At 60.5% G+C, this 224,868-nt stretch carries 211 protein-coding genes, 13 tRNA genes, 4 other RNA genes, 1 riboswitch and 1 other annotated feature (1 of these 230 only partly in view); of the genes, 126 read left to right on the top strand and 102 right to left on the bottom strand.

The window, feature by feature from the left end; translation table 11 throughout:
- From ppiD to ACJ8HB_RS18000, 3 genes are all read left to right on the top strand, one after another.
- Window positions 1-339: the 3' portion of a peptidylprolyl isomerase gene (gene ppiD, locus ACJ8HB_RS18010; protein WP_033637316.1), read on the top strand. It extends 1,545 nt beyond the left edge of the window; 339 of the gene's 1,884 nt are visible here — the last part of the coding sequence; its start codon lies beyond the left edge, outside the window; its stop codon occupies window positions 337-339.
- Window positions 340-477: 138 nt separating this feature from the next.
- The gene (locus ACJ8HB_RS18005) at window positions 478-858 is read left to right on the top strand and encodes a ComEA family DNA-binding protein (RefSeq protein ID WP_047569017.1); all 381 of its coding nucleotides are present in this window, start codon (window positions 478-480) and stop codon (window positions 856-858) included.
- Between the two features lie 154 nt (window positions 859-1,012).
- Window positions 1,013-1,426 (top strand): acyl-CoA thioesterase, encoded by a 414-nt coding sequence (locus ACJ8HB_RS18000; protein ID WP_033637318.1) that lies wholly within the window; start codon window positions 1,013-1,015, stop codon window positions 1,424-1,426.
- A 42-nt stretch (window positions 1,427-1,468) separates the two neighbouring features.
- On the opposite strand, the gene queC is transcribed toward ACJ8HB_RS18000, so the two are convergent.
- Both queC and ACJ8HB_RS17990 read right to left on the bottom strand, forming a co-directional pair.
- A complete protein-coding gene (gene queC / locus ACJ8HB_RS17995; protein WP_004940343.1) occupies window positions 1,469-2,167 on the bottom strand; it encodes a 7-cyano-7-deazaguanine synthase QueC in 699 nt (232 codons plus the stop codon).
- A gap of 114 nt (window positions 2,168-2,281) precedes the next feature.
- Window positions 2,282-3,997 carry an SgrR family transcriptional regulator gene (locus ACJ8HB_RS17990; RefSeq protein ID WP_047569015.1) on the bottom strand — a complete coding sequence of 572 codons (1,716 nt, stop codon included), beginning with the start codon at window positions 3,995-3,997 and terminating at the stop codon, window positions 2,282-2,284.
- Window positions 3,998-4,101: 104 nt separating this feature from the next.
- On the opposite strand from ACJ8HB_RS17990, the gene cof reads away from it, so the two are divergent.
- A complete protein-coding gene (gene cof / locus ACJ8HB_RS17985) occupies window positions 4,102-4,926 on the top strand; it encodes an HMP-PP phosphatase (RefSeq protein ID WP_033647299.1) in 825 nt (274 codons plus the stop codon).
- 60 nt (window positions 4,927-4,986) lie between these two features.
- On the opposite strand, the gene ACJ8HB_RS17980 is transcribed toward cof, so the two are convergent.
- Complete coding sequence (locus ACJ8HB_RS17980; RefSeq protein WP_015376851.1) at window positions 4,987-6,027, bottom strand: PLP-dependent cysteine synthase family protein; 1,041 nt, start codon at window positions 6,025-6,027, stop codon at window positions 4,987-4,989.
- Between the two features lie 122 nt (window positions 6,028-6,149).
- Between ACJ8HB_RS17980 and ACJ8HB_RS17975 the strand changes: the two genes are divergently transcribed.
- From ACJ8HB_RS17975 to amtB, 5 genes are all read left to right on the top strand, one after another.
- Window positions 6,150-6,611, top strand: a complete 462-nt coding sequence (locus tag ACJ8HB_RS17975) for an Lrp/AsnC family transcriptional regulator (protein ID WP_004940330.1) — start codon at window positions 6,150-6,152, stop codon at window positions 6,609-6,611.
- A 92-nt stretch (window positions 6,612-6,703) separates the two neighbouring features.
- Entirely contained in the window at window positions 6,704-8,479 is a 1,776-nt protein-coding gene (gene smdA, locus ACJ8HB_RS17970) for a multidrug efflux ABC transporter permease/ATP-binding subunit SmdA (RefSeq protein ID WP_033653260.1), read from the top strand.
- A complete protein-coding gene (gene smdB / locus ACJ8HB_RS17965) occupies window positions 8,472-10,250 on the top strand; it encodes a multidrug efflux ABC transporter permease/ATP-binding subunit SmdB (RefSeq protein ID WP_060420377.1) in 1,779 nt (592 codons plus the stop codon). The genes smdA and smdB overlap by 8 nt, the downstream gene beginning before the upstream one ends.
- A 278-nt stretch (window positions 10,251-10,528) precedes the next feature.
- The gene (gene glnK, locus ACJ8HB_RS17960; protein ID WP_004940327.1) at window positions 10,529-10,867 is read left to right on the top strand and encodes a P-II family nitrogen regulator; all 339 of its coding nucleotides are present in this window, start codon (window positions 10,529-10,531) and stop codon (window positions 10,865-10,867) included.
- A gap of 35 nt (window positions 10,868-10,902) precedes the next feature.
- Window positions 10,903-12,189 (top strand): ammonium transporter AmtB, encoded by a 1,287-nt coding sequence (gene amtB / locus ACJ8HB_RS17955; RefSeq protein WP_004940322.1) that lies wholly within the window; start codon window positions 10,903-10,905, stop codon window positions 12,187-12,189.
- Between the two features lie 90 nt (window positions 12,190-12,279).
- Here amtB and tesB read toward each other — a convergent pair whose 3' ends face one another.
- The gene (gene tesB, locus ACJ8HB_RS17950) at window positions 12,280-13,143 is read right to left on the bottom strand and encodes an acyl-CoA thioesterase II (RefSeq protein WP_004940320.1); all 864 of its coding nucleotides are present in this window, start codon (window positions 13,141-13,143) and stop codon (window positions 12,280-12,282) included.
- Between the two features lie 231 nt (window positions 13,144-13,374).
- Between tesB and ACJ8HB_RS17945 the strand changes: the two genes are divergently transcribed.
- Window positions 13,375-13,866, top strand: coding sequence for a YbaY family lipoprotein (locus tag ACJ8HB_RS17945; protein WP_016928846.1), 492 nt, complete (start codon window positions 13,375-13,377; stop codon window positions 13,864-13,866).
- Between the two features lie 64 nt (window positions 13,867-13,930).
- Here ACJ8HB_RS17945 and ACJ8HB_RS17940 read toward each other — a convergent pair whose 3' ends face one another.
- A complete protein-coding gene (locus ACJ8HB_RS17940; protein WP_033647296.1) occupies window positions 13,931-14,245 on the bottom strand; it encodes an MGMT family protein in 315 nt (104 codons plus the stop codon).
- Window positions 14,246-14,401: 156 nt separating this feature from the next.
- On the opposite strand from ACJ8HB_RS17940, the gene ffs reads away from it, so the two are divergent.
- From ffs to ACJ8HB_RS17860, 16 genes are all read left to right on the top strand, one after another.
- Window positions 14,402-14,498: signal recognition particle sRNA small type (gene ffs / locus ACJ8HB_RS17935), an RNA gene on the top strand.
- Between the two features lie 368 nt (window positions 14,499-14,866).
- Window positions 14,867-15,664, top strand: coding sequence for a winged helix-turn-helix domain-containing protein (locus ACJ8HB_RS17930; protein ID WP_094860029.1), 798 nt, complete (start codon window positions 14,867-14,869; stop codon window positions 15,662-15,664).
- Entirely contained in the window at window positions 15,649-16,143 is a 495-nt protein-coding gene (locus ACJ8HB_RS17925; RefSeq protein ID WP_033637327.1) for a FidL-like protein, read from the top strand. Before ACJ8HB_RS17930 ends, ACJ8HB_RS17925 begins: the two co-directional genes overlap by 16 nt.
- Before the next feature lie 398 nt (window positions 16,144-16,541).
- Window positions 16,542-17,027 (top strand): winged helix-turn-helix domain-containing protein, encoded by a 486-nt coding sequence (locus ACJ8HB_RS17920; RefSeq protein WP_047569010.1) that lies wholly within the window; start codon window positions 16,542-16,544, stop codon window positions 17,025-17,027.
- Window positions 17,028-17,057: 30 nt separating this feature from the next.
- Window positions 17,058-17,561 carry a type II secretion system protein N gene (locus tag ACJ8HB_RS17915; protein ID WP_047569008.1) on the top strand — a complete coding sequence of 168 codons (504 nt, stop codon included), beginning with the start codon at window positions 17,058-17,060 and terminating at the stop codon, window positions 17,559-17,561.
- A gap of 126 nt (window positions 17,562-17,687) precedes the next feature.
- Window positions 17,688-19,577, top strand: coding sequence for a type II secretion system secretin GspD (gene gspD / locus ACJ8HB_RS17910; RefSeq protein WP_033638681.1), 1,890 nt, complete (start codon window positions 17,688-17,690; stop codon window positions 19,575-19,577).
- Window positions 19,574-21,070: a type II secretion system ATPase GspE gene (gene gspE, locus ACJ8HB_RS17905; protein ID WP_160866763.1), complete on the top strand. Its 1,497-nt coding sequence runs from the start codon at window positions 19,574-19,576 to the stop codon at window positions 21,068-21,070. The genes gspD and gspE overlap by 4 nt, the downstream gene beginning before the upstream one ends.
- Window positions 21,060-22,271 carry a type II secretion system inner membrane protein GspF gene (gene gspF, locus ACJ8HB_RS17900; RefSeq protein ID WP_094860030.1) on the top strand — a complete coding sequence of 404 codons (1,212 nt, stop codon included), beginning with the start codon at window positions 21,060-21,062 and terminating at the stop codon, window positions 22,269-22,271. The genes gspE and gspF overlap by 11 nt, the downstream gene beginning before the upstream one ends.
- Before the next feature lie 11 nt (window positions 22,272-22,282).
- Window positions 22,283-22,747 (top strand): type II secretion system major pseudopilin GspG, encoded by a 465-nt coding sequence (gene gspG / locus ACJ8HB_RS17895; protein ID WP_052133457.1) that lies wholly within the window; start codon window positions 22,283-22,285, stop codon window positions 22,745-22,747.
- The gene (locus ACJ8HB_RS17890; RefSeq protein ID WP_047569001.1) at window positions 22,744-23,214 is read left to right on the top strand and encodes a prepilin-type N-terminal cleavage/methylation domain-containing protein; all 471 of its coding nucleotides are present in this window, start codon (window positions 22,744-22,746) and stop codon (window positions 23,212-23,214) included. Before gspG ends, ACJ8HB_RS17890 begins: the two co-directional genes overlap by 4 nt.
- Entirely contained in the window at window positions 23,198-23,575 is a 378-nt protein-coding gene (gspI, locus tag ACJ8HB_RS17885; protein WP_223307169.1) for a type II secretion system minor pseudopilin GspI, read from the top strand. The genes ACJ8HB_RS17890 and gspI overlap by 17 nt, the downstream gene beginning before the upstream one ends.
- Complete coding sequence (gene gspJ, locus ACJ8HB_RS17880) at window positions 23,572-24,183, top strand: type II secretion system minor pseudopilin GspJ (protein WP_033647282.1); 612 nt, start codon at window positions 23,572-23,574, stop codon at window positions 24,181-24,183. The genes gspI and gspJ overlap by 4 nt, the downstream gene beginning before the upstream one ends.
- The gene (gene gspK / locus ACJ8HB_RS17875) at window positions 24,180-25,082 is read left to right on the top strand and encodes a type II secretion system minor pseudopilin GspK (protein WP_047568999.1); all 903 of its coding nucleotides are present in this window, start codon (window positions 24,180-24,182) and stop codon (window positions 25,080-25,082) included. Before gspJ ends, gspK begins: the two co-directional genes overlap by 4 nt.
- Window positions 25,083-25,085: 3 nt before the next feature.
- Window positions 25,086-26,216, top strand: a complete 1,131-nt coding sequence (gene gspL, locus ACJ8HB_RS17870; RefSeq protein ID WP_047568996.1) for a type II secretion system protein GspL — start codon at window positions 25,086-25,088, stop codon at window positions 26,214-26,216.
- Window positions 26,213-26,659, top strand: coding sequence for a type II secretion system protein GspM (gene gspM, locus ACJ8HB_RS17865; RefSeq protein WP_047568994.1), 447 nt, complete (start codon window positions 26,213-26,215; stop codon window positions 26,657-26,659). Before gspL ends, gspM begins: the two co-directional genes overlap by 4 nt.
- A gap of 35 nt (window positions 26,660-26,694) precedes the next feature.
- Window positions 26,695-27,510, top strand: a complete 816-nt coding sequence (locus ACJ8HB_RS17860; RefSeq protein WP_052133456.1) for a prepilin peptidase — start codon at window positions 26,695-26,697, stop codon at window positions 27,508-27,510.
- On the opposite strand, the gene gspS is transcribed toward ACJ8HB_RS17860, so the two are convergent.
- Complete coding sequence (gene gspS, locus ACJ8HB_RS17855) at window positions 27,507-27,869, bottom strand: type II secretion system pilot lipoprotein GspS (RefSeq protein ID WP_033653248.1); 363 nt, start codon at window positions 27,867-27,869, stop codon at window positions 27,507-27,509. The genes ACJ8HB_RS17860 and gspS overlap by 4 nt on opposite strands.
- A gap of 253 nt (window positions 27,870-28,122) precedes the next feature.
- Here gspS and gbpA point away from each other — a divergent pair, with 253 nt between their 5' ends.
- Together gbpA and ACJ8HB_RS17845 are read left to right on the top strand one after the other, a co-directional pair.
- Window positions 28,123-29,559, top strand: coding sequence for an N-acetylglucosamine-binding protein GbpA (gene gbpA / locus ACJ8HB_RS17850; protein ID WP_047568993.1), 1,437 nt, complete (start codon window positions 28,123-28,125; stop codon window positions 29,557-29,559).
- A gap of 52 nt (window positions 29,560-29,611) precedes the next feature.
- On the top strand, window positions 29,612-30,130 hold the full coding sequence (locus ACJ8HB_RS17845; RefSeq protein ID WP_047568991.1) for a cytochrome b: 519 nt from the start codon (window positions 29,612-29,614) through the stop codon (window positions 30,128-30,130).
- A 296-nt stretch (window positions 30,131-30,426) separates the two neighbouring features.
- On the opposite strand, the gene ACJ8HB_RS17840 is transcribed toward ACJ8HB_RS17845, so the two are convergent.
- The 3 genes from ACJ8HB_RS17840 to ACJ8HB_RS17830 form a co-directional block, all read right to left on the bottom strand.
- Complete coding sequence (locus ACJ8HB_RS17840) at window positions 30,427-30,630, bottom strand: HHA domain-containing protein (RefSeq protein WP_004940313.1); 204 nt, start codon at window positions 30,628-30,630, stop codon at window positions 30,427-30,429.
- Window positions 30,631-30,679: 49 nt separating this feature from the next.
- The gene (tomB, locus tag ACJ8HB_RS17835; protein ID WP_004940312.1) at window positions 30,680-31,048 is read right to left on the bottom strand and encodes an Hha toxicity modulator TomB; all 369 of its coding nucleotides are present in this window, start codon (window positions 31,046-31,048) and stop codon (window positions 30,680-30,682) included.
- A 158-nt stretch (window positions 31,049-31,206) separates the two neighbouring features.
- Complete coding sequence (locus tag ACJ8HB_RS17830) at window positions 31,207-31,560, bottom strand: hypothetical protein (protein WP_033653245.1); 354 nt, start codon at window positions 31,558-31,560, stop codon at window positions 31,207-31,209.
- Window positions 31,561-31,967: 407 nt separating this feature from the next.
- On the opposite strand from ACJ8HB_RS17830, the gene ACJ8HB_RS17825 reads away from it, so the two are divergent.
- Genes ACJ8HB_RS17825 through ACJ8HB_RS17815 form a run of 3 tightly spaced genes read left to right on the top strand, consistent with a single transcriptional unit; the run spans window position 31,968 to window position 34,439 of the window.
- Window positions 31,968-32,681 (top strand): metal ABC transporter ATP-binding protein, encoded by a 714-nt coding sequence (locus ACJ8HB_RS17825; protein ID WP_047568987.1) that lies wholly within the window; start codon window positions 31,968-31,970, stop codon window positions 32,679-32,681.
- Window positions 32,678-33,535, top strand: coding sequence for a metal ABC transporter permease (locus ACJ8HB_RS17820; RefSeq protein WP_033637343.1), 858 nt, complete (start codon window positions 32,678-32,680; stop codon window positions 33,533-33,535). Before ACJ8HB_RS17825 ends, ACJ8HB_RS17820 begins: the two co-directional genes overlap by 4 nt.
- A gap of 25 nt (window positions 33,536-33,560) precedes the next feature.
- Window positions 33,561-34,439, top strand: coding sequence for a metal ABC transporter substrate-binding protein (locus ACJ8HB_RS17815; RefSeq protein ID WP_041033680.1), 879 nt, complete (start codon window positions 33,561-33,563; stop codon window positions 34,437-34,439).
- A gap of 106 nt (window positions 34,440-34,545) precedes the next feature.
- Here the strand turns inward: ACJ8HB_RS17815 and ykgO are convergent, their stop codons facing one another.
- The 4 genes from ykgO to sdeX form a co-directional block, all read right to left on the bottom strand.
- Window positions 34,546-34,686, bottom strand: coding sequence for a type B 50S ribosomal protein L36 (ykgO, locus tag ACJ8HB_RS17810; protein WP_004940304.1), 141 nt, complete (start codon window positions 34,684-34,686; stop codon window positions 34,546-34,548).
- Window positions 34,687-34,698: 12 nt separating this feature from the next.
- Complete coding sequence (locus tag ACJ8HB_RS17805; RefSeq protein ID WP_004940303.1) at window positions 34,699-34,953, bottom strand: type B 50S ribosomal protein L31; 255 nt, start codon at window positions 34,951-34,953, stop codon at window positions 34,699-34,701.
- A gap of 186 nt (window positions 34,954-35,139) precedes the next feature.
- Window positions 35,140-38,286: a multidrug efflux RND transporter permease subunit SdeY gene (gene sdeY / locus ACJ8HB_RS17800; protein ID WP_033637346.1), complete on the bottom strand. Its 3,147-nt coding sequence runs from the start codon at window positions 38,284-38,286 to the stop codon at window positions 35,140-35,142.
- 17 nt (window positions 38,287-38,303) lie between these two features.
- Complete coding sequence (gene sdeX / locus ACJ8HB_RS17795) at window positions 38,304-39,491, bottom strand: multidrug efflux RND transporter periplasmic adaptor subunit SdeX (protein WP_033637347.1); 1,188 nt, start codon at window positions 39,489-39,491, stop codon at window positions 38,304-38,306.
- Between the two features lie 142 nt (window positions 39,492-39,633).
- Between sdeX and acrR the strand changes: the two genes are divergently transcribed.
- The gene (acrR, locus tag ACJ8HB_RS17790) at window positions 39,634-40,308 is read left to right on the top strand and encodes a multidrug efflux transporter transcriptional repressor AcrR (protein WP_033637348.1); all 675 of its coding nucleotides are present in this window, start codon (window positions 39,634-39,636) and stop codon (window positions 40,306-40,308) included.
- 11 nt (window positions 40,309-40,319) lie between these two features.
- On the top strand, window positions 40,320-40,673 hold the full coding sequence (locus ACJ8HB_RS17785) for a DsrE/DsrF/TusD sulfur relay family protein (protein ID WP_033647269.1): 354 nt from the start codon (window positions 40,320-40,322) through the stop codon (window positions 40,671-40,673).
- A 275-nt stretch (window positions 40,674-40,948) separates the two neighbouring features.
- Here ACJ8HB_RS17785 and rsmS read toward each other — a convergent pair whose 3' ends face one another.
- Window positions 40,949-41,128, bottom strand: coding sequence for a pleiotropic regulatory protein RsmS (gene rsmS, locus ACJ8HB_RS17780; RefSeq protein WP_016928837.1), 180 nt, complete (start codon window positions 41,126-41,128; stop codon window positions 40,949-40,951).
- Window positions 41,129-41,231: 103 nt separating this feature from the next.
- Window positions 41,232-41,768, bottom strand: coding sequence for a primosomal replication protein PriC (priC, locus tag ACJ8HB_RS17775; RefSeq protein ID WP_033653242.1), 537 nt, complete (start codon window positions 41,766-41,768; stop codon window positions 41,232-41,234).
- A gap of 134 nt (window positions 41,769-41,902) precedes the next feature.
- On the opposite strand from priC, the gene ACJ8HB_RS17770 reads away from it, so the two are divergent.
- The 12 genes from ACJ8HB_RS17770 (at window position 41,903) to ACJ8HB_RS17715 (ending at window position 55,330) form a co-directional block, all read left to right on the top strand.
- Window positions 41,903-42,283, top strand: a complete 381-nt coding sequence (locus ACJ8HB_RS17770; protein ID WP_004940275.1) for a DUF454 family protein — start codon at window positions 41,903-41,905, stop codon at window positions 42,281-42,283.
- 278 nt (window positions 42,284-42,561) lie between these two features.
- Window positions 42,562-43,113 (top strand): adenine phosphoribosyltransferase, encoded by a 552-nt coding sequence (gene apt / locus ACJ8HB_RS17765; protein WP_015376864.1) that lies wholly within the window; start codon window positions 42,562-42,564, stop codon window positions 43,111-43,113.
- Window positions 43,114-43,205: 92 nt separating this feature from the next.
- On the top strand, window positions 43,206-45,164 hold the full coding sequence (gene dnaX / locus ACJ8HB_RS17760; protein WP_047568984.1) for a DNA polymerase III subunit gamma/tau: 1,959 nt from the start codon (window positions 43,206-43,208) through the stop codon (window positions 45,162-45,164).
- Window positions 44,497-44,561 (top strand) — a sequence feature (DnaX frameshifting element). It overlaps the preceding gene by 65 nt.
- 41 nt (window positions 45,165-45,205) lie before the next feature.
- Window positions 45,206-45,535, top strand: a complete 330-nt coding sequence (locus tag ACJ8HB_RS17755; protein WP_004940264.1) for a YbaB/EbfC family nucleoid-associated protein — start codon at window positions 45,206-45,208, stop codon at window positions 45,533-45,535.
- Entirely contained in the window at window positions 45,535-46,140 is a 606-nt protein-coding gene (recR, locus tag ACJ8HB_RS17750; RefSeq protein ID WP_004940263.1) for a recombination mediator RecR, read from the top strand. Before ACJ8HB_RS17755 ends, recR begins: the two co-directional genes overlap by 1 nt.
- Before the next feature lie 144 nt (window positions 46,141-46,284).
- Complete coding sequence (gene htpG / locus ACJ8HB_RS17745; RefSeq protein WP_033637352.1) at window positions 46,285-48,150, top strand: molecular chaperone HtpG; 1,866 nt, start codon at window positions 46,285-46,287, stop codon at window positions 48,148-48,150.
- 202 nt (window positions 48,151-48,352) lie between these two features.
- Window positions 48,353-48,997 (top strand): adenylate kinase, encoded by a 645-nt coding sequence (gene adk, locus ACJ8HB_RS17740; protein ID WP_004940261.1) that lies wholly within the window; start codon window positions 48,353-48,355, stop codon window positions 48,995-48,997.
- A gap of 164 nt (window positions 48,998-49,161) precedes the next feature.
- On the top strand, window positions 49,162-50,295 hold the full coding sequence (locus ACJ8HB_RS17735; RefSeq protein WP_039566980.1) for a sugar diacid recognition domain-containing protein: 1,134 nt from the start codon (window positions 49,162-49,164) through the stop codon (window positions 50,293-50,295).
- Window positions 50,296-50,414: 119 nt separating this feature from the next.
- Complete coding sequence (locus ACJ8HB_RS17730; RefSeq protein ID WP_060421989.1) at window positions 50,415-51,680, top strand: GntP family permease; 1,266 nt, start codon at window positions 50,415-50,417, stop codon at window positions 51,678-51,680.
- Between the two features lie 9 nt (window positions 51,681-51,689).
- Entirely contained in the window at window positions 51,690-52,853 is a 1,164-nt protein-coding gene (locus tag ACJ8HB_RS17725; protein ID WP_060421987.1) for a glycerate kinase, read from the top strand.
- Between the two features lie 119 nt (window positions 52,854-52,972).
- Window positions 52,973-53,935, top strand: coding sequence for a ferrochelatase (gene hemH / locus ACJ8HB_RS17720; RefSeq protein WP_060421984.1), 963 nt, complete (start codon window positions 52,973-52,975; stop codon window positions 53,933-53,935).
- A 90-nt stretch (window positions 53,936-54,025) separates the two neighbouring features.
- On the top strand, window positions 54,026-55,330 hold the full coding sequence (locus ACJ8HB_RS17715; protein ID WP_060421981.1) for an inosine/guanosine kinase: 1,305 nt from the start codon (window positions 54,026-54,028) through the stop codon (window positions 55,328-55,330).
- Window positions 55,331-55,388: 58 nt separating this feature from the next.
- On the opposite strand, the gene ybaL is transcribed toward ACJ8HB_RS17715, so the two are convergent.
- Both ybaL and ACJ8HB_RS17705 read right to left on the bottom strand, forming a co-directional pair.
- Window positions 55,389-57,080 carry a YbaL family putative K(+) efflux transporter gene (gene ybaL / locus ACJ8HB_RS17710; protein WP_033637356.1) on the bottom strand — a complete coding sequence of 564 codons (1,692 nt, stop codon included), beginning with the start codon at window positions 57,078-57,080 and terminating at the stop codon, window positions 55,389-55,391.
- A 245-nt stretch (window positions 57,081-57,325) separates the two neighbouring features.
- The gene (locus ACJ8HB_RS17705) at window positions 57,326-58,546 is read right to left on the bottom strand and encodes an MFS transporter (RefSeq protein ID WP_060421979.1); all 1,221 of its coding nucleotides are present in this window, start codon (window positions 58,544-58,546) and stop codon (window positions 57,326-57,328) included.
- Window positions 58,547-58,724: 178 nt separating this feature from the next.
- On the opposite strand from ACJ8HB_RS17705, the gene ushA reads away from it, so the two are divergent.
- Window positions 58,725-60,377, top strand: coding sequence for a bifunctional UDP-sugar hydrolase/5'-nucleotidase UshA (gene ushA / locus ACJ8HB_RS17700; protein ID WP_033647263.1), 1,653 nt, complete (start codon window positions 58,725-58,727; stop codon window positions 60,375-60,377).
- A 109-nt stretch (window positions 60,378-60,486) separates the two neighbouring features.
- On the opposite strand, the gene ACJ8HB_RS17695 is transcribed toward ushA, so the two are convergent.
- Window positions 60,487-61,254: an AraC family transcriptional regulator gene (locus tag ACJ8HB_RS17695; protein WP_060421973.1), complete on the bottom strand. Its 768-nt coding sequence runs from the start codon at window positions 61,252-61,254 to the stop codon at window positions 60,487-60,489.
- 99 nt (window positions 61,255-61,353) lie between these two features.
- Here ACJ8HB_RS17695 and ACJ8HB_RS17690 point away from each other — a divergent pair, with 99 nt between their 5' ends.
- Window positions 61,354-62,517 (top strand): multidrug effflux MFS transporter, encoded by a 1,164-nt coding sequence (locus ACJ8HB_RS17690; RefSeq protein ID WP_047568972.1) that lies wholly within the window; start codon window positions 61,354-61,356, stop codon window positions 62,515-62,517.
- 3 nt (window positions 62,518-62,520) lie between these two features.
- On the opposite strand, the gene ACJ8HB_RS17685 is transcribed toward ACJ8HB_RS17690, so the two are convergent.
- From ACJ8HB_RS17685 to ACJ8HB_RS17660, 6 genes are all read right to left on the bottom strand, one after another.
- Window positions 62,521-63,318, bottom strand: coding sequence for a thioesterase II family protein (locus tag ACJ8HB_RS17685; protein WP_141240922.1), 798 nt, complete (start codon window positions 63,316-63,318; stop codon window positions 62,521-62,523).
- Between the two features lie 36 nt (window positions 63,319-63,354).
- Window positions 63,355-64,092, bottom strand: coding sequence for a tryptophan 2,3-dioxygenase family protein (locus ACJ8HB_RS17680; RefSeq protein ID WP_033647260.1), 738 nt, complete (start codon window positions 64,090-64,092; stop codon window positions 63,355-63,357).
- Window positions 64,089-64,901: a cyclase family protein gene (locus ACJ8HB_RS17675; RefSeq protein WP_047568967.1), complete on the bottom strand. Its 813-nt coding sequence runs from the start codon at window positions 64,899-64,901 to the stop codon at window positions 64,089-64,091. Before ACJ8HB_RS17675 ends, ACJ8HB_RS17680 begins: the two co-directional genes overlap by 4 nt.
- On the bottom strand, window positions 64,888-70,278 hold the full coding sequence (locus ACJ8HB_RS17670; protein WP_161109066.1) for a non-ribosomal peptide synthetase: 5,391 nt from the start codon (window positions 70,276-70,278) through the stop codon (window positions 64,888-64,890). Before ACJ8HB_RS17670 ends, ACJ8HB_RS17675 begins: the two co-directional genes overlap by 14 nt.
- Window positions 70,279-70,665: 387 nt before the next feature.
- On the bottom strand, window positions 70,666-71,601 hold the full coding sequence (locus ACJ8HB_RS17665; protein WP_033647255.1) for a diiron oxygenase: 936 nt from the start codon (window positions 71,599-71,601) through the stop codon (window positions 70,666-70,668).
- Between the two features lie 13 nt (window positions 71,602-71,614).
- The gene (locus ACJ8HB_RS17660) at window positions 71,615-71,899 is read right to left on the bottom strand and encodes a 2Fe-2S iron-sulfur cluster-binding protein (RefSeq protein WP_072071886.1); all 285 of its coding nucleotides are present in this window, start codon (window positions 71,897-71,899) and stop codon (window positions 71,615-71,617) included.
- A gap of 354 nt (window positions 71,900-72,253) precedes the next feature.
- Between ACJ8HB_RS17660 and dacB the strand changes: the two genes are divergently transcribed.
- Complete coding sequence (gene dacB / locus ACJ8HB_RS17655) at window positions 72,254-73,720, top strand: D-alanyl-D-alanine carboxypeptidase/D-alanyl-D-alanine endopeptidase (RefSeq protein ID WP_094860033.1); 1,467 nt, start codon at window positions 72,254-72,256, stop codon at window positions 73,718-73,720.
- Window positions 73,721-73,730: 10 nt separating this feature from the next.
- Here dacB and ybaK read toward each other — a convergent pair whose 3' ends face one another.
- The 3 genes from ybaK to copA all read right to left on the bottom strand — a co-directional run bounded on the left by ybaK (window position 73,731) and on the right by copA (window position 78,090).
- Window positions 73,731-74,210: a Cys-tRNA(Pro)/Cys-tRNA(Cys) deacylase YbaK gene (gene ybaK / locus ACJ8HB_RS17650; protein ID WP_047568963.1), complete on the bottom strand. Its 480-nt coding sequence runs from the start codon at window positions 74,208-74,210 to the stop codon at window positions 73,731-73,733.
- 228 nt (window positions 74,211-74,438) lie between these two features.
- On the bottom strand, window positions 74,439-75,245 hold the full coding sequence (locus ACJ8HB_RS17645; protein ID WP_094860034.1) for a TraB/GumN family protein: 807 nt from the start codon (window positions 75,243-75,245) through the stop codon (window positions 74,439-74,441).
- A gap of 133 nt (window positions 75,246-75,378) precedes the next feature.
- On the bottom strand, window positions 75,379-78,090 hold the full coding sequence (gene copA, locus ACJ8HB_RS17640) for a copper-exporting P-type ATPase CopA (protein ID WP_094860035.1): 2,712 nt from the start codon (window positions 78,088-78,090) through the stop codon (window positions 75,379-75,381).
- 108 nt (window positions 78,091-78,198) lie between these two features.
- Between copA and cueR the strand changes: the two genes are divergently transcribed.
- Window positions 78,199-78,600 (top strand): Cu(I)-responsive transcriptional regulator, encoded by a 402-nt coding sequence (cueR, locus tag ACJ8HB_RS17635; RefSeq protein ID WP_033637368.1) that lies wholly within the window; start codon window positions 78,199-78,201, stop codon window positions 78,598-78,600.
- Here cueR and ACJ8HB_RS17630 read toward each other — a convergent pair.
- From ACJ8HB_RS17630 to allS, 3 genes are all read right to left on the bottom strand, one after another.
- On the bottom strand, window positions 78,597-79,058 hold the full coding sequence (locus ACJ8HB_RS17630) for an NfeD family protein (RefSeq protein ID WP_033637369.1): 462 nt from the start codon (window positions 79,056-79,058) through the stop codon (window positions 78,597-78,599). The two genes, cueR and ACJ8HB_RS17630, sit on opposite strands and share 4 nt — an antisense overlap.
- Before the next feature lie 2 nt (window positions 79,059-79,060).
- Window positions 79,061-79,966, bottom strand: coding sequence for an SPFH domain-containing protein (locus ACJ8HB_RS17625; protein ID WP_004940203.1), 906 nt, complete (start codon window positions 79,964-79,966; stop codon window positions 79,061-79,063).
- A 72-nt stretch (window positions 79,967-80,038) separates the two neighbouring features.
- Window positions 80,039-80,953: an HTH-type transcriptional activator AllS gene (gene allS, locus ACJ8HB_RS17620; RefSeq protein ID WP_033653232.1), complete on the bottom strand. Its 915-nt coding sequence runs from the start codon at window positions 80,951-80,953 to the stop codon at window positions 80,039-80,041.
- 353 nt (window positions 80,954-81,306) lie between these two features.
- Here allS and ACJ8HB_RS17615 point away from each other — a divergent pair, with 353 nt between their 5' ends.
- The 7 genes from ACJ8HB_RS17615 to ACJ8HB_RS17585 all read left to right on the top strand — a co-directional run bounded on the left by ACJ8HB_RS17615 (window position 81,307) and on the right by ACJ8HB_RS17585 (window position 89,041).
- Window positions 81,307-81,792, top strand: a complete 486-nt coding sequence (locus ACJ8HB_RS17615) for an ureidoglycolate lyase (RefSeq protein WP_033653231.1) — start codon at window positions 81,307-81,309, stop codon at window positions 81,790-81,792.
- Between the two features lie 70 nt (window positions 81,793-81,862).
- Window positions 81,863-82,678: an HTH-type transcriptional repressor AllR gene (allR, locus tag ACJ8HB_RS17610; protein ID WP_015376892.1), complete on the top strand. Its 816-nt coding sequence runs from the start codon at window positions 81,863-81,865 to the stop codon at window positions 82,676-82,678.
- 119 nt (window positions 82,679-82,797) lie between these two features.
- On the top strand, window positions 82,798-84,579 hold the full coding sequence (gcl, locus tag ACJ8HB_RS17605; RefSeq protein ID WP_043146758.1) for a glyoxylate carboligase: 1,782 nt from the start codon (window positions 82,798-82,800) through the stop codon (window positions 84,577-84,579).
- Window positions 84,580-84,590: 11 nt separating this feature from the next.
- Complete coding sequence (gene hyi, locus ACJ8HB_RS17600; protein WP_047568952.1) at window positions 84,591-85,370, top strand: hydroxypyruvate isomerase; 780 nt, start codon at window positions 84,591-84,593, stop codon at window positions 85,368-85,370.
- 10 nt (window positions 85,371-85,380) lie between these two features.
- Complete coding sequence (gene glxR, locus ACJ8HB_RS17595; RefSeq protein ID WP_033653229.1) at window positions 85,381-86,262, top strand: 2-hydroxy-3-oxopropionate reductase; 882 nt, start codon at window positions 85,381-85,383, stop codon at window positions 86,260-86,262.
- Window positions 86,263-86,516: 254 nt separating this feature from the next.
- The gene (locus tag ACJ8HB_RS17590) at window positions 86,517-87,770 is read left to right on the top strand and encodes an MFS transporter (RefSeq protein ID WP_223307168.1); all 1,254 of its coding nucleotides are present in this window, start codon (window positions 86,517-86,519) and stop codon (window positions 87,768-87,770) included.
- 128 nt (window positions 87,771-87,898) lie between these two features.
- The gene (locus ACJ8HB_RS17585) at window positions 87,899-89,041 is read left to right on the top strand and encodes a glycerate kinase (RefSeq protein ID WP_047568951.1); all 1,143 of its coding nucleotides are present in this window, start codon (window positions 87,899-87,901) and stop codon (window positions 89,039-89,041) included.
- A 53-nt stretch (window positions 89,042-89,094) separates the two neighbouring features.
- Here the strand turns inward: ACJ8HB_RS17585 and allE are convergent, their stop codons facing one another.
- The 4 genes from allE to allD all read right to left on the bottom strand — a co-directional run bounded on the left by allE (window position 89,095) and on the right by allD (window position 93,663).
- A complete protein-coding gene (gene allE, locus ACJ8HB_RS17580; protein ID WP_033637377.1) occupies window positions 89,095-89,880 on the bottom strand; it encodes a (S)-ureidoglycine aminohydrolase in 786 nt (261 codons plus the stop codon).
- 57 nt (window positions 89,881-89,937) lie between these two features.
- Window positions 89,938-91,197 carry an MFS transporter gene (locus ACJ8HB_RS17575; RefSeq protein ID WP_047568949.1) on the bottom strand — a complete coding sequence of 420 codons (1,260 nt, stop codon included), beginning with the start codon at window positions 91,195-91,197 and terminating at the stop codon, window positions 89,938-89,940.
- Complete coding sequence (gene allC, locus ACJ8HB_RS17570) at window positions 91,194-92,441, bottom strand: allantoate deiminase (RefSeq protein WP_047568948.1); 1,248 nt, start codon at window positions 92,439-92,441, stop codon at window positions 91,194-91,196. Before allC ends, ACJ8HB_RS17575 begins: the two co-directional genes overlap by 4 nt.
- A gap of 172 nt (window positions 92,442-92,613) precedes the next feature.
- Entirely contained in the window at window positions 92,614-93,663 is a 1,050-nt protein-coding gene (gene allD, locus ACJ8HB_RS17565; protein ID WP_047568946.1) for an ureidoglycolate dehydrogenase, read from the bottom strand.
- Window positions 93,664-94,021: 358 nt separating this feature from the next.
- On the opposite strand from allD, the gene ACJ8HB_RS17560 reads away from it, so the two are divergent.
- The 5 genes from ACJ8HB_RS17560 (at window position 94,022) to cfa (ending at window position 100,120) form a co-directional block, all read left to right on the top strand.
- Window positions 94,022-95,689, top strand: coding sequence for an acyl-CoA synthetase FdrA (locus ACJ8HB_RS17560; protein WP_047568944.1), 1,668 nt, complete (start codon window positions 94,022-94,024; stop codon window positions 95,687-95,689).
- 9 nt (window positions 95,690-95,698) lie between these two features.
- Complete coding sequence (locus ACJ8HB_RS17555) at window positions 95,699-96,964, top strand: DUF1116 domain-containing protein (protein ID WP_015376903.1); 1,266 nt, start codon at window positions 95,699-95,701, stop codon at window positions 96,962-96,964.
- 16 nt (window positions 96,965-96,980) lie between these two features.
- Window positions 96,981-97,850, top strand: a complete 870-nt coding sequence (locus tag ACJ8HB_RS17550) for a DUF2877 domain-containing protein (protein WP_047568942.1) — start codon at window positions 96,981-96,983, stop codon at window positions 97,848-97,850.
- Window positions 97,851-97,871: 21 nt separating this feature from the next.
- Entirely contained in the window at window positions 97,872-98,774 is a 903-nt protein-coding gene (locus ACJ8HB_RS17545) for a carbamate kinase (protein WP_047568940.1), read from the top strand.
- Between the two features lie 194 nt (window positions 98,775-98,968).
- Entirely contained in the window at window positions 98,969-100,120 is a 1,152-nt protein-coding gene (gene cfa, locus ACJ8HB_RS17540) for a cyclopropane fatty acyl phospholipid synthase (protein WP_033637384.1), read from the top strand.
- A 283-nt stretch (window positions 100,121-100,403) separates the two neighbouring features.
- On the opposite strand, the gene ACJ8HB_RS17535 is transcribed toward cfa, so the two are convergent.
- The 3 genes from ACJ8HB_RS17535 to tesA form a co-directional block, all read right to left on the bottom strand.
- The gene (locus tag ACJ8HB_RS17535; protein WP_033647233.1) at window positions 100,404-101,258 is read right to left on the bottom strand and encodes a co-chaperone YbbN; all 855 of its coding nucleotides are present in this window, start codon (window positions 101,256-101,258) and stop codon (window positions 100,404-100,406) included.
- Window positions 101,259-101,335: 77 nt separating this feature from the next.
- Window positions 101,336-102,112, bottom strand: coding sequence for an SDR family oxidoreductase (locus tag ACJ8HB_RS17530; RefSeq protein WP_033653222.1), 777 nt, complete (start codon window positions 102,110-102,112; stop codon window positions 101,336-101,338).
- Window positions 102,113-102,138: 26 nt separating this feature from the next.
- A complete protein-coding gene (gene tesA, locus ACJ8HB_RS17525; RefSeq protein WP_160866764.1) occupies window positions 102,139-102,777 on the bottom strand; it encodes a multifunctional acyl-CoA thioesterase I/protease I/lysophospholipase L1 in 639 nt (212 codons plus the stop codon).
- Here tesA and ybbA point away from each other — a divergent pair.
- The 3 genes from ybbA (at window position 102,748) to ACJ8HB_RS17510 (ending at window position 107,024) form a co-directional block, all read left to right on the top strand.
- On the top strand, window positions 102,748-103,434 hold the full coding sequence (gene ybbA, locus ACJ8HB_RS17520) for a putative ABC transporter ATP-binding protein YbbA (RefSeq protein ID WP_004940192.1): 687 nt from the start codon (window positions 102,748-102,750) through the stop codon (window positions 103,432-103,434). The genes tesA and ybbA overlap by 30 nt on opposite strands.
- Window positions 103,431-105,863, top strand: coding sequence for a putative ABC transporter permease subunit YbbP (gene ybbP / locus ACJ8HB_RS17515; protein ID WP_047568937.1), 2,433 nt, complete (start codon window positions 103,431-103,433; stop codon window positions 105,861-105,863). Before ybbA ends, ybbP begins: the two co-directional genes overlap by 4 nt.
- A gap of 204 nt (window positions 105,864-106,067) precedes the next feature.
- Window positions 106,068-107,024 (top strand): bifunctional helix-turn-helix transcriptional regulator/GNAT family N-acetyltransferase, encoded by a 957-nt coding sequence (locus ACJ8HB_RS17510; protein ID WP_033653358.1) that lies wholly within the window; start codon window positions 106,068-106,070, stop codon window positions 107,022-107,024.
- A 162-nt stretch (window positions 107,025-107,186) separates the two neighbouring features.
- On the opposite strand, the gene purK is transcribed toward ACJ8HB_RS17510, so the two are convergent.
- The 4 genes from purK to ppiB form a co-directional block, all read right to left on the bottom strand.
- Window positions 107,187-108,254 carry a 5-(carboxyamino)imidazole ribonucleotide synthase gene (gene purK, locus ACJ8HB_RS17505; protein WP_047568935.1) on the bottom strand — a complete coding sequence of 356 codons (1,068 nt, stop codon included), beginning with the start codon at window positions 108,252-108,254 and terminating at the stop codon, window positions 107,187-107,189.
- Window positions 108,251-108,775 (bottom strand): 5-(carboxyamino)imidazole ribonucleotide mutase, encoded by a 525-nt coding sequence (gene purE / locus ACJ8HB_RS17500; RefSeq protein ID WP_033653219.1) that lies wholly within the window; start codon window positions 108,773-108,775, stop codon window positions 108,251-108,253. The genes purK and purE overlap by 4 nt, the downstream gene beginning before the upstream one ends.
- A 149-nt stretch (window positions 108,776-108,924) precedes the next feature.
- Window positions 108,925-109,647, bottom strand: a complete 723-nt coding sequence (locus ACJ8HB_RS17495) for a UDP-2,3-diacylglucosamine diphosphatase (protein WP_047568932.1) — start codon at window positions 109,645-109,647, stop codon at window positions 108,925-108,927.
- Window positions 109,648-109,657: 10 nt separating this feature from the next.
- Window positions 109,658-110,152 carry a peptidylprolyl isomerase B gene (gene ppiB / locus ACJ8HB_RS17490; protein ID WP_004940183.1) on the bottom strand — a complete coding sequence of 165 codons (495 nt, stop codon included), beginning with the start codon at window positions 110,150-110,152 and terminating at the stop codon, window positions 109,658-109,660.
- A gap of 308 nt (window positions 110,153-110,460) precedes the next feature.
- On the opposite strand from ppiB, the gene cysS reads away from it, so the two are divergent.
- On the top strand, window positions 110,461-111,846 hold the full coding sequence (cysS, locus tag ACJ8HB_RS17485; protein WP_033637393.1) for a cysteine--tRNA ligase: 1,386 nt from the start codon (window positions 110,461-110,463) through the stop codon (window positions 111,844-111,846).
- Between the two features lie 61 nt (window positions 111,847-111,907).
- Here cysS and ybcJ read toward each other — a convergent pair whose 3' ends face one another.
- Both ybcJ and folD read right to left on the bottom strand, forming a co-directional pair.
- The gene (gene ybcJ / locus ACJ8HB_RS17480) at window positions 111,908-112,120 is read right to left on the bottom strand and encodes a ribosome-associated protein YbcJ (RefSeq protein ID WP_041033732.1); all 213 of its coding nucleotides are present in this window, start codon (window positions 112,118-112,120) and stop codon (window positions 111,908-111,910) included.
- A gap of 10 nt (window positions 112,121-112,130) precedes the next feature.
- Entirely contained in the window at window positions 112,131-112,997 is an 867-nt protein-coding gene (folD, locus tag ACJ8HB_RS17475; RefSeq protein WP_004940177.1) for a bifunctional methylenetetrahydrofolate dehydrogenase/methenyltetrahydrofolate cyclohydrolase FolD, read from the bottom strand.
- Between the two features lie 205 nt (window positions 112,998-113,202).
- Between folD and ACJ8HB_RS17470 the strand changes: the two genes are divergently transcribed.
- From ACJ8HB_RS17470 to ACJ8HB_RS17440, 7 genes are all read left to right on the top strand, one after another.
- A complete protein-coding gene (locus tag ACJ8HB_RS17470; protein ID WP_072021632.1) occupies window positions 113,203-113,412 on the top strand; it encodes a hypothetical protein in 210 nt (69 codons plus the stop codon).
- A 119-nt stretch (window positions 113,413-113,531) separates the two neighbouring features.
- On the top strand, window positions 113,532-113,729 hold the full coding sequence (locus ACJ8HB_RS17465; RefSeq protein ID WP_141240924.1) for a hypothetical protein: 198 nt from the start codon (window positions 113,532-113,534) through the stop codon (window positions 113,727-113,729).
- A 96-nt stretch (window positions 113,730-113,825) separates the two neighbouring features.
- Window positions 113,826-113,902 (top strand) — tRNA-Arg (locus ACJ8HB_RS17460).
- 132 nt (window positions 113,903-114,034) lie between these two features.
- On the top strand, window positions 114,035-114,361 hold the full coding sequence (locus tag ACJ8HB_RS17455; protein ID WP_033647222.1) for a gamma-glutamylcyclotransferase family protein: 327 nt from the start codon (window positions 114,035-114,037) through the stop codon (window positions 114,359-114,361).
- Between the two features lie 109 nt (window positions 114,362-114,470).
- Complete coding sequence (locus ACJ8HB_RS17450) at window positions 114,471-114,614, top strand: hypothetical protein (protein WP_162882640.1); 144 nt, start codon at window positions 114,471-114,473, stop codon at window positions 114,612-114,614.
- A 451-nt stretch (window positions 114,615-115,065) separates the two neighbouring features.
- The gene (locus ACJ8HB_RS17445) at window positions 115,066-115,617 is read left to right on the top strand and encodes a flavodoxin family protein (protein ID WP_033653217.1); all 552 of its coding nucleotides are present in this window, start codon (window positions 115,066-115,068) and stop codon (window positions 115,615-115,617) included.
- A 631-nt stretch (window positions 115,618-116,248) separates the two neighbouring features.
- A complete protein-coding gene (locus ACJ8HB_RS17440) occupies window positions 116,249-117,697 on the top strand; it encodes a GGDEF domain-containing protein (RefSeq protein ID WP_047571680.1) in 1,449 nt (482 codons plus the stop codon).
- Between the two features lie 24 nt (window positions 117,698-117,721).
- On the opposite strand, the gene ACJ8HB_RS17435 is transcribed toward ACJ8HB_RS17440, so the two are convergent.
- Window positions 117,722-118,201 (bottom strand): cold-shock protein, encoded by a 480-nt coding sequence (locus ACJ8HB_RS17435; RefSeq protein ID WP_033647218.1) that lies wholly within the window; start codon window positions 118,199-118,201, stop codon window positions 117,722-117,724.
- Between the two features lie 165 nt (window positions 118,202-118,366).
- On the opposite strand from ACJ8HB_RS17435, the gene ACJ8HB_RS17430 reads away from it, so the two are divergent.
- Window positions 118,367-118,876 (top strand): VOC family protein, encoded by a 510-nt coding sequence (locus tag ACJ8HB_RS17430; protein WP_033637415.1) that lies wholly within the window; start codon window positions 118,367-118,369, stop codon window positions 118,874-118,876.
- A gap of 36 nt (window positions 118,877-118,912) precedes the next feature.
- Here ACJ8HB_RS17430 and ACJ8HB_RS17425 read toward each other — a convergent pair whose 3' ends face one another.
- The 5 genes from ACJ8HB_RS17425 to ACJ8HB_RS17405 form a co-directional block, all read right to left on the bottom strand.
- Window positions 118,913-119,740 carry an amino acid ABC transporter ATP-binding protein gene (locus tag ACJ8HB_RS17425; protein ID WP_015376924.1) on the bottom strand — a complete coding sequence of 276 codons (828 nt, stop codon included), beginning with the start codon at window positions 119,738-119,740 and terminating at the stop codon, window positions 118,913-118,915.
- 9 nt (window positions 119,741-119,749) lie between these two features.
- Window positions 119,750-120,637 (bottom strand): amino acid ABC transporter permease, encoded by an 888-nt coding sequence (locus tag ACJ8HB_RS17420; protein WP_033647216.1) that lies wholly within the window; start codon window positions 120,635-120,637, stop codon window positions 119,750-119,752.
- A 30-nt stretch (window positions 120,638-120,667) separates the two neighbouring features.
- Window positions 120,668-121,195 (bottom strand): GNAT family N-acetyltransferase, encoded by a 528-nt coding sequence (locus tag ACJ8HB_RS17415; protein ID WP_033653215.1) that lies wholly within the window; start codon window positions 121,193-121,195, stop codon window positions 120,668-120,670.
- Between the two features lie 244 nt (window positions 121,196-121,439).
- Window positions 121,440-122,765 carry an LLM class flavin-dependent oxidoreductase gene (locus ACJ8HB_RS17410; protein ID WP_047568926.1) on the bottom strand — a complete coding sequence of 442 codons (1,326 nt, stop codon included), beginning with the start codon at window positions 122,763-122,765 and terminating at the stop codon, window positions 121,440-121,442.
- A gap of 188 nt (window positions 122,766-122,953) precedes the next feature.
- Window positions 122,954-124,117 (bottom strand): M20 peptidase aminoacylase family protein, encoded by a 1,164-nt coding sequence (locus ACJ8HB_RS17405; protein WP_047568924.1) that lies wholly within the window; start codon window positions 124,115-124,117, stop codon window positions 122,954-122,956.
- Window positions 124,118-124,463: 346 nt separating this feature from the next.
- On the opposite strand from ACJ8HB_RS17405, the gene cspE reads away from it, so the two are divergent.
- Window positions 124,464-124,673: a transcription antiterminator/RNA stability regulator CspE gene (gene cspE / locus ACJ8HB_RS17400; RefSeq protein ID WP_004940030.1), complete on the top strand. Its 210-nt coding sequence runs from the start codon at window positions 124,464-124,466 to the stop codon at window positions 124,671-124,673.
- A 57-nt stretch (window positions 124,674-124,730) separates the two neighbouring features.
- Here cspE and ACJ8HB_RS17395 read toward each other — a convergent pair whose 3' ends face one another.
- The 4 genes from ACJ8HB_RS17395 to ACJ8HB_RS17380 form a co-directional block, all read right to left on the bottom strand.
- The gene (locus ACJ8HB_RS17395) at window positions 124,731-125,921 is read right to left on the bottom strand and encodes a multidrug effflux MFS transporter (protein ID WP_047568922.1); all 1,191 of its coding nucleotides are present in this window, start codon (window positions 125,919-125,921) and stop codon (window positions 124,731-124,733) included.
- A 6-nt stretch (window positions 125,922-125,927) separates the two neighbouring features.
- Window positions 125,928-126,524, bottom strand: coding sequence for a TetR/AcrR family transcriptional regulator (locus ACJ8HB_RS17390; protein WP_033653212.1), 597 nt, complete (start codon window positions 126,522-126,524; stop codon window positions 125,928-125,930).
- Between the two features lie 288 nt (window positions 126,525-126,812).
- Entirely contained in the window at window positions 126,813-127,196 is a 384-nt protein-coding gene (gene crcB, locus ACJ8HB_RS17385; protein WP_039566950.1) for a fluoride efflux transporter CrcB, read from the bottom strand.
- A gap of 79 nt (window positions 127,197-127,275) precedes the next feature.
- Window positions 127,276-127,338, bottom strand: a riboswitch (Fluoride riboswitch).
- Between the two features lie 255 nt (window positions 127,339-127,593).
- Window positions 127,594-128,661 (bottom strand): diguanylate cyclase, encoded by a 1,068-nt coding sequence (locus ACJ8HB_RS17380; RefSeq protein ID WP_041033845.1) that lies wholly within the window; start codon window positions 128,659-128,661, stop codon window positions 127,594-127,596.
- Between the two features lie 218 nt (window positions 128,662-128,879).
- Here ACJ8HB_RS17380 and tatA point away from each other — a divergent pair, with 218 nt between their 5' ends.
- On the top strand, window positions 128,880-129,095 hold the full coding sequence (gene tatA, locus ACJ8HB_RS17375) for a Sec-independent protein translocase subunit TatA (RefSeq protein ID WP_004940019.1): 216 nt from the start codon (window positions 128,880-128,882) through the stop codon (window positions 129,093-129,095).
- A 93-nt stretch (window positions 129,096-129,188) separates the two neighbouring features.
- On the opposite strand, the gene lipA is transcribed toward tatA, so the two are convergent.
- From lipA to leuS, 13 genes are all read right to left on the bottom strand, one after another.
- The gene (gene lipA / locus ACJ8HB_RS17370; protein WP_025301835.1) at window positions 129,189-130,154 is read right to left on the bottom strand and encodes a lipoyl synthase; all 966 of its coding nucleotides are present in this window, start codon (window positions 130,152-130,154) and stop codon (window positions 129,189-129,191) included.
- Complete coding sequence (gene lipB / locus ACJ8HB_RS17365; RefSeq protein ID WP_047568918.1) at window positions 130,147-130,815, bottom strand: lipoyl(octanoyl) transferase LipB; 669 nt, start codon at window positions 130,813-130,815, stop codon at window positions 130,147-130,149. The genes lipA and lipB overlap by 8 nt, the downstream gene beginning before the upstream one ends.
- 134 nt (window positions 130,816-130,949) lie before the next feature.
- Complete coding sequence (ybeD, locus tag ACJ8HB_RS17360) at window positions 130,950-131,216, bottom strand: DUF493 family protein YbeD (RefSeq protein WP_033637425.1); 267 nt, start codon at window positions 131,214-131,216, stop codon at window positions 130,950-130,952.
- 104 nt (window positions 131,217-131,320) lie between these two features.
- A complete protein-coding gene (dacA, locus tag ACJ8HB_RS17355) occupies window positions 131,321-132,532 on the bottom strand; it encodes a D-alanyl-D-alanine carboxypeptidase DacA (protein ID WP_033637426.1) in 1,212 nt (403 codons plus the stop codon).
- Window positions 132,533-132,712: 180 nt separating this feature from the next.
- Complete coding sequence (gene rlpA, locus ACJ8HB_RS17350; protein WP_041033851.1) at window positions 132,713-133,786, bottom strand: endolytic peptidoglycan transglycosylase RlpA; 1,074 nt, start codon at window positions 133,784-133,786, stop codon at window positions 132,713-132,715.
- Window positions 133,787-133,796: 10 nt separating this feature from the next.
- Window positions 133,797-134,909 (bottom strand): peptidoglycan glycosyltransferase MrdB, encoded by a 1,113-nt coding sequence (mrdB, locus tag ACJ8HB_RS17345; RefSeq protein ID WP_004940006.1) that lies wholly within the window; start codon window positions 134,907-134,909, stop codon window positions 133,797-133,799.
- An 8-nt stretch (window positions 134,910-134,917) separates the two neighbouring features.
- Window positions 134,918-136,813 (bottom strand): peptidoglycan DD-transpeptidase MrdA, encoded by a 1,896-nt coding sequence (gene mrdA / locus ACJ8HB_RS17340; RefSeq protein ID WP_033637428.1) that lies wholly within the window; start codon window positions 136,811-136,813, stop codon window positions 134,918-134,920.
- A 38-nt stretch (window positions 136,814-136,851) separates the two neighbouring features.
- The gene (gene rlmH / locus ACJ8HB_RS17335; RefSeq protein ID WP_004940002.1) at window positions 136,852-137,322 is read right to left on the bottom strand and encodes a 23S rRNA (pseudouridine(1915)-N(3))-methyltransferase RlmH; all 471 of its coding nucleotides are present in this window, start codon (window positions 137,320-137,322) and stop codon (window positions 136,852-136,854) included.
- 3 nt (window positions 137,323-137,325) lie between these two features.
- Window positions 137,326-137,643, bottom strand: a complete 318-nt coding sequence (gene rsfS / locus ACJ8HB_RS17330; protein ID WP_016928774.1) for a ribosome silencing factor — start codon at window positions 137,641-137,643, stop codon at window positions 137,326-137,328.
- Between the two features lie 194 nt (window positions 137,644-137,837).
- Window positions 137,838-138,500 (bottom strand): nicotinate-nucleotide adenylyltransferase, encoded by a 663-nt coding sequence (gene nadD / locus ACJ8HB_RS17325; RefSeq protein WP_047568912.1) that lies wholly within the window; start codon window positions 138,498-138,500, stop codon window positions 137,838-137,840.
- A complete protein-coding gene (gene holA, locus ACJ8HB_RS17320; RefSeq protein ID WP_047568910.1) occupies window positions 138,490-139,524 on the bottom strand; it encodes a DNA polymerase III subunit delta in 1,035 nt (344 codons plus the stop codon). The genes nadD and holA overlap by 11 nt, the downstream gene beginning before the upstream one ends.
- A complete protein-coding gene (gene lptE, locus ACJ8HB_RS17315; protein WP_033637431.1) occupies window positions 139,521-140,081 on the bottom strand; it encodes an LPS assembly lipoprotein LptE in 561 nt (186 codons plus the stop codon). The genes holA and lptE overlap by 4 nt, the downstream gene beginning before the upstream one ends.
- 14 nt (window positions 140,082-140,095) lie before the next feature.
- Window positions 140,096-142,678: a leucine--tRNA ligase gene (leuS, locus tag ACJ8HB_RS17310; protein WP_033637432.1), complete on the bottom strand. Its 2,583-nt coding sequence runs from the start codon at window positions 142,676-142,678 to the stop codon at window positions 140,096-140,098.
- A gap of 285 nt (window positions 142,679-142,963) precedes the next feature.
- Here leuS and ACJ8HB_RS17305 point away from each other — a divergent pair, with 285 nt between their 5' ends.
- On the top strand, window positions 142,964-143,446 hold the full coding sequence (locus ACJ8HB_RS17305) for a zinc ribbon-containing protein (RefSeq protein WP_025301844.1): 483 nt from the start codon (window positions 142,964-142,966) through the stop codon (window positions 143,444-143,446).
- A gap of 40 nt (window positions 143,447-143,486) precedes the next feature.
- On the opposite strand, the gene ACJ8HB_RS17300 is transcribed toward ACJ8HB_RS17305, so the two are convergent.
- From ACJ8HB_RS17300 to miaB, 12 genes are all read right to left on the bottom strand, one after another.
- The gene (locus ACJ8HB_RS17300) at window positions 143,487-144,191 is read right to left on the bottom strand and encodes an FMN-dependent NADH-azoreductase (protein WP_047568908.1); all 705 of its coding nucleotides are present in this window, start codon (window positions 144,189-144,191) and stop codon (window positions 143,487-143,489) included.
- Window positions 144,192-144,339: 148 nt separating this feature from the next.
- Window positions 144,340-145,272 (bottom strand): pyrimidine-specific ribonucleoside hydrolase RihA, encoded by a 933-nt coding sequence (gene rihA / locus ACJ8HB_RS17295; RefSeq protein WP_047568905.1) that lies wholly within the window; start codon window positions 145,270-145,272, stop codon window positions 144,340-144,342.
- Between the two features lie 114 nt (window positions 145,273-145,386).
- Window positions 145,387-146,112, bottom strand: a complete 726-nt coding sequence (locus tag ACJ8HB_RS17290) for an amino acid ABC transporter ATP-binding protein (protein ID WP_033637437.1) — start codon at window positions 146,110-146,112, stop codon at window positions 145,387-145,389.
- Window positions 146,112-146,786 (bottom strand): glutamate/aspartate ABC transporter permease GltK, encoded by a 675-nt coding sequence (gene gltK / locus ACJ8HB_RS17285; protein WP_033637438.1) that lies wholly within the window; start codon window positions 146,784-146,786, stop codon window positions 146,112-146,114. The genes ACJ8HB_RS17290 and gltK overlap by 1 nt, the downstream gene beginning before the upstream one ends.
- Window positions 146,786-147,526 carry an amino acid ABC transporter permease gene (locus ACJ8HB_RS17280; RefSeq protein ID WP_033647195.1) on the bottom strand — a complete coding sequence of 247 codons (741 nt, stop codon included), beginning with the start codon at window positions 147,524-147,526 and terminating at the stop codon, window positions 146,786-146,788. The genes gltK and ACJ8HB_RS17280 overlap by 1 nt, the downstream gene beginning before the upstream one ends.
- 213 nt (window positions 147,527-147,739) lie before the next feature.
- Entirely contained in the window at window positions 147,740-148,636 is an 897-nt protein-coding gene (locus ACJ8HB_RS17275) for an amino acid ABC transporter substrate-binding protein (protein WP_047568902.1), read from the bottom strand.
- A 393-nt stretch (window positions 148,637-149,029) separates the two neighbouring features.
- Window positions 149,030-150,559, bottom strand: coding sequence for an apolipoprotein N-acyltransferase (gene lnt, locus ACJ8HB_RS17270; RefSeq protein ID WP_033647194.1), 1,530 nt, complete (start codon window positions 150,557-150,559; stop codon window positions 149,030-149,032).
- A 7-nt stretch (window positions 150,560-150,566) separates the two neighbouring features.
- The gene (gene corC / locus ACJ8HB_RS17265; protein ID WP_004939973.1) at window positions 150,567-151,445 is read right to left on the bottom strand and encodes a CNNM family magnesium/cobalt transport protein CorC; all 879 of its coding nucleotides are present in this window, start codon (window positions 151,443-151,445) and stop codon (window positions 150,567-150,569) included.
- 84 nt (window positions 151,446-151,529) lie between these two features.
- Entirely contained in the window at window positions 151,530-152,003 is a 474-nt protein-coding gene (ybeY, locus tag ACJ8HB_RS17260; RefSeq protein WP_033637441.1) for an rRNA maturation RNase YbeY, read from the bottom strand.
- A complete protein-coding gene (locus tag ACJ8HB_RS17255) occupies window positions 152,000-153,055 on the bottom strand; it encodes a PhoH family protein (protein WP_033637443.1) in 1,056 nt (351 codons plus the stop codon). Before ACJ8HB_RS17255 ends, ybeY begins: the two co-directional genes overlap by 4 nt.
- A gap of 234 nt (window positions 153,056-153,289) precedes the next feature.
- The gene (locus ACJ8HB_RS17250) at window positions 153,290-153,625 is read right to left on the bottom strand and encodes a zinc ribbon domain-containing protein YjdM (RefSeq protein ID WP_004939967.1); all 336 of its coding nucleotides are present in this window, start codon (window positions 153,623-153,625) and stop codon (window positions 153,290-153,292) included.
- A gap of 118 nt (window positions 153,626-153,743) precedes the next feature.
- Window positions 153,744-155,168 (bottom strand): tRNA (N6-isopentenyl adenosine(37)-C2)-methylthiotransferase MiaB, encoded by a 1,425-nt coding sequence (miaB, locus tag ACJ8HB_RS17245; RefSeq protein ID WP_025301853.1) that lies wholly within the window; start codon window positions 155,166-155,168, stop codon window positions 153,744-153,746.
- 197 nt (window positions 155,169-155,365) lie between these two features.
- Here miaB and ubiF point away from each other — a divergent pair, with 197 nt between their 5' ends.
- A complete protein-coding gene (ubiF, locus tag ACJ8HB_RS17240) occupies window positions 155,366-156,547 on the top strand; it encodes a 3-demethoxyubiquinol 3-hydroxylase (RefSeq protein ID WP_442520201.1) in 1,182 nt (393 codons plus the stop codon).
- Between the two features lie 87 nt (window positions 156,548-156,634).
- On the opposite strand, the gene ACJ8HB_RS17235 is transcribed toward ubiF, so the two are convergent.
- From ACJ8HB_RS17235 to nagB, 12 genes are all read right to left on the bottom strand, one after another.
- A tRNA-Gln gene (locus ACJ8HB_RS17235) sits at window positions 156,635-156,709 on the bottom strand.
- A gap of 4 nt (window positions 156,710-156,713) precedes the next feature.
- Window positions 156,714-156,790, bottom strand: a tRNA-Met gene (locus ACJ8HB_RS17230).
- A gap of 41 nt (window positions 156,791-156,831) precedes the next feature.
- Window positions 156,832-156,906, bottom strand: a tRNA-Gln gene (locus tag ACJ8HB_RS17225).
- A gap of 44 nt (window positions 156,907-156,950) precedes the next feature.
- Window positions 156,951-157,025 (bottom strand) — tRNA-Gln (locus tag ACJ8HB_RS17220).
- 30 nt (window positions 157,026-157,055) lie between these two features.
- Window positions 157,056-157,140, bottom strand: a tRNA-Leu gene (locus tag ACJ8HB_RS17215).
- Between the two features lie 16 nt (window positions 157,141-157,156).
- Window positions 157,157-157,233, bottom strand: a tRNA-Met gene (locus ACJ8HB_RS17210).
- Between the two features lie 219 nt (window positions 157,234-157,452).
- Complete coding sequence (gene asnB / locus ACJ8HB_RS17205; RefSeq protein WP_033637446.1) at window positions 157,453-159,117, bottom strand: asparagine synthase B; 1,665 nt, start codon at window positions 159,115-159,117, stop codon at window positions 157,453-157,455.
- 283 nt (window positions 159,118-159,400) lie between these two features.
- Window positions 159,401-160,837: a carbohydrate-binding protein gene (locus tag ACJ8HB_RS17200; RefSeq protein WP_047568895.1), complete on the bottom strand. Its 1,437-nt coding sequence runs from the start codon at window positions 160,835-160,837 to the stop codon at window positions 159,401-159,403.
- Between the two features lie 188 nt (window positions 160,838-161,025).
- On the bottom strand, window positions 161,026-161,778 hold the full coding sequence (locus ACJ8HB_RS17195; protein ID WP_004939957.1) for an HAD-IIA family hydrolase: 753 nt from the start codon (window positions 161,776-161,778) through the stop codon (window positions 161,026-161,028).
- Between the two features lie 67 nt (window positions 161,779-161,845).
- Window positions 161,846-163,066 carry a DNA-binding transcriptional regulator NagC gene (gene nagC, locus ACJ8HB_RS17190; protein ID WP_033637448.1) on the bottom strand — a complete coding sequence of 407 codons (1,221 nt, stop codon included), beginning with the start codon at window positions 163,064-163,066 and terminating at the stop codon, window positions 161,846-161,848.
- Between the two features lie 27 nt (window positions 163,067-163,093).
- Entirely contained in the window at window positions 163,094-164,233 is a 1,140-nt protein-coding gene (nagA, locus tag ACJ8HB_RS17185) for an N-acetylglucosamine-6-phosphate deacetylase (protein WP_033647188.1), read from the bottom strand.
- Window positions 164,234-164,251: 18 nt separating this feature from the next.
- On the bottom strand, window positions 164,252-165,052 hold the full coding sequence (nagB, locus tag ACJ8HB_RS17180; RefSeq protein ID WP_033655301.1) for a glucosamine-6-phosphate deaminase: 801 nt from the start codon (window positions 165,050-165,052) through the stop codon (window positions 164,252-164,254).
- A 334-nt stretch (window positions 165,053-165,386) separates the two neighbouring features.
- Here nagB and nagE point away from each other — a divergent pair, with 334 nt between their 5' ends.
- From nagE to ACJ8HB_RS17155, 5 genes are all read left to right on the top strand, one after another.
- Window positions 165,387-167,423, top strand: coding sequence for an N-acetylglucosamine-specific PTS transporter subunit IIBC (nagE, locus tag ACJ8HB_RS17175; RefSeq protein WP_047568893.1), 2,037 nt, complete (start codon window positions 165,387-165,389; stop codon window positions 167,421-167,423).
- A gap of 240 nt (window positions 167,424-167,663) precedes the next feature.
- The gene (gene glnS / locus ACJ8HB_RS17170) at window positions 167,664-169,328 is read left to right on the top strand and encodes a glutamine--tRNA ligase (protein ID WP_033655303.1); all 1,665 of its coding nucleotides are present in this window, start codon (window positions 167,664-167,666) and stop codon (window positions 169,326-169,328) included.
- Window positions 169,329-169,905: 577 nt separating this feature from the next.
- A complete protein-coding gene (gene chiP, locus ACJ8HB_RS17165; RefSeq protein WP_047568891.1) occupies window positions 169,906-171,309 on the top strand; it encodes a chitoporin ChiP in 1,404 nt (467 codons plus the stop codon).
- A gap of 46 nt (window positions 171,310-171,355) precedes the next feature.
- Window positions 171,356-171,682 (top strand): ChiQ/YbfN family lipoprotein, encoded by a 327-nt coding sequence (gene chiQ / locus ACJ8HB_RS17160; protein ID WP_004939944.1) that lies wholly within the window; start codon window positions 171,356-171,358, stop codon window positions 171,680-171,682.
- Window positions 171,683-171,695: 13 nt separating this feature from the next.
- On the top strand, window positions 171,696-174,353 hold the full coding sequence (locus ACJ8HB_RS17155; RefSeq protein WP_047568888.1) for a beta-N-acetylhexosaminidase: 2,658 nt from the start codon (window positions 171,696-171,698) through the stop codon (window positions 174,351-174,353).
- 246 nt (window positions 174,354-174,599) lie between these two features.
- Here ACJ8HB_RS17155 and fur read toward each other — a convergent pair whose 3' ends face one another.
- The 4 genes from fur to ybfF all read right to left on the bottom strand — a co-directional run bounded on the left by fur (window position 174,600) and on the right by ybfF (window position 177,497).
- Entirely contained in the window at window positions 174,600-175,046 is a 447-nt protein-coding gene (gene fur / locus ACJ8HB_RS17150) for a ferric iron uptake transcriptional regulator (protein ID WP_019454058.1), read from the bottom strand.
- Between the two features lie 329 nt (window positions 175,047-175,375).
- Window positions 175,376-175,915 (bottom strand): flavodoxin FldA, encoded by a 540-nt coding sequence (gene fldA, locus ACJ8HB_RS17145; protein WP_004939938.1) that lies wholly within the window; start codon window positions 175,913-175,915, stop codon window positions 175,376-175,378.
- A gap of 264 nt (window positions 175,916-176,179) precedes the next feature.
- On the bottom strand, window positions 176,180-176,467 hold the full coding sequence (ybfE, locus tag ACJ8HB_RS17140; RefSeq protein WP_004939936.1) for a LexA regulated protein: 288 nt from the start codon (window positions 176,465-176,467) through the stop codon (window positions 176,180-176,182).
- A 256-nt stretch (window positions 176,468-176,723) separates the two neighbouring features.
- A complete protein-coding gene (gene ybfF, locus ACJ8HB_RS17135; RefSeq protein WP_080298841.1) occupies window positions 176,724-177,497 on the bottom strand; it encodes an esterase in 774 nt (257 codons plus the stop codon).
- A gap of 224 nt (window positions 177,498-177,721) precedes the next feature.
- Here ybfF and seqA point away from each other — a divergent pair, with 224 nt between their 5' ends.
- From seqA to ACJ8HB_RS17115, 4 genes are all read left to right on the top strand, one after another.
- Window positions 177,722-178,264, top strand: coding sequence for a replication initiation negative regulator SeqA (gene seqA / locus ACJ8HB_RS17130; RefSeq protein ID WP_033637454.1), 543 nt, complete (start codon window positions 177,722-177,724; stop codon window positions 178,262-178,264).
- Between the two features lie 76 nt (window positions 178,265-178,340).
- Window positions 178,341-179,984: a phosphoglucomutase (alpha-D-glucose-1,6-bisphosphate-dependent) gene (pgm, locus tag ACJ8HB_RS17125; protein WP_094860045.1), complete on the top strand. Its 1,644-nt coding sequence runs from the start codon at window positions 178,341-178,343 to the stop codon at window positions 179,982-179,984.
- Window positions 179,985-180,175: 191 nt separating this feature from the next.
- Window positions 180,176-180,811 (top strand): PadR family transcriptional regulator, encoded by a 636-nt coding sequence (locus ACJ8HB_RS17120; protein WP_041033880.1) that lies wholly within the window; start codon window positions 180,176-180,178, stop codon window positions 180,809-180,811.
- Entirely contained in the window at window positions 180,811-181,110 is a 300-nt protein-coding gene (locus tag ACJ8HB_RS17115; RefSeq protein WP_033655173.1) for a DUF3861 domain-containing protein, read from the top strand. Before ACJ8HB_RS17120 ends, ACJ8HB_RS17115 begins: the two co-directional genes overlap by 1 nt.
- A 27-nt stretch (window positions 181,111-181,137) precedes the next feature.
- Here the strand turns inward: ACJ8HB_RS17115 and kdpE are convergent, their stop codons facing one another.
- From kdpE to ACJ8HB_RS17085, 6 genes are all read right to left on the bottom strand, one after another.
- Entirely contained in the window at window positions 181,138-181,827 is a 690-nt protein-coding gene (gene kdpE / locus ACJ8HB_RS17110; protein ID WP_033637458.1) for a two-component system response regulator KdpE, read from the bottom strand.
- 16 nt (window positions 181,828-181,843) lie between these two features.
- Complete coding sequence (gene kdpD / locus ACJ8HB_RS17105) at window positions 181,844-184,540, bottom strand: two-component system sensor histidine kinase KdpD (RefSeq protein ID WP_047568885.1); 2,697 nt, start codon at window positions 184,538-184,540, stop codon at window positions 181,844-181,846.
- A gap of 73 nt (window positions 184,541-184,613) precedes the next feature.
- On the bottom strand, window positions 184,614-185,183 hold the full coding sequence (gene kdpC / locus ACJ8HB_RS17100) for a potassium-transporting ATPase subunit KdpC (RefSeq protein ID WP_094860046.1): 570 nt from the start codon (window positions 185,181-185,183) through the stop codon (window positions 184,614-184,616).
- 18 nt (window positions 185,184-185,201) lie between these two features.
- Window positions 185,202-187,271 (bottom strand): potassium-transporting ATPase subunit KdpB, encoded by a 2,070-nt coding sequence (kdpB, locus tag ACJ8HB_RS17095; RefSeq protein ID WP_033637460.1) that lies wholly within the window; start codon window positions 187,269-187,271, stop codon window positions 185,202-185,204.
- A gap of 26 nt (window positions 187,272-187,297) precedes the next feature.
- Window positions 187,298-188,986 carry a potassium-transporting ATPase subunit KdpA gene (gene kdpA / locus ACJ8HB_RS17090; protein ID WP_033647171.1) on the bottom strand — a complete coding sequence of 563 codons (1,689 nt, stop codon included), beginning with the start codon at window positions 188,984-188,986 and terminating at the stop codon, window positions 187,298-187,300.
- Window positions 188,986-189,075 carry a K(+)-transporting ATPase subunit F gene (locus ACJ8HB_RS17085; RefSeq protein WP_016928742.1) on the bottom strand — a complete coding sequence of 30 codons (90 nt, stop codon included), beginning with the start codon at window positions 189,073-189,075 and terminating at the stop codon, window positions 188,986-188,988. Before ACJ8HB_RS17085 ends, kdpA begins: the two co-directional genes overlap by 1 nt.
- A 441-nt stretch (window positions 189,076-189,516) precedes the next feature.
- Between ACJ8HB_RS17085 and ACJ8HB_RS17080 the strand changes: the two genes are divergently transcribed.
- The 12 genes from ACJ8HB_RS17080 to nei all read left to right on the top strand — a co-directional run bounded on the left by ACJ8HB_RS17080 (window position 189,517) and on the right by nei (window position 199,815).
- On the top strand, window positions 189,517-189,726 hold the full coding sequence (locus tag ACJ8HB_RS17080) for a YbfA family protein (protein WP_004939916.1): 210 nt from the start codon (window positions 189,517-189,519) through the stop codon (window positions 189,724-189,726).
- Window positions 189,727-189,866: 140 nt separating this feature from the next.
- Complete coding sequence (locus ACJ8HB_RS17075; protein ID WP_094860038.1) at window positions 189,867-190,823, top strand: YbgA family protein; 957 nt, start codon at window positions 189,867-189,869, stop codon at window positions 190,821-190,823.
- 15 nt (window positions 190,824-190,838) lie between these two features.
- Entirely contained in the window at window positions 190,839-192,269 is a 1,431-nt protein-coding gene (phrB, locus tag ACJ8HB_RS17070; protein WP_094860039.1) for a deoxyribodipyrimidine photo-lyase, read from the top strand.
- A 22-nt stretch (window positions 192,270-192,291) separates the two neighbouring features.
- Window positions 192,292-193,272, top strand: coding sequence for an MBL fold metallo-hydrolase (locus tag ACJ8HB_RS17065; RefSeq protein ID WP_094860040.1), 981 nt, complete (start codon window positions 192,292-192,294; stop codon window positions 193,270-193,272).
- 18 nt (window positions 193,273-193,290) lie between these two features.
- Complete coding sequence (locus ACJ8HB_RS17060; protein ID WP_025301873.1) at window positions 193,291-194,034, top strand: type 2 GTP cyclohydrolase I; 744 nt, start codon at window positions 193,291-193,293, stop codon at window positions 194,032-194,034.
- A 159-nt stretch (window positions 194,035-194,193) separates the two neighbouring features.
- Window positions 194,194-194,850, top strand: coding sequence for a 5-oxoprolinase subunit PxpB (gene pxpB, locus ACJ8HB_RS17055; RefSeq protein WP_004939909.1), 657 nt, complete (start codon window positions 194,194-194,196; stop codon window positions 194,848-194,850).
- A complete protein-coding gene (gene pxpC, locus ACJ8HB_RS17050; protein ID WP_094860041.1) occupies window positions 194,844-195,776 on the top strand; it encodes a 5-oxoprolinase subunit PxpC in 933 nt (310 codons plus the stop codon). Before pxpB ends, pxpC begins: the two co-directional genes overlap by 7 nt.
- Entirely contained in the window at window positions 195,766-196,506 is a 741-nt protein-coding gene (pxpA, locus tag ACJ8HB_RS17045) for a 5-oxoprolinase subunit PxpA (protein WP_033655166.1), read from the top strand. The genes pxpC and pxpA overlap by 11 nt, the downstream gene beginning before the upstream one ends.
- A 62-nt stretch (window positions 196,507-196,568) precedes the next feature.
- Window positions 196,569-197,300, top strand: coding sequence for a DUF969 domain-containing protein (locus tag ACJ8HB_RS17040; RefSeq protein WP_016928734.1), 732 nt, complete (start codon window positions 196,569-196,571; stop codon window positions 197,298-197,300).
- Window positions 197,297-198,316, top strand: coding sequence for a DUF979 domain-containing protein (locus tag ACJ8HB_RS17035; RefSeq protein WP_094860042.1), 1,020 nt, complete (start codon window positions 197,297-197,299; stop codon window positions 198,314-198,316). The genes ACJ8HB_RS17040 and ACJ8HB_RS17035 overlap by 4 nt, the downstream gene beginning before the upstream one ends.
- Window positions 198,317-198,324: 8 nt before the next feature.
- On the top strand, window positions 198,325-198,969 hold the full coding sequence (gene pcp / locus ACJ8HB_RS17030) for a pyroglutamyl-peptidase I (protein WP_016928732.1): 645 nt from the start codon (window positions 198,325-198,327) through the stop codon (window positions 198,967-198,969).
- Window positions 198,970-199,023: 54 nt separating this feature from the next.
- Entirely contained in the window at window positions 199,024-199,815 is a 792-nt protein-coding gene (gene nei, locus ACJ8HB_RS17025) for an endonuclease VIII (protein WP_094860043.1), read from the top strand.
- 57 nt (window positions 199,816-199,872) lie between these two features.
- Here the strand turns inward: nei and ACJ8HB_RS17020 are convergent, their stop codons facing one another.
- On the bottom strand, window positions 199,873-201,165 hold the full coding sequence (locus ACJ8HB_RS17020; protein ID WP_016928730.1) for a citrate synthase: 1,293 nt from the start codon (window positions 201,163-201,165) through the stop codon (window positions 199,873-199,875).
- A gap of 730 nt (window positions 201,166-201,895) precedes the next feature.
- Between ACJ8HB_RS17020 and sdhC the strand changes: the two genes are divergently transcribed.
- The 8 genes from sdhC to sucD all read left to right on the top strand — a co-directional run bounded on the left by sdhC (window position 201,896) and on the right by sucD (window position 211,652).
- Window positions 201,896-202,285: a succinate dehydrogenase cytochrome b556 subunit gene (sdhC, locus tag ACJ8HB_RS17015; RefSeq protein WP_004939893.1), complete on the top strand. Its 390-nt coding sequence runs from the start codon at window positions 201,896-201,898 to the stop codon at window positions 202,283-202,285.
- Window positions 202,279-202,626: a succinate dehydrogenase membrane anchor subunit gene (gene sdhD / locus ACJ8HB_RS17010; protein WP_004939891.1), complete on the top strand. Its 348-nt coding sequence runs from the start codon at window positions 202,279-202,281 to the stop codon at window positions 202,624-202,626. Before sdhC ends, sdhD begins: the two co-directional genes overlap by 7 nt.
- Window positions 202,627-204,393, top strand: coding sequence for a succinate dehydrogenase flavoprotein subunit (gene sdhA / locus ACJ8HB_RS17005; protein ID WP_015376974.1), 1,767 nt, complete (start codon window positions 202,627-202,629; stop codon window positions 204,391-204,393).
- Window positions 204,394-204,409: 16 nt separating this feature from the next.
- Entirely contained in the window at window positions 204,410-205,126 is a 717-nt protein-coding gene (locus ACJ8HB_RS17000; protein ID WP_004939885.1) for a succinate dehydrogenase iron-sulfur subunit, read from the top strand.
- A 275-nt stretch (window positions 205,127-205,401) separates the two neighbouring features.
- Window positions 205,402-208,209 carry a 2-oxoglutarate dehydrogenase E1 component gene (sucA, locus tag ACJ8HB_RS16995; RefSeq protein ID WP_047571677.1) on the top strand — a complete coding sequence of 936 codons (2,808 nt, stop codon included), beginning with the start codon at window positions 205,402-205,404 and terminating at the stop codon, window positions 208,207-208,209.
- 64 nt (window positions 208,210-208,273) lie between these two features.
- The gene (gene odhB, locus ACJ8HB_RS16990; protein WP_033637469.1) at window positions 208,274-209,491 is read left to right on the top strand and encodes a 2-oxoglutarate dehydrogenase complex dihydrolipoyllysine-residue succinyltransferase; all 1,218 of its coding nucleotides are present in this window, start codon (window positions 208,274-208,276) and stop codon (window positions 209,489-209,491) included.
- 122 nt (window positions 209,492-209,613) lie between these two features.
- On the top strand, window positions 209,614-210,780 hold the full coding sequence (gene sucC, locus ACJ8HB_RS16985) for an ADP-forming succinate--CoA ligase subunit beta (RefSeq protein WP_015376978.1): 1,167 nt from the start codon (window positions 209,614-209,616) through the stop codon (window positions 210,778-210,780).
- On the top strand, window positions 210,780-211,652 hold the full coding sequence (gene sucD / locus ACJ8HB_RS16980) for a succinate--CoA ligase subunit alpha (RefSeq protein ID WP_004939878.1): 873 nt from the start codon (window positions 210,780-210,782) through the stop codon (window positions 211,650-211,652). Before sucC ends, sucD begins: the two co-directional genes overlap by 1 nt.
- A gap of 72 nt (window positions 211,653-211,724) precedes the next feature.
- Here the strand turns inward: sucD and ACJ8HB_RS16975 are convergent, their stop codons facing one another.
- Window positions 211,725-213,623, bottom strand: coding sequence for a bifunctional metallophosphatase/5'-nucleotidase (locus ACJ8HB_RS16975; RefSeq protein ID WP_047568869.1), 1,899 nt, complete (start codon window positions 213,621-213,623; stop codon window positions 211,725-211,727).
- A 683-nt stretch (window positions 213,624-214,306) separates the two neighbouring features.
- Here ACJ8HB_RS16975 and cydA point away from each other — a divergent pair.
- From cydA to ACJ8HB_RS16875, 20 genes are all read left to right on the top strand, one after another.
- Window positions 214,307-215,875 (top strand): cytochrome ubiquinol oxidase subunit I, encoded by a 1,569-nt coding sequence (gene cydA, locus ACJ8HB_RS16970; RefSeq protein ID WP_019454034.1) that lies wholly within the window; start codon window positions 214,307-214,309, stop codon window positions 215,873-215,875.
- 14 nt (window positions 215,876-215,889) lie between these two features.
- Window positions 215,890-217,029 (top strand): cytochrome d ubiquinol oxidase subunit II, encoded by a 1,140-nt coding sequence (gene cydB, locus ACJ8HB_RS16965; protein WP_019454033.1) that lies wholly within the window; start codon window positions 215,890-215,892, stop codon window positions 217,027-217,029.
- Window positions 217,030-217,046: 17 nt separating this feature from the next.
- Complete coding sequence (cydX, locus tag ACJ8HB_RS16960) at window positions 217,047-217,160, top strand: cytochrome bd-I oxidase subunit CydX (protein WP_004939868.1); 114 nt, start codon at window positions 217,047-217,049, stop codon at window positions 217,158-217,160.
- Window positions 217,160-217,456 (top strand): cyd operon protein YbgE, encoded by a 297-nt coding sequence (gene ybgE, locus ACJ8HB_RS16955; protein WP_033647158.1) that lies wholly within the window; start codon window positions 217,160-217,162, stop codon window positions 217,454-217,456. Before cydX ends, ybgE begins: the two co-directional genes overlap by 1 nt.
- Before the next feature lie 130 nt (window positions 217,457-217,586).
- A complete protein-coding gene (ybgC, locus tag ACJ8HB_RS16950; protein ID WP_025160034.1) occupies window positions 217,587-217,991 on the top strand; it encodes a tol-pal system-associated acyl-CoA thioesterase in 405 nt (134 codons plus the stop codon).
- Entirely contained in the window at window positions 217,988-218,671 is a 684-nt protein-coding gene (gene tolQ, locus ACJ8HB_RS16945; protein WP_004939862.1) for a Tol-Pal system protein TolQ, read from the top strand. The genes ybgC and tolQ overlap by 4 nt, the downstream gene beginning before the upstream one ends.
- A 12-nt stretch (window positions 218,672-218,683) precedes the next feature.
- Window positions 218,684-219,112: a colicin uptake protein TolR gene (gene tolR, locus ACJ8HB_RS16940; RefSeq protein ID WP_004939859.1), complete on the top strand. Its 429-nt coding sequence runs from the start codon at window positions 218,684-218,686 to the stop codon at window positions 219,110-219,112.
- A gap of 81 nt (window positions 219,113-219,193) precedes the next feature.
- Window positions 219,194-220,396 (top strand): cell envelope integrity protein TolA, encoded by a 1,203-nt coding sequence (tolA, locus tag ACJ8HB_RS16935; protein ID WP_033647156.1) that lies wholly within the window; start codon window positions 219,194-219,196, stop codon window positions 220,394-220,396.
- Between the two features lie 132 nt (window positions 220,397-220,528).
- Window positions 220,529-221,821 carry a Tol-Pal system beta propeller repeat protein TolB gene (gene tolB / locus ACJ8HB_RS16930; RefSeq protein ID WP_004939856.1) on the top strand — a complete coding sequence of 431 codons (1,293 nt, stop codon included), beginning with the start codon at window positions 220,529-220,531 and terminating at the stop codon, window positions 221,819-221,821.
- Window positions 221,822-221,865: 44 nt separating this feature from the next.
- Window positions 221,866-222,375 carry a peptidoglycan-associated lipoprotein Pal gene (pal, locus tag ACJ8HB_RS16925; RefSeq protein ID WP_025160033.1) on the top strand — a complete coding sequence of 170 codons (510 nt, stop codon included), beginning with the start codon at window positions 221,866-221,868 and terminating at the stop codon, window positions 222,373-222,375.
- Between the two features lie 9 nt (window positions 222,376-222,384).
- Window positions 222,385-223,179, top strand: coding sequence for a cell division protein CpoB (cpoB, locus tag ACJ8HB_RS16920; RefSeq protein ID WP_033647153.1), 795 nt, complete (start codon window positions 222,385-222,387; stop codon window positions 223,177-223,179).
- A gap of 178 nt (window positions 223,180-223,357) precedes the next feature.
- Window positions 223,358-223,433, top strand: a tRNA-Lys gene (locus ACJ8HB_RS16915).
- 131 nt (window positions 223,434-223,564) lie between these two features.
- Window positions 223,565-223,640 (top strand) — tRNA-Val (locus ACJ8HB_RS16910).
- 7 nt (window positions 223,641-223,647) lie between these two features.
- Window positions 223,648-223,723: transfer RNA gene (locus ACJ8HB_RS16905), tRNA-Lys, on the top strand.
- A 37-nt stretch (window positions 223,724-223,760) separates the two neighbouring features.
- A non-coding RNA gene (locus ACJ8HB_RS16900) (RtT sRNA) lies at window positions 223,761-223,885 on the top strand.
- 156 nt (window positions 223,886-224,041) lie between these two features.
- Window positions 224,042-224,117, top strand: a tRNA-Lys gene (locus ACJ8HB_RS16895).
- 69 nt (window positions 224,118-224,186) lie between these two features.
- Window positions 224,187-224,322, top strand: a non-coding RNA gene (locus ACJ8HB_RS16890) — RtT sRNA.
- Between the two features lie 36 nt (window positions 224,323-224,358).
- Window positions 224,359-224,434, top strand: a tRNA-Val gene (locus ACJ8HB_RS16885).
- Window positions 224,435-224,440: 6 nt separating this feature from the next.
- Window positions 224,441-224,516: transfer RNA gene (locus ACJ8HB_RS16880), tRNA-Lys, on the top strand.
- A 75-nt stretch (window positions 224,517-224,591) separates the two neighbouring features.
- Window positions 224,592-224,716: non-coding RNA, RtT sRNA (locus ACJ8HB_RS16875), on the top strand.
- The last annotated feature ends 152 nt before the right edge of the window (window positions 224,717-224,868 follow it).

Here is a 224,868-nt window from a genome sequence, read left to right as displayed (position 1 = left end):
AAGGGCGACGAGGCGATGAAAGCCGCCGGCCTGAGCTTTGGCGCCGTGCAGAAGATGGCGCGCGCGCCGGAAGACAGCCAGCTGGTAGAGAGCGTGTTCGCGCTGCCGCACCCGCAGGACGGTAAACCGGTATACGGCATGTCGCAGGATCGTCAGGACAACGTGGTGCTGATCGCGCTCGATGCGGTGAAGCCAGGCACGTTGCCGGAAGACGAAATGAAAACCTTCGTTGGCAAGATGGAAGAGGGCGCGACCGGCGTCTCCTTCGATTCGCTGCTGGCGAGTCTGCGTAAAGAAGCCGAGATCAAAATGGGCGCCGCTGAGCAACAGCCTCAGTAATCGCCGCATTTTTCTGCAACGCAGTGCAACAAACAAAGGCCGCTTTCGCGGCCTTTTCCACATCTGATATCCGCCGATTGCTGAATATCCGCCGCCGCGGCAAGGTAACCGTGCTGTCACACACAAGGAGGATACAGCATGCAACATTCAGAGAAAAAAGCGTTTTTCGGTTACCGTCGTCACGTTAACGCCGCGCTGACCGCGCTGTTGTTATGCCTGGCTGGGCCGGGCGCCGCGGCGGAAAAAACCGAGGCGCCGGCGCCGATGCTCTCAACGCCGACGAGCAATGGCGGGCAACAGACGATGATCAGGGTGGCCGAAGAAACGGCGGTCAGCATCAATCAGGCTACCGCCGAACAGCTGGCCGCCGCCTTGAGCGGCGTCGGCCTGAAGAAGGCGGAAGGCATCGTGCGCTACCGCGAGCAGAATGGGCCATTCACCCAGGTTGAGCAGTTGCAGGAGGTGCCGGGCATCGGGCCGGCGCTGTTTGAGAAGAACCGCGCCCGGCTGAAAATGTGATCCCGGTCGCGGCTGCGTGGCAAAATGCCGCTGAGGCCGAAACTCCTCTGCTACATTTTACAGGTCTTACCAGTTTGGCGCGTTGACCAAACGGGCGAGGGAGCCAGCGCGGCTCCCTCTTTCTGTAATCACCAGGCAGGAGCGATCGTTCCCTATGCAAACCTTTATCAAAGTTCGCGGTTATCATCTTGATGTTTACCAGCACGTTAACAATGCTCGCTATCTGGAGTTTCTGGAAGAGGCTCGTTGGGAGTGGCTGGAGAACGAGGCCGGGTTCCGCTGGATGACGGAAAACAACATCGCTTTCATCGTGGTGAACATCAATATCAATTACCGCAGCCCGGCGGTATTGGGGGATAAGCTGCGTATCGACAGCCAGATGGTGCAGCTCAACGGCAAGAGCGGCGTGCTGAGCCAAAAGGTGACGCAGGATCCGGCGGGGACGCCGGTGGCCGACGCGCTGCTGACTTTCGTGTGCGTCGATCTGAAAACGCAGCGTGCGCTGCCGCTCGAGGGGGAACTGCGTGCGCATCTGGAGGCGCTTGTGCCGCAGGAAAACTCACGGTAAACAGGGGGAGAACGGGCGGCAGAAGCTGCCGCCGTCACTGCCTCAGGCCAGACCGGCCTTTTGTTTCAACGCGGCCATCACTTCCGCCTGATTGGCGCGATACTGCGTCAGGCCATTGGCGCGCAGGTTGCAGGCGGCGCACTCGCCGCAGCCGTCACCCTTGATGCCGTTGTAGCAGGTCAGCGTATCCTGGCGCACGCGATCCAGCTGGTGGTAATAGTCCGCCAGCGCCCAGGTCTCGGCCTTGTTCAGCCACATCAGCGGCGTTTCGAAGCGGATATCGCGGGCGATGCCCAGCGTCACCGCCTTGTTCAACGCTTTAACGAACTCGTCGCGGCAATCGGGGTAGCCGGAGAAATCGGTTTCACACACGCCGGTGATCACCGCTTCCGCTTCCACCTGGTAGGCGTAGATCGCCGCTAGCGTCAGGAACAGGATGTTGCGGCCCGGCACGAAGGTGCTCGGCAGCGCATTTTTCTGATTGGGATCGTAGGCGGGAACCGGGATATTGTCACGCGTCAGGCTGCTGACGGCCAGCTCGTTGAGCAGCGTTACGTCCAGCACCTTGTGCGCCTTGGCGCCGAGGGCCACCGACAGCTCCTGAGCCACTTCAATCTCGGCGCGATGGCGCTGGCCGTAATCGAACGTGACGCAGTGAACTTCGTCATACTGTTGCAATGCCTGGATCAAGCAGGTCGTGGAGTCTTGTCCACCGCTGAAAACGACAACCGCGCGCTTCATAAAATCACCTTTTTGGGCTTTGGCCTCTCCCGATACACATTCGGGCGGCAGGATAAAATTGCGTTGCGGCGACAATAGTAGCAGAAAGGGCCGCCAGGCGCAGGGCGGTTCGGCTCAGGCCGGGGCGTCGTCCACCGGCGGCGGCAGCCACGCCTGGCAAAAATCGAACCAGCCGTGAGCGGTCAGCGTGACGCCATGCATGCGCGGCGGCGCGCTGATCTGATACTGGTAGTGAAACAGCGGCGTGATGATGGCGGCGGCCATCAGCCGTTGATAATAAGCCTGCAGTTGTGCGAAGCGCGGTTGCTGCGCCTGCAGCTGCTGGATCTGCCGCAGCGTGTCCTGTTGCTGTTGCCAGCGGCTTTCCGTCAGGATGCCGCGCCACAGCGTATCCTGCCGCAGCCAGCTCTCCAGCGTCGCCTCCGGCGCTTCGCCGATCAGGTTGTCCGCCAGCAGCAGGTCGGCCTGGGCGATCTGTTCCTCGCTTTGCCAGCGCTTGCCGGCGTAGTAGCGCACTTCCAGCTCGCAGCCGTGCTGCGCGAGCAGCCGCTGTAGCGCGGCCGTCACCGTTTCCAGCTCGACCGGCGGCCGATACAACAGCGTCAGCCGGGCGGGCAGGGCGACGTCCTCTTCGACCTGTTGGCGGGGGATGCGCCAGCCGGGCAGCATTTCATGGCTGGGGGTGATCACGCTGTTGGGGATCGGCAGATGGCTCAGCAGGCCGGACTGCTGGATCAGCATCAGCAGCTTTTGCCCCTGGGCTTCGCTCAGCACGCCGTGGCGCAGGTTCAGCGCCAGATAACACCAGCCCAGGCTCATGCTGCGCTGCACCGGCCGGGCCTGCGCCAAATCGTCTTGTTGACCGATGGTGATGCGCACCGGATGCTGGCAGCTGGTGTAGGGGGCGGCGGTGGGCAGATCGGGGGTGATCCAGTATTCGATGGTGTCCAGATACGGATGCTGCAGGTGGTAACCGGCGTGCTGTTCCAGCCGCACCAGCTGCGGTTCATTCAGCGTCAGCTTGAACGGGCCGGCGCCGATGGCCGGCAGTTCCGGGTGGGTCATCAGGCAAGGCAGTTCCGCCAGCCGGTGGGCCAGCCAGTAATCCGGCAGATGCAGATCGAACTGAACGCACAGCGGATGCGGCAGGCTGATGCGCGCGACGTTGGCCAGGCTCGGTTGGCTGCGCGGGTGGTGTTGCAGTTTTTCCAGCGTTTGCAGCAGCTGGTGGCCGGTCAACGGTTCACCGTTGTGCCAGCGCAGCTGGCTGCGCAAAAAGAAGCGCCAGCGCAGGCCGTGCTCGCCAATCTGCCAGTGGTGCGCCAGATCGGGCTGCGGTTCCGGGTTACCGGTCATCAGGCGCGTCAGCCCGGCGTGCAGGGTCGATACCAGATGTTGCTCGGCGCGGCCGGTCAGCGTGAGTGGGTCGAGCGCTTCCAGCGTGCGGTAATAGGGAATGCGCAGCGTCGGGCTGCCGGCCTGCCATTGCCCGCCGAGGTGCGGGCTGAGCAGATCCTGCAGGTGCTGCGGATCGAGCTGCGCCATCTCCAGCGCCCCCTGATGGTTGCCCTGTTGCAGCAGCTGTTGCAGCAGCTGCGCGCGCAGTTCATCCGGGGTTTTCAGGCAATGCAGGCGGGCGCGTTTGCCGCGGCCGGGCTGCGAATGCCAGCTCAGCCAGCCCTGATCCTGCAGCTGTTGCACCAGCGTGCGGGCGTGCCGTTCGCTGCAGTAGAACATCGCTGCCAGCTCGCCGATGGTCACGGCGACCGGCGCGCTGCCGAGCTGTTGGTACAGGCGTTGATATTGGCTGAGACGGTGAACCAGGCGCATGGGAAGAAATCCGGAACAGTTTTCTAAAATTGTTCACTATTACTTCCGCAAATACCATCCCATACTGCACGGATTGTAATCGCGTTCACATTCAAGAGGTCTTTATGTATCGCCTGGCAGCTTTCGATATGGACGGCACGCTGTTGATGCCGGATCACCGGGTTGGCCCGGAAACGCTGGCGGTGCTGAACCAGCTGGTGGAGCGGGAGATGGTGGTGACGTTCGCCACCGGGCGGCACTACCTCGACGCGCAGCCGATCATGGCGCAGCTGGGGCTGCAGGGCTACCTGATCACCGGCAACGGCACGCGGGTGTATGACAACCGCGGCCAACAGCTGCACGCCACCGATCTGCCGGCGGCGGTCGCCGAAGAGGTGCTGCATCATCATTGGCGCACCCGCGCCAGCATGCACGTGTTCCGCGACGAAGGCTGGCTGACCGAGTTTCCCGTGCCGGAAGAGATGCTGCGGGCGCACCACCTGAGCGGCTTTCGTTTTCAGCTGGCCGACGTGCGCCGCCTGCCGGCGTTCGGCAACAGCAAGGTGTGCTTTGTCGCGCCGCATGAGGAGCTGCTGGCGTTGCAGGTGCAGCTGCGGGCGCAGCTGGGTGACGAGGCAGACCTGTGCTTTTCCGCCTACGACTGCCTGGAGGTGCTGCCGCTCGGTTGCAATAAGGGCACGGCGCTGGATCGGCTGAGCCGCCATCTGGGGCTGACGATGGCCGACTGCATGGCGTTCGGCGACGCGATGAACGACAAAGAGATGCTGGGGGCGGTGGGGCACGGCGTGGTGATGGGCAACGCCCTGCCGCAGCTGAAATCCCTGCTGCCGCAGCTACCGGTTATCGGCCATTGCCAACAACAGGCGGTGGCTCACTATTTACAACATTGGCTGCGTTCACCTTGCCTCACCTATTCCCCCGAAGAATGAGGTTCTCCTTACAGCCGGCCGGGTATGACTACCCGGCTTTTTTTTATCCGCAGCCTGGCGTTACAAATCCGCCAGCTGCGCCAGATACGGCTGCAGATCGCCGATGTTATTGCTGACCCATTCCGGGTTGTAATAGGTATCCAGATAACGCTCGCCGCTGTCGCACAGCAGGGTGACGATCGACCCTTGCTCGCCGTTTTCCCGCATCTGTTTCGCCAACTGCAGCGCCCCCCAGACGTTGGTGCCGGTGGAAGCGCCAACCTTGCGGCCGAGCACGCCTTCCAGCCAGTGAATGGTGGCGACGCTGGCGGCATCCGGCACCCGCAGCATGTTGTCGACCACCGACGGGATGAACGACGGCTCGGCGCGCGGGCGGCCGATGCCTTCGATACGGCTGCCGCAACTGCCGATCAGGGTGCGATCGCCGTGGTGGAAGCAGTCATAGAACACCGAATTTTCCGGATCGACCACCGTCAATTGCGTATCGTGCCCCTGATAGCGGATGTAGCGCCCCAGCGTGGCGGAGGTGCCGCCGGTGCCGGCGCTCATCACGATGTGTTTCGGCACCGGGAAGGGTTCGCGCGCCATCTGGCGGAAGATGCTGTCGGCGATGTTGTTGTTGCCGCGCCAGTCGGTGGCGCGCTCGGCGTAGGTGAACTGATCCATATAGTGGCCGTTCAGCTCTTTCGCCAGCTGTTCGGAGGCGGCGTAGATCTGGGCGGCGTGATCGACGAAGTGACAGCGGCCGCCGTAAAAGGCGATCTGTTCCACCTTGCGGCGCGCGGTGCAGGACGGCATCACCGCGATGAACGGCAGGCCGATCAGACGGGCGAAGTAGGCTTCGGACACCGCGGTGCTGCCCGAAGAGGCCTCGATGATGGTGGTGTTTTCGGTGATCCAGCCGTTGCACAGGCCATAAAGGAACAGCGAGCGCGCCAGACGGTGTTTCAGGCTGCCGGTCGGGTGGGTGCTCTCATCTTTCAGATACAGGCAGATGCCGGGAAACGCCGGCAGGTTCAGGCGAATCAGGTGCGTATCGGCGGAGCGCTGAAAATCCGCTTCTATTTCACCGATAGCATATTTTACCCAAGAGTTTGTCATGATTTGGCCTCAGAATAGGGGGCTGGTTTATGGCGTAGCATAGCCTGTCGGCAGGAAAAAAGGATTGCCATTTTTCCTGTTTAATCGCCTAATGGGAGAAAATTTTTCTCCTGGTGGCCGCTATGTTAGATAAAACAGACCGTAAGCTGCTGTGCATGCTGCAGCAAGATTGTACCCAGTCGCTGCAGGCGCTGGCCGATGCGGTCAATTTGACCTCGACGCCGTGCTGGAAACGCCTGAAGCGCCTGGAAGACGAGGGCTATATCCGCGGCCGGGTGGCGCTGCTGGATAACGAAAAGCTCGGCCTGGGGCTGACGGCGTTCGTGCTGATCAAGACCCAGCAGCACAGCAGCGAGTGGTATCAGGCGTTTGTGCAGTTGACCAGCCAGATGCCCGAGGTGCTGGCGTTCTACCGCATGGCGGGGGAGTACGATTACCTGATGCAGGTCGAAGTGGCGGACATGAAAAGCTACGACGGCTTTTATAAGCGCCTGGTGAACGGCGTACCGGGCCTCATCGACGTCACCTCGAGCTTTGCCATGGAAAAAATCAAATACACCACTGCATTGCCGGTGCCGGAGTGAAAAGTTCACCGGACGGGCGGCTCAACGGTGGTATCCTGCTCCGCTGAAGCAGAAAAAGAGACAAATCCCATAAAATCCTGGAATCAAACTGCGTGAGATTATTTGCTCAAATCGGCTGGTACTTCCGCCGGGAGTGGCGCCGCTACCTCGGGGCGGTGGTGCTGCTGATCGTCATCGCCATCCTGCAACTGTTGCCGCCTAAGCTGGTCGGCATCATCGTGGACGGCGTCACCGAAAAACAAATGTCTACCGGCGTGCTGATGGCCTGGCTCGGGCTGATGATCGGCACCGCGATCGTCGTTTACCTGCTGCGCTATGTGTGGCGGGTATTGCTGTTCGGCGCGTCCTACCAGCTGGCGGTCGAGCTGCGCGAGAACTTTTACCGCCAGCTCAGCCGGCAAAACCCGGCGTTCTACCTGCGCCACCGCACCGGCGATCTGATGGCGCGCGCCACCAACGACGTGGACCGCGTGGTGTTCGCCGCCGGCGAAGGCGTGCTGACGCTGGTCGATTCGCTGGTGATGGGGTTGGTGGTGCTGGTGGTGATGAGCACCCAAATCAGCTGGCAGCTGACGGTGCTGGCGTTGATCCCGATGCCGCTGATGGCGATCGCCATCAAATATTACGGCGACCAGCTGCACCAGCGCTTTAAATCGGCGCAGGCGGCGTTTTCCAGCCTGAACGATCAGGCGCAGGAAAGCATGACCAGCATCCGCATGATCAAGGCCTTTGGGCTGGAAGATCACCAATCCAACCGCTTTGCCGACGTCGCGGCGCAGACCGGCGCCAAGAACATGCACGTGGCGCGGGTGGATGCGCGCTTCGATCCGACCATTTATATCGCCATCGGCGCCTCTAACCTGCTGGCCATCGGCGGCGGCAGCTGGATGGTGGTGAACGGTTCGTTGACGCTCGGGCAGCTGACCAGCTTTGTGATGTACCTCGGCCTGATGATCTGGCCAATGCTGGCGCTGGCCTGGATGTTCAACATCGTCGAGCGCGGCAGCGCGGCCTACAGCCGCATCCGCAGCCTGCTCGACGAGGCGCCGGCGGTGCAGGACGGCCCGCAGGCGCTGCCGGCCGGGCGCGGCGTGCTGGACGTGGATATCCGCGCGTTCCACTACCCGGAAAACCCGCACCCGGCGCTGCATGATGTGGCGCTGACGCTGAAACCGGGGCAAATGCTGGGGCTGTGCGGGCCGACCGGCGCCGGCAAATCGACGCTGCTGTCGCTGATCCAGCGCCAGTTCGACGTCGATCAAGGGCAGATCCGCTATCACGGCCTGCCGCTGCCGCAGGTCAAACTCGACGACTGGCGTTCGCGGCTGTCGGTGGTGAGCCAGACGCCGTTCCTGTTCTCCGATACCGTGGCGAACAACATCGCGCTGGGCCATCCGGGGGCGACGCAGGCGCAGATCGAACAGGCGGCGCGGTTGGCCAGCGTCCATGAGGACATTCTGCGGTTGCCGCAGGGCTATGACACCGAGGTGGGCGAACGCGGCGTGATGCTGTCGGGCGGGCAGAAACAGCGAATCTCCATTGCGCGCGCGCTGCTGCTGGATGCGGAGATCCTGATCCTCGACGACGCGCTGTCGGCGGTGGACGGCCGCACCGAACACCAGATCCTGCACAACCTGCGCAGCTGGGGGCAAGATCGCACGGTGATCATCAGCGCGCACCGGCTGTCGGCGTTGACCGAAGCCGGCGAGATCCTGGTGATGCAGCACGGTGGCGTGGCGCAGCGCGGCGATCATGCGGCGCTGGCGGCGCAGCCGGGCTGGTATCGCGATATGTACCGTTATCAGCAGCTGGAAGCGGCGCTGGACGAAGCGCCGGAAAACGGCGAGGAGGCGTTGGCCGATGAATAAAGTGCAAAAGCTGTGGCCGACGCTGAAGCGGCTGCTGGCCTACGGCTCGCCGTACCGCAAACCGCTGGGACTGGCGGTGCTGATGCTGTGGATCGCGGCGGCGGCGGAAGTCGCCGGGCCGATCCTGGTGAGCTATTTCATCGATAACTACGTCGCCAAAGGGCAACTGCCGCTGACGATCGTCGGCGGGCTGGCGGCGGCTTACATTCTGCTGGAGCTGCTGGCGGCGGCGCTGCACTACTTCCAGGCGCTGCTGTTCAACCAGGCTGCGGTGGGCGTGGTGCAGCGGCTGCGCACCGACGTGATGGACGCCGCGCTGCGCCAGCCGCTCAGCGCCTTCGACACGCAGCCGGTCGGGCAATTGATCTCGCGCGTCACCAACGACACCGAGGTGATCAAGGATCTGTACGTGATGGTGGTCTCCACGGTGCTGAAAAGCGCCGCGCTGATCGGCGCCATGCTGGTGGCGATGTTCAGCCTCGACTGGCGCATGGCGCTGGTGGCGGTCTGCATCTTCCCGGCGGTGTTCGTGGTGATGGGCATCTATCAATACTACAGCACGCCGATCGTGCGCCGGGTGCGCAGCTATCTGGCGGACATCAACGACGGCTTCAACGAAGTGATCAACGGCATGGGCGTGATTCAGCAGTTCCGCCAGCAGGTGCGCTTCGGCGAGCGCATGAGCGCCGCCAGCCAGTCGCACTATCTGGCGCGTATGCAGACCCTGCGGCTCGACGGTTTTCTGCTGCGGCCGCTGCTCAGCCTGTTTTCGGCGCTGGTGCTGTGCGGCCTGCTGATGCTGTTCGGCTTCAGCGGCGAAGGCGTGATTGGCGTCGGCGTGCTCTACGCCTTCATCAATTACCTGGGGCGCCTGAACGAACCGCTGATCGAGCTGACGTCACAGCAGTCGATCCTGCAGCAGGCGGTGGTGGCCGGCGAACGCATTTTCGAGCTGATGGATCGCAGCCAGCAGAGTTACGGCGCCGACGATCGTCCGCTGGCCGGTGGCCGCATCGACATCACCGATCTGAGCTTCGCCTACCGTGCGGACAAAAAGGTGCTGCAGCACATTTCGCTGGCGGTGCCTTCGCGCGGCTTCGTGGCGCTGGTCGGGCATACCGGCAGCGGCAAGAGCACCTTGGCCAACCTGTTGATGGGCTATTACCCGGTCAGCGAAGGGGAAGTGCGCCTCGATGGCCGCCCGATCTCCAGCCTGTCGCACCGCACGCTGCGCCAGGGCGTGGCGATGGTGCAGCAGGATCCGGTGGTGATCGCCGATTCGGTGCTGGCTAACGTCACGCTGGGGCGCAACATCGAGGAAGAGGCCGTGTGGCGGGCGCTGGAAACGGTGCAGCTGGCGGATCTGGTGCGCGGCTTCCCGCAGGGTATTCACACCCGGCTGGGAGAGCAGGGCAATAACCTGTCGGTCGGGCAGAAACAGCTGCTGGCGATGGCACGGGTCTTGGTGCAGGCGCCGCAGATCCTGATCCTCGACGAGGCGACCGCCAACATCGACTCGGGCACCGAACAGGCGATCCAGCGCGCGCTGCGTGCGATCCGCGAGCACACCACGCTGGTGGTGATCGCCCACCGGCTGTCGACCATCGTCGATGCCGATTCCATCCTGGTGCTGCATCGCGGCCAGGCGGTAGAGCAGGGCAACCATCAGCAGCTGCTGGCGCAGCAGGGGCGCTACTACCAGATGTATCAGCTGCAGCTGGCGGGCGAGCAGCTGGCGGAAGCGGTGCGCGAGGAGAGCCAACCCGCCTGAGCATGGGCCGCGATCGCGGCCCTTGTTTCTTTCCCTCGCACCACAAGCAGGCAACCCGCCTGCGTCACGCCCCCTTTCTGCACTCTTTCGACGCGATGCGCACCAAATCAGTGCGCATTATTTAACCCATTCAAGGTATCGGTGCGGCGCTGCGTCGCGGGGGCGCCCGCGCGCCCGCTAATCCGCTGAATCGCCATGAAAAATTAAATTTGGCACAGCCCTTGCTACATAAGAGGCGTACCAGGGGTGAGTTTGGGCTTAATTCGTGGAGGGGCAATATGAAGCTGGTGACCGTGGTAATCAAACCGTTCAAGCTGGAGGACGTGCGCGAGGCCCTGTCCTCCGTGGGCATTCAGGGGTTGACCGTAACCGAAGTGAAGGGCTTTGGCCGCCAGAAGGGGCACGCCGAGCTGTATCGCGGCGCCGAGTATAACGTCAACTTCCTGCCCAAGGTCAAAATCGACATCGCCATCGCCGACGATCAGTTGGATGAAGTGGTTGATGTTATTAGCAAAGCCGCCTACACCGGCAAAATCGGCGACGGCAAAATTTTCGTTGCCGAGTTGCAACGCGTGATCCGCATTCGCACCGGCGAAACCGACGAATCGGCACTGTAACCGCGAACTCAGTTAAGTGATGGGGATGATTGATAATGAAAAGACTGTTATCCATGTTGGGCCTGAGTTCGGTAACCCTGGTTCCTTCTTTGGCCCTGGCCGCTCCGGCGGTCGCTGATAAGGCCGACAACGCCTTTATGATGATCTGCACCGCGTTGGTGCTGTTCATGACGCTGCCCGGCATCGCGCTGTTTTACGGCGGCCTGCTGCGCGGCAAAAACGTGCTGTCGATGCTGACGCAGGTCACCGTCACCTTCGCGCTGGTTTGCGTGCTGTGGGTGTTGTATGGCTACAGCCTGGCGTTCAGCGAAGGCAATGCGGTGTTCGGCGGATTCGAGACGGCGATGCTGAAAGGCATCGGTATCGACAGCGTCACCGGCAGCATCAGCCAGATGATCCACGTCGCCTTCCAGGCCTCCTTCGCCTGTATCACCGTGGCGCTGGTGGTGGGCGGCTTCGCCGAACGCATTCGCTTCTCGGCGGTGCTGATCTTCGCGATCCTGTGGTTCACGTTGTCTTACCTGCCGATCGCGCACATGGTGTGGGGCGGCGGCTACCTGGCCGCCGACGGCGCATTGGACTTCGCCGGCGGCACCGTGGTGCACATCAACGCCGCCAGCGCCGGGTTGATCGGCGCCTACCTGATCGGCAAGCGCGCCGGCTTCGGTAAAGAGGCCTTCAAACCGCACAACCTGCCGATGGTGTTTACCGGGGCGTCGATCCTGTATATCGGCTGGTTCGGCTTCAACGCCGGCTCCGCCAGCGCGGCCAACGGCATTGCGGCCCTAGCATTCCTCAACACCGTGGTTGCCACCGCGGGCGCCATTCTCTCCTGGACCTTCGCCGAATGGGTGCTGCGCGGCAAGCCTTCGCTGCTGGGCGCCTGCTCCGGCATGATCGCCGGGTTGGTTGCGGTGACGCCGGCGGCGGGCACCGTGGGCGTGGGCGGGGCGTTGATCATCGGCCTGGTGGGCGGCGTCGCCGGTCTGTGGGGCGTCGTAACGCTGAAAAAATGGCTGAAAGTGGACGACACCTGCGACGTATTCGGCGTGCACGGGGTGTGCGGCATCGTCGGCTGCCTGCTGACCGGCGTGTTCACCGCCTCTTCACTGGGCGGCACCGGCTACGCCGAAGGCGTGACGATGGGCCACCAGGTCTGGATCCAGCTGGTGAGCGTGCTGATCACGCTGGTGTGGTCGAGCGTCGCCGCCTTTATCGCCTTCAAGATCGCGGGCGCCATGGTGGGGCTGAGAGTGCCGGAAGAGCAGGAACGCGAAGGGCTGGATGTCAACAGCCACGGCGAAAGCGCCTACAACCAATAAGACTCGAAGCAGGGCAGTGCGCTAAAGACTAAAATAATGATGAAGCTAAAAGGGGCGATGGAAACATCGCCCCTTTCTTTATATTGCGGATCAGGCGTCGCGCTGGCGAATCACCCCTTCCTGCACGGTGGTGGCGACCAGTACGCCGTCGCGGGTGTAGATCTGGCCGCGCACAAAGCCCCGTGCGCCGGAGGCGGAGGAGCTCTCCACCGCGTACAGCAGCCAGTCATCCATGCGGAACGGACGGTGGAACCACATCGAGTGGTCAATGGTGGCCACCTGCATGCCCGGCTCGAGGAAGCCGACGCCGTGCGGCTGCAGCGCCGTCGGCAGGAAGTTAAAGTCCGACGCGTAGCCCAGCAGATATTGGTGGATGCGTTGATCGTCCGGCATGCTGCCGTTGGCGCGGAACCACACGTAGCGATGCGGTTCTTCCACGCTGCCTTTCAGCGGGTTGTGGAATTTCACCGGGCGCATTTCGATCGGCTTCTGGCCGATAAATTTTTCGCGCACTTTTTCCGGCAGCATATGCGCCAGTTTCTGGGCGATCTCTGACTCGGACAGCAGCCCTTCCGGCGGCGGCACGTCCGGCATCAGGTTCTGATGCTCGAAACCCGCTTCCGGGCTCTGGAAGGAGGCGGTCATATAGAAGATAGGTTTGCCGTGCTGGATGGCGCTGACGCGGCGCGCGCTGAAGCTGTTGCCATCGCGCAGGGTTTCCACGTCGTAAACGATAGGCTTGCTGCTGTCGCCCGGGCGCAGGAAGTAACTGTGGAACGAATGCACACTGCGTTCGTCCGGCACCGTCTGTTTGGCGGCGTACAGCGCCTGGCCGACCACCTGCCCGCCGAACACCTGGCGCAGCCCCAGATCTTCACTCTGGCCGCGGAACAACCCTTCTTCGATTTTCTCCAGATCCAGCAGATCGAGGAGGTTTTGCAATGCCTGGCTCATAAAGTTATTACCTTTCTAATAATCATTTTGCGCAGTGTGCGGAATATCACGGCGCGGCGTCAACATTTTGCGTTAAAGGGCCGATGAGAATGCTCTTAATCGTGGACGCCTTGGGTTGTTTAAGTGATTAATAGGCGGGACAAAGTGGATTTATCAGTGTTTTGTGCTAGGTTTAATAGGTGATGTGGTGAAAGCCACCAACATGTTGATAATAAAAAAGGAGACCGATCCATGAAACTCTGGCAAATCGTAGGCGGTGCCGCGGCACTGACGATCACGCTGGCGGGATGCGCGCAAAAGAGTGCTGATGTGCCTACCCAGGCGGCCGGTAACCCGGCGGCTGCGCAAACGCAGATTCAGGGCCCGGCGGTGACAGGTTCGGTTAATATACGTCAGCGCATTGCGCTGCCGCCGGACGCCGTACTGACGGTCACCCTCTCTGACGCCTCGCTGGCGGATGCGCCGTCCAAAGTGATTGCACAGCGCGCGGTACGTACTGAAGGGCAGCAGGCGCCATTCAGCTTTACGCTGCCGTACAACCCGTCCGACATCCAACCGAATGCGCGTATCATTCTGAGCGCGGCGGTGACGGTCAACGGGCGACTGATGTTTATTACCGACACCATCCAGGAAGTGGTTAACCGCAACGGCACCCGTGCCGATCTGCTGCTGGTTCCGGTTCAGGGTGTGCCGATTCAGGCTGCGCCAACCGCCATGCAGTAAGCTTACTGCGGTACAGCAAGATGAAATCAGCAGCCTTTGCGCTTCGGCCAAAGGCTGTTTTGTTTTACCAGCGCCAGCCGTAGCGATCGAAATCGACCGTGCTGTGCGGGCCGAAAATAATCCCCTCCGCCAGCAATGCCTGCCGTTGCCGTTGAAAATCCTCCCCCTGCTGCGAGATCTGTCCGTGCCGGTTGATCACCCGGTGCCAGGGCAGCGTGCTGCCTTCCGGCAAACGCCGCAGCACGCCCCCGACCTGACGCGCGGCGCGCGGCGAGCCGGCCAGCCGGGCGACTTCGCCGTAGGTGGTGACTTTGCCGAACGGGATGGCGGCCACGATATGGAAAACCCGCTGGCTGAAAGAGGCGTCTTCTGGTTGCATATTGCTGTTCCTGCGTGACTCAAAACCCAGGCGAAGAGTGTGCCACAGCGCAGGTGGGTAAGAAAACAGCGGTTAACCCCGGTTGGCTTGCTATTTGATGGGGCATCGCCGATAATGCCCACCGCTTCGGAGTACAGAAGCCGTCAATGGGGGCCCTGTTGGTTCTCCCGCAACACTAACTTGTGAACTCGGTCAGGTCCGGAAGGAAGCAGCCGCAGCAGGTGACGTGTGTGCCGGGATGTAGCTGGCAGGGTCCCCACCCATTTTGCGGCCCGCAAAACGCTTATCCCCGTTATTCCTTATGTCGACAAGCTGCGCAAGCGTCATTTCGTACGCCGCGAGCGTGAATCTTTTCCTCTGCGCCGTTTTTGCCCTTCTCCTCCCGTGACCAAATGTATTGTTGCCAACAGATCCGATGACGGTGAAAAAATAGCGTTTATATCGTTATTTGTGGGACAAATAATGACGCAGGGATAGGGAAAATTCTTAAAGTTGCACGCCTGTTGGGATGGCGTTAGTATGGTTTATTCTCGTTGCGAAAAAACTATCCGCGCTTCGCGGCGGTCGACGAACTGGCTGAATAAGTTTAAATAATAACCCGTGTGCGCTGTCAGGCTGAACATGATTTATATCATTGATAAAGATATTACATTTAACACTGAAAACGGTTCATTGAAGAGTATAAAGAAGGGACGGGAAGTTTTCTTATCCAGCGTCAATTCGAGAGTATTCAAATGCTTGCTCGAGCATGGCCACGAGGCGGTAAGCCGGGAAACGCTGTTGCAACAGGTTTGGATCGATCACGGCTTGAGCGCTTCTTCCGCGACGTTAAATCAATATATCAGCCTGACGCGGCGGGCCTTGACGTCTGTCGGTTTCAACGAGCGCCTGATCGTTACCCTCTCTAAAAAGGGGTATAGACTCAATAGAATAATATCGATAGAGCGGCTGCGGATTGATTTGCCTGAGCCTCCCCACGCCGCGGACGTTCCCGCTACATCGCCCGCATCCGCTGCGGCGTCAAAAAATACCCCCCATTATTTTTTTATTCTGCTGCGCAGCTTATCGATCGTCGTGCCATTATCTTTTCTGGCGCTGTGCTTCATCTATTACAAACATCATCGCGACAGTGAAAAGAAGCAGGTATTGTCTTACGTCGGTACGGTGAACGGCTGCCCGATCTACTATGCCGGCCATTTTTTGGAGAATCATCAGGACGACTATTTGCAGTTCTTGATCCGTAAGGATCTTTATGGCCAGCGTTGCCGCCCCGGTGAGATTATCATCACCAAGGTTAACCGTTCTCATAATGCCAGTGAAGACAGCGGACGCCAGTTTATCGCCAAATGCACGAAGGACAGTGCGGCCGTTTTGCATAATTGTGAGAGCGAGTACATCCGGGCATGGAAAAAAAGTTAAATATCTTGTCAGCCACGCTGGTCGGCCTGTGCGTGTTGACCGGCAGCGTGGTGTATTCCCTGGTGCGCAGCCATCATGGCTTCGGCGATTTGTCCTGCGAAGCGAACGCCACGTTTAATTATTTCAATTCGCTGGACGCGCAGGCGGCGCACGATGATATCCAGCTGTCGCTAAAAATAAACTACATCTTTTTGTCCGGCGATAAGGGCGTGATGATGCTGTCGGGCCTGGCCAACGATGGCGAAGAGAAGTATTTCGTCAACCGACGGGTTAACTTCAGCTACGTCTCGCAAGGCAGTTTTTATCGCTTCCACTATGGCGAGGTGAATTATTCGCCGCGTGATACCTTGCCGGACGAGGTGTATACTTACTTTTTCAGCACTGAATCGACGTTTTATCATATTCGCAGCGTGGATAAGAATACGTTGATGTTTAGCGATGCCTACTCGCCGATGTTTTTATGCAATATTGAATCCTGATGTGCATGTTATTTTATATGGGTTAAGGTGTATTCTGGTTACCTTTTATATCCTCGTGTCCTGCCTTTTTCGCACGCAGCTAATAACATGGGTTATTATGCGTGAATGCCTATTTTTTCATTGTTAATCAAATTTAATGGTGATTTAGCTATTTTACAAAAACGGCTATCATCATGTTTTTAAATGATTTAATGAATCTAAGGCGATGCGGTGTAGCCATATTAATTTTATATTGTTTATATTAAAGAAATAAGTTGCATGAATGTTTTTCGCATGATTAATTGAGGCCGCTCTTGAAACGGCGAACTATTAATTTTCATTGAAAATGCATCTCGCCGCATGCGTGCAAAGGTGATGGCACAAGAGCCTTTGGACTTCATTAAACTGATAGGCGAGAGATGGACATACATAACATTGCCCTGAACGAGACTCTGTTGGAAAATGAGTTGGTGATATTAAACAACAATGAAAAAACGCTGTTGTTTAAAAAAGAGAATGTGCTCATTGAAATGACCGAATTACAGCGGCGCTTCATGCTGTGCCTGTTGAGCGGTATTTATAAGAAGAACGACATTATTCGCGCGGTCTGGTTTTGCAATCATGAGACCATCAGCGACAACAACTATTATCAGATGATATTCCAATGCCGTTCTTTGCTCTCACGCCACGGTATTCCCGGCGAGGTGATCAAGACCATTCCCCGATTTGGCGTGATGCTGAGCTTTCAGGCCTGCGAGCGCGCGGCCGTTAATTTGCAGGGGGAATGCCCGTCGCCATCGGCTAATAAGCGCCGGCGAACGTGGTTGGACGCCGTGAATTATAAAGTGGCCCTGATCATCACGCTGCTGTTTTCTGTCGCGATGGTGGTCGGTATTTCCGCTTAGCGTTGACACCGTTGAATAACCGGGGGGCACGTGAGCAAGCGGTTGACAGACCTTCTTATTCTACTTTTCTGCCTGATAAATCTGGCATTCATGCTCCAGCTGGGATGGCGAATGGTGGCCGGGGATGGCGCGCCCGTTGAGCCGAGCCGTGAAAACGCGCGCGGGCCGGTGCGTCATAGTGTCTTTCCTCAGGAAGATGACATCGGAAAAATTCATGTCGCGCACTGGTTTGGCCGCTATCAAGCGGCGAAAAACGGCGAAAAGGCGCACGGGTATAAAGTCGGCGAATGGGCGATCGGTGCCGAGCTGCTGGCTAACGCGCCGGAAGCCGCAGCGCTCGGCAAGATAGCCGGCCTGCTGTTCAGCGACAACGCCAAAAAAAGCCTGGTCATCGTCGAGCATGGCGGCAAGCAAACCGGTTATGGCGTTGGCGACCGTCTGGCCGGCAGCAATGCCGTTATCGTGCGGATAGTGAAAAATAAAATACTGCTCGATGAAAACGGCTATTACGCCACGCTGACGTTTAAAGAGTAGCCGGCGCGCCGTTTCGGCGCGGGGTGTTTCATAGCATAAGGCGACATTGTGATTACGCATTTCATTTATCGTTCTGGCCCAGGCTGGAGCGCCGGCTTATGGCGCGCATTAGCGGCGGCGGCCGTCATGATCGCGCTGGGCGGCGCGGCGCGCGCGGAGCAATTCTCTGCCAATTTCAAAGGCACGGACATTCAGGAATTTATCAATACGGTCAGTAAAAACCTGGGCAAAACCATCATTATCGATCCGGCGGTGAAAGGTAAGGTCACGGTGCGCAGCTACGAACAGCTCGACGAGAAACAGTATTACCAGTTCTTTCTCAACGTGCTGGACGTCTATGGCTATACGGTCATCGGCATGCCCAACAACGTCCTGAAGGTGATTGCCGCCAAAGAGGGAAAAAGAGCCGCGCTGGCGCAAAACGGCGCAGAGGCGATCGCCGAAGGGGATGAGGTGGTGATGCGCGTGGTGCCGCTGCGCAATATCGCGGCCAAGGACGTTTCGCCGATATTGCGCCAGCTTAACGACAGCATCGGCGTGGGCAGCGTGGCGCATTACGAGCAGGGCAACGCGCTGTTGATCACCGGGCGGGCCAGCGTGGTCAACGGCCTGCTCGAGCTGGTCAGGGAGATGGATCAGGACGACGGCAATCGGGTCGAGACCCTCGCGCTGAAGCATGCGGCGGCGCCGGAGATCGCGCGCATGGTGAATGAACTGTTTCGCGAAGAGGGCAAGCGGCGTACGGCCGGCGCGAGCTCGCTGCGGCTGGTGGCGGATGAGCGAACCAACAGCGTGATGATCGCCGGGGACGATCGGGCCCGCGAACACGCCAAAGAACTGATTGATCAGCTGGATAACAAGAGCGTCACCCAGGGCAATACCCAGGTTATTCCGCTCAAATACGCCAAGGCGCAGAGCCTGGTCGAGGTATTGACCGGCGTGAGTGCGGGCCTGCAAAACGAGAAAGAGAGCGCCGCCGCCAACGTGGCGCTGCTGAAAAACGTGGTGATCAAGGCCGATGAGCAGACCAATGCGCTGATCATCACCGCCGCGCCGGACGTGATGCGCGATCTGGAGGCGGTGGTCGCCAAGCTCGACGTGCGCCGCGCGCAGGTGCTGGTCGAAGCGGTGATCGTCGAAGTGCAGGATGGGCAGGGGCTGAACATCGGCGTGCAGTGGGCCAACAAATACGGCGGCGGCACGCAGTTCGCCGGCTCGGCGCCCGGGGTGTCGGCGGGGTTCGAAAATGGCATGAGCGACGTGTTCGGCAAGGCCAACGGTCTGATGACCGGTTTCTACAGCGGTAACTGGGGCGTATTGCTGTCCGCCATCGCCAGCAACAACCAAAACAATATCCTGGCCACGCCGAGCATCGTCACGCTGGATAACGCCGAGGCGGAGTTCAGCGTCGGGCAGGATGTGCCGATCCTGACCGGTTCGCAAACCACCAACAGCGATAACGTCTTCAACACCGTGTCGCGCAAGACGGTGGGGATCAAACTCAAGGTCAAACCGCAGATCAACCAGGGCCAGTCCGTGTTGCTGCAGATCGAACAGGAGGTCTCCAGCGTTGCCGACAGCGCCGGCGCCACGCCGGATTCGCTGGGGGCGACCTTCAATATCCGCACGGTTAACAACACGGTGCTGGTGGACAGCGGCGAAACCGTGGTGGTGGGCGGCCTGTTGGACAAGTCCAACTCGGAGCTGGAGAGCAGCGTGCCGATCCTCGGCAAGATCCCGCTGGTGGGGGCGCTGTTTCGCTCGACCGCCACCAAAGCGAGCAAGCGCAATTTGATGCTGTTTATCCGCCCGACCATCATTCGCAGCACCGAGGGGTATGCCCGGCAGAGCCAACGCAAGTTAGGCAAGTTCGACGCCGAGCAGCAGGACGATCGTGAGCTGAATGACGCGCTGCGCGGCGAGATCGCCGGCGATAAGAAGGCGCTCGACAATCGGGCGTTTCTCGCCACCGTTGCCAGTATCGACGCGTTTTATCCGCGGGGAGCACGCCCGTGAAGCGCCGTTCCGCGGGGCCGCTGCTGCCTTTCGCCTGGGCGCGCCAGCATGGCGTGCTGGCCGTCGATGGGCAGAGCGGCATCCAAATGTATTGCCATCCTGAAACGAGCCACGCCGGGTTGATGGAGGCCTACCGCTGCCTGCCCGGCGAGCCGGCGCTGGCCCGGCTGGAGGTGGAGGCTTTTGATCAACGGCTGGTGGCGCACTACCAGCAGGAAAGCGGCCAGGCGCAGAAAATGATCGACGACCTGGGCGGCGAACTGGATTTTTACGCGCTGGCCGAAGAGCTGCCGCAGCAGCAAGACCTGTTGGACGAACAGGACGATGCGCCGATTATCCGCCTGATCAACGCCTTACTGAGCGAGGCGATCAAAGAGCGCGCCTCCGATATCCACATCGAAACCTACGAGAGCGAGCTGGTGATCCGCTTTCGCATCGACGGCGCGCTGCGGCGGATTCTGGCACCGCAGCGCAAGCTGGCAGCGCTGCTGGTGTCGCGCATCAAGGTGATGTCGAAGCTGGATATCGCCGAGAAGCGCGTGCCGCAGGACGGGCGCATGGCGCTGAAGGTCGGCGGGCGGGCGATCGACGTGCGGGTGTCGGTGATGCCGGCCAGCCACGGCGAGCGCGTGGTCATGCGCCTGTTGGACAAACAGGGCGTGCGGCTCGAACTGCCCAGCCTGGGCATGGTGCCGGCGCACCAGCAGGCGTTGCTGCGCCTGATCCGCCAGCCGCACGGCATCATTTTGGTCACCGGGCCGACCGGCTCCGGCAAGAGCACCACGCTCTATACCCTGCTGAGCCAGATCAACGATGAACAGCGCAACATCATGACGATCGAAGATCCCGTCGAGTATGAGTTGGCCGGCATCGCGCAGACGCAGGTGAATCCCAAGGTGGACATGACCTTCGCACGCGGCCTGCGCGCGCTGTTGCGGCAGGATCCCGATGTGGTGCTGATCGGCGAGATCCGCGACGGCGAAACGGCGCAGATCGCGGTGCAGGCCTCATTGACCGGGCATTTGGTGCTGTCGACCCTGCATACCAACACGGCGATCGGCGCCGTGACCCGGCTGCGGGACATGGGGGTCGAACCGTTTCTGCTTTCGAGTTCGCTCAGCGGCGTGTTGGCGCAGCGCCTGGTGCGTCGGCTTTGTCCGCAGTGCCGCGAGCCCTATGCGCTGTCTGACGCGCAGCGGCGCCTGCTGGGGCTGCCACCGACGCAGGCGGTGACCTGCTGGCGTCCGTTGGGGTGCGAGGCCTGCGGCGGGCAGGGATATCACGGCCGAATCGGCTTGCACGAACTGTTGGTGCTGGATGAACCGATGCGCATGGCGATCCATCGCGGTGACGGCGAGCTGGACATCGCGAAACTGGCCGCCGAACGCTACCTGCCGCTGCGCCAGGATGGGATCGCCAAAATGCGCGCCGGGGAGACCAGCCTGGAGGAAGTGCTGCGGGTAACGCGCGAAGGGGACGGCGATGAAGTTTGATTATCGCGCCTGCGACCGAGAGGGGCGCGCCCAGCGCGGCGTGTTGGAGGCGGATTCTCTGCGCCACGCCCGCGATCGCCTGCGTGAAAAGGGGTGGCAGGTGCTGGCGGTGCAAGCGCGCGGGCGGCCCGTTTTCGCCGGCATGTTGGCCGGCCGCTGGATGAGCGGCGTGAGCAGCGGCGATGTGGCGCTGTTGACCCGGCAGCTGGCGACGCTGCTCTCCGCTGCGCTGCCGCTCGAGGAAGCGTTGATGGCGGTGGCGCGGCAAACGGAGAAAAAAGGCCTGCAGGCGGCGTTGGCTCAGGTACGGCAGCGCATTCTGGAGGGCTTCCCGCTGGCGCAGGCTCTAGAGCAGCATCCGCGAATTTTTGACCGTCTCTACTGCGCCATGGTGGCGGCCGGTGAGATTTCCGGCCATCTGGCGCCGGTGCTGGAGCGGCTGGCCGACTACGTCGAACAGCGCCAGCAAATGAAGAACAAGATCGTGCAGGCGCTGGTGTACCCGATGGTGCTGACGGCGGTGGCGATCGGCGTGGTGGCGATCCTGTTGACGGCGGTGGTGCCGAAGGTGATCGAACAGTTTGTGCATATGAAGCAGACCTTGCCGCTGTCGACCCGGATGCTGCTCGGCGCCAGCGACGGGCTGCGCCAATGGGGGGGATTGGCGCTGATGTTGGCGCTGGCGAGTCTCGGCGCTTTCCGCTATCGCCTGCGGGATCCGGCGCGGCGCGTGCGCTGGCATGCGTTCATCCTGCGGTTGCCGGTGGTCGGCAAGCTGTCGCTGGCGGTGAATACGGCGCGCTACGCCAAAACGCTGAGCATTTTGAACGCCAGCGCGGTGCCGTTGCTGGAGGCGATGCGCATCAGCGCCGGCGTGTTGGGCAACGACGCCGCCCGCGAACGGCTGCTGGCGGCGATGGAGCGGGTGCGGGAGGGCGAAGGGTTATCGCCGTCGCTCGAGGGCACCGCGCTGTTCTCGCCGATGATGCGGCACATGATCATGTCCGGCGAGCGCAGCGGTGAGCTGGACATGATGCTCGAGCGGGCGGCGGCTATGCAGCAGGAGGCCTTCAGCCGGCAAATCACGCTGGCGCTGGGGCTGTTCGAGCCTTTATTGGTGATCGCGATGGCCGGTTCGGTGCTGTTCATCATTTTGGCCATCCTGCAGCCGATATTGCAGCTCAATAATATGGTCGGCTAATCATGCCATTAATGGAGAGTAAAGTGAGTCATATCAGCAAGATAAGCAGGTCTCGGCAGCGAGGGTTTACGCTGCTGGAAATCATGGTGGTGATCGTCATTCTGGGGCTGTTGGCCAGCCTGACCATTCCAAGCCTGATGGGAAACAAGGAGAAGGCCGATCGGCAAAAGGCCGCCAGCGATATCGTGGCGCTGGAGAACGCGCTGGATATGTACAAGCTGGATAACGGGCGTTATCCCAGCGCGGAGCAGGGGCTGGCGGCGCTGGTGACCCGGCCGGTGCTGGCGCCGATCCCGAGGAATTATCCCGAAGACGGCTATATTCGCCGGTTGCCGCAAGATCCCTGGGGGCAGGAGTACCGTTTGCGCAACCCGGGGCGCCACGGCAAGCTGGACGTGTTTTCTCTGGGGCCGGACGGCGTTGCCGACACCGATGACGACATCGGCAACTGGGTGGCCGACGCCGACGCGCCATGAGGCGCATACGCGGCTTTACGCTGCTGGAGATCATGCTGGTATTGCTGTTGCTGGGAGTGACCAGCGGCCTGGTGATGCTGAGTTTTCCTGCTGATGAGAAGCCGCTGGCGCGGCAGGGGGAGCGGCTGAACCATTGGCTGTATGCCCTCGCCGAGCGGGCCGAACGTGAAGGGGTGAGTTATGGCGTGGCGTTCGCCAGCGGCGGTTGGCGCAGCGTCGCCGCCGAAGAGGGGCGGGATGAATACGTTTTGCCGGAGGGCATCGCGCTGCGGCTGAGCGTTGAAGGGCAAACCGTCACGCTTGACGACGCGGCGGCGCAGATGCCGCAGGTGTGGCTGTATCCGGGGGGCGAAACCACGGCGTTCAGCGTGGTGTTGTCGCAGGGCAAGTGCCAGTGGCGATTGCAGGCACCCGGTTACTTCGTATTTGAAACGACGGATATTCGTTGCGATGACGCGGAAAATTAAACGCCAGCGGGGTATGACGCTGCTGGAGGTAATGGTGGCCTTGATGATCTTCGCCATCGGCTGCCTGGCGCTGATCAACAGCACCGGCGGCCAGGTGCGTAGCCTGAGCGCGATCGAAGCCAAGACCGTCGCGCTGTGGGTGGCGGACAACCAGTTGACGCTGCTGCAGCTCGACCCGTATCCGCCGACGCTGGCCTGGCATTCGGGCACTGCGGCGATGGCCGGTGAAACCTGGCACTGGCGCTATCGCGGGCAGGAGACCAGCGACGCCGGAATGCGGGCGATCGCGATTGAAGTCCGGCGCGATCCGCAGGATCGCAACGCGCTGGTGGAGATGCTGGCCTACAGGGCACTGCCATGAAACGCGGTTCGCAATGCGGTTTTACGCTGGTGGAAATGCTGCTGGCCATCGCCTTGTTCGCCATGCTGTCGCTCACCGCGCTGGCGGTCTTTAGGGGCGTGCTGAAAAGCGATGAAATCACCCGGCGCAAATCGACGCAGCTGACCCAGCTGCAACGGGCGCTGGCGATCGTCGAACGCGATTTCACTCATGCGCAGGCGCGGGCGCCGATTGGCGATAAGCGCTTGCCGGCGGTGCCGGAGTTCGCGGTGCGGCAGACGGTGGGCGAGGACGCGGATATACAGCTGCTGCTGATCCGAAACGGCTGGCCGAATCCACACGCTCGGCTGCCGCGCGCCACGCTGGAGCGGGTGGAGTATCGCTACCGGCAGGGGCGGCTCGAGCGTCTCAGCTATCCGAGTTTGGGCAGCCCGCAGGCGGCGGCGCGCAGCGTGCTGCTGCTGCCGGAGGTGACGCGGTTCCGCCTGCGCTTTTACCTGCAGGGCGAATGGTTGACGGCCTGGCGCGCCGGCGGGCTGCTGCCGCAGGCGGTGGAAATCGTCGTCGAAACCCCCGCGCTGGGGGAGGTGCGCCGCATCGTCACGGTGCCCGCCGCGAGGCCATCATGAAAAAACAACGCGGTATGGCGCTGTTGATGGTGCTGCTGCTGATGTCGCTGATGGCGATCGTGGCGATCAATATCAACGATAACTGGCAGCGTTCGCTGGCGCGCACCCAGTCTCAACAGGATCGGCTGAAGGCCAAATGGCTGCTGCTGGGCGGGGAGATCTACGCCCAACAGCGATTGCGGCAGGCGGGAGAGAAGCGCAAGGCCTGGGGGGCATCAGGAGCGGCGTTCAGTATGCGTACCGAAGAGGGGGAGGTGACGATACGCCTGCGCCGCGTCGATGCCTGTTTCAACCTAAACGCCCTGATCCGCGCCGCCGGCCCAACGGAGGCCGGGAATAGCGAGGGGGTTCCCCCCAATAAGGAGAGGCGGATATTCATGCTGTTACTGAACAACCTGGGGATCGCCGACGCGCAGGCGGGCGCGATTGCCGAGGCCATCGTCGCCAGGGGCAATGACGAGGGGTATCTGATGGGGAATGTCAGCGAACTGCGGGAGCTGGCCAGCATCGATCGTGAGCTTTACCTGCGCCTGGCACCGCAGCTTTGTGCGGCGCCGGATGCCGAACTGCGCATCAACCCGGATGCCGTGAGCGAGGCGCAATTACCGCTGCTGCGGGCGATGCTGATGAACGCCCTGAGCGATGAACGGCTGCGGGCGCTGCTGGCGGCCCGTCCGCCGCAGGGCTGGCAGACGCTGGCGTTTTTGTCGCAGGAAAAAGCGCTGCAAGACTTGGGTGACGACGATCTCGGCGAGCGATTGACGTTCGACGATAGCCGCTGGATTGCGCAGCTGCAGCTGACGCTGAACGACGGGCGCTATCGGCTCGTCAGCGCGTTGCAACCGGGCCAGTCAGGCGTCACGGTCAGCGGACGCCTGTTCGACAGAGGGGAGGGGTAAAGGGTGGCGAATACAATCCTGCTTATCGCGCTGAGCGAGGACTTGATGGCCGATGTGCGCTGGGGCCGCGTCGGCGAGACGAGTTGCCGTTTCGCCGCCCACCTCGATCTGACCGAAGGCGGCGGCGAGTTGGCGGCCATGGCACAGGGCAGCCGCGTCGTGGTGTTGGTGCCTGCCCGTCATGTGGCGCTGAGGCAAACGACATTCCAGGGCAAGGCCCGGCAGGCGACGCCGCTGGCGCTGGCCTACGCCCATGAGGCCGGGTTATTGGCCGATGCCGAGCAGATGCACTGGGCGGTGCTGGACAAGGCGCAGCGCGATTTCACCCTCGCCGGCGTCGCGCTGACGCAGATGCAGGAATGGGTCGAGCGCCTGAGCGCCAGCGGCATTCGCGCCGATAAAATGCTGCCCGACGTGCTGGCATTGCCGCTGCCCGGCCAATGCAGCGCGCTGCATTGGCGCAACCACTGGTTGATCCGAACGGGAAACGGGCAGGGAATGCAGCTGCCCGACGCCTGGCTGGGCTGCGCTTCACTGCCGACGCCGGACTGGTGTCTGCACCGCGGCGGGGAGGTTCCGGCGGGCTGGGAAGCGGCGCGCATTGACGAGGATCCGCTCTGGCGACTGGCGGAAGAGGCCTGGAACAGTACATTCACGCTGCTGCAGGGACGTTTCAAACCGAGCGTACGCTGGCCGCGCCGCCTGCCCGACAAGACCGCCTGCGCGCTGCTGTTGCTCAGCGGTTCGCTGCTGGTGGGCGGTTTGCACCACCAACAGATGGCCCGGCAGAGCGAGAGCCAGATTGCGGCGCTCTCACGGCACCTGCTGCCGGGCCAGGCCGCGTCGGCGTTTGCCGAGCAGGCGGCGAAAGCGCGGGTGCGGCGTATGCAGGATGCCCTGAATGCGCCGCAGCTGTTCAGGCTGTTGCCCTACGCGGCCGGGGCGCTCGCGTTATGGGCGCCCCCGCAGCTGCAGGCGCTGGCTTTCGACGCCGCCGACGATCGTCTGGTGGTGACGGTGAACAGAAACGACGTGCCGCTGCCGGCGCCGGTTAACGACGGCGAGGTCAGCATGGCGTTCAGCGAGGGCGGTGCGTCCAACCAGGCGATCCTGACGGTGAGAGGTGAGCGATGAATATCGGGTGGCGCGATAAGGCGTTGCGGCGGGCGGTGCTGTTAAGCCTGTTGCTGCTGGCAGCCTGCGGCTACTGCCTGTATCAGTTTTCACAGGCGCAGAAAAGCGCACAGCGCCTGGCCGCGCTGCAGGGGCAGGCACGCGTCATCCAGCAACTGCAGGCGCGCTTGCCGCTGGATGCCGCTGCGCGCGAGCAACTGCCGGAGCGGCTGCGGCAGAGCGCGCAGGCGTTCCGCATCCCCATCGTCGCCCTGACGGAAAGTGATGCGCAGATGCAGGTGGGGCTGCCGCCCGTGCCGTTTGAAAGCCTGCTGTCGTGGCTGGCCGCCCTGCAGCGTGAGCATGGCATCCGCGTGCTGGCGCTCGCCGTGGAGCGCGCGGAGCAGGCGCCGGGCGTAGTGCAGGTCAACCTGCTGCGGGTAACGACGCAGCCGTCGATGTAACCCACGCTAACGAATCATCAGGAATCAAAAAAATCATGCTATTTGCCCTAAACGCGGCGGCGGATGAACACTGGCTGTTATTTAGCGCCGTGTTGAGTCTGTGCGTCGGCAGTTTTATTAACGTAGTCGTTTATCGGCTGCCCATTATGCTTGAGCGCGAAATGGAAACGGCGCAGGCCGAGCGGTTCGATCTCTTTTGGCCGCATTCATTCTGTCCGTCATGCACAAAAAAATTATCGGCGTTCGATAATATTCCTTTATTAAGTTGGCTGCTGTTGCGTGGCCGCTGTCGTTATTGCCGCCGTCCTATTGCCGTGCGTTATCCACTGCTGGAATTATTTCTGATGCTGATGGGGATAACGCTGGCCTGGCGGCTCGGCATCGGGGTGGATTGGTTTTTCATGCTGGTGTTGGTTGCGCTGTTGCTGGCGTTGGCGGCGATCGACAACCAATGTCAGCTGCTGCCGGATTGCCTGACGCTATCGCTGCTGTGGATCGGCTTACTGTGGCATTGTCTGGCGCACCCGGCCTTTTTGCCGGCGGCGGTCATTGGCGCGATGGCGGGCTATCTGGCGCTCTGGCTATTGTATTGGGGATTTCGTTTGGCGACCGGCCGCGAGGGGCTGGGATACGGCGATTTCAAACTGTTGGCGGCGCTTGGCGCCTGGGGCGGCTATGCCGCTTTGCCGTCGATCCTGCTGTTCGCCTCCGCCGGCAGCCTGCTGTGGCTGTTGCTGCGCGCGTGGCGCGGCGGCGATGCGGCCCAACCCCTGCCCTTCGGGCCGGGGCTGGCGACGGCGGGCGCCGGCGCGGTGGCCTGTCAGTGGCTTGCGCTGCCGATAGGGGGCTAACGCAGCTGGGCTAAAAAAGGCGCCAGCGAGCGGTTGAGTCCACGGCACTTTTCCTGCAGCGGCGTGGCGTCGGCCTCCAGCTGCGCGGCGACGTGTTTACCCGCCGCAAGCAGTTGGGCGCGATTGAGCGCCGGCGTCCAATCTTTTTCCTTCGCTTCCTGCAGCGCCGCCGCCGCGAGCTTATCGCCGGCCGGAATATCGGCGCGGTTGCACCTGTCTCTTAGAAATTGACCGGCGCCGACCAGCGACGACAGCTGGTCGCGTTGGGTAGCGGCGTCAGGAGCCGATTTGGCGGCGTGCTGGCAGCCGGATAACAGCAGGGATGCCACGATCGCTGCGGCAATATTTTTCAATGTCACGTTATTTTCTCTGCGGTGTTGGTTCGGTGTATTTATTTTCTTGCTCGGTGCTACGGTATTTCACGCTTTCCGGATTATTTTAAACGTTTGTCATGCCATTTAATATCATGACGATATTAGGTTTTATTATTTTAATGCATTCTAAGTGCCGGGCGTTCAGGGCTTCTACTTATTATTCCTCTCGCGGTATCGCCGCATCTCTTTGAGTTTCTTCTCACTCAGTTGGAATCCAATAAATTTAACTGGAGTCGTAATGAAATTATCCAAAATCGCCCTGATGATGGCAACGCTCGCGGCCTCCTCGGCCGCCTGGTCGCACGGTTATATCGAAGTGCCCGAGAGCCGCGCCTACAAGTGCAAGCTGGGCAGCAACACCGACTGCGGCCGGGCGCAGTGGGAACCGCAGAGCGTCGAGCAGGTTTCCGGCTTCCCTGGCGGCGCGACGCCGCTCGACGGCCAGCTGGCCAGCGGCGGGGTGAACGGCTTCGAGTCGTTGGATCGCCAGGGCGTCAACGTCTGGGCGTTGAATACCATGAAGCCGGGGCCACAGACGTTCACCTGGTACCACACCGCCAAGCACAAAACCAATAACTGGCGTTACTACATCACCAAACAAGACTGGGACGTGAACAAGCCGCTGTCGCGCGAGGCCTTCGAAAAAGAGCCGTTCTGCGAGATTGATGGCCATGCCAAGCCGCCAAAAGATCGCGAAGTGCACCAGTGCGTGGTGCCGGAGAGAACCGGCTATCAGGTGATTTACGGCGTGTGGGAAATCAATGACACGGTAAACAGTTTCTATCAGGTGGTTGACGTTAACTTCGAAGACGACGGCGTCGTGTCGGAATGGCGCAAGCAGCTGCAAGGTTCCCTCACCGGTAAAAACCTGCAGGTTGGCGACAAGGTGATCGCCCGCTTCTTCGATGCGGACGGTGAAGTGCTGACGATGAAAACCGAACTGGCGATCGACAGTGAGACGCTGACCGACAAAAACCGCTGGGGTCACGCGCTGGCCAGCAAGATCAACACCGAACAGAAAGCGGTGCGTGCCGGGGTGAAAGACGGCAAAGGCAACGTCAATCCGGTGTTTGGCAATAACGCGGTCTACGCCAAGCAGGGCAGCACGATGAAGAGCGTGGTGATTTCCTATGAGGAAGAAACGCCGGCTATCACCGAAGAGATCCGCATCGGCAACCTGTCCAGCACCAAAATCAAGGACGGCAAAGCTCAGCTGACCTTCAATGCCGAGGTCAAAGGCAAACTGACGGTTGAAGCGCGCGTTTACGACCACGGCCAGACGGAGAAAGGCTATGTGAAAGCGACGCTGGAAGACGCCAGCCAGCCGCTGACTATGGCGCTGAGCAACGTCAGCGAAGGCCACCACATGCTGAAAGTGATCGCCAGCAACGACAACGGGCAGAGCATTCAACCAGATATCGAAAACTTCAACCTGGAGGCGGAATCCACCGGCGGTGGCGGTGGCGGCGGCAACGGCGACTATAACTTCGTCTTCCCGAACGCGCTGAGTAAATACACTGCCGGCACCACGGTGCTGCAACCGAAAGACGGCAAGGTATATCAGTGCAAACCTTTCCCTTACAGCGGTTACTGCATGCAGTGGAACAGCGGCGCGACTCACTTTGAGCCGGGCGTGGGTTCCAACTGGCAGGATGCCTGGGTCGTGAAAAAGTAAGTGTAAATCGGATAGCCAAGCGGCCAGCGATGGCCGCTTTTAAAGGAGTTTTATGTCACACGAACCTGCCCGTTACGATCTTTTCAGTCGGTTACTGCATTGGGGCATTGCCGCCGTGATGATCTACGTAATGATCGTTGGTTATTCACTGCATTTTATGACGGATGCACGCATCTTCGCCTTTTTCTCCGTGACCAATATGTCGCTGGCCTTGGTGCTGACACCGCTGATGGCGGCGCGCTTTATCTGGCGTTTTTTCCGGCCTAAGGTGCCCTATGGCGATATGCTGCAAGGGCACGAGAAGGGATTGGTGCATTTGCTGCACGAAATATTCTACCTGCTGATTTTCGTGGTGCTGCTCAGTGGATTCCTTATGCTGGAGCACGGCTTTGCCGTTTTCGGCGCGATCGACTTCCCTCGCCCGATAACAAATCTCGACGTTAACCGCTTCTTTTTCGCCGTGCACCGTTATTCGTGCATCGCGCTGTCGGCCATGATCGTGCTGCACATAGCGGCGGTGATTAAACACCACTGCTTCGCCGGGCAGGCGATTTTGCGCCGCATGCTCTGATTTTACGGGGCGATCACGCCGCCCGGCGAGGCAGTGCGGCGGCGTGGCCGCGAAGGTAATAGGGAAGAGCGACGGCATGACCGTGACGCGTGTGGCCGATAAGCAGGGAGTGCGAGAGACAGCACGCGTTAATCGCGTTAAGGCGTAATACCCCGGACAGGAACAGAGAATTGTTTCTATTTATTATTAACGATAAAAATGAACGTAATTAACATTTCATTGTCAATAGGAAAAATACGTATTCAGTTTGAACATTGAAGCCGATAAAAGCATCGGCTCAACGCGTTGGGGGATGATTATCTGACATATTTCCAAACGGAGGTGGGGATTTTGTCATACAGTTTGTTCATGGTGAGCTCCGCCAGACGGTGATCGGCCGCTGAGTAAAACAGCTCCAGTTCATCATCGGAAAGCTCGTACTTATTTTTCTCAATAACACGTTCGAGAGTATCAATCGTGGTGCATTTACGTAAACGCATCAGATAGTCGGTTTTAGTCATGGTGGCCTTTAGTTTAATAACCGTAAAATAGCTCGGGAATAATTATCCCCTAAGTTTTCATTGTCGTACAGATGTCCTCTCCTGAGAACATTCTGAATAATCTCGCCTTGGTTTTTTGCCAGCGGCGCAGGTCGGAATCATTGATACCGTAGCTGCTGAACAGCGTATAGGTATCGTCGAGATATTCTTCGACTAACTCCGACAGGTCTGATTCGTCCATGTATTTAATTTTATAACTCATCACAAACGAAGCGATATGTTCGATCAACTCATTAAGCTGCAGGTTGACGGATGACGTCGGATCGTTGACCCACCCATGGTGACTGTCTCCCAGGGTAGCGATACCTTCATCATACAAATTTTCGCACAAGAATTTGAGCTGAGCAATGTCGTGTCGCTTAGGCGAATACTCATCCATATCATCCCCTCCGTAAGTCTTAATTGCGGTGTGATAACACTATGTGAGTAAGCTGATTTACATCATGGACGGAGGCAGCTTAACGGTGGTTAAATAAACTTCCCGTAAAATGAATATAAATCATTTTTTCGCGTTTGGCCTGCAGTTATTACGTAAACTTACAATTCATCCGCAGTTGATGGCCGAGAGTTATCAATGATGTCGAAGATTAAACCCCGCTCCGTCACTCGGAACCGTACGCTGTCGTTGATGATATCTTCGCTGTTGATATCCAGACAGGCATTAAAAATGCCCCACTTATAGCGATAACTCATTGAATAATCGCCGTCACCTTGTCGTACTATATCAAGTATTTCTAATGAATCTTCGGCATAGCGTGCGCTTTCAGAATAAAAACTGAGTCCGCTGGTCAGCGCCGGCACTAACTCCGCTATATTGTCATTAATCACTTTCTTTAATTTTTTAACAGAAAGTGCGTTGACGTCCAGGTTACAGGCAAGGGTAACAAGCATTAATCTCGGCCAACAGCAATGTTATCTGCTTATCTTACTCCTTTTTCACTCACGCCGGTAAATTTTTCGATTTACCGCTGTTCTTTACCTTATGCCAACATTTCAACCGAATGGGAATATCCCTGGATTTGATAAGGAGGCTGCGGGGGGAAGCGCCGCTGCGCGAGGGACTGTTACGTTCCGTTGCATTATTGTCGCGCCATATCTTGAGATGTGGTAGTTGGTGTGATGTTATATTATAACTATTAACCCATCATTTTGGTCACCACATTGACTCCCTCTTCACAACATGACGCCGCGCCGTCACTGAATTCGTTGTTTACCACCTCCGCCGCCGCGCGCTGTGCGGGGGCCGTTGCGCTGCTGGCCCTGCTGTGGCTCGGCATCTTCTGGGCGGTATCGCTGCCATGATCTCCTTGCGCCAACTGGCGATAGGCTATGGCGTCACGCCGCTTTTCCCGCCGCTGAGCGGGCAGTTCAGCGCCGGTTCGTTAACCGCGGTGGTGGGCGTCAACGGGGCCGGGAAATCGACGTTGCTGAAAACGCTCGCCGGATTGTTGCCGCCGCTGGGCGGCAGTCTGAGTTTTAGCGGCGGCAAGCCACCGCGCAGGGCTTATCTACCGCAGCAGGCCGAGCTGGATCGGCAATTCCCGATCGCGGTAAGCGATCTGGTGGCGATGGGCTGTTGGCCGCAAAGCGGCATGTTCGGCGGCATGAACAGGCGCGCGGCAAGCCAGGTCAATGAGGCGCTGGCGAACGTTGGCATGAGCGCGCTGGCGCGCAGCCCGGTGGGCGAACTGTCCGGCGGCCAGCTGCAGCGGGTGCTGTTTGCGCGCCTGCTGGTTCAACCGGCGCCGCTGATTTTGCTGGATGAACCTTTCACCGGCATCGATAGCGCCACCACGGCGATCCTGCTGCAGGCGATCGCGCAACTGCACCGGCAGGGGAAAACGGTGATCGCCGTGCTGCATGATATGTCGATGGTCGCCGAGCATTTTCCACAGGTGCTGTTGCTGACGCCGCAGGCTTGCCACTGGGGCGCGGCCGAGCGGGTATTGGAACAGGTGCCGAAGTATCACGCCGCCGAACGGCAGCCGGATCTGCGGGCGGTGGCGCCATGATGCTGTGGCATGGGCTTATCGATCCTTTCCTCTCTTTCGGTTTTATGCGCCGCGCGCTCATGGCGTGCCTGGCGTTGTCGCTCAGCGCCGCCCCGCTGGGCGTGTTTTTGCTGCTGCGCCGCATGAGCCTGGTGGGGGATGCCTTGTCCCACGCGGTGTTGCCGGGCGCGGCGATCGGCTATCTGATCTCTGGTATGTCGCTGGTGGCGATGGGGGTGGGCGGCTTTATCGCCGGGCTGGCGGTGGCGATGCTGTCCGGCCTGGTGAGCCGCCGCACGCCGCTGAAAGAGGACGCCAGCTTCGCCGGGTTCTATCTGGGCTCACTGGCGCTGGGGGTCACGCTGGTCTCGCTGCGCGGCTCCAGCGTGGATCTGCTGCACGTGCTGTTCGGTTCGATCCTGGCGGTGGATGCGCAGGCGATGCTGATGGTCGGAGCGATCGCCTCGGTTTCGCTGCTGGCGCTGGCGGCGCTGTACCGTGCATTGGTGATCGAGTCCTTCGACGTCACGTTCCTGCGCGTCAATGCGCCGCGCCGGTTGGCGCTGATCCACGGCCTGTTTCTGGCGCTGGTGGTGGTCAATCTGGTGGCGGGATTCCAGATCCTCGGCACCCTGATGTCGGTGGGGCTGATGATGCTGCCCGCCGCCAGCGCGCGCTTCTGGGCGCGCAATCTGCCGCAGACGCTGGCGACGGCGATGGGCATCGGCGCGCTTTCCAGCCTGATTGGGTTGGTGTGGTCCTATTACGCTTCGCTGCCCGCCGGCCCGGCGATCGTGCTCAGCGCCAGCGTCATCTTTTTCGTCTCGATCCTGTTTGGAACGCGCGGAGGCATTTACGCCTTCGCGCGCCGTTGAGAAGTGCCATTTGCAAGGAGAAAGTATGAAACGTTTACCTATATCGCTGGCGGTCGCTGCGCTGCTGGCCAGCCCATTGGCGATGGCGAAGACCGTCGACGCCGTCGCCAGCTTTTCCATTCTGGGGGATATCGTCAAACAGGTGGGGGGCGATCATGTCAAGGTCAGCACGCTGGTGGGGCCGGATGGCGATCCGCACAGTTTCGAGCCTTCGCCGCAGGACGGCAAAAAGTTGGCTCAGGCTGATGTGGTATTCGTCAGCGGACTGGGGCTGGAAGGGTGGATCGATCGCCTGGTCAGCGCTTCGGGTTATAAAGGGCAGGTGATCACCGCTTCACAGGGCATCAGCACCCGCCAGATGGAGGAGGACGGCAAAGCGATTACCGATCCTCACGCCTGGAACAGCATGAAAAACGGCGTGCAGTACGCCACCAACGTGATGAACGCCCTGATTGCCGCCGATCCCGAGGATGCCAACTATTTTCGCCAGCGCGGGGCCGAATACATTCAGCAACTGCAAAAGCTGGACCTGTGGGCCAAAACCCAGTTCGCCGCAGTGCCGCCACAGAAACGTAAAGTGCTGACCAGCCATGATGCTTTTGGTTACTTTGGGCAAGAGTATGGCGTCACTTTCCTTGCCCCGGTCGGATTTTCCACCGAGGCCGAAGCCAGCGCCAGCGACGTGGCCGGCCTGATCAAGCAGATCAAACAGGAAAAGGTCAACGCTTACTTTATCGAGAATCAGACCGATCCGCGGTTGGTGAAACAGATTGCCGCCGCCACCGGCGCCAAGGCGGGCGGCGAGCTGTACCCTGAAGCGCTCTCCCGTACGGGCGGCCCGGCGGCCACCTATGAACAGGCGTTCAAACACAATGTCGACGCGCTGCTGAGTAGCATGAAGTAACCTCTGCCCCCGCCTGCCGGCGGGGGACAGCTTGCAGGCACTTTCTCGCCATAAAAAAAGCCCCGTTGAGCAGCAACGGGGCTTTGCGACAGATGACACTGGGGAGTTAACGCTTTTTCTTACGTCCCTGTACCGCTTTGAATCGCGGATTGCTTTTACAGATCACATAGATGCGGCCACGACGACGCACGACTTTGCAATCCGGGTGGCGATTTTTCGCCGAACGCAATGAACTCAATACCTGCATGGGATTTCCTTGTTACTTATTGCCGATAAAGCGGCCAAAGCGCTGCTGGAAGCGCGCCGTGCTGCCTTCTTTGGAATAGTCTTTCTGCTTGCCGGTGTAGTACGGATGCGAAGCGGAAGAGACGTCGAGGGTGACATACGGCCAGCTTTCGCCGTCCAGCTCGATGGTGCGATCGGTTTTGATGGTCGATCCCACTTTAAAGTAGGCGTTGGCGCTGACGTCGTGGAAGACCACGGTGCGGTAATCGGGATGGATGCCGGGTTTCATAATGGCTCTCTCGTGTAATGTTATACTATAACAATAATTATGCGCCGACCCGGCGTCGCGATCAAGCGTAAATTGCGCCCACGAGTGAATTAATGAGAACGGTTTGCATTAAGTAACTGAAGCAAAAGAAAAAGGCCGCATGCGCGGCCTTTTCGATTATCGGGTGAATGTCACATCACTGAGCGATCAGTGGTGCTCTACCGGATGGCTGTGTTCCAGGTCTTCGTTCTTCTTGCTGAAGCGGCGGCGAACCACCACGAAGAACACCGGCACGAAGAAGATCGCCAAGACGGTGGCGGTGATCATCCCGCCCATTACGCCGGTACCTACCGCGTTCTGTGCGCCGGAGCCAGCACCGCTGCTGATAACCAGCGGCAGAACCCCGAGGATGAAGGCCAGAGACGTCATCAGGATTGGACGCAGACGCATACGCACCGCTTCCAACGTCGCTTCGATCAGGCCTTTGCCTTCTTTCTCCATCAGATCCTTGGCGAATTCCACGATCAGGATGGCGTTCTTCGCCGATAGACCGATGGTGGTCAGCAGCCCCACCTGGAAGTACACGTCGTTGTTCATGCCGCGCATCGTCGCGGCCAGCAACGCACCGATAACCCCCAGCGGCAATACCAGCATGACCGAGAACGGCACGGACCAGCTTTCATACAGCGCCGCCAGACACAGGAACACCACCAGAATCGAGATGGCGTACAGCGCCGGCGCCTGGTTGCCCGACAGACGTTCCTGATAGGACATGCCGGTCCAGTCGTAACCGATGCCGCTTGGCAGTTTGGACGCCAACTGTTCCATCAGGTTCATCGCTTCACCGGTACTCTTGCCCGGTGCGGCCTGGCCCAGAATTTCCATCGACGGCAAGCCGTTATAGCGTTCCAGGCGCGGTGAGCCGTATTCCCATTTCGCCGAAGAGAAGGCGGAGAATGGCACCATCTGGCCGCTCGTGCCGCGCACGTACCACTTGTTGATGTCTTCCGGCAGCATACGGAACGGCGCGTCGGCCTGTACGTATACCTTCTTCACACGACCGCGGTCGATGAAGTCGTTGACGTACGAGCCGCCCAGCGCGGTGCTCAGCGTGCTGTTGATGGTGGTGATGCTGACGCCCAGCGCCTTGGCTTTCTCCTGATCGACGATCAGTTTGAACTGCGGCGTATCTTCCAGGCCGTTCGGGCGCACGCCCACCAGCACGTCCGGATGTTGAGCAACCATGCCCAACAGCTGGTTACGCGCTTCGGTCAGTTTCTCGTGCCCCAGGCCGCCCTGGTCAATCAGCTCGAAGTCGAAGCCGGTTGCGGTACCGAGTTCGATGATCGCCGGCAGGTTGAACGGGAATACCAGGCCTTCTTTAATCTGCGAGAATGCGCCCATGGCGCGACCCGCGATCGCTTCGACCTTGTTCTCGCTCCCTGGACGCTCGCCCCAGTCTTTCAGGCTGACGAATGCCAGGCCGTTGTTCTGGCCGTTACCGTTGAAGCCGAAGCCCGCGACGGTAAACACCGAAACCACGTTGTCCTTTTCCTTGTTCAGGAAGTAGTCGGAGACTTCTTCCAGCACTTTGTTGGTGCGGGACTCGGTGGCGCCGGCAGGCAGCTGCACCATGGTCAACAGGATGCCCTGATCTTCGTCCGGCAGGAACGAGGAAGGCAGGCGCAGGAACAGCAGGCCCATGCCAACCACGATCAGCAGGTAGATGATCAGATAGCGGCCGGTGCTGCGCAGGATGTTGCCCACGCTGTCGGTATAGTGATGCGTGCTTTTCTCGAACATGCGGTTAAACCAGCCGAAGAAGCCTGTTTTAACCCCGTGATCGCCTTTCGGGATCGGTTTGAGCATGGTGGCGCACAGCGCCGGCGTCAGGATCAAGGCCACCAGCACCGACAGCGCCATCGCGGACACGATGGTGATCGAGAACTGGCGATAGATGGCGCCGGTTGAACCGCCGAAGAACGCCATCGGCACGAATACCGCCGACAGCACCATGGCGATACCCACCAGCGCGCCCTGAATCTGGCCCATCGATTTACGGGTAGCTTCTTTCGGCGGCAGCCCCTCTTCGGCCATGACGCGCTCGACGTTTTCCACCACCACGATGGCGTCATCCACCAGCAGGCCGATCGCCAACACCATGCCGAACATCGTCAGGGTGTTTATCGAGAAGCCGAACGCCGCGAGTATCGCAAAGGTCCCCAGCAGCACCACCGGCACCGCGATGGTTGGGATCAGCGTCGCGCGGAAGTTCTGCAGGAACAAATACATCACCAGGAATACCAGGATGATGGCTTCGATCAGCGTTTTCACCACTTCGTTGATGGAGATCTTAACGAACGGGGTGGTGTCGTACGGATAAACCACTTTCATCCCTTGCGGGAAGAATGGCGTCATCTTGGCCAGCTCGTCTTTCACACCTTTGGCGGTGTTCAAGGCGTTGGCGCCGGTTGCCAGTTTGATACCCAGACCGGCGGCAGGCTTACCGTTATAGCGAGCGGTAACGGCATAGCTTTCCGCGCCGCGCTCGATGTGAGCGACGTCGCGCAGGCGTACCTGGGAACCGTCGGTATTCACCTTCAGCAGGATCTTGCCGAACTCTTCCGGCGAAGTCAGACGGGTCTGCGCGATGATCGAGGCGTTCAACTGCTGCCCCGGCACCGGCGGCAGGCCGCCCAGCTGGCCTGCGGCGATCTGGTTGTTCTGCTCGGTGATGGCGGAGGTCACGTCCGTGGTCGTCAGCTGGTAGTTGTTCAGCTTGTTCGGATCCAGCCAGATACGCATCGCGTACTGGGCACCGAACAGCTGCACTTCACCCACGCCGGACGAACGGCTGATCGGATCCTTGATGTTGGACGCCACGTAGTCCGCGATATCGTCCTGAGTCATGTTCGGATCGTCGGAAACGAAGCCGGCCACCATCAGGAAGCTGCTGCTGGATTTTTCTACTTTCAGGCCCTGTTGCTGAACTTCTTGCGGCAGCAACGGGGTGGCCAACGACAGTTTGTTCTGGACCTGAACCTGCGCGATGTCAGGATCGGTGCCGGATTCAAACGTCAGGGTAATGGTGACGCTACCAGAGGAATCACTGGTGGAGGACATGTACATCAGGTTATCGATACCGTTCATGTTCTGTTCGATAATCTGCGTGACGGTATCCTGCACCGTTTTGGCATCTGCGCCCGGGTAGTTGGCGGAAATACTCACCGCCGGCGGTGCAATAGTGGGATACTGCGCGATCGGCAGTTTCATTATTGCAAGCACCCCCGCCAACATGACGATGATGGCGATTACCCAGGCGAAAATTGGGCGGTCTATAAAGAACTTAGCCATGTATTACAGGCTCCTTTTTATGACTTCTGCGCTTCAGACTGCGGCTGTTTTTGCGCCTGAGTGTCAACTTCCTGCACTTTTACCTGCGCGCCCGGATGCACTTTCATCAGGCCGGAGACGATCACGCGATCGCCGGCTTTCAGGCCATCGGTAACCAGCCATTTGTCGCCAATCGCCTGGTCCGCCTTCAGCGTGCGCAGCTCAACTTTGTCGTCTGCCCCTACCACCAACGCCGTCGCTTCGCCGCGCGGGTTACGGGTGACGCCTTGCTGAGGCACCAGCAGCGCATCGCTGCGCACGCCTTCGTCCAGACGGGCGCGCACGAACATGCCCGGCAGCAGCGTATCGTTCGGGTTAGGGAACAGGGCGCGAATGGTGATGGAGCCGGTGGTCTCGTCGACGGTGACGTCGGAGAATTCCAGCGTGCCTTCCTGTGCGTATTCGGTGCCGTTTTCCAGCAGCAGTTTCACTTTAGCCTTGCCGTTTTCCTGCTTCAGCGCGCCGCTGGCCAACTCTTGCTTCAGGCGCAGGAAGTCGGTGCTCGACTGGGTGACGTCGACATACATCGGATCCAGCTGCTGCACGGTGGACAGGGCGGTCGCCTGGCCGTTGCTGACCAGCGCGCCTTCGGTCACGGCGGACTTGCCGATGCGGCCGGAGATCGGGGAGGTCACCTTGGTGTACGCCAGGTTGATGCGCGCGGTTTCCACGGCGGCCTTGGCGGCCACCACGGCGGCATCCGCCTGCTGCAGGGTGGAGACGGCGTTGTCGTAGTCCTGCTTGCTGATGTAGCTGGTACCCAGCAATGGCTTGTAGCGGTTTACCGTCACGCGTGCGATGGAAGCGCTGGCCTGTGCTTTGGCCAAATCGCCTTTCGCGCTGTCGTAGCTGGCTTGATAGGTGGCGGGATCGATTTGGTACAGAGACGTCCCGGCCTTGATATCGCTGCCTTCAACGAAGTTGCGCTTCAGGATGATGCCGCTGACCTGAGGGCGAACTTCGGCGATACGATACGCAGCGGTGCGGCCAGGAAGATCGGTAGTGATGTTGAGAGGCTCGGCCTTCAAGGTGACTACGCCCACTTCAGGCGCCTGTTGTTGGGCGCCTTGCTGTTGGGTTTCTTTATCGTTACATCCTGTTAGCACTAAGCTGCCTGAAAGCATCAGAACGGCCGCCAGAGGCGTTAACCCTCTGTTTTTGTTCATAGAAAAACCTCAAGTGTCCGATTTCAAAATGATCAATGGATCACAAGCTTTAAAACCCATTGCTGCGTTAATTATATGTGCGTGCTATGGTACATACATTCGCGAATGTATGTAAATCACACTCCCCCTAAATAACAATGCCATGGCACGAAAAACCAAACAGCAGGCGCAAGAAACCCGACAGCAAATCCTTGATGCTGCGGTGAGAGAGTTCTCTGAACGTGGCGTTGCTGCAACGTCACTGACAGATATTGCCACCGCTGCCGGGGTTACGCGTGGAGCCATTTACTGGCACTTCAAGAATAAGGTAGACCTGTTTAATGAAGTTTGGGAATCTACCGAGCCGAAAATTGACCAGCTCGAAACAGAGTATCAGGCAAAGTTTCCCGATAATCCACTGCGGGTTATCCGAGAAATTCTGATTTACATTCTGACGTCTACGGTTGAAGACGGCCGTAGGCGGGCGTTGATGGAAATTATATTCCACAAATGCGAGTTTGTCGGTGAAATGATGCCGCTGCTGGATTCGCGCAAGGTGCTGTACCTCGCCGGCTACGAACGCATTGAAGCGGTGCTGTATAACTGCATTCACCACGGGCAATTACCCGCCGATTTACATACCCGCCGCGCGGCGATCATCCTGCGCGGTTATATCACCGGCCTGATGGAAAACTGGCTGTTTATGCCGGAAAGTTTCGATCTGCGGGCCGAAGCCGAAGCGCTGGTGGACGCGTTTTTGGAAATGCTGCAGTTTTGCCCCACCTTGCGCCTCAAACCCGACGCGGCGACGTCTGACGCCGACCGCCTTCCTTTATAAGGAGAGATTTCATGTCATCCATCGTTCTCATCGCCAATGGCGCCGCCTATGGCCATGAATCCTTGTTCAATGCGCTGCGGTTGGCCATCGCCATGAAAGAGCAGCAGAGCAGTCTCGACCTGCGGCTGTTTCTGATGTCCGATGCGGTGGTGGCCGGGCTGGCGGGGCAGCAGCCGCACGAGGGATACCACCTGCAGCAGATGCTGGAGATCCTCACCGCGCAGCAGGTGCCGGTCAAGCTGTGCAAGACCTGTGCCGACGCGCGCGGCGTCAGCCGCTTGCCGCTGGCGGACGGCGTGGCGATCGGTACGTTGGTCGAGCTGGCGCAGTGGACGCTGGCGGCGGAAAAAGTGCTGACTTTCTGATTCCGCTGCAACGGGTCATCAGCTGCAACGCTTTTGTTGTTCGTTGCCCGCCGGCGGCCGTGACACTCTTCAGGCTTCTTAACCGATCCGAAGCTAAATCATTCAGCGCTGATTGATTCTGCCTTCTCTGGCGCCGCTCACGTTTGTCGGCGCATCGCCGCCGCGACACGCTTTTTTTTCCTTATTATTTGCGCGCTCAGCTCGCCGGACGAAGGCGGCCAGACGGCGGGCTGATGAGCGTTGAAAGACGAAAGGGACAGCGGCGCTGTCCCTGATCACTGTCCGGCAGGCAGATAGGGAGAGGTGACGCCGGCGCGCTGCAGTTTTTCCTGATAATCCCGTTTGACGATATCCAGCGCCGCCAGCGCGGTGGCCGGATCGATCTCGTTGCATTCCAGCAGGTAAATCAAGTCTACCGCCAGCTGCAGTTCGGGTGAGGCGTTTTCCAGAGACATAGCACCTGCGCTTAATTAATGGAATGAATAACTCGTGTACCGGCAGAGTATAGTGAACCCGGCGCGCAACCGGGAATAATCATTAAAATATTGTGATAAATCTTCAAAAACCGTTTTCTTTGCGCTCGATATTGCGCTCGATGCGCGCCAGCGCTTGGCGGCAGCGCATCAGGCGCCCCTCCAGCGCCGCCAGCTCGTGCTGCAGCTTTTGCTGTGCCGCCAGCGTGGTCTGGCGGCCGAGCAGGCTTTCCCGATCCTGAATCATGGCGATCAGCCGGCGTTCGTAGTCCTGATGCTCGGCCAGCTTGTGGTACAGATCGGCCTCGGGGGCTTCTTTCGGCTGGTTCTTGCGCCGCAGCGCCTGGGTGGCCAGCTCGCGCTGCAGGGCGGCGATCTGAGCCACCAGTTTTTCGGCCAGAAAGGCCACCTGGCTGGTGCGGCTGTCGTTGGCGGCGCTTTGCAGCTGGGCGAAATTCTTCTCCACCTCGGCCAGGTAGTCGCGCAGCCGCGTGCCGCGGTTGGCGAACAGGGCGGCGTCGAAGCGCGCCTGCGGGATCGGAACGTCGCCGCGCGGGGTCACTTCGGCCGCCAGCGCCGCGATCTGCTGTGCCAACACCTGTAATAGACGCTGAGTGCTCACATAAGCTCCCTCTTGATTTCAACAGGCGTAAGCTTGCCCGCGATCCTGCCGTGAAACAAGCGCCGTACGCATATTCCGCCGGCGCGGCGCCGATGCTACAGTAGGCGGCAACCGATTGAGGAGCGAAGAGCCGCATGACGCGTGGGTTATTGATCATTTTGGGCTGGCTGGCGGTGGTGCTGGCGACGTTGGGCGTGGTGCTGCCGCTGTTGCCGACCACGCCGTTTCTGCTGTTGGCCGCCTGGTGTTTCGCCCGCTCTTCGCCGCGCTTTCATCACTGGCTGCTGCACCGCTCCTGGTTCGGCCCCTACCTGCGCCACTGGCAACAGCATCGCGCGCTGCCGCCGGGAGCGAAGTGGAAGGCGGTGCTGGTGATCGTGCTCACCTTCGCCTGTTCGCTGTGGCTGGTGAAAATCTGGTGGGTGCGCGGGCTGTTGCTGCTGATGCTGGCCATTTTGCTGACCTTTATGCTGCGCCTGCCGGTTATTGACCTGCCGCAACAAAAACAGCGCTGATTGTCCCTTAAACTCCCCAATAGCTTTCAAGCCGCAGCTAGACGACAAACGCAGGCATCCCCGGGAGCTTACTTAGGTAAGTGACCGGGGGGAATGCGTGCAGTCAACAACGCTGCGGGTTGAAAGATGCAGGGGAGAGTTGCATTTGTCCGCCAGTTTGCATAGATTTGGGCGTTTTCGTGCGCGGATCGCCTGCCATTTCATCTCCGGTGTGTTTCACCCGGCGGCGGCGGGTGAGCGGCGCGCCGGTTTTCAGGCAGTTTTATCAGGCAACAATTATGACCGCTACTGCGCAGCAGCTTCAGTTTATTAAAGACAGTATCAAAACCATCCCGGATTATCCGAAGCCGGGCATCCTGTTCCGCGACGTGACCAGCCTGCTGGAAAACCCGTTGGCCTACGCCGCCAGCATCGAGCTGCTGGTTGAGCGCTATCGCGAAGCGGGCGTGACCAAGGTGGTGGGTACCGAAGCGCGTGGTTTCCTGTTCGGCGCGCCCGTCGCGCTGGCGTTGGGCGTCGGTTTCGTGCCGGTGCGCAAACCGGGCAAACTGCCGCGCGCCACGCTCAGCGAAAGCTATGAGCTGGAGTACGGCACCGACAAGCTGGAGATCCACACCGACGCCATCACCGCGGGTGACAAAGTGCTGGTGGTGGACGATCTGCTGGCGACCGGCGGCACCATCGAAGCGACCACCAAACTGATCCGCCGCCTGGGCGGTGAAGTGAACGACGCCGCATTCATCATCAACCTGCCGGATCTGGGCGGGGAAGCGCGTCTGAACAAGCTGGGCATCGACTGCTACTGCCTGGTGGACTTCGCCGGCCATTGATGCGGCATCGCCCCTTGGGCACAACGGCCTCGCGGATCGCCGCGGGGCTGTGTTAGCATGACCCTCCAGATTCCTCGACTTCTCCGGTATTAATGAGCTATCAGGTTCTCGCCCGTAAGTGGCGCCCTCAAACGTTCGCAGACGTGGTCGGCCAGGAACATGTCCTGACCGCGCTGGCCAACGGCCTCTCGCTGGGGCGGATCCATCACGCCTATCTGTTCTCGGGCACGCGCGGCGTGGGGAAAACCACCATCGCGCGCCTGCTGGCCAAAGGCCTGAACTGTGAAACCGGCATCACCGCCACGCCGTGCGGCCAATGCGACAACTGCCGCGAGATCGAGCAGGGGCGCTTCGTCGATCTGATCGAGATCGACGCCGCTTCCCGAACCAAGGTGGAAGATACCCGCGATCTGCTGGACAACGTTCAGTACGCGCCGGCGCGCGGCCGCTTCAAGGTCTACCTGATCGATGAAGTGCACATGCTCTCGCGCCACAGCTTCAACGCGTTGCTCAAGACGCTGGAAGAGCCGCCGCCGCACGTCAAATTCCTGTTGGCCACCACCGATCCGCAAAAGCTTCCGGTGACCATTCTCTCGCGCTGTCTGCAATTCCACCTCAAGGCGCTGGACGTCGATCAGATCCGCCAGCAGCTGGAAACGGTGCTGACGGCGGAGCAGATCACCAGCGACGCCCGCGCGCTGCAGCTGCTGGCGCGCGCCGCCGACGGCAGCATGCGCGATGCGCTGAGCCTGACCGATCAGGCGATCGCCATGGGGCAGGGGCAGGTGACCGCCGCCACCGTCAGCCAGATGCTCGGCACGCTCGATGATGAACAGCCGCTGGCGATCCTCGAAGCGCTGGTCAGCGCCGACGGCGAAAAGGTGATGGCGCAGGTCGCACAGGCCGCTTCGCGCGGCGTGGACTGGGAAAACCTGCTGGTGGAGACGCTGGCGCTGCTGCACCGCATTGCGATGGTGCAGCTGCTGCCTTCGATGCTCGACAATCAGTACGCCGCCGTGGAACAACGGCTGCGCGAGCTGGCGCGCACCCTGCCGCCGGCCGATGTGCAACTTTACTACCAGACGCTGTTGGTCGGCCGCAAAGAGCTGGCCTATGCGCCGGATCGCCGCATGGGGGTTGAGATGACCCTGCTGCGCGCGCTGGCGTTTCACCCGAAAGCGGTGATCCCGGAGCCGGTGGCGTTGGTGCAGACCGCGCCGGCGCCGATGGCGCAGCCGCAGGCCGCCGCATCGCAACAGCCGCCGCAGTTTCAGGACGCGCCGCCGCCGCTAGGGCAGCCGGCCGCGCCGTCGCGGCAATCATCGACCCCATTACCGGATGCCACCGCCCAGCTGTTGAAAGCGCGGTCCCAGCTGCAGCGGCAGCAGGGAGCATCCACACCAAAAAAGAATGAGCCGGCGGCGCCAGGAATAGCGCGGCCGGCAAACTCGGCGCTGGGGCGTTTGGCTTCCGTGACCGAGCGTAGCCAGCAGCGTCTGGCGGAGAAGAAGGTGCCGGAAAAACCGGCCAAGCCGGAAGCCTATCGCTGGCGCGCGCAGACCGAGCCGGAAGCGGCGCCGGAACCGCTGGCGACGCCGAAAGCGTTGCGCACGGCGTTGGAGCACGAGAAAACGCCGGAGCTGGCCGCCAAGCTGGTGGTGGAGTCGCTGGAGCGCGACGCCTGGGCGGCGGAAATCGACAGGCTGAAGATCCCGAAACTGGTGCAGCAGCTGGCGTTGAACGCCTTCAAGCAGCAGCCGGAAGCGGGCAAGATTTGCCTCCATCTGCGGTCTTCGCAGCGTCATCTGAATTCGCCTTCGGCGCAGAAGACGCTGGCCGAAGCGCTCGGCGAGCTGTACGGCAGCCCGATCGAGCTGACCGTGATAGAGGACGATAATCCGGCGGAGCGCACCCCGCTGGAGTGGCGACAAGCCATCTATGAAGAAAAGCTGGCGCAGGCGCGCCAGTCCATCGTTGCGGATACCCATATTCAGACGCTGTGCCGGTTCTTCGACGCGGATCTGGATGAAGAGAGTATCCGCCCCCTTTAAACGCCGCGCGAGGTGCGCGGCCCTAGCGACGAGAGACGACTATGTTTGGTAAAGGCGGTCTGGGCAACCTGATGAAGCAAGCCCAGCAAATGCAAGAAAAAATGCAGCAGATGCAGGAAGAAGTCGCCAAATTGGAAGTGACCGGCGAGTCTGGCGCGGGCCTGGTGAAGGTCACCATCAACGGTGCGCACAACTGCCGCCGCGTGGAGATCGATCCTAGCCTGATGGAAGACGACAAAGAGATGCTGGAAGATCTGATCGCCGCCGCGTTCAACGACGCCGCGCGCCGCATCGAAGAGACCCAGAAAGAGAAGATGGCCTCCGTCTCCAGCGGCATGCAGTTGCCGCCTGGCTTCAAGATGCCGTTCTGATGCAAACCAGCCCGCTCCTTGAATCCCTGATGGAGGCGCTGCGCTGCCTGCCGGGCGTCGGCCCGAAATCGGCGCAGCGCATGGCGTTTCAGCTGCTGCAGCGCGATCGCAGCGGCGGCATGCGCCTGGCGCAGGCGTTGACGCGCGCGATGTCGGAAATCGGCCACTGCGCCGACTGCCGCACCTTCACCGAGCAGGACGTCTGCACCATCTGCGCCAATCCGCGCCGTCAGCAAAACGGCCAGATTTGCGTGGTGGAAAGCCCGGCGGATATCCACGCCATCGAGCAGACCGGCCAGTTCGCCGGGCGCTACTTTGTGCTGATGGGGCATCTGTCGCCGCTGGACGGCATCGGGCCGGGCGATATCGGTCTGGATCGCCTGGAGCAACGGCTGGAAAAGGAAAGCATCACCGAAGTGATCCTCGCCACCAACCCGACGGTGGAAGGGGAAGCGACCGCCAACTACATCGCCGAGATGTGCGGCCAGTATGGCGTGCTCGCCAGCCGCATCGCCCACGGCGTGCCGGTGGGCGGCGAGCTGGAGATGGTCGACGGCACCACGCTGTCGCATTCGCTGGCCGGGCGTCACGCCATCAAGTTCTGATGTTTTCCCGGATGGGGCCGTTCGGCCCCGTCATTTTTTTGCCAAAAATCTCCCGCCGTCCGCTTGAAAAACAAGACCCTGACCCTCATCTGATCCTCATTGTTCGATTTTGGTAGCCATTGTCTTTTGAGGTAATCAATGAGTATGAAAGGTCAAGAAACCCGCGGGTTCCAGTCTGAAGTAAAACAGCTGCTTCATTTGATGATCCATTCGCTGTACTCCAACAAAGAAATTTTCCTGCGCGAGCTGATTTCCAACGCCTCTGACGCCGCCGACAAGCTGCGCTTCCGCGCCCTGTCCGCGCCAGAGCTGTACGCCGGCGACGGCGAGCTGCGCGTCCGCTTGTCCTTCGATAAAGAGCAGCGCACCCTGACCATCGCCGACAACGGCATCGGCATGCGCCGCGAAGAAGTGATCGAAAACCTCGGCACCATCGCCAAGTCCGGCACCAAAGCGTTCCTGGAATCCATCGGTTCCGACCAGGCGAAAGACAGCCAGCTGATCGGACAGTTCGGCGTCGGTTTCTACTCGGCGTTCATCGTGGCGGACAAAGTGACCGTGCGCACCCGCGCCGCCGGCGCCGCCGATGACGAAGGCGTGTTCTGGGAGTCTGCCGGCGAAGGCGACTACACCATCGCCGACATCACCAAAGAGACCCGCGGCACCGAAATCACCCTGCATCTGCGCGAAGGCGAAGATGAGTACCTCGACGCCTGGCGCCTGCGCTCGGTGATCGGCAAATATTCCGATCACATCGCCCTGCCGGTGGAGATCGAAAGCAAAAACGAAGAAGACGACACCGTCACCTGGGAGAAGATCAACAAGGCGCAGGCCCTGTGGACCCGCAGCAAGGCTGACGTGACCGACGAAGAGTACAAAGAGTTCTACAAGCACATCGCCCACGACTTCACCGATCCGCTGAGCTGGAGCCACAACCGGGTAGAAGGCAAGCAGGAGTACACCAGCCTGCTGTATATCCCGGCGCAGGCGCCGTGGGACATGTGGAACCGCGATCACAAGCATGGCCTGAAGCTGTACGTGCAGCGCGTGTTCATCATGGACGACGCCGAGCAGTTCATGCCGAACTACCTGCGCTTCGTGCGCGGCCTGATCGACTCCAACGATCTGCCGCTGAACGTGTCGCGCGAGATCCTGCAAGACAGCCGCGTGACGCAAAACCTGCGCGGCGCGCTGACCAAGCGCGTGCTGCAGATGCTGGATAAGCTGGCCAAAGATGACGCCGAAGGCTACCAGAAATTCTGGCAGCAGTTCGGTCTGGTGCTGAAAGAGGGCCCGGCGGAAGACCACGGCAACCAGGAAGCGATCGCCAAGCTGCTGCGCTTTGCCTCCACCCACGGCGACAGCTCGGCGCAGACCGTGTCGCTGGAAGAGTATGTCGGCCGCATGGCGGAAGGGCAGGAGAAGATTTACTACATCACCGCCGACAGCTACGCCGCCGCCAAGAGCAGCCCGCACTTGGAGCTGTTCCGCAAGAAAGGCATCGAAGTGCTGTTGCTGTCCGATCGCATCGACGAGTGGATGATGAGCTATCTGACCGAATTCGACGGCAAGCCGTTCCAGTCGGTTAGCAAAGCGGATGAAACGCTGGATAAACTGGCGGATGAAACCGAAGAGCAGAAGGCCGCCGAGAAGCAGCTGGAGCCGTTCATTGAACGCGTGAAAACCCTGTTGGGCGAGCGGGTGAAGGATGTGCGCCTGACGCACCGCCTGACCGATACGCCGGCGATCGTGGTGACCGACGCCGACGAAATGAGCACCCAGATGGCCAAGCTGTTCGCCGCCGCCGGCCAGCAGGCGCCGGAAGTGAAGTACATTTTCGAGCTTAATCCGGAGCATGCTCTGGTCAAACGCGCATCCGATGTGGGCGATAACGAACATTTCGCCGAATGGATCGACCTGTTATTGGATCAGGCTCTGCTGGCTGAACGCGGCACGCTGGAAGATCCGAACCTGTTCATCCGTCGCATGAACAAGTTGCTGTCCGCCTGAAACTGAAAATATGCGCCCTTAACGGCACCGTTAGGGGCGCATTGCCGATTTTTCCCCGCCTTTTCTCGCTTTTTGTTCGTCCGTTTTTTTGCACATTCCGCAATCGATTTCCTTCGCGCGCCTTGAGCCTGCCCCCCCTGAAATGGTATCGTTGAGCGTTTTCGCAATTTTATAAAAACTACATAGCAAGGGGATTTACGCAATGCGTATCATTCTGCTGGGCGCTCCGGGCGCTGGTAAAGGTACTCAGGCTCAATTCATCATGGAGAAATACGGCATTCCGCAAATCTCCACCGGTGATATGTTGCGCGCAGCCGTGAAGGCCGGCAGTGAACTGGGCAAGCAGGCGAAAGAGATCATGGACGCCGGCAAGCTGGTGACCGATGAGCTGGTGATCGCGCTGGTCAAAGAGCGCATCGCTCAGGAAGATTGCCGCAAGGGCTTTCTGCTGGACGGTTTCCCACGCACCATTCCGCAGGCTGACGCGATGAAAGAAGCCGGCATCAACGTGGACTTCGTGCTGGAGTTCGACGTGCCGGACGAGCTGATCGTTGACCGCATCGTTGGCCGCCGCGTGCACGCGCCGTCCGGCCGCGTATACCACGTGAAGTTCAATCCGCCGCAGGTGGAAGGCAAAGACGACGTGACCGGCGAAGAGCTGACCACGCGCAAGGACGATCAGGAAGAGACCGTGCGCAAGCGCCTGGTGGAATACCATCAGATGACCGCGCCGCTGATCTCTTACTACAGCAAAGAAGCGGCGGCGGGCAACACCCAATACCGCAAAATCGACGGCACCCGCAAGGTGGCCGAAGTGAGCGCAGAGCTGGCGACCATCCTCGGTTGATCGCAAGCACGTTGTGCATGACGCCGGGCCTGTGGCCCGGCGTTTTTTTTGCCGTTTTCCCGCCAAATTGTGATCGCGGCGGCTTGTTGCGGCCGTGCCCGTTAATCGCCCGCGCCAAATAGCGTATAACAAGCCTGCGTTTTCACCCTCAGCAGGGAGCGGGCATGCTCAGACAAACCAATCTTCTGGCGGAAGCCACCGCGCGCCAGATCGTCCAGCGGGCGATGGGCATCATCAGCCATTCCGTCAACGTGATGGACAGCAACGGCGTGATTATCGCCTCCGGCAACCCGCAGCGCCTGTTCCAGCGCCATGAAGGCGCCGTGCTGGCGCTGGCGGAGAACCGGGTGGTGGAAATCGACCGCGCCACCGCCGAACATCTGAAGGGCGTGCGGCCCGGCATCAACCTGCCGTTCAGCTTTCGCAACCAGCGAGTGGGGGTGATCGGCATCTCCGGCGAACCGGCCGAGGTGCGCGCCTACGCCGAGCTGGTGAAGATGGCGGCGGAGATGATGGTGGAGCAGGCGGCGCTGCTGGATCAGCACCAGTGGGAAAAACGCTACCGGGAAGAGCTGGCGAATCAGCTGCTGCAGCCCCAGCCGAACACCGCGTCGCTGGCGGCGATGGCGGCGTATCTGGGATTGGATCTGCGCCAGGCGCGCATCGTGTGGATCGTCGAGTTGCAAGAGGCGCAGCCGCACCTGCTGCGCGAGCTGCTGGCGGAGCTGGAAGCCACCCAGCGCGACGCGTTGATCGCCATTACCGGCTTCAATGAAATGACCCTGCTGCGCCCGGCCTGCATGGTGCAGGGCGAATGGAGCCTGAAGCTGGAGCGCCAACAGGCCCAGCGTTTGCAAAACCAACTCAAACACCGCTTCCGGGTGCGGCTGATCGTCGGCGGTTTTTATGACGATCCGCAAAGCGCCTATCGTTCCAGCCTGACGGCGCGCGCCACTCAGGCGATGGCGCAGCGCCTGAAACTGCGTCACGCCACGCTGTTCTACCACGACTACCCGCTGCCGTCGCTGTTGTGCGATCTGGGGGAGGATTGGCGCGCGCAGGAGCTGGGTCGCCCCTGGCGGACGCTGGGCGAACAGGACGAAAAAGGCGTGCTGCGCGGCACGCTGCGCCACTATTTTTCGCAGAATTGTGATCAGACGCAGACCGCCGCACAGCTGCATATCCACGTCAATACCCTGCGCTATCGCCTGCAGCGTATCGAAGCGATAACTGGCATGAAAATCAACCAATTAACCGACGCTCTGCGGTTATATATCGGCATGCTGATGCACGACTGAGTTGTGCCAACCCACAAATTCCACGCCGTTCCCCCGGCGATTTTTTGTTGTTTCCCCTCAGGCCAACGCCGGGTGCGCGGGATATGTTGGCCTGCACATCAACCACGGAGAAAACAACAATGACAACCGTATCCACTCTGGGGGCGCTGGTGGCGTTAGCCGTCGCCATCGTCCTGATTCTACGCAAGGTGCCGCCGGCTTACGGCATGATCGCCGGCGCGCTGGTGGGCGGGCTGTGCGGCGGCGCCGACCTGGTGCAGACCGTAACGCTGATGATCGGCGGGGCGCAGGGCATCACCAACGCCGTGATGCGCATCCTGGCGGCGGGGGTGCTGGCCGGGGTGCTGATCGAATCCGGCGCGGCGCACACCATCGCCGAAACTATCGTGCGCAAGGTGGGCGAAACCCGCGCGCTGCTGGCGCTGGCGGTGGCTACACTGATCCTGACGGCGGTGGGGGTATTTATCGACGTGGCGGTGATCACCGTCGCACCGATCGCGCTGTCGATAGCCCAAAAGGCCGGCATTTCGCGCGCGGCGATCCTGCTGGCGATGATCGGCGGCGGCAAGGCCGGCAACGTGATGTCGCCCAACCCGAACACCATCGCGGCGGCGGACAATTTCCACGTGCCGCTCACCTCGGTAATGATGGCCGGCATCGTGCCGGGGCTGTGCGGCCTGGTGGTGGCCTATCTGCTGGCGCGCCGCCTGAGCGATAAAGGCAGCAAAGTGATGGCCGAAGAGCTGACTCAGCATGCCGAAGGGGCGCGGCCGGGCTTCGCTGCGGCGATCAGTGCGCCGCTGGTGGCGATCCTGTTGCTGTCGCTGCGGCCGATCGCCGGCATCGCCGTCGATCCGCTGATCGCGCTGCCGGCCGGCGGTTTGGCGGGCGCGCTGCTGATGGGGCGCATCCGCCAGTGCAATCAGTTTATGGTCTCCGGCCTGTCGCGCATGGCGCCGGTGGCGATCATGCTGCTCGGCACCGGCACGCTGGCGGGCATTATCGCCAACTCGGCGCTGAAGGATGTCTTGATTAACGGCTTAACGCACACCGGGCTGCCGGCCTGGCTGCTGGCGCCGCTGTCCGGCGCGCTGATGTCGATGGCGACCGCGTCGACCACCGCCGGCACCGCCGTGGCTTCCGGGGTGTTCAGCTCCACGCTGCTCGAGCTGGGCGTGAGCGGGCTGGCCGGCGCTGCGATGATCCATGCGGGCGCCACGGTGCTGGATCACCTGCCGCACGGCAGCTTCTTCCACGCCACCGGCGGCAGCGTCAATATGGCGGTGCACGAGCGGCTGAAGCTGCTGCCGTACGAAACGCTGGTGGGATTCACCATTGCGGCAATCTCGGCGCTGATGTTTGGCGTATTTAACCTGGCGGGATAAGGAACAGTGATGAAAACGCTGAAAAAAGTGGTTATTGCCCCGGATTCTTTCAAAGAGAGCCTCAGCGCGCTCGGCGTCGCCGACGCCATCGAGCGGGGGTTCCGCCAAATTTACCCGCAGGCGCACTACGTGAAGCTGCCGATGGCGGACGGCGGCGAAGGCACGGTGGAGTCGATGGTGGCGGCCACCGGCGGTGAAATCGTCCAGGTGACGGTCACCGGGCCGCTGGGAGAGCCGGTGCAGGGGTTCTATGGCCTGCTGGGCGACGGCGAAACCGCGGTGATTGAAATGGCCGCCGCCTCAGGGCTGCACCTGGCGCCGCCCGGCCGGCGCGATCCGCGCATCACCACCAGCTACGGCACCGGTGAACTGATGCTGGCGGCGTTGGAACGCGGCGTGAAGGCGGTCATTCTCGGCATCGGCGGCAGCGCCACCAACGACGGCGGCGCCGGGATGATGCAGGCGCTGGGCGTGAAGTTGCTGGATAAGGCACGCCGGCCGCTGCCGGCAGGCGGAGCGGCGCTGGCGCAGCTGGCGCACCTCGATCTCGCCGGGCTGGATGCGCGTTGGCAACGGGTGAGCGTGACCGCCGCCTGCGACGTCGATAACCCGCTGTGCGGCGAAAAGGGCGCCTCGGCGGTGTTCGGGCCGCAGAAGGGAGCGACGCCGGAGATGGTGGCGCAGCTCGATGCGGCGCTGCATCACTATGGCGAGCTGCTGGAACGGGAAACCGGCCGCGCGGTGCTCACCCAGCCAGGGGCGGGCGCGGCGGGCGGCATGGGGGCGGCGCTGCTCGGCATGCTCAACGCGCGCTTGCGGCCGGGCATCGAGATCGTCACCGAAACCCTGCGCCTGGATGAGGCGGTGCGCGATGCCGATCTGGTGATCACCGGGGAAGGCCGGCTGGACAGCCAGTCGATCCACGGCAAAACGCCGATCGGCGTGGCGCGGGTGGCCAAGCGCCACGGCGTGCCGGTGATCGCCATCGCCGGCAGCCTGACGTCGGATTACCAGGTGGTGCATCAACACGGCATCGACGCGGCGTTTTCGGTGCTCGATGGCATCGTGACGCTGGAAGAAGCGCTGGCGGGGGCCGATCGCAATCTGCAGGTGACGGCGCGCAACGTGGCGGCGGTGTGGCGACTGGCGCAAGGGGTAGGCCCACAGGCATAGCCTGTTGCTGTTATCGGTTTCGATGCACGACTTTTCCGTTACAATAGCCGGCATTAATGGCTGCTGACATCCCGACCCAGAACGGAATGCCGGCCGGAAAGGAAATGAGGGGAACTGAGATGAAGCAAGAGAAACACGGCGTATTGCTGGTGAACCTGGGCACGCCAGATGCGCCGACCTCGTCGGCGGTCAAACGCTATCTGAAGGAATTCCTCAGTGACGATCGCGTGGTCGACACGGCGCCGCTGATCTGGTGGCCGATCCTCAACGGCGCGATCTTGCCGATCCGTTCGCCGCGCGTGGCGAAGCTCTATCAGTCGGTGTGGATGGAAGAAGGCTCGCCGCTGCTGGTGTACAGCCGCCGCCAACAGCGGGCGCTGGCGGCGCGCATGCCGAATACGCCGGTGGAGCTGGGCATGAGCTACGGCTCGCCGAGCCTGGCGGAAGCCATCGACAAGCTGCTGGCGCAGGGCGTGACCAACCTGGTGGTGCTGCCGCTCTATCCGCAATATTCCTGTTCCACCAGCGCGGCGGTATGGGATGGCGTAGCGCTGGTGCTGAAAGGCTATCGCCGCTTGCCTTCTGTGGCCTTCATCCGCGATTACGCCGAACACCCGGCCTACATCGCCGCGCTGCAGCAAAGCGTGGAGCGCTCGTTCGCCGAGCATGGCCAGCCGGATCGGTTGGTGCTGTCGTTCCACGGTATCCCCAAACGCTATGCGCGCCTGGGCGACGACTACCCGCAGCGCTGCGAGGATACGCTGCGAGCGCTGAGCGCCACGCTGCCGCTGGCGCCGGAGCGAGTGATGATGACGTACCAATCGCGCTTCGGCCGCGAGCCGTGGCTAACGCCGTACACCGATGAGACCCTGAAGGGGCTGCCGGCGCAGGGCGTGAAGCACATTCAGCTGATTTGCCCGGGTTTCTCGGCGGACTGCCTGGAAACGCTGGAAGAGATCAAGGAGCAGAACCGCGAGATCTTCCTCGAGGCCGGCGGCGAGAAGTTTGAGTATATCTCTGCGTTGAACGACGAGCCGGCGCATATCGATATGATGCAGCAGCTGGTGGCGCAGCGCCTCTAATCATCAATAATCTGTATATTAGAATCATCGTGATCGGGCGGGAATGTGTTAACATTCTCCGCTTGTTAAACCGCCACCACCGCCAATCACATGAAATTTCCTGGTAAACGCAAGTCCAAACACTATTTCCCGGTGAGCGCCCGCGATCCGCTTCTGCAGCAGGCCCAGCCCGAAAGTGAAATCAGCACCTCGTATATCGTCGGCATCGACCAGACGCTGGTGGATATCGAGGCGAAGGTGGACGACGTTTTTGTCCAGCGCTACGGCCTGAGCCTGGGCCACTCTCTGGTGATCGAAGACGACGTCGCCGAGGCGCTGTATCAGGAACTGAATGAAAACAACCTGGTTACCCATCAGTTCGCTGGCGGCACCATCGGCAATACCATGCACAACTATTCGGTGCTGGCGGACGATCGCTCGGTGCTGCTCGGCGTGATGTGCAGCAACGTGAAAATCGGCAGCTACGCCTACCGTTACCTGTGCAATACCTCCAGCCGTACCGATCTCAACTATCTGCAGGGCGTAGACGGCGCCATCGGCCGCTGTTTCACGCTGATTGGCGAAAGCGGCGAGCGCACCTTCGCCATCAACCCGGGCCAAATGAACCAGCTGCGCCCGGAAAGCATTCCTGAAGAGGTGATCGCCGGCGCGTCGGCGCTGGTGCTGAGCTCTTATCTGGTGCGCTGCAAGGAAGGGGAACCGATGAAGGCCGCCACCCTGCAGGCGATCGAATACGCCAAAAAGCACGACGTACCGGTGGTGTTGACGCTGGGCACCAAGTACGTCATTGCCGACAACCCGCAGTGGTGGCGCGACTTCCTGAAGGAAAACGTGACGATTCTGGCGATGAACGAAGACGAAGCGCTGGAGCTGACCGGGTTGAGCGATCCGCTGACCGCCTCGGACATGGCGCTGGAGTGGGTGGATCTGGTGCTGTGCACCGCCGGGCCGAACGGCCTGTATATGGCGGGCTACACCGAAGAGGCCAACAAGCGCCAGACCCAGCACCCGCTGCTGCCGGGTCATATCGCCGAGTTCAACCGCTACGAATTCAGCCGCGCCATGCGCCGTGAACACTGTGAAAATCCGCTGCGCGTTTATTCGCACATCGCACCGTATATGGGCGGGCCGGAGAAGATCATGAACACCAACGGCGCCGGCGACGGCGCGCTGTCGGCGTTGCTGCACGATATCGCCGCCAACGGCTATCACCGCCACAACGTGCCGAACTCCAGCAAGCACGTGCGCAGCTACCTGACTTACTCCTCCCTGGCGCAGGTGTGCAAATACGCCAACCGCGTCAGCTACCAGGTGTTGAACCAGCATTCGCCGCGCCTCACTCGCGGCTTGCCGGAGCGGGAAGACAGCCTGGAAGAGTCTTACTGGGAGCGTTAACCCGCTGAAAAAGAAAAGGTCCGGCATGCCGGACCTTTTTTTGTGCGCGCGTGGCGCTTCAGATCGGGCAGCCGCCCATTTTTTCTTCTTCGCTCAGGGTGTCCAGCTGCAGGATGTTCAGCATGCTGTTGGCGATCTCCCGTTCGCCCATCACCACCTGGTTGGCGCCGCGATCGGTGATGTAGGCCACCTCGTCGTCGTAGTGGGCGCGGGCAATGATCTCGATATTCGGCCGCTTGGCGCGCGCCGAGGCGACGATCTCGCCGGCCTCATAGCCGTTGGGGATGGTCAGCAGCAGCCAGCGCGCGCAGTCGAGCCGCGCCAGATCCATCACTTCCGGATTGGCGGCATTGCCCAGCACCGTCTTGATGCCCTGTTCGCGCAGCGCTTCCACCCGCGGGCGGGAGTTCTCGATCACCACCAGCGGGATGCCCGCTTCGGCCAGTTTGCCGCCCAGCAGGCTGCCGACGCGGCCATAGCCGACCACCAGCGCGTGATTGCACATGTCCACCGGGATTTGCTTCTCTTCTTCCACCGCCTCTTCGAGGATTTGGTCTTCGATGGTTTCGGTCTTGGCCAGATAGCGTTCCAGCAGGGTGAACAACAGCGGATTGAGCATGATGGACAGAATGGCGCCGGCCAGCACCAGATTGCGGCCGTGTTCCGACATCATGCCGAGTGCAATGCCGAGGCCCGCCAGAATAAAGGCGAACTCGCCGATTTGCGCCAGGCTGGCGGAAATGGTCAGCGCGGTGCGCTTGGAGTGACCGAACATTTTCACCAGCAGGAACGCGGCGGCGGATTTGCCGAACACGATGATCGCCAGCGTCGCCAGCACCGCCAGCGGTTCGTTAATCACGATCATCGGATCGAACAGCATGCCGACCGAGACGAAGAACAGCACTGCGAATGCGTCGCGCAGCGGCAGGGTGTCGTGCGCCGCGCGGTGGCTCAGTTCGGACTCGTTCAGCACCATGCCGGCGAAGAAAGCGCCCAGCGCGAAGGAGACGTCGAACAGCTTCACCGCGCCGTAGGCGATGCCGAGTGCCAGCGCCAATACCGCCAGGGTGAACAGCTCGCGCGAGCCGGTGCTGGCGGTTTTTGACAGGATCCACGGCACCAGGCGGCGGCCGACCACGATCATCAGCGCGATAAAGGCGATGACCTTACCGATGGTCAGCGCCAGCTCCATCAGCAGCTGGCTGCTGCTGGCGTTGTCGTTGCCCAGCATGTTGCCGAAGGCCGGTAGCAATACCAGCGTCAGCACCATCGCCAAATCTTCGACGATCAGCCAGCCGATGGCGATTTGCCCGCGCTGGCTGTCGATCAGCTGCCGCTCCTCCAGCGCACGCAGCAGCACCACGGTGCTGGCGGTGGAGAGGCAGAGGCCGAACACCAGGCCGGAGATCAGATCCCAGCCGAGCAGCTTGGACAGCCCCATGCCGAGCAGGGTGGCGACGGCTATTTGCGCTACGGCGCCGGGAATGGCGATAGATTTTACTGCGAGGAGGTCTTTCAAAGAGAAGTGCAGGCCAACACCGAACATCAACAGGATAACGCCGATTTCCGCCAGTTCCGGCGCCAATGAGGTATCGGCGACGAAACCGGGGGTGAACGGGCCGGCGAGCACGCCTGCGGCCAGATACCCCACCAGAGGGGAGATGCGCAGGCGGTTCGCCAGCATGCCGAGGAGGAAGGCGAGTACTAACCCTCCGACGATGGTGGTAATGAGCGGTGTTGAATTATGCATCCATACTCCTTCTGGCTATGCATCGCGGCACGGGAGAAACGCAACAAAGTTACGAAAAGATACATTTAGTTTATTGCATTTGTGCGCGACTTGCTTGGCTAATTTGGCCTTTTTTGTAAAAAGGCAGAGGATTTCACTTAAGGCGCGGCAATGAGGGGGTTTTGTGCCAGATAGAGAAAATAACATTGATTTATCCGTAAGATAACCCGGACGAATAAGTAATTTCATCCGGGCTAGTCGCGGGGTTATTGCGGTTTATGCTCCATATTGGGCAGCAGTGCGGTGATAATGCCGATCAGCGGCAGGAAAGCACAGATTTGGTAGACCAGTTCGATACTGGTCAAATCCGCGACATAACCAAGAACTGCCGCGCCTAATCCGCCCATACCGAAAGCAAAACCGAAGAATAAGCCGGAAACCATGCCCACCTTGCCGGGGATCAGCTCCTGGGCGTAGACCAAAATGGCGGAGAACGCCGAGGCGAGAATAACCCCGATAATCACCGTTAAAATGCCGGTCCAATAGAGCGATGCATAAGGTAAAACAAGGGTAAACGGCGCAGCGCCGAGAATAGAGCCCCAAATAACGTATTTTCGCCCTATCTTGTCGCCGAGAGGCCCGCCGATAATGGTGCCTGCCGCCACCGCGAACAGGAAGGCGAACAGGTGAATTTGCGCATTCTGCACCGAAACGCCGAATTTATGTATCAGATAAAAGGTGTAATAGCTGCTGATGCTGGCCAGATAGAAGTATTTAGAGAAAATCAGCACCAGCAGGATGCCCAGCGAGTAGACTACGGTACGTTTTGGCAGCGCTTTCAGCGTTGATGGGCTTTTCGGCTGCCCTTTAGTTGCCCGGTGCTGATGTTGATACCACTTGCTGACCTGCAGCAACACCACGATCGCCAGCAGCGCCGCCAGCGTGAACCAGGCGACGTTACCCTTGCCGTAAGGCGCGATGATCAGCGCAGCCAGCAGCGGGCCTAGCGAGCTGCCGAAGTTGCCGCCGACCTGGAACAGCGACTGCGCCAGGCCGTGCCGCCCGCCGGAGGCCATGCGCGCCACGCGCGAGGATTCCGGGTGGAACACCGATGAGCCGGTGCCCACCAGCGCCGCCGCCAGCAGCACCAGCGGGAAGGTGCTCGCCACCGACAGCAGCAGCAGGCCGGACAGGGTAAAGCCCATGCCGATCGGCAGCGAATAAGGCTGCGGGTGTTTATCGGTGTAATAACCAATCAGCGGCTGCAGCAGCGAGGCCGTCAGCTGATAGGTCAGGGTGATCATACCGATCTGCACGAAGCTGAGGTGAAAATCGGCTTGCAGGATCGGGTAAATCGCCAGGATCAGCGATTGGATCATATCGTTGAGCAGGTGGGACACGCTGATGGCGCCGAGGATCGAGAAGGCGGTGCCTTTCACCGCACTGCCCTTGGCGGGCGGCATCGCGCTTTGGCTACTGTCGGTCATATTATTATTAGCCTGATAAGTTGTTGAGCACAGAGAAGACATCTTAGGCAGGGTGCGCAATTTTTACCATATCTGAAATAATCAGACTCACATCGCAAAAATTTGAAATCAGCTGTCATTGATTCGCGCTACAATTTCGCCCTCATCATAAAAGCCATTTAATACACGGAGATCCGCCATGCGTTTTTCGCTGAAAACCACCGCATGTGCGTTGGCCGTTTCCCTGACGTTGCTGTCGGGGGCCGCCAGTGCCTGGGAAAAGGATAAGACCTACGCCATCACCATTCTGCATACCAACGACCATCACGGTCACTTCTGGCAGAACGATCATGGCGAATACGGCCTGGGCGCGCAGAAAACGTTGGTGGACGGCATTCGTCAGGAAGTGGCGGCGCAGGGCGGCAGCCTGCTGTTGCTGTCCGGCGGCGATATCAACACCGGCGTGCCGGAATCGGATTTGCAGGACGCCGAGCCGGACTTCCGCGGCATGAACCTGGTGGGTTACGACGCGATGGCGATCGGCAACCACGAATTCGACAACCCGCTGAGCGTGCTGCGGCAGCAGGAAAAATGGGCGACCTTCCCGCTGCTGTCCGCCAATATCTATCAGAAAAGCACCGGCCAGCGCCTGTTCAAGCCTTACGCCTTGTTCGACAAGCAGGGCATCAAGATTGCCGTGATCGGCCTGACGACCGACGACACCGCCAAGATAGGCAACCCGGAGTACTTCACCGACATGGAGTTCCGCGTGCCGGCGCAGGAGGCGAAGCAGGTGGTGGAGCAACTGCGTAAGGACGAGAAGCCGGACGTGATTATCGCCGCCACCCATATGGGGCACTACGACAACGGCGAACACGGCTCGAACGCGCCGGGCGACGTGGAAATGGCGCGCAGCCTGCCGGCCGGGTATCTCGACATGATTGTCGGCGGCCACTCGCAGGATCCGGTGTGCATGGCCGGCGACAACCGCAAACAGGCAGATTACGTGCCGGGCACGCCGTGCTCGCCGGATCGCCAGAACGGCACCTGGATCGTGCAGGCGCACGAGTGGGGCAAATACGTGGGCCGCGCCGACTTCGAATTCCGCAACGGCGAGCTGAAACTGGTGCATTATCAGCTGATCCCGGTAAACCTGAAGAAGAAGGTGGAGAAGGCGGACGGCACCAGCGAGCGGGTGTACTACACCCAGCAGATCGCGGAAGACCCGACCATGATGAAACTGCTGACGCCGTTCCAGGAGAAGGGCAAGGCGCAGTTGGGCGTGAAGATCGGCAGCGTTAACGGCAAGCTGGAGGGCGATCGCAGCAAGGTGCGCTTCGTGCAGACCAACCTGGCGCGGGTGATGCTGGCGGCGCAGAGGGAGCGCGCCGATGCCGACTTCGCGGTGATGAGCGGCGGCGGGGTGCGCGATTCGATTGAAAGCGGCGATATCACCTATAAGAACGTGCTCAAGGTACAGCCGTTCGGCAACACCCTGGTGCATGTCGATATGAAAGGCAGCGAGGTTGAGCAGTACCTGGCGGTGGTGGCCAACATGAAGCCGGATTCCGGCGCCTACGCCCAGTTCGCCAACGTCAGCCTGGTGGCGGACGGCAAGGGCGTCAGCGAGGTGAAGATCAACGGCCAGCCGCTGCAGGCGGATAAAACCTACCGCATGGCGACGCTGAACTTCAACGCGCTGGGCGGCGACGGCTATCCGAAGCTGGACGGGCTGCCGAGCTACGTCAACACCGGCTTTATCGACGCCGAGGTGTTGAAGCAGTACATCGAGAAACATTCACCGCTGGATGCGGCGGCCTACGAGCCGAAGGGCGAGATCGTCTATCGATAAGGGCGTAGCGGAACGGCGTTTCTCGCTTGTCGCGGGGGCGCCGTTCCCGCCGTCGCTTTTTTCCTCCCCATCAACGCTTTCTGTCAGCGTTGCCGTTTTAGACGGCCTCTTACTTTCTTCTCTCCATATACGCCCTCGGCGGGCAGCCCACCATATTCTTGAAAAAAGTGGCGAAGGCGCTGTCGCTGGAAAACGCCAGCCGACCGGCGACGTCGGATTGGCTCAGCCCTGCGGCCAGCATCTCTATTGCTTTGATCAGGCGCCATTGCTGACGCCACTGTTGATAACTGAGGCCGGTTTCACGGCGGAAAATCCGGCTGATGGTTTTCTCGGAAGCGCCGCTGTAGCGCGATAGCTCGTGCAGCGGCGGAAGCATGTCCAGATTGGCCAGATGGCGCAGGCGCCGGTCGCTGGGCAGCGGCAGCAACGTCAGTTCGCGCGGCGCGGCGGCGATCTCGTCCAGGCAGACCGCCAGAATATTGGCGTGAGGCCCATGCTTCCAGTCGGTGTCGAATGCGGCGAACGCGATGCGTTCCAACACCTCGCGCAGCAGCGGCGAGGCTGTCAGTACGGCAAGCTGCGCAGGCAGACAGGCATAGCGATCGGCGTCGAGATAAAGCGAACGGTAACCGACTACGCCGTTGACCTGAACGCGGTGAGCCACTTGCGGCGGGATCCAGGCAACTCTGCCCGGCGGCAGCATACAGATGCTTTGGTTGAGCGTGATACGCATGCTGCCTTGCTGACAGAACAGCAACTGGCCCCTGTCATGCCAATGCGTGCCAGAGTCGTGCTGCGCCAGTTCGGCGGCGATCCCGAGCACGCCGTTGTCGAGCGTATCCGGATTAAAACTGTCCTGCGCCTGAAGCCACGCCATAGTATGTCCGATTTTGTAAATTTATTGTCTTTTATATTGTAATCGGCGCCGGGAGCAGATGCTACCTTGTGCAGCTTATTCTTGGCTACAGGATCTGTTATGCAACGTAAGCTGACTCTGACATTGGCGACGTCGATGATGATGTTTCCCCAGGTGGTGGAGACCATCTACAGCCCGGCATTGACGCACATTGCGCACGGTTTCCGGGTAAGTGCGGAAATGGCGGCGCAAACGCTCTCTTGCTACTTTTTCGCCTTTGCGCTGGGCGTGGTGGTTTGGGGGCGGATGTGCGACGTTATCGGACGCCGTCCCACCATTTTGGCCGGGCTGACGCTCTATCTGCTGGCTTCTATCGTCGCGCTGTTCAGCGGCAGCTTCAGCGTGCTGCTGGCGGCGCGGGTGCTGGCCGCCTTTGGCGCGGCGGTCGGTTCGGTCGGGACGCAAACGGCGATTCGCGATCGCTTCGACGGTTATGAGTTGGCGCGGGTGTTCTCGGTGATGGGGATCGCCATGGCGATCAGCCCGGCGGTTGGCGTATTGAGCGGCGCAGTGCTGACTCACTATTGGGGCTATCAGGGGGTGTTTGGCGGTTTGGCGCTGTTGGCGGCGCTGTTGCTGGGCTATGCCGGTTGGCAACTGCCGGAGACGCGTCCGCAACAGGTGGTGAGGCATTCATTTTTCGGCACGCTGGGGCGGATGATCAAGGACGGGGATATTTGGCTCAGTGCGCTGCTGGTGGCGTTGTTCAATATTTGCATGTTCAGCTATTACCAGCTGGCGCCATTCCACTTCGCGGCGTTGGAACTGCCGGCGCAGTGGTTCGGTTATACCGGTTTGGTGTTGGCGGCCGGGGTCGGTATCGGCGCGGCGATCAACAAGTTTTTGATCGGCAAACACTGGCTGTTCCCCGCGTTGCTGATGCTGGCCTGCGTTTTATCACTGGCCGGCGGCCTGCTGGTACTGCTGCTGGAAGGGAGCTTGTGGTTCGTTCTGCCGATGATGCTGGTGGTGATGGCGTACGGCATCGCCATTCCCAATATTCTGGCGCGCGCGCTGCGGCATTATAAAGACTGCATGGGCACCGCCGGCGCGATCCTTGGCCTGATGTATTACCTGATGCTTGGCGGTGGCTTGGTGCTGGCCGGGCTGTCGCAGCACCTGGGCGCCGTGCTGTCGCTCTGCAGCCTGTGCGTGCTGCTGTTGGCGTGGCGGGTGGTGCACAACGAGCGCCGTTTGGCGTTGCCTGAGCGTGAAAACGCCTGAGTGTTACCGGCTGGCCGGTTCGCTCAGGCGGCCCGCCAGCAACTGGTGAACGCCGGCTATCACCGCCTCGCGCTGCGTGGTGATATACATATGTCCGCCGGCAAAAGTGCGCTGCTGAAAATCGCCTTGCGCGATCCGGCGCCAGTCGAGCAAATCCTGCCGATCGATCAACTCGTCGTTTTCACCATAGAACATCGCCAGCGGGGCGTGGTAACCCGGTTGCGCAGGGAAAAGCAATTGGCTGGACAGTAACAGATCGGCACGGATCAGCGGCAGATAGTAATCGGCCAGCGCGCTGTCGCCGATGAGAGACTCATCCAGGCCCTCGCCGGCACAAAGTGCGTTCAGCAAAGCGGCACGAGGCATCCTCAGCAACTGGCTGTGGCGCGCCAGAAAGGGCGATGAACTGGCGGAAATGATCAACTGCAGCGGCGGTTGGGGCAGCGCCATCGCTAACGCCAGCGCAACTCGTCCGCCAAGACTGTGGCCGAAAAAGATCAGCGGTTTATCCTGCAGTGGCTGCAGTGCCGGTATCAGTTGATTGATGAGCGATTGGGGTTGGCAGAGCGGCGCTTCGTGCGCCCGCTCCTCTCGACCGGGGTATTGCACGGCATAGAGTTCGATGTCCTGATGCAACGCGGGGGCCCATCGCTGAAAGGCAGTGGCTCCGGCGCCGGCGTGGGGAAAAGCGATCAGCCGCAGGCTGCCCTGGCGTCCCGGCGTTAGCGGTTTCAGGCCGAGGGGGGCGTTGGGGAAGTGGGTGCAATGCATGGCGAAAATCCGTATTTTCAGGGATGCCAAGGAAGCCTGGGCTTCCTTGGCGTTAAGGGAATGCACTCAGTTGATGGCGTTCCACAATTCATCGAAGATCGGCGTGAACAGCGTAGATTTAAGATAGTCCGAACCCGATGAACCGCCGGTACCTTTCCGCTGCCCGATCGTCCGCTCCACCAGTTTCACATGGCGGTAACGCCACTCTTGCAGCAGTGAATCCAAATCAAGCAGTTGGTTGAGCAGCAGCGACTCGCAGCCTGAACGCGTCAGCGATTGCCTGATGATGTCGTCGAAGCCTTGCGCCGCCTGATTGGGCTGGTCATTGAGACGCATCAGGTGGCCGCGTATCGCCTGCCATAGGGAAACCGGTTGGATAATAGCCGCCAATCGGCGCTGAGCCTCTTCATCACCTTGATACTGTTGTAGCTTCTTTGGGTTTTCCTTGCCGAGCAGCGCTTCTATGCCGGCAAACTGGTAGGATTGGAAACCGCTGGCGGTGCCGAGATAGCTGCGAAAACGCTGGAATTCATGAAACTTCAGCGTGCAAATCACGGCGATCTGATTCACCACGGTTTGGGTAATGGCATTGACGCGCGTCATCGTTTCGATCGCCGCCGGTATATCTCCTTCTTCGATCAGCGCAATCGCCAGATGAAGCTCATCGATCAACTGCTTGAACCAGAGCTCGTAGGTTTGATGAGTGATGATAAACAAGTTTTCATTGCGGTGTTCCGCAGACGGCGAGGCTGGCTGTTGCAGTGACAGCAGCTGGTTTAGCTGCAGATAGCTGGCGTAATTCATGATGTCACTTTCCCTGTAGAAAACGAAAATAGGACGGGCCGACTGGGAAGGGCATCCCCGCTCAAATCCGGCAGTTGAATGGTCAGAAAATAATGTCCCGCCGCGGCGTGCGCGGGAACCTGAATCAGCTCGGTCACGGAGGCGTATTTGCGCCCGGAGTGCGGCCTGTCGGGGGCATCAAGCCCCCAAAAACGGCGATGGTTGTCCATGCGTCCGCCGTCGTATAGCCGGTCGATCGAAGGAATATCCACCAACAGATGCTGGACGCCGAGTTCGACGATGCGCGCCAGAGCTTGATGGCTGAAGTAGGGCGCGCAGGCTGCGGCGCAGAAATCGCTCGGCGTCTCGACCGCTATCACCAAAGCCTGCAGGTAGTCGCCCGACAATGGCGCCAGCGCGTCATCGAGCGCCGTCCGGGTAATCAGCCAATCTTCACAGGCAGCGCTGGCGTTATAGCTCTCCGTGGTCCCGTCCGCGCGTTGCGGCCTGACGCGAATCAGGGTGGCGGCGATGAACGGTTCAAGCGGCAAATCCGCCACGTTGTGCGTTTCAGCAAGAATATGGCCGATGCATTCGGTGTGCGTGCCGTGGCAGTGTGGCACCAGGCTGATACGCTCGGCGTTGCAGACCCCGCCATAACGCACGCTGGCGACGGTATCGCCGTAACTCAGCGGCGCCGAATCGGCGGGGGCCACGCCATAAAGGTTGGTCGGGTTATCGGCGAAGTCCAGCCTGGCCGAGAGCCGCAGCGGCTCTCGGTAGTCAAGGTGATGACAACGTCCATGGTGGTACACCTCAATGCGTTTCATCGGCGACCCCGGCAGTTTTGCTCAAGGCCAGCGCGGTGAGTTCGCGGATCTGGCTGTGCATGATGAATTCGCGGATAGTCAGCGAGACGCCCATCTGTTGACGAATGGCGTGCAGCAGTTGCGGGATCTGCAGTGAATTTCCACCCAGGCTGAAGAAGCTGTCGCAGACGCTGATCTGCGTCTGCGACAAGACTTGTTGCCAGATATGCTGCATGGCGCTTTCCGCCTCGTTGGCCGCAGGCGTGTAGTCCGCTTCGGAAGCCGAGTAGCGGGTTTCCGGCGCCGGTAGCCGACGAATGTCGATTTTATTGTTGTTGGTGAGCGGGAAGGCCGACAGCACCACAAAACCGGACGGGATCATGATATTCGGCAAGCGAGCTTTCAGCGCCGTGCGCACCGCTTTTTCATTCAGCTCCTCTCCCGGCGTTAACTGCAGGTAGCTGACGATGCGGGCCTGCTGGCCTTCACCGACAATTAAGCTGAGCGACCGCTCGATATTGTCGAGAGAGGATAAACTGAGATCGATTTCGCTCAATTCGATGCGGTGGCCGCGAATTTTGACCTGGTGATCGTTCCGGCCGAGGTATTCCAGCTGCCCCTGACGATTAAACCGCACAATGTCGCCGGTGCGGTACATATAGCGCTCGGTGCCGAACGCCTGGCGCCGTAGAAAGACCTTATCGCTCAGCGTCGGGTTGCGCCAATACCCCGGTGATACCCCTGCGCCGCCCAGCCATAGCTCACCAAATGCGCCGCTTGGCATCGGGTTGCCGGCCTGATCCATGACCAGAACGTCAGTCGACTGTATCGGCGTGCCGATACAGTCGCTCGCGCCTTCGTGAGTCAGATCGGCGCAGGTCGACCAGATGGTGGTTTCCGTCGGGCCATACACCTGCAGCACCCGTGTCGCGATGCGTCGCAATTGCGTCAACAAGGCCGCCGGCATCTTCTCGCCGCCGCACAGCACGGTCAGGGGGCGCTGGCCCGCCGCCGGCAGATGGTGGACGATGGTGCTCCAGACGGTAGGTGTCGCTTGAATCACGCTGGGCTGCTGTCGCTCGATAAAGTGATACAACTTGACCGGATCCATGGCGGTTTCTCGTGGACACAGCGTGACGTGCGCGCCGCCGGCCAGCGAGCAGAACAGTTCCAACCCAAAAATATCGAAACTGATGCTGGTCAGGCTGAGCACCTTATCGCTCGCGCTCAGCGCCAGCCGCCCGACGAAGTCGTGGGTGAAATTGTTCAGGTTGCCGTGGGTGATCATCACGCCTTTGGGGTTACCGGTTGAGCCTGAGGTGTACATGATGTAGGCCAGCGTATCGTCGGCTGGGATCGGCAATGTGTCGGCCGCTGCAGGTTGAGAAACCAGCGAGTCGAAACCGACAGCGGGACTGGCCCAACGTTGTTCTGGCTCACCATCGGTCACCAGCAACCGGGCTTGCGCGTTCTCGATCATGTAGCTCACGCGGTCGGCCGGGTAGTGTACGTCAATCGGCACGTAGTGTTTGCCGGCTCTCAGCACGCCGAGCAGGAGTACGGCGACGTGGCAACTTTTCTCCATCATGACGCCGACCGAAAAAGGCTTGCTGTCGATGCGCTGCAATGCATGCGCGATGCGCTCAGACTGCGCCCACAGCTGACGGTAGCTGTACTGTTGCCGTTCGCAGCTGACGGCGAGGCTGTCAGGCTGGGTTTGTGCCAAGCGATCAATTTGCACCAGCAGCGAGTCACCTGAACCTGCGTCCGAACTGACGGCCAACTGTTGCAGCCAATGTTGCTCCCGTTCGCATAGCGGGTTGAGAGCACGCTGCGCCGTGTTGGCCGGCAGGGTGAGCAGTTGCCGCAGCGTTTGCTGATAGTTGTCCAACAGCATCTGCATGCTGGCGGGATAAAACAGTTCGCTGGCGTAATCGAGTTCGATGGCGACGGCGTCCTGTTCCACACTAAAGTTCCAGGTCATATCGAACATCGAGAAGCCGGACGAAAGCGGCAAGCGATGCAGCGTGCAATCGTGCAGGTTTTGTTGGCATACGTCGCCGGCGTTCTGCAGGATCGCCATGATTTGGAATAACGGATTTTTGTTCGACACCCGCTCGTATTCGATCTGGTGCAAGATCCGGTCGAACGAGAGCTGCTGATGCTGATAGGCGCCGATGCAGGTTTCCATCATGTTACCGATCAGCTCGGCCAGGGTGTCCTGTTCGCTCAGTTGGATACGCAGCGGTACGGTATTGACATGGAAGCCGCTGACCTGCGCCTGATCCAGGTTGTCCCGCGCTGCAATGGCGGTGCCGATGACGATATCCTGCTGCTGGGTATAACGGCTGAGCAGTAAACTTAATGCCGCGCAGAGCAAGGCGAAAGGCGTGGCGCCCAGCGCTTTGCCCCGTGACGCCAGCAGACCGGCCACGTCGGGCTGCAGCTGATAATGGATGCGTTCTCCGGCGTGTGTCGGCATTAGCGGGCGTGGTTTATCCAGCGGGAAGTCCAGTTCGCGGCAGCCTTGCAGTTGCTGTTGCCAGTAAGCGACATCCGCCGGCGCAGGTGGCGCGATGCCGCTGTTGACGATGTCAATGGTTTGGATCTGCGGTTGCGGCGCGTCAAACCCATTGTGATCGTCGAGCTCGTTATAGCGCTGCCACAGATCGTTAAGGATCAGCTGTTCGCTCCAGGCGTCGGTAATTATGTTGTGTTTTACCCAAATCAAAACATGGTGCTGCTGATGATACTGTACCAGCCGAAGCACCAGCGGCGGCCGAGCGGTGATGTCGAAAGGCGTGGCACACAGTTGGCGCACCCACTTCTCTGCCGACAGCGTTTGGCCTTCCACCCAGTGGTCGGCAAGACGAATCGGGGTATGCGATTCTGCCAACTGATAGGCGACACCGTCGGTTTCGGCGAAGCGAGTGCGCAGGCTTTCATGTTTTTCATAGATAAAATTGATCGCCTGTTCAAAGCGCGCCAGATCGAGCGAGCCCTGGATGTCTATCGCCAGCGGCAGGTTGTAACTGCAGTCGTCAGGATTCAATGCGCTCAGGTACCAGAGCAGGTTCTGCTGAGGGCTGAGCGGCGCGCGGCGTTCGTCGCAGATCGCGATGGCGCGCTCCGCGGCAACGGCCTTATTCTCGATATATTCGGCCAGTTTGCGTACCGTATTATGGCGGAACAGATCGGCGATGCTCAGGTGGCAGCAAAGATCGCGTGCGACGAGCGCGACGATTTTGCTCATTGTCAGCGAGTGTGCGCCCAGGTTGATGAACTCCTGTGTGACGTCGGCTTGCGGACAGCCGATGGCGTTGGCCACGATGCGCTCGAGAATGGCCTCAGTTTCTGTTTCCGGTGGCGTCAGGCGCTCATTTCGTTCATCCAGCGGCCAGTTTTCCAACTGTTGACGGGCGATCTTGCCATTGATGGTCAGCGGCAGCGCCGGCAAGAAAATAAAGACGCTGGGGATCGCGGCGGGGTGGAGCTGTGTGACCAACGCGTGACGCAGCGCGTCGACCGTCAGCTCAGGCGAAGCGGGTTGTACGAAGGCGGCGAGAATTTTGCCCGAGGGCTGGCTGCGAGCCACCACGCAGGCGCTTTCAACCAGGGGGTGACTGCGGACGGCGCTTTCCACTTCACCCATTTCGATGCGTACACCGCGTATCTTCACCTGGTGATCACGGCGGCCGACGAAAATAATGTTGCCCTGTTCGTCCCATTTGGCGATGTCACCGGTTTGATAAAGGCGCTCTTCGGCCGCCATATACGGTAGCCGACAGGTAATGAACTTCTCTGCGCTCAGCGCCTCTTGATGCAGGTAACCGTGCGCCAGGCCGCTGCCGGCGATGCACAGTTCGCCCTCAAAACCGACCGGCAGTGGATTGTGGTGGGGATCAAGGATGTGACAACGGTAGTTTTTCAGCGGTTTGCCAATGCAGTTCCAGGGAACGCCTGGACGATACTCGCACAGCGAAGTGGCAATGGAAGCCTCGGTCGGCCCGTAACCGTTGCACAATCGGGTGCGCTCGGCCCACCAGGTGACGACGTCCGCTGGCGGTGCGTCTCCCATGACGATCATTGTCCGCAGTCCCGGCCACATCTCGCGGGGCAATAATTCCAGAATTGCCGGTGTAATAGTGATATGGCCGATATCGTGTCGAGTCAGATAATCGTGCAGCGCGCCGACATCGGTATGCAGCTCCGAGGGCGCCAGATAAAGCGTCGCACCGCTGACCAACGCGCCATAGACGTCCCAGCCGAAGGCGTCGAAACCCAACGAGGCGATGGCCAGCACGCGACTGCCTTGCGCCAGGCCAATGAAATCGCGGTGGTTTTGCGCCACGTTGCTCAGGCCCTCACGCCCTATCATGACGCCTTTGGGTTTGCCGGTCGTCCCGGAGGTATAGCAGACGTAGGCCAGTGCGTCTCGCGATTGAGGGAGTTGCTCCGCATGGATGTTCAGCGAACGGTAGTCAATGCTTGATGGCGCAATGCACGGCGCGTCGCCGGAGTGCAACGGCGAGTCGGCCAAAATCAGCGCAGGCTGCACGTCGTCAAGAATGCTTTGATTGCGCGCCGCTGGCGCCTGCGGATCGAGCAGTACATAGGTTTTATTGCTTTTCAGTATCCCCAACAGCACGATCAGCAGCGTCGCTGACTTGTCCATCGAGACGGCGACGACCGAGCTGGCGGCCCCGCTGTGTTCAAGCAGCCAACAGGCAAACTGATCCGAGGCGCGATCGATCTCGCCATAGCTGTATATCTGGCCATCGGCATGCAGCGCGGCCTGTTGCGGATGAACGGCGGCGGCGTGGCGGAACAAAGCGATGACGTCGTGCGCCAGCAGCTTGGCATCGTCGGTTGCGTTGAATTGGCTCAGGCGATGTAACGCTTGAGGTTGAGTAACAATGGGCGCGGCGACGGGATCGGCCGGATCTGCCAATAGCGCGTCAAGATAGTCGGTGAACGCGTTGAAACGCATGTCGTCGCCATACAGGGTAAGCTGAGTGCCGTCACCGCAAGCCGCTACGTCGACCATCGCTCGTGGCTGGGCATAGCGCCCCTGTTTGAGCGCGCCGGTTTCATTAAAGAAGAAATGTTGCAGCTGTGCGGGGGACGTGATGTCCGCCACCGGCAGCGTATGGAAGTCGGCGCCGGGTTGCCAGGTGAGATGGCAGAGATCGCTGCCGCAACGCCCCTGCATCTGATCGCCAAGGCGTTCCATCAGCAATGCGGTCAACTCGCGCATGCGCGTCGGTGATTCGGCATAGTATTTACGCGCCAAACGGTAGGGAGTGTCTTGTGCGTGCGGTAAGCCGCCACGCGAAAGCTCGACCACAATGTCGACAAGCTTTTCCTGCAGCAGGGGAAGTTGGGCGCCTGCTGGCATATCGGACAGCGCGTCGCACAGATAAGCGGTTTGGCCGGCGGAGCAAAAGTACAGAGAAAAGTGTTCTTGGTTTTGCAGAGTATCAATGTCGCTAATATTTTTTTTATTGGTTACGATCGTCAGCAGATTTTTTCCCTGCTGTTGCAGCCGTCGTATTGTTTCAGCGTTATTTTCAGTTGTGATAATAAGATCGAATTTTTCGATTGGACGGCGTTCGAGACTGATAAAACTAACCTGATGGCCGTATTCCTGGATTTCGTCTGTTAATAATTTACCGCAGGCACTGTCGCCGAAATAGCCAATATGAAGTAATTCCATTTTTGCTTCCTGAGAATAATGATTTCCCTTACGGAATATCAAAGGGTGCTGAATTTTTATGCCGGTTAATTAGATTTTTGCATGCAGCGCATCGGCGATAGGCAAATCAGCCAGAATGCCCGATTTATTCAGTGCCACCAGCATTTGTTCCGTGACGATATTATTGGTTTCCCACGGTTTAACATGCGTTGCTGGATAAGTATCTGCGATGATGTCGATAATTTCCGCTTCGGCCAGTCCGAGTTGGCGCAACATGCAGGCGCTGAAATCTTTGGCGATAGCGTCGGTTGCGTAGCCTTCCAGGAAAGCCAAAATCGGTTGTTGCAACGCTTGCTTGGTCGCCGCGTCGCTGTGGCGCCAGATATGGCTTAGCACCTGCTGTGAGAAGCGGGCATGGCGGCCTTCATCCGCAACGTGATCTTTCATCACCAGATAGAAGGTCGGGAAAATATCTTCGTTGTTGATCACATCGATAAGATCGGTCGTCAGCGCCTGCTCCGACAGAGACACGCACACCAGTCGCAGCAGTTCGCGCAGCCGTTCGTCCCCCATTGCCAACGATTGCGCCAGGGCATAGGAAGCCTCGGTGTCTTTTGGCATCGGCAACGGCGCAATGGACGTCATCTGCTCTACCTGATTGATCAGATCCAGCGCCACCAGGGCGTGATAGGACTCATCCACGACCACGGTCAGCGCGTCTAAGCGCATTTCAAGCGGAAAGTCTACGCCGACCGCGTTTTTGTAGAGCTTGTAACTGGAATCATTGATGATATCCAACTCGATGTTGGCGATGCCATTCAGGTAGTGGTAGAGGGTTTGCACCTGAATATAGCGCAATGCTTGTTCACCGAGCGCGGCAACGCGCGGATGGAGGCACAGCGGCAGACGTTCGAGGGGGAAGAAAAGGGTTGATTGGCTGTCCTGTTCGTTGAGAAGGCGGCGAGGACGGGAGCGGACAATCGCGGCGCGATCCCATTTTTTCAACGTGGTTTCAATGAGGCTCATCGGTTAATCCTTATTAATAGAGTTCTATTTCAATATCCGATTGTGAATAGGCACAGCAGGCTAGAATAATATTCTCTTCTAACTCCTCTTCGCATAAGGCACTCTGTTTTTCATGGCGTATATTTCCGCTGATTAGAAGTAATTTGCAACAGCCGCACCTCCCCTTTCGGCATAGGTTGGGGATGTCGATATTTAATCTTTCAAAGTTTTCAAGCAGCGACGTTTCAGGACAAAAGTCACCGATGCCCGCGCCATCAAAAATAACATGATGACCACCGGGCCCTGTTTTTGCAGACATGGCGTGTTATTCCCTATGGAAGTCAGTGAGTGAGATCACATTTTAAAATTCATATAAGTAAATTGTTATTAATAATAGGTTGTGGGTTTTAATGGGGAGTAACGATAGCTTTGGCTTTGTATATTGTCAACACGACACATTAAAAACATTAACATTATATTAAAGGTTGTTTCACATAATATAGTTCATATTCAAACTTTATTGCCTGGATTGTTTAGCAATTCTTATTATTGTTTGTTTTATAATATCAACAGGCAAAAATCTTTGTTCAGCGAATGGAAAACAGGACGTCGCCGCCTTCTAATGATAGCCTGAGCGGCAATTTGGTTTTGATAACGCAAGCAGGAAGATGACATGGTGAAAACCGCAGGCTGGCTGCTGCCCGCCATCCTGGCGCTGGCGGGGTGTTCGTCATCCGGCCAACGTCATGAGCAAACGCTTAGCCAGGCGCTGACGGCCCTCGGCCAGGACAAGGCGCTGATTGGGGCGTCGAGCGGCGTGATGGTGCGCGACGCCGAGAGCGGCACCGTGCTGTATCAGGCGCAGGCGGAGCAGCGTTTGGCGCCGGCTTCCAACATGAAGATGTTCACGTCTCTGGCGGCGTTCGGCGTGCTGGGGGCGGATTACCGGTTTGAAACCCGGCTGCTGACCACCGGCGAGCAGCGCGGCGACACCTTGCGGGGGGATCTCTATCTGCAGGGCAGCGGCGATCCGACGCTGCACCCGGACGATCTCGACAGCTTCGCCGCCACGCTGGCGCAGCGCGGCATTCGCCATATCCATGGGCGGCTGATCCTGGATGCCAGCGCGTTCGATCAAACGCCATTCGGCGCCGGCTGGAGCTGGGACGACGAACCCTTCGCCTTCGCCGCGCCGATCTCGGCGCTGAACTACGCCTTTACCCCCGGCGGCGATATCAACGTGGTGCAGGTGGATGTGCAGCCGGGCGCCCGCGCCGGTGCGCCAGGGCGGGTGAGTTTCTATCCCGCCAATGACGCGGTGACGCTGGTCAACCGCACCACCACCGGCGGCGACACCGCACTGACGTTCGATCGCCAGCCGGGCAGCAACCGAATCGTGGTCAGCGGCACCGTCGCCGCGCAGGCGGAGGCCAGCTCACGCTTGATTACCGTCGATCAGCCCGCCCGCGTGGTTGGCGCCTTATTGCAAAATGCCCTGCGCGCGCACGGCATCACGCTGCGCGGCAACGCTGAAGAAGGCGTGACCCCTGCGGGCGCCCGGCTGCTGGCGGAAAAAACCTCGCCGCCGCTCTCCCGATTGGCCGTCACCTTCCTGAAAGTGTCCAACAATGGTTACGGCGAGGTATTGACCAAAGCGATGGGCCGCAAGACGCAGGGCAAGGGGGACTGGGCCGCCGGCCTGCAGGCGATCGGCCGGTTTGTGCAAAGCCAGGGCATCGAGACCGGCGCGTACCGCCAGGTGGACGGTTCCGGGCTGTCGCGCATGAACCAGATCACGCCGCAGCAGCTGACGACGCTGCTGCTGGCGGCCAGAAAACAGCCGTGGTTCGCCGAGTGGTATAACGCCTTGCCCATCGCGGGCCAGCCGGGGCTGCTGGTGGGCGGCACGCTGCGGAGCCGCATGGTGAAAAGCGCGGCTGCCGGCCGCGCCCACGCCAAGAGCGGTTCCATGACCGGGGTATCGTCGCTCAGCGGGTATGTCGACTCGGCGACCGGGCGGCCGCTGGCGTTCGCCATCATCAGCAACAACTACCTGGTGCCCGGCGCAGAGGTGAAAGCGCTGGAGGATCGCCTGGTCGAGACGCTGGCGGCCTGTGACGCCACGGTGGTGTGCCGCTGAGAAGGCGGCGTCAGTCGCGCTTGGCGATGTCGGCGAAGCTGCCGGCCAGCAGGCGGCACAGATCGGCGGCGGCCAGTTCGATGTCCAGCCCGCGTTTGCCGCCGGAAACGTAGATGGTGTCGAACGCTTGCGCCGGGCTGTCGATCACCGTCGGCAGCCGTTTTTTCTGCCCCAGCGGGCTGATGCCGCCCACCAGATACCCGGTGACGCGCTGGGCCAGCTGCGGATCGGCCATCTCGGCCTTTTTGGCGCCGAGCGCGCGGGCGACCTTTTTCAGATCCAACTGGGTGGCGACCGGCGTGACCGCCACCGCCAGATGTTTGGCGTCGCCGTTCAGCGCCACCAGCAGCGTTTTGTAAACCCGATCGGCATCCAGTCCCAGCTTTCTCACCGCTTCGTCGCCGAAGTTGGTTTCGTCGCTGTCGTGGTGATACGGATGAAGGGTGAAGGCGACCTTTTGTTTCTCGAGCAGAACGACTGCGGGCGTCATAATGTATTGTCCAAAATGTCCCTAACGGGGAAGGGGTGATAACCAGCCTTAAAAATACAAAAATCCAACCCGCCCGGCAACCTGAGCGGCTGTTACATAAAGCGGGTTGCCAAGATATTCACCGGGTTGCTACCCTGTTTGTTGTAACCGTTAACACGGTTGCTATGCGTATAACTACAATACAAGAAATTCCTCTTTGACTGGCCAATAGCGATATTGGCCTCTTTTTTAGCCCTGTGGCTGCAGCATCGCCGGCAGGTTATCCTCGCCGTACAGGTGCAATGCGCCAACCGCCACCACATAGTCACCCGCCGGCAGCGCCTCCAACTGATGCCGCCAGTCGCGATTGCGCTGATGCATCAGCACATCGTACAGCCCGGCGCTGAAGGTGGCGGGCAGGGTGTCCAGCGTGCCGCGCGGTTTGGCGTCCAGCCACCAGCTCACCATGGTTTGCAGCAGCCGCGCGTTGGTGTGCCAGTGCTCCAGCGTATCGCGCAGCAGCGCGATGCCGCCTTCCGGCAGCTGTTCCAGCATCGCCAACTGCTGCTGTGCCCCTTCCAGCTCGATCACCGGTTTGCCATGCGCGCGGGCGGCCTGCAGCAGCTGATAGTCCACGCCGTACTCCGCCCGTAGCCCCAGACGCTGAGCCTGGCGCGCCTGCATCATCAGCGCCACCTGCCAGCCGGGCAGGGTGGCGAAGGCGTGCGGATCGGCGCCCAGCTCGTGGCACAGCGCCAGCAGCCGTTGATATTCTTCGGCGGACAGGCGCTGTTCCAGCGCCGGCTGCTGTTCTGCGTGGTCAAAAGGGGAGGCGGCGCCGGTGATATCGGCCTCGACGATCAGCGCGTCGGCCTGCTGCAGCCGGGCGGACAGCCGCGCCGGCAACGGCGACATATCGACGGTGCCCATATGGATGCTGCCCACCAGATGCAGCCGACGATCGCCCGGCAGAGTGATGTCCAACGCCGGATAAGCGTAACGTTTGGGCGAGATCAGGCCGAGAAAGGCGGCGAGGCGGCGTAACAGTTGACCCATACGGCGTGGCTCCTGAATAACGGGTGCGCGTTTCAGCATGAAAGGCGAGGGAAAATCGTCATTCATGCTAAACGCTATCCGCCGCGCAGGAAAGCCCGGAAAACAGCGGGGCGCCATGACGGCGCCCCGGCGATCACTTCCTGGGTTTAAAACGCAGCAGCCGGTTGGCGTTGCTGACTACGGTAATCGACGACAGCGCCATCGCCGCGCCCGCCACTACCGGGCTGAGCAGCGTGCCGGTCAGCGGATAGAGCACGCCGGCGGCGATCGGGATACCCAGCGTATTGTAGATAAAGGCGCCGAACAGGTTCTGCTTCATGTTGCGCAGCGTGGCCTTCGACAGTTCCACCGCATCCGCCACGCCGTGCAGGCTGTGGCGCATCAGGGTGATGGCGGCGGTCTCGATGGCGATGTCGCTGCCGCCGCCCATCGCGATGCCCACGTCGGCCTGCGCCAGCGCCGGGGCGTCGTTGATGCCGTCGCCGACCATCGCCACGCGTTGGCCCTGCGCCTGCAGCTGTTTGATCGCCGCCGCTTTGCCGTCCGGCAGCACCCCGGCAATCACCCGATCGATACCGGCCTCTTTGGCGATGGCGTTGGCGGTCACCGGATTGTCGCCGGTCAGCATCACCAGCTGATACCCCTGCTGGTGCAGGCGCTGCAGCGCCGCGACGCTGTCTTCGCGCAGCGGATCGCGAATGGCGAACAGCGCGGCCGGTTTACCGTCAACGGCCAGCAGCACCGGCGTCACGCCGCGTTCGGCCTGGTCGCGCATCGGCGCTTCCAGTTCGGCGATCGCGACCTGATGCTGCTCCAGCAGCGCGGCGTTGCCCAGCAGCAACTGCACGCCGTCGATCTCCCCGCTGACGCCGGCGCCGCGCAGGGTGCGGAACTGCGCCACCTGCGGCAGCGTTTGCCCGGCGGCGCGTTCCATGATGGCGCGCGCCAGCGGGTGATTGGAGCCTTGCTCCAGCGCGGCGGCCCAGCCGATCGCCTGCCGTTCGCTGACCTGATTGAAGGTCAGGATCTCCACCACCTGCGGCTTCCCTTCGGTCAGGGTGCCGGTTTTGTCGAACACCAGGGTGTCCAGCTGGCTGGCCTGCTGCAGGGCGTCGGCGTCGCGTACCAGCACGCCAAACTCCGCCGCGCGGCCCACGCCGGAGATGATCGACATCGGCGTCGCCAATCCCAATGCGCACGGGCAGGCGATGATCAGCACCGTGGTGGCGATCACCAACGTATAGACCAGCTGCGGCTGCGGGCCGAAGAAGTACCATATCGCCGCGCTGAACAGGGCGATCGCCACCACCGCCGGCACGAACACCGCCGAGACGCGATCGGCCAGTTGGCCAATCGCCGGTTTACTGCTCTGCGCCTGGCGCACCAGTTTGATGATGCGCGCCAGCGTAGTTTGGCTGCCGATGGCGGCGGCGCGGAACAGCACGCTGCCGTCGTCGACCACCGTCCCGGCATGCACCGTATCGCCGAGGCCTTTCTGCTGCGGCACCGCTTCGCCGGTCAGCATCGCTTCATCGAGCCAGACTTCGCCCTGCACGATTTCACCGTCGACCGGCACGCGATCGCCGGTGGTCAGCCGCAGCGTCATGCCGAGCTGCACCTCCGCCAGCGGGATATCGCGCTCGCCGTCGTCGGTCACCAGCCGTGCGGTAGGCGGCGTCAGATCCAGCAGCCGCTCCAGCGCCTGCGAAGAACGCTGGCGAGCACGCTGCTCCAGCGCATGGCCGAGGTTGATCAAACCGATGATCATCGCGCTGGCCTCGTAATAGAGGTGGCGCGCCTCCATCGGGAAGAAATCGGGCCAGATGTTGACGGCGATCGAATAGAGCCAGGCGGCGCCGGTGCCGAGCGCCACCAGGGTATCCATGGTGGCGCTGCCGTTCATCAGCGCGCGCCAGGCGTTGCGGTAGAAGTGCCCGCCGGCGAGCACCATCACCGCCAGGGTGATGACGCCGACCAGCAGCCAGGGGCGCTGGGTTTCCGGCGTCAGCGTCATGCTGCCGCCGAACAGCCCCCAGGCCATCAGCGGGATACCCAACGCCAGACCCAGCGCCGCCTGCCAGCTAAAGCGCTTCATGTTGGCGCGTGCGGTCTGCTGTTGGCGCTCGCGGCGTTCGGTCTCGTCCTGAATCATTTCGGCGCCGTAGCCGGCTTTTTCCACCGCCGCCACCAGCGCCTGCGCATCGGTGGCGCCGGTCACCAGCGCGCTGCGCTCCGCCAGGTTGACGCGCGCGTGCTCAACGCCGGGAACGCTTTGCAGCGCCTGCTGCACTTTATTGACGCAGCTGGCACAGGTCATGCCGCTGAGCAGCAGCTGTACGCTGTCGTCCGCGCCGTCGGTTGCCGGAAGGGGAGATTGCGCCGCTGGCTGAACGTCCGGCAACGAAGGTGTTGCGTCAGTCAACGGCTCAGTTTTTGGGGCGGCGGCGCCCGCTACGCCGGCGTGATAACCGGCATCTTCCACCGCGGCGATCAGCGCCTGCGGATCGGCATCGCCGTACACTTTCGCGCTGTCGATAGCGACGTCGGCGGCGAACACGCCCGGCACCGCTTCCAGCGCTTTGCGGGTGGTGCCGACGCAGTGCATGCAGCTCAGGCCGCTCAGCTGCAGTTCGGTATCGGCGTGCGGCGCGACTTCGGCCTGATAACCGGCGGCGATCACGCTGTCGATCAGCGCGCTGTCCGGTGCGTCGCCGGTCACTTTGGCGTAATGCACGTTAACGTCCGCCTGTTCGACATCGCTGCGGCTTTCCAGGGCTTTTTTCACCCGCTGCGCGCAGTTCATGCAGGACAGCCCCTGCAATGCCAGCATAGTGGTGTGTGACATGATTGAACTCCTTGCTTAAAAGGCGGTGTTTAAAGGTTGACCGCCGGACCTGTTTTCACTAAGAATGGAGCTTAAACCTTCCAGCAAGGGTAAGGTCAAGGAGGGAAAATGAATATTAGCGACGTCGCGAAAAAAACCGGGTTAACCAGCAAAACGATTCGTTTTTACGAAGAGAAAGCGCTGATTACCGCCCCGATCCGCAGCGATAACGGTTACCGCCATTATTCCGCCAGGCACGTTGAAGAGCTGACGCTGCTGCGCCAGGCGCGGCAGGTGGGCTTCAACCTGGACGAGTGCCGCGAGCTGGTGGCGTTGTTCAACGATCCGGCCCGCCACAGCGCCGACGTGAAGGCGCGCACGCTGCAGAAGGTGGCGGAGATCGACAGGCACATCAGCGAACTGGGCGAAATGCGCCAGCGCCTGGTGACGCTGGCCGACCAATGCCCGGGCGACGAGGGGGCGGAGTGCCCCATCATCAACAACCTGGCAGGATGCTGTCGTTCAAATTAGCGGCCGATGGCGCGGATCACCAGCGTGACGCCTTCCACCGCTACCACTTCCACTTCGGTACCGGCGGGCAGATCTTCCGCCGCCTGCGCGCGCCAGCTGCTGTCGCCGATATTGATGCGCCCCATGCCGTTGTGCATCGGCTCCGTCAGCGTGGCGCGGGTGCCGATCAGCTGGCGGTTGCGCTGGTTGAGCACCGGCGAACCGCCGGATGCGGCCGCCGGGCGCCGGCGCAGCCAGTACCACCACAGGTAGGCGACGACGACGGTCAGGACGGCGAAGATCATGCCCTGCCACGCCCAGGAAAGCGGCGGCAGCAGCCAGATCAGCACGCCGACCAACAGCGCCGCCACGCCGCTCCACAGCAGGTAGCCGCCGGCGCCGAGCATTTCCGCTGCCAGCAACACGCCCCCGAGGGAGAGCCAAAACCACAGCGGATTCGCCGCGATCAGTTCAAGCATGATTATTTGCCTTTGCTTTCTTTCAGCAGTTCGGTAATGCCGCCGATCGAGCCGAGCAGGCTGCTGGCGTCCAGCGGCATCATCACCACTTTGCTGTTGTTGGAGGAACCGATCTTCTGCAGCGCGTCGGTGTATTTCTGCGCCACGAAGTAGTTCACCGCCTGAATGTTGCCGCTGGCGATGGCGTCGGACACCAGCTGGGTAGCGCGCGCCTCGGCCTCAGCGGCGCGTTCACGCGCTTCCGCCTGCAGGAATGCCGACTGGCGTTCGCCCTCGGCCTTCAGGATCTGCGACTGTTTCTCCCCTTCGGCGCGCAGAATGGCCGCCTGACGCACCCCTTCCGCCTCCAGGATGTCGGCGCGTTTGGTCCGTTCGGCCTTCATCTGGGCGTTCATCGAGGCGATCAGTTCCGCCGGCGGCCGCACGTCGCGGATCTCGATACGGGTGATTTTCACCCCCCACGGATTGGTCGCTTCATCGACGATGTGCAGCAGGCGGCTGTTGATGCTGTCGCGCTGCGACAGCATTTCGTCCAGCTCCATCGAGCCGAGCACGGTGCGGAAGTTGGTCATGGTCAGGTTGACGATCGCCTGTTCGAGGTTGCTGACCTCGTAGGCGGCGCGGGCCGGATCGACCACCTGGATAAAGCACACCGCGTCGATGGCGACGTTGGCGTTATCGCGGGAAATCACCTCCTGCGAGGGAATGTCCAGTACCTGTTCCATCATGTTGATTTTACGGCCGATGCGGTCCATGAACGGCACCACCAGGTTCAGGCCCGGCATCAGCGTTTTGGTGTAGCGGCCGAAGCGTTCTACCGTCCATTGGAACCCCTGCGGCACAATTTTGACGCCGGCGAACACCACAATCAGCGCGACGACGATCACGATGGGGATAAAAGTAAGCATGCAAACCTCCTGTCAGACATATGTAAACAGATATTACGTCAGCGCCGGAAAAATGCCTACCGATACCGCGACTTAATCCAGAGCGCCGATCAAACCCGCGATCAGCGGATCCCGCGTCTGGAACAGGTTGATAAGGGTGCGCACTGCTTCGCCGCCGCGAGCATCGGACCAGGCCAGCGACAGGGGAGAAGACTGGCGCGGGTATTTGAGCTGTTTGGCCACCAACTCGCCGCTCTCCAGATAAGTTTGGCACAGCCGGCGCGGAAGGAAACCGATCCCGAGACCGCGCAGATGGCACTCCAGCTTGGTGCGCAGATCCGGCACCTTGATTTCCTGCTGGCCCGACAGCAGCCAGGCGGTGCGCTTGGCCAAATGGCGTGCGGTATCTTCGACGTTGATCGCGGCGTAAGGGCGCAGCTGCGTTTCGTTCAGCGGATCGGCGGCGGCGGCCAGCGGGTGCGTCGGCGCGATGGCGAACACCCACTCTATTTTGCCCAGCGGCAGCACCTTGATGCTGTTTTCCAGCGATTCATTGCCCGCCGCGCCGATCGCCAGGTGGCAATCCTCATTCAGCAACGCGTCCCACACGCCCATGTACACCTGGCGGGAAATGTGGAATTGGGTGAACGGGTATTTGTCGTGCAGGTGAGTTAACAGCCCGGCTACGGCGGCGGCGTCGTACAGCAGGTTGTTGATCACGATATTCACCTGATGCTCTACGCCGTCGTTGATTTGCCGCAGCTCGCCCGGCATGGCGTCCAGCCAGGTGTGCCACTGGCGGCAGCGCTCCAGCAAATACTCTCCGGCCGGCGTCAGGTTGACGGTGCGGGTGGTGCGGATAAACAGCTGCGTGCCGATGCTCTCTTCCAGCGTTTTGATGCGGTAGCTGATGGTGGCGGTGGTTTTGTGCAGCAGCTCCGCCGCGCGGGAGAAACTTTGGCACTCGGCAACCTTGATAAACGAACGAATGGTTTCGTGATCCAGCATGAGGGGTCCTTGGCTGACACCGCCTTTTCGGTTATCGGTGAGAAGAATCTACTGATGTTGCGGCGCGATAGGCAGCGGCAAAGCGCAACCCCACGATCCCGGTCACAGAATCACCCGATAGCGATGAATATGCGCCGCCCCATTTTGCCCGATGATGAATCAGGCGGTTTTTTAATTCATTGATTTAAGGCAACTAATATTACTCTTCGATCATAAAGTGTGCTGGCGATCTTATTGTGGAAAAATTTTCCAAAAAAATGCTGTCAAATTCACCACGCGCTGTCTAGAGTGAAGGCGTTGGGTGAAATATCGCCGTTCAATCGTCGTCTGGGTCATGCGCTTGGGAGAATCACATGGATTTAGTCATCGAAGAATTAACGCCGGCGGCCTTTGCGCCTTATGGCGATGTATTGCAGATAGAGGGCTCGCGTTTCTTTCATATCAATGACGGAAAAACCGAGCGTTATCACGATCTCGCCAGGATAGAGGTGTCCGACGGCAACCGGGTGCTGGCCAGCATCAACCGGGCGGAACCCTGCGATCTGCCGATGACCTTTTCCCTGTTGGAAAAGCATCCGCTCTCGTCGCAGGCCTTTGTGCCGATGAACGGCGAACGCTTCGTGGTGATCGTCGCCGAACCGGGCGAAACCATCCCCGTCGGCACGCTGCGCGCCTTTATCACCAACGGCAAACAGGGGATCAACTATCATCGCAATGTCTGGCACCACCCGCTGTTCGCCTATGCGAAGGTCACCGACTTTTTCACCATCGACCGCGCGGGCGCCGACAACTGCGTGGTCAGCCGCTTGCCGGAGCCGTATCGCATAGTTTTGGCATAGCGCTGGCCGCACGCCGCGCTGGGCGTTTATCATAGCGTCACCCATGCCGTCACTGACAAAGGAAGCTTGAATGACCGAATTACGCAGGAAAGGACGACCCGCCACCGAAGCCGGCGCCACCAAAGGGGCGCAGGCGTTGGATCGCGGGCTGGAGATCCTCCAGTACCTGGCCAACGCCGGGGGGAGTTCGTCGGTTTCCGTGCTGTCCGAAAAGCTGGAGCTGCCGCTTTCCACCACCTTCAGATTGTTGAAAGTGCTGGAGAAATCGGAATTCGTCTTTCAGGATCCACAGCTGGGCTGGTGGCATATCGGCATTCAGTCGTTCACCGTCGGTTCCGCTTACATGAACGATCGCGACGTGGTATCGGTGGCCGGGCCGTTCATGCGCCGGCTGATGCTGCTGTCCGGCGAGACCGCCAACCTGGCGATCCGCAACAATTTCGACGCGGTGCTGATTCGCCAATGCGAGTGCCAGGCGATGGTGCGCATGTGCGCGCCGCTGGGCAGCCGCTTGCCGCTGCACGCCTCCGGCGCCGGCAAGGCGCTGCTGTACCCGCTGGCGGAAGAGGAGATGCTGGATCTGATCGTGCGTTCGGGGCTGCAATCCTATACGCCGAAGACGCTGACCAGCGTGAACCTGCTGCGCAAGGATCTGCATCAGTCGCTGGAACAGGGCTACACCATCGACGATGAAGAGCACGCGCTCGGCCTGAACTGCCTGGCTTCGGCGATTTTCGATCGCAACAACAACGTGATCGCCGCCATCTCCATCTCCGGGCCCAGTTCGCGGGTCGGCAAGGAGCGGTTCAAGGAGCTGGGCGAACTGGTGGGTGAAGTGGCCAGAGACATCAGCGCCGCGCTGGGCGAATCGCGCAGCAAGGCGTAAACGTCGCGCGCCGGGCTGAACCGGCGCGGAGCAAGACTCCCCGTTTGATGAGCAAACGGGTTTTTTTGAGCGTAATTTTAAGTTGGAAAAATTTTCCAATAAATTGAGGAGAGCATCACATGGCAATTATGCGAGCGGTAGACGCGGCAATGCACGTGCTGGAAAAAGAAGGGATCACCACCGCGTTCGGCGTGCCCGGCGCGGCGATCAACCCGTTCTACGATGCGATGCGGCGGCACGGCGGCATCAAACACTACCTGGCGCGGCACGTGGAAGGAGCCTCGCACATGGCGGAAGGCTACACCCGCGCCGCCGCCGGCAACATCGGCGTGTGCATCGGCACCTCCGGCCCGGCGGGCACCGACATGATCACCGGCCTTTACTCCGCCTCCGCCGACTCGATCCCGATCCTGTGCATCACCGGCCAGGCGCCGCGTGCGCGTTTGCACAAAGAAGATTTTCAGGCGGTAGACATCGAATCGATCGCCAAGCCGGTGACCAAGATGGCGGTCACCGTGCAGGAACCGGCGCTGGTACCGCGCGTGCTGCAGCAGGCGTTCCACCTGATGCGCTCCGGCCGGCCGGGCCCGGTGCTGATCGACCTGCCTTTCGACGTGCAGATGGCGGAGATCGAGTTCGATCCGGACACCTACTCTTCACTGCCCGCCTATAAGCCGGCGGCCACCCAGGCGCAGATCGACAAAGCGCTGGATCTGCTGTGCGCGGCGAAAAAACCGCTGATCATCGCCGGCGGCGGCATTCACAACGCCGACGCGGCGGATCTGCTGCAGCAGCTGGCGGAGATCTGCAACGTGCCGGTGATCCCGACCTTGATGGGCTGGGGCGCCATTCCGGACGATCACCCGCTGATGGCGGGCATGGCGGGCCTGCAAACCTCGCATCGCTACGGCAACGCCAACCTGCTGGATTCGGATCTGGTGTTCGGCATCGGCAACCGCTGGGCCAACCGCCACACCGGCTCGGTGGACAAGTACACCGCCGGGCGCAAGGTGGTGCACATCGATATCGAGCCGACGCAGATTGGCCGGGTGATCTGCCCGGATCTGGGCATCGTTTCCGACGCGCGCATCGCGCTGCAAATGCTGGTGGACACGGCAAAGCGCCGCTTCGAGCGCGGCGAGTTGCCGAATCGCGACGCCTGGTGCGCCGCCTGTCTGCAGCGCAAGCAAACGCTGCTGCGCAAGACCCACTTCGACAACGTGCCGGTCAAGCCGCAGCGGGTGTATGAAGAGATGAACCGTGCCTTCGGCCGCGACGCCTGCTACGTCACCACCATCGGGCTGTCGCAGATCGCCGCCGCGCAAATGCTGCACGTTTTCGAGCCGCGTCACTGGATCAACGCCGGCCAGGCCGGCCCGCTGGGCTGGACGTTGCCTGCGGCGCTGGGCGTGTGCGCCGCCGATCCGCAGCGCAAGGTGATCGCGCTGTCGGGCGACTATGATTTCCAGTTCATGATCGAAGAGCTGGCGGTCGGCGCACAGTTCAAGCTGCCCTATATCCACGTGCTGGTGAACAACGCCTATCTGGGGCTGATCCGCCAGGCGCAGCGCGGGTTCGATATGGATTACTGCGTGCAGCTGTCGTTTGAAAACATCAACAATGCGGAGATTGGCGAGTACGGCGTCGATCACGTCAAGGTGGCGGAAGGGCTGGGCTGCAAGGCGCTGCGGGTGTTCAAACCGGAAGAGATCGCGCCGGCGTTCCGTCAGGCCCAGGAACTGATGCAGCAGCACCGGGTGCCGGTGGTGGTGGAAATCATCCTGGAGCGCGTCACCAATATTTCCATGGGCACCGAGCTGGATAACGTCAACGAGTTCGAACCGGTGGCGGCAACGCCGGAAGACGCGCCGACCTCGGTCAACTTCTTTGATTACCGTTAAGGAGCCTTACCATGCCGAAATTTTCAGCCAACCTGTCCATGCTGTTCACCGAAGTCGATTTTATGCAGCGCTTCCGCCGGGCGAAGGAGCAGGGCTTCAGCGCGGTGGAATACATGTTCCCCTATGACTACCCGATCGCCGCGCTGCGCAGCGAACTGGAGGCGCATCGCCTGAGCCAGGTGCTGTTCAACCTGCCGGCCGGCGACTGGGCGGCGGGCGAACGGGGCATCGCCTGCTTGCCGGGGCGCGAAGCGGAGTTCCGCGACGGCGTCGGGCGCGCGATCGAGTATGCGCAGGCGCTGGGCTGCGATCGCATCAACTGCCTGATCGGCAATCCGGATCCCGCCGTCGGCCGCCACGCCACCGACGAACGGGTGAAAGAGAACCTGAGCTACGCCGCCGACGCTCTGGCGCGGCAGAATATCCGCCTGCTGATCGAACCGATCAACCGCTACGACATGCCGCAGTTCTACCTGCAAACCTCCCGGCAGGCAATCGAACTGATCGAAGCGATCGGCAGCCCCAACCTGTATCTGCAGTACGACCTTTACCACATGCAGCGCATGGAGGGAGAGCTGACGCAGACCCTTGAGCGCCTGCTGGCGAAGATCGACCACGTTCAGGTCGCCGACAACCCGGGGCGGCACGAGCCGGGCACCGGCGAAATCAACTGCGAGTTTATCTTCGCGCAGCTGGATCGCATGGGTTACCGCGGCTGGATCGGCTGTGAATACAAACCGCTCACCACCACGGAAAGCGGCCTGTCATGGATTAAAAAATACCTGTCTTGAGGAGATGAAAATGAAAGTGGGATTTATCGGTCTGGGCATCATGGGCGCGCCGATGGCGGAAAAGCTGCTGGCGGGCGGGCACACGCTTTACGCCCATACCCGGCATCAGGTGCCGGCGGCGCTGTTGCAGCAAGGGGCCATTGCCTGCGGCGATCCGCAGCAGGTGGCGGATGAGGCGGACGTGATCTTCATCATGGTGCCGGATACGCCGCAGGTGGAGGAGGTGCTGTTCGGTGAACGCGGCTGCGCCGCCGGCAAGCTGAACGGCAAAGTGGTGGTGGATATGAGCTCCATTTCACCGCTGGAGACCAAGCGGTTCGCGCAGCGCATCAACCAGCTGGGCGCCCAGTACCTGGACGCGCCGGTTTCCGGCGGCGAAGTGGGCGCCAAACAGGGCACGCTGACCATCATGGTGGGGGGCGAGGAAGCGACCTTCGAACGGGTGCAGCCGCTGCTGGCGCTGATGGGCAAGAACATCACGCTGATCGGCGGCAACGGCGACGGGCAAACCTGCAAGGTCGCCAACCAGATCATCGTGGCGCTGACCATCGAAGCGGTCTCCGAGGCGCTGGTCTTCGCCTCGCGCGCCGGCGCCGACCCGGCCCGGGTGCGCGAAGCCCTGATGGGCGGTTTCGCCTCGTCGCGCATTCTGGAGGTTCACGGCGAGCGGATGATCAAGCGGGCGTTCGCGCCGGGGTTCCGCATCTCGCTGCACCAGAAGGATCTTAATCTGGCGCTGCAGGGCGCGAAGGCGCTGGCGCTCAGCCTGCCGAATACCGCCACTTGCCAGGAGTTGTTCAACGTCTGCGCTGCCAATGGCGACGGCGAACTGGATCACTCCGCGCTGGTGCGGGCGCTGGAGATCATGGGCAACCACCGGGTGGCCGGCTAAGAGCGCACCCGGCGCTTCATTCGCCGGCTTATCGTTAGAATCAGAGATGTTCGACATTAATAACGCCCTCTTTATGATAAATAAAGAGGGTCCCCGCCAATCCAATAAAAAATGATTCAGCACAATAAAAAGTAAAAAGCAGGATGCCAACCGAGGAGACACTGAATATGGCAACCGATAATGCTGTTATTGATAAAGATATTCTTACCGCCCCTGACAAAAACCGTTTATATCGAAAAATCGCCTGGCGCATTATGCCCATTTTATTAGTGAGCTATATCGTCGGTTATCTCGATCGGGTTGGCATTTCGTTCTCGAAATTTCAAATGATGCCCGATATTCTGAACGGCAATGTCTCGATGGCCGAAGCCGTTTACGGGCTGGGCGCCGGGGTGTTTTTCATCGGCTATATCATCGCCGGGGTACCCAGTAATATTCTGCTGAGCCGCTACGGCGCCAGAAAGATCATCGCGCTGCTGATGGTGGTGTGGGGGGCGATTTCGATGCTGAGCATCTTTATCACCAACCCCTGGCAATTCTACCTGGCGCGTTTCCTGCTGGGGCTGGCGGAGGCCGGCTTCTACCCCGGCGTGATCCTCTATCTGACGCTGTGGTTCCCGTCCAGCCAGCGCGCCAAGATGACCGCGCTGTTCGTGTGCGGTATCCCGGTCAGCAACATCATCGGCGGCCCGCTGTGCGGGTGGATCATCGAGCACATGAACGGCCTGATGAATCTCTCCGGCTGGCAGTGGCTGTTCTTTATCAGCGGCCCGCGCGCGCTGCTGATCGCCATCGTCATCTTCTGTTTCCTGGATAACACCTATCAGAGCGCCAAGTGGCTAAGCCCGCAGGAGAAGGCGCTGATCAAAGAGGATATGGCGCAGAGCGCGCCGCGCCAGGGCGCCGCCGGCGGGCAGGAGTGGACGATGAAAAGCATGCTGAGATCGTCCGCGTTCACCAAAATGTGGCTGATTTGCTTCTGCACCGTGATGGGCCAGGGCGGGCTGGCGTTTTGGGTGCCGACCATCATTCGCGACACCGGTGTGACCTCGGTGATGGATATCGGCCTGCTGACCATGCTGCCGTACATGCTGGCGGTGGTGGCGATGCTGGTGGCCGCGCGCAGTTCGGACAAGCATCGCGAGCGGCGCTGGCACATCATCGTGCCGTTCTGCATCGCCGCGGTGTCGCTGATCTTCATCGGCCTGTTCCCGGACAACAAGCACGTGGTGATGGCGGCGCTGTGCGTGGCGGTGGCGTCGAGCCTGGTGCCGTCGCCGCTGTTCTGGAGCCTGCCGAACGCCATCTTTACCGGCACCTGCGCCGCGGCGGGCATTGCGCTCATCAATTCCATTGCCAACATCGGCGGTTTTATTTCGCCTTATATCATCGGCTATTTCAAACAGCTGACCCACAGCAATTTGGCGGCGATGTGCGTCTTGTCGACAATGATGATACTGGGGGCGATATTAACCTACAGCGTGCCGGCGAAATGGGTCAATAAATAACGCTTCCCTTCATCTTCATTAAATAGTCGGCAACAGTTTTATTTTATTTCACCATGCATTTCTCATCTGATTATTTCAGCGGGGGAAGGCATGGCCATTTTTATTTCGTCTCGAATAAAGGAGGCAGCATGAAAATTGTTATTGCACCGGATTCATTTAAAGAAAGCGTCAGCGCAGAACGGGCGGCGTGGGCGATCGCGCGCGGCTTCCACGAGGTTTATCCCGATGCCGAGTGCGTCTGCCTGCCGATCGCCGACGGCGGCGAAGGCACGGTGGACGCGCTGGTGGCCGCCACCGGCGGGCGCAAGGTGACGGTATCGGCGACGGGGCCGCTGGGGGAACGGGTGGCGGCGTTTTACGGCATCAGCGGCGACGGCAAGACGGCGGTGATCGAAATGGCGGCGGCCAGCGGATTGATGCTGACGCCGGCGGCGCGCCGTAACCCGCTGCTGGCGACCAGCTACGGCACCGGCGAACTGATCCGGCATGCGTTGGATCAGGGCATTCGCCACCTGATCCTCGGCATCGGCGGCAGCGCTACGGTGGATGGCGGCGTCGGCATGGTGCAGGCGCTGGGCGGGCGCTTCTACCGCCCGGACGGCAAGGCGCTGCCGTGGGGCGGCGGCGAGCTGGCGACGCTGAGCGGCGTCGATCTCGGCACGCTGGACGCACGCCTGCGGCAGTGCCGGATCGAGGTCGCCTGCGACGTAGACAATCCGCTGGTGGGGCCGCGCGGTGCGGCGGCGGTGTTTGGGCCGCAGAAGGGGGCGACGGCGGCGATGGTGGCGCAGTTGGAACAGGGCCTGACGCAGTATGCCGAGGTGATCCGCCAGAGCACCGGGCGCGACGTGCGGCACGTCGCCGGCGGCGGGGCGGCGGGTGGCATGGGGATCGCCTGCCAGGTGTTTCTCGGCGCAACGCTGAAGCCGGGTATCGAGATCGTGATGGCGGCGCTGGGCCTGGAGCAGGCGCTGACGGAGGCCGATTTGCTGGTCACCGGCGAAGGGCGCATCGACAGCCAAACGCTGGGCGGCAAGGCGCTGTCCGGCGTCGCCCGTCTGGCGCGGGCGCGCGGTTTGCCGGTGATCGCGCTGGCCGGCGTGGTGGAGGAAGGGGCGGAGGCGCTGCACGCGCAGGGAATAGACGCGATGTTCAGCATTCTGCCGCGCCTGAGTGCGCTGGAGATCGCGCTGTCGCAAGGGGAACTCAACCTGCAGCGCAGCGCCGCCAACGTCGCCCGCGCGATGCGCATCGGCCGGCGATTGGGATAAAAAAGAAGGCCACGCTGCGCGAGCAGGTGGCCTTGGTTTTGGCGGCGAAGCGCTTACGGCTCGACGTCGCGGTTGCAGTCCTTGGAGTAGATGTAGCTGAAGGTTTCCTGGCCCACCGCATAGCCTGCCTGCTGCACATAGGCACCCATGAAGATATAGTCGCCTTGCTTCACCGGCATCCATTCATTGTCCAGGTTGTACACGCCGGCGCCGCTGAGAATGTAGGCGCCATGCTCCTGCACGTGGGTCTCGATGTAGCCGTGGCTGGCGCCGGGGGCGAAGGAGAGGATGTGCATATTCATGTCGAAGCCCAGATCTTTCGGCAGCAGATCCTGCAGGATCACCTCGCTCATGCCTTCGTAGTGGATCTTTTCCAGGTTGGCGACGTTGTTGCTGACGACGTGCGCCTCGTAACCCTTGATGCGCTGGTAGCGGCGCTTGTAGAGGAACAGGCGGCTGGATTGGCCGCCGTTGGCGTTTTCCAGCCGCAGGGTGACGCCCGCCGGGCAGTAAAGGTAGCCGCCGGCGGTCAGCGGGTAGTCGGTGGCGTCGGCGGAAGCGGTGATGGCGCCGTCGATGACGTACACGAAGGTTTCGATCTCTTCGCCGCCAAAGCCTTTGGTGTTGCGGCCGCAGTCGTGCAGCGTTACCAGATAATCGACGAAGGTGGCGCCCAGTTTCGGCGTCGACAAGATGGTGACGTCGCAGTTTTCAAAACCGGGAATGACGTTGCGCACCAGGCCGTTCGGCGGGATCAGCGCATAGTTGCCGCGTTTGATGATGGCGCGCGTTGACAGAATGTCGGTTGGATATCCGGTTTGATTGTTGAAGTAACCCACGTTGATTCTCCTGATCGTTGAAAGGGCGCCGCGGCGGCGCCCGGTAAAAAAGCGCCGTCAGGCCTCGGTGGCCGTTCGGGTTGGCGTAGTGCGTTTCATCAAGACGTTGACGGTGAAGAAAATGGCGGTGCCCACCAGCAGGATGGCGGCGGAGATGTAAAAGCCCATCACCTTGGAGCCGGTGCTGTCGGAGATCACGCCGGTCAGGAAGGGGGCGATCACCGACGAGGACATGCCGAAGAAGTTGAACACGCCGAAGCTGGTGCCATAGCCTTTCTTCGGCGCGTTGTCGGCGACGAAGGAGATCATGATCGGATCGACCGCCAGCTTGCCCAGCAACCCGTACAGGATCAGGCTGATCAGCAGCATGGTGGAGTCCGGCGAAATGACGGTGCAAACCAGCATCACCGCCGCGCACAGCTCGAGGAAAATGATCAGCTGCACCTTCTTGTTGCGGAAACGGTCGGACATGCGGCTGAAGAACAGCGCGCCCGGCACCGAGGCGAACGCCACCAGGGCGGAGGAGAAGCCGATGGCCACCCCTTCAAAGCCGCGCTCTTGCTGCAGGAACGAGGGCAGCCAGGTGACTATCATGTAGTAGCCGTAGCAGGTGGCGAAGTACATCGCGTAGGCGGAGATCATGCGCAGGCTGAACAGGCCGCTGGGCTGGCCGTCCTCCTCGGGCTCGGCAGCCGTCGGCGCAACGGTCTGGCTGACGGCCGCCGCGGCGTGAGGCTGCGAGCCTTTGATGACCACGGCGAACACCAGCGTCATCACTACCAGCAGGCCGGTGATGATGAACAGCATGATCTGCCAGTTCATGTTGAAGCTTTTCACCAGCAGGCTGGAGGCGATCAGGCCGATGGCCATGCCGAGCGCCGAGCCGCTGTTGATCACCGCGGTTGCCAGGCCACGGCGTTCCAGCGGGATATTCTCCGACGACAGGGAGTAGGCCGAGCCGTAGTAAGAGCCGCAGCCCATGCCCGCCAGCAGGCTGCCGGCATAGACCATGGTCAGGCTGGTGGCGTTGCCGATCAGCAGCGTGGCGATGATGAACAGGCAGAAGCCCGGGATCAGCACCACCTTCTTGCCGAATTTGTCCACCAGGATGCCCGCCGGGATCTGCATCCCGGTGTAGGCGAAGAAGTAGAAGCTGGCGATCAGCCCCATTTCCGCATTGGAGTGCGCGCCGATGGTTTGTTGGATCTCGGGGAAAATCGGCGTCAGGACGGTGCGATAGATCCAGATCACCGCCCAGCCCAGACAGAGCACGACGACGATCTTTTTCCAGTAGCGCGGGTCGATGTCGTTGCTCATGCCTCGGCCCCCTGTTCGGTGTAGGCCAGCTGATACAGCGTCTGCGCCAGGATTTTCACCCCTTCGTTCAAATCGGCGACGGCGGTTTTTTCCGCCGGGTTATGGCTGATGCCGGCGATGCTCGGCACGAACATCATCACCGTCGGCACGCGCGGGGCGAAGATTTGCGAGTCGTGTCCGGCGCCGCTGTGCATCATGCGGTAATTCAGCCGCTGCGTTTCGCACAGGCGGCTGACGCAGGCCACCAGCTGTTCGTTCATCGGGATCGGTGCTTCGTCCATCCACAGATCGATCTCGGCCTCGATGCCCATCTCGGCGCAGATGCGCTGGATATCCTGCTCGATCTCCTGCGTGAAGCGCAGCAGCGCGGCCTGATCGGTGTGGCGGCAGTCGAGGGTGAAGTGGGTGAAGCCCGGCACCACGTTGACGGTGTTCGGCTTCGGCTCCACCTTGCCGAAGGTCAGCACCAGCGGGTCGCCCTCGGCGCGCGCCTTGGCGATCGATTCGCAGCAGATGCGGCTGAAGGCATGCACGGTATCCCGGCGATAGCTCATCGGGGTGGTGCCGGCGTGGTTGGCTTCGCCCTGCAGCCGCACGTCATAACGCCGTTGGCCAACGATGCTGGTCACCACGCCGATGGTTTTGCCTTCGGTTTCCAGCACCTTGCCCTGTTCGATATGGATCTCGACGAAGGCCGCGATGTCGCTGCGCAGCGGCTGATGCGGCGGGGGGAAATCGAAACCGGCGTCGCGCATGGCGTTGACGAAGCCGACCCCCTTGGCGTCCGTAATGTGCTGCACGTCTTCCCGCCGGGCCAGGCCGACGATGTTCTTGCTGCCCCAGAACACATAAGGGAAGCGGCTGCCTTCTTCTTCCGCCAGCGCGATGACTTCCAGGCTGCGCAGCGGCGGGCCGTAGGTGTCCTTGAGGTGTTTGATCGCCATGAAGGCGGCTTCGATACCGAACTGGCCGTCGAGGTTGCCGCCGTTGACCACCGTGTCGATGTGCGAACCGGAGAGAATCACCTGGTCGGGGTATTTGTTGCCCTCCAGCCGGCCGAACAGGTTGCCGACTGCATCAAAATGGGTGCGCAGTCCGGCGGCCTCGAAGGCGTTTTTCAGCGCGTGCTGCGCTTCGATCCATTCCGGGGTATAAAGCAGACGCGTCATGCCGCCGCTGGGGTCGGCGCCGATTTTCGATAACCAGCCGGAAATATCACGGATTTCTTGTTGGAAGTCTTTCATGTTTACCTGCCCGCATGTTGTGTCTCAGCGGCGATGCGGCCAGGGCGGAGGCTATTCGCCGCCGGCCGACCTATTGCGCTGAGCGCGCTGATGAAGGTTTTCTTTTTTCTCCCCGGCTCAGAAATATCAACCGCGAGCCGCGGCGTAAAAAGCCCACGATAATAAGAGTGCGTTAACTGGCGAAGGGATCTTTATGGTCGTAAGAACGCTGGTAAATAGCATTTGAAATTAAGTATTGATAAATATCGTCGACGATTTCGATACCGTTTTTCTCGCTTTCCATTTCACGCGCATGGCTATTCTGCCCCGGGTAAAGCACTTTGCTGACGCCCGGCGCCGGTTTAACGGCATTCAACTCTTTCATGACCTGGCTGATATTTTTACGGAATGCAGATTCGTTGGTGAAATAATCCGGGTTCAGGACGATATGCAATTGCCCCAATTCCCGGCCGGCGCTGAGATCGTGATACATCGAACTGACGTGTTTGCCGAACGGCAGGCCGAGCAAAATGCCCGACAGCACGTCGACCATCATCATCAGGCCGTAGCCTTTCGGCCCGGCGATCGGCAGCAGCCCGCTGACGGCGAACGGATCGGTGGTGTGCTTGCCCTCGGCGTCCACCGCCCAGGTGTCGGGGATGGCGGCGTTGCGCGAGCGGGCGTCCAGCACTTTGCCCCAGGCCTGCACGGTGGTGGCCATATCGAAGGTGATCAGCTCGTCGCCTTCGCCCGGCGCGGAGAAGGCGATGGGGTTGGTGCCGTAGTAGACCTCGGCGCCGCCGTACGGCACCACCATCGGATCGGACTGGCACAGCGAAATGCCGACCATGCCGGCGCGCGCCGCCTGCTGCACGAAGTACGACAGCGCCCCGCTGTGGCCGATGCGGCGCACGCCCACCACCGCCACGCCGTTCTCTTTCGCCATTTCAATGGCGCGATCCATGCTCAGCTTGGCCGCCACGTGCCCGGCGCCGTTGTCGCCGTCGAAAATGGCGCTGCAGGGGCCGGTTTTCTCAAAGGTGAAATGCGGGTGATTATTGGTGCCGCCTTTGCTGATGCGTTCGGAATAGTATTCGACCCTGACCGCGCCGTGAGAATGAATGCCGCGCGCATCGGCATGAACCAGCACGTCGGCGACGATGCCGGCGTGTTCCTGGCTCAAGCCGGCGGCGTGAATTTTTTGCTGGATAAGCTGATGTAATTGTTGTTTAGAGACCTTCATATACAGTCCTTTTATCACTACGGTTTATTTAATTCGCCTCTGCGTTGTAATGTATAAATACCGGGGGGGAATAATGTGATCCAGATGCGTTTTATCCGATTGGATTAAAAATTCGTTGAATTAAATCGCCATTGTTAGAAGTTTTTTTATAAATGCTTTTTCCCTTCTGGATTAACTAATATTCAGGTGATTAAGTTATTTTTTCTAACAATGGATAAAGTGTGACCGTACTCACCTCGGGGCGCGGTTTTAATTTGTAGCTTGATAATTAACCTTTTCGCTGAATTCAATGCGTCGCCGTGCCGCCGGTGCGGGAAATATTGCCGATATTATTAAATGCTGTCTTAAGGATATCACCATGATCCATGCTTTTATTAAAAAGGGGAGCTTTCAGGATTCCGTCAGCCTGATGTTGATCTCCCGCAAACTCAGTGAATCTCCCAAGGTCGAGGAAATATCCGTCATGATGGGGACACCGGCCAATAAATCCTTATTGGAGGTGACCGGTTTCTGGCATCCGCAGTTTAGCGAAGCGACGCCGAACGATATTTGCGTGGCGATCAAGGCGGAGTCCGCCGACGAGACGATCGCCGAGGAGATCGGCGCGGCTCTGGAGACGGCGCTCAAGGCGATTGCGCAGGGGAGCCAGGGCGGCAAAAAACTGCTGCGGGCGCGCAGCTGGCGCACCGCCAGGCAGAAGCTGCCCGCCGCCAATCTGGCGCTGATCTCGATCGCCGGCGAATATGCGGCGGAGCTGGCGGATAGCGCGCTGGAAGACGGCTGCAACGTGATGATGTTCTCCGACAACGTCAGCCCGGCGCAGGAAGTGGCGCTGAAAACCAAGGCGCGCGAGCGCGGGCTGATCGTGATGGGGCCGGACTGTGGCACCGCCTGCATCGCCGGCGTGCCGCTGGCGTTCGCCAACGTGGCGCCCGCCGGATCTATCGGCGTAGTGGGCGCCTCCGGCACCGGCATTCAGGAGCTTATTTCGCAAATTACCCTGGCAGGCCAAGGCATCTCGCACGCCATTGGCCTCGGCGGGCGGGATTTGACGGCGGAGATCGGCGGTATCAGCGCCATCAGCGCGCTGCGCATGCTGGCGGCGGATCCGCAGAGTCTGGTGCTGGCGTTCGTGTCCAAACCGCCGGCACCCGAGGTGCGCCAGCGGGTGATTGACGAGATGAAAGCGCTCGGCAAGCCGGTGGTGGCGTTGTTCCTCGGCGCGCAGTCCGCCGTGCGTCAGGAGGGCAACATCACGTTCGCCGCCACGCTGGATGAAGCGGCGCGGCTGGCGGCGATGCTGGGCTACGTGCAGCAACAGGCGGCGCAACAGCCCGCGGTGCCCGGCGGCAAAATCGCCGGGCTGTATGCCGGCGGCACGCTGGCGGCCGAATGCGCGATGTTGCTGGCGGAAAAACTGTCCCTGCCGGTGGATAGCGAGCACCCGCGCGGCGCCATGCTGGTGGCCGACGGCCATCGCATCATCGACATGGGCGATGACTTTTATACCCAGGGGCGACCGCACCCGATGATTGACCCGACCGCCCGCAATCAAGAAATCGCCCGCCTGGCGCAGCAGCCGCAGACCGGCGTGTTGCTGCTGGATGTGGTGATCGGCTTCGGCGCTCAGGACGATCCGGCGGCGTCGCTGGCGGTCGAGGTGGCCAACGTGCGTGCGGTGCGCGGCGCGGCCCACCCGCTGGCGGCGATCGCCACCGTCACCGGCACCGAACAGGATCCACAGCAGCGCTCGCGGCAAATCGCCACCCTGCAGGAAGCCGGCATCGCGGTGATGCCGTCGCTGCCGGCGGCGGTCGCGTTGGCGCACCAGCTGATTACCCCCGTCTTACCCGCACCTGAACGCGAACGGCCGGCCTTGCTGGACGGCGTCGCGGTGATCAACGCCGGGCTGCGCAGCTTCGCCGATGACCTGCAAACCAGCGACATTCCGGTGGTGCATTACCAGTGGGCGCCGGTGGCCGGTGGCGATCAACGATTAGCCAACATCTTGAAAAAATTAAAGTAAGGAACCGCTATGTACGCAACGATTGAGCAAGCAAACGCCGCCGTTATCGCCCGTATCCGCGAGGCGCGCCCGCACTGGCAGGATGTGGATCTGGCGCACCGTTTGATCCCGCAGCTGGCCGAAGGACGCAAGCTGCTGCACGCCGGCCCGCCGGTCACCTGGCAAGAGATGAGCGGCCCGGTGCGCGGCGCCTGCATCGGCGCCTGCCTGTTCGAAGGCTGGGCGCAGGATGAGCAGCAGGCGCTGGCGCTGCTGGAGCAGGGGGAGATCGAGTTCATCCCGTGCCACAGCGTGAGCGCGGTGGGGCCGATGGGCGGCATCACCTCGGCCCACATGCCGATGGTGGTGGTCAGGAACACCGTTCACGGCAATTACGCCTACTGCAACATGAACGAAGGCATCGGTAAAGTGATGCGCTTCGGCGCCTACGGCGAGGATGTGCAGCAGCGCCTGCGCTGGATGCGCGACTCGCTGGCCCCGGTGCTGAAAGCGGTGTTGGCGACGCTGGAGGAAGGGATCGATCTGACCGCGCTGATGGCGCAGGCGATCAGCATGGGGGACGAATTCCACCAGCGCAATATCGCGGCCTCGGCGCTGCTGATGCGCAGGCTGGCGCCGGAGATTAGCCTGCTGCCGCGCGATAAGGCGGAGCTGGCGCAGGTGATGCAGTTTCTCAGTATCACCGATCAGTTCTTCCTCAATCTGGCGATGGCCTACTGCAAGGCGGCGATGGACGCCGGGGCGGAGATTGAGCAGGGCACCATCGTCACGGTAATGACCCGCAACGGCAAGAACTTCGGCATCAAGATCAGCGGGATGGGCGATCGTTGGTTCACTGCCCCCGTCAATACGCCGGAAGGGCTGTTCTTCTCCGGCTTCAGCCAGGCGGACGCCAACCCGGACATCGGCGACAGCGCGATCACCGAAACCTTCGGCATTGGCGGCGCGGCGATGGTGGCGGCACCGGGCGTGACGCGCTTCGTCGGAGCTTCCGGCGGCATGAGCGCCGCCACCGACATCTCCGAGGAAATGGCGGAGATCTACCTCGAGCGCAACATGATGCTGCAGATCCCGACCTGGGACTTCCAGGGCGCCTGCCTGGGGCTGGATGCGCGGCGGGTGGTGGAAACCGGCATCACGCCGCTGATCAACACCGGCATCGCCCACCGCGAAGCCGGGGTCGGGCAAATTGGCGCCGGCACGGTGCGCGCGCCGCTCGGCTGCTTCGAGAAAGCGATCGAAGCGCTGGCCGATAAGCTCGGCATCACGGCGTAAGCGAACGGAGGGGCGTATGGACATTATCGCGTTGGCCGGCAGCCGCCATGCGACGCAAGACTACGACGCGCTGCGCTGCGTCGGCAGCTTCAACAACGCGATCAATTTCCTGACGGAACGCGCGCGGCTGCTGACGCTGCACCGCGCCGGCAGCGGCCTGAGCCCGATGGGGTGGCAGCTCAGCGCGCGGGATTTCGATCGCGTGCGGCGTGCGGTGCCGTCTGTACGACGCTGCGCCTTCTCCGCCGCAGGCATCACGTTGGATGGGTTCCTGGTGCGGCCCGCCGCCGCGGCGCGGGATCTGGCGCTGACACCGCGCGCGGCCATTGCCGATCGGCCGCTGACGGCGGTATTGCAGCGCTGCACGGCGCAGTGCGGGTTACACGGCGAGCTGGGCCGATTGGTGAAGCGGCCGTTAACGCCGGAGCCGGCCGCGCTGGCGCGGGATTTTTCCCGTTGGCTGCGGGGCGACACGGTCGACTGGCGCCAGGCGCTGGGCAAGGGGCCGGGGCTGACGCCGAGCAGCGACGACACCTTGCTCGGCCTGCTGCTGAGCGCCTACCTCGACAGCCGCATCCCGGTTACCGGGCTGGCGCCGTTTTTCGCCCAGACGCCACCGCTGGACGCGCTGACCACGCTGGTGAGTGCGCACTACCTGCGTTACGCCGAACAGGGCGTGTTCGCCACGCCGCTGCATGCGCTGGCGCGGGGGCTGCGGGCGCCTGAAGAGGTATCGGCGGCGGTGGCGGCGGTGCTGAGCCTGGGGCACTTTTCGGGAGCGGACACGCTGCTGGGCGTGTGGCTGGGGGTGACGACGATTAACGCACTGTGCGGCGCGCGGTGTGAACACGAGGGCCGGATCGCGGATCCGGCCGGAACGGTATGATTTCAACTACGGGTGCAAACCATGAAAACTTTGGTCATTGCGTTGGGCGGCAACGCCCTGTTGCAGCGCGGAGCCGTGCTCTCTGCGGAAAATCAGTATAAGAGCATCGCCCTCATCGCCGACGCCATCGGCAAGCTGGCGCAGAAATACCGCATTGCCATCGTACACGGCAACGGGCCGCAGGTGGGGCTGCTGGCGTTGCAGAACCTGGCGTACCGCGACGTGCCGCCCTATCCGCTGGATATTCTGGTGGCCGAAAGCCAGGGCATGATCGGCTATATGCTGGCGCAGCAGTTGAGCGCCAGCCATCCGCAGCAGCCGGTGTCCACGCTGCTGACGCGGGTGCTGGTGGATGCGCAGGATACGGATTATCAGGCGCCGAGCAAGTTCATCGGGCCGGTGTATGCGCCGGAACAGCGGCAGGCGCTGGAGGCCAAATACGGCTGGACGCTGAAGACGGACGGCAACTACATCCGCCGGGTGGTGCCTTCGCCGGCGCCGCAAAAGATCCTCGACATCGAGGCGATCACGCTGCTGCTGTCGCAGCGGCACATCGTGATCTGCAACGGCGGCGGCGGCATCCCGATGATCGCCGGCGAGCGTGGGCTGACGGGTAGCGAAGCGGTGATCGACAAAGATCTGGCGGCGGCGCTGTTGGCGGAGCAGGTGGGAGCCGATCATCTGGTGATCCTCACCGACGCCGACGCGGTGTATCAGGAGTGGGGCACGCCGCGCCAGCGCGCCATTCGGCGCGCCACCACGCAGGAGCTGGCGCCGATGGCGGTGGCGGACGGCGCCATGGGGCCGAAGATCATGGCGGTCAGCCGCTTCGTCGATCGCACCGGGCGGACGGCCCATATCGGTGGCCTGCAGGATATCGACGCGGTGCTGGCGGGCCAGGCCGGCACCTCTATTTTGCCTTAGCCGCCGTCGGTTTATCCGCGCCCGCGCTGGCGCGGATAAGTATGCCTAAATGGCATGATTTCAATAAATTTTATTCATTTCATGATGTTGCTCGCCTTGGCTAGAGTAAAAACACCCCGGTATTTACCGTCAAAAATTTGTCATTTTTATTTGCGACTATGCTTTTTGAAATGACATTTCGGCCAAGGATTGTTATGGATTCGCTCAGTGTTGATGAACTCGCCCAGAAGAAGGATCGCTGGTATCGCATTGTGGAGGAGATGTTGGCGGAAGCCGGCGTCGCCATCAACGGCCCGCGCGCCTGGGATATCCGGGTGCACAACCCGGCGCTGTTCAAACGCATTTTGCAGGAAGGCTCGCTCGGTTTCGGCGAAGGCTATATGGACGGCTGGTGGGAGTGCGAACGGCTGGACATGCTGTTCACCCGCATTCTGCAGGCCGGCGTCGATGAGCGGCTGCCGAAAAGCCTGAGCGACATCGCGCGCATCGCCTATGCCCGGCTGTTCAACCGCCAATCGCGCAAGCGCGCCTGGCAGGTGGGCAAAGAGCACTACGACATCGGCAACGACCTGTTCCGGGCGATGCTCGATCCCTACATGCAATACTCCTGCGGTTACTGGAAAGAGGCGCAGACGCTGGAGCAGGCGCAGCAGGCCAAGCTGCGGATGATCTGCGAAAAACTGCAGCTGAAACCGGGCATGACGCTGCTGGATATCGGCTGCGGCTGGGGCGGGCTGGCGCAGTTTGCGGCGCAAAACTACGGCGTCTCGGTGCACGGCGTGACCATTTCGGCCGAGCAGCAGAAGCTGGCGCAGGCACGCTGCGCCGGGCTGGACGTCGAGATCTTGCTGCAGGATTACCGCGATCTGGATCGCCAGTTCGATCGCATCGTGTCGGTCGGCATGTTCGAGCACGTCGGGCCGAAAAACTACGAGACCTATTTCAGCGTCGCGGCGCGCAACCTGAAGCCCGACGGCCTGTTCCTGCTGCACACCATCGGTTCCAATCAGACCGATCTCAACGTCGACGCCTGGATAGACAAATACATCTTCCCCAACGGCTGCCTGCCTTCGGTGCGGCATATCGCCGAGGCCAGCGAAGGGCGTTTCGTGATGGAGGATTGGCACAACTTTGGCGCCGATTACGATCGCACGCTGATGGCCTGGCTGGAGAACTTCAAACGGGCATGGCCAGAGTTGGCCGGCGGCTATTCCGAGCGCTTCGAACGCATGTTCACTTATTACCTGAACGCCTGCGCCGGCGCGTTCCGTTCGCGCAACATTCAGCTGTGGCAGGTGTTGTTCAGCCCGGCGGGCGTGGAAGGCGGGGTGCGGGTCTATCGCTGATATCCCCGTCATATTTCAAGCTGCATCTGTGTTGGCTGCGTTTGCGCGCCCCGGTCGCTTACTTGAGTAAGTTCCCGGGGACTTACAAACTTGCCGCCTTGATGCAACTCGAACTATTTAGGGGATACCCTTCAATATTTACTTTGGGACAACACATATACCCAATGGATTTCCAGTTGCGTCTAGGCGGCAAACGTGAGAAACCCCAGGAGCTTAGATAACTAAGTGACTGGGGTTCGAACGTGCAGCCAACAACGATGCGGCTGGAAAGACGAAGGGTATATCAGTACAGCAGGGAGTACAGCTGGCGGCGATACTTAGCGGCCAGCGCGTCGCCGGTGCCGAGCGCGGCCAGAATGTCCATCAGGGTCTTGCGCGCGTTGCCGTTGGCGGCGGCCAGATCTTTCTTCAGATGCCCCATCAGCAGTTCCAGCGCTTCTTCGTTACGCCCGACCTGATGCAGCTGCAGCGCCAGCTGCACCGCCAGCTCGACGTTGCCCGGCTGCTGCTGCACCTGCTGTTGCAGCTGTTGGATTTCCGGCGTGTCCGCCGCCTGCTTCAACAGTTCAATCTGCGCCACCAGGCCCTGATAGCGGGTATCGCGATCCTGCAGCGGGATGGTTGCCAGCACCGCTTCGGCGTCTTCGCTGCGGCTGAGCGCGATCTGAGTTTCGGCCAGGGTCAGGCCGATATCGCTGCGCTGTTGGCTGCTCTGCCAGGCGTCTTTCAGCAGCGGCAGCGCTTCGGCAGCGTTGCCGGCGGCCAGCAGTTCCTGCGCCTGCGCCAGTTTCAGATCTTCTTCCTTCGGCAGGAAACGCTGCAGCAAGTCGCGGATCGCTTCTTCCGGCTGCGGGCCCTGGAAGCCGTCGACCGGCTGACCGTCTTTGAACAGGTAGACGGTCGGAATGGAACGCAGCCCGAATTGGGAGGCGATCATCTGTTCGGCGTCGCAGTCCACCTTGGCCAGAATGAACTGGCCGGCGTATTCCGCCGCCAGTTTGTCGAGCACCGGCGTGAGCTGCAGGCAGTGTTGGCTGCGCTCGGACCAGAAGTAGAACAGCACCGGAATGGACATCGACTGTTCCAGCGTCTGGTGCAGGTTAGTTTCGTTAATATCAACAACAGCTTGAGCTAGCATCTTTTTTCTCTCTGATCGTGCGGAGCCATGGGGTGTAGATGGGGGCGCGCCGCCATTCTTCAACCCCGGCGGGCGAATTAAGCGTTGCTGCGCAGCAGCCAATCCAGACAGCGGCCCGGCAGAATGCGGCGCAGCACGCTCATGGCGTGCGCCAGCAGGGTCACCGGGTAGCGCAGTTTGGCGCGCGGGCTTTCCAGCGCGTGGCGCAGCTTGGGCAGAATGGCCTCCGGCGGCAGCGTCAGGCGCTTGGCGATGCCGGGGTTATGCACCGGTTTGTCGCTCTGCGTCTGATTGACGTTCTGGCTAAAGTGGGTGGAAATCGGCCCCGGTTCGATCAGGCTGACCTGAATGCCGCTGCCGTGCAGCTCCATGCGCAGCGCGTCTGACCAGGCTTCCAGCGCGAATTTGCTGGCGGCGTAGGCGCCGCGCCCGGCGCTGGAGACCAGGCCCATCACCGAGCTGGTCTGGATAATGCGCCCTTCGCCGTGCGGCAACATCGCCGGCAGCAGCAGCTGGGTCAACTGGTGGGTGCCGAACAGGTTGGTGGCGAACTGCCGCTCCAGCTGGCTGCGCGAGATGCCGCTGAGCGGGCCGTAAACGCCGAAGCCGCCGTTGTTGAACAGGCCGTACAGACGGCCGCCGGTCAGCGCGATCACCTCGGCGGCGGCGCGCCCGACGCTGGCGCTGTCGTCCAGATCCAGCTCGATGCCTTCCAGCCCGAGCTGGCGCATGTTTTCCACGTCCTGCGGCTTGCGGCAGGCGGCCAGCACCCGGTAGCCGCGGTTGCGCAGATCCTGCGCCGCAATCAATCCAATTCCGCTGGAGCAGCCGGTTATCAATACTGCTTTTTGCATAACTTTACCTAGTGTACGACCCTAATTTAGTTAGACTCATGTTTTACTAGCGGTTCCAGGCGCTCCGCCATCCAGGTGGCGATAAACGGCTGGGCGTCCCCATTGGGGTGCAATCCGTCATCCTGCATCCATTCCGGCTTCACCACCACCTGTTCCATATAGAACGGCAGCAGCGGAATGTTGAACTGCCTGGCCAGCGCCGGGTAGACGGCGCTGAACGCTTCGGTATAGCGGCGGCCGTAGTTCGGCGGGATGCGGATCTGCATCAGCAGCGGCTGTGCGCCGGCCTGCTGCACCCGCGTGATGATCTGGCCGAGATCGCGCTGCATGTCCGGTGCCGGGAAACCGCGCAGGCCGTCGTTGGCGCCCAGCTCGATCAGCACCCAGCGTGGCTGATGCTGTTTCAGCAGCGCGGGCAGACGCGCCAGCCCCTGTGCGGCGGTGTCGCCGCTGATGCTGGCGTTGACCAGCTGCGGCGCGCCCGGTTTTTTCTGCCACTGTTCGGCCAACAGCGTCGGCCAGGCCCGCTCGATCGGCAGGCGGTAGCCGGCGCTTAAACTGTCGCCCAAAATCAACAAGGTATCGGCAGCGACAGCGCGTAAACTGAATAATCCCAACAGCAAAAGGAAGGGAAGATGCCAGCGGAAAACGTTCTTGAAGTTCATCATCTTAGTAAACACGTTGGTCAGGGTGAGCATCAGCTCACCATCCTTACCGGAGTCGAGCTGCTTGTCAAACCCGCGCAGACGATCGCCCTGATCGGCGAATCCGGATCGGGGAAATCGACCCTGCTGGGCATTTTGGCCGGGCTGGATGACGGCAGCGAGGGCGAGGTGCGCCTGCTCGGCGAGTCGCTGACCGCGCTGGACGAAGAAGGCCGCGCCGCGCTGCGCGCCAGGAACGTCGGCTTCGTGTTTCAGTCGTTCATGCTGGTGCCGACGCTGAACGCGCTGGAAAACGTGCAGCTGCCGGCGCTGCTGCGCGGCGAGAGCGACAGGCAGAGCCGCGAGCAGGCGGTGCAGCTGCTGGAACAGCTGGGATTGGGCAAACGGCTCGATCACCTGCCGGCGCAGCTGTCCGGCGGCGAGCAGCAGCGCGTGGCGCTGGCGCGCGCCTTCAGCGGCCGGCCGCGGGTGCTGTTCGCCGATGAACCGACCGGCAACCTCGATCGCCAGACCGGCGATCGCATCGCCGACCTGTTGTTCTCTCTCAACCGCGATTTTGACACCACCCTGATCCTGGTGACCCATGACGAAACCCTGGCGGCGCGCTGCCAGCGGCGGCTGCGGCTGCGCGAAGGCAAGCTGTGGGAGGAAGCATGATCTGGCGCTGGTTCTGGCGCGAATGGCGCTCGCCGTCGCTGCTGATCGTTTGGCTGGCGTTGACGCTCTCCGTGGCCTGCGTGCTGGCGCTGGGCAGCATCAGCGATCGCATGGACAAAGGGCTCAGCCAGCAGAGCCGCGATTTTATCGCCGGCGATCGGGTGCTGCGCAGTGCGCATCCGGTGCCGGAAGGCTGGCTGCTGGACGCGCAGCAGCAGGGGCTGACGCTGAGCCGCCAGCTGTCGTTCACCACCATGACCTATGCCGGCGACCGGCCGCAGCTGGCGGACGTGAAAGCCACCGATCTGGCCTATCCGCTGTATGGCAAGCTGGAAACGCGCCCGGCCAACATCAAGCCCGAACCGGGCAGCGTGCTGGTGGCGCCGCGTCTGCTGGCGCTGCTGAACGTGAAAGTGGGGGATTCGCTCGAGGTGGGCGACACCACGCTGCGCATCGCCGGTGAAATCATTCAGGAGCCGGACGCCGGCTTCAACCCGTTCCAGACCGCGCCGCGCATCATGATCAACCTGGCGGACGTCGATAAGACCGGCGCGGTGCAGCCGGGCAGTCGCCTGACCTACCGCTACATGTTCGCCGGCGCCGAGCCGGATATTCAGCGTTACGAGGAGCGGCTGACGCCGCAGTTGACGCCGGATCAGCGCTGGTTCGGGCTGCAGGAGTCCGGCAGCGCGCTCGGCAAGTCGCTGCAGCGATCCCAACAGTTCCTGCTGCTGTCGGCCCTGCTGACGCTGCTGTTGTCGATCGCCGCCGTGGCGGTGGCGATGAGCCACTATTGTCGCAGCCGCTACGATCTGATCGCGGTGCTGAAAACCCTCGGCGCCGGGCGCGGCGCGCTGCGTAAACTGATCGTCGGCCAGTGGCTGGCGGTGATGGCGTTGGCGGCGGTGTGCGGCGGGGCGATCGGGCTGGCGTTCGAAGCGCTGTTGATTCGCCTGCTGAAGCCGGTGTTGCCGGCCGCGTTGCCCGCCGCCGGCGCCTGGCCGTGGCTGTGGGCGCTCGGCGCGCTGGTGCTGATTTCGCTGCTGGTCGGGCTGCGGCCGTACCGTCAGCTGCTGGCCACCCAACCGCTGCGGGTGCTGCGCCGCGATGTGGTGGCCAACGTCTGGCCGCTGCGCTACTTCCTGCCGGTGACGGCGGCGATCGTGGTGGCGCTGCTGGTGACGCTGATGGGAGCCAGCACGCTGCTGTGGGCGATCCTGGCGGGCATGGCGGTGCTGGCGCTGCTGCTGGGCGGCATCGGCTGGGGCAGCCTGCAGCTGCTGCGCCGCATCACGCTCAAGAGCCTGGCGCTGCGGCTGGCGGTCAACCGCCTGCTGCATCAGCCGTGGGTGACCATCAGCCAGCTGGCGGCGTTCTCGCTGTCGTTTATGCTGCTGGCGCTGTTGCTGGTGCTGCGCGGCGATTTGCTCGACCGCTGGCAGCAACAGTTGCCGCCGGATAGCCCGAACTATTTCCTGCTCAACATGACCGAGGCGCAGGTGCCGCAGGTGAAAACCTTCCTGCAGCAGCACCAGATCAAGCCGGAAACCTATTATCCGATCGTCCGGGTGCGCCTGACCGAGATTAACCAGCAGCTGGCGACCGAGCGGGTGCATGAAGACGATCCGGGCGGCGAGGCGGTGAACCGCGAGCTGAACCTGACCTGGTTGGCCGATCTGCCGGATCACAATCCGCTGGTGGCGGGCAATTGGCCGCCGAAAGCCGGCGAGGTTTCGATGGATGAAGGCATTGCCGGGCGGCTGAAGATCAAGTTGGGCGACACGCTGACCTTCAGCGGCGATACCCAGGCGTTCAGCGCCAAAGTCACCAGCCTGCGCCAGGTGGATTGGGAAAGCCTGAAGCCGAACTTTTACTTTATCTTCCCGCCGGGCGCGCTGGACGGCCAGCCGCAGACCTGGCTTACCAGCTTCCGCTACGACGGCGACGGTCAGATGCTAACCCAGCTCAACCGCCAGTTCCCGACGCTCAGCCTGATGGACATCGGCGCGATCCTGAAACAGGTCGGCGGCGTGCTGCAGCAGGTCAGCCGCGCGCTGGAGGTGATGGTGGTGCTGGTGGTGCTGTGCGGCGGCCTGCTGCTGCTGGCACAGGTGCAGGTCGGCATGCGTCAGCGCCGCCAGGAGCTGGTGGTGTATCGCACGCTGGGCGCCGGCAAACGGCTGCTGCGCCGCACGCTGTGGTGCGAGTTCGCCCTGCTGGGGCTGGTGGCGGGCATCGCGGCGGCGGTGGGCGCCGAGGCGGCGCTGTGGCTGCTGCAGAGCCGGGTGTTCGACTTCCCATGGACGCCGACGCCGGTGCTGTGGTGGGCGTTGCCGCTGGCCAGCGCGCTGCTGCTGTCGCTGTGCGGCGGCTGGCTGGGCGTGCGCCTGCTGCGCGGCCGGGCGTTGTTCCGCAGTTATGATGGCTGAGGTAAAGCAAGATTAGGGGCAGCTCTCGGGCTGCCGTAATCTTGCCAAAACCCAGACTGTTCAATTGCAAAGGGCGTGGCGCTGCCTTGGTTGTTAGCGCTTACGATGGCCGATTGAACTTTAAAGTAAGTTGTATAAAGCAACTATATGGTTGTATATTGCAACTATTTGGGCGTTCATCGGCTCTCTGCGAGATACATAAACATGAATGAAGACTCTCTGATAGAAACGATACGTACGGCTTCCCGAACCATAGTGCGGGAATTAGGATTCATGCGTACGACGTTGGCAGGCACTGAATTTTCCCCATCCGCTGTACATGCGCTTCTTGAAATCGAGCGGCAGGAAATGATGACCGCCGCTCAGCTGGTACTGGTACTCGGTCTGGATAAATCCAGCGTCAGTCGGATGGTCGGTAAACTGATGCGGGCAGGATTGCTGATTGAAACCGCCGGAGAAGATGACACCCGTTTGAAACCACTCTGTCTTTCAGCAACCGGCAGACAGACGGTGGCCAGGATCCACGCCTATGGGCGGCAACAGGTTACGACGGCGCTGGCGCATCTGCACCCATTGCAGCAACAAACCGTTGCTCAGGGACTGAGCGCCTATGCCGGTGCCCTGCAAACGCACCGTCTTGCCACCGGACAAACTTTGCAGACGCCTTTCACCATTCGTTCCGGTTATCAGACAGGTATGATTGGTCGAATCACTGAAATGCATGCCGAGTTTTACTCCCGCCACGCCGGTTTCGGGGCGTTCTTCGAGAGTCAGGTGGCTGCAGGCCTCGCGGAATTCACCGGCCGTCTGGACCCGCCAGGTAATCAGATTTGGCTGGCCATGCTCAATGACCGTATCGTGGGATCGGTGGCCATTGATGGGCAGGCTTTGGGGCAGAACGCTGCCCATCTGCGTTGGTTCATACTGGATGAAGGATGCCGTGGAAGCGGCGTAGGGCGCCAACTGCTCAGTAACGCGATGGCTTTCTGCGATCGCTTGGGTTTTTCGGCCGTTCATCTCTGGACGTTCAAGGGACTGGATGCCGCACGTCGGCTGTATGAATCTTTTGGCTTTGAGCTGATGCAGGAAGAAATCGGCAATCAATGGGGAACGATCGTCACTGAACAGAAATTTACCCGTTCTTGTCGCCCGGGGAATTAGTGTTCTGAAAACAAAGCGCGGCTGTAAAACACAAAGAAAGGATAGCGGACATGAAAGGCCGGGTGCCGGTATCGCGAAATGGGCACATCAATCTCAGGAAGATGAAAAGGGGCGCCTGAATGAACAGGGCCCCTTTTGCTTTCTGCTGCTGCGGCAGCAGCCTTAGAGCAGCTTCTGCTGCGCCCAGGCCAGCCCGCTTTGGTACTCGCCCGGCAGCAGCGGCGCCAGCGCCTGCAGCGCCTGGCGCAGATCGGCGGCGCTCGGGTCGTTCAGATTGAGATGGCCGACCTTGCGGCCCGGGCGCACCTCTTTCTCATACCAGTGCAGATGCACCAGCGGCAGCGACAGCCACTGTTCGTTGACGGCGGTGCCGATCAGGTTGACCATCACCGACGGCGTGCTCACCACCGGCTGCGGCAACGGCAGGCCGAGAATGGCGCGCAGGTGCAGCTCGAACTGGCTGATGGACGCGCCGTTTTGCGTCCAGTGGCCGCTGTTGTGCACGCGCGGCGCCAGTTCGTTGATCAGCAGCCGATCGCCGACGATAAAGCACTCCATCGCCATCACGCCGACGTAGTTCAGCTCGTTCAGGATCGCCGCCAGCATCTGCTCGGCCTGTTGCTGCAGCGCCGGGTTGGGCTGCGGCAGCGCCACGCTGGTGCGCAGGATGCCGTCTTCATGCAGGTTGTGGGTCAGCGGGTAGAATACCGAACGGCCGTCGTGGCCGCGCGCGCCCACCAGCGACACTTCGCCGGAGAAATTGATGCCTTGCTCGACGATGCACTCGCCATAGGCATCGGCCGGCAGTTCGGCTTCCTGCCCCGGGCGCAAGCGCCACTGGCCGCGGCCGTCATAACCGCCGACCCGGCGTTTGACGATCGCCAGCTCGCCCAGCGAAGCGAATACTTGCGGCCATTCGGCGGCGCTCGCCAGCAGCTGCCACGGCGCGGTCGCCAGGCCGAGCTGATCGAGCAGCTGTTTTTGCGTCAGGCGATCCGCCAGGCGCGGGAAAATGTCGCGGTTGACGAAGGCGCTGTGGGTCGCCAGCTCGCGCGTCAGCGCGGTTTCCGGCCAGCGTTCGATCTCGGCGGTAATGACGCTATTCTGATACGGCACCGCTTCGGGCTCGGCATCGATGCCGACAGGGTAAACGGCGATGCCCAGCGGTTCGCCGGCCTGGCGCAGCATGCGCCCCAGCTGGCCGTTGCCCAGTACGCAAACCGGCTTCATGCATCCTCCCGTGGATCGGGGTGGTTCAAGACGTCTTCGGTCTGCGCCTGACGCCAGTCCGCCAAACGCTGCGCCAGCGCGGCGTCGTGCAGCGCCAGGATCTGCATCGCCAACAGCCCGGCGTTGGCGGCGCCGGCTTTGCCGATCGCCAGCGTGCCCACCGGAATGCCGCGCGGCATCTGCACGATGGAGTACAGGCTGTCTACGCCGCTCAGCGCGGCGCTTTGCACCGGCACACCCAGCACCGGCACCAGGGTTTTCGCCGCCAGCATGCCCGGCAGGTGCGCCGCACCGCCGGCGCCGGCGATGATCACGTCAAAACCGTTGGCGGTAGCCTGCTCGGCGAAGCTGAACAGCTTGTCCGGCGTGCGGTGGGCGGAAACGACTTCGACATGGAAGGGGACATCGAGCTGGGTCAGGACTTCGGCGGCGAACTGCATGGTGGCCCAGTCACTTTTCGATCCCATTACAATTGCGATTTTCGCCCCGGTAGTGGCGGCTGAAGCGGCGTTGGCTCCCATGGGTGTAAGGCTCCTGTGATTTGTCTGGCGTCGGCTGAGGGCCGAATGAGGGCGTAGAGCATACCATGAGCGCACGGCGAGGAAAACGGTTGCGTCGCCGGTTTTCACCGTCGAAAGCGCGAATTTTCACTCGCGCGCCAGTCCGGAATTCAGAATGGGAATTGGATCAGCTCGACGGCGTCGGCGCTGACTTTGATCATCGATCCTTCGACGTGCCAGGCCCCCAGCACCGCGCGATGGGCTTCGCCGTTGCTCAACGCCAGCCGGTGCACCGCCGGGCGATGGGTATGGCCGTGGATCATCCAGTGCACGTCGTGGCGCAGCATGGTTTGCTCGACCGCCTGCGGGTTGACGTCCATGATGGCTTCCGACTTGTCCTGGTTGGATTGCTGGCTGCGGGCGCGCATTTTGGCGGCGATCTTCAATCGCCAGCGCAGCGGCAGCGCCAGGAACAATTTTTGAATCAGCGGGTTGTGCACTTTACGGCGGAATTGCTGATAGGCGTGATCGTCGGTGCACAGGGTGTCGCCGTGCAGGATCAGGATCCTGCGGCCGTACAGCTCCAGCACTTTCTCTTCCGGCAGCAGCTGCATGCCGCTGGCGCGGGCGAAGCGCTTGCCGAGCAGAAAATCGCGGTTGCCGTGGATGAAGTAGCAGGGCACGCCGGCCTGTTGCAGCGCTTTCAGCGCCGCGGCGATCTCCGCGTGCAGCGGCTCGGGATCGTCGTCGCCGATCCAGGCTTCAAACAGGTCGCCAAGGATGTACAGCGCGTCGGCGTGCACCGCTTCGCGCCGTAAAAAACGCAGAAAACCGGCAGTGATTGCCGGTTCCTGTGCGCACAAGTGCAGATCTGCGATGAACAGCGTACTCATGCAGCCGCGATTACTCGCTGACGGTCACGCTGTTGATCACCACGTCTTCTACCGGTACGTCCTGGTGCATACCGCTGCGGCCGGTTTTCACGCCTTTGATCTTGTTGACCACGTCCATGCCTTCAACCACTTCAGCAAACACGCAGTAGCCCCAGCCCTGCACGTTTTCGCCGCGGAAGTTCAGGAAGTCGTTGTCAGCCACGTTGATGAAAAATTGTGCGGTGGCGGAGTGCGGATCGTTGGTGCGCGCCATTGCCAGGGTGCCGATGGTGTTTTTCAGACCGTTGTTGGCTTCGTTTTTGATGGTCGCGTTGGTCGCTTTCTGGTTCATGCCCGGCTCGAAACCGCCGCCCTGGATCATGAAGCCGTTGATCACACGGTGGAAGATGGTGTTGTCGTAGAAACCGGCGCGGCAGTAGTTCAGGAAGTTTTCAACGGTAACCGGCGCTTTGTCAGCAAAGGTCTTGATAACGATATCGCCGTGATTGGTGTGGAAAGTAACCATAGTTTTAATCCTAACAAGGTGAAGTGAGACGTCACGTAAAGCGAGTGAACATTCAGACCGCCCTTATAACATATCCGCCCCAGCGAGTCAGCAGCGGCTCAACCGCGCACTGTCTGTGGTAATCGCATTTGTGTTATATTATAACAATTGCGCCAGCCGCCGAATTTCGCGCATTTTATTCGCGTGAAATCAGCAAAGCATGGCCTTAACCTTGCAATAGATCAGGCTTCAGGTTTCAATACGCTACCGGGCGGAAACCTGAAGCCCGGTTATCTTTTTTGTTATCACGCACACCACGGAATCTCCCGATGCTAAAGATTTTTAATACCCTGAGTCGTCAAAAAGAGGAATTCAAACCCATTCATGCCGGGAAAGTGGGCATGTACGTGTGCGGGGTAACCATCTATGACCTGTGTCACATCGGGCACGGTCGTACCTTTGTCGCTTTCGACGTGGTGGCGCGTTACCTGCGCTATCTCGGCTATTCGCTGAACTACGTGCGCAACGTCACCGACGTGGACGACAAAATCATCCGCCGCGCGGCGGAAAATCATGAGACCTGCGACCAGCTGACCGAACGCATGCTGGCGGAAATGCACGCCGACTTCGACGCGCTGCTGATCGATCGCCCGGATCAAGAGCCGCGCGCGACCCAGCACATCGCCGAGATCATCGAGATCACCCAGCGCCTGATCGATCGCGATCACGCCTACGTGGCCAGCAACGGCGACGTGATGTTCTCCATCGACAGCGATCCGCAATACGGCCTGCTGTCGCGTCAGGATCTGGATCAGCTGCAGGCCGGCGCGCGCGTGGAGATCGACGACGTGAAGCGCAACCCGATGGACTTCGTGCTGTGGAAGATGTCCAAGCCGGGCGAGCCGAGCTGGCAGTCGCCGTGGGGGCCGGGCCGTCCGGGCTGGCACATCGAATGCTCTGCCATGAACTGCAAACAGCTGGGCACCCACTTCGACATTCACGGCGGCGGTTCCGATCTGATGTTCCCGCACCACGAGAACGAGATCGCACAGTCGAGCTGCGCCCACGACGGCCCGTACGTCAATTACTGGATGCACTCCGGCATGGTGATGATCGACAAAGAGAAGATGTCCAAATCGCTGGATAACTTCTTCACCATCCGCGACGTGCTCGGCCATTACGATGCGGAGACGGTGCGTTACTTCCTGATGTCCGGCCACTATCGCAGCCAGCTGAACTACAGCGAAGAGAACCTCAAACAGGCGCGTACCGCGCTGGAGCGCCTCTATACCGCGCTGCGCGGCACCGACGCCGACGCCGCGCCGGCCGGCGGCGAAGCGTTCGAAGCCCGCTTCCGCGAAGCGATGGACGACGACTTCAACACCCCGGAAGCCTACTCGGCGCTGTTCGATCTGGCGCGCGAGGTTAACCGCCTCAAGGGTGAAGACATGGCGGCGGCCAACGGCATGGCGGCGGAACTGCGCAAGCTGGCGAAGGTGCTCGGCCTGCTGCAGCAGGAGCCGGAGCAGTTCCTGCAAGGGGGCGCTCAGGTTGACGACGGCGAAGTGGCGGAGATCGAAGCGCTGATCAAACAGCGTAACGAAGCGCGCGCCGCGAAGGATTGGGCGCTGGCGGATGCCGCCCGCGATCGGTTGAACGAGATGAACATCGTGCTGGAAGACGGCCCGCAGGGCACCACCTGGCGCCGTAAGTAATCCAGCCGCAGGAAAAAACAAAAAAGGCGCTGAATTCAGCGCCTTTTTCTATGGCTGCGGGTCAGGGTTTAACCATGACCTTGCCGCCGTTGAACTCCACCACCTGATCGGCGACGATCTTGCAGCGCTTGCGGGTTTCGACCTTGCCGTCGACTTTCACCCGCCCTTCAGCGATGACTTCTTTGGCGGCGCCGCCGCTTTCACTCCAGCCCTGGAACTTCAGCAGATCGCACAGTTCGACGTGGGGATGATTGTCCAGATTGAAAATTTCCATACTGCCTTACTTATTTAGGTTGAACGTCGTGATATTCCTCGCAGGCCTGCAAGGTATTTTGGATCAGTGTAGCAACGGTCATCGGGCCAACGCCACCCGGCACCGGGGTGATGTAGGCGGCGCGCTCGCTGGCGGCGTCGAAATCGACGTCGCCCACCACTTTACCGCTTTCCAAGCGGTTGATGCCGACGTCCACCACGATGGCGCCCGGTTTGATCCAGTCGCCCGGAATGAAGCCCGGTTTGCCAACTGCTACTACCAGCAGATCGGCGTTCTCGACGTGGTGACGCAGATTCTTGGTGAAGCGGTGGGTGACGGTGGTGGTGCAGCCGGCCAGCAGCAGCTCCATGCTCATCGGGCGGCCGACGATGTTGGAGGCGCCGACCACCACGGCGTTCAGGCCGTAGGTATCGATGTTATAACGCTCCAGCAGGGTGACGATACCGCGCGGCGTGCACGGGCGCAGCTTAGGGGCGCGTTGGCACAGGCGGCCGACGTTGTACGGGTGGAAGCCGTCGACGTCTTTGTCCGGGTGGATGCGTTCCAGCACCTTGACGTTATCGATGCCGGCCGGCAGCGGCAGCTGCACCAGAATGCCGTCGATTTCCTCATCGGCGTTCAGCTGGTCGATCAACGCCAGCAGCTCGGCTTCACTGGTGGCAGCGGGCAGGTCGTAGGAGCGGGAAAGGAAGCCGACTTCATCGCAGGCGCGGCGCTTGCTGGCGACGTAAATTTGCGAAGCCGGGTTCTCGCCGACCAGCACAACCGCCAGCCCTGGGGCGCGTTTGCCGGCCGCCAGACGTTGTTTCACTTGCTCAGCCACTTCGTTTCTAACCTGCTGCGCAATCGTTTTACCATCAATAATCTTTGCTGACATCAGTGTGGAAATCCATCAATTAAGAAAAGCGGGGATGCCGCTATTCTGGCAGAAGCTGAGCGCGCTGTCAGGCGCAGAATCACCCTCGCGGCCGTTGCCGACGCCGATTTACGCTTTTTTTATGCCGGCCTCAGGATCCTCTACGCCATTTTTACCGGCACTTGGATACGCTGGGGCGGTTCACTGGGCGAAAGAGGGCAGGATCATGAGGGCGATAACCCGGCTTTACCCGTTGCATCATCAGCCTGACGAGCAACCGGCGGAGCCTAAACGCATAGGGGAAACGGTGTTCGATTCTTCTCTGCATCCGGCGGACAGCGCGCAACTCACCGCGCTGCATCGGCTCGGCAAGCACTCAGGAGCGCCGTCGTGGCGGGCGCGCCTGAGTGCGCTGTGGCGGAGGCTGTGCGCATGAAAGGCTGTGCCTGGGCAGGCTGCGCGCTGTTGCTGGTTTGGGCATCGGGGAGCCAGGCTTCTTTAAACAGCGCACGCCCTGACTCCGCTCTGGGGAAAAGAGGGGAGGCGACCTGCAACATGCAGGTGGTTGAGCATGCCGATTGGGGCGACATTACGGCGGTCGTTCAGTCCGTGCGCCTTTGCCTGCGGCGGGGCGATGGGCGGCAAGGGGCTGAGCGTGCGCCGATTTACATAGGCTTTGGCCTGGCTCAGCATGGCGGCGCCCGGTTGACGGGAACCCTCGCCGCGCGGGCGCTGGCGGAAAAAACGCCATAAAGCACGGCCGCCGCCGTAACGCCATGAAAAGGCATTGACTCGCTAACCTCTGACCGTATAATCCCAACCCGCAGCCGCAGGTTGCCGCATCTCAATGCGCCCTTAGCTCAGTTGGATAGAGCAACGGCCTTCTAAGCCGTAGGTCATAGGTTCGAATCCTATAGGGCGTGCCATTACTCCCTTGATTTTCTTCCCCCTACTTGTTCCCTTGAAAACTCGACTGCGCTACCCGTACTCCCGTTGGCTCGCCGCTGAACGTCATGCTATGTTCATGCGTTAACTTTCAGTGAGTAGTAGAGAGAAAAATGCAAAGCTTATTCGTTTACGGCACCCTGGGGCCGGGCAGGCCCAACGCGCACATTATGGAAGCCATCGGCGGCAGCTGGGAAGAGGGTAGCGTCGGCGGCTCGCTGCTTAACGAAGGCTGGGGCGCCGAGATGGGCTACCCGGGCATCGTGCTGGATAACAGTGGCAATCGGGTGAACGGGTTTCTGTTCCGTTCAGCTAACCTCGTCAACCACTGGCCGACTCTCGATGCGTTTGAAGGTGAGGGTTATGAACGAGTGGCGGTCAGCGTCACCACCGCCGGCGGCGAAACCGTCGATTCGTTTATCTACATGCTGAAGAAATGATATGAAGCCGCCTCGCCGAGTGAGTGCGAGGCGCTTGACCCACCGGCAATTGAACCTTCGTTTATTTTGCCGCGCTACAATAGGCGAAAATTTCTCCACGGAGCCTATCGTGCGCAAATCCAGATTCCTGCTCGTGACCTTGCTGTGCCTGTGCGCCGCCGCCGTGCTATACGTTATGGCTTACCGGGCGTTGGGGCATTACCTCAGCGACGGCGAGCAAGCTTACCCGGATATCACTGTTGAAATCCGCTGAGGGCCGTGCGGCGCCGCGCTGATTGCGCCGATTTTTCGAACTTCGGCCGTTCGTCGCCGGGGGGGGGGGGCAATACCGGCATCTTCAAGAGCGGCGGTTTGAGTCGCGCCTGTTCGTGATGCGTTGAGAAAAATGTCATATTTCCCATTCGGCGTTACATCTGGCCGAGCAAACTTACGCGGGGATGACAGTTCTATACATTGGGATTGGTACTGTAGCTCTACCCGATGATGTTGTGTGTTATCCATTCCCTGTAGTGTATTACCCCATCCCTGTTAAGTTTATCCCGCCTTGCGCGGGATTTTTTTTATCTGCGCATGCCTGGCAGAGTAACGCGATTTTTTTGAATAACACCGTCAGTTTTATTTGGTATTCAGCCGCTGCGCGCTTGATTAGATTGAACGCGAGAGGGGCGCCGTCGGCGCCTTTGTGCAATGAGTGGAGAATTTCTATGGCGAAGACAGTAGTGGTGTTTCATTCCGGCTACGGCCATACCGAGCGTTTGGCGAAAGTCGTGGCGGAAGGCGCCGGGGCCGAACTGATCGCCATCGATCAGAACGGCGATATCAGCGACGAAGCCTGGCAGACGCTGGATGAGGCGGACGCCATCATCTTTGGTTCGCCGACCTATATGGGCGGCCCGTCGTGGCAGTTCAAGAAATTCGCCGACGCCAGCTCCAAGGCCTGGTTCGGCCGCAAGTGGCAGGACAAAGTGTTCGGCGGCTTTACCAACAGCGCCAGCCTGAACGGCGACAAGCAGGTAACGCTGATCGCGCTGCAGACGCTGGCTTCACAACATGGCGGCCTGTGGGTCAGCCTGGGGCTGATGCCGGCCAACACCAAATCGGCGCAGCGCACCGACGTCAATAACCTGGGCGGTTCGGTGGGGCTGCTGGTGCAGACCCCGGCGGATGCCGGCGTGGATGAGATGCTGTCGGGCGATCTGGCGACCGCCAAGCTCTATGGCCAGCGCGTAGCGGGCTTTGCCGCCAAACTGGCGTAAGCCCTTCCGTGCAGAGAGGGCGGCGGTGCGGTTGAGCGGATGCCGCGTTCATTTTCTCTGCACAATTGGCGTGTAAGCTGCGAAATGTTATTAGCCTGCTTGGGCTAACACTGCATTTCGTACAAATATTCCCGGTTCCTAGGCCGGGTTTTTTGTTGCTAAGGTCTGCTTAAGCTTGCACCGCTATACTGCGCGGCAGCACGGGCATGCAAGGCATGGCCGTGTTGTAACTGTCGATTTGCTGTTGTTCAGGCAAGCCCGCGCTATGCGGGCTTTTTTGGGGTTGTTATTGCACGGGCGGCCCAGTTGCAGGAAAATAATCGCGCAGTTATTCAAACAGCATTCAACGACCAATAACCATAAACTTATTAATGTAATTAACGCCCTCGGCGGCCTATTACGCTATGCGCTATGCTGACAGCAGAGTGGGCATTATTTGCTGACGCTATGCGGGGGGAGTCCGCCGCAGCCGCATCAGGCTAAGAAAAGTCTGTTAATTAAATGTTAATGCTTTTTTCTTATTGATTTGTCTGGCTTTTTTGGTTGAAATTCGGATTGACTATCCCTCACTGGCCGGGCGAGAGAGTATGCACATTATTATTCTGGTTATTATCAAAATATGGGCGAGGCGATGAACGCCAGAATAAACGCCAGGCATGGCCTGCCGCTAACGGTTCAGCTGATCAATCTTTTCATGCTGGCCTTTTTACTTTCCCTGGTGGGTATTCTTAGCCGGCCGATTGGCTCGCTTTCCTTATTTTGGCCGGTGAATGCGATTCTGCTCGGCCTGCTGCTGCGAAAACCCGTTTACGCCACGCCGCTCGGATGGTTCACCACCTATCTGGGCATGGTCGCCGCCGATCTCAGCACCGGCGAAGGCTGGTCTCTGGCGCTGTGGCTGAACGCCTGCAACATGTCGCTGATCGCCGTCGGTTACGGCATCATGCTGATGCTGCCCCAATCTCAACGGCGCATGGGCAAACCCCAGGCGATACTCTATATGTTCAGCGCCAGCCTGGCCGGCGCGGCAGTGGCGTCGACGCTGTCGGTGTTGCGCAACGACAGCCTGTACAACAACACGGTGGTGGTTGCCTGGCTGGCCTGGTTCAGCGAGCAGTTTTCGACGACCTTGCTGCTGTTGCCGGTGCTGATGGCGGCGCCGCGGCTGAAGCAACTGCTGCGCATGCAGGTGCGTTGGCGCCTGAAGGGCTGCCTGCCTTTGCTGGCGCTGCTGCTGTCGCTGGTGTTCAGCGTCTATATCGGCGGGCCGGGCGCCATCGCCTTCCCGATCCCGGCGCTGCTGTGGTGCGCGGTGCGCTACCCGCTGTTCCCCGTGACGTTGCTGACGCTGTTGACCGGCATGACCGAAATCAGCAGCATTTCCGCCAACCTGGTGCTGTACGAAACGCCGAACAACCACAACGCCTTCCTCGACACGCTGATGTCCGCCCGCTTGGGCATCGCCATGCTGGTGATGGGGCCGCTAATCCTCGCCAGCTCCATCGCCGCCAACCGCAAGCTGATGCGGCGTCTGGAGCACAGCGCCAACCACGATTTTCTGACCGGGGTGCTGGCGCGCAGCGCGATGACGCGCAAAGCGGGCGAGCTGCTGGAACACAAGCACCGCTCGAAAGAGGCGGTGTCGCTACTGCTGATCGACATCGACCATTTTAAGCAGATCAATGATACGCACGGCCACAGCGCCGGCGATCAGGTTTTGGCGTCGTTCGCGCACATCGTGCGGCGCGAGCTGCGGCACGATCAGCTGTTCGGCCGCCTGGGCGGAGAAGAGTTCGCCATCATGCTGCCGCGCGCGCTGGCGGCGCAGGGCGTGGCGCTGGGGGAACATCTGCGCCGGCTGGTGGAGCAGGCGGAACTGCAGGCGGAAGGCAAACAGACGCTGAAAATCACCATCAGCGTCGGCGTCGCCAGCCTGGCGATGAATGAAGTGAAATCGCTGGAGCAACTGATGAATATGGCGGATATCGCGCTGTATCGCGCCAAATCGCAGGGGCGTAATCGGGTGGAGTCGTTCAACGTGGTGAGCGGCAACAGCGTCGAGCATATCCTGTTCCGCTAGGGCTCGACGCTGGGCAACCGGCGCTTACAGGCTTTTCAGCGCCTTAATGGTCTCATCCATATCGATCTCGTGCTCGGAGAAAGTATGGGTGGTGTTCTGGAAGGTGGTAATGGTCAGCATGCGCAGCGTTTGCATGGTCTGCGCCTGATCTTCTGACTGCGGGCGAATGCGGTTCATCAGCAGGCCGACCGACAGCACGGTGTTCTCTTTATCCACGTCGGCTTTGGCCGGCACTTCCTTGGTGAAGGTATTGAAAGACTTGATGCTGGCGATCTTGATTCTTTCATTGGCGATGATGATGTATTTGCTGGGCGCCAACACTTTGACCGCATAAGCCGACGGGCCTTTGGTGTTGTTGGTCGGTTCGAAGGTCACCGCCGCGTTTTTCTTAATCAGCTCCGGGTTTTGCACTTTAATCACGTGAAAATAACGATTTTCTCCGTTCTCGTCGGTAATAAAGCCGAAGCCTTTGTCTTCAAAAAAAGTCGTTATCTTGCCGTTCATCGCTATTCTCACAAAAGGGTTCTATACAGCGCTTATGATAGCGCGGAATGCCTTGCAGCGACAGATTGCGCGGCCGGCATTTCGTCATGCGATAACGGCATTTAGCGGCTTTCCCCCCACATGCTATGTTCATGCTGACTTCATTCAATGCGTAAAGGAATAGCGATGGGCATCAAACGTCTCAATCACGCCGTGCTGTATGTCAGCGACGTGCGGCAGAGCGCCGACTTTTATCATCAGGTGTTGGGGTTCAAGCTCAAGCCGTCCGACAGCCCCGATCGGGCGGTGTTTACCCAGGCCGCCGATTCGGACAACGATCACGATTTGGCGCTGTTCAGCAAGAACCTGGGCCAGCAGCGCGCCGGGGTGTTTCGTGCCAACAACGAGCCGCCGGCGGAGCATGAGCCAGCGGCCGGGCTGTACCATCTGGCCTGGGAAGTGGACAGCCTGGAAGAGTTGGAGCGCATTCGCCATCAGCTGGCCGAACGCGGCATTCTCGGGCTGGAAGAGGATCACGGCGTGCACAAAAGCATTTATGGCCACGATCCGGACGGGCTGCTGTTCGAGGTAACCTGGTTTATTCCGCCGGCGTTGCTGACTGAAGAGGACAAAAACCAGCAGGGGATCCGCCCGCTGGATTTCGCCGCCGAGAAGCGGCGCTTCGCCGGCCGGTAAGCAGCTCGGGTACGGGGCGCTGCAGCGCCCCGACGATCACAGCACTTTGTTGAGAAAGTTGACGGTGCGCGGATGCTGCGGCTGAGCCAGCACTTGCCTGGCGTCGCCCTGCTCGACGATCTGCCCATCGACCATAAACACCACCCGATCCGCCGCTTCGCGCGCAAAGCCGATTTCATGCGTGACCACCACCAGCGTGACGCCCAGATCCGCCAACCCCTTTATCACATCCAGCACTTCGCCGACCAGCTCGGGATCGAGCGCGGAGGTCGGTTCATCGAACAGGATCACCTTCGGGTTCAGCGCCAGCGCGCGCGCGATGGCGATGCGCTGTTGTTGGCCGCCGGAGAGGTGGCGCGGGTAGGCGTCCGCTTTGTGGCGTAGCCCGACGGTATCCAGCAGTTCATAGGCCACCGCTTTCGCCCGTTCGCGAGAGTGGATCTTATGCACCACCGGCGCTTCGATGATGTTTTCCAGCACCGTCAGGTGCGGGAACAGGTTGAAATTCTGGAATACGTAGCCGACGTTGATGCGTTGCCGAAGGATGGCCTTTTCCTTCAGCTCATACAGCCGGTTGCCCTTGCGGCGATAGCCGACGTAGTCGCCGTCGATGCGGATAAAGCCTTCGTCCACGCGCTCCAGGTGGTTGATCGCCCGCAGCAGCGTCGATTTACCGGAGCCGGAAGGGCCGAGGATCACGGTGACGGTGCCCGGCTGCAGCGTCAGGCTGACGTCGTCCAGCGCCTTGTGTTTGCCGAAGAACTTGCTGACGTTGCTGATTTCGATCAGGCCGCGTGCCGGCACCGGGGTGAGATTGCGCGCCGGCTGCTCGGGCAAGGCATAATAATCAATGGCTTCAGACATGCGGGTCTCCTAACGTTTTAGCCAGCCGGCCAGTTGCTGCCAGGGCGTCGGCGGCAGTTCGCGCACCGCGCCCCGGGCGAAATAGCGCTCGATGTAGTATTGGATCACCGACAGCGCGGTGGTGATAAACAGATACCAGACGGTGGCGACCATCAGCAGCGGTATCACCTGCTGGGTGCGGTTATAGATAACCTGAATGGTGTAAAACAGCTCCGGCAGCGCCAGCACGTAAACGATCGAGGTGCCTTTCGCCAGGCTGATGATCTCGTTGAAGCCGGTCGGAATAATGGAGCGCAGCGCCTGCGGCAGAATGATGCGGAAGGTGCGGCGATAGCCCGGCAACCCCAGCGCCGCCGCCGCTTCGTGCTGGCCGTAATCCACGCCCAGGATGCCGCCGCGGATGATCTCGGCGGTGTAGGCGGACTGCACCAGCGTCAGGCCCAGCACCGCCACGGCGAACTGGCCGAGAATGTCGATGGTCGGGTAGCTGGCGAACACCACGGAGGTGAAGGGAATGCCCAGCGAGATGGCGTCATACAGATAGGAAAAGTTGTACAGGATGATCAGCACCAGAATCAGCGGCAGCGAGCGAAACAGCCAGATATAACCCCAGGCCAGCGACGCCAGCAGGTAAGAGCGCGACAGTCGCGCCAGCGCCAGCAGGGTGCCGAACAGGATGCTGAACAGCGTGCCGAGCAGCGTCAGCAGCAGGGTTTGCCCCAGCCCTGCCAGCACCGCCGGCGCGAAGAACCACTCGGCGAACACGCCCCATTCCCAGCGCGCGTTGCCCGCCACCGATTGCACGATGGCGGCCAGAATAAACAGCGAAAACAGCGCGCCGATCAGCCGCAGCGGATAGCGGGCGGGCACCACTTTCAAGACTTCTTGTTTGGACATGTCATGTCTCCTGATACAGATAAAGGGGCCTTAGGCGATTTTCCTTTCCGACGCGCAACAACACGCGTCCTCTGCAATCAGGCTTTTGCGGAACGGCAGGCGGCCATCGTAGGGTGGGCGACTGTATATCTCGCTGTCGACGGTGGGATCGAACTGCGGCTGATACCCGTTGCTCAGATACAGGCCCACCGCTTCGGGCTGGCGAAAGCCGGTGGTTAGATAGAGCCGGCGATATCCCTGCGCCAGCGCCAGCGTTTCCAGCTGCTGCAGCACCCGCTGCGCCAGGCCTTGGCGCCGCAGGTCGCCCCGCGTCCAGATGCGCTTCAGCTCGGCGGTTAGCGCGTCATAGCGTTTGAAGGCGCCCATGGCGATCGGCGCACCGGCGCGCAGCAGCACGATGAAGGCTCCTTGCGGTGGCGCGTACAGATCCAGCGCTTCCGGTTCCTGGTCACCAAAATAGTCGCCGTAGCGCTGACGATATTCTCCGAACAGCCCTTCGATCACCGGGGCGATCAGCGGGTCGGTCGGTAGCGTCTGAATGAAGGTGTCTTGCGTCATCGCGCGCTCCTAATCGCCCTGGCCGGGCGGGTTGATTTCCGACTGCGCAAGGCGTTCGGCGCTCTCGCCCCAGCGGTTGACCATGGCGTTCGCCTGCGGGTTCTTCGGCGCGTGAATAGGGGGGCATAGGCCTGCAAATCGATGCCGGTGCCCGCCTGCGCGGCGCCGGTCAGGCTCGGCAAGGCCGCCACGAGGGCGGCGGTAACGGTTTTCTGCATAGCGGGTATCCCTGGCAGCGATCTTGTTATTGGGTGAATCTGTTCAACGGGCGCTTCAGGCCTAGATGTTCACGCAGCGTGTCGCCGTGGTACGCCTGGCGGAACAGGCCACGTTGCTGCAGGACGGGCACCACCCGATCGACGAAGTGGCCGAAGGCGTTGGGCGTACCGCCGCTGATGATGAAACCGTCGGCGGCCTCGCCGTCGAACCAGCGTTGCAGGCCATCCGCCACCGCTTCCGGCGTGCCGCTGAACACCGGGCGCGGCGAGGCGGCTTCCAGCGCCACCTGGCGCAGCGTGAGGTTGCGCTCGCGGGCGCTGCGCTTGATGGCGTCGGTGGTGCTGCGGAAGCTGTTTTGCCCCAGATCGCCGATGTCCGGGAAGGGGGCGTCCAGCGGATGACGGGCGAAGTCGTAATGCTCGAAGTAGCGGCCGAGGTAGTTGAGGGCGTTCTCGATGCTGACCAGGCGGGCTGTCTCCTGGTACTGGCGCTCGACGTCCGCGTCGTCGTCGCCGACGATCACGCTGACGCCCTGGAAGATGCGCAGATCGTCCGGTTCGCGCCCCTGTTCCACCAGCTGCCGCTTCACGTCCTGGTAGAAATCCTGCGCCTGCTCCAGCGTGTCGTGATGGGTGAAGATCGCATCGGCGTGTTGGGCCGCCAGCCGTTTGCCGTCTTCGGAGGCGCCGGCCTGGAACAGGATCGGGCGCCCCTGCGGCGTGCGGCCGATGTTCAGCGGCCCCTGCACCGAGAAGAACTCCCCCTGGTGATTGAGAGTGTGCAGTTTGCCGGCGCGGAAAAATTCGCCGCTGGCCTTATTACGCACGAAGGCGTCGTCTTCCCAGGAGTCCCACAGCCCTTTGGCAACGTCGAGAAACTCGCCGGCGATGCGGTAACGCAGGCTGTGCTCCGGGTGTTCTTTGCGCGAGAAATTTTTGGCCGAGCCTTCCAGCGGCGAGGTCACCACGTTCCAGCCGGCGCGGCCGTTGCTCAGGTGATCGAGGCTGGCGAACTGGCGGGCGACGGTGAACGGATCGCTGTAGGAGGTGGAGAGGGTGCCCACCAGGCCGATTTTATCGGTGGCGGCGGACAACGCGGCCAGCAGGGTGAGCGGTTCGAAACGATTAAGAAAATGCGGAATGGACTTTTCGTTGATATATAGCCCATCGGCGACAAACACGAAATCGAATTTCCCCTGTTCGGCTTTTTTCGCCGTGGCGATATTAAATTCGAGGTTGATGCTGGCGTCGGCGGTGGCGTCCGGGTGGCGCCAGGCGGACATATTTCCCGATGCACCATGCAGAATGGCGCCCAGCCGCAATTGCCGTTGATTAGTCGCGTTGTCGCTCATCGTGATTATCCTGTCATGCGCCGCAGAGGCGCGCGGTGTCTGATGTGCCCACTATTGATGAGCGGCGGCGGGATGTAAAACAACAAAACAGCATATTCAAATGTTGAAAATTGCAAATATCACGGCGAGCGAAAAAATAATCCCCGACGCGGCATCCGCGGCGTCGGGGAAATACGCTTTACCGTTATTCAGGCGTTGCTGAGGGCTTTTTCCGGTGCGGTGGTTAATTGTTGCAGCGTGCGTTCCGCCAGCAGCGTGAAATATTGCGCGGCGGGGAACAGGGCGCGTTCATCGGGATTGAAACGCGGATGATGCAGGCCGAATTCGCTGGCGGAGCCGATGCTGACGAATACGCCCGGCACATGGTGCAGATACAGCGCGAAATCTTCACCGCCCATCTGCAGTTCCGCCTCTTCGACCCGGTAGCCGGCCTCGGCGGCGACGGTTTTGCTGAACGCCGCCCAATGCGGATCATTGATCACCGCCGGCGGCCCCGGCTGCCAGCGGAGTTCGGCCTGCGCGCCCAGCGCGGCGGCAACGCCGTCGATCACCTGGCGAATTTTGTCCGGCACCTGGCGGCGCACCGCGTCGCTGTGGGTGCGCACCGTGCCTTCCAGCTCCACGGTTTGCGGCAGCACGTTCCAGGTATTGCCGCCTTCGATGCGCGTTACGCTCACCACCAGCGATTCCAGCGAGCTGAAGCTGCGGCTGGGCAGCGTCTGCAGTGCGCCGACGATCTGGCTGGCGGTGACGATGGTGTCGACGCCCTGTTCCGGTTTGGCGGCGTGCGCGCCTTTGCCGGTGATGAGGATCTGGAAGCGATCGACGTTGGCGTAGAACGGCCCGGCGCGGGTGGCGAAGGTGCCGGTGGGCAGCTCCGGCGCGTTATGCAGGCCAAATACCGCCGCAACGTTATCCAGCGCGCCAGCGTCGATCAGATGCCGGGCACCGTTGAAGGTCTCTTCCGCCGGCTGGAAGAAGATGCGCACCATGCCGGGCAGGTCGGCCTCACGCGCTTTGAGCAGGTGTGCGGCGCCGAGCATCACCGAGGTGTGAAAGTCGTGGCCGCAGGCGTGCATCACGCCGCGGTTTTGCGAGCTGAAGGGCACGTCGGCGATTTCGTCGATCGGCAGGGCGTCAATGTCACCGCGCAGCGCGATGATCGGGCCCTTGCCGCTGCCAATCTCCGCCACGACGCCGGTTTTCAGCGCCAACGGCAGCAGGCGAATGCCCGCCTCTTGCAGCCAGCGGGTCAGCCGGGCGGTGGTGGCGAATTCGTGATTGGAAAGCTCCGGGTTTTGGTGCAGCTCACGCCGATAGGCGATGATTTTGTCTGCCAACTGGCTGGTCATAGGCTTGGCTCACAGTGGGAAATAAACCCTAACCCTAGTGCAGCGGCCGCCGAAGCAAAAAGACCATCTGGTTATATTTCATAGCGATTGCGTCTGCATGGGGGCGTCAACGCTGGGGTAAGCGGGCGGGTTTGGCCGTTCGCACATTGTTCGCCGGCGCGTGGAGAGGATTGACCTGGAACGGGAGCTTATCGCAACCGGTGCAATCCATTTACACCGGGCTACACGGATTTTTTCACTCTTTATCGGATTTCTGTGATCGCGGTGGTGGACAAAATCCTGCCTGCTTGCTGTACTGTAATCGACACAGGTTTTGTGTCTTTCATTCACGTTAAAGGTAAGTTTGATGTCTAAGATTAAAGGTAGCGTTAAGTGGTTTAATGAATCCAAAGGCTTCGGTTTCATTACTCCGGAAGATGGTAGCAAGGACGTTTTCGTTCACTTCTCTGCCATCGTTAGCAACGGTTTCAAAACGCTTGCTGAAGGCCAGCGTGTAGAGTTTGAAATCACGAACGGTGCCAAAGGCCCATCTGCCGCTAACGTTACTGCTATCTAAGCTGCGTAGCTGAATTTCTTAAAACCCGCTCATTGAGCGGGTTTTTTATTGGGCGCGTTATGCCTCGCTGCGGCGGGCCAACAGGCTGAACAGCAGGATGGCGATGGCGTAACAGCCGACGATGGTCAGCGCCATCGACAGGCCCGAGGTGCCCCCCAGCCCGGTGAGCGGCACGGCGCAGGCGCCGAGGGCGAACATGCATACGCCGATCAAGGCCGAGGCGCTGCCCGCTTTGTCACCCTGGCTTTGCATGGCCAGCGAAGAGGCGGTCGGGCCGACGATGCCGATCACCGCCACCGAGAAGAACAGCGGCACCAGCAATACGACCAGCGGCGCATGCAGCGCGGCGGCCAACAGCAGCAACAGCGATGCGACGGCCGCCAGCGTTAGCCCGCTCTTCAATACCCGACGCTCCCCCCAACGCGAACTGAGGCGGCTGGCCAGCTGCGCCGCAATGATCAGCCCGACGCCGTTAATGGCGAAGCACAGGCTGAACATCTGCGGGCTGAGGCCGTAGATCTGCTGCAAGACGAAAGGCGAGGCGCCGATATAGGCGAACATGCCGGCCATCACGAAGCCTTGCGTCAGGCACAGGCCCATAAAATAGCGCTGGGTCAGCAACCCGCCCAGCGACATCAGCATCGCCAGGATACCGCCCTGGCTGCGGCGTTCTACCGGCAAGGATTCGCGCAGCTTCAGCGCCGACAGGCTGAACAGCAGCACGGCGATGGCCGCCAGCACGCCGAAGATGCCGCGCCAGTTCATTACCTGCAGCATCACGCCGCCCAGCACCGGCGCGACGATCGGCGCCAGGCCGTTGACCAGCATCAGCAGGGCGAAGAAGCGGGTCAGCTCATGGCCGGCGTACAGATCGCGGGCGATGGCGCGAGAAATCACCGCGCCACCGGCGCCGGCGATGCCCTGCAGCAGACGGGCGATCAGCAACTGGTCGATGGTGGGCGCGAGGGCGCACCACAGCGAAGCGCCCAGCAGCAGGATCAGCGACAGCAACAGCGGGCGCATGCGGCCCAGTTTGTCGCTGTAAGGGCCGAAAATCAGCTGGCCGACGCCCAGGCCGAGCAGCCCGGCGGTCAGGCTGAGCTGTGCGGCGGCGGTGGAGGTATTCAGTTCGCCCGCCATTTCCGGCAGGGCGGGTAGATAGAGATCGGTGCACAGCGGCCCCAGCGCGGCCAACAGGCCAAGCACGACGGCGTACACCAGACGTTGTCTGGCTATGTGTTTGGTCATGGGAGATTAGCGTTTCCTGAACAGGTGAGAAATGGCCTGCTGATACAGATCGCGCAGCAGGGACGCATCGGCTTTTTGCGTGGTAAGGATACGGTAACCGGTGCCTTCGCTCATGACGGCGATAAACTCCACCCTCGCGGCGATCTCTTCCGCGCTGAAATCGGGATACAGCCGCTGCAGGTTGTGGCACACGTGGCGAAACAGCCGCGCTTCCGCATCGCTGAGCATTTTGGCTACCACCGGGTTGCGCGTGGCCTCGGCGGTCACTTCCAGCATCAGCATGTGATCGGTTTCGCTCTCGCCCGGCTGCTGAAACAGCGTGCGCGCCGCCAGCGTGCCGGCGATCAGGTTGATGTGATCGCCAAGGTTTTCCAGCCGCTGCATCTTGCTGGCGATGATGCGGTTGACGATCTCTTCGATAATCGCGTCTTTATTGGCGAAATAGCGATAGATTTGCCCGACGCTGAGCTGCGAGCCCTGGGCGATCTCCGCCATGCTGGCGGCGTGGAAGCCGTGGCGGCGGAAGCTGGTTTTCGCCGCTTCGACGATCTGATCGCGGCGGGCCTGCACCTTGGCCTGTTTACTGTCGTTGGGGGAGAGCATCTGCCCGATCCTTTGCTACGCGTGAGCCGGGTTCACATTTTTGGGTGTGAACGTTCATTCTCAATTGTAGTGTAACCGGCGGGAAAGACGCAACATGAACGCGTGCTGCGGGAAAAAGCGCTTAAGCGAACAGGTAGGATTTGATAAAGGCGGCGACGATCAGCACGCACAGCGCAACGGAAATCGCTTCGGCGGCGGTTTTCGGCAGGCTAAACATAGCGGTTTCTCATCCAGTCAGGAGTACTGGATGAGATTATGCGCATGCAAGATTAAGGAAACATTAAGGGCTTAGCGCCCGTTGGCCCACATCACCAGCATGAAAGCCAGCAGCGTCATCGCCAGCGAGCCGGCCAGGTTGAGCAGCATGTTGGCCAGCGCCCAGCCGAAGCGGCCATCCTGCATCAGGTATACCACCTCCAGCGAAAAGGTGGAGAAGGTGGTCAGGCCGCCGCAGAACCCGGTGGTGATCAGCAATTTCCAGGTGGGATCCAGATGCGTCATGCGGGTGAAAATCGCCATCGCCAGGCCGATGATAAAACCGCCGATCAGATTGACCATCAGCGTACCGAGCGGAATGTGGGCGTTCAGCGGGTTCATTTTCATGCTTACCGCCCAGCGCAAAACGCTGCCGACGCCGCCGCCGATAAATACGGCCAGTAAAGAGCTCAACATGGGGCAACTCCCTTTCAATCAGAGAAATTCACGGGGCTCGGAAAGGGACAGGCGTAACGCTACGCGCCTCTCTCCGAGAGGTTACGTAGACATCATCAGCCTGTGAAGGCGGTTAGGGAGGAATGTCATCTCCAGCGTGCCGCACGGCCTTTTTCGCCGCACCGGATGGATGTTACACCTAACGCCGCCTATTTTGTAGTATCGACAATCTGCGAGGTCACCCCATGGAAATCAGAACGGCGTGCCTGAGCGATCGCCGAATTAATGACGGCGCTGGATTATCCCGGCACCGAGGCGCTGCTGGTGGCGGTGGAAAGCGAGCGGGCGCATGCGTTTTACCGGCGCGAAGGCTTTGTCGAAGCGCCGAAGTATTTTGCCAAGTTATTAAACCAGTCAGTTAGTCGCCCGTCGGCGCCGCCGTTTCCAGGCGGTTACGGCCATTTTGCTTCGCCCGGTAAAGCGCGCCGTCGGCCGCTTTCAGCCAGTCCAGATAACCGCCCAGCGCGGGGTGGTAGTTGGCGATGCCGGCGCTGATCTGCAGCCGCAGCTGTGGCGCCTCTTTGAAGATGACGGCGTCCAGCCGCTGCTGGATGCGCCGCAGGACGGTTACCGCCTGTTCGGCGCTGGTGTTCGGCAGCACCGCGCCAAACTCGTCGCCGCCGTAGCGCCCGACGATATCCACGTTGCGCAAGCCGATCAGCAGCTCTTCCGCCAGCGCCGCCAGGGCCTCATCCCCTAAAGCGTGGCCGAAGGTGTCGTTGATGGTTTTGAAGCGATCGATATCCATCAGGATCAGCGTGGCGTTGTCCTGGTAGCGGCGGCAGCTGTCAAACTGGCGATGCAGCAGGTGCTCCCAGTGACGGCGGTTGTACAAGCCGGTCAGCCCATCGCGAGTGCTGATGCGTTGCAGCTCCTGTTTCTTTTCCGCCAGCCGCTTGGCGGTGCGGTAGGTCACCAGCCCGAGCAGCGTCGGGTACAGGTAGATCATCGGCAGGCACAGATAGATTTGCAGCGGCGTGCTGTGCGGGTGGAACGGGAAGCCGAGCAGCGCGCCGGTCAGCGCCGCCGTGGCCAATTGAATCGCCAACCCTTTGACAAACAGCGCTTTGCCGGCAGAAGCGATGTTGTTCATGCTCATCATCGACAGGATGACGATCGCCGGCAGCGCATTGAACGCCATCATCGCGGCCCAGAAGCCACCGAAGGCGGAGTCGATCAGCAGGTTGCGGATCTCGGCTTTGAACGGATCTTTGGCGCGGCGGGCCAGGCGGTAGGCAAGATGCGGCCAGAGAAAGCCGTGAAAGGCCAGCAATAGCCAGACCGCCGTGGGCGGAGCCAAGGGGTAGAGCGCGGCGCAGACGCAGATAAAGCCGAGTCCCAGGCCGGCGACGCGGGGCAGATAGGTGCGTTTGGCGAAGCTGAGGCCGGATTTTCGGGCATCGAAAATGGGTGGAGCAATATACATCCGGCATCTCCCTGATAAGTATCACGGCAGCGTATCATGCGGGCGATAAACTAAGAATAGTCTGGAATCCGTGCCGTGCGGCCGCGTGGCATTCCTGCGACGGATCTCACTCTGTTACATGTTGCGGTTGTGCGAGCCGAAGGAAAGTCGCTAAATATTCGCAGGCAAGGTCAGTTTTTCTCGCTGTTCACGCAGCGCTCTATGATAAGAAGGTGAGTATGGAAGGTATCAGCATTACCAAACTTCTGGTGATTGCCGTGTTGGTGATTTTACTGTTCGGCACCAGCAAACTGCGCACGCTCGGCGCCGATCTTGGCGCGGCGCTGAAAGGCTTTAAAAAAGCCGTGGGCGACGACAGCACGCCGCCGGCCGCCGGCAACAACGCCGCCGAAAGCCAGTCCGCTCAGCAGAGCGTCGAAAAGAAAGACGTTTAACCCCGCCTGGTGGCACGCAATAAAAAACGGATGCCTTGCGGACATCCGTTTTTTGGCGTTTTTGCCGTCTTTAGCGTAACAAACTATTACGCGTTATTTCACTTCCATCCCTTTGGCCTGCAGATCGGCGTGGTAAGACGAACGCACGAACGGGCCGCAGGCGGCGTGGGTGAAGCCCATCGCCATCGCTTCTTCTTTCATTTCGTCGAACTCGGCCGGGCTGACGTAGCGCTGCACCGGCAGGTGGTGACGGCTCGGCTGCAGGTATTGCCCCAGCGTCAGCATGGTCACGCCGTGGCGGCGCAGATCGCGCATGACTTCGACGATTTCCGCGTTGGTTTCGCCCAGGCCGACCATCAGGCCTGATTTGGTCGGGATATCCGGGTGCGCTTCTTTAAAGCGCTCCAGCAGCTTCAGCGACCACTCGTAGTTGGCGCCCGGGCGCACCTGGCGATATACGCGCGGCACGTTTTCCAGGTTGTGGTTGAATACGTCCGGCGGCGTGGCGGTGAGGATCTCCAGCGCGCGATCCATACGGCCGCGGAAGTCCGGCACCAGCGTTTCAATTTTGATGTTCGGGCTCTTGGCGCGGATGGCCGAGATGCAGTCGGCAAAGTGTTGAGCGCCGCCGTCGCGCAGATCGTCGCGGTCAACCGAGGTGATCACCACATAACGCAGCGCCATGTCGGCGATGGTTTGCGCCAGCTTTTCCGGCTCGTTGGCGTCTGGCGCGATCGGGCGGCCGTGGGCCACGTCGCAGAACGGGCAGCGGCGGGTGCAGATAGCACCGAGGATCATGAAGGTGGCGGTGCCGTGGTTGAAACACTCGGACAGGTTAGGGCACGAGGCTTCCTCACAGACGGAGTGCAGGCCGTTCTTGCGCATGGCGGCTTTGATGCCCTGAATGCGCGTTGAGTCGGCAGGCAGTTTGATCTTCATCCACTCGGGTTTACGCAACAGCTCCTGCCGTTCGGTGACCACCGTTTTGACCGGGATCAGCGCCATTTTGTCAGCATCGCGGTATTTGACGCCGCGTTCCATCTGAATTGGTTTACTCATAATCGTGCAGGTTCCAGTTACGAAGCTCGACCGTCTGGTAGCCGAGTAAATGAACAAATTCCTGTACCAGGATTGGGTGTACGTCTTCAATGCCAACGCCGGGCGCCAGCGCGCTGACCTGCGTCATTTGCATGCCGGCGTAACCGCAAGGGTTGATGCGTTGGAAGGGGCTGAGATCCATCGCCACATTCAGGGCCAGGCCGTGGAATGAGCTGCCTTTGCGGATCCGCAAACCCAACGAACAGATTTTCTGCTCCCCCACGTACACGCCTGGCGCATCCGGACGGGCGCGCGATTCGAGGCGGAAGTGGGCGAGGGTGTTGATAACCGTATCTTCTATCGCCGTGACCAATTGGCGTACGCCGACCTTGTTGCGTTTCAGATCGACCATCACGTACATCACCTGCTGGCCCGGCCCGTGGTAGGTCACCTGGCCGCCGCGATCGCTCTGAATCACCGGGATATCGCCGGGCATCAGCACATGCTCGGCTTTGCCAGCCTGGCCCTGGGTGAACACCGGGTGATGCTGCACCAGCCACAGCTCGTCCGGCGTGGTCTCGGTACGACTGTCGGTGAAGTTATGCATGGCTTGGGATACAGGCGCGTAGGGCTGCAACCCCAGCTGACGCAAAATGATCTTGTCTGGTTGCAAAAGAGTCATCGTCAGGTTACAGAAGTGGTAAAGCCATTATACCGGGCGCTCCGGTCTGCGGCCAGCCTTTCGCTGACCAAAAATGCGCAACCCGGGAAGACGCTGCGCCGTCCCGGGTTGATAAGCAGGGGTTTATGCTGGAATTACAGCACCATGCGAACAATTTCAATGTTGCCCAACTCTTCGTACAGGGTTTCGACCTGCTCGATGTGAGTGGCGTTGATGGTGATGGAGACCGAGTGGTAGTTGCCTTTGCTGCTCGGCTTGACCTGCGGGTTGTAGTCGCCCGGCGCATGGCGCTGCACCACTTCAACTACCTGGTCAACCAGCTCAGGCTGCGCCAGGCCCATCACCTTGTAGGTAAACGGGCAAGGGAATTCGAGCAGTTCGTTCAGTTTAGTTTTTTGCATGTGCGTGCGCTCCAGAGTGCTAGCTAATCTATAAAGTATAACTCCCGCCGGGGCGGGAGTTAGTGTTATTCACTATATGGGGCCAATTTCGCCCGTTTCAACCGTTAACCGAACCAGTGGTGGAACATCAGTTTGATGTAGTCCACGATGCGGCTGAAGAAACCGCCTTCTTTCACTTCGTTCATCACCACCAGCGGACGCTGGTCGATGGTTTTGCCGTCCAGCTGGAAGTTGATGCTGCCGACCACCTGGTTTTTCGCCAGCGGCGCGTGAATTTCCGGCGTGTTCAGCACATAGCTGGCCTTCAGATCTTTCATGCGGCCGCGCGGGATGGTCAGGTAGACGTCTTTGTCCACGCCCAGCTCAACGCGGTCGGCATCGCCGAACCAGACCGGCTCGGAAGCGAACTCTTTACCGACCTTCAGCGGCGCCACGGTTTCGAAGAAGCGGAAGCCCCAGGTCAGCAGTTTCTTGCTCTCGGCTTCGCGGCCTTTGTAGGTGCGCCCGCCCATCACGGCGGAGATCAGGCGCATCTGGCCTTCGGTCGCCGAAGCCACCAGGTTGTAACCCGCCGCGTCGGTGTGGCCGGTTTTGATGCCGTCGACGTTCAGGCTGTTATCCCACAGCAGACCGTTGCGGTTCATCTGGCGGATATTGTTGAAGGTGAACTCTTTTTCTTTGTAAATCGCGTACTCGTCCGGCACGTCGCGGATCAGCGCCTGGCCGATCAGCGCCATGTCGCGCGCCGAGCTGTACTGGCCCTGGGCATCAAGGCCGTGTACCGTCTGGAAGTGGGTGTTCTGCAGGCCCAGCTTGCTGACGTAGGTGTTCATCAGGTTAACGAACGCGTCCTGGCTGCCGGCGACGTAGTCGGCCATCGCCACGCAGGCGTCGTTACCGGATTGCAGGTTGATGCCGCGGGTCAGCTTGGAGACCGGCACGCGATCGCCCGGCTTCAGGAACATCAGCGAGGAGCCTTTGAACACCGGGTTGCCGGTCGCCCAGGCGTCCTGACCGACGGTCACCAGATCGTCCTGGCCGATTTTACCCGCTTTCAGCGCCTGGCCGATGACGTAGCTGGTCATCATTTTGGTCAGGCTGGCCGGATCGCGACGCGCGTCGGCGTTCATCTCGGCCAGCACCTTGCCGGAGTTGTAATCAATCAGGATGTACGCTTCCGCATCGATCTGCGGGACACCTGGGATCATGGTTTTGATGTTAACGTCATCGGCATGTGCAACGGAGGCTGCGCTCATTGCGATAACGGTGCCGAGTGCGATGCTTTTGATTAAGCGAAAAGAAGTTACTTGTTTCATGATCGGGACTACAACATCCGTGAAAGTAAAGTTAAAAAACGAGCCACACTATAGCAGATGCGATCCCGGCAGGCATTATCCATTCATCTGACTAATTGCGGTTAAAGACCTTTTAGCTGCAAGAAAATGTTTCAGCTAAATAACCGCTTATCAGCCGCGAATGCCCGCCGGGCATAACGCTTAGGGTGCAGCAGTAACGAAAGACTGTTGTTGCGCTTCGCTGGCCAGGCGTTGCTGCAGCTGGGCCGCCTGCTGACGGCTGCTGAATGGGCCGAGCTGGACGCGATAAACGTTGCCGTTGGCTGCCACTTTGCCCGGCACGCCAAACTGTTGGCTCAGGCTTTGCTGCCAGCTCTGGGCGCGCTCGGCGCTGCTCAGCGCACCGACCTGCACCACGTAACCGCCGGAGGAAGAAGCGGCCGCCATACCGGCCGCCGCAGCGCCGGCCGCAACCGGAGCGGCCACGGCGGCGGCTTCAGGTTCGGAACCTTCCAGTACGCCGGCCGGTACTGCGCTTGGCGCGCCGAGGAAACCGCTGCGGCCGTTGCCGGCGTTTGCCGGAGCGCCATCGTCGGTGCGCAGGGTGCTGTTATCGATCGGGCGCACCGCCGCGCCGCCGGCGACCGGCACGTCCTGTTGGATCGGGGTGCCCATGCCGCTGGCGCCGAGATCCGGGCGTGCCGGCAGGGCGTAACTCTGTTTCGCCACGATGGTGCCGATGGTGCCCGGGCCGCTCAGCGTGCCGTCCGGCGCCACGTTGATGAAATCGACTTTGACCTTGGTGTTGTTGGACAGGTTGAGGCGGTCGGCGGCGGCTTTCGACAGATCGATGATGCGGCCCTTGGTGTATGGCCCGCGATCGTTGACGCGCACCACCAGCTGACGGCCGTTGGCCAGGTTGGTGACGCGCACATAGCTTGGGATTGGCAGCGTTGGGTGCGCCGCGGTCAGGCCGTTGGGATCGAACTGCTCACCCAGCGCCGTGGTGTTGCCGTTGGCCTCTTCGCCATACCAGGACGCCAGGCCGGTCTGCGAGAAGTTCTGCGGATCTTTTACGATGCGGTAAGTATCGCCATTAACCTTATAATCCTGCATGTTGTTAGGGTTATAGGGTTCATATTGAGGCTCGACGCCACCGATTTCCACCACCGGGCCGTTGTACGGCTGCTGTGGCGCCTGCTGTTCCGTGGTCGGGGCGGTACAGGCGGAGAGCAACACCGCCGCGACGCCGATCCAAAGCCATTCCTTACGCATTACTCACCTCTTATAAACTTTTAGACAGCATTTTCCGATGCGTGTGGATCGACATGATGATGCCGAAACCGGCCATCAACACTATCAGCGCCGAACCCCCGTAACTGACCAGAGGCAAAGGTACGCCAACTACCGGCAAAATGCCACTGACCATACCGATGTTAACAAAGACATAAACGAACAAAATCAGCATCAAGCCGCCAACCATCACGCGGCCGAAGGTGGTTTGCGCCTTGGCGGCGATCATCAGCCCGCGAATGATCACCAGCAGGTAGAGCGCCAGCAGCACCAATACCCCGATCAGCCCGAGCTCTTCGGCCAACACGGCAAAGATAAAGTCGGTATGGCGCTCCGGCAGGAACTCCAGCTGCGACTGGGTGCCGTGCAGCCAGCCCTTGCCGGACAGGCCGCCGGAGCCGATGGCGATCTTCGACTGAATGATGTGGTAGCCGGCGCCGAGCGGGTCGCTTTCCGGATCGAGCAGCATCATTACGCGGTCGCGTTGATAACCGTGCATCAGGAAGAACCACAGCACCGGGATAAAGGCCGCCAGCGCGACGGCGGCGACGGCGATCAGTTTCCAGCTCATGCCCGACAGGAACAGCACGAACAACCCGGAGGCGGCGATCAGGATCGAGGTGCCCAGATCCGGCTGTGCGGCCACCAGCAGCGTCGGCAGGAAGATCAGCACCAGCGCGATGGCGGTGTTTTTCAGCGAAGGCGGGCAGACGTCGCGGTTCATAAAGCGCGCCACCATCAGCGGCACGGCGATCTTGGCGATTTCCGACGGCTGGAAGCGCACCACGCCCAGATCCAGCCAGCGCTGCGCGCCTTTACTGATCTGCCCGAAGGCGTCTACCAGGATCAGCAAAATCACGCAGAAGATATAGAGATAGGGCGCCCAGCTTTCGTACACGCGCGGCGGGATTTGCGCCATGACGGCCATCACGATCAGCCCCATGACGATCTGCCCGATCTTGCGCTCCATCATGCCGATGTCCTGGCCGCTGGCGCTCCACATCACGAAGGCGCTGTAGACCAGCAGGGCCAGGATCAGCAGCAGGAACGTCGGGTCGATGTGGATTTTGGTCCAGATCGAGCCTTTTTGTTGGCTTTCAGTCATGTTCTACCTTAGTCACCTTCTACGCCAGGCGGCAGCGGGGCCTCGCTTGGCAATTGCGTATTGTTGTCGCCCAGCATGATATGGTCGAGGATCTGGCGGGTGATGGTGCCCACCGCCGGACCGGAGCCGCCGTTTTCCAGAATGATGGCGACCGACACCGTCGGGTTGTTGAACGGCGCGAAGGCGGTCATCAGCTTGTGATCGCGCAGGTGCTCCGCCAGTTTGTGGGCGTTGTAGGTTTCGTAGCCGAATACCTGTGCGGTACCCGATTTCGCCGCGGCTTTATAAGGTGCGTCCGCAAAGTACTTGCGCGCCGTCCCGTTCGGACGGTTGGCCACCCCGTACATGCCGTCTTTGGCGATTTCCCAGAAGCCGGAGTGAATATCGCCGATCTGCGTGCTCTCTTCCTGTTTGAACGGCACCAGCGCGCCGTTGACGCGGGTGCTCTGCAGCAGGTGCGGCGTTTTGACGGTGCCGTCGTTGATCAGGGTGTTCAGCGCCTTGGCCATCTGGATCGGTGTGGCGGTCCAGTAGCCCTGGCCGATGCCCACCGGAATGGTGTCGCCCTGATACCACGGTTTTTTATAGCGTTTCAGCTTCCATTCGCGCGTCGGCATCAGGCCGGAACGCTCTTCGGCCAGATCGATGCCGGTGTACTGGCCATAACCGAATTTGGTCAGCCAGCTCGACAGCCGATCGATCCCCATGTCATAGGCGACCTGATAGAAGTAGGTATCCGCGGACTCTTCCAGCGCCTTGGTGACGTTCAGGCGGCCGTGGCCCCATTTTTTCCAGTCGCGGAAGCGTTTTTCCGAGCCGGGCAGCTGCCACCAGCCAGGATCGAACACCACGGTGTTCTTGGTGATCACGCCGGCGCTGAGCGCCGACACTGCGATATAAGGTTTCACCGTCGACGCGGGCGGGTAAACCCCCTGCGTGGCGCGGTTGATCAGCGGGCGATTCGGATCGTTCAGCAACCCCTGATAATCCTTGCTGGAAATGCCGTCCACGAACAGGTTCGGATCGTAGCTCGGGTTGGACACCATCGCCAGGATGGCGCCGGTGCGCGGATCGCTCACCACCACCGCGGCGCGGCTGCCTACCAGCAGCTGCTCGATGTAGCGCTGCAGCTCAAGATCGAGCGTCAGGTAGACGTCCTGACCGGCGGAAGGCGGCTGCTCGTGCAATTGGCGGATCACCCGGCCGCGGTTGTTGACTTCAACCTCTTCGTAACCGGTTTTGCCGTGCAGCGTGTCTTCGTAATAGCGTTCGATGCCCAGTTTGCCGATATCGTGGGTGGCGGCGTAGTTGGCCAGTTTGCCGTCTTTGTCCAGGCGTTCGACGTCGCGGTCGTTGATCTTCGACACGTAGCCGGTGACGTGGGTGAGGGCGGAGCCGTAAGGGTAGTAGCGGCGCTGGTAACCTTTCACTTCCACGCCGGGGAAGCGGAACTGATTGACCGCAAAGCGGGCGACCTGCACCTCGGTCAGCGCGGTTTTCACCGGAATGGAGACGAAGCGGCGCGAACGCTTGCGCTCTTTTTCGAAATTGGTGATGTCGTCGTCGGTCAGATCGACCACCGTGCGCAGCGCCTGCAGCGTGGCCTTGAGATCGTCGACCTTCTCCGGCATCAGCTCCAGCTGATAAATGGTGCGGTTGAGCGCCAGCGGGGTGCCGTTGCGATCGTAGATAATGCCGCGGCTGGGCGCGATGGGCACCAGCTTGATGCGGTTTTCGTTGGAGCGGGTGCGGTAATCCTCGACGCGGAGCACTTGCAGATTATACAGGTTGGCGATCAGGATGCCGGACAGCACCAGGATGCCCAGAAACGCCACCAGGGCGCGGCGTACAAACAGGGCGGATTCAGCCGTATAGTCGCGAAAAGGGTTACGTTCTATTTTCATCCCGCTGCTTTATTTCACTCTGTCACGGTCACCACCGGCTATTCCCGGTGGTAAGGATGATTTGTAGTAATACTCCAGGCGCGGTAGAGGCTTTCGGCCACCAGGACGCGCACCAAAGGATGCGGCAGCGTCAGCGGAGACAGTGACCAGCTCTGCTCGGCAGCGGCTTTGCAGGCGGGTGCCAGCCCTTCCGGGCCGCCGATCAGCAAGCTGACGTTGCGGCCATCCTGCTTCCAGCGTTCAAGCTGCTGCGCCAGCTGCGGCGTTTCCCACGGCGTGCCTGGGATGTCCAGCGTAACGATGCGGTTGCCTTTGCCCACCGCCGCCAGCATCTGTTCGCCTTCCTTGTCCAGAATGCGCTTGATGTCGGCGTTTTTGCCGCGTTTGCCCGCCGGGATCTCGGTCAGCTCAAACGGCATATCTTTGGGAAAGCGGTGCAGGTAATCCATAAAGCCGGTTTGCACCCAGTCTGGCATTTTGGTGCCGACCGCCACCAATTGCAGTTTCACCGCTTAGCTCCAGAGTTTTTCCAGCTCGTACAGGCGACGGCTCTCTTCCTGCATCACGTGCACGATCACTTCGCCCAGATCGACCACGATCCAGTCGGAGGCTTCCTGGCCTTTCATGCCGTACAGCTCCATGCCCGCGGCACGGGATTCCTGCACCACGTGGCTGGCGATCGACATCACGTGGCGAGTCGAGGTGCCGGTGCAGATGATCATGCAGTCGGTGATGCTGGATTTGCCCTGGACGTCCAGAGCGATAATGTCTTGGCCTTTCAGATCATCGATTTTATCGATGACGAAATCTTGGAGCGCTTTACCTTGCAAAGGTTCCCCCTCGGGTGTGTTCTGTTCAGTCGGCTGCGGCGGGCAAAATGCGCGCGCCGCGGCGTAACCGGATAATGGTTTCGGCAGGCTGCCGCTGAAAGCCAGCTAACTGGTGACTGCCCGGCCAGCTAAGGTTTCCGGGGTTTTCAGCGGATACCTGAAAAATAGCGGCGCAGTATATCACGCACCTTTCGCTAGCGATATAAACCCTGCAACTCGATATAGCGCTGCACCGGGCGTGGCAGCAGGTCGTCGCAGTTGAGGCCCTGATGGCGGCGCTGACGGATCTCGGTGGCGGAAATTTCCAGCTCCGGCGTATCGGCCAAATAGATATGGCCGTGCGGGCGACGGCTGAGCAGCGCCGGGTCGGCGGTGCGATGGCGTTCCAGCCACTGCTGCAGTTCCGGCGTGTCCATGCGATCGTTATAGCCCGGGCGCGCCAGCACCAGCAGATGACACACGTCCAGCAGCGCCTGCCAGCGGTGCCACTTATGCAGCGTCAGCAGCGAGTCCTGACCAATGATAAACGCCAGCGGCTGGGCGGCGCCACGCTCTTTACGAATCGTTTCCAACGTCTCGATGGTGTAGGAGGGGGTGGTGCGGTGCAGTTCGCGATCGTCGACGGCAAACAGCGGATTGCAGGCGATCGCCAGCTCGACCATCTTCAGGCGCTGCTGCGCATTGGCCTCCGGCTGCGGGCGGTGCGGCGGCACGTGGTTAGGCAGCAGCGTGACGCGATTCAGGCCCACTTCGGCGGCCAACGCTTCCACAGGCCGCAGGTGGCCGTAGTGGATCGGGTCAAAGGTGCCGCCGAACAGCGCGTGCAAAACGGTGGGGTGTTCCGGGTTAGTGGGCATCGGTAAAACTCGTGGCCAGGGGTTTGCCGCACAGCAGCATCGACAGGGTTTCCAGTTCCGGCCAGACCGACTGGCCATAGTCCTGCTTGAGGGTCAGCTCGATTTGCGTCAGCAGCTGTACTGCCTGCTGCAGCTGGGGGCCGGACAAGCGTTGCAGCGCCTGGGTCACCAGCGGGCGGCGGTTCTGCCAGACCTTGTGCTGATCGAACAGCGTGCGCAGCGGCGCGGAAGCCATGCGGCGCTGCAGCGTCAGCAACAGCAGCAGTTCGCGCTGCAGGGTGCGCAGCAGGATCACCGGCTCCACGTCTTCTTGCTGCAGCTGCTGCAAAATATGCCAGGCGCGCTTGCTCTTGCCGGCCAGCAGGGCATCCAGCCAGTGGAACGGCGTGAAGTGGGCGGCGTCGTTCACCGCCTGTTCGACGCGCGGCAGCGTGAGCTTGCCGTCCGGGTGCAGCAGCGACAGCCGCTCCAGCGCCTGCGACAGCGCCAGCAGGTTGCCTTCGTAGCAGTAGCACAGCAGCTGATTGGCGGCGTCGTCCAACTCCAGCTTCATCACCTTGGCGCGCGTGGCGACCCAGCGCGGCAGCTGTGCCTGTTCCGGCGTCTGGCAACTGACGAGGGCGCCGTGCGGGCTGAGCGCCTTGAACCAGGCGCTGTTTTCCTGCGCTTTGGTGAGGCGCGGGCCGCGCAGGATCAGCAGGATATCCTCGTGCAGCAGCGTGGCGAGCTTGGTCAGCTGTTCGCCGATCGGCGCCGTTGGGCCGTTTTCCGGGAAGATCAGCAGCAGCGTCTGGCGGCTGGCGAACAGGCTCATCGCCTGGCAGATGCCGAAGATGGCGTCCCAGTCGGTATGGGCGTCGAGGGAAATGCTGTAGTGCTCGCTGAACTGCTGCTGTTGCGCGGCCTGCCGGAGCAAATCCTGGCTCTCCTGCAGCAGCAGCGGTTCATTGCCGCTCAATAAATAACAAGCGCGCAGCCCCTCTCGGAGCTGCGCGGCAAGTTGTTCCGGATAAATGCGGATCATTGTGCGGTTTGGCTTGCCGCTCGTTCGCCGGCGGCAGCGGCTTTCTGCCGGTTATCTTCTTCCGCCGCATGCACGGCCAGCAGTTTGCGCACCAGCTGTTGCGCCGCCTGCTCACGCATTTCCTGGCGAATGATCTCCTGTTCGGAGTCCTTGGCCAGCGCGGTCAACGGGTTGTCGAAGAAGGAACGGAACACTTTCACCGACAGCGGATACAGGTCATGGCCCGGGATCAGCACCTGCGCCTGCACGGTCAGCACCATCTGGTACTCGGCGGTTTTACCGTCCTGGAAGATCGAAGCGGTATCCTGGCTTTCCGTCGCGCCGACAATGCGCAGGGAAGGCACGTCTTTACGCTTCGGATCGCTGACGATAGTCACGTCGTTCAGACGCAGCTGTTCGCGCACCGAGCGCGTCAACGGGCCGTAAGGGTCAGCGCTGTCCAGGATCAGCGTTTTCATTTCATTAGGCACCTGCGTGGTGCCGCGCAGGTGAAAACCGCAGCCGGCGGTGACCAGCACCGCCAACCCCAGCAACAGCGTCAGAATGCGTTGTCGCACAATTCCTCCTTGTGTTAACCCACAACCAGGTTAAGCAGTTTGCCCGGAACGTAGATCACTTTGCGAATCGTGACGCCGTCCAGATATTTAGCCACCAGATGCTCTTCGGCAGCGCGCGCGCGCACCTGCTCTTCGGTCGCATCGGCGGATACGGTGATTTTAGCGCGAACCTTGCCGTTCACCTGCACCACCACCAGTTTGGAGTCTTCGACCATCGCCTGCTCGTCGGCAACCGGCCATGGCGCAGTGTCCACGTCGCCTTCGCCGCCCAGCGCCTGCCACAGCGTGAAGCATACGTGCGGGGTGAACGGATACAGCATGCGAACCACGGCCAGCAGCGCTTCCTGCAGCAGCGCGCGATCCTGCTCGCTCTCCTGCGGTGCGCGGGCCAGCTTGTTCATCAGCTCCATCACGGCGGCGATCGCGGTGTTGAAGGTCTGACGGCGGCCGATGTCATCGGTCACCTTGGCGATGGTTTTGTGCAGATCGCGGCGCAGCGCTTTCTGATCTTCGTTCAGCGCCGCTACGTCGAGCGGCTGCACCGCGCCTTTTTCCACGTGATCGTAGGCCAGTTTCCACACGCGTTTCAGGAAGCGGTTAGCCCCTTCCACGCCGGATTCCTGCCACTCCAGCGTCATTTCTGCCGGTGAAGCGAACATCATGAACAGACGCACGGTGTCCGCGCCGTATTTTTCCACCATCTCCTGCGGGTCGATGCCGTTGTTTTTCGACTTCGACATTTTGCTCATGCCAGCATAGACCAGTTCACGGCCTTGCGGATCGGTGGCCTTGATGATGCGACCCTTGTCGTCGCGCTCGACGGTGGCGTCAACCGGGGACACCCAGACGCGCTCGCCGCTGTTGCCGGTGTAGTAGAAGGCGTCGGCCAGCACCATGCCCTGACACAGCAGGCGCTTGGCCGGCTCGTCGGAATCCACCAGGCCCGCATCGCGCATCAGCTTGTGGAAGAAGCGGAAGTACATCAGGTGCATGATGGCGTGTTCGATGCCGCCGATATATTGATCGACCGGCAGCCAGTAGTTGGCGGCGGCCGGATCCAGCATGCCTTGGTCATACTGCGGGCAGGTGTAGCGCGCGTAGTACCAGGAAGACTCCATAAAGGTGTCGAAAGTATCGGTTTCACGCAGCGCCGGCTGGCCGTCGACGGTGGTCTTCGCCCACTCAGGATCGGCCTTGATCGGGCTGGTGATGCCGTCCATGACCACGTCTTCCGGCAGGATCACCGGCAACTGGTCTTCCGGCGTCGGCATCACGGTGCCGTCTTCCAGCGTCACCATCGGGATTGGCGCGCCCCAGTAACGCTGACGGGAAACGCCCCAGTCGCGCAGACGGTAGTTGACCTTGCGCTGGCCTACGCCCTTGGCGACCAGTTTGTCGGCGATGGCGTTGAAGCCCGCTTCATTGTCCAGGCCGTCGAACTCGCCGGAGTTGAACAGCGCGCCTTTGTCGGTCATCGCTTCGGCGCTCACGTCAGGCTGGCTGCCGTCGAGGTTCAGGATCACCGGCTTGATCGGCAAATCGTATTTGGTGGCGAATTCCCAGTCGCGCTGGTCGTGCGCCGGTACCGCCATCACGGCGCCGGTGCCGTATTCCATCAGCACGAAGTTGGCGACCCACACCGGCAGCTTCTCGCCGCTCAGCGGGTGGACAACGAACAGGCCGGTCGGCATGCCTTTCTTCTCCATCGTCGCCATTTCGGCTTCGGCAACTTTGGTGTTGCGGCATTCGTCGATGAAGTCGGTCAGCGCCGGGTTGTTGCGCGCGCCCTGTTGCGCCAGCGGGTGGCCCGCGGCGACCGCCACGTAGGTGGCGCCCATGAAGGTGTCGGGACGGGTGGTGTAAACCGTCAGCTTCTCTTCGCTGTCCGCCACGTCGAAGGTGATTTCCACGCCTTCGGAGCGGCCAATCCAGTTACGCTGCATGGTTTTCACCTGCTCCGGCCAGCTTTCAAGCGTGTCCAGATCGTTCAGCAGCTGATCGGCGTAGGCGGTGATTTTGATGAACCACTGCGGGATCTCTTTACGCTCGACCTTGGTGTCGCAGCGCCAGCAGCAGCCGTCGATAACCTGTTCGTTGGCCAGCACGGTCAGATCGTGCGGGCACCAGTTCACCGCCGAGGTCTTCTTGTAGACCAGGCCTTTTTCATACAGCTTGGTGAAGAACCACTGTTCCCAGCGGTAGTATTCCGGCTGGCAGGTGGCGATTTCGCGATCCCAGTCGTAGCCGAAGCCCAGCAATTTCAGCTGGTTCTTCATGTATTCGATGTTGTCGTAGGTCCACGGGGCCGGTGCGGTGTTGTTTTTCACCGCCGCGCCTTCCGCCGGCAGGCCGAACGCATCCCAGCCGATCGGCTGCAGCACGTTTTTGCCCAGCATGCGCTGATAGCGCGAGATCACGTCGCCGATAGTGTAGTTACGAACGTGGCCCATGTGCAGTCGGCCGGACGGGTAAGGCAGCATGGATAGGCAGTAGTACTTTTCCTTGCTGTCGTCTTCGGTAACTTTGAAAGTCTGCTTCTCTTGCCAGTGAAGCTGTACGTTCGATTCTATGTCTTCTGGACGGTATTGCTCTTGCATGGCGGCCGGTGGTCCTGTAGGTGTAAACCGTTGCCCCGGTCAGAGGCAACGCAATGAACATTTAGTATTCGTAGATCCGCATAGCATAGCTGATAAGACCTCCCGGCAACAACTCCAAGCGCCTGACTCGGCGCATTTAAAAAAAGCGTCGTCATGACGCGGCTCACAACCTGCGGATCCCGCGTCTTGCCAAGTGACATCAGTCATTTACGGCTAAAATAAGAACAAGTAGCTTAGGGGTATCCCTACAGCCAAGTCCGGCGCAGCGTTTATCGAGGAGAGTCTATGAACAAGGTTGCTCAGTATTACCGCGAATTGGTGGCATCGCTGACCGAACGCCTGAAAAACGGTGAACGCGATATCGACGAACTGGTGGCCAGCGCGGAGCGGCGGTTGAACGAGGCCGAGGATCTGACCCGCGATGAGGTGCGGCAGGTGACGCAGGCGGTGCGGCGCGATCTGGAAGAGTTCGCCCGCAGCTATCAGGAGAGCCGGGACGAGTTTACCGACAGCGTGTTTATGCGGGTGATCAAAGAGAGCCTGTGGCAGGAACTGGCGGATATCACCGACAAAACCCAGCTGGAGTGGCGCGAGGTGTTCAAGGATGTCAGCCACCACGGCGTTTACCACAGCGGTGAAGTGGTGGGGCTGGGCAATCTGGTGTGCGAGCAGTGTCACTACCACCTGGCGTTCTACACGCCGGAGGTGCTGCCGCTGTGCCCGAAATGCGGCCACGACCAGTTCCAGCGGCGGCCGTTTGAACCTTGATGGCGCTCCCCGGCAGGGCGGGGAACGCTAAGGCCGGCGTTTAGCGGAACAGTTTCTTCAGCAGGTTGCTGAGGAAACCGCCGCTGACGGTGGCCGGGGCGGCTTGCGCCTGCGCCGGTGCGCTGGCCGGTACGGCGACGCCGGCCGGGATTTTCTGCGCGACCGCGATGCGGCTGTCCTGGGCGGCTTTCTCCGCCGCTTCCGGGCCGTAGGCGAAGCCTTCCGCCAGCACGAATTCAACGTCGGTGATGCCGATAAAGGCCAGGAACAGCTTCACGTACGGCGTGATCAGATCCGTCGGCGTGTCGGCGTGGATGCCGCCGCGGCTGGAGATGACGATCGCTTTCTTGCCTGTCACCAGCCCTTCGGCGCCGGCGGAAGTATAGCGGAACGTCTGACCGGCGCGGGCGATCAGATCGAAGTAGATCTTCAGCTGCGTCGGGATGTTGAAGTTGTACATCGGGGCGCTGATGATCAGTGTGTCGTGCGACTTCAGCTCGGCAATCAGCTCATCGGACAGCGCCAGGGTGCTTTGCTGGTGCGGCGTCAGCGGTTTATCGCCGGCGGTAAAACCGGCCATCACTTCACCATCCAGCTCCGGCAGCGTCGGGTTGGCCAAATCGCGCACGGTGAACCTGTCTTCAGGGTGAGTTTCACGCCATTGTTCAACAAAAAAATCGACTAATTTTCCAGACTGGGAATATTCACCCAGAATACTTGATTTCAGGACCAGTACGCGGCTCATTGGCTTATCTCCAGGCGAAGTCTAATCGGTGACGATGTCAGTCGGTGTAAACGCATGGTAGAGGCAAGCCAGGAACAGTGATAGCGCAAAAATTCGCTGAGTTAAATCAAAAAAATTGAACTAGGGGCGCAAATGCGCCCCGATGGGATCAATAACGCGCTACGCGCTCGGCCAGCAGATCGATAAAGCCTTCGCGGTTGATGCCGGTCAGCACTTCCACGTTGGCCGCGTTGCCGGTTTGCTGGAAATAGTCCACCACCGTCATGCCGGCGGTGTATTCCCCCTTGGTTTCTACCCCCACCCAGCGCTCTACGCCGGTAAACAGCTGCGGTGCCAGCAGCCAGGCGATGGTGCAGGGATCGTGCATCGCCGCGCCGGGCAGGCCGCGCGGGTGGCTGAGATACAGCGGCAGGTAAAAATCGAGCATCTCCGCGACCGCCTGCGCGACCGGATTGGCTATCTGCCGAATGCGTTCGATATCCTGCGGCAACACCAGCGCCTGATGGGTGACGTTCAGGCCGGCCATGGTCAGCGGCACGCCGGATTTCAGCACCATTTCGGCGGCTTCGGGATCGACGAAGATGTTGAACTCCGCGACCGGCGTGGTATTGCCGGCGTTCATGCCGCCGCCCATAAATACGATGCGTTCGATGCGGCTTTTCAGCTCGGCATGCTGGGCCAACAGCAGGGCGATATTGGTCATCGGGCCGGTCACCACCAGGGTTATCGGCTGCGGGCTGGCGCGCAGCAGGTCGGCGATCAGCTCGATGGCGCCGCGGGGATCGGGTTTGAGGGTCGGCGTCGGCAGGTGGGTGTTGCCCATGCCGGTTTTGCCGTGGACATAGTCGGCGATCACCAGCTCGCGCATCAGCGGGCCGCCGGCGCCGGCGGCGACCGGTATGTCCTCGCGCCGCATCAGGGTCAACAGGCCCAGCGCGTTATGCAGGGTTTTCTCCGGCGTCTGGTTGCCGGCGGAGGTGGTGATGGCTTTGACGTCCAGCTCCGGCGAACGCAGCGCCATGGCCAGCGCGATGGCGTCGTCGAGGCCGGGATCGCAATCGATGATAATAGGGCGGGGCATGTTCTTTCTCCTCTGTTTGTTATCCAGCGAGCATCGGATCAAAACCGGGGAGAAACAAGCGCTTTTAGTGCCGGGAGAAAAGATGCGCCCCTGGGGGGCGCATAGGCAAAGCGTTTAGTGCAGGATCTTGGCCAGGAAGTCCTTGGCGCGATCGGACTCGGGGTTGTTGAAGAAATCGTCTTTGTTGCGGTCTTCGACGATTTTGCCTTCGTCCATAAAGATCACGCGATTCGCCACCTTGCGGGCGAAGCCCATTTCGTGGGTCACCACCATCATGGTCATGCCTTCGTTCGCCAGTTCGACCATTACGTCCAGCACTTCGTTGATCATTTCCGGATCGAGCGCCGAGGTCGGCTCATCGAACAGCATGGCGATCGGATCCATGCACAGCGCGCGGGCGATGGCGACGCGCTGCTGCTGGCCGCCGGACAACTGACCGGGGAATTTGTTGGCATGGGCGGTGAGGCCGACGCGCTCCAGCAGCTTCAGGCCCTTCTCGCGCGAGGCGGTCTTATCGCGCTTGAGCACTTTTACCTGCGCCAGCGTCAGGTTGTCGATGATGGACAGGTGCGGGAACAGTTCAAAGTGTTGGAACACCATGCCGACCTTGGCGCGCAGCTGCGCCAGGTTGGTTTTCTTGTCGTTGACCGGCGTGCCGTTCACCAGGATGCTTCCCTGCTGGATCGGCTCCAGGCCGTTGACGGTTTTGATCAGGGTGGACTTGCCGGAACCTGAAGGACCGCAGACGACGACCACTTCGCCTTTTTTCACTTCGGTGGTGCAATCGGTCAACACTTGAAAGTGACCGTACCACTTGGAAACATTTTTCAGGGATATCATCAAACAGTCCTTTTCTTCAAATAGCTTACCAGCGCCGAGGCGGCGAGGCTGATAACAAAATAGACAAAGCCAGCGAACAGGATCATTTCAACCTGGGTGCCGTCGCGTTCGCCGATGGTCGACGCGGTGCGGAAGAAGTCGGCCAGGCTCAGTACGTAAACCAGCGAGGTATCCTGGAACAGCACGATGCCCTGGGTCAGCAGCAGCGGCACCATGGCGCGGAACGCCTGCGGCAGGATCACCAGCCGCATGGATTGCCAGTGGGTCATGCCCAGCGCCAGCGCGGCGGAAGATTGGCCGCGCGAGATGCTGATAATGCCGGCGCGGATGATTTCCGAATAATAAGCCGCTTCAAACAGGGAAAAGGCTACCATAGCCGAGATCAGGCGAATATCGGTTTTCGGCGACAGCCCTAGAACCTGTTGTAATAAGCTTGGAACCACCAGATAGAACCACAGCAGCACCATCACCAGCGGCACCGAACGGAACAGGTTGACGTACAGGGTGGCGAACCAGCTGATCGGTTTGAACGGCGACAGGCGCATCACCGCCAGCACGGTGCCCCACAGGATGCCGACCACGACGGCGGTCACGGTGATCTTCAGCGTGATCACCATGCCCTGCAGCAGATAAGGGAAGCTTGGAACGATCGACGCCCAGTCAAATTCGTACATTATTTACTCCCCAGGTTGCCAGGCAACTGCACTTTCTTTTCGACCAGACGCATAAACAGCATGATAACGGCGTTGATGCCGATATAAGCCAGCGTGATGGCGGTAAAGGATTCATAGGCGTGTGCGGAGTAATCCAACAGCTTGCCGGCCTGCGCGGCCATGTCCACCAGCCCGATGGTGGAGGCGATGGCGGAGTTTTTGACCAGGTTGAGCATCTCCGAGGTCATCGGCGGCACGATCACCCGATAGGCGTTCGGCAACAGCACGTAGCGGTAGGTTTGCGGCAGCGTCAGGCCCATCGCCAGCCCGGCGGCTTTCTGGCCGCGCGGCAGGGATTGAATGGCGGCGCGCACCTGCTCGCAAACGCGGGCGGCGGTAAACAGCCCCAGACAAAGCATGGAAGAGACGAAGAACTGCACGTTGGGATCCAGCTCGGTCTTGAACCAGGTGCCGATATTGACCGGCAGCAGCTCGGGGATCACCAGATACCAGGTAAAGAATTGCACGATCAGCGGCACGTTGCGGAACAGCTCGACGTAACAGGTGCCGAGAGTGGAAAGAAAGCGGTTGGGCACGGTACGCAAGATACCGAACAGCGAACCGACGAAGAAAGCGATAATCCATGCACAGACGGAGAGGGCCACCGTGACCTGAAAGCCGGACCAGATCCAGCCGAGGTAAGTGGTGTTCCCAAACGGGGCCTGCTGCAGGAAGATACCCCAGTTCCAATCTATTGACATAACAAACTCCGATAAACGGGCGCAGGGCGCCGAAGATTGATGACTTGATGAGCGCCGATCGCCGCGCGGCCAGTCTGGCTGGCTTGTTGTGTACGGATGTCGGTGGCGCGCCTTGGGGAAAATGAGGGAGGGGAACGGCCCCCCTCATTCCTGTCTGTCCCAGTCATCAACTGGGCCGGTTTGGCCTGGCGGCCGCCCCGGCTTTTGTTCTATTTAGTTCAACGCTTTGTCGTTAGGCTCTTTGAACAGTTGCTTCATGTCGTCCGACAGTTCGAAGTTCATGTTGAGCTGTTTTGGTGGGATAGGCTGTTTGAACCATTTGTCAAACCACTTGGCCGCTTCACCGGAAGTTTGCGCCTGGGCGATGGTGTCATCGACCAGTTTTTTGAACTCAGGGTCGTCTTTACGCAGCATGCAGCCGTAGGCCTCTTTCGATTGCGGCGTGCCGATGATTTCCCACTGCTCCGGTTTCTTGGCCTTGGCGCGCTCGCCCGCCAGCAGGGCGTCATCCATCATGAAGGCTACGGCGCGGCCGCTTTCCAGAGTGCGGAAGGAATCGCCGTGATCTTTGGCGCTGATGATGCGCATGTTCATCTTGCCGCTGTCGTTCAGCTTGTTCAGCAGCACTTCGGAGGTGGTGCCGGAGGTGACCACCACCGGTTTGCCTGCCAGGTCTTTAAAGTCTTTGATGTCGGAGCCTTTTTTCACCAGCAAGCGGGTGCCGACCACGAAAATGGTGTCGGAGAAGGCGGCCTGTTTCTGGCGCTCGAGGTTATTGGTGGTGGAGCCGCACTCGAAATCATAGGTGCCGTTTTGCAGCAGCGGGATGCGGTTCTGCGAGGTAATCGGCAGCATTTTCACCTGCAGATTCGGTGCATTCAGCTTTTTCTTAACGGCTTCAACGATTTGGTTGGAGTAGTCCTGAGAGTAGCCCACAACTTTTTGTTGGTTGTCGTAGTAGGAGAACGGCACTGACGATTCGCGGTGGCCGACAACGATCACGCCATTGTCTTTGATTTTCTTCAGCGTACCGGTCAGGTCTTCCGCATGCGCCACGCTACCTGCCATACCGAGCAGCAGTAACGATAACGCCAATTTACGCATTTGCATGGTCCAACTCCTTTGCTGTTGTGGTGGCTCTGACTAAAGAGCGTCAGGTTAAACCGACTATTTATTGCTCAAGTTATAAAGATAGTCTTAGAACGGATAGCCGTTAAAAAATAACCGATTGTGAATATCTTGAAACTAAAATGTTTCATTTTTTGAGACGCCGCGCGCACCAAATCAATGCAACAAAACGCTGACGCACTCGTGCGGTGCGCTCGACGCACCCAAAATGTGCGCAGGTGCGACAAAACGTCAGCAAAAGTAAACCGGCGCGCGAGGTCGCCATAGATAAAAGCAAGGAGTGTGCCAGCCGCGTTGATTTAACGGCATTTTCTGACTGAGGTGGGGATATTGACGGGAAAGTGGGGCGCGGCGGGCGCGCCCCGACGGAGAGGATTATTTGCGGCGCAGGCCCAACATCAGCGCCCAGCCGCCCAGCAGCAGGGTAATCACCCACAGCGGCGTGGCGCCGAAGCGCGCATAAGGCGTGACGCCGGTGGTCGGCGTGACCTTCACTTCGAGCACCTGACGGGTGAACTGCGGGATTTCGGCGATCACCTCGCCGTTCGCGTCCACCGCGGCGGTGACGCCGTTATTGGTGCTGCGCAGCAGCGGCCGGCCGAGCTCCAGCGCCCGCATGCGCGCCATCTGGAAGTGTTGCCACGGGCCGATGGAGTGGCCGAACCAGGCATCGTTGGAGATGGTCAGCAGGAAGTTGGTGTCCGGGCGGAAGTTATCGCGCACCTGCTGGCCCAGCACGATTTCGTAGCAGATGGCCGCCGTCAGGTTGTACCCGCGCACGCTGAGCTGCGGCTGCACATAGTCGCCGCGGCTGAAGGAAGACATCGGCAGATCGAAGAACGGCGCCAGCGGCCGCAGCAGCGTCTCCAGCGGCACGAATTCGCCGAACGGCACCAGGTGGTGCTTGTTGTAGCGATTCTTGTCCGGGTAGCTGTACGGCGTCGGTTCGCCGAGCACGATGGCGCTGTTGTAGATCTGCTGGCCCTGTGGCGTGGCGCGCACGTCGACGATGCCGGTGATCAGGCTGCTGTTCTTCGCCCGCATCAGGTCGTCCATCATGGTCAGGAAGCCGTTCTGGTTGGCTTCATAATCCGGGATGGCGGACTCCGGCCAGATGACGATCGGCGCCTTGCCCACGTACGGACGGGTTTCGTCCAGATAGGTTTGCAGCGTGCTGACCAGCGCTTTCGGATCCCATTTCATCGACTGGGCGATGTTGCCTTGCACCATGGCGACGTTTACCGCTTTCTCCGGCTGCGGGGTAAACCACTGCAGCTGGCGCAGCGGCCACGGCAACAGCAGCAGCGCGGCGGCGATGACCGCAGCCGACAGGCGGCGCTGATTGACGGCGTACACCAGCAGGCCGGCGATGGCCATCAGCACAAAGGTGATGGCGTCGACGCCCAGCAGCGGCGCGATGCCCTTCAGCGGGCCGTTGATCTGGCTGTAGCCGAACTGCAGCCAGGGGAAGCCGGTCAACACCCAGCCGCGCAGGAATTCGGTCACCTGCCACAGCGCCGGCGCGGCGATGGCCAGCCGCCACCAGCGGGTGGCCGGGCACAGGCGCGTCAACAGCCCGGCGAACAGCCCGGTATACAGCGACAGGTAAGCGGCGAGCAGCACCACCAGGAAGACGTTGACGGCGAAAGGCATGCCGCCGAAATCGGCGATGCTGACATACACCCAGTTGATGCCGCTGCCGAACAGCCCGAAGCCCCAGACAAAGCCGAGCAGGGCAGACTGTTTGGCGGTGCGATTGAGGGTAACGGCCAGCAGGCCGAATAGGGATACGATGGCCGCGGGCCAGAAGTCGTAGGGCGAGAACGCCAGCGTCCCGCCGGCACCTGACAACAGCGCCAGCAGGGCGCGAACCCGCTGGCGTTCAAGTAATGAGGCTTTAGCCATGTTGGATTTAATCTTCCAGTTTCGGTGGTGGAGAATCGTCCGGAATTTTTACATGAACCTGGATAATACGTCGACTGTCGGCCATGGCAACTTTAAATAGGTAACCTTCGATTTCAATGGTTTCCCCGCGCGCCGGCAAGTGACCGAAGGCCTGCATCACCAGACCGCCGATGGTATCGACCTCGTCGTCGCTGAAATGGGTGCCGAAGGCTTCGTTAAAGTCTTCGATCGGGGCCAGCGCGCGCACGGTGTACATGTGGCGGCTGAGCTGGCGGATATCCAGATCGTCTTCGTCGTCGTATTCGTCTTCGATCTCGCCGACGATCAGTTCCAGAATGTCTTCGATGGTGACCAGGCCGGATACGCCGCCGAATTCGTCAATGACAATCGCCATGTGATAGCGCTGGGAGCGGAACTCTTTCAGCATCCGGTCGACGCGTTTGCTTTCCGGCACCACCACCGCGGTGCGCAGCACCTTGTCGATGCTGAACGGCTCGGAGTCTGCGCGCATGAACGGCAGCAGATCCTTGGCCATCAGGATGCCTTCGATGTGATCTTTGTCTTCGCTGATCACCGGGAAGCGCGAGTGGGCGGAGTCGATAATCACGTCCAGGCACTCTTCCAGCGTCTGGTTGCGCTTGAGCGTCACCATCTGGGAGCGGGGGATCATGATGTCGCGCACGCGCTGCTCGGCGATATCCATCACGCCTTCCAGCATGTCGCGAGTATCGGGATCGATCAGGTCGTTTTGTTCGGAATCACGGATCAGCTCGACCAGATCGCCACGGTTTTTGGGCTCGCCGTGGAACAGCTGGTTAAGGATAAGAGTAAAGAACCCCTTCTTGGGACTGGGGCTGTCATTGCTTTGTGAATGGTCGTCGCTCATGGCGTTTTCGTTACTGTCACTCATGTCAGAGTTAAGGGGCGTCAGCGACAGCCCCGCAGGGGGCTGTAGGGTAAACGGCTGACGTCAGACGGGGTCTTTTTCCGCCAGGTACGGATCAGGATAGCCCAGTCCGTGCATGATTTCGGTTTCCAAAGACTCCATTTCTTCGGCTTCATCGTCTTCGATGTGGTCATACCCTAGCAGATGAAGACTGCCGTGGACAACCATATGCGCCCAGTGGGCCTCCAGCGCCTTGCCTTGCTCAATCGCTTCCTGTTCAACCACCTGGCGGCAGATGATCAGATCGCCGAGCAGCGGCAGCTCGATGCCCGGCGGGGCCTCGAACGGGAAAGAGAGCACGTTGGTCGGCTTGTCTTTGCCGCGGTAGGTCAGGTTCAGCTCGTGGCTTTCCGCTTCGTCAACCAGACGCACGGTCACCTCGGCCTCTTCCTGAAATTGCGGCAGCACGCCTTCCAGCCAGCGCTGGAAGGTGGCCTCATCCGGCAGGCCGTCGCCGCTTTCACAGGCAATCTGCAGATCCAAAATCACCTGGCTCATGGTGTCTCCTGCTCGGAGGCGGCGAGCGCCTCGCGCTTACGTTGTTCGGCAATCGCGTCTTTGCGTTTCTGTTCGGCCGCTTCCCAGGCCTCATAGGCGATGACCACGCGGGCCACCACCGGGTGGCGCACCACGTCTTCGCTGTGGAAGAAGTTGAAGCTCAGTTCTTCCACGTCCGACAGCACTTCCACCGCGTGGCGCAGGCCGGATTTCTGGTTGCGCGGCAGGTCGATCTGGGTGACGTCGCCGGTGATGACCGCCTTCGAGTTGAAGCCGATGCGCGTCAGGAACATCTTCATCTGTTCGATGGTGGTGTTCTGGCTCTCATCCAGAATGATAAAGGCGTCGTTCAGCGTGCGGCCGCGCATATAGGCCAGCGGCGCGACTTCGATCACGTTGCGCTCGATGAGCTTCTCCACGCGCTCGAAGCCCAGCATTTCGAACAGGGCGTCGTACAGCGGGCGCAGATAGGGATCGACCTTCTGGCTCAGATCGCCCGGCAGGAAGCCCAGCTTTTCGCCGGCTTCGACCGCGGGGCGGGTCAGCAGAATGCGGCGAATTTCCTGGCGCTCCAGCGCATCTACCGCGGCGGCGACCGCCAGGTAGGTCTTGCCGGTGCCCGCCGGGCCGATGCCGAAGGTGATGTCGTGATCGAGAATGTTGGCGATGTACTGCGCCTGGTTGGGCGTGCGCGGTTTCACCATGCCGCGCTTGGTTTTGATGGTGACCGCCTTGCCGTAATCCGGCACGCTGTCGGCTACCTGTTCCAGCACCCGGCTCTCTTTGATGGCCAGATGGATTTGCTCCGGATCGATATCCGGGATCACGCCGCGAATCGGCGCGGTATCCACGTACAGATGGCGCAGGATATCGGCGGCGGCGGCCACGCACAGGTTTTTGCCGACCAGCTTGAAACGGTTGTCGCGGCGATTGATTTCGATGCCCAATCGGCGCTCGAGTTGTTTGATGTTGTCATCAAACGGGCCGCACAGGCTGAGCAAACGCTTGTTGTCTGCGGGCTCTAACAAAATTTCTTGTGTTGCGACGTTCAAACTATTCCTCTAGGTCACATCGGGCCTGGTTGATGTCACATAGCGCGTCCGGGACGCGCGCGTTCAGGGCGAGCCTGAATACTCTCTTTCTTGAATTATTCATGGTGCGCCGCAACGGCGCAAGTTTACCGCTGATCTATCTGTGCGCCGTCGGCGAAATTCAAGGGAAGATAAGGAAAAAACGCGGCGGGGCGCAAAGCCCGCCGCGTCATCACAGAACAAGGCCGCTGGGAATCAGTTCTTTTTCACGAACTCGGATTTCAGCTTCATCGGGCCGAAGCCATCGATTTTGCAGTCGATGTTGTGATCGCCTTCGACCAGGCGAATGTTTTTCACCTTAGTGCCGATCTTGAGCATCGAGGAGCTGCCTTTGACCTTCAGGTCTTTGATCACGGTGACCGCGTCGCCGTCCGCCAGCAGGTTGCCGTTGGCGTCTTTGACGATCAGCGCGTCCTGATCTTCCGCCGGGGCGCTGTCGCTCCACTCGTGGGCGCACTCAGGGCAGATGAACAGGGCATTGTCCTGGTAGGTGTATTCGGAGTTGCACTTTGGGCAGTGTGGGAGTTGCATGGTATGTCGCCTCTTCAACAATAAAAAAATAAAAAAGCAAATCACCGGGCGCGGACGCCCGGCGGAGAAACGGTAAGGAGTAGCGCGAATGGGCGGCGATAAGGCGGCCGCCGCGGCGTCAGGGCTGGTAAATGCCGACGCCCAGCGCGTTTTCTTTGCGGGTACGGGCGATCACCGACTGCGGGGATTCATGTACGCGCAGATCCATCTGCTGTTCGGTGCGCACCACTGCGCCACGCAGGGTGTTGGTCAGCACCTCGGTAATTTCCACGTCGACGAACTGGCCGATCATGTCGGGGGTGCCCTCGAAGTTTACCACACGGTTGCACTCCGTGCGCCCGGCCAGCTCCATCACGCTTTTGCGCGAGGTGCCCTCCACCAGAATGCGCTGGACGGTGCCGAGCATGCGGCGGCTGAACTGCAGCGCCTGCTGGTTGATGCGGTCCTGCAGAATATACAGCCGCTGTTTTTTCTCTTCTTCGCTGACGTCGTCGACCATGTCCGCCGCCGGGGTGCCCGGGCGCGACGAATAGATGAAGCTGAAGCTGACGTCGAAATTGACGTCGGCGATCAGGTTCATGGTCTGTTCGAAATCGGCCTGGCTTTCGCCCGGGAAACCGACGATGAAATCGGAGCTGAGCTGGATGGCCGGCCGCGCCTTGCGCAGCTTGCGGATAATCGCCTTGTACTCCAGCGCGGTGTGCGCGCGTTTCATCATGGTCAGGATGCGATCCGAACCGCTCTGCACCGGCAGGTGCAGGAAGCTGACCAGCTCCGGCGTGTCTTCGTACACCGCGATGATATCATCGGTGAACTCGATCGGGTGGCTGGTGGTGAAGCGAATGCGATCGATGCCGTCGATGGCCGCCACCAGGCGCAGCAGTTCGGCGAACGAGCAGATATCGCCGTCATGCGTGGCGCCGCGGTAAGCGTTGACGTTTTGGCCGAGCAGGTTGACCTCGCGTACGCCCTGCGCCGCCAGTTGGGCGATTTCGAACAGCACGTCGTCGCTCGGGCGGCTCACTTCCTCGCCGCGGGTGTAAGGCACCACGCAGAAGGTGCAGTATTTGTTGCAGCCTTCCATGATCGACACGAATGCGGTCGGGCCTTCGGCGCGCGGTTCCGGCAGACGGTCGAACTTTTCGATCTCCGGGAAGCTGATGTCGACCACCGGGCTGCGGGTGCCCTGAACGTGATTGATCATTTCCGGCAGGCGGTGCAGGGTCTGCGGGCCGAATACCACGTCAACGCAGGGCGCGCGGCTGCGGATCAGTTCACCTTCTTGCGAGGCCACGCAACCGCCGACGCCGATGATCACCGACGGGTTCTTTTCTTTCAGCAAGCGCCAGCGCCCCAGCATGGCGAAAACTTTCTCCTGCGCCTTTTCACGGATCGAGCAGGTGTTCAGCAGCAGCACGTCCGCCTCTTCGGCGTTATCGGTCCACTCGAAGCCGTGCGTGCTGTTCAACAGGTCGGCCATTTTCGATGAATCGTACTCATTCATCTGGCAGCCCCAGGTTTTGATATGTAGTTTTTTCGTCATTGACTTGCCATTACTCAGTGCGGAGCGAAAGTTGCGTTACGCGACATGCAGGGCGCGTATTGTAATCATTTGCCGCCGTTGTGACCAGCGCGGGGGAAAATGGCACGCAACCTGAAGCCGGAGCGAAAATCCGGTACACTGCGCAAAACGCCATACCGGGTGGGATGGCGAGCATTCACACAGAAAACATAGCCAATATGAAGACATCTCAAAATCGGTATGACGCGGTGGTGGTCGGCGGCGGCATGGTCGGCGCGGCGGCGGCCCTGGGGCTGGCGCAGGCGGGCAGGTCGGTGGCGTTGCTGGAACATCAGGCGCCGCAGGCGTTCGAGGCGCAAAGCCCGCCGGATCTGCGCATTTCCGCTATCGGCTGCACCTCGGTGGGGCTGCTGAAACAGCTCGGCGCCTGGCAGGCCGTGACGGCGATGCGCACGGCGCCGTATCGCCAGCTGGAGACCTGGGAGTGGGCGTCGTCGCGCGTGGCGTTCGACGCGGTGTCCCTGGGGCTGCCGGAGCTGGGCTTTATGGTGGAAAACCGCATTCTGCAGCTGGCGCTGTGGCAGCAGTTCGCGCAGTGCGCCAATTTGACGCTGCTGTGCCCCGCCAGGCTGCAATCGCTGCAGCGGGCGGACAATGCCTGGCAACTTACGCTGGACGGCGGTGAGACGCTGCAGACGCGTTTGGTTGTCGGCGCCGACGGCGCCAACTCGCAGGTGCGCAAGCTGGCGGCGATCGGCACCAACGGCTGGCAGTATCGTCAGGCGTGCATGTTGATCACCGTCGATACCGGCGCGCCGCAGCAGGATGTGACCTGGCAGCGCTTCTTCCCATCCGGGCCGCGTGCCTTCCTGCCGCTGTACGACAGCTGGGCGTCGCTGGTGTGGTATGACAGCCCGCAGCGCATTCGCCAGCTGCAGGCGATGCCGCCGGCGCAACTGGAGCGCGAGATCGCCGCCGCTTTCCCGGCGCGACTGGGCCCGGTTAAGGTGCACGCCGCCGGTTCGTTCCCGCTGACGCGGCGTCATGCGCAGCGCTACGTGTTGCCGGGGCTGGCGCTATTGGGTGATGCGGCGCATACCATCAATCCGCTGGCCGGGCAGGGCGTCAATCTGGGGTATCGCGACGTGGATGCCTTGCTGAACGTATTAAGCGATGCGCGGGAGCAGGGAGAGGACTGGAGCAGCGAGGCGGTACTGCTGCGCTATCAGCGCCGCCGCCGTACCGACAATCTGCTGATGCAGAGCGGCATGGATCTGTTCTATACCGCTTTCAGCAATAACCTGGCGCCGCTGAACGTGGCGCGCAATCTGGCGCTGATGGCCGCGCAGCGGGCGGGCAAGCTGAAAGAGCATGCGTTGAAATACGCGTTGGGATTGTAACCGACAGGGCTCGGCTGCGGCTGGGCTCGTTAGGATTGGCCGAGCGCCGAAAAGCAAAAAGCCCGCCGAAGCGGGCTTTTCTAAATATGGCTGGGGTGCCAGGATTCGAACCTGGGTATGCTGGTATCAGAAACCAGAGCCTTACCGCTTGGCGACACCCCAATTATGGTGGCTACGACGGGATTTGAACCTGTGACCCCATCATTATGAGTGATGTGCTCTAACCAGCTGAGCTACGTAGCCGATGGTGCTTTTTACTTCTTTGATTTGCAAGCAGTTTGTTATGGCTGGGGTACCTGGATTCGAACCAGGGAATGCCGGTATCAAAAACCGGTGCCTTACCGCTTGGCGATACCCCACCTGCAAACAAATCTTATGTTGAAACCCCATTCCCGAAAGAATATGGCTGGGGTACCTGGATTCGAACCAGGGAATGCCGGTATCAAAAACCGGTGCCTTACCGCTTGGCGATACCCCATCAACATACTGCGCCGACGATGAAGAGAAATGGTGCGGGAGGCGAGACTTGAACTCGCACACCTTGCGGCGCCAGAACCTAAATCTGGTGCGTCTACCAATTTCGCCACTCCCGCAAATGCAAAAAAGAGATGGTGGCTACGACGGGATTCGAACCTGTGACCCCATCATTATGAGTGATGTGCTCTAACCAGCTGAGCTACGTAGCCCTCTTTTTTTGCTTTGCCTTCATCGGCGTTGCGGGGCGCATTATGCGTATATGACCGATTTGCGTCAACAAGTTTTTTCCCGAAAAAGTGCTCGGAAGCGCCGTTTGTCTGGGTTGTGAACATTATGGCGATAAAATCGGCAATTCAGGCAGTTGGCGGGGGGAAAAGGCAACAAAAAGGCGGGCCAAAAGGCCCGCCCCGAGGGAAAGCGCCGCGCGATTATTTATAGGCGGCCTGGTGTACGCCGACGGCGCGGCCGGAAGGATCGTCCATCTTCTTGAACGATTCGTCCCATTCGATGGCCTTGGCGGACGAGCAGGCGACAGACGGGCCGCCCGGCACGCATTCGGCGGCGCTCGGCAGCGGGAACAGCTCCTCGAAGATTTCGCGGTACAGGTAGCCTTCTTTCGAAGTCGGCGTGTTGTACGGGAAGCGGAAACGCGCAGTTTCGAGCTGTTGATCGCTGATTTGCTGCGCAGCGACCTCTTTTAGCGTGTCGATCCAGCTGTAGCCGACGCCGTCGGAGAACTGCTCTTTCTGGCGCCAGGCCACGCTGGCCGGCAAATAGGACTCGAAACATTCGCGGACGATGTGTTTTTCCATTTTGCCGTTGCCGCACATTTTATCTTTCGGGTTGATGCGCATCGCCACGTCGAGGAATTTCTTGTCCAGGAACGGTACGCGGGCCTCAACGCCCCAGGCGGACATCGCCTTGTTGGCGCGCGCGCAGTCGAACATATGCAGCGCCAGCAGCTTGCGCACGGTCTCTTCGTGGAATTCGCGGGCGTCCGGCGCCTTATGGAAGTAGAGGTAGCCGCCGAACACTTCGTCCGCGCCTTCACCGGAGAGCACCATCTTGATGCCCATCGCCTTGATTTTACGCGACATCAGGTACATCGGCGTCGAGGCGCGGATGGTGGTGACGTCGTAGGTTTCGATGTGGTAAATCACGTCGCGGATGGCGTCCAGGCCTTCCTGCACGGTGAAGTGGATTTCATGGTGCACGGTGCCCAGATGGTTGGCCACCTCCTGCGCGGCGCGCAGATCCGGCGAGCCTTCCAGGCCGACGGCGAAGGAGTGCAGCTGTGGCCACCAGGCCTCGCTGCGTTCCTGATCTTCCACGCGGCGCGCGGCGTACTTCTTGGTGATCGCCGAGATGACCGAGGAATCCAGCCCGCCCGACAGCAGCACGCCGTAAGGCACGTCGGACATCAGGTGGCTTTTCACCGATTCTTCCAGCGCGGTGCGCAGGGCAGTGGCGTCGGTCACGTTGTCTTTGACGCTGTCGTAATCGAACCAGTCGCGGCGATAGTATTCGCGGATCTCACCGTCCTGGCTCCACAGGTAGCTGCCGGCCGGAAATTCCTTGATGGTGCGGCACACCGGCACCAGCGCTTTCATTTCCGAGGCGACGTACAGGTTGCCGTGCTCGTCGTGGCCCATGTACAGCGGGATGATGCCCAGATGATCGCGGCCGATCAGGTAGGCGTCTTTTTCGGTGTCGTACAGGGCGAAGGCGAACATGCCTTGCAGATCGTCAAGGAAGTCCGGGCCTTTCTCCTGATACAGCGCCAGAATCACTTCACAGTCGGAACCGGTCTGGAACGCGTAGCGGTCGCTCAGCTGTTGGCGCAGCGCCTGGTGGTTGTAAATTTCGCCGTTGACCGCCAAAACGTGGGTGTGCGCAGCGTTGTACAGCGGTTGAGCGCCGTTGTTGACGTCGACGATCGACAGGCGTTCGTGGGCCAAAATGGCTTTGTCGCTGGCGTAAACGCCGGACCAATCCGGGCCGCGGTGGCGCATCAGGCGCGACAGCTCCAGCGCTTTCTTACGCAGTTCAACGGGATCGGACTTCAGATCGAGCACACCGAAAATAGAACACATACAACTCTCCTAACGGGCTTTTATGACTGTGATGTTGTTTTTACTGTTATGGGCAGCATTGCCGATTCATCAGCGATAACGCGGTTTTGCTGCGCTGTGGTTATGAAAATGCGCCTAAAGCTGCATGAGATGCAAGCGTTTTAGCCATACGCTGAGAAATAGTTGTTTGCCTGGGCGCGGTTTTTGACGGATTTTCAGTTATCGGCGGGGAAAATTAGCGATTATGCAATTTTTAGCGTAATGACGGGATTGCCGGCCGGTTTGACCGGCAATCGATTAGCGATTAGGCGATGAGCTGCCACAGGGTGAAGGCGGCGTCCGGCGTCCAGCCGGCGTTGGAGGTGTGCGCCTGAATACAGGTGTATTTCTTGCCTTTATAACTCACCACGTCGCCGGCTTGGTAGCTGTGGTTGTTCTGCCACTCGGGCGCGCTCGGATCGGGCGGCGTGCCGTCGTTGGCGGTTTTGACCGCCAGCGCGCTGCTCGGCAGCGAGGTATTGCCCTGGCTGTCGGTTGCGGTAACGAAGTAGCTGTACTGGGTGGCCGGAGCCAGGCCGCTGTCGGCCAACGACAGGCCGGCAGTCTGGCCGATCGGGTTGCCGTTGCGGTAAACGGTGTAACTGGCGATCGGTAAGGCACCGGTGGCGGCGGCCCAGCTCAGCTTCAGCGAGGTGGCGCCCAACTCGGAGACCGTCAGCGCCGTCGGCGCATTAGGCTTTCCCGGCGGCGGGGTGACTCCGCCCTGAATCAGCGGCGCGTAGCGGGTTTTGAACTCCCAGCTGTAGGCCACGCCGGCTTTGCTCTTGCCGTTGTCCCAGTTGATTGACCAGGTCATCAGGCCCTTGATCGACAGGTTTTTGGCGTCGAGACGCGAGAAGGCGTTATACACCGCTTGTTTGTCGATCACGTAGCCGGTGGCGGCGGCATCGTTGTTGCTCGGCAGACCGATGACGAATTTTGCTGCAGGGATCTTTGCATAGCCGCGGGTGCCGGTGACCAGGCTTTCCGTCAGGTAGTAGAGGAAGTCCTCTTTCATGGCGTCGTTATTTTGCGTGATCCAGGCGTTGAGCTCGTCCACCCAAATACCGTCGCCACCCTGGTTATAATATTGCGGCGCGATAAAGTCATAATAGCCTTCGAGGGCGTTGATATAATCCAGGTAGGTGCCATTGGTGCGTAAATATGGGAATTCCGGCGCCATGCTGATAATAAAGTTTTTCCCCTGCGCGGCGTAATGGTCTTTTACTTTTTTCAACGCCGCAGGCAAGACGGTTTTATTATTGGCGGCGCCGATCGCCGCCTGTTCCAGATCGATATCCAGGCCGTCGAAGCCGTAGACTTCCACCAGGCGAATAATCTCATCTTTCAGCCGGTCTTCGTCGCCGGTTTTCAGTTCGATGTGCGCGTCTGCGCCGCCGAGGGAGATCAGCACCGCGCGGCCCTGGCTGTTCAGCACGCCCACCTGGCGGCGGAACTCGGCGTCGGACAGGTTGTAAGGCTTGAAGGTCGGGATGCCCTGGCCTTTCATAAAGGCGACGGCCACCACGTTATATTCGGCGGGAATGTCGGTCAGGTTCATATTGGCGAACTGGCCTTGTTGATAACCGTCACTGGCGCCGGCGGCCCAGTTGTGCCAGAACCCCATCAGGATTTTTTTATTGGCGATAGTCGGCATAATGGCTGCGTCATCGGCGGCATTAATAATGTTATTTGTGCTCATGGTAGCCTCATTAATTAGGGTAAGGGATTTTCGCCTGCCGGCAATATCAGCTATTGGCGGGGCGTAAGGTTATAATGAGGGTTTTTAGCGCGGGCAGGCTGAAACCTTTTGCGGCCATGAACGAATTAAATTCAAACTGGGGTCAGGAAGAGGGAAATAATGGCGGCCGGGCAGCCGCCATAAATGCATCAGAAAATAGTGATATCGGCAACGGAAGGGTAGACGTAGCTCGGGCGGAACGGCATGGTTTCGATGTCGCTCAGCGTGGAGACGCCGGACAGCACCAGCACGGTTTCCAGGCCGGCCTGGAAGCCCGCCAGAATGTCGGTGCGCAGGTTGTCGCCGACGATCACCGTCTCTTCCGAGTGCGCCTGCATTTTGTTCAATGCGGCGCGAATGATCCACGGGCTGGGCTTGCCGACGTAAAACGGCTTGCGGCCGGTGATCTTCTCGATGGGGGCGCACAGCGCGCCGCAGGCCGGCGAGAAGCCGTGGCCGTGGCTATCCGGGTTGGTGGCGATAAAGCGCGCGCCGTTACTGACGAAGTAGGCGGCCTTGTGCATCATGTCCCAGTTGTAAGAGCGGGTTTCCCCGACGATCACGAAATCCGGGTTGATGTCGGTGATGGTGAAACCGGCTTTGTACAGCTCATGGATCAGCGCGCCTTCGCCGACCACGTAGGCTTTTTTGCCTTCCTGGCGGCGCAGGAAATCGGCGGTGGCCATCGCCGAGGTATAGAACGCGCTCTCCGGCACTTCCAGCCCGGCGGCGGCGAAGCGGTTCGCCAGATCCTGCGCGGTCTGTGACGGGTAGTTGGTCAGCACCACCAGCGGCATGCCTTGTTCCTGGATGCGCGCCAGGAACAGATCGGCGCCGGGCACCGGCGTATTGTCATGCAGCAGCACGCCGTCGATATCGCATATAACGTTTTTGATTTTCATTTGTCGCTGTTTCTCATGATTACGGCAGGCAAGGGGTGACGATAACACACCTGCCAGAAGCGGCGGATCAGCTTTCCAGCAATCGCTGCAAGAGCACGCCGTTGAGCATCGCGCGTTTGGCCAGGGCGAAAGCGCCGATCGCCGAGCGATGATTGAGTTCGGAGGTCACCACCGGTAGATTCTTGCGGAAGTCCTTCAGCACCTGGGTATTGATGCAGCTCTGGATCGCCGGCAGCAGCACTTTGTCCGCTTCGGTGATCTCACCGGCGATCACCACCTTCTGCGGATTGAACAGGTTGATGGCGATGGCCACCGCCTTGCCCAGATAGCGGCCGACGTGTTCGATCACTTCGCTGGCCAGCAGATCGCCGCGGTTGGCGGCCTTGCAGATGGCGTTGATGCCGCAGTCTTCCAGAGTCAGTTTGCTCGGGTAGCCCTGGCTCAGCAGCTGGCGCACGCGCTGTTCGATCGCCGCGTTGGCGGCCACCGTTTCCAGGCAGCCGAAGTTGCCGCAGTGGCAGCGTTCGCCGAGCGGATCGATCTGGATATGGCCGATCTCGCCGACGTTGCCGTTGTTGCCGAGAAAAATCTGCCCGTTGACGATGATGCCGGCGCCGGTGCCGCGGTGCAGGCGCACCAGAATCGAGTCTTCGCAGTCGCGGGTGGCACCGAAGTAGTGCTCCGCCAGCGCCAGGCTGCGGATGTCGTGGCCGACGAAGCTGGTGACGTTGAAGCGCTGCTGCAGGTTGTCCACCAGCGCCCAGTTGCTGACGCTGATGTGCGGCATGTAGCGCACCACGCCCAGCGCCGGATCCACCAGGCCGGGCAAGATCACCGCGATGGCGATCAGCTCGCGCAGGCGGCGCTGATTCGCTTCGATGAATTGGGCGATGGCGGCGAACAGCGCATTCTCCAGCGTTTCCTGGGTGCGTTCCGGCAGCGGATAGTGTTCTTCGCCGAGCGATTTGCCGCTCATGTCATACAGGGTGATGGTAGCGTCGTGGCGGCCGAGACGCACCGCGACGGTATGGAAATGACGGGTTTCCGACACGATGGAGATCGCGCGGCGGCCGCCGGTGGAGGCTTGCTGATCGACTTCTTTGATCAGCCCGCGCTCCAGCAGCTGGCGAGTAATTTTGGTGACGCTGGCGGGGGCAAGCTGGCTGAGTTCGGCAATTTGAATGCGCGAGATCGGGCCCTGCTGGTCGATCAGGCGGTAAACTGCCGCGCCGTTAAGTTGTTTGACTAAGTCAACGTTCCCTATTTGTGCTTGTCCGCCGGTGCTCATCAATAATGTTACTCGCTGTTCATTGAATTAAACCTCGTTACCGTTAACGAGCGTTTTGGTGATTTTAAAATCACGGGTGAAGGCGGTCAGGTTAGCCACCTTGCCGGCTTCGATGGTGCCCAGACGGTGCTCGACGCCGATGGCGCGCGCCGGGTACAGCGTCGCCATGCGCAGCGCTTCGTCTAGCGCGATGCCGATATGTTCGACGCTGTTTTGCACCGCTTCGATCATGGTCAGCGCGGAACCGCTCAGGGTGCCGTTCTCATCCACGCACAGCCCATCCCGATAGTATATTGTTTTACCGGCGAAAATAAATTGGTCAATATCTGCACCTGCCGGTGCGGTCGCGTCGGTGACCAATACCAATTTATCACCTTTCAGGCGTTTGGCGTTACGGATACTCGCCCAGGCCACGTGATGGCCGTCGGCGATGATGCCGGTATAGACCTCCGGCGTGTCGAAGATCGCTCCCATCAGCCCCGGTTCGCGGCCGGTGATATACGGCATGGCGTTGTACAGGTGGGTGGCGAAGCTGATGCCGGCGGCGAAGCCGGTGCGAGCCTGATCGTAGGTGGCGTTCGAGTGGCCGGCGGAGACCACGATGCCGGCCTCGGTCAGCTGCTTGATAACGTGCGGCTCAACCATCTCCGGCGCCAGCGTCACCTTGGTGATCACGTCGGCGTTGGCGCACAGGTAATCGATCATGTCCTGCGTTGGCTTGCGAATGAACGCCGGGTTATGGGTGCCTTTTTTCACCGGGCTGAGGTACGGCCCTTCCAGGTGCAGGCCCAGCGCCTGGTTTTGGTGCTTTTTCAGATAGGCGCGCATCACCTCGACGCTGTGCTTCATGAATTCGTCGCTGCTGGTGATCAGCGTCGGAAGATAGCTGGTGCAGCCGGATTTCTCGTTGGCGCGCTGCATGATCTCCAGCGTTTCTTCCGAAATCGCTTCCAGCGAATCGTTGAACTGTACGCCGCCGCAGCCGTTCAGCTGCACGTCGATAAGCCCGGGGGCCAGGATGGCGCCACCCAGGTCGCGCGTTTCGATGCCGGCGGGCAATTCAGCCGCCGGGCAGACTCTCTCGATCAGCCCATCAGCGATAATGACTGCATGGTCATCAAGTACGTCGTGGCCGGTATAGATTCGGCCGTGGGTTAAAGCGAACATCGTAGCCCCCTGCAAAGATTAAAGACTTTTCACGCTTTCCGCTTCTAACTCGCGGAAATATTTGACGGTTTTGACTTTCAGTTCCATGGTGGCCGGCTCGTCGCACACCACCACCGCTTTGGCGTGTAGCTGCAGGCAGCTGATGGTCCACATGTGGTTGATGTTGCCTTCCACCGCGGCCTCCAGCGCCTGCGCCTTGGCGTGGCCGGTCACCAGGATCATTACTTCTTCCGCGTCCAGCAGCGTACCCACGCCGACGGTCAGCGCATATTTCGGCACCAGGCTGACGTCGCCGCCGAAGAAGCGCGAGTTGGCGATGCGGGTGTCTTCGGTCAGCGTTTTGATGCGGGTGCGCGAAGCCAGGGACGAAGCCGGCTCGTTGAACGCGATATGGCCGTCGATGCCCACGCCGCCCATGAACAGGTTAATTTTGCCGTAAGACTTGATCTTCTCTTCGTACTGGCGGCACTCGGCGTCGACATCCGCGGCGTTGCCGTTCAGCAGGTTGATATTTTCACTAGGGATATCAACGTGATCAAAGAAGTTGCGGTACATGAAGGTGTGGTAGCTTTCCGGGTGTTCCTGCGGCAGGCCAACGTACTCGTCCATGTTGAAAGTCACAACATGCTTAAAGCTTACTTCACCTGCTTTGTGCATCGCAATCAGATGTTTGTAGGCTTCCAGCGGCGTGCCGCCGGTAGGCAGGCCGAGGACAAACGGGCGCTCTGCGGTTGGCTTGAATGCGTTGATGCGTTGAACGATATGACGCGCGGCCCATTTGCCGACTTGTGCGGTATCTTTCAGTGGGATAAGTCTCATCTAACACCTCTTGGGATAAGTAAACTAAAGCTATACTGTACGGGCCTGCGGGAGTCCTAAGCGTAACCCAGCTTTATGATTCTCGCGTGAATCGTCCGTCCGGTTGATTTTTTGAATGATAAAATAAGTTTTGTGTGATGGCCAGCAATCCGGGAGGGAAAGACTACTTTTTGGTGATATTTATCACAAAAAGGGAGGTTTTAATTTGCGATACAAAATAAATTTTTTACACTCGGCATGAGTGATACGTGCCATGCGTTGTTTCTAAAAAGGTAGTGAGAGCTCCAAATAAACTACTAATAGGGTCCGTCCGCGGACAACATAGGGGGAAAAGGTGAACATTCTTAGTTATTTGCAAAAGGTGGGACGGGCGCTGATGGTGCCGGTCGCCACGCTGCCCGCCGCCGCCATCTTGATGGGCGTTGGGTACTGGATTGACCCTGTTGGTTGGGGCGGCGACAACGCGCTCGCCGCTTTCTTCATTAAATCCGGCTCCGCTATCATCGACAACATGTCGGTGTTGTTCGCTATCGGCGTGGCCTACGGCATGTCCAAAGACAAGGACGGCGCCGCCGCGTTGACCGGCTTCGTCGGCTTCCTGGTGCTGACCACCCTCTGTTCACCGGCCGCCGTGTCGATGATTCAGAAGATCCCGCTCGATCAGGTGCCTGCCGCGTTCGGCAAGATCCAGAACCAGTTCGTCGGTATTCTGGTGGGTATCATCTCCGCCGAAGTGTACAACCGCTTCAGCGGCGTCGAGCTGCCTAAGGCGCTGTCGTTCTTCAGCGGCCGCCGCCTGGTGCCGATCCTCATTTCCTTCCTGATGATCCTGGTCGCTTTCATTCTGATGTACATCTGGCCGGTGATCTTCAACGGTCTGGTGAACTTCGGTGAACACATTCAGAAAATGGGTTCGGTCGGCGCCGGCATTTACGCCTTCTTCAACCGTCTGCTGATCCCGGTCGGCCTGCACCACGCGCTGAACTCGGTATTCTGGTTCGACGTGGCCGGCATCAACGATATTCCTAACTTCCTCGGCGGCCAGCAGTCAATCGAAGCCGGTAAAGCGGTTGTTGGCATCACCGGCCGTTATCAGGCGGGCTTCTTCCCGATCATGATGTTCGGTCTGCCGGGTGCAGCGCTGGCCATCTATCACTGCGCGCGTCCTGAAAACAAAGCCAAAGTGGCAGGCATCATGCTGGCGGCCGCGTTCGCCGCCTTCTTTACCGGTATCACCGAACCGCTGGAGTTCTCCTTCATGTTCGTGGCACCGGTGCTGTACGTGATCCACGCCGTGCTGACCGGTATCTCGGTGTTCATCGCCGCCAGCATGCACTGGATCGCCGGTTTCGGCTTCAGCGCCGGGCTGGTGGATATGGTGCTGTCGTCCCGCAACCCGCTGGCGACCCACTGGTACATGCTGATCCCGCAGGGCTTGGTGTTCTTCGTCATCTACTACGTGGTGTTCCGCTTCACCATCAAGAAATTCAACCTGATGACCCCGGGCCGCGAACTGGCGGTTGCCGGTGACGAAACCGACGGTTATGACGTCAACGTCGACAGCAACGCCGGTAAAGACGAAAACGAAACCACCACGCTGGCCCGTCGCTACGTCGGCGCGATCGGCGGTTCCGACAACCTGACCGGCATCGATGCCTGCATCACCCGCCTGCGTCTGAATGTGAAAGACTCTGCGCTGGTGAACGACGCCTTGGCGAAACGCCTCGGCGCATCCGGCGTTATCCGCCTGAACAAGCAGAGCGTGCAAGTGATCGTCGGCACCCGTGCTGAACTTATCGCCAGCGCAATGCGCAACGTGATTGCAGCCGGCCCGGTAGCGGCTGCGGCGGCCCCGGCGGCGGCCCCTGCCGCGGAAGCCAAACCGCAGGCGGTGCCGAACGCGCCGAAAGCCGCGTTTGAAACGCTGGTAGCGCCGGTGACCGGTGAAGTCGTGGCGCTCGATCAGGTGCCGGACGAAGCTTTCGCCAGCAAGGCGGTAGGCGACGGCCTGGCGATTCGCCCGACCGACAACATCGTCGTGGCGCCGGCGGACGGCACCGTGGTGAAAATCTTCAATACCAACCACGCGTTCTGCCTGGAAACCGACAAGGGTGCCGAGATCGTGGTGCACATGGGGATCGACACCGTCGCGCTGGAAGGCCAGGGCTTCAAACGCCTGGTGGAAGAGGGCGCGGAAGTGAAAGCCGGTCAACCGATTCTGGAACTGGATCTGGATTATCTGAACGCCAACGCGCGTTCGATGATAAGCCCGGTGGTGGTCAGCAACTCTGACGACTACGCCGGCCTGGCGGCGCTGGCCAGCGGCTCGGTGGTCGCCGGTCAGACCAAGCTGTACGAGATCCAAAAGTAAGGCCGTTTTTACCTGAGTAGTACCGGGGGCCGGCCACGCATCATGGCGGAGTTTGCCCCGATTTGGCGGGAAGAGAGCGATCTCTTCCCGCTTTTTTTATCCCGTTTCGCCCCACGGTGGTGCGCTGCGCGCCGAGGGGGCAACGCGCCGCATTTTTCGTGCAACAAACGGTTGTTTCCAGACGTGGCTTGTTGGATCATAGGCGGTTATGTGTAGCGCTTTGCATTGAGGAACAGTGAAATGAGTGAGGCTGAAGCCCGCCCAACCAATTTTATCCGTCAGATCGTCGATGAAGATCTGGCGTCGGGGAAACACACGTCGGTACATACCCGCTTCCCGCCGGAGCCTAACGGCTATCTGCATATCGGCCACGCCAAGTCCATCTGCCTGAACTTCGGCATCGCCAAGGACTATCAGGGCCAGTGCAACCTGCGTTTCGATGACACCAACCCGGTGAAAGAAGACATCGAGTTCGTGGAGTCAATCAAGCACGACGTGGAGTGGCTGGGCTTTGAGTGGAGCGGCAACGTTCGTTACTCCTCAGACTATTTCGATCAGCTGCACCAGTATGCGGTCGAGCTGATCACCAAGGGGCTGGCCTACGTCGATGAGCTGTCGCCGGAGCAGATCCGTGAATATCGCGGCACCCTGACCGCGCCGGGCAAAGACAGCCCGTACCGCGATCGCAGCGTGGAAGAGAACCTGGCGCTGTTCGAGAAGATGCGCAACGGCGAGTTCGCCGAAGGCGCCGCCTGCCTGCGCGCCAAGATCGATATGGCTTCGCCGTTTATCGTGATGCGCGATCCGGTGCTGTACCGCATCAAGTTCGCCGAACACCACCAGACCGGCAATAAATGGTGCATCTACCCGATGTACGATTTCACCCACTGCATTTCCGATGCGCTGGAAGGGATCACCCATTCGCTGTGTACCCTGGAATTCCAGGATAACCGCCGTCTGTATGACTGGGTGTTGGATAACATCACCATTCCTTGCCACCCGCGTCAGTACGAGTTTTCGCGCCTCAACCTCGAATACGCCATCATGTCGAAGCGCAAGCTGAACCAGCTGGTGACCGAGAAGATCGTCGAAGGCTGGGACGACCCGCGGATGCCAACCGTCTCCGGTCTGCGCCGCCGCGGTTATACCGCCGCCTCGATTCGCGAGTTCTGCCTGCGCATCGGCGTGACCAAGCAAGACAACAACGTCGAGATGGTGGCGCTGGAATCCTGCATCCGCGACGATCTGAACGAGAACGCGCCGCGCGCCATGGCGGTGCTGGATCCGGTGAAAATCGTCATCGAGAACATGGGCGATGCGGTGGAAATGGTCACCATGCCTAACCACCCGAACAAGCCGGAAATGGGCAGCCGCGATGTGCCGTTCAGCCGCGAGATCTATATCGATCGCGCCGACTTCCGCGAAGAAGCCAACAAGCAGTACAAGCGCTTGGTGCTGGGCAAGGAAGTGCGTCTGCGCAATGCGTACGTGATCAAGGCCGAGCGCGTCGAGAAGGACGAAGCGGGCGAGATCGTCACCATCTTCTGCAGCTACGATGCGGAAACGTTGAGCAAAGATCCTGCCGACGGCCGCAAGGTGAAGGGCGTGATCCATTGGGTGTCCGCGGCGCACGCGCTGCCGGCGGAAATTCGCTTGTACGATCGCCTGTTCAGCGTGCCTAACCCGGGCGCGGCGGAAGATTTCCTCTCCACCATCAACCCGGAATCGCTGGTGATCAAGCACGGCTTCGTCGAGCCGAGCCTGGCGGCCGCACAGCCGGAGAAAGCCTATCAGTTCGAGCGTGAAGGTTACTTCTGCGCCGACAGTCGCTATTCGTCGGCCGAGCATCTGGTGTTTAACCGCACCGTCGGCCTGCGCGACACCTGGGCGAAAATCGAGGGCTAATCTTATTCGCCTCGAAAATTAATGAATCAGCGCGGCTTAGGCCGCGCTTTTTTTGCCTGTAATTTCACCTGCGATCTATTCCTCTCTGATTTTAACCGGAGCGCGTTTAATTAATCACGGCGCATTAACCCATAAGCTTTCTGATATTGGCCTTGTTAGTCTTAATATTTACTTATATATTCGTGATGCGAATTAATTTCATTTAGAGAGCGCTTTCAATTTTTATCGCCTGACTGACGGATTTAGTCAGGCTGAAACCATTAATCGTCTCTGGTTGACCTGGTATCTCAATTTATTCTGATTTAATTGAATTTTTTATTCGACACCTTCCATGATCACCGGCGTAACAAAATCTCACTGATATGTGCTCCTTGTCATACTTTGACAAATCTCCCTCATTTTTCATTTGATAATTCGCGTCGCGAAAAATAGTCTGTCTGTAGCAATTAGTGCTGTGGGAATAACATCTCGTCGGCAATATTTTTTACCCGTTCGGGTTTTTTATTGGCAGTCGTGCAGGGCAGTGGTGAACACAGGCGGCTGCAACTTTTAAGTTAAGTCAAAGAGGAATTTCAATATGGGTACGCACGGTGCTCAGCGTAAAACGCTGGCGCTCGCAGTCGCGGGCGCGCTGTTGGGAACAGGGTTTGCCATGGCGCCTGAGGCGAAAGCCGCAGGGTTTATCGATGATTCCACGCTGACCGGCGGCATATATTACTGGCAACGTGAGCGCGACCGTAAAGATCTCAATCCGGACAGCAAGGATTACAACCAATATACCACCAACCTGTCGCACTCCACCGCCAACCTGAGCCTGGATTTCGCTTCGGGCTACGCCTGGGATATGTTCGGTCTGGACGTCGGTGCCTTCACCGCCATCGAGCTGGCGGAATCCAGCGCCAGCGGCCACCCGAACGAGATCGCGTTTTCCTCGAAAAACCGGACCTACGACGAAGACTATTCCGGTGACAAGGGCGGCATCAGCCTGTACAAAGCCGCCGCCAAATTCAAATACGGCCCGGTCTGGGCGCGCGCCGGCTATATTCAGCCGAGCGGCCAAACCCTGCTGGCGCCACACTGGAGCTTTATGCCGGGCACCTATCAGGGGGCCGAAGCCGGCGCCAAGTTCGACTACGGCGATGCCGGCGCGTTGAGCTTCTCCTACATGTGGGCCGACAAATACAAGGCACCGTGGCATATCGAGGTGGACGACTTCCGCCAGAACGACAGGAAAACCCGCGTCTCCTACCTGCACTCGCTGGGCGCCAAGTACGATTTCAAAAACGATCTGGTGCTGGAAGCCGCCTTCGGCCAGGCGCAGGGATACGTGAATCAATACTTCACTAAAGCGTCTTACAAATTCGATGTGCTCGGCAACCCGCTGACCACCAGTTACCAGTTCTACGGTGCGGAAGACCGCATCAGCGACAAAAACGATCCAAACAGCATCTACGACGGCCTGGCCTGGCTGCAGGCGCTGACCTTCGGTTACACCACCGGGCAGTTCAACTGGCGTCTGGAAGGCACCATGGTCAAGGCGGAAGGCAACCAGGGCTTCTTCCTGCAGCGCATGACCCCAACCTACGCCTCGTCCAACGGCCGCCTGGACGTGTGGTGGGACAACCGCTCCGACTTTAACGCCAACGGCGAGAAAGCGGTGTACGCCGGCGTGATGTATGACCTCAGCAACTGGAACCTGCCGGGCATGGCGGTCGGCGGCTCCTACGTTTACGCCTGGGACGCCAAGCCGAGCACCAACCCGATCTACGATCAGAGCCAGCGCCTGAAAGAGAGCGCCTGGAGCCTGGACGCGATGTACACCATCCAGGAAGGGCGCGCCAAGGGCACGCTGATCAAGCTGCACTACACCCAGTATGACAACCACACCAACATCCCGAGCTGGGGCGGCGGTTACGGCAACATCTTCCAGGACGAGAAAGACGTCAAGTTCATGGTCATCGCGCCATTCACCATCTTCTGATGCGTTCCCCGGCCTCGCCGCCGGGGGCAGTTAAGGGAATTCAACGATGAAAAAAATCATGCTGATGTTGGCGGCCGCCGCGGCCTTGAGCGCCTGCGCGCAACCCGCCGCGCCGCCGGAAGACGCCAAATTGAAGCAGGCTTACAGCGCCTGCATCAACACCGCCGAAGGTTCGCCGGAGCGTCTGCAGCCTTGCAAGGCGGTGCTGAACGTGCTGAAGCAAGAGAAGCAGCACCAGCAGTTCGCCGCGCAGGAAACGGTGCGGGTGATGGATTATCAGAACTGCATTATGGCGGTTCACAGCGGCAACGGTCAGGCTTACGACGCCAAGTGCGGCAAGCTGTGGCAAGAAATTCGCGATAACAATAATTAAGAAGGATAAGAACATGAACGCATTCAAACTGAGCGCATTAGCCGCTTTGACGGCAACGATGGGATTCCTGGGCGGCATGGGAAACGCCATGGCCGATCAACAGCTGGTGGATCAGCTGAGCCAGCTGAAGCTGAACGTGAAAATGCTGGATAACCGCGCCGGCGAAAACGGCGTGGACTGCGCGGCGCTGGGCGCCGACTGGGCCTCTTGCAACCGGGTGTTGTTCACCCTCAGCAACGACGGCCAGGCGATCGACGGCAAAGACTGGGTCATCTATTTCCACAGCCCGCGCCAGACCCTGCGGGTGGATAACGACCAGTTCAAGATAGCTCACCTCACCGGCGATCTGTACAAGCTGGAGCCGACCGCCAAATTCAGCGGTTTCCCGGCCGGTAAGGCGGTGGAAATTCCAGTGGTGGCCGAATACTGGCAGCTGTTCAGAAACGACTTCCTGCCGCGCTGGTATGCCACGTCCGGCGACGCCAAGCCGAAAATGCTGGCGAATACCGATACCGAAAATCTGGATCAGTTCGTGGCGCCGTTCACCGGCGACCAGTGGAAGCGCACCAAGGACGACAAAAACATTCTGATGACGCCGGCTTCGCGCTTTGTCAGCAATGCCGATCTGCAGACGCTGCCTGCCGGCGCGCTGCGTGGCCAGATCGTGCCGACGCCGATGCAGGTGAAAGTGCACGCGCAGGATGCCGATCTGCGTAACGGCGTGGCACCGGATCTGAGCACGCTGGTCAAGCCGGCGGCGGACGCCGTCAACCAGCGCTTTGCGCTGCTGGGCGTGCCGGTTCAGGCCAACGGCTATCCTATCAAGACCGACATTCAGCCGGGTAAGTTTAAAGGCGCGATGGCGGTGTCAGGCGCCTATGAGTTGAAAATCGGCAAGAAAGAGGCGCGAGTGATCGGTTTCGATCAGGCCGGGGTGTTCTACGGGCTGCAGTCGATCCTGTCGTTAGTGCCGAGCGACGGCAGCGGCAAGATCGCCACGCTGGACGCCAGCGATGCGCCGCGCTTCGAGTATCGCGGCATTTTCCTCGACGTGGCGCGCAACTTCCATAAGAAGGACGCGGTGCTGCGCCTGCTGGATCAGATGGCGGCCTACAAGCTCAACAAATTCCACTTCCACCTGAGCGATGACGAAGGCTGGCGCATCGAGATCCCCGGTTTGCCTGAGCTGACGGAAGTCGGCGGCCAGCGCTGCCACGATCTGAGCGAAACCACCTGCCTGCTGCCGCAGTACGGCCAGGGGCCGGACGTCTACGGCGGCTTCTTCAGCCGTCAGGACTATATCGACATCATCAAATACGCCCAGGCGCGCCAGATTGAAGTGATCCCGGAGATCGACATGCCGGCGCACGCCCGCGCCGCGGTGCTCTCGATGGAAGCGCGCTATAAAAAGCTGCATGCCGCCGGGAAAGAGCAGGAGGCCAACGAATTCCGCCTGGTGGATCCGACCGATACCTCCAACACCACCTCCGTGCAGTTCTTTAACCGCCAGAGCTACCTGAACCCGTGCCTGGACTCTTCCCAGCGCTTTGTCGACAAGGTGATCGGCGAGATCGCCCAGATGCATAAAGAAGCCGGCCAGCCGATCAAGACCTGGCACTTCGGCGGTGACGAAGCGAAAAACATTCGCCTGGGCGCCGGCTACACCGACAAGGCGAAACCGGAACCGGGCAAAGGCATCATCGATCAGAGCAACGAAGACAAGCCGTGGGCCAAGTCGCAGGTGTGCCAGACGATGATCAAAGAAGGCAAGGTGGCCGACATGGAGCACCTGCCGAGCTACTTCGGCCAAGAGGTCAGCAAGCTGGTGAAGGCGCACGGCATCGACAGAATGCAGGCCTGGCAGGACGGCCTGAAAGACGCCGAGAGCGCGAAGGCGTTCGCCACCTCGCGCGTGGGCGTCAACTTCTGGGATACCCTGTACTGGGGCGGTTTCGATAGCGTCAACGACTGGGCCAACAAAGGGTATGAAGTGGTGGTTTCCAACCCGGACTACGTCTATATGGACTTCCCTTATGAGGTGAACCCGGACGAGCGCGGTTACTACTGGGGCACCCGCTTCAGCGACGAGCGCAAGGTGTTCAGCTTTGCGCCGGACAACATGCCGCAGAACGCGGAAACCTCGGTCGACCGCGACGGCAACCCCTTCAGCGCCAAGAGCGACAAGCCGTGGCCGGGTGCCTACGGGCTGTCCGCTCAGCTGTGGAGCGAAACCCAGCGCACCGATCCGCAGATGGAATACATGATCTTCCCACGCGCGCTGTCGGTGGCGGAACGCGCCTGGCACCGCGCCGGTTGGGAGCAGGACTATCGCGCCGGCCGCGAATACAAAGGCGGGGAAACCCACTTTGTCGATACCAAGGCGCTGGAGAAAGACTGGCTGCGCTTCGCCAATATTCTGGGCCAGCGTGAACTGGCCAAGCTGGACAAAGGCGGCGTCGCTTACCGTCTGCCAGTGCCGGGCGCGCGCGTAGCGGGCGGCAAGCTGGAGGCGAATATCGCGCTGCCGGGATTGGGCATCGAGTATTCCACCGACGGCGGCAAGCAGTGGCAGCGCTATGACGCCAAGGCCAAACCGGCGGTTTCCGGTGACGTTCAGGTGCGTTCGGTCAGCCCGGACGGTAAACGCTACAGCCGCGCCGAGAAGGTTTAAGCCCGGTGCAACGGCCTGCTGCCCGGCGGCAGGCCGTATAACGAAGGGGGAATGCGTCTGCCTTCGCGCGTGTCGGCGCGGGGTGGACGTTGAAGTGAGAGTAGTACGTGGAGTCGCAGTGCCGCTGCAATTGTGATATTTCATGACATGATTTTCCCCGGCTTGTCCGGGGATTTTTTTGCCCGTTGCACGGCGGGCATAAAAAAACCGCCTCGGTGTGAGGCGGTTTTTCATAGCCGGTCAGGCTTATTTCTTGTCGTGCAGTGTTTCGTCTTCACGACAGTCACCGGTTTCGCAGTGGCCGTACAGGTACAGGCTGTGGTTGGTGAGCTTGATGCCGTGCTGCTTGGCGATATCACGCTGGCGAACTTCGATGGATTCGTCGCTGAATTCGATCACTTTGCCGCAGTCCAGACAAATCAGGTGATCGTGGTGATGCTGTTGGGTCAGCTCGAACACGGACTTGCCGCCTTCGAAATTGTGACGTGTCACAATGCCCGCATCGTCAAACTGGTTCAGTACGCGATAAACCGTTGCCAGCCCGATCTCTTCGCCCATATCAATCAGTTTTTTGTACAAATCTTCCGCACTGACGTGATGGCATTCCGGATTTTGCAGTACTTCCAGGATTTTGAGTCGCGGAAGCGTGACTTTTAAGCCGGCCTTCTTCAATGCGATGTTGTTGTCGGTCATGCGAATTCAGTCCTGTTACTATGCTAATCAAGTTGAGGCGTACTCGCCTGTGGCATCGGTCGGCACAAAGAGTTAATGCGTCTCATTATAGAACCGGTTGTACTAAATAGAAACCGCCGGTTGTTAACAAAGATATAATTGCACTATTGCATGTTTTGCATGCAACGCCTTGATGGATGGGATAAACCGATATCTCAGTCTACCGTGACGGGGTGGGAAGTTACAAATCTGTAGCTTCTATCGCAGCAATCCCTGCTGCCGATGACGGCCCTGTGGGCACACTATGCACTTTACAGGGCCTTTGTTCAACCTTTCGCCAGTGCCGGGGCTTAGCCGACGATATCGGCCAGGCTCAGCTCTTCGACGATCTGTTTGACCCAGGCGTCCACGCGCTCGTTGGTCAGCTCCGGCTGACGATCTTCGTCGATCGCCAGACCGATGAAGTGGTTGTCGTCCGCCAGGCCTTTGGAGGCCTCGAAGTGGTAGCCCTTGGTCGGCCAGTGGCCCACGATGGCCGCGCCGCGTGGTTCGATGATGTCGCGGATGGTGCCCATCGCGTCACAGAAGTATTCCGCGTAGTCTTCCTGGTCGCCGCAGCCGAACAGCGCCACCAGTTTGCCGTTGAAGTCGACTTCTTCCAGCGTCGGGAAGAAATCATCCCAGTCACACTGTGCTTCACCGTAGTACCAGGTCGGGATACCCAGCAGCAGGATATCGAACCCTTCCAGGTCTTCTTTGCTGCTTTTAGCGATGTCATGCACTTCAGAGACGTCGTCGCCAAACTGTTTCTGGAGAATTTTCTGGATCATTTTGGCAATGTTTTCGGTATTGCCAGTGTCGCTGCCAAAGAAAATGCCTACAGTAGCCATATCGCGTATAACCTTTAAATTCAAGTAATTGCATTACTCGACGCCGGCACTGCCGCCGCTGACGCCGATTAAAATGATGCCATGGCAAGAGCCTTTCGCCTCCGGGGCGGGCGCCGACAGGCGCAGTCTCTAGCCGGTAAATGCGTATCATGCCAGAAAGTGGCGCCGGGGTTTTATCGCATTTATGCGATGCCGGAGAATGAAGAAAAGCGTGGTCGATCCGGCGTTGTCCTTAACGCCGCGCCGCGCGTGCGGCCGAAGAGATCAATGTTCCGGCTGTTCTTCCGCCAGTTGCGCCAACAGCATCTGCTCGATGAGTTCGCTGCGGCTGATGTTGCGCTGTTCCGCCAGTTTGTTCAGGGCGTCCACCGCATCCGCGTTGATTTTCAGCTCTACGCGCCGCAATCCACGCACTTTATCGCGCCGTAACTGATTGCGCTTATTGATTCTAAGCTGTTCATCGCGGGAGAGCGGGTTGGTTTTCGGGCGCCCCGGACGGCGTTCATCTGCGAACAGATCCAGCGTCGTGCGATCCGTTTGTTCTTTTGCCATAGGTAGCGGTACTGCAAGGGAGTTTGCATCAAAAAGCGCTCGCACGCTTCCGGAGGCATCGGTTAACACACTTCGGGCCAATAAACCCTAACCCAAATTCACCCCCGAACCGGCGTTCGCGAACGCGCTGGCGCGGCGGCAAAATTATAGCGCGCCATATTACCCCAGCAGATGGAGCGGCGACAATGCCTAACTGCGGGCTAAACGCGCTAAGCCGTTATCTTTAGCGCGTTTTTTCGCCAGGAAAGCGTGTTTTTCAGGCTTCGTCGAGGAAACGGTGGATGGCGCGCAGCACCGCTTCCGGTTTTTCGGCGTGCACCCAATGGCCGGTACCGGCGACGACGTGCGCGCGGGCCTGCGGGAACTGGCGGGCGATGTCCGCACGGTAACTGTCCTGCACGTACGGCGACAGGCCGCCGCGAATGAACAGGGTCGGGTGCGGCCAGGGCGGGACTTCCTGCCAGCCGGTGATGTCTTCGTAGCGTGCGATCAGCACCGGCAGGTTGAAGCGCCATTCGCCGTTGTGGAAGGACTTCAGCAGGAACTGGATCACGCCTTCTTCCTGCAGGTAGTCGCGCATCAGCTCGGCGGCCGCCTGGCGCTGGGTGATGCCGGCGGCGCTGACGGCCTTCAGCGCGGCGAAAATCTCGTCGTGGCGGCGGGTCTGGTAATTCACCGGCGCGACGTCGATAACGATCAGCCTGGCGACGCGCTCGGGCGCGATGGCGGTCAGCGCCATCGCCGCTTTGCCGCCCATCGAATGGCCGATGACGATCGCTTTCTCCAGCTGCAGTTCGTCGAGCAGCGCCAGCAGATCCTGCGCCATGGCGGGGTAGTTCATGTCGTCGGCGCGCGGGGAGAGGCCGTGATTGCGCAGATCGACCTTGATCACCGTGTGCTGTTTATGCAGATCGCGCGCCAGCACGCCCAGGTTGTCCAGATTGCCGAACAGCCCGTGGATCAGCAGCACCGGCAGCGCGTCTGACTCGGCGGCCAGCAGTTGATAATGTAATTTCATGGCGAAGTTCATACTGAGAGAGATTCAGATTAGGGTATCATGATTGAATCGCACGATGAATCATGCGGAATTTTCGCGGCGCGGGCTTGGCAGTGCCGGCTATAGGTATTAGTCTGCATTTGCCGTCCGGAGGCACATTGTTGTGTTCGCCCCAGCGCTTTTAACCTTATAATCCCATGGCTTGAATGCAGGATCTGGCTTCAGGTTCTAAGTAGAAAAAACAGTATTGGATAAAGATGAAAACTATTGAAGTCGACGAAGAGCTTTACCGTTATATTGCCAGCCACACGCAACACATCGGTGAAAGCGCGTCCGATATTTTACGCCGCATGTTGAAATTCACCGCCGGGCAGCCGGTGCGCGCGTTGCCTGCCGCCAGTGCCCCGCAGTCCGTCGAGCTGGAAAAAGCGGCGCCGGCGCAGCGTCCGCGCGATCGCGTGCGCGCCATGCGTGAGCTGCTGTTATCGGATGAATACGCCGAGCAGAACAAAGCGGTCAACCGTTTCATGCTGGTGCTGTCCACGCTGTACACCCTCGATGCCGCCGGTTTCGCCGCCGCCACCGAGGCGTTGACCGGCCGTACCCGCACCTATTTCGCCGGCGATCAGCAGACCCTGCTGGCCAACGGCACGCATACCAAGCCGAAGCATGTACCGGGCACCCCTTACTGGGTGATCACCAATACCAATACCGGCCGCAAACGCAGCATGATCGAACACATCATGCAGGCGATGCAGTTCCCGGCGGAACTGATCGAGAAAGTTTGCGGTACCGTCTAATTTAGCGAACAGCCCGTCATGCTGGCCGTGCGCGACGTATTGCCCGGTCACCGACAGGGATGAGGGAGATATGTCGATGGCGAATAATCCACGTGCCGGGCAGCCCGCCCGCCAAAGCGATCTGATCAACGTAGCCCAGCTGACGTCGCAGTACTATGTGCTGCAACCTGAAGCCGGCAATGCCGCACACGCGGTGAAGTTTGGCACCTCCGGCCACCGCGGCAGCGCGCAGCGCCACAGCTTCAACGAAGCGCACATCCTCGCCATCGCTCAGGCGATCGCCGAAGTTCGTCATCAGCAGGGCACCACCGGCCCGTGCTACGTGGGCAAAGACACCCATGCGCTGTCTGAGCCGGCCTTCATTTCCGTGCTGGAAGTGCTGACCGCCAACGGCGTCGATGTGATCGTGCAGGAAAATAACGGTTTCACGCCAACGCCGGCGGTATCGCACGCCATTCTGTGCCACAACCGCCGCGGCGGCGCGCAGGCCGACGGCATCGTCATTACGCCGTCCCACAACCCGCCGGAAGACGGCGGCATCAAATACAATCCGCCGAACGGCGGCCCGGCTGACACCAACCTGACGTCGGTGATCGAGAAGCGCGCCAACGAACTGCTGGCGCAGCAGCTGAAAGGCGTTCAGCGCCAGTCGCTGGACAAGGCCTGGAACAGTGGCCACCTGCACGCCAAAGACCTGGTGCAGCCTTATGTCGAAGGCCTGGTTGAGGTGGTCGACATGCCGGCCATTCAACGCGCCGGCCTGAAGCTGGGCGTGGATCCGCTCGGCGGCTCCGGCATCGCCTATTGGCAGCGCGTGGCGGAACACTACAAGCTGGATCTGACGCTGGTGAACGATTCCATCGATCAGACCTTCCGCTTCATGCACCTGGATCACGACGGCATCATCCGCATGGACTGCTCGTCCGAGTCGGCGATGGCCGGCCTGCTGGCGCTGCGCGACAAATTCGATCTGGCGTTCGCCAACGATCCGGATTACGACCGCCACGGCATTGTCACGCCGAAAGGCCTGATGAACCCGAACCACTATCTGGCGGTAGCCATCAACTACCTGTTCCAACATCGCCCGCAGTGGGGCGCCGATGTCGCAGTCGGTAAAACGCTGGTGTCCAGCGCGATGATCGACCGCGTGGTGGCCGACCTGGGCCGCAAGCTGGTGGAAGTGCCGGTCGGTTTCAAATGGTTTGTGGACGGCCTGTTCGACGGCAGCCTGGGCTTCGGCGGCGAAGAGAGCGCCGGGGCTTCGTTCCTGCGCTTCAACGGCCAGCCGTGGTCGACGGACAAAGACGGCATCATCATGTGCCTGCTGGCGGCTGAAATCACCGCGGTAACCGGTGAGAACCCGCAGCATCACTATGACGATCTGGCCAAGCGTTTCGGTGCGCCGAGCTATAACCGCATCCAGGCGCCGGCAACCCATGCGCAGAAAGCGGCGCTGTCCAAGCTGTCGCCGGAGATGGTCAAGGCCAGTACGCTGGGCGGAGATCCGATCACCGCACGTTTGACCGCGGCGCCGGGTAACGGCGCCTCGATCGACGGGCTGAAAGTGATGACCGACAACGGCTGGTTCGCGGCCCGTCCTTCCGGTACCGAAGAGGCTTACAAGATCTATTGCGAGAGCTTCCTCGGCGCGGAACACCGCGAGAAGATTGAGCATGAAGCGGTCGAAATCGTCAGCGAAGTGCTGGCTTCCGCCAAGTAATCACTTTCCCTGATTGATAAAAAGCGCTGTTTTTACAGCGCTTTTTTTATGCCTGCAATTTAGATATATCTTTTTATCGGTGCGCGCTTGCGAATTTAGATATATCGATCTAGATTAGCGTTATCGACGCTGTTTAGATATATCTAAACAACCTCGTATTGATGTTCACTGTTAAAGCGAGGTATCACCCTATGTTTCATCGATTAGGTTTACACCGGCATCACCATCATGAATGTGAAGAGGGCCGCCGTCATCGCGGCGGGCGCCATCATTTCGGCGGCGACGGCGAAGAGCACGGCCGGGGTGGGCGCGGCGGCCGGGGCGGGCGTCATCGTCTGTTCGAACACGGCGATCTGCGCCTGGTGTTGCTGGCGCTGGTGGCGCGCAAGCCCAGCCACGGCTATGAGCTGATCAAGGCGATCGAGGAAGCCTCTTCCGGCCTGTATGTGCCGAGCCCGGGGGTGATTTACCCCACGCTGACGCTGCTGGAAGAGCAGGATTTCCTTGAGCCGCTCACCACCGGCAACGGCCGCAAAAGCTACCGCATCACCGCCGCGGGCGAGGGCGAGCTGCAAAAGCATCAACAGGTGGTTGACGTCATTCTGGCGCGCCTGGCGGGCGCCGGCCGCGAGCATCATCGGCACGGCAACCTGGCGGAAGGCATCTACGACGCCATGAACCGCCTGCGCAGCCTGCTGCGCGGCAACGTGATGCGCGCCGATCTTACGCCGCAGCAGGTGGAGCGCATCAACGCCGCGTTGCTGACCGCCGTGGCGGCGATCGAAAGCGAAATGCATATTCAACCCACGCAGCAGGAGAAGAACTGATGCCCGGCCACCGTTTTACTATTACCGTTGAAGCCCTGAGCGATCGCCAGGGCAATCCCGTCGAGAAAGCGCCGCTGAGTTTTGAAGTGACCAACCACGACGATATTCTCGAGATCGTCGAGCGTATCCGGGCGCGTGACGATCTGAACTTCGGCCCCGAGCAGAGCGCGGCCTTCGCCGTAGGCTTGAAGCTGTTCTCCGAAGTGATGATCGAAAACCGCAAACACCCGGTGTTCGCTCCGCTGCGCGATGCGTTTAAGGAATTTATGGTCGGATTGAAGAAAGGTCCGGCGGCGTAAAGGCGCGGCACACCGCGCCCGCCGGGGTTAAGGCATGAAGCGGTAGCCGACGCCGGTTTCGGTCAGCAGGTGTTTGGGCCGGGCCGGATCGGCTTCCAGCTTCTGCCGCAGATGGCCCATGTAGATGCGCAGGTAGTGGCTGTGCTCCACGTAGTTCGGCCCCCAGACGTGGCTCAACAGCTGACGTTGGGTGATCACCTTGCCGGCGTTGGCCAGCAGTTCCGCCAGCAGGCGAAACTCGATCGGCGTCAGGTGCAAATCTTCGTCGTTGCGCAGCACCCGGCGATTCACCAGATCGACGGTGATCGCTGAAAAACTCACCAGCGGGCTTTCCTGCTGGCTGGCGGAGTGGCGGCGCAGCGCGACCCGCACCCGCGCCAGCAGCTCGCCGATGCCGAACGGCTTGCTGAGGTAGTCGTCGGCGCCGGCGTCCAGTGCGGCGATCTTGTCCTCCTCGGCGTTGCGTGCCGACAGCACGATCACCGGAATGGCGCTCCACTGCCGCAGATCGCGGATGTAACTCAGCCCGTCGCCATCCGGCAACCCCAAATCAAGGATGATCAGATCCGGTTTGCGCGTGCCGGCTTCAATCAGCCCGCGCTGCAGCGTTTCACTTTCAAACACCCGCAGGCCTTCGCTCTCCAGCGCGGTGCGCACGAAGCGGCGGATCTCTTTTTCATCTTCAACAATCAGAATGTTGGTTGGCGTTATGCTCACGTTTCCCCTGCGTTGATTACAGATCGAAGGCGTCACCGTCGATCTCGGGCGGTTTTTCCAGCGGCAGCACGAAGCGGAAGCTGGCGCCGCCGTTGGCGCCGTTTTCCGCCCAGATGCGGCCATCATGCACTTCAATAATGGCACGGCAAATCGCTAACCCCAAGCCGACGCCGGGGATCGCCGACTCTTTATTGCCGCGTGAAAACTTGTCGAAAATCAGCTGCAGCTGATCGGCGGGGATGCCGGGGCCGTTATCCCAGACCTCGACTTCCAGCCACTCGGGCAGCGTGCGGGCGCGAATGCCGATGGTGGCCTCGGCGCCGGCGTATTTATTGGCGTTTTCCAACAGGTTGGTGAACACCCGTTCCAGCAGGCTGCCGTCGCAGTTGACCAGGATCTGTTCCGGCGGCAGCTCGACCACGATCGGATGCTGGATGAGCAGCGGCTCCAGCATGTGCAGCGAGGCGCCGACGATCTCTTCCAGCGACTGCCACTCTTTCCGCAGGCTGAAACCGCCGGACTGGATGCGCGCCATATCCAGCAGGTTGTTCACCAGCCGGGTGGTGCTCAGCACCTGCTGGCGGATCTGGCTGGCCTGGGTGGCGTGATTGGAGCCTTCGGCCGCCAGGTCCAGCGTGAGGATTTCCGCCTGGCCGAACAGCACGGTCAGCGGCGTGCGCAGATCGTGCGACAGCGCCGCCAGCAGGGAGTTGCGCAGCTGTTCGCGCTCGGCGTCCAACTTGGCTTCTTCGGCGCTGCGCGCCAGGTGCAGCCGCTCCAGCGCGCTGGCGATCAGCACCGCGAAGGTCTGCAGCAGCCGCTGCTGTTCCGGCACCATCAGCTGGCGCAGGTTGTTGGGCTCGATCGCCAGCAGGCCGAAGGTCTGCTTAGGGGTATTGAGCGGCAGCAGCTGGTAAGGCACGCCGGGCAGGGTGTCGGTGCCGGCACCTGCCGGCAGGCCTTTGTCGAAGCTCCAGCGCGCGATGGCTTCATCAACCGACAGCAGCCCGCCTTCCTCGCCGACCATCTGTTGCAGGCGGCCGTCTTCCTGCGGCAGCAGCAGCACGGTTTTCGCCTGGAAACTGCTGGAGAGGAAGTGGCGGCTGGTGTTGGCGATGTCGGCCACGGTCAGCGCGCGGCTCAGCCCGCGCGACATTTCGTACAGGTGACGCGCCCGCTGCTCGCGGTAGCGCGCCACCCGGGCCTGATAACGCACCCCGGCGGTCAGGTTGCCGATGATGATGCCGACGGCGAGCATCACGCCGAAGGTCAGCAGATACTGCATATCGCTGACGGCGAACGACCATTCGGGCTGGACGAAGAACAGATCGAAGCTGGCGACGTTGATCACCGCCGCCAGCACCGACGGCCAGCGGCCGAAGAACAGCGCGACGATCGCCACGCCGAGCAGATAGATCATCACCAGGTTGGCCTGATCGAAGCCCGGCAGCAGCCACTGCGAGAGCAGGGTGATCAGCGCGCACAGCGCCACCGCCACCGCGCAGCCGCGCAGCTGCATGCGCCATTTCTCATTGAAGCTGCGGCCGTCGTGCTCCTTGCCCGGCGGCGGCTGCGCGGCGTCGTTCTCCAGCGCCACGATCACCAGATCGAGATCCGGGCCCAGCCGGCCGAGGCGATCGGCGAAGCTGCCGCGCAGCTTCCAGCGCTGTTCGCTGCGGCGGCCGATGATGATTTTGCCGAGGTTATGCTCGCGGGCGTAGCGCAGCACCGCGCGCTCTTCGGACGGATCGGCCAGGGTGGCGGTTTCTGCCCCCAGCTCCTGCGCCAGCCGCAGCGCGCGCAGAATGGCGCGGCGCTGGTTTTCCGGTAGCCGGTGCAGCTTGGGGGTTTCCACGTAGACCGCATGCCAGTGGCAGCCGAGCCGCGCCGCCAGCCGGGCGGCGATGCGCACCAGCTTTTCGTTGCCGCTGTTGTGGCCGACGCACAGCAGAATGCTGTCGCGGGTGTGCCACACTTTCTCGCGCCCCTGGGTATCGCGAAACTCGCGCATCTGATCATCGACCCGATCGGCGGTGCGGCGCAGCGCCAGCTCGCGCAGGGCGATCAGGTTGCCTTTGCGAAAGAAGTGCTCGATGGCGCGCTCGGCCTGACCGGGAATATACACTTTGCCTTCGTGCAGCCGCCGGCGCAGATCGTCCGGCGGCAGATCGACCAGCACCACTTCGGCGGCTTCGTCAAACACGTGGTCGGGCACCGTTTCGCGCACCCGCACGCCGGTCACGCCGCCCACGACGTCGTTCAGGCTTTCCAGATGCTGCACGTTGACGGTAGTCAGCACGTCGATGCCGGCGTCCAGCAGCTCTTCCACATCCTGCCAGCGTTTGGGGTGGCGCGAACCCTGGGCGTTGCTGTGCGCCAGTTCGTCCATCAGCACCAGCGCCGGGTGGCGCGCCAGCGCGGCGTCGAGATCGAATTCATGCACCAGCCGGCCGCGATGCTGGATGCGTTTTTGCGGCAGCAGCGACAGGCCGTCGAGCAGGGCGGCGGTTTCGCTGCGGCCGTGGGTTTCCACCACGCCGACCAGCACGTCCAGCCCCTGAGCGCGCAAACGCTGGGCCTCCTGCAGCATGGCGTAGGTTTTGCCCACGCCGGCGCAGGCGCCGAAGAATACCTTCAACCGGCCGCGCGGCTTTTCATTGGCCAGCGCCAGCAGGCTATCGGGATCGGGGCGCTGCTGCTCTTCTTCGACCATGACAATTCCTTGTGTTACCAAGCAAAAAGGGGTTCGGCATGCCGAACCCTATCACTATGCTGAATACGGCGCGTTACTTCAACGCATCCAGCGCCAGGTTCAGCTTCAGCACGTTGACCACCGATTCCCCCATGAAGTTGGGCGTGGCCCGATCGGTATTGTCGTCGATCAGTTTGGCGACCTGTTCCGGCGGCAGATGACGCGCCGCCGCGACCCGCGCCAGCTGATATTGCGCGGCGGCGATCGAGATCTGCGGATCCAACCCGCTGCCGGAGGCAGTCAGCAGATCGACCGGGATCGGGCCGCTCATTGTCGGGTTGGCCTGGCGCAGCTGCGCTGCGCGTTCGGCGATAGCCTTATCCAGCGCCGGGTTGGTGGCCGCCAGGTTGCTGCCGGCGGAGGCCTGTGGATTATAGGCCGAATCGCCGGTGGCCGACGGGCGGCCCCAGAAATAGTCGGCGCGCGTAAAGTTCTGGCCGATCAGCGCGGAGCCGACCGCCTTGTCGCCTTGGTACAGCAGCGAGCCGTTGGCCGCGGCCGGAAACAGCAGCTGCGCCAGCCCGGTGGTCAGCAGCGGATAGGCGATGCCGGTGATCAGCGTCAGCAAAATCAGCATCACCAGCGCAGGTCGTAAATAAGTCATGTTCATTTCCCTCAATGGTTAACCGGCGACGTGCAGCGCGACCAGGATCAGGTCGATCAATTTGATGCCGACGAACGGCACCAGCAGACCGCCGACCCCGTACAGCCACAGGTTGCGGCGCAGCAGGGCCGCGGCGCTCATCGGTTTATAGCTCACCCCTTTCAGCGCCAGCGGGATCAGGAACACGATCACCAGGGCGTTGAAGATCACCGCCGACATGATGGCGGAGGCGGGGGAGTGCAGGTGCATCACGTTCAGCGCGTTCAGCTGCGGGTAGGTGGCCGCGAACGCCGCCGGAATGATGGCGAAGTATTTGGCCACGTCGTTGGCGATGCTGAAGGTGGTCAGCGAGCCGCGCGTCATCAGCATCTGTTTGCCGATGTGCACCACTTCGATCAGCTTGGTCGGGTTGGAATCCAGATCGACCATGTTGCCCGCCTCTTTGGCGGCCTGGGTGCCGGAGTTCATCGCCACCGCCACATCGGCCTGCGCCAGCGCCGGGGCGTCGTTGGTGCCGTCGCCGGTCATCGCCACCAAACGACCTTCTCCCTGATACTGGCGGATCAGCGCCAGCTTGGCTTCCGGCGTGGCTTCCGACAGGAAATCGTCCACCCCGGCTTCGGCGGCGATCGCCGCCGCGGTCAGCGGGTTATCGCCGGTGATCATCACCGTTTTGATGCCCATCTTGCGCAGCTCATTGAAGCGTTCCTTGATGCCGCCCTTGACGATATCCTTCAGCGCCACCACGCCCAGCACCCGGGCGCCTTCCGCCACCACCAGCGGCGTGCCGCCGGTGCGCGCCACGCTTTCCACCAGATCGTCCACCGCCCGCGGGAAGTGGCCCTGATTGGTTTCGACGTGGCGGCGAATGGCGTCCACCGCGCCTTTGCGGATCATGCGCTCCTGCACGTTGACGCCGCTCATGCGGGTCTGGGCGGAGAAGGGCACGAAGGTGGCGTTCAGCGCCTGCAGATCGCGTTCGCGCAGGTTGAAGCGCTGTTTGGCCAGCACCACGATGCTGCGGCCTTCCGGCGTTTCGTCCGCCAGCGAGGCCAGCTGCGCGGCGTCCGCCAGCTCTTGCTCTTTCACGCCCGGCGCCGGCAGGAACTCCGAAGCCTGGCGGTTGCCCAGCGTGATGGTGCCGGTTTTATCCAGCAGCAGCACGTCCACGTCGCCGGCGGCTTCCACCGCGCGGCCGCTGGTGGCGATCACGTTGGCGCCGAGCATGCGGCTCATCCCGGCCACGCCGATGGCGGACAGCAGGCCGCCGATAGTGGTGGGGATCAGGCAGACCAGCAGCGCGACCAGCACGGTGATGGTGACCACGCTGCCGCTGCCGGCCGCTTCCACGCTGTATTGCGAGAACGGGAACAGGGTGGCGGTGGCTAGGACGAACACGATGGTCAGCGCCACCAGCAGGATGGTCAGCGCGATCTCGTTCGGCGTTTTGCGGCGTTTGGCGCCTTCCACCATGGCGATCATGCGATCGAGGAAGGTTTCCCCCGGGTTGACGCTGCACTGCACCACCAGCCAGTCGGACAGCACGCGGGTGCCGCCGGTGACCGAGGAGAAGTCGCCGCCGGACTCGCGGATCACCGGCGCGGATTCGCCGGTGATGGCGCTTTCATCCACCGAGGCGCCGCCTTCCAGCACTTCGCCGTCGCACGGGATGGTATCGCCGGCTTCCACCAGCACGATATCGCCTTTGCGCAGGCTCTCGGCGGCCACTTTCTCCGTGGCGCCGTCGCGGCGCGGGCCGGCCAGCTTTTTCGCCCAGCTGGTTTTCTTGGTGCCCTTCAGGCTTTCCGCCTGGGCCTTGCTACGCCCTTCGGCCAGCGCCTCGGCGAAGTTGGCGAACAGCACGGTGAACCACAGCCACAGGGCGACGCTGCCGGTGAAGGCGGCGGCGCCGTCGGTTTGGCCGGTGAGGATCGCCAGCCAGATGGCGGTGGTCAGAATGCTGCCGATATACACCACGAACATCACCGGGTTGCGCCATTGAACGCGAGGGTCCAGTTTTTTCACCGCATCGATCAGCGCGGTGCGCACCAGAGCCGGTTCAAACAGCGCGCGTTGTTTGCGAGTCATCTCTTATTCTCTCTCTGTGACGTCGATTAGTTTGCCAACCAAAGCTGCAAATGCTCGGCCACCGGGCCCAGCGCCAGCGCCGGCACGAAGGTCAGCGCGCCCACCAGCAGCACGGTGCCGATCAGCAGGCCGATAAACAGCGGCCCATAGGTCGGCAGGGTGCCGTTGCCCGCCGGCTGGCGCTGCTTGGCGCTCAGCGAGCCGGCAATCGCCAGCACCGGCAGGATCACCCCGAAGCGGCCGACGAACATGGCGAAGGCCAGCAGCAGGTTGTAGAACGGCGTATTGACGCTCAACCCGGCGAAGGCGCTGCCGTTGTTGTTGGCGGCGGAGGACAGGGCGTACAGCACTTCGCTGAAGCCGTGGGCGCCCGGGTTGAGGATGCCGGCGCGGCCCGCGTCGGTGCCGATGGCCAGCGCGCTGCCCAGCAGCACCAGCGTCGGCGTGACCAGGATCGCCAGCGCGGTCATCTTCATGTCGTAAACGTCGATCTTCTTGCCCAGATATTCCGGGGTGCGGCCGATCATCAGACCGGCGATAAACACCGTCAGCAGCACGAACAGCAGCATGCCGTACAGGCCGGAGCCGACGCCGCCGAACACCACTTCGCCGATCTGCATCAGCCACATCGGCACCATGCCGCCCAGCGCGGTGAAGGAGTCGTGCATGGCGTTGACCGCCCCGCAGGACGCGGCGGTGGTGACTACCGAGAACAGGCTGGTGGCGAGAATGCCGAAGCGCGACTCTTTGCCTTCCATATTGATGTTGCTGTCGGCGCCCAGCGCGCTCAGGTGCGGGTTGCCTGCCAGCTCGGCGACCATCACCGCCACCACCGCCGCCACGAAGATCAGCGCCATCGCCCAGATCAGCGCATGGCCCTGGCGGTTTTCACCGGCCAACTGGCCGAAGGAGAAGCACAGCGCGCAGGGGATCAGGAAGATGGCCAGCATCTGCACGAAGTTGGTCAGCACGGTTGGGTTCTCGAACGGGTGCGCCGAGTTGGCGCCGAAGAAGCCGCCGCCGTTGGTGCCGAGCATCTTGATCGCTTCCTGCGAGGCCACCGGCCCCATCGGCAGCGTCTGCTGCGCGCCTTCGAGCGTGGTGACGTGCAGGTAAGGCAGGAAGTTTTGCAGCGTGCCCTGGCTGACGAAGAACAGGGCGATCAGCAGCGCGATCGGCAGCAGCACATACAGCGTGATGCGGAACAGATCGGCCCAGGCGTTGCCGACGGTCTTGCCGGCGCGGCGGGTAAAGGCGCGGATCAGCGCAAAGGCCACGGCGATGCCGGTGGCGGCGGAGACGAAGTTCTGCACCGCCAGCCCGGCCATCTGGCTTAAATAGCTGAGGGCGCTTTCGCCGCTGTAGGCTTGCCAGTTGGTGTTGGTGACGAAGCTGACGGCGGTGTTGAGCGCCAGATCCCAGGAGAGGCCCGGGAAGCCTTGCGGGTTGAGCGGCAGCGAACCTTGCGTCATCAGCAGGGCGAACAGCAGCGCCAGGCCGAGCAGGTTGAACGCCAGTATTGCCAGCGCGTACTGCCACCAGTTCATCTCGGTGACGCGGATGCCGCAGGCGCGCCAGACGCCGGCTTCCACCCCGCGCAGCGCAGGCAGCGGCTCACCTTCGATCAGGCGCGCCATAAAGCCGCCCAGCGGCCGGGCCAGCAGCAGAAGCACCAGCAGGAAGCTGGCGATCAGTAAAAAGGCTGAAGCCGCCATCAGAAATCCTCCGCGTTAAACAGGGCGTAGACCAGATAGGCCAACAGCAGCAGAACCAACAGCGCACCACCAATAACGCTGAAACTCACGGGACACCTCCAGAGGTGTTGTTTTTGATAGAAGCAGTGTAGGGAGAGGGGTAGAAAGAAGATGAAAAAATCGCGCGGGCGGGTGTAAAAAAAGTATAAAAATGGCTGAAATTTCAGCGAAAATTTAGCATTTCAATCATCAGGCCGGTGGCGAGATTGTCCCTGATGGGGGAGGGAGAACAGGCGTAAGCGGGAAATAATGAACCAGATAATAACCACAATGTAACTCATGGTAAGTTAAAAATTAACCTTGCTGTAACAAAATTACGGATCGCGGCGGCGATTAGCGATTTTTTGTGCGATTTAGTGGTCGGATGAGTAGTAAACTTTCATCAAGTGCGCTAAAATTTTGTCCAGTTACCAAATTACCGATTGTTCATTTGATACGCCGACGCCGTTTTCCCTGACAAATCAACGGCAGGCGTTTTTAAGGAGGTTCGCATGTCTACGACCTATCACGCTTATTCACTGCATCGGATTCTCCTGCGCCGCAGCGCAGTGGTTATCGCGGGCATTTTGGCCCTGCCGGTGATGCTGTTCCGCAGCGATCGCGGGCGTTTTTACAGCTACCTGCACCGCGTCTGGTCAAAAACCAGCGATAAGCCGGTCTGGCTGCAGCAGGCGGAACTGGCGTCCTGCGATTTCTACTGAGCCACTGCCGATTCACGAAAACCCTCGCCCTGCGGCGAGGGTTTTTTTATGCCTATAGTCGGCCCTATCAAGCGCAAGGTCGTATTCGGCAAGCCATTCTTCTACACTTTCCTCATCGGTCAACAACACGGGAGAGCGGTATGAGCGACAAGATCCCTATCGGCATCAGCGCCTGTTTACTGGGCGACGCGGTGCGTTTCGACGGCGGCCACAAACGGCTGGCCTTTGCGGTGGAACAGTTGGCGCCCTATGTGCGCTTTGAGCCCGTTTGCCCGGAAATGGCGATCGGCCTGCCTACGCCACGCCCGGCGCTGCGCTTGGTGAAGCAGGCGCAGCCGTGGCCGGCGATGCGCTACAGCAACGACGCCGGCGTGGATTTGACCGAGGAGATGCGCGGCTTCTCCGCGCAGCGCGTGGCGGCCTTGCAGCATCTGTGCGGCTATATCGTCTGCGCCAAGTCACCGAGCTGCGGCCTGGAGCGGGTGCGGGTCTACAGCGAAAACGGCAAGGACTCGCGTAAAAACGGCGTCGGGCTGTTTACCGCGGAACTGCTGCGCCAGATGCCGTGGCTGCCGGTGGAAGAAGACGGACGATTGCAGGATGCGGCACTGCGGGAAAACTTTATCGAGCGGGTGTACGCGCTGTACGAGTTGAACATGCTGTGGCGCCAGGGGCTGACCCGCGGCGGGCTGATCGCGTTTCACAGCCGCTACAAGCTGTCGCTGCTGGCGCATTCGCAGCCGGCGTATCGCGAATTGGGGCGCTTCGTCGCCGATATTCACCGCTGGGATTCGCTGGAGGCCTTCGCCGTGGAATACCGCAGCCGCCTGATGGCGCTGTTGGCGCACAAAGCGACGCGGCGCAACCACACCAACGTGTTGATGCACGTGCAGGGCTACTTCCGCCGTCAGCTCAGCGCGGCGCAGCGCCAGGAGCTGGCGCAACTGATCGACCGCTACCGGCAGGGCATGCAGCCGCTGTTGGCGCCGATCGCGCTGCTCAAGCATTACATGGCGGAATACCCCGATCGCTATCTGGCGGAACAACGCTATTTCGAACCTTATCCGGAGGCGCTGCGTTTGCGTTACGGCCATTGATTGACAAGGAGTTTTATGACCACGCATCTGGTCTGGTTGCGTAACGATCTGCGTATCACCGACAACAAAGCCCTGCACGCCGCCTGCAGCGATCCCGAAGCCCGGGTGCTGGCGGTGTTTATCGCCACACCGCAGCAGTGGCGGCAACATGAGATGGCGCCGCGGCAGGCGGCGCTGATCCACGCCAGCCTGCAGGCGGTGCAGCAGGCGCTGGCGCACAAGGGCATTGCGCTGCATTGCCATTCCTGTGCGGACTTTGCCGCGTCGATCGACTGGCTGGCGGACTATTGCGAGCGAGAGCAGGTGGATGCGCTGTTTTACAATCGCCAGTACGAACTGAACGAACGGCGGCGCGATGCGCGGCTAGAACAGCGGTTGAGTGGCCGGGTGAGGTGTCACGGTTTCGATGACAGCCTGCTGTTGCCGCCGGGCAGCGTACTCACCGGCGGCGGCGAGATGTACAAGGTCTATACGCCGTTTCGCAACGCTTTTCTTCAACGCCTGACCGAGTCCGACGTGAGCTGCCTGCCGGCGCCGAAGATCCGCGCCGGTGGTGCGTTACCTGCGCCTGAAGCGCCGGCGGCGTTCGATTACCCTACGGCGGAGACTGGGGATGGCTATCCCGCCGGCGAGGAGGCCGCGTTGCAGCGGCTGCGTGCCTTTTGCCGCGAGCAGGTGCAGGATTACCTCCGGCAGCGCGATCTGCCGGCCCTCGCCGGCACCAGTAGCCTGTCGCCCTATCTGGCGATCGGCACGCTGTCGCCGCGCCAGTGCTTCAACCGCCTGCGCGCCGAATGCCCGCAGCTGCTGGAAGATCGCGAAAGCGGCGCCTTCGCCTGGCTAAACGAGCTGATTTGGCGCGAGTTCTATCGCCATCTGCTGATGGCCTATCCCGATCTGTGCCGCCATCGGCCGTTTATTGCCTGGACGGACAAGGTGCGCTGGTGCGATGACGCGGCGAAGCTGCACGCCTGGCAGCGGGGCGAAACAGGCTACCCGATCGTCGATGCCGCCATGCGCCAGCTGAACGCCACCGGCTGGATGCACAACCGGCTGCGCATGATCAGCGCCAGTTTTCTGGTGAAGGATCTGTTGATCGACTGGCGCGCCGGGGAGCGCTATTTCATGTCGCAACTGCTGGATGGGGATCTGGCGGCCAATAACGGCGGCTGGCAGTGGGCGGCATCCACCGGCACCGACGCCGCGCCGTATTTCCGCATCTTCAACCCGACGACTCAGGGTGAACGTTTTGATCCACAAGGCACTTTTATCCGTAAATGGTTGCCGGAACTGGCGGATGTGCCCGACAATGACATCCATCATCCCCATCGCTGGGCGGAAAAGCAGCGATGCACGCTGAACTACCCGCTGCCGATCGTCGATCATAAGCAAGCCCGGCTGGAGACGCTGGCGGCGTTCGAGGCGGCAAAACGGGGAGAGTCTTGAGGCAACTGCAAGGAGCGACGCAATGATGAAAAAGGTGCTGGCCCTGTGCCTGAGCGGCTATTCCGCGCTGGCGATCGCCGGCTTTGACGTGGTGGCGCTCGGCGTCGACGGCGGCGTCAGCGACGGCAACCTGACTTCCTACCTGATCCGCAGCGACAATCAGCCGCGGTATGTGGCGCTGGACGCCGGTTCGCTGCTGCCGGGCATCGCCAAAGGGCTGGAGAAGGGCAACTTCCCGCAGGTGACGCCCGAGCTGGCCGCGCCTTACACGCCGCAGGGCTATGTGTTCCGGCAGTTGATCGGCAGCTACTTTATCAGCCACGGCCACCTGGACCACGTGGCGGGGCTGATCCTCGGCTCGCCCGAGGACAATAAAAAAACCGTTTACGCCCAAGCGGACACGGTACTGACCCTGCGTAATCACTACTTCAACTGGAAGGCGTGGCCGAACTTTACCGACGCCGGCAACGGCTCGCGGCTGGGCACCTACCGGCTGCAAACGGTGCGGCCGCAGCAGCGGTTTACCCTCGGTCTGACCGGATTGACCGGCGTGATGTACCCGCTCAGCCACGATCGCTATCCTTCGTCGATGCTGCTGATTTCCAACGGCAGCGAGTTCTTCGCCTACTTCGGCGATACCGGGCCGGATAAGGTGGAGCAGTCGCGCGATCTCGATACCGTCTGGCGCGCGCTGGGGCCGCTTGTCGAGCAGAAGAAGCTCAAGGGCATGATTATCGAAACCTCTTACCCTAACGGGGTGGAGGATAAACATCTGTACGGCCATTTGACGCCGGCCTGGCTGCTGAAGGAGCTGAAGAACCTGACGCAGTACAGCGGCGGCGAAGGCTCGCTGAACGGTTTGCCGGTGGTGATCAGCCACATCAAGCCCAGCCTGAAGCAGGGCGAAGATGCGCGCGCCGCCATTGCGCAACAGCTGGCGCAGGGCAACGATCTGGGGGTGAAATTCATCCTGATGGCGCAGGGCGACCGGCAGACATTTTGACTATGAAGAGAGAAGAGAATGCGTAACCTCGATCTGGAACAACTGATCAACACGGAACTGAACGCCGCGGCGTTTCAGGACTACGCCCCCAACGGATTGCAGGTGGAAGGCCGCCCGCACGTGCAGCGCATCGTGACCGGCGTCACCGCCTGTCAGGCGCTGCTGGACGCCGCGGTGGCGCATCAGGCCGACGCGATTATCGTGCACCACGGCTATTTCTGGAAAAACGAGGCGCCGGCGGTGCGCGGCATGAAGCGCAACCGCCTGAAAACGCTGCTGACCCACGATATCAACCTGTATGGCTACCACCTGCCGCTGGACGCGCATCCGGTGCTGGGCAACAACGCGCAGCTGGCGCAGGCGCTGGGTATTCGGGTGATTGGCGACGTCGAGCCGCTGGTGCCGCACGGCGAATTTGAACAGCCGCTGACCGGCGAAGCGCTGCAGCAGCGTATCGAAAGCCGGCTGGGGCGCGCGGTGCTGCACTGCGGCGATAACGCGCCTGAGCACATTCGCCGGGTGGCCTGGTGCACCGGCGGCGGCCAGGGCTTTATCGACAGCGCGGCGCGCTTCGGCGTCGATGCGTTCATCAGCGGTGAAGTGTCTGAGCAGACCATTCACAGCGCGCGCGAAATGGGCGTGCATTTCTTCGCCGCCGGCCACCACGCCACCGAGCGCGGCGGCGTGAAGGCGCTGGGCGACTGGCTGGCGCAGCACCACGGCTTTGATGTGACCTTTATCGACATCCCGAATCCCGCCTGATTTTTTTCTTCCCCGGATCCAGCCCGGCCTGCGCGCCGGCTGAATCCTTCTACCGCGCTATTTCCTTATTTTCCCTATGGTTGCGTTCTATTGACAGCCGGGGCCGCGTCACGCATAACTGGTGTGTTTTTCATCGCGATAATAATAAGGAGAATAAGGGTGCAACAAGCACGTTATTACCTGTTGGGTGAAAGAGCGGTAGTGCTTGAACTGTCGCCGCCGGTGACCTTACCGAGCCAGCAGCGCATCTGGGCGCTGGCGGAAAAGCTGAATCACCACCCCGACGTGCGGGAAGTGGTGCCGGGGATGAATAACCTGACGCTGTTGCTGCATACGCCGCAGGCCGACGCCGAAGCGATGCTCGCGCTGCTGCAGCAAGGTTGGGAAAGCAAAGAGAGCCTGACGCCGGAATCGCGCCAGGTGGATATTCCGGTGGTCTACGGCGGGGAGCAAGGCCCCGATCTGGATGAAGTGGCGCGCCATACCGGCATGACGCCGCGGCAGGTGGTGGAATGCCACGCGGCGGCGGCCTACGTGGTCTATTTCCTCGGCTTTCAGCCGGGCTTCTCCTATTTGGGCGGCATGCCGGAACAACTGGCGACGCCGCGCCGCGCGGAACCGCGTTTGGCGGTGGCGGCCGGCTCCGTTGGCATCGGCGGCGGCCAGACCGGTATCTATCCGCTGGTGACGCCCGGCGGCTGGCAGCTGATCGGCCGCACGCCGCTGGCGCTGTTCAATCCGCATGAAATGCCGCCGACGCTGCTGCGCCCGGGCGATAACGTGCGCTTCGTGCCGCAGAAGGAGGGCGTATGCTGATTATTCAGCGTGCCGGCATCTATACCACGGTGCAGGATTTGGGCCGCGAGGGATTCCGCCGCCTGGGCATCAGCACCGGCGGGGCGCTGGATCAACCGGCGCTGAAGATCGCCAACCTGCTGGTGGGCAATGCGCCGGAGGCCGCCGGGCTGGAGATCACCCTCGGCCAGTTCAGCGCCGAGTTTACCCGCCCTGGCTGGATCGCCTTGACCGGTGCCGGCTGCGACGCGCAGCTGGACGGCAAGCCGCTGTGGACCGGCTGGCGCTACCCGGTGAAAAAGGGGCAGCGGCTGGCGCTGGGCACGCCGAAACGCGGCATGCGCAGCTACCTGGCGATCTCGGGCGGCATCGCCGTGCCGGAAATGCTGGGCTCGTGCAGCACCGACATGAAAGCCGCCTTTGGCGGCCACGAAGGCCGTAATCTGAAGGATGGCGATCGGCTGCCGCTGGGCAAATCCACCGCGCTGCCGCAACACCGCTGCGGCGTGAAGCAGCTGCTGTTCACCAACCGCATCCGCGCGCTGCCGGGGCCGGAGTACGCTGAGTTCAGCGAAGAGGCGCAGGACACGTTCTGGCGCACCGCCTGGCAGCTCAGCCCGCAGAGCAACCGCATGGGCTACCGCCTGCACGGCGGCACGCCGCTGGAGCGCACCACCGACCGCGAGATGCTGTCGCACGGCCTGCTGCCCGGCGTGGTGCAGGTGCCGCACAACGGCCAGCCGATCGTGCTGATGGCCGATGCGCAAACCACCGGCGGTTACCCGCGTATCGCCTGCGTGATCGAGGCCGATCTCTACCACTTGGCGCAGATCCGTCTCGGCGAACCGGTCCACTTCGTTCTCTGCTCACTGGCCGAGGCGCAGCGCGCCAAAGCCGAGCAGGATCTCTTCCTTCGACAGATTGCCTGGGGGTTACATGATCGTTGATTTGAACGCCGATCTCGGCGAAGGCTGCGCCAACGACCAGGCGCTGTTGCAATTGGTGAGCTCGGCCAACATCGCCTGCGGCTTTCACGCCGGCGATGCGCAGACCATGCGCCAGTCGGTGCGCTGGGCATTGCAGTACGGCGTGGCGATCGGCGCCCACCCGAGTTTTCCCGATCGGGAGAACTTCGGCCGCACCCGCATGCAGCTGCCGCCGGAAACGGTGTACGCACAGGTGGTGTATCAGCTCGGGGCGCTGGCGGCCATAGCCCGCGCCGAGGGCGGGGTGATGGTGCACGTTAAGCCGCACGGCATGCTGTACAACCAGGCGGCGGTTGAGCCGGCGCTGGCGGAAGCGATCGCCCGGGCGGTGCAGGCGGTCGATCCGGCGCTGCGGCTGGTGGGGCTGGCCGGCAGCGAGCTGATTCGCGCCGGGGAAAAACTCGGTCTGACCACCCGGCAAGAGGTGTTCGCCGATCGCGGCTATCAGGCCGACGGCACGCTGGTGCCGCGCGGTTTGCCGGGGGCGCTGATTGAGGATGACGAACAGGCGCTGGCGCAAACGCTGGAGATGGTGCGCCATCACCGGGTGCGCAGCGTGGATGGCGTCTGGACTGCCGTTCAGGCGGAAACCGTCTGCCTGCACGGGGACGGCGAGCATGCGCTGGCGTATGCGCGCAAGCTGCGGGACAGTTTTGTTCAGCAGGGCATCCGCGTCAGCGCGGAGCAGTAAAGCAATAAAGCAAGACACAACATCACAAGCAAAAAACTATTAGAAAATATCGAGGGAAGACTATGGAACAGGCCGTGAATCTCTGGCCACTGATTGGCATCGCCGCCATCGTGGTCGGGTTTGTATTGCGTTTCAACCCGGTGCTGGTGGTGATCGCCGCCGGTATCATCACCGGTCTGGCGGCGCTGATGCCGCTGGACGTCATTCTGGAAAAGCTCGGCGAGGGCTTTCTCAATACCCGCAACCTGCCGCTGATCCTGCTGCTGCCGCTGGCGGTGATCGGCCTGCTGGAGCGCCACGGGCTGAAAGAACGCGCGCAGGCGTGGATCGCCAAGATCAAAAGCGCCACCGCCGGCCGTCTGCTGATCGTGTACCTGTTCGTGCGCGAGATTACCGCGGCGATGGGGCTGACCAGCCTGGGCGGGCATCCGCAGATGGTGCGGCCGCTGCTGGCGCCGATGGCGGAAGGGGCGACGGAAAACCGCTACGGAGAGCTGCCGGAGCGCACGCGCCACCGTCTGCGCGCCATGTCGGCCGCGACCGACAACGTCGGGCTGTTCTTCGGTGAGGATATCTTCGTCGCCTTCGGCGCGATCATCTTCATGCACAACTTTATGTTGGAGTCCGGCGGCATTCAGACCGAGCCGCTGCATATCGCGCTGTGGGGCATTCCGACCGCGATTTTCGCTTTCCTGATCCACGCGTTTCGGCTGTATCGGATGGATAAGCAGCTGAGCGCCGAGCTGGCGCAGCTGAATCAGGCGGCGCTGCAGGCGAAGGGGGAGGCACGATGAACTTCCAGCAACAATACCTCTACTGGCTGGCCGGCGCGGTGCTGCTGATTGTGGCGGTGATGTCCTTTCGCGATCGCGCCAACCCGCGCCGCATCACCACCGGGCTGTTTTGGGGGCTGTACGGCCTGGTGTTCCTGGTCGGCGACTGGACTTACCGCCTGTTGGGCGATGTGCTGGGCGAGGGCAGCAACGAAAAACGCATGCTGCATATCATCGTTGGCGTGGTGGTGGTGGTGATGGCCCTGATCGCCGGCTTTGGCGGTGTGCGCCTCGGCAGCTATCACCAGCGGGCGCCGCAGGAGCGCGAGGCCAGCGCCAAGCGCCTGGGCAACAAGCTGTTTATCCCCGCTCTGGCAATCCCGGTGGTGACGGTGATCGGCGTGCTGCTGTTCAACAACGTGCCGGCGTTGCAAAGCGCAGTATTCGGCAGCGGCAACCATGCGACGCTGATCACCCTGTTCTCGATGACCGTCGGCTGCCTGATTGGCTTGGCGATCGCGGTGAAAATGACCCACGAGAAGGCCCTGCAGCCAGTGCAGGAAGCGCGGCGCTTGCTGGATTCGATCGGCTGGGCGTTCATTCTGCCGCAGATCCTCGCCACGCTGGGGCTGCTGTTTACCGTCGCCGGCGTCGGCACCGCGATCTCGCATTTGACCCAGGAGTATCTGGCGGTGGATAACCGCTTTATCGCCGTGGCGGTCTACGCTATCGGTATGGCTGTGCTGACCATGGTGATGGGCAACGCCTTCGCCGCTTTCCCGATCGTTACCGCCGGCATCGGCATTCCGATCCTGGTGTTGCAGCACGGCGGCAACCCGGCGGTGATGGCGGCGATCGGCATGTTCTCCGGCTATTGCGGCACCCTGATGACGCCGATGGCGGCGAACTTCAACATCGTGCCGGCGGCGTTGCTGGAGCTACCGGACAAGAATGCGGTGATCAAGGCGCAGGTGCCGACCGGCGTGCTACTGCTGTTGGTTAACGTGTTCCTGCTGTATTTCCTGATGTTCCTTTAGGAGTAAGGATGCAAAAAGTATTGATTACCGGCTTTGAGCCGTTTGGCGGCGAGCGCCTCAACCCCTCCTGGGAAGTGGTGAAGCAGCTCAATGATATGGAGCTGGTCGGCACGCGCATCGTGGCGCGCCAGCTGCCGTGCGTGTTCGGCGCGGCGCTGGAGGCGCTCAATGCGGCGATCGACGAGGTGCAGCCGGTGATGGTGCTGGCTATCGGCCAGGCTGGCGGCCGCACCGACATCACGATTGAACGGGTGGCGATCAACGTCGACGATGCGCGTATCCCCGACAATCAGGGGCAACAGCCGGTGGACGAGCCGATCGTCGCCGGCGGTCCGGCGGCCTATTTCAGTACCTTGCCGATTAAAGCGATGGTCAGTTCGATGCGCGAGGCTGGCATTCCGGCCGCCGTTTCGCAGACCGCCGGCACCTACGTGTGCAACCATGTCATGTATGGCCTGCTACACCGTTTGAGCGGCCAGCGCGAGGTGAAGGGCGGCTTTATCCATATCCCGTATCTGCCGGAGCAGGCGGCGGCGCACCCCGGCGCGCCGAGCATGGCGGCTTCGACGGTGCTGTTTGCATTGGAGCTGGCCGTTTCCATCGCTTTGCAGGTGGAACACGATCTGAAAGTGGTGGGCGGCGCGACGCATTAATCAAGAAAATCCCCGGCGTAGCGCGCTGCGCCGGGTCTACGTAAGGAGTGGTCTATGCCGGAAGGACCGGAGATTCGCCGGGCGGCGGACAAACTGGCGGCGGCGGTGATCGATCAGCCGTTGACCGCCGTCGATTTCGCTTTTCCCCAGCTGAAACACTACCGCCAGCGTCTGCTCGGCGAGCGCATCGTCGCCATTGAGCCGCGCGGCAAGGCGCTGCTGACCCATTTCTCCAACGGGCTGACGATGTACAGCCACAACCAGCTGTACGGCGTGTGGAAAGTGGCGGCGGCCGGGGAGACGCCGGAGACCAGGCGCGATCTGCGGGTGCGGCTGGAAACCGCCCGCAGCGCGATATTGCTCTACAGCGCTTCCGACATTACCGTCGGGCCGCGCGAGGAAATAGAGCAGCACCCGTTTTTGCAACGCATCGGCCCCGACGTGTTGGACATGTCGTTGACGGTGGAAGATGTGGCGGAGCGGTTGCTGACGCCGCGTTTTCGCCGCAGGCAGCTGGGCGGCATGCTGCTCGACCAGGCGTTTCTTGCCGGATTGGGTAACTATCTGCGCGCCGAAATCCTGTGGCAGGCCGAACTGGCGCCGCAGCACAAACCGCAGGATCTGCCGCCGGAGGCGCTGCGCCGCCTGGCGGAAGCATTGCTGGCGGTGCCGCGCCTTTCCTACCAGACGCGCGGGCAGGCGGATGACAACCGGCATCACGGCGCGCTGTTTCGCTTCAAGGTGTTTCATCGCAGCGGCGAGCCCTGCGAACGCTGCGGTGAGATGATCGTGCGTACCGAACTGTCGTCGCGGCCGTTTTATTGGTGCCCGGGCTGCCAGAAATAACCAAAAAAAACGCCGCTCGAAGGGGCGGCGCTGTGCGGTTTCAGCCGGGAAAGCGGCTTACTTGTTTTTCAGCTGGGATTTGAAATCGCGTTCGGCATAGCCGGTGTACAGCTGACGCGGACGGGCAATTTTGATGCCTTCGTCGTGCATTTCGTTCCAGTGGGCGATCCAGCCGATGGTGCGCGCAATGGCGAAGATTACGGTGAACATGGAAGAAGGAATGCCCATCGCCTTCAGGATGATGCCGGAGTAGAAGTCGACGTTCGGGTACAGTTTCTTCTCGATGAAGTACGGGTCGTTCAGCGCGATGTGTTCCAGCTCCATCGCGACCTGCAGCAGGTTGTCGTCTTTCTTGTTCAGCTCTTTCAGCACTTCGTGACAGGTCTCGCGCATCACGGTGGCGCGCGGATCGTAGTTCTTGTACACGCGGTGGCCGAAGCCCATCAGGCGGAAGGAGTCGTTCTTGTCCTTGGCGCGCTTGATGAATTCCGGAATGTGCTCGACGGTCTTGATCTCTTCCAGCATTTTCAGCGCCGCTTCGTTGGCGCCGCCGTGTGCCGGCCCCCACAGGGAGGCGATGCCAGCCGCGATGCAGGCGAACGGGTTGGCGCCGGAAGAGCCGGCGGTGCGCACGGTAGAGGTAGAGGCGTTCTGCTCATGGTCGGCGTGCAGGATCAGGATGCGATCCATGGCGCGTTCCAACACCGGGTTCACCACGTACTCTTCGCACGGGGTGGCGAACATCATGTGCAGGAAGTTGCCGGCATAGGACAGATCGTTGCGCGGGTAAACGAACGGCTGGCCCAGGGAGTATTTGTAGCACATCGCCGCCACGGTCGGCATTTTGGACAGCAGGCGGAACGCGGTGATTTCACGGTGACGCTCGTTGTTGACGTCCAGCGCATCGTGGTAGAACGCCGCCAGCGCGCCGGTCACGCCGCACAGCACCGCCATCGGGTGCGAGTCACGACGGAAGCCACGGAACAGATGGGTGATCTGGTCGTGGATCATGGTGTGGCGGGTGACGGTGGTTTTGAAGGTCTCGAACTCTTCCGGCGTTGGGGTCTCGCCGTACAGCAGGATGTAGCACACTTCCAGGTAGGAAGATTCTTTCGCCAGTTGCTCGATAGGGAAGCCGCGGTGCAGCAGCACGCCTTTGTCGCCGTCGATGAAGGTAATCTTGGATTCGCAAGAAGCGGTGGAGGTAAAGCCGGGATCAAATGTGAAATAACCTTTGGAACCCAGAGCGCGGACATCGAGGACATCGGGGCCCAGTGTCGGTGTCAATACGCCCAGTTCGATCGGAGCTTCGCTGTCGTTAATGGTTAGCGTCGCTTTCTTATCAGTCATTTACTGTCTCCTTAGCGCCTTATTTTAAAAACCACTAACAACTGAAATACCTTAAATCTCTGCAGGTTGCCCGCAAAAAAATGGTGCGGACGCTAACTCTGTGAGCGACTGCGCAACTGTGCGCGGGTAGGGTACAGAGTGCTGACCAGGCGAACGAGACGGGTGACCAGTTGTTAACGATTCATAGTAATTCGTTATAGTCTGTTAATCTTACCTATGAGCTGTTCGAAGAGATGTGAACCTATCCCAATAATCTGTTTTTATTTGCTTTATTTGCTTTTTGACGCCGGCAAAATCGAGCGGGAAACAACGGCTATTGGGATAGGTTCGTCAAATACACTGTTGCACAACTCGAACCCGGGGGGAAGTGTATCTGCTGACCCATAGCGCATCATAGGACCGTTTGTGCCCCTATATGTAATGGAAATGTTGATCTCTTGTCAAATCAGATAATTAATTTTGCACTAATTGTGAAATCCGTGATCTGAATCACTGTTCGGGGGAAATGTTATCAAAGCGGTTGTATGAGAATTGTAATCAGAATGTGATCCTCCTATACTGCCGCCAGGTCTCCGGATTACCCTGAAGTAGGAGCACCCAGCGTTATAAATGCGCGCCGTTTGAGCACAGAGGATGTTGATGTTTGAGCGCGTGACGTGTAAGGGTTTTAGGCTCTTAACGCTGTCTGATCCCCGCCCAGGCCCGGAGGAAGGAAAATAATAAGAGCTGTGTGGGCAAATACGTGAAAAAACAACGACCTGTCAACTTGGATCTGCAAACGATCCGGTTCCCCGTAACTGCGATAGCGTCTATCTTACACCGAGTCTCTGGCGTAATTACCTTCGTTGCCGTGGGTATCCTCCTCTGGCTGCTGGGCCTGTCACTCTCTTCCCAAGAGGGGTTCCTGCAGGCGGCCGCCATCATGAATAGCTTCATCGTCAAATTCATATTCTGGGGCATCCTCACGGCGCTGGCCTATCACATTTGCGGTGGCATCCGTCACTTGTTAATGGATTTTGGCTACATCGAAGAGAGTTTGGCCGCCGGTACCCGTTCCGCCCAGGTGGCGATCGGTCTGACCGTCGTGCTGTCAGTTCTGGCTGGAGTCCTCGTATGGTAAACAACGTTTCTGCATTAGGGCGCAACGGCGTGCACGATTGGCTGCTGCTGCGCGCTTCCGCTATCATCATCACCCTGTACGTCCTGTATATCCTGGGCTTCTTCGTCACGGCCCCGGAACTCACTTATGACATCTGGCGCGGTTTCTTCGCCACTTCCATTACGAAAGTGTTCACTCTGCTGACCTTGCTGTCGATTCTGGTGCACGCCTGGATCGGGCTGTGGCAGGTGCTGACGGACTACGTCAAGCCGCTGGCGGTTCGCCTGGTGTTGCAGCTGGCTGTCGTGGTCGCGTTGCTGGTCTATTTACTGTACGGAACAATCGTAGTGTGGGGTGCTTAAATGAAACTGCCAGTCAGAGAGTTTGATGCCGTCGTAATCGGCGCCGGCGGTGCGGGCATGCGTGCCGCGCTGCAAATTTCCCAAGCGGGCTCGACCTGTGCCCTGCTGTCCAAAGTTTTCCCGACCCGTTCCCATACCGTGTCCGCACAGGGCGGCATCACCGTCGCGCTCGGCAACAGCCACGAGGACAACTGGGAATGGCATATGTACGACACGGTGAAAGGTTCCGACTATATCGGTGACCAGGACGCCATCGAATATATGTGTAAAACCGGCCCGGAAGCGATTCTGGAACTGGAACACATGGGCCTGCCGTTCTCTCGTCTGGACGACGGCCGCATCTATCAGCGCCCGTTCGGCGGCCAGTCGCTGAACTTCGGCGGCGAGCAGGCGGCGCGTACCGCAGCCGCAGCCGACCGTACCGGCCACGCGCTGCTGCACACCCTGTACCAACAGAACCTGAAAAACCACACCACCATCTTCTCCGAGTGGTATGCGCTCGATCTGGTGAAAAACCAGGACGGCGCGGTGGTCGGCACCACGGCTATCTGCATCGAAACCGGTGAAGTGGTTTACTTCAAAGCCAAGGCCACCGTGCTGGCGACCGGCGGCGCAGGCCGTATTTACCAGTCCACCACCAACGCCCACATCAACACCGGCGACGGTGTCGGCATGGCGCTGCGCGCCGGCGTGCCGGTGCAGGACATGGAAATGTGGCAGTTCCACCCGACCGGCATCGCCGGCGCGGGCGTGCTGGTGACCGAAGGCTGCCGCGGCGAAGGCGGTTACCTGCTGAACAAACACGGCGAGCGCTTCATGGAGCGTTATGCGCCGAACGCCAAAGATCTGGCGGGCCGCGACGTGGTTGCCCGTTCGATCATGATCGAAATCCGCGAAGGCCGCGGCTGCGACGGTCCTTGGGGCCCGCACGCCAAGCTGAAGCTGGATCACCTGGGCAAAGAGGTGCTGGAATCCCGTCTGCCGGGCATTCTGGAACTGTCCCGCACCTTCGCGCACGTCGATCCGGTGAAAGAGCCGATCCCGGTTATCCCGACCTGTCACTATATGATGGGCGGCATTCCGACCAAGGTGACCGGCCAGGCGCTGACCGTGAACGAGAAAGGCGAAGACGTGGTGATCCCGGGGCTGTTCGCGGTGGGCGAAATCGCCTGCGTATCGGTGCACGGCGCCAACCGCTTGGGCGGCAACTCGCTGCTCGACCTGGTGGTGTTCGGCCGTTCCGCCGGCATGCACCTGCAGGAATCGCTGGAAGAGCAGGGCGTGAGCCGTGACGCCAGCGACTCCGACGTGGAAGCCTCGCTGGATCGTCTGAACCGTTGGAACAACACCCGTTCCGGCGAAGACCCGGTCGAAATTCGCAAAGCGCTGCAGTCTTGCATGCAGCACAACTTCTCGGTATTCCGCGAAGGCGATGCGATGGCCAAGGGCCTGGAAGAACTGAAAGTGATCCGTGAACGTCTGAAGAACGCACGCCTGGACGATACCTCCAGCGAGTTCAACACCCAGCGCATCGAGTGCCTGGAGTTGGATAACCTGATGGAGACCGCGTATTCCACCGCCGTGTCGGCCAACTTCCGTACCGAGAGCCGTGGCGCACACAGCCGCTTCGACTACCCGGAACGCGATGACGCCAACTGGCTGTGCCATTCGCTGTATCTGCCGCAATCGGAAAGCATGACGCGTCGTGAAGTGAACATGCAACCGAAGCTGCGCCCGGCATTCCCGCCGAAAGTGCGTTCTTACTAATTGCGGAGATCGACAGATGAAACTCGAATTTTCCATTTATCGCTACAACCCGGATGTCGATGACGCGCCGCACATGCAGGATTACACCCTGGAAGCGGAAGAAGGTCGCGACATGATGCTGCTGGATGCGTTGATCCAGCTGAAAGAAAAAGACCCGACCCTGTCGTTCCGTCGCTCATGCCGCGAAGGCGTGTGCGGTTCCGACGGCCTGAACATGAACGGTAAAAACGGCCTGGCGTGCATCACCCCGATTTCGTCGCTGCGCAAAGGCAACGGCAAGATCGTGATCCGTCCGCTGCCGGGCCTGCCGGTGGTGCGCGATCTGGTGGTGGATATGGGCCAGTTCTATACCCAGTATGAAAAGATCAAGCCATACCTGCTGAACGACGGCAAGAACCCGCCGGCGCGCGAGCACCTGCAGTCGCCGGAGCAGCGCGCCAAGCTGGACGGTCTGTACGAGTGCATTCTGTGCGCCTGCTGCTCGACCTCTTGCCCATCGTTCTGGTGGAACCCGGACAAGTTCATCGGGCCTGCCGGTCTGCTGGCGGCGTATCGCTTCCTGATCGACAGCCGTGACACGGAAACGCAAGAACGTTTAGATGATCTGGACGACGCTTTTAGTGTTTTCCGCTGCCATAGCATTATGAATTGTGTCAGTGTATGTCCTAAAGGCTTGAACCCGACGCGTGCGATCGGGCATATCAAGTCCATGCTGCTGCAACGCGGCGCATAAACGGAATGAGATGCTGCGCCGGGCTCTTTTCCGGCGCACATCCCATAGGGGAGGGAACCTCTAAAAACTGACCCGCGGCTGCGGCGCTATGCAGCCTGGTTCTTCCGCCGGTTTTTAGAGGTTCCTTGTAAGGGACCGCAAGGTCCATAACAGAACGTATCGGGCCGTCATGGCCGCAAGTACGTCGAGTGAACCGTTTTACGGCAAACCGTATTCATCACGGTAATTATGTTAACCACGGCGAAAACTAAAGCTTCAAAGCTTAAGGGATCATGATGCAGAACGGCGCAATGAAGGCCTGGCTGGATTCCTCCTATCTGGCGGGCGCGAACCAGTCTTACATAGAGCAGCTCTATGAAGACTTCTTAACCGATCCGGGTTCCGTTGAAGATAGCTGGCGTTCCATTTTTCAACAGCTACCAACCGCGGGTGTCAAACCCGATCAGCTTCACTCTCAAACGCGCGATTACTTCCGCCGCCTGGCGAAAGACTCCGCGCGCTACAATACCACCATCACCGATCCGGAAACCGACGCCAAACAGGTCAAGGTACTGCAGCTGATCAACGCCTTCCGCTTCCGCGGGCATCAGCATGCCAACCTCGATCCGCTCGGCCTGTGGCAGCGCGAGCAAGTTCCTGACCTTGATCCCGCTTACCACAACCTGACCGAAGCCGATTTCCAGGAAACCTTCAACGTGGGCTCTTTCGCCATCGGCAAAGAAACCATGAAGCTGGGCGATCTGTACGCCGCGCTGAAGCAGACCTATTGCGGGTCGATCGGCGCTGAGTACATGCACATCACCAACACCGAAGAGAAACGCTGGATCCAACAGCGCATCGAGTCGGTGGTGGGGCGCGCCAGCTTTACCGCCGACGAAAAACGCCGTTTCCTGAACGAGCTGACCGCGGCGGAAGGCCTGGAACGTTACCTGGGCGCCAAATTCCCGGGCGCCAAACGCTTCTCGCTGGAAGGCGGCGACGCGCTGGTGCCGATGCTGAAAGAGATGGTGCGCCACGCCGGTAAGAACGGCACGCGCGAAGTGGTGTTGGGCATGGCCCACCGCGGCCGTCTGAACGTGCTGATCAACGTGCTGGGCAAAAAGCCGGCCGATCTGTTCGACGAATTCGCCGGCAAGCATAAAGAACACCTCGGCACCGGTGACGTGAAATATCACCAGGGCTTCTCTTCCGACGTGGAAACCGAAGGCGGCATGGTTCACCTGGCGCTGGCGTTCAACCCGTCGCACCTGGAGATCGTCAGCCCGGTGGTCATGGGCTCGGTTCGCGCCCGTCGCGATCGCTTGGACGAAGCGCGCAGCAACATGGTGCTGCCGATCACCATTCACGGCGACGCCGCCATCACCGGCCAGGGCGTGGTTCAGGAAACCCTGAACATGTCTCAGGCTCGCGGCTACGAAGTGGGCGGAACCGTGCGTATCGTCATCAACAACCAGGTTGGTTTCACCACCTCCAACCCGCTGGATGCGCGCTCTACCGAATACTGCACCGACATCGCCAAAATGGTTCAGGCACCGATCTTCCACGTCAACGCGGACGATCCGGAGGCCGTGGCCTTCGTCACCCGCCTGGCGTTGGATTTCCGTAACACCTTTAAGCGTGACGTGATGATCGATCTGGTCTGCTACCGTCGCCATGGGCACAACGAGGCCGACGAGCCGAGCGCTACCCAGCCGGTGATGTATCAGAAGATCAAGAAACACCCTACGCCGCGCAAAATCTATGCTGACGTTCTGACCGAGCAGAACGTGGCCAGCCTGGAAGATGCCACGGAAATGGTCAACCTGTACCGCGACGCGCTCGACCGCGGCGATTGCGTGGTTGAAGAATGGCGTCCGATGAACCTGCACTCCTTCACCTGGTCACCGTATCTGAACCACGAGTGGGACGAAGAGTACCCGAGCAAGGTTGAGATGAAGCGCCTGCAGGAGCTGGCACGCCGCATCAGCACGGTGCCGGAAGCGATCGAAATGCAGTCGCGCGTGGCGAAAATCTACGCTGACCGCGCCGAGATGGCGGCGGGCAACAAGCCGTTCGACTGGGGCGCCGCCGAAACGCTGGCCTACGCCACCATGGCGGATGAAGGCATTCCAATCCGCATCTCCGGCGAAGACGCCGGCCGCGGCACCTTCTTCCACCGTCACGCGGTGGTGCACAACCAGAAAAACGGTTCCGTCTACGTTCCGCTGGCGAACATCCACAGCGGCCAGGGCGAATTCAAGGTCTGGGATTCCGTGCTGTCTGAAGAAGCGGTGCTGGCGTTCGAATACGGCTACGCCACGGCGGAACCGCGCACGCTGACCATCTGGGAAGCGCAGTTCGGTGACTTCGCCAACGGCGCGCAGGTCGTTATCGACCAGTTCATCAGCTCCGGCGAGCAAAAATGGGGCCGTATGTGCGGCCTGGTGATGCTGCTGCCGCACGGCTATGAAGGCCAGGGCCCAGAGCACTCTTCCGCACGTCTGGAACGCTATCTGCAGCTGTGCGCAGAGCAGAACATGCAGGTGTGCGTCCCGTCCACGCCGGCGCAGGTTTACCATATGCTGCGTCGTCAGGCGCTGCGCGGTATGCGCCGTCCGCTGGTGGTGATGTCGCCGAAGTCGCTGCTGCGTCACCCGCTGGCGATTTCTTCGCTGGACGAATTGGCCAACGGCACCTTCCTGCCGGCGATCGGCGAGATCGACGACTTGGATCCGAAAGCGGTCAAGCGCGTCGTGCTGTGCTCCGGCAAGGTCTACTACGACCTGCTGGAACAGCGTCGCAAGAACGAGCAGAAAGACGTGGCTATCGTGCGTATCGAGCAGCTGTATCCGTTCCCGCATCAGGCCGTGCAGGCCGTGCTGGAGCAATACTCGCACGTGCATGATTTCGTCTGGTGTCAGGAAGAGCCGCTGAACCAGGGCGCCTGGTACTGCAGCCAACACAACTTCCGTGAAGTGGTGCCGTTCGGGGCTTCTTTACGTTACGCAGGACGTCCGGCCTCCGCTTCTCCGGCGGTGGGCTATATGTCCGTGCACCAGAAGCAGCAGCAGGCTCTGGTGAACGACGCGCTGAATATTGACTAATGTTCGCTCGCTTGCCGGCCGAGGGGCCGGCAAGCAGATGATAAAAAACTTAAGGGAAAGCTAAATGAGTAGCGTAGATATTCTGGTTCCTGACCTTCCTGAATCGGTTGCCGATGCGACCGTAGCCACCTGGCACAAAAAACCGGGCGACAGCGTGCAGCGTGATGAAGTCCTGGTTGAAATCGAAACCGACAAAGTGGTGTTGGAAGTGCCGGCCAGTGAAGCGGGCATTCTCGATGCTATCGTGGAAGAAGAGGGCGCGACCGTACTGTCTCGCCAGCTGCTCGGCCGCATCCGTCCGGGCGACAGCTCCGGCAAGCCGACCGCTGAAAAGAGCCAGGAGAAAGAAGCCACGCCTGCCCAGCGCGCTACCGCGAGCCTGGAAGAAGAAAGCAATGACGCGCTCAGCCCGGCGATTCGCCGCCTGATCGCCGAACACGATCTCGATGCCGGCGCCATCAAAGGCACCGGCGTGGGTGGCCGTATCACGCGTGAAGACGTGGAAGCGCACCTGGCCAAAGGCGGCGCCGCTGCCAAACCGGCCGCCGCCGCTGAAGCCGCACCGCAGCCTGCTCTGGCCGGCCGCAGCGAAAAACGCGTGCCGATGACTCGCCTGCGCAAACGCGTCGCCGAGCGTCTGCTGGAAGCGAAAAACAGCACCGCGATGCTGACCACCTTCAACGAAATCAACATGCAGCCGATCATGGATCTGCGCAAGCAGTACGGCGAAGCCTTCGAGAAGCGTCACGGCGTGCGTCTGGGCTTCATGTCCTTCTATATCAAGGCGGTGGTTGAAGCGCTGAAGCGCTTCCCGGAAGTGAACGCGTCGATCGACGGTTCCGACGTGGTTTACCACAACTACTTCGACATCAGCATCGCGGTTTCTACTCCGCGCGGCCTGGTGACGCCGGTATTGCGCGATGTAGACGCCATGAGCATGGCTGACATCGAGAAGAAAATCAAAGAGTTGGCCGTTAAGGGCCGCGACGGCAAACTGACCGTGGAAGAGCTGACCGGCGGTAACTTCACCATTACCAACGGCGGCGTATTCGGCTCCCTGATGTCCACCCCGATCATCAACCCGCCGCAGAGCGCCATCCTGGGCATGCACGCCATCAAAGATCGCCCAATGGCGGTCAATGGTCAGGTGGTGATCCAGCCGATGATGTATCTGGCGCTGTCTTATGACCACCGCCTGATCGACGGTAAAGAATCCGTCGGTTATCTGGTGACGGTCAAAGAGATGCTGGAAGATCCGGCTCGTCTGCTGCTGGACGTCTAGTAACCCTTGCCGGGCGCGGCATGCCGCGCCCGCACTCTGTGCTATGTGGCCGGAAAACCATGCGGTTTACCGCGTAATAATGGTCCGGCTAAAAACCTTCAGAACTGAATGGATAGAACATCATGAATTTACACGAATATCAGGCAAAACAGCTGTTTGCTCGGTATGGCATGCCGGCACCAACCGGTTACGCCTGTACCACTCCGCGTGAAGCAGAAGAAGCCGCATCCAAAATCGGCTCCGGCCCGTGGGTGGTGAAATGTCAGGTTCATGCTGGCGGCCGCGGTAAAGCGGGCGGCGTAAAAGTCGTCAACAGCAAAGAAGATATCCGTGCTTTCGCGGAAGCCTGGTTGGGCAAGCGTCTGGTGACTTACCAGACTGACGCGCTGGGCCAGCCGGTTAACCAGATCCTGGTTGAAGCGGCGACCGACATCGATAAAGAACTGTACCTGGGCGCCGTCGTAGACCGTGCGACCCGTCGCATCGTGTTCATGGCGTCTACCGAAGGCGGCGTGGAAATCGAGAAGGTGGCGGAAGAAACCCCAGAACTGATCCACAAAATGACCATCGATCCGCTGGCGGGTCCACAGCCTTATCAGGGCCGTGAGCTGGCCTTCAAACTGGGCCTGACCGGTAAGCAAGTCAGCCAGTTCGCCAAGATCTTCATGGGCCTGGCGACGCTGTTCCTGGAGCGCGACCTGGCGATGGTTGAGATCAACCCGCTGGTGATCACCAAGCAGGGCGATCTGGTGTGCCTGGACGGCAAACTGGGCGCCGACGGCAACGCCCTGTTCCGCCAGCCGGAACTGCGTGAAATGCGTGACCCTTCCCAGGAAGACGAGCGTGAATCCCGTGCGGCTCAGTGGGAACTGAACTACGTTGCCCTCGACGGCAACATCGGCTGCATGGTTAACGGCGCCGGTCTGGCGATGGGCACCATGGACATCGTTAAACTGCACGGCGGCGAACCGGCCAACTTCCTGGACGTTGGCGGCGGCGCGACCAAAGAGCGCGTGACCGAAGCGTTCAAAATCATCCTGTCCGACGACAAGGTGAAAGCGGTTCTGGTTAACATCTTCGGTGGTATCGTACGTTGCGATCTGATCGCCGACGGCATCATCGGCGCAGTGGCCGAAGTGGGCGTTAACGTCCCGGTCGTAGTGCGCTTGGAAGGGAACAACGCCGAACTGGGCGCCAAGAAACTGGCGGACAGCGGCCTGAATATCATTGCTGCGACCAGCCTGACTGATGCGGCTCAGCAAGTTGTTGCAGCAGTGGAGGGTAAATAATGTCCATTTTAATCGATAAGAACACCAAAGTAATTTGCCAGGGCTTCACCGGTAGCCAGGGGACTTTCCACTCCGAACAAGCTATCGCTTACGGCACCAAAATGGTTGGCGGCGTAACCCCGGGCAAAGGCGGCACTCAGCACCTGGGCCTGCCGGTGTTCAACACCGTGCGCGAAGCGGTTGAAGCGACCGGTGCGACGGCCTCGGTCATCTACGTTCCAGCGCCGTTCTGCAAAGACTCCATCCTGGAAGCGATCGATGCCGGCATCAAACTGATCATCACCATCACCGAAGGCATCCCGACCCTGGACATGCTGACCGTGAAAGTGAAGCTGGACGAAGCCGGCGTGCGCATGATCGGGCCGAACTGCCCTGGCGTGATCACCCCTGGCGAGTGCAAAATCGGCATCATGCCTGGCCACATCCACCTGCCGGGCAAAGTGGGCATCGTTTCCCGCTCCGGTACCCTGACGTATGAAGCGGTGAAACAAACCACCGATGCCGGTCTGGGCCAGTCCACCTGCGTGGGCATCGGCGGCGACCCGATCCCGGGCTCCAACTTCATCGATATCCTGAAGATGTTCCAGCAGGATCCGCAGACCGAAGCGATCGTGATGATCGGTGAGATCGGCGGCAGCGCTGAAGAAGAAGCGGCAGCTTACATCAAAGAACACGTCACCAAACCGGTTGTCGGCTACATCGCCGGCGTAACCGCGCCGAAAGGCAAGCGTATGGGCCACGCGGGCGCCATCATCGCAGGCGGCAAAGGCACGGCGGACGAGAAGTTTGCTGCGCTGGAAGCGGCGGGCGTGAAAACCGTTCGCAGCCTGGCAGACATCGGCGACGCGGTAAAAGCGGTGCTGAAGCGCTAAGAATTTAGTACGAAATAACACTATCTCGACATGTTTGGCCACCCATTGGGTGGCCTTTTTTATGGGTGAAGATCAGAAATCGTTGAGTGCCTTGATCAGCGCGATCCGATCCTGCAGGCGGCGCTGTTGCACCGGATCCGTAGCGGCTTGGCGCTGTTGCTCCAGCGAGGTGAGGGTGGCGCGGTAATCATCGGCGTTGCTGAACAGCGCGTCTTTGACGTTGATCGACGCGACGTTGGTGTAGCGGCCGTCGTCGGTGGTCGGTACCTGGATAACGCCTTCATTGAGCAGCTGTTTGACGATCGCCCGCTGCGGTTCGTACCCCTCCATGCCGATCAGCTTCCAGCGCTGCGGCGGCACGCCCTGATAGTGGCCGTGTTTCACCTCCGTCAGGTAGCGCAGAGTCAGGTGGCGAATAGTGCCTTCTTCTTCACCGTATTGCGCTTTGCTGTCGAACAGCACCGGGAAGGATTGCCCCTCCAGCGCACCACCCTTTTGCGTCAGGTGGCCCATACGGTAACTGTTCATGCCCAGGCGGATCGGCATATCGTCGGTGACCGGCGTGCCGTCCGCCAGGCGCAGGTCGACGATGCGCGAGCCGGCAGGTTGGCGCAGGTCGATGGTGTAAGTGACGCCGTCGAAGAAATCATTGGTGGAATATTTGGACGATCGCCGCGCCGGGTTAAAGCTGTAGGTGACATCGCCCGGCTGCAGCTGATTGAAGTAGCCGGCGGACCACTCCATGTAGCGTTTAAGCGCTTTGCCGTTGAGCTGATACACGGTGATCTCGCCGCCGGCGTATTGGTAGTTAAAGGCGATGTCCTTGGCCTTGATGTCGCCGACGTCCAGCTTGGCGCGATCGTTGTCGATCTGTAGGGCGATCACCTGCGCCAGCGGCGCATAGTGGCGGGCGGCCTGCTGGAACAGCGCGCTGATGCCGGTATCCTGCACGTGCACCTGGGGAATGCCGCGGAATTCGTCGGTGGGCACCAGATCGCTGCCGCTCAGTTTCGCCACGACCCGGTTGGCGTTGGCGCGCAGAATGTCATGGTACGGCTGGTAGAGCGCTTGCATGGCGCTGTCCGGCGTCATCCCCTTGATGGAGTAGGTGTAGCTGTTTTTGTCGATCAGCGTGAACTTGCCGTCGCGGCGTTCAAACTGCAGATCGATGCGCGACAGCGCGCGGCCGTATTTATCCGGCTCGGTGATGATGACGCCGTTAACCACCGCTTTGTCGATCTTCACATGCATATGGCCGGCGACGATCGCCGCGAGCTCCGGATTGGCGTTGGCGATGTCGGCTACGCCGGTGCCGGGACGCTGATTTTCGTTGTCGATGCCCATATGCGCCACCAGCACGATGGCGTCGACCTGGCCGTCGATTTGCCTGATGACCTGTTTCACCGCCTGCACCGGATCGGTGAAGTTCAGCCCTTTGATGCGATCGGTGCCCTTGGCGAATTCCGCGGTCATCGGCGTGTCCATGCCGATAATGCCGATCTTCACGCCCTGGCGTTCGACGATGGTGTAGGCGGGCAGATAGGGCTTGCCGTTGTCCCAGACGATATTGCCCGCCAGCGCCGCGCCCTTGAACTGCTTGAGCGGGGTGGCCAGCACCGGCAGGCCGAAGTCGAACTCGTGGTTGCCCATCACCCAGACATCGTAATTGAGCGCGTTGAGGCCCAGCATCATCGGGCTGACGGCCTCATGCTTGAAGGTTTCGACGAAGTTGCCCTGAATGGTGTCGCCGGCGTCCACCAGGATCAGGTTGGGCTGCTCGGCCCGCACTTTTTTGACCTGGGTGGCTATCTGGCTCAGGCTGCCCGCCAGATTTTCCGTGTCGCTGGCGTAGTCCCAGGGCACGAAGGTGCCGTGCAGATCGGAGGTGCCCAGCAGGGTGATATTTACCGTTTCGGCGGCCATGGCGTTTCCCGAGAGTCCCAAGAGAGAGGCAAAGATGATTTTTTTCATAAGTTATTGTCACTCAATGCAATTTTAACATAAGTGGTCATTTTGCTACAAAATCGCAACCTTTACGATCCCATCGCGAGAAATAGACTAATATTGGAGAGAGATTTGTTGTTTTGTGACTGCTATCACTGTCACGGCTTATTGGAAATAAAAGGTTAATTATGTCGCATAATAAGCGCGTAATAATACAATGGCGGCCCTTTTAAATTACATTTATTTAACACAAAAATATCATTAAAAAACAATTAAACCATTGCGCAACATGACCCTAAGAAAATTATGCGAAATGTGCTGATGAATATGGAAATAAGATGCGGATAGGCTTAAATTGTCTCAGATCAAATTAGCCCGAAGTACCTCTTTCGGCTAAGATTTGACCTGTAACCAAAAGTCTAACCCACGTCACGTAAAAACCTATTTATTGTGTGGGATTGGGCGAGTATCATCCATGTTGTGATTATGGATGGTTGATCTTGTTGCATTTGTTACCCGTTGTCGGTTTTCAGTGGCGTGCTTGTCGAGGGCCCGAGGGGCTATTGGCCGAGTGTGCGGTTGAAAGCGGAGAAGCTGGATCAAATTTGTTGTGTTTAAGGGCATTCACTGCGGGGCGTTACTGGCGGCTTTGAAAGAGGCGTGCCGATAACCGCGTGTCGGAGTCTTCCTGCGAGGAGCAAGGAGTCAAGATGTTTGATATTGTCGAACTGTCGCGCTTACAGTTTGCTTTAACGGCGATGTACCATTTCTTATTTGTCCCATTAACGCTCGGTATGGCGTTCTTGCTGGCAATTATGGAAACGGTATATGTCCTGTCTGGCAAACAAATCTATAAAGACATGACCAAATTCTGGGGAAAGTTATTTGCGATTAACTTTGCTCTGGGTGTGGCCACCGGTTTGACCATGGAGTTCCAGTTCGGGACTAACTGGTCGTATTTCTCTCACTACGTCGGCGATATCTTCGGGGCCCCACTGGCTATCGAAGGTCTGATGGCGTTCTTCCTTGAATCGACGCTGGTCGGCCTGTTCTTCTTCGGCTGGGATCGTCTGAGCAAGGTGCAGCACATGGCGGTAACCTGGTTCGTGGCCCTCGGCTCCAACCTGTCCGCGCTGTGGATCCTGGTCGCCAACGGCTGGATGCAGAACCCGATCGCGTCGGATTTCAACTTCGAAACGATGCGCATGGAGATGGTCAGCTTCTCCGAACTGGTGCTTAACCCGGTTGCGCAGGTGAAATTCGTTCACACCGTGGCTTCCGGCTACACCTGTGGCGCGATGTTCGTTCTGGGCATCAGCTCCTACTACCTGCTGAAAGGCCGCGACATCGCCTTCGCCAAGCGCTCCTTCGCCATCGCTGCCAGCTTCGGTATGGCTGCCATTCTGTCCGTTATCGTTCTGGGTGATGAATCCGGCTACGAAATGGGCGACGTGCAGAAAACCAAACTGGCCGCTATCGAAGCGGAATGGGACACCCAGCCGGCGCCGGCGTCCTTCACCCTGTTCGGCATTCCCGATCAGGACAAGATGGAAAACTCCTTCTCTATTCAGATCCCGTATGCGCTTGGCCTGATCGCCACCCGCTCCACGGACACTCAGGTCACCGGCCTGAAAGATCTGATGGCGCAGCATGAAGTGCGCATCCGCAACGGGATGAAAGCCTACCAGCTGCTGGAAGAGCTGCGCGGCGGCAACACCGATCCTGCGGTGCGTGCCGAATTCAACAAAACCAAGCAAGACCTGGGCTACGGCATGCTGCTGAAGCGCTATACCCCGAACGTCACCGACGCGACGGAAGCGCAGATCCAGCTGGCGACCAAGGACTCCATTCCGCGCGTGGCGCCGCTGTACTTCGCCTTCCGCATCATGGTGGCCTGTGGCGTGATCATGCTGTTGATCATCGGCCTGTCGTTCTGGAACGTGATCCGCGGCCGCATCGGCCAGAAAAAATGGCTGCACCGCGCGGCGCTGTACGGTTTGCCGCTGCCTTGGATCGCGATCGAGTCCGGCTGGTTCGTGGCGGAATACGGCCGTCAACCGTGGGCGATTGGTGAGGTGCTGCCGACGGCGGTCGCCAACTCTTCGCTGACCGCGGGCGACATTCTGTTCTCGATGGGGCTGATCTGCGGCTTGTACACCCTGTTCCTGGTGGCTGAATTGTACCTGATGTTCAAGTTTGCGCGTCTGGGTCCAAGCAGCCTGAAAACCGGCCGCTATCACTTTGAACAACCGACTGCCGCCGTGCAGGAAGCGCGCTAAACAGGAGTCCACGTATGTTTGACTATGAAGTACTGCGATTTATTTGGTGGGTCCTGGTTGGCGTACTGCTGATCGGCTTCGCCGTCACCGACGGTTTCGACATGGGCGTCGGCATTCTGGTGCGCATCATCGGGAAAACCGATACCGAGCGCCGGGTGATGATCAACTCCATCGCCCCGCACTGGGACGGTAACCAGGTGTGGCTGATCACCGCAGGCGGCGCGCTGTTCGCAGCCTGGCCGATGGTCTACGCAGCGGCCTTCTCCGGCTTCTACGTCGCCATGATCCTGGTGCTGGCCGCCTTGTTCTTCCGCCCGGTCGGTTTCGACTACCGTTCCAAGCTGGAGAGCAGCCGCTGGCGCAACATGTGGGACTGGGGCATCTTCATCGGCTCCTTTGTGCCTGCCGTGGTCTTCGGCGTGGCGTTCGGCAACCTGCTGCAGGGCGTGCCGTTCCACATGGACGAGTACATGCGCCTGTTCTACACCGGCAACTTCTTCCAACTGCTGAATCCGTTCGGTCTGTTGGCGGGCGTGGTCAGCCTGACCATGCTGGTCACCCAGGGGGCGACCTACCTGCAAATGCGCACCACCGGCGAGATCCACCTGCGTTCACGCGCTGCGGCGCAGATCGCGACGCTGATCATGGCGGTGTGCTTCCTGCTGGCGGGCGTATGGCTGGTGAAAGGCATCGACGGCTTCGTCGTGACGTCGGCGCTGGACACCCTGGCGGAATCCAACCCGATGCGTAAAGAAGTGGCGCATCAGGCCGGCGCCTGGCTGATCAACTTCAACAAGTATCCGCTGCTGTGGGCGTTGCCTGCGCTGGGCGTGGTGCTGCCGTTGTTCACCATCCTGTTCTCGCGTCTGGAGAAAGGCGCGCTGGCGTTCGTCACCTCGTCGCTGACCATCGCCTGCGTCATCCTCACCGCCGGGGTCACCATGTTCCCGTTCGTGATGCCGTCCAGCACCGTGCCTAACGTCAGCCTGACCATGTGGGACGCGACGTCGAGCCTGTTGACGCTGAAAGTGATGACCGTCGTGGCGGCGATCTTTGTGCCTATCGTTTTGGCGTACACCAGCTGGTCGTACTACAAAATGTTCGGTCGCCTCGACAAGAACTACATCGAAAACAACAAGCATTCGCTGTACTAAGGATAAGGAGCTAAACCATGTGGTATTTTGCCTGGATTCTCGGAACGCTTCTTGCCTGCGCCTTCGGCATCATCACGGCGCTGGCGCTTGAGCAGAGCGAAGCGACCAAAGCTCAGCAAGACGGTAAGTGATGAGCTCGTCCGTGATTGACAAGCTGTACGCTGTCACCGACAAGGGCCCGATCCGGGCCCTTTCCCTGGTGCTGGCGTTGGTTTTGGCGGGGTGCGTGTTCTGGGATCCGACGCGTTTCGCCGCCAAAACCAGCTCGCTGGAGATTTGGGAAGGGCTGTTGCTGATTTGGGCGGTGTGCGCTGGGGTGATCCACGGTTTCGGATTCCGCCCGCAGCGCAGCATTTGGCGCGCTTTTTTCGCGCCGCTTCCCGCAATTGTGATCTTGTGCGCAGGATTACTTTACGTTTCTTTATAATCTCCCCGATGTCCCCATGTTATGGGCTCTCACGGCCCATAATTATTTTCATTCCCATCTTGTAACCCATTCCCAACCCGATCCGTCTTGCGTATAGTAGCAGCGTTAAATTGCATTGCTGGGAAGTAGAGTGAGTAATACGTTGTTTCGATGGCCGGTTCGCGTTTACTACGAGGATACCGATGCCAGTGGTGTGGTCTATCACGCCCGCTACGTCGCCTTTTTTGAAAGAGCGCGCACAGAGATGCTGCGTCAGCACAACTTTCATCAACAGCAGCTGCTCAGTGAACAAGTCGCTTTTGTCGTCCGGCGCATGACGGTGGATTATCTGGCTCCGGCTCGTCTCGACGAGCAACTGGAGGTACAGAGCGAAATCACCTGTCTGCGCGGGGCTTCTCTCACGTTTGCTCAACGCATTGTCAATTCTGACGGGGCCCTACTGAGCCAGGCAGATGTCCTGATTGCCTGTATTGATCCACACCAAATGAAGCCGAGAGCGCTTCCTAAGTCTATTGTCGCGGAGTTTAAGCAGTGACTGACATGAACATCCTAGATTTATTCTTGAAGGCGAGCCTGCTGGTTAAGCTTATCATGTTGATTTTGATATGCTTCTCGGTAGCCTCCTGGGCGATCATCATTCAGCGCACCCGCATCCTCAATGCGGCGACGCGTGACGCCGAAGCCTTTGAAGACAAATTCTGGTCCGGTATCGAGCTTTCCCGTCTGTACCAGGAAAGTCAGGCGCGTCGCGATAGCCTGACCGGCTCCGAGCAGATCTTCCATTCCGGCTTCAAAGAGTTCGCCCGCCTGCACCGCGCCAACAACCATGCGCCGGAGTCGGTGATCGAAGGGGCGTCGCGCGCGATGCGCATTTCGATGAACCGCGAGCTGGAAACGCTGGAAACCCATATTCCGTTCCTCGGCACCGTCGGTTCGATCAGCCCGTACATCGGCCTGTTCGGCACCGTGTGGGGGATCATGCACGCCTTTATCGCGCTGGGGGCGGTGAAGCAAGCCACGCTGCAGATGGTGGCGCCGGGTATCGCCGAAGCGCTGATCGCCACCGCGATCGGTCTGTTCGCCGCCATCCCGGCGGTCATGGCCTACAACCGTCTCAACCAGCGCGTCAACAAGCTTGAGCAGAATTACGACAACTTTATGGAAGAGTTCACCGCTATTCTGCATCGTCAGGCCTTCTCCAGCGACAGCAAATAAGTAGGAGGTAGCATGGCGAGAGTACGTGGACGTAGTCGGCGCGAGCTGAAGTCCGAAATTAACATCGTTCCGCTGCTCGACGTGTTGCTGGTGCTGCTGCTGATCTTTATGGCAACCGCGCCAATCATCACGCAGAGCGTGGAGGTTGACCTGCCGGACGCCACCGATTCCAAAACGGTGTCCAGCGATGACAATCCGCCGGTGATCCTCGAGGTTTCCGGCGTAGGTCAATACACCCTGGTGGTGGATCACAACCGTATGGAGCTGTTGCCGCCTGAGCAAGTCGCGGCCGAAGCCAAGTCGCGTTTGGCGGCTAACCCGAAAACGGTCTTTTTGATCGGCGGTGCGAAGGAAGTCCCTTACGATGAGATTATCAAGGCATTGAATATTCTCCATCAGGCGGGCGTGGCTTCCGTGGGGCTGATGACCCAGCCAATCTGACCGTAAGGCGAACGGCAACCCGGTTCCTGCGCTGCGGCCCAGGAACCCCGTATAAGCAACACCAGTTTTTGGGAATCTATTTTGGTAAAGGCAACTGAGCAAAACGATAAGCTGAACCGCGCCGTTATTGTTTCGGTCGTTCTGCACTTCATACTGATTGCCCTGCTGATTTGGGGATCGCTGCAGGAAAATGTCGACATGGGCGCCGGCGGTGGCGGTGATGGCACCGTGGTGGGCGCAGTGATGGTCGATCCCGGCGCGGTGGTGGAGCAGTACAATCGCCAGCAGCAGCAGAGCAACGATGCGCAGCGTGCCGAAAAGCAGCGCCAGAAAAAGGCGGAGCAACAGGCCGAAGAGCTTCAGCAGAAGCAGGCGGAGCAACAGCAGCGCCTGAAAGAGCTGGAGAAAGAGCGTTTGGCGGCGCAGGAGAAAGCCGCGCAGGACGCCAAAGCGCAGGCTGAGCAACAGCAGAAGGCGGCGGAGCAGCAGAAACAGGCCGCCGAGCAGCAAAAAGCGGCGGAAGCCGCCGCAGCCAAGGCCAAAGAGCAACAGAAGGTCGCCGAGGCCGCCGCCGCGAAGGCGAAGGCTGAAGCGGACAAGATAGCCAAAGCGCAGGCGGACGCGCAGAAGAAAGCCGAAGCGGAAGCCAAGAAAGAAGCGGCCGCCGCTGCCGCCGCCAAGAAACAGGCGGAAGAAGCGAAGAAAGCCGCGGCCGCCGCCGCAGAGCAAAAAGCCGCAGAAGCTGCGGAGAAGAAAGCGGCCGCTGAAGCCGAGAAAAAAGCCGCAGCGGAAGCCGAGAAGAAAGCTGCAGCCGAGAAAGCCGCTGCCGCCAAGAAAGCCGCCGCGGACGCCAAGAAGAAGGCCGCCGCTGAGGCTGCGAAGCAATCGGAGGAGGTCAACGATCTGTTTGGTGGCCTGGCGGACGGCAAGAACGCGCCGAAAGGCGGCGGTGCCAAATCGAAGGGCGACGGTAAACCGGCCGGGCAGGGCAATGCCAAAACGGCTGGGGCCAGCGGGGCGGATATCAGCGGTTATATGGGGCAAATTCAGGGGGCGATTCAGAGCAAGTTCTATGACGCCAGCTCGTTCGCCGGCAAAACCTGCGATCTGCGTATCAAGCTGGCGCCGGACGGCCTGCTGATAAGCGTACAAGCGGCGGGCGGCGATCCGGCGCTGTGTCAGGCCGCGGTGTCTGCCGCCAAGTTGGCGCATATACCGAAGCCGCCGAGCGATGCCGTTTATCAGCACTTTAAGAATTCTATCCTTGAATTCAAACCGAAATAACGGTTGATTGACTGAGTGATATCACAGGGATGTACTAAGGTAACCAACAGGGATTATGTAGTTTTACGTAAGTTGGTTTGTTAAAATTCTGCTAATTTATCGCAGGCATCCCGCCTGGATAAGGGAGATGAGATGAAGCAGGCATTTCGAGTAGCGCTAGGTTTTTTAATTCTGTGGGCGTCCGTGCTGCACGCGGAAGTTCGCATTGAAATCACCCAAGGGGTCGACTCCGCTCGTCCGATTGGCGTGGTGCCGTTTAAATGGGCGGGCCCAGGCACGCCGCCGGAAGATATCGGCAAGATTGTCGGCGCGGATCTGCGTAACAGCGGCAAATTCAACCCGATCGACGTGGCGCGCATGCCGCAGCAACCGACCTCCGCGTCTGAAGTGACTCCGGCGGCCTGGACTGCGCTGGGCATCGACGCCGTGGTTGTCGGCCAGGTTCAACCTGGCGCCGACGGTAGCTACCTGATCTCCTACCAGCTGGTGGACACCTCGGGTTCGCCGGGCACCGTATTGGCGCAGAACCAGTATAAAGTGACCAAACAGTGGTTGCGTTATTCTGCCCATACCGCCAGCGACGAAGTGTTCGAGAAGCTGACCGGCATCAAGGGCGCGTTCCGTACCCGTATCGCCTACGTCGTGCAGACCAACGGCGGGAAATTCCCGTATGAGCTGCGCGTAGCGGATTACGACGGTTACAACCAGTTTACGGTGCACCGTTCGCCTGAGCCGCTGATGTCCCCGGCCTGGTCGCCGGACGGCAGCAAACTGGCTTACGTGACCTTCGAGAGCGGCCGTTCCGCGCTGGTGGTGCAGACCCTGGCTAACGGCGCCATCCGCCAGATCGCCTCGTTCCCGCGCCACAATGGTGCGCCGGCGTTCTCGCCGGACGGCAGCAAACTGGCCTTCGCGCTGTCCAAGAGCGGCAGCCTGAACCTGTACGTGATGAACCTCGGTTCCGGCCAGATCACGCAGCTGACCGATGGCCGCAACAACAACACCGAACCGACCTGGTTCCCGGATGGCCAGTCTCTGGCGTTTACCTCCGACCAGGGCGGGCGTCCGCAGATTTATAAAATCAGCGCCAGCGGCGGTGCCGCACAGCGCCTGACGTGGGAAGGCTCTCAGAACCAGGATTCTGAAGTCAGCTCCGACGGTAAATTCCTGGTGATGGTCAGCACCAACAGTGGTGCGCAACACATCGCCAAACAAGATCTTGGATCGGGCGCCGTTCAGGTTTTGACCGGTACCTTCCTGGATGAAACGCCTAGTATTGCGCCAAACGGCACCATGGTGATCTATAGCTCCACGCAAGGTATGGGCTCCGTGCTGCAGTTGGTGTCAACTGATGGGCGTTTCAAAGCGCGTCTTCCGGCAACTGATGGACAGGTCAAATTCCCTGCCTGGTCGCCGTATCTGTGATGCATGTGTAAATATGTATGGCAAACTATAAAAGGATCAAAGAAATGCAACTGAACAAAGTGCTGAAAGGGCTTCTGCTGGCACTGCCAGTTCTGGCTGTAGCAGCTTGTAGTTCTAACAAAAGCGCAAACAACGACCAATCTGGTATGGGCGCTGGCACTGGTATGGAAAACGGCAGCAGCAACCTGTCTTCCGAAGAACAAGCTCGTCTGCAGATGCAAGAACTGCAGAAGAACAACATCGTTTACTTCGGCCTGGACAAGTATGACGTAAGCTCCGAATTCGCTCAGATGCTGGACGCGCACGCTGCATTCCTGCGTAACAACCCGTCTTACAAAGTGACCGTTGAAGGCCACGCCGACGAACGCGGCACGCCGGAATACAACATCGCTCTGGGTGAGCGCCGTGCTAACGCCGTTAAAATGTACCTGCAGGGTAAAGGCGTTTCCGCTGACCAGATCTCTATCGTTTCTTACGGTAAAGAAAAACCAGCAGTACTGGGCCACGACGAAGCGGCTTATGCTAAAAACCGTCGTGCCGTTCTGGTTTACTAAGAGAATCGCATGAACAGTAACTTCAGACGTCACCTGTTGAGTCTGTCGTTACTGGTTGGCGTAGCGGCCCCCTGGGCCGCTACTGCCCAAGCGCCAATCAGTAATGTCGGCTCCGGCTCGGTCGAAGACCGTGTCACCTCGCTTGAGCGCATCAGCAATGCTCAAGGCCAGCTTTTAAATCAACTCCAGCAACAACTCTCTGATAACCAACGCGACATTGATTCTCTCCGTGGGCAAATCCAGGAAAGCCAGTATCAGTTGAATCAGGTGGTTGAACGCCAGAAGCAAATCTATCAGCAGATGGATAGCCTCAGCCAGGGCGGCGCTCAGAGTGCCTCTGCGGCCGCAGGCGCTGCCGGCGGAGCAGCCGCAGGCGCATCTTCCGATGCGGGCGGCAGCGCGCCTGCAGCCGCTTCTGCAACGCCGAGCGGCGGTGATGAGAACAGCGACTACAACGCCGCTGTTTCTCTGGCGCTGGAAAAAAAACAGTATGACCAGGCGATTTCCGCCTTTCAGTCCTTCGTAAAACAGTACCCGAAGTCTACTTACCAGCCCAACGCCAACTATTGGCTGGGCCAGTTGTTCTACAACAAGGGTAAAAAAGACGACGCGGCCTACTATTTTGCGGTGGTGGTGAAGAATTACGCTAAATCACCGAAGGCGCCGGACGCCATGTACAAGGTGGGTATCATCATGCAGGAGAAAGGGCAGGCCGATAAAGCCAAAGCCGTGTTCCAGCAGGTGATTAAACAGTACCCAACCAGTGCGGCGGCCAAACAGGCGAAAAGTCGCGTAGGCGGTTAACAGTCAGAAAAATGAGCCCAGAAGTTAGTCGATTTGACCGATTTCTGGGCTCATTCGCGTGAAGAACAAGCAGTTGAACGCATCGGTAAAAAATTTAGGTTGCGCTGCCAAGATAAATTAGTAATATATGCCGCCGTTGCCAAGACATCTTGCAAGATGTTAAAGCGGCAGGGAAATTGGGTCGTTAGCTCAGTTGGTAGAGCAGTTGACTTTTAATCAATTGGTCGCAGGTTCGAATCCTGCACGACCCACCAATTTTGAAGCAAGAAATGAAGTGGAATCGGGAAGGATAACATCACGAAGTGATGGCCCGTCAGGGCGAGGCCAAAGGCCGAGTCATCCTGCACGACCCACCAATTTCTGAAGTAGCAGTAACCACAACAGTGGGTGATTAGCTCAGTTGGTAGAGCATCTCCTTTACACGGAGGGGGTCGGCGGTTCGAGCCCGTCATCACCCACCACTGTTATGGGTCGTTAGCTCAGTTGGTAGAGCAGTTGACTTTTAATCAATTGGTCGCAGGTTCGAATCCTGCACGACCCACCATTCTTTAAGAATGGCTGCGATAGACTTTAAGAATGGCTGCGATAGAGAATCGTAAAGGATGAGAACCGTAAAGGTTCGAGTCTCGCGTAGCGAGACAACATCACTCCGGTGATGGCCCGCAAGGGCGAGGCCAAAGGCCGAGTTATCCTGCACGACCCACCATTCTTTAAGAAAGAATGACAGCTTCAGAATCGGTTTGATGTGGCAAAGTAAAGGTCCGAGTCGAGTACCCGTCGAGTTGTCCTGAACATCCCCATCCTTGTTTTCCGCGAGTTGGTTTCAGTAACCCATTCGCCATCAGCAGTAAACCACATCAGTGGGTCGTTAGCTCAGTTGGTAGAGCAGTTGACTTTTAATCAATTGGTCGCAGGTTCGAATCCTGCACGACCCACCACTCTTTAATAGAGCAAGGTGTTAAATCGTCAGGATGAGACAAAAGCGTTTACGCTTTTGAACAGCGCTTGCGCTGGCCCGAAGGGGCCGTCTATGAAATAGACGGATAGCCGTAAAGGTTCGAGTCTCGCAAAGCGAGACAACATCACTCCGGTGATGGCCCGAAGGGCGAGGCCAAAGGCCGAGTTATCCTGCACGACCCACCACTCTTTGAGAGTGAAAAATAGCAGTACCACAGCAGTGGGTGATTAGCTCAGTTGGTAGAGCATCTCCTTTACACGGAGGGGGTCGGCGGTTCGAGCCCGTCATCACCCACCACACTGCGGGTCGTTAGCTCAGTTGGTAGAGCAGTTGACTTTTAATCAATTGGTCGCAGGTTCGAATCCTGCACGACCCACCAATTCAGGAAAAAGCGCCTTTTGGCGCTTTTTTCGTTTCTGTAACACCCAAACCTGACTTTATCCTCTTGCCAACAGAGTTCACCGAGTCGTGCGGGTGAGAGCCTGCGCTCAGGTTCGAGCATCGCGCAGCGATACGACAACGCGCAGCGTTGCCCGCAGGGTGAGGCCAAAGGCCGAATCAATCCTGCACGACCCACCAATTCAGAAAAAGCGCCTTTTGGCGCTTTTTTCGTTGTAAGCCTTAAACCACCTCCTAAGGAGGTGGTGATTGAACCTGTGAGGCTCTAGCCTGAAGGAAACCCATGCCGGAATATTCCAGCTTACTCACCACAAGTAAGAAGGAAATCACCA

It is taken from the genome of Serratia sp. CY27727 (genome assembly GCF_052169275.1).
In the GTDB taxonomy this organism is placed as follows: domain Bacteria; phylum Pseudomonadota; class Gammaproteobacteria; order Enterobacterales; family Enterobacteriaceae; genus Serratia; species Serratia sarumanii.
Note: the sequence above shows the minus strand (reverse complement) of the source record. Positions and strands in the feature narration are given on the sequence as shown.

Excerpts from the sequence above, each read along its gene's own strand:
- ACJ8HB_RS18005 (WP_047569017.1), top strand. The coding sequence starts at position 478 with ATGCAACATTCAGAGAAAAAAGCGTTTTTCGGTTACCGTCGTCACGTT.
- ACJ8HB_RS18000 (WP_033637318.1), top strand. The coding sequence starts at position 1,013 with ATGCAAACCTTTATCAAAGTTCGCGGTTATCATCTTGATGTTTACCAG.
- queC (WP_004940343.1), bottom strand. The coding sequence starts at position 2,167 with ATGAAGCGCGCGGTTGTCGTTTTCAGCGGTGGACAAGACTCCACGACC.
- ACJ8HB_RS17990 (WP_047569015.1), bottom strand. The coding sequence starts at position 3,997 with ATGCGCCTGGTTCACCGTCTCAGCCAATATCAACGCCTGTACCAACAG.
- cof (WP_033647299.1), top strand. The coding sequence starts at position 4,102 with ATGTATCGCCTGGCAGCTTTCGATATGGACGGCACGCTGTTGATGCCG.
- ACJ8HB_RS17980 (WP_015376851.1), bottom strand. The coding sequence starts at position 6,027 with ATGACAAACTCTTGGGTAAAATATGCTATCGGTGAAATAGAAGCGGAT.
- ACJ8HB_RS17975 (WP_004940330.1), top strand. The coding sequence starts at position 6,150 with ATGTTAGATAAAACAGACCGTAAGCTGCTGTGCATGCTGCAGCAAGAT.
- smdB (WP_060420377.1), top strand. The coding sequence starts at position 8,472 with ATGAATAAAGTGCAAAAGCTGTGGCCGACGCTGAAGCGGCTGCTGGCC.
- glnK (WP_004940327.1), top strand. The coding sequence starts at position 10,529 with ATGAAGCTGGTGACCGTGGTAATCAAACCGTTCAAGCTGGAGGACGTG.
- amtB (WP_004940322.1), top strand. The coding sequence starts at position 10,903 with ATGAAAAGACTGTTATCCATGTTGGGCCTGAGTTCGGTAACCCTGGTT.
- tesB (WP_004940320.1), bottom strand. The coding sequence starts at position 13,143 with ATGAGCCAGGCATTGCAAAACCTCCTCGATCTGCTGGATCTGGAGAAA.
- ACJ8HB_RS17945 (WP_016928846.1), top strand. The coding sequence starts at position 13,375 with ATGAAACTCTGGCAAATCGTAGGCGGTGCCGCGGCACTGACGATCACG.
- ACJ8HB_RS17940 (WP_033647296.1), bottom strand. The coding sequence starts at position 14,245 with ATGCAACCAGAAGACGCCTCTTTCAGCCAGCGGGTTTTCCATATCGTG.
- ACJ8HB_RS17930 (WP_094860029.1), top strand. The coding sequence starts at position 14,867 with ATGATTTATATCATTGATAAAGATATTACATTTAACACTGAAAACGGT.
- ACJ8HB_RS17925 (WP_033637327.1), top strand. The coding sequence starts at position 15,649 with ATGGAAAAAAAGTTAAATATCTTGTCAGCCACGCTGGTCGGCCTGTGC.
- ACJ8HB_RS17920 (WP_047569010.1), top strand. The coding sequence starts at position 16,542 with ATGGACATACATAACATTGCCCTGAACGAGACTCTGTTGGAAAATGAG.
- gspD (WP_033638681.1), top strand. The coding sequence starts at position 17,688 with ATGATCGCGCTGGGCGGCGCGGCGCGCGCGGAGCAATTCTCTGCCAAT.
- gspF (WP_094860030.1), top strand. The coding sequence starts at position 21,060 with ATGAAGTTTGATTATCGCGCCTGCGACCGAGAGGGGCGCGCCCAGCGC.
- gspG (WP_052133457.1), top strand. The coding sequence starts at position 22,283 with ATGGAGAGTAAAGTGAGTCATATCAGCAAGATAAGCAGGTCTCGGCAG.
- ACJ8HB_RS17890 (WP_047569001.1), top strand. The coding sequence starts at position 22,744 with ATGAGGCGCATACGCGGCTTTACGCTGCTGGAGATCATGCTGGTATTG.
- gspI (WP_223307169.1), top strand. The coding sequence starts at position 23,198 with ATGACGCGGAAAATTAAACGCCAGCGGGGTATGACGCTGCTGGAGGTA.
- gspJ (WP_033647282.1), top strand. The coding sequence starts at position 23,572 with ATGAAACGCGGTTCGCAATGCGGTTTTACGCTGGTGGAAATGCTGCTG.
- gspK (WP_047568999.1), top strand. The coding sequence starts at position 24,180 with ATGAAAAAACAACGCGGTATGGCGCTGTTGATGGTGCTGCTGCTGATG.
- gspM (WP_047568994.1), top strand. The coding sequence starts at position 26,213 with ATGAATATCGGGTGGCGCGATAAGGCGTTGCGGCGGGCGGTGCTGTTA.
- ACJ8HB_RS17860 (WP_052133456.1), top strand. The coding sequence starts at position 26,695 with ATGCTATTTGCCCTAAACGCGGCGGCGGATGAACACTGGCTGTTATTT.
- gbpA (WP_047568993.1), top strand. The coding sequence starts at position 28,123 with ATGAAATTATCCAAAATCGCCCTGATGATGGCAACGCTCGCGGCCTCC.
- ACJ8HB_RS17845 (WP_047568991.1), top strand. The coding sequence starts at position 29,612 with ATGTCACACGAACCTGCCCGTTACGATCTTTTCAGTCGGTTACTGCAT.
- ACJ8HB_RS17840 (WP_004940313.1), bottom strand. The coding sequence starts at position 30,630 with ATGACTAAAACCGACTATCTGATGCGTTTACGTAAATGCACCACGATT.
- tomB (WP_004940312.1), bottom strand. The coding sequence starts at position 31,048 with ATGGATGAGTATTCGCCTAAGCGACACGACATTGCTCAGCTCAAATTC.
- ACJ8HB_RS17830 (WP_033653245.1), bottom strand. The coding sequence starts at position 31,560 with ATGCTTGTTACCCTTGCCTGTAACCTGGACGTCAACGCACTTTCTGTT.
- ACJ8HB_RS17825 (WP_047568987.1), top strand. The coding sequence starts at position 31,968 with ATGATCTCCTTGCGCCAACTGGCGATAGGCTATGGCGTCACGCCGCTT.
- ACJ8HB_RS17820 (WP_033637343.1), top strand. The coding sequence starts at position 32,678 with ATGATGCTGTGGCATGGGCTTATCGATCCTTTCCTCTCTTTCGGTTTT.
- ACJ8HB_RS17815 (WP_041033680.1), top strand. The coding sequence starts at position 33,561 with ATGAAACGTTTACCTATATCGCTGGCGGTCGCTGCGCTGCTGGCCAGC.
- ykgO (WP_004940304.1), bottom strand. The coding sequence starts at position 34,686 with ATGCAGGTATTGAGTTCATTGCGTTCGGCGAAAAATCGCCACCCGGAT.
- ACJ8HB_RS17805 (WP_004940303.1), bottom strand. The coding sequence starts at position 34,953 with ATGAAACCCGGCATCCATCCCGATTACCGCACCGTGGTCTTCCACGAC.
- sdeY (WP_033637346.1), bottom strand. The coding sequence starts at position 38,286 with ATGGCTAAGTTCTTTATAGACCGCCCAATTTTCGCCTGGGTAATCGCC.
- sdeX (WP_033637347.1), bottom strand. The coding sequence starts at position 39,491 with ATGAACAAAAACAGAGGGTTAACGCCTCTGGCGGCCGTTCTGATGCTT.
- acrR (WP_033637348.1), top strand. The coding sequence starts at position 39,634 with ATGGCACGAAAAACCAAACAGCAGGCGCAAGAAACCCGACAGCAAATC.
- ACJ8HB_RS17785 (WP_033647269.1), top strand. The coding sequence starts at position 40,320 with ATGTCATCCATCGTTCTCATCGCCAATGGCGCCGCCTATGGCCATGAA.
- rsmS (WP_016928837.1), bottom strand. The coding sequence starts at position 41,128 with ATGTCTCTGGAAAACGCCTCACCCGAACTGCAGCTGGCGGTAGACTTG.
- ACJ8HB_RS17770 (WP_004940275.1), top strand. The coding sequence starts at position 41,903 with ATGACGCGTGGGTTATTGATCATTTTGGGCTGGCTGGCGGTGGTGCTG.
- apt (WP_015376864.1), top strand. The coding sequence starts at position 42,562 with ATGACCGCTACTGCGCAGCAGCTTCAGTTTATTAAAGACAGTATCAAA.
- dnaX (WP_047568984.1), top strand. The coding sequence starts at position 43,206 with ATGAGCTATCAGGTTCTCGCCCGTAAGTGGCGCCCTCAAACGTTCGCA.
- ACJ8HB_RS17755 (WP_004940264.1), top strand. The coding sequence starts at position 45,206 with ATGTTTGGTAAAGGCGGTCTGGGCAACCTGATGAAGCAAGCCCAGCAA.
- recR (WP_004940263.1), top strand. The coding sequence starts at position 45,535 with ATGCAAACCAGCCCGCTCCTTGAATCCCTGATGGAGGCGCTGCGCTGC.
- htpG (WP_033637352.1), top strand. The coding sequence starts at position 46,285 with ATGAAAGGTCAAGAAACCCGCGGGTTCCAGTCTGAAGTAAAACAGCTG.
- adk (WP_004940261.1), top strand. The coding sequence starts at position 48,353 with ATGCGTATCATTCTGCTGGGCGCTCCGGGCGCTGGTAAAGGTACTCAG.
- ACJ8HB_RS17735 (WP_039566980.1), top strand. The coding sequence starts at position 49,162 with ATGCTCAGACAAACCAATCTTCTGGCGGAAGCCACCGCGCGCCAGATC.
- ACJ8HB_RS17730 (WP_060421989.1), top strand. The coding sequence starts at position 50,415 with ATGACAACCGTATCCACTCTGGGGGCGCTGGTGGCGTTAGCCGTCGCC.
- ACJ8HB_RS17725 (WP_060421987.1), top strand. The coding sequence starts at position 51,690 with ATGAAAACGCTGAAAAAAGTGGTTATTGCCCCGGATTCTTTCAAAGAG.
- hemH (WP_060421984.1), top strand. The coding sequence starts at position 52,973 with ATGAAGCAAGAGAAACACGGCGTATTGCTGGTGAACCTGGGCACGCCA.
- ACJ8HB_RS17715 (WP_060421981.1), top strand. The coding sequence starts at position 54,026 with ATGAAATTTCCTGGTAAACGCAAGTCCAAACACTATTTCCCGGTGAGC.
- ybaL (WP_033637356.1), bottom strand. The coding sequence starts at position 57,080 with ATGCATAATTCAACACCGCTCATTACCACCATCGTCGGAGGGTTAGTA.
- ACJ8HB_RS17705 (WP_060421979.1), bottom strand. The coding sequence starts at position 58,546 with ATGACCGACAGTAGCCAAAGCGCGATGCCGCCCGCCAAGGGCAGTGCG.
- ushA (WP_033647263.1), top strand. The coding sequence starts at position 58,725 with ATGCGTTTTTCGCTGAAAACCACCGCATGTGCGTTGGCCGTTTCCCTG.
- ACJ8HB_RS17695 (WP_060421973.1), bottom strand. The coding sequence starts at position 61,254 with ATGGCGTGGCTTCAGGCGCAGGACAGTTTTAATCCGGATACGCTCGAC.
- ACJ8HB_RS17690 (WP_047568972.1), top strand. The coding sequence starts at position 61,354 with ATGCAACGTAAGCTGACTCTGACATTGGCGACGTCGATGATGATGTTT.
- ACJ8HB_RS17680 (WP_033647260.1), bottom strand. The coding sequence starts at position 64,092 with ATGAATTACGCCAGCTATCTGCAGCTAAACCAGCTGCTGTCACTGCAA.
- ACJ8HB_RS17675 (WP_047568967.1), bottom strand. The coding sequence starts at position 64,901 with ATGAAACGCATTGAGGTGTACCACCATGGACGTTGTCATCACCTTGAC.
- ACJ8HB_RS17670 (WP_161109066.1), bottom strand. The coding sequence starts at position 70,278 with ATGCCAGCAGGCGCCCAACTTCCCCTGCTGCAGGAAAAGCTTGTCGAC.
- ACJ8HB_RS17665 (WP_033647255.1), bottom strand. The coding sequence starts at position 71,601 with ATGAGCCTCATTGAAACCACGTTGAAAAAATGGGATCGCGCCGCGATT.
- ACJ8HB_RS17660 (WP_072071886.1), bottom strand. The coding sequence starts at position 71,899 with ATGTCTGCAAAAACAGGGCCCGGTGGTCATCATGTTATTTTTGATGGC.
- dacB (WP_094860033.1), top strand. The coding sequence starts at position 72,254 with ATGGTGAAAACCGCAGGCTGGCTGCTGCCCGCCATCCTGGCGCTGGCG.
- ybaK (WP_047568963.1), bottom strand. The coding sequence starts at position 74,210 with ATGACGCCCGCAGTCGTTCTGCTCGAGAAACAAAAGGTCGCCTTCACC.
- ACJ8HB_RS17645 (WP_094860034.1), bottom strand. The coding sequence starts at position 75,245 with ATGGGTCAACTGTTACGCCGCCTCGCCGCCTTTCTCGGCCTGATCTCG.
- copA (WP_094860035.1), bottom strand. The coding sequence starts at position 78,090 with ATGTCACACACCACTATGCTGGCATTGCAGGGGCTGTCCTGCATGAAC.
- cueR (WP_033637368.1), top strand. The coding sequence starts at position 78,199 with ATGAATATTAGCGACGTCGCGAAAAAAACCGGGTTAACCAGCAAAACG.
- ACJ8HB_RS17630 (WP_033637369.1), bottom strand. The coding sequence starts at position 79,058 with ATGCTTGAACTGATCGCGGCGAATCCGCTGTGGTTTTGGCTCTCCCTC.
- ACJ8HB_RS17625 (WP_004940203.1), bottom strand. The coding sequence starts at position 79,966 with ATGCTTACTTTTATCCCCATCGTGATCGTCGTCGCGCTGATTGTGGTG.
- allS (WP_033653232.1), bottom strand. The coding sequence starts at position 80,953 with ATGCTGGATCACGAAACCATTCGTTCGTTTATCAAGGTTGCCGAGTGC.
- ACJ8HB_RS17615 (WP_033653231.1), top strand. The coding sequence starts at position 81,307 with ATGGATTTAGTCATCGAAGAATTAACGCCGGCGGCCTTTGCGCCTTAT.
- allR (WP_015376892.1), top strand. The coding sequence starts at position 81,863 with ATGACCGAATTACGCAGGAAAGGACGACCCGCCACCGAAGCCGGCGCC.
- gcl (WP_043146758.1), top strand. The coding sequence starts at position 82,798 with ATGGCAATTATGCGAGCGGTAGACGCGGCAATGCACGTGCTGGAAAAA.
- hyi (WP_047568952.1), top strand. The coding sequence starts at position 84,591 with ATGCCGAAATTTTCAGCCAACCTGTCCATGCTGTTCACCGAAGTCGAT.
- glxR (WP_033653229.1), top strand. The coding sequence starts at position 85,381 with ATGAAAGTGGGATTTATCGGTCTGGGCATCATGGGCGCGCCGATGGCG.
- ACJ8HB_RS17590 (WP_223307168.1), top strand. The coding sequence starts at position 86,517 with ATGCCCATTTTATTAGTGAGCTATATCGTCGGTTATCTCGATCGGGTT.
- ACJ8HB_RS17585 (WP_047568951.1), top strand. The coding sequence starts at position 87,899 with ATGAAAATTGTTATTGCACCGGATTCATTTAAAGAAAGCGTCAGCGCA.
- ACJ8HB_RS17575 (WP_047568949.1), bottom strand. The coding sequence starts at position 91,197 with ATGAGCAACGACATCGACCCGCGCTACTGGAAAAAGATCGTCGTCGTG.
- allC (WP_047568948.1), bottom strand. The coding sequence starts at position 92,441 with ATGAAAGACTTCCAACAAGAAATCCGTGATATTTCCGGCTGGTTATCG.
- allD (WP_047568946.1), bottom strand. The coding sequence starts at position 93,663 with ATGAAGGTCTCTAAACAACAATTACATCAGCTTATCCAGCAAAAAATT.
- ACJ8HB_RS17560 (WP_047568944.1), top strand. The coding sequence starts at position 94,022 with ATGATCCATGCTTTTATTAAAAAGGGGAGCTTTCAGGATTCCGTCAGC.
- ACJ8HB_RS17555 (WP_015376903.1), top strand. The coding sequence starts at position 95,699 with ATGTACGCAACGATTGAGCAAGCAAACGCCGCCGTTATCGCCCGTATC.
- ACJ8HB_RS17550 (WP_047568942.1), top strand. The coding sequence starts at position 96,981 with ATGGACATTATCGCGTTGGCCGGCAGCCGCCATGCGACGCAAGACTAC.
- ACJ8HB_RS17545 (WP_047568940.1), top strand. The coding sequence starts at position 97,872 with ATGAAAACTTTGGTCATTGCGTTGGGCGGCAACGCCCTGTTGCAGCGC.
- cfa (WP_033637384.1), top strand. The coding sequence starts at position 98,969 with ATGGATTCGCTCAGTGTTGATGAACTCGCCCAGAAGAAGGATCGCTGG.
- ACJ8HB_RS17535 (WP_033647233.1), bottom strand. The coding sequence starts at position 101,258 with ATGCTAGCTCAAGCTGTTGTTGATATTAACGAAACTAACCTGCACCAG.
- ACJ8HB_RS17530 (WP_033653222.1), bottom strand. The coding sequence starts at position 102,112 with ATGCAAAAAGCAGTATTGATAACCGGCTGCTCCAGCGGAATTGGATTG.
- ybbA (WP_004940192.1), top strand. The coding sequence starts at position 102,748 with ATGCCAGCGGAAAACGTTCTTGAAGTTCATCATCTTAGTAAACACGTT.
- tesA (WP_160866764.1), bottom strand. The coding sequence starts at position 102,777 with ATGAACTTCAAGAACGTTTTCCGCTGGCATCTTCCCTTCCTTTTGCTG.
- ybbP (WP_047568937.1), top strand. The coding sequence starts at position 103,431 with ATGATCTGGCGCTGGTTCTGGCGCGAATGGCGCTCGCCGTCGCTGCTG.
- ACJ8HB_RS17510 (WP_033653358.1), top strand. The coding sequence starts at position 106,068 with ATGAATGAAGACTCTCTGATAGAAACGATACGTACGGCTTCCCGAACC.
- purK (WP_047568935.1), bottom strand. The coding sequence starts at position 108,254 with ATGAAGCCGGTTTGCGTACTGGGCAACGGCCAGCTGGGGCGCATGCTG.
- purE (WP_033653219.1), bottom strand. The coding sequence starts at position 108,775 with ATGGGAGCCAACGCCGCTTCAGCCGCCACTACCGGGGCGAAAATCGCA.
- ACJ8HB_RS17495 (WP_047568932.1), bottom strand. The coding sequence starts at position 109,647 with ATGAGTACGCTGTTCATCGCAGATCTGCACTTGTGCGCACAGGAACCG.
- ppiB (WP_004940183.1), bottom strand. The coding sequence starts at position 110,152 with ATGGTTACTTTCCACACCAATCACGGCGATATCGTTATCAAGACCTTT.
- cysS (WP_033637393.1), top strand. The coding sequence starts at position 110,461 with ATGCTAAAGATTTTTAATACCCTGAGTCGTCAAAAAGAGGAATTCAAA.
- ybcJ (WP_041033732.1), bottom strand. The coding sequence starts at position 112,120 with ATGGAAATTTTCAATCTGGACAATCATCCCCACGTCGAACTGTGCGAT.
- folD (WP_004940177.1), bottom strand. The coding sequence starts at position 112,997 with ATGTCAGCAAAGATTATTGATGGTAAAACGATTGCGCAGCAGGTTAGA.
- ACJ8HB_RS17470 (WP_072021632.1), top strand. The coding sequence starts at position 113,203 with ATGAGGGCGATAACCCGGCTTTACCCGTTGCATCATCAGCCTGACGAG.
- ACJ8HB_RS17465 (WP_141240924.1), top strand. The coding sequence starts at position 113,532 with ATGCAGGTGGTTGAGCATGCCGATTGGGGCGACATTACGGCGGTCGTT.
- ACJ8HB_RS17455 (WP_033647222.1), top strand. The coding sequence starts at position 114,035 with ATGCAAAGCTTATTCGTTTACGGCACCCTGGGGCCGGGCAGGCCCAAC.
- ACJ8HB_RS17445 (WP_033653217.1), top strand. The coding sequence starts at position 115,066 with ATGGCGAAGACAGTAGTGGTGTTTCATTCCGGCTACGGCCATACCGAG.
- ACJ8HB_RS17440 (WP_047571680.1), top strand. The coding sequence starts at position 116,249 with ATGAACGCCAGAATAAACGCCAGGCATGGCCTGCCGCTAACGGTTCAG.
- ACJ8HB_RS17435 (WP_033647218.1), bottom strand. The coding sequence starts at position 118,201 with ATGAACGGCAAGATAACGACTTTTTTTGAAGACAAAGGCTTCGGCTTT.
- ACJ8HB_RS17430 (WP_033637415.1), top strand. The coding sequence starts at position 118,367 with ATGGGCATCAAACGTCTCAATCACGCCGTGCTGTATGTCAGCGACGTG.
- ACJ8HB_RS17425 (WP_015376924.1), bottom strand. The coding sequence starts at position 119,740 with ATGTCTGAAGCCATTGATTATTATGCCTTGCCCGAGCAGCCGGCGCGC.
- ACJ8HB_RS17420 (WP_033647216.1), bottom strand. The coding sequence starts at position 120,637 with ATGTCCAAACAAGAAGTCTTGAAAGTGGTGCCCGCCCGCTATCCGCTG.
- ACJ8HB_RS17415 (WP_033653215.1), bottom strand. The coding sequence starts at position 121,195 with ATGACGCAAGACACCTTCATTCAGACGCTACCGACCGACCCGCTGATC.
- ACJ8HB_RS17410 (WP_047568926.1), bottom strand. The coding sequence starts at position 122,765 with ATGAGCGACAACGCGACTAATCAACGGCAATTGCGGCTGGGCGCCATT.
- ACJ8HB_RS17405 (WP_047568924.1), bottom strand. The coding sequence starts at position 124,117 with ATGACCAGCCAGTTGGCAGACAAAATCATCGCCTATCGGCGTGAGCTG.
- cspE (WP_004940030.1), top strand. The coding sequence starts at position 124,464 with ATGTCTAAGATTAAAGGTAGCGTTAAGTGGTTTAATGAATCCAAAGGC.
- ACJ8HB_RS17395 (WP_047568922.1), bottom strand. The coding sequence starts at position 125,921 with ATGACCAAACACATAGCCAGACAACGTCTGGTGTACGCCGTCGTGCTT.
- ACJ8HB_RS17390 (WP_033653212.1), bottom strand. The coding sequence starts at position 126,524 with ATGCTCTCCCCCAACGACAGTAAACAGGCCAAGGTGCAGGCCCGCCGC.
- crcB (WP_039566950.1), bottom strand. The coding sequence starts at position 127,196 with ATGTTGAGCTCTTTACTGGCCGTATTTATCGGCGGCGGCGTCGGCAGC.
- ACJ8HB_RS17380 (WP_041033845.1), bottom strand. The coding sequence starts at position 128,661 with ATGTATATTGCTCCACCCATTTTCGATGCCCGAAAATCCGGCCTCAGC.
- tatA (WP_004940019.1), top strand. The coding sequence starts at position 128,880 with ATGGAAGGTATCAGCATTACCAAACTTCTGGTGATTGCCGTGTTGGTG.
- lipA (WP_025301835.1), bottom strand. The coding sequence starts at position 130,154 with ATGAGTAAACCAATTCAGATGGAACGCGGCGTCAAATACCGCGATGCT.
- lipB (WP_047568918.1), bottom strand. The coding sequence starts at position 130,815 with ATGACTCTTTTGCAACCAGACAAGATCATTTTGCGTCAGCTGGGGTTG.
- ybeD (WP_033637425.1), bottom strand. The coding sequence starts at position 131,216 with ATGCAAAAAACTAAACTGAACGAACTGCTCGAATTCCCTTGCCCGTTT.
- dacA (WP_033637426.1), bottom strand. The coding sequence starts at position 132,532 with ATGAAACAAGTAACTTCTTTTCGCTTAATCAAAAGCATCGCACTCGGC.
- rlpA (WP_041033851.1), bottom strand. The coding sequence starts at position 133,786 with ATGCGTAAGGAATGGCTTTGGATCGGCGTCGCGGCGGTGTTGCTCTCC.
- mrdB (WP_004940006.1), bottom strand. The coding sequence starts at position 134,909 with ATGACTGAAAGCCAACAAAAAGGCTCGATCTGGACCAAAATCCACATC.
- mrdA (WP_033637428.1), bottom strand. The coding sequence starts at position 136,813 with ATGAAAATAGAACGTAACCCTTTTCGCGACTATACGGCTGAATCCGCC.
- nadD (WP_047568912.1), bottom strand. The coding sequence starts at position 138,500 with ATGCCCACTAACCCGGAACACCCCACCGTTTTGCACGCGCTGTTCGGC.
- holA (WP_047568910.1), bottom strand. The coding sequence starts at position 139,524 with ATGATCCGCATTTATCCGGAACAACTTGCCGCGCAGCTCCGAGAGGGG.
- leuS (WP_033637432.1), bottom strand. The coding sequence starts at position 142,678 with ATGCAAGAGCAATACCGTCCAGAAGACATAGAATCGAACGTACAGCTT.
- ACJ8HB_RS17305 (WP_025301844.1), top strand. The coding sequence starts at position 142,964 with ATGAACAAGGTTGCTCAGTATTACCGCGAATTGGTGGCATCGCTGACC.
- ACJ8HB_RS17300 (WP_047568908.1), bottom strand. The coding sequence starts at position 144,191 with ATGAGCCGCGTACTGGTCCTGAAATCAAGTATTCTGGGTGAATATTCC.
- rihA (WP_047568905.1), bottom strand. The coding sequence starts at position 145,272 with ATGCCCCGCCCTATTATCATCGATTGCGATCCCGGCCTCGACGACGCC.
- ACJ8HB_RS17290 (WP_033637437.1), bottom strand. The coding sequence starts at position 146,112 with ATGATATCCCTGAAAAATGTTTCCAAGTGGTACGGTCACTTTCAAGTG.
- gltK (WP_033637438.1), bottom strand. The coding sequence starts at position 146,786 with ATGTACGAATTTGACTGGGCGTCGATCGTTCCAAGCTTCCCTTATCTG.
- ACJ8HB_RS17280 (WP_033647195.1), bottom strand. The coding sequence starts at position 147,526 with ATGTCAATAGATTGGAACTGGGGTATCTTCCTGCAGCAGGCCCCGTTT.
- ACJ8HB_RS17275 (WP_047568902.1), bottom strand. The coding sequence starts at position 148,636 with ATGCAAATGCGTAAATTGGCGTTATCGTTACTGCTGCTCGGTATGGCA.
- lnt (WP_033647194.1), bottom strand. The coding sequence starts at position 150,559 with ATGGCTAAAGCCTCATTACTTGAACGCCAGCGGGTTCGCGCCCTGCTG.
- corC (WP_004939973.1), bottom strand. The coding sequence starts at position 151,445 with ATGAGCGACGACCATTCACAAAGCAATGACAGCCCCAGTCCCAAGAAG.
- ybeY (WP_033637441.1), bottom strand. The coding sequence starts at position 152,003 with ATGAGCCAGGTGATTTTGGATCTGCAGATTGCCTGTGAAAGCGGCGAC.
- ACJ8HB_RS17250 (WP_004939967.1), bottom strand. The coding sequence starts at position 153,625 with ATGCAACTCCCACACTGCCCAAAGTGCAACTCCGAATACACCTACCAG.
- miaB (WP_025301853.1), bottom strand. The coding sequence starts at position 155,168 with ATGACGAAAAAACTACATATCAAAACCTGGGGCTGCCAGATGAATGAG.
- ubiF (WP_442520201.1), top strand. The coding sequence starts at position 155,366 with ATGAAGACATCTCAAAATCGGTATGACGCGGTGGTGGTCGGCGGCGGC.
- asnB (WP_033637446.1), bottom strand. The coding sequence starts at position 159,117 with ATGTGTTCTATTTTCGGTGTGCTCGATCTGAAGTCCGATCCCGTTGAA.
- ACJ8HB_RS17200 (WP_047568895.1), bottom strand. The coding sequence starts at position 160,837 with ATGAGCACAAATAACATTATTAATGCCGCCGATGACGCAGCCATTATG.
- ACJ8HB_RS17195 (WP_004939957.1), bottom strand. The coding sequence starts at position 161,778 with ATGAAAATCAAAAACGTTATATGCGATATCGACGGCGTGCTGCTGCAT.
- nagC (WP_033637448.1), bottom strand. The coding sequence starts at position 163,066 with ATGAGCACCGGCGGACAAGCACAAATAGGGAACGTTGACTTAGTCAAA.
- nagA (WP_033647188.1), bottom strand. The coding sequence starts at position 164,233 with ATGTTCGCTTTAACCCACGGCCGAATCTATACCGGCCACGACGTACTT.
- nagB (WP_033655301.1), bottom strand. The coding sequence starts at position 165,052 with ATGAGACTTATCCCACTGAAAGATACCGCACAAGTCGGCAAATGGGCC.
- glnS (WP_033655303.1), top strand. The coding sequence starts at position 167,664 with ATGAGTGAGGCTGAAGCCCGCCCAACCAATTTTATCCGTCAGATCGTC.
- chiP (WP_047568891.1), top strand. The coding sequence starts at position 169,906 with ATGGGTACGCACGGTGCTCAGCGTAAAACGCTGGCGCTCGCAGTCGCG.
- chiQ (WP_004939944.1), top strand. The coding sequence starts at position 171,356 with ATGAAAAAAATCATGCTGATGTTGGCGGCCGCCGCGGCCTTGAGCGCC.
- ACJ8HB_RS17155 (WP_047568888.1), top strand. The coding sequence starts at position 171,696 with ATGAACGCATTCAAACTGAGCGCATTAGCCGCTTTGACGGCAACGATG.
- fur (WP_019454058.1), bottom strand. The coding sequence starts at position 175,046 with ATGACCGACAACAACATCGCATTGAAGAAGGCCGGCTTAAAAGTCACG.
- fldA (WP_004939938.1), bottom strand. The coding sequence starts at position 175,915 with ATGGCTACTGTAGGCATTTTCTTTGGCAGCGACACTGGCAATACCGAA.
- ybfE (WP_004939936.1), bottom strand. The coding sequence starts at position 176,467 with ATGGCAAAAGAACAAACGGATCGCACGACGCTGGATCTGTTCGCAGAT.
- ybfF (WP_080298841.1), bottom strand. The coding sequence starts at position 177,497 with ATGAACTTCGCCATGAAATTACATTATCAACTGCTGGCCGCCGAGTCA.
- seqA (WP_033637454.1), top strand. The coding sequence starts at position 177,722 with ATGAAAACTATTGAAGTCGACGAAGAGCTTTACCGTTATATTGCCAGC.
- pgm (WP_094860045.1), top strand. The coding sequence starts at position 178,341 with ATGGCGAATAATCCACGTGCCGGGCAGCCCGCCCGCCAAAGCGATCTG.
- ACJ8HB_RS17120 (WP_041033880.1), top strand. The coding sequence starts at position 180,176 with ATGTTTCATCGATTAGGTTTACACCGGCATCACCATCATGAATGTGAA.
- ACJ8HB_RS17115 (WP_033655173.1), top strand. The coding sequence starts at position 180,811 with ATGCCCGGCCACCGTTTTACTATTACCGTTGAAGCCCTGAGCGATCGC.
- kdpD (WP_047568885.1), bottom strand. The coding sequence starts at position 184,540 with ATGGTCGAAGAAGAGCAGCAGCGCCCCGATCCCGATAGCCTGCTGGCG.
- kdpC (WP_094860046.1), bottom strand. The coding sequence starts at position 185,183 with ATGACTTATTTACGACCTGCGCTGGTGATGCTGATTTTGCTGACGCTG.
- kdpB (WP_033637460.1), bottom strand. The coding sequence starts at position 187,271 with ATGACTCGCAAACAACGCGCGCTGTTTGAACCGGCTCTGGTGCGCACC.
- kdpA (WP_033647171.1), bottom strand. The coding sequence starts at position 188,986 with ATGGCGGCTTCAGCCTTTTTACTGATCGCCAGCTTCCTGCTGGTGCTT.
- ACJ8HB_RS17080 (WP_004939916.1), top strand. The coding sequence starts at position 189,517 with ATGTCTACGACCTATCACGCTTATTCACTGCATCGGATTCTCCTGCGC.
- ACJ8HB_RS17075 (WP_094860038.1), top strand. The coding sequence starts at position 189,867 with ATGAGCGACAAGATCCCTATCGGCATCAGCGCCTGTTTACTGGGCGAC.
- phrB (WP_094860039.1), top strand. The coding sequence starts at position 190,839 with ATGACCACGCATCTGGTCTGGTTGCGTAACGATCTGCGTATCACCGAC.
- ACJ8HB_RS17065 (WP_094860040.1), top strand. The coding sequence starts at position 192,292 with ATGATGAAAAAGGTGCTGGCCCTGTGCCTGAGCGGCTATTCCGCGCTG.
- ACJ8HB_RS17060 (WP_025301873.1), top strand. The coding sequence starts at position 193,291 with ATGCGTAACCTCGATCTGGAACAACTGATCAACACGGAACTGAACGCC.
- pxpC (WP_094860041.1), top strand. The coding sequence starts at position 194,844 with ATGCTGATTATTCAGCGTGCCGGCATCTATACCACGGTGCAGGATTTG.
- pxpA (WP_033655166.1), top strand. The coding sequence starts at position 195,766 with ATGATCGTTGATTTGAACGCCGATCTCGGCGAAGGCTGCGCCAACGAC.
- ACJ8HB_RS17040 (WP_016928734.1), top strand. The coding sequence starts at position 196,569 with ATGGAACAGGCCGTGAATCTCTGGCCACTGATTGGCATCGCCGCCATC.
- ACJ8HB_RS17035 (WP_094860042.1), top strand. The coding sequence starts at position 197,297 with ATGAACTTCCAGCAACAATACCTCTACTGGCTGGCCGGCGCGGTGCTG.
- pcp (WP_016928732.1), top strand. The coding sequence starts at position 198,325 with ATGCAAAAAGTATTGATTACCGGCTTTGAGCCGTTTGGCGGCGAGCGC.
- nei (WP_094860043.1), top strand. The coding sequence starts at position 199,024 with ATGCCGGAAGGACCGGAGATTCGCCGGGCGGCGGACAAACTGGCGGCG.
- ACJ8HB_RS17020 (WP_016928730.1), bottom strand. The coding sequence starts at position 201,165 with ATGACTGATAAGAAAGCGACGCTAACCATTAACGACAGCGAAGCTCCG.
- sdhD (WP_004939891.1), top strand. The coding sequence starts at position 202,279 with ATGGTAAACAACGTTTCTGCATTAGGGCGCAACGGCGTGCACGATTGG.
- sdhA (WP_015376974.1), top strand. The coding sequence starts at position 202,627 with ATGAAACTGCCAGTCAGAGAGTTTGATGCCGTCGTAATCGGCGCCGGC.
- ACJ8HB_RS17000 (WP_004939885.1), top strand. The coding sequence starts at position 204,410 with ATGAAACTCGAATTTTCCATTTATCGCTACAACCCGGATGTCGATGAC.
- sucA (WP_047571677.1), top strand. The coding sequence starts at position 205,402 with ATGCAGAACGGCGCAATGAAGGCCTGGCTGGATTCCTCCTATCTGGCG.
- odhB (WP_033637469.1), top strand. The coding sequence starts at position 208,274 with ATGAGTAGCGTAGATATTCTGGTTCCTGACCTTCCTGAATCGGTTGCC.
- sucC (WP_015376978.1), top strand. The coding sequence starts at position 209,614 with ATGAATTTACACGAATATCAGGCAAAACAGCTGTTTGCTCGGTATGGC.
- sucD (WP_004939878.1), top strand. The coding sequence starts at position 210,780 with ATGTCCATTTTAATCGATAAGAACACCAAAGTAATTTGCCAGGGCTTC.
- ACJ8HB_RS16975 (WP_047568869.1), bottom strand. The coding sequence starts at position 213,623 with ATGAAAAAAATCATCTTTGCCTCTCTCTTGGGACTCTCGGGAAACGCC.
- cydA (WP_019454034.1), top strand. The coding sequence starts at position 214,307 with ATGTTTGATATTGTCGAACTGTCGCGCTTACAGTTTGCTTTAACGGCG.
- cydB (WP_019454033.1), top strand. The coding sequence starts at position 215,890 with ATGTTTGACTATGAAGTACTGCGATTTATTTGGTGGGTCCTGGTTGGC.
- cydX (WP_004939868.1), top strand. The coding sequence starts at position 217,047 with ATGTGGTATTTTGCCTGGATTCTCGGAACGCTTCTTGCCTGCGCCTTC.
- ybgE (WP_033647158.1), top strand. The coding sequence starts at position 217,160 with ATGAGCTCGTCCGTGATTGACAAGCTGTACGCTGTCACCGACAAGGGC.
- tolR (WP_004939859.1), top strand. The coding sequence starts at position 218,684 with ATGGCGAGAGTACGTGGACGTAGTCGGCGCGAGCTGAAGTCCGAAATT.
- tolB (WP_004939856.1), top strand. The coding sequence starts at position 220,529 with ATGAAGCAGGCATTTCGAGTAGCGCTAGGTTTTTTAATTCTGTGGGCG.
- pal (WP_025160033.1), top strand. The coding sequence starts at position 221,866 with ATGCAACTGAACAAAGTGCTGAAAGGGCTTCTGCTGGCACTGCCAGTT.
- cpoB (WP_033647153.1), top strand. The coding sequence starts at position 222,385 with ATGAACAGTAACTTCAGACGTCACCTGTTGAGTCTGTCGTTACTGGTT.